Below are 230,686 nucleotides of genomic sequence, written 5' to 3'. Positions count from 1 at the left end.
GATCTCCCCTGCCAGATACTCCACGGCCATCCAGCCCTCGCGATAAAAACGGGGCTTTGGCACCAGATCCGCCGGAAGGCGTTTCAGTGCCCGAAACTGACGGCGGAAATGGGATGCAGACGCTAAGGGATCGTGATTCTGCCGCAATACCAGACGTTGCTCGCCCTGCTCTATAATGCAACTCGCGCCGCCAAGCCCGGAAGGGGCCTGCGGCGCGATAAGGCGATACTGTGGAAAATAACGCGTCAGGATCTCTTCACGCGTCCTGTCAGAGTTGCGTAACGGCACCTTTACCTGACCAGATAATCTCGCCTGTCTGAACCAGCATCAGCTGCATCTGCAGGGCTGGCGTGTTCACGTTACCGGTGGCACTGGAGTAAAGCACATACTGCGCACCGACGTTACGGGCAATCCCAATCGCCTTGCTGCGTGAACCGAGGCTGTCCTGCGGTGACAGGCCCAACTGCTGCTTGGCTACCGCGAGCTGCTGTGCCGAGACCAGCGTAAACTTACCGTTATTGGCCAGGGCATTGCGCAGGGTTTCTGTCGCTTCGCCCGCGTTCAGCGAACCGTTGGTACGGTTATTCACGCTATCAACCAGCAATACGCTGCCCGCGGTCACACCCTGAGCCTGCAGCATTTTGCCGACCATCGGTTGCATCGCACCGTTCCAGTCGTAATGACGCACGCGCGGCGCAGGCTGCGATGTCTGATCCGGATGTTCAATTGGACCAGGCTGCGACGGAATAGACGGCACAGTCGGTACGGTTGGCGGCGGCTGCGTTGGCTGTGTCGGCTGCTCGGTACCCGGTTTGGCCTCTTCCACAGGCGCAGGTTCTTCAGTTCGGGTCACACACCCTGCGAGGAACAGAGCGAAAGCAGTCACGAGCGCATAACGGCTCAAATTTTTAATCAAGGTTCACCCCTTACAAATAAAGATAAAGTCTCACCTTATGTGCACCCAGATAGTTGGCGCTGCCATAGAGCGTTACCGACGATCTTGCCGGAATAGTGACGCTGCGCGGCGCTTCCAGCGGATGCATTTCAAGACCTCGTACGTCATACCAGAAAAAACGGTAGTGCACCGTCACTGGTTCTTGTCTTTCATTAAAGAGCGTAGAGGAAGCAGAAGAGTTGATTTCACTGATCGACAACGCAGGTTGTTGCGCCGTGATGCCCGCAGCAAGTACGGAGGATTCCATCACCAGCGTCTGTTCATCGCTGACGGGGATCGCCGGACGCGTGCTGCACCCTACGATCAACATCGTCATTACCAGCGCTGCAATACGCCCTTTAAGCATGTCAAAGACCTTTATGTGCCAGCATCGGCCCCAGAGGACGTCCACCCAGCAGATGCATGTGAATATGATAAACTTCCTGACCACCGTGGCGATTACAGTTCATGATGAGACGGTAACCGTCATCAGCAATCCCTTCCTGCTCAGCAATTTTTGCGGCCACTGTCAGCATACGACCTAACGCTACTTCATGCTCGGTTTTTACGTCGTTTACGGTCGGAATCAGAATATTAGGAATAATAAGGATATGTGTCGGAGCCTGAGGAGAAATGTCCCGGAAAGCCGTCACCAGCTCATCCTGATAAACGATATCCGAAGGGATTTCGCGGCGGATAATTTTACTAAAAATCGTTTCTTCAGCCATGACCTTTTCCTTTTTTGTTTAATCTGGCGTAGTGCGCCGCCATTAACACATTCTCAGTATTACTGTGTGACACAACACAAGAGTATGAGCGAGATTCTCCTGTCCTTTCAACCTTCTCCACCGATTTCTTTCCTGAATGTCCTCCAGCTGCCTGGAGAGTGAGCGCTGACGCGTCGCGATCGCCTGAAACATTATTTCAGTTCCTTTTGACACATCTGTTTACACCGTTAATCTCAATGCGTATATTTCGCATTTGCATTTTCATGCGCATTTTCAGCATAGAAAACGACATCAGCCCGTACATGCGGGACTGATGCAGACCACCTTCACCATTCATTAAGGGTTTGATGATGTCTTTCATTACTCATACCAGGGATGGGCAACGCCAGCCTGTCACAACACCTTCGTTGCTGACAGCCTGTATTGCTATGGCATTGATGCCAACCGTCAGTTTTGCCTCCACAACTACCGAAGATACGGTAGTTGTGGAGGGTGGCGTTGATAACGCACAGGATCCCTCCAGTGGACAGGATCAGGACTACAGCGTAAAAACCACCACCACCGGGACCAAACTGTTACTTGTTCCCCGCGATATCCCCCAGTCCGTCAGCGTGATTAGCCAGCAGCGCATGGCAGATCAGAACCTGCAGTCAGTCGGCCAGGTGTTAACCAACACCACCGGCGTAACGGCCCAGGTGCAGGACAGCGACCGCACCGTATTTTACTCGCGCGGATTCTTCGTCAGTAACTATGCGTTCGATGACCTGCCGACCTCCATCAGCGAAGTATGGAACTTTGGCGACACCGCCGCCGACACCGCCATTTATGACCGTATAGAGGTGGTTCGCGGCGCTACCGGGCTGATGTCCGGCACCGGTAACCCATCCGCCTACGTCAATATGGTGCGCAAGCACGCAGACAGTAACGTATTCAAAGGGAACGTCTCCGCCAGCTACGGCAGCTGGGACAAGCAGCGCTATGTGCTGGATTTACAGGCCCCGCTGGTAGAGTCTGGCAATGTGCGCGGTCGTCTGATCACCGGTTACCAGGACAACGACAGCGCTGTGGATAACTACCACTACCGTAAAAAATTCCTCTATGGCGTGGTGGATGCCGACGTCACCGACAGCACAACCCTCTCCGTAGGCTATGAATACCAGGAAAGTCACACCGCCGATCCCACCTGGGGCGGGCTGCCAACCTGGTATAGCGACGGAAGCAAAACCCATTACAACCGCAGCCAGACCGTTGCGCCTGACTGGGCTTACTCGGATAAAGACAACACCCGTATCTTTGCCAACCTGACCCAACGTTTTGACAACGGCTGGGAAGCGCACATCAACGGCATGCATGCGGAAACCCATTTCGACAGCAAACTGATGTATATGTCAGGCTATCCGGATAAAGAGACCGGGGCGGGCATGGTCGGCTACGGCGGCTGGAACCGCGGTGAACGGAAGCAGGATGCCATCGACGCCTTCCTGCGTGGCGATTTCAGCCTTTTTGGTCGTCAGCATGAGATGATGTTTGGCGGGAGCTTCAGCCGCCAGCGTAACCATTACGATAACAGCATGCCGGATGCGTTATACGGTATGGTGGATGTGGGTAATTTTAAAAACTGGAATGGCAAAATCGCCGACCCGCAGTGGACACCGTGGAAGCTCTATAGCCAGGACGACATTCGCCAGTCATCGGCGTATACCTCGGCCCGATTCTCGCTGGCCGACCCGCTGCACCTGATCCTTGGCGCGCGTTACACCAACTATAACATTCGCTACAACCCGGCAGGCTCCCCGGATACCCGTCTGGAAAGTTCCAAAGATGACGTAACGCCTTATGCAGGACTGGTTTATGACATCAATGAAGACTGGTCGACCTATGTCAGCTACACCTCTATTTTCCAGCCACAGGACAAGCGTGACGCGAGCGGTCGTTACCTCGACCCTACGACCGGTAAGAGCTACGAAGCGGGGGTGAAAGCGGACTGGTTCAACACCCGCCTGACCACCTCACTGGCCGTTTTCCGTATTGAACAGGATAACGTGGCGAGCAATACCTACACCTATATGCCGAGCGGTGAATCTATTTATGAATCACTGGATGGCGTGGTCAGCAAAGGGATTGAATTTGAGCTAAACGGTGCACTGACCGACAACTGGCAGTTAACCTTCGGGGCGACACGGTTTATTGCAGAAGATAAGCGCGGGAATGCCATCAGTTCCGATCAGCCACGCACGACCATGAAGCTGTTTACCCGTTATCAATTGCCTATGCTGCCGGAACTGGCGGTGGGCGGCGGGGTGAACTGGCAGAATAAAGTGTGGACGGATGTGGAGGGTGGCCCGGCAGGCCAGTCCCGTGCAGAACAGGGCAGCTATGCGCTGGTGAATCTCTTCAGCCGTTATCAGGTCACCAGGGATCTGGCCTTGCAGGCCAACGTTAACAACCTGTTTGATAAAAAATACTACGACTACGTCGGGTCATACGTTGTCTATGGCGCGCCGCTGAACGTCTCCGTCAGCGCGAATTACTCTTTTTAAGTTTCTACCCATAAAAAAGGCAGCCATTCGGCTGCCTTAGTCTCCCCAGGTCACAGCTTAGCTGTTGCGGATGTACTCATCCATTTCGGTTTTCAGGTTATCGGATTTAGTCCCGAAGATTGCCTGAACGCCCGAACCAGCAACAACAACCCCTGCTGCACCCAGTTTTTTCAGACCCGGCTGGTCTACTTTCGCGACGTCGGCAACGCTAACACGCAGACGAGTGATGCACGCGTCCAGGTTAGTGATGTTCTCTTTCCCGCCGAATGCGGCAACCAGAGCCGGAGCCATTTCGCTTGTCGCGGTGGCTTTGCTGTCTTCTGACGCATCTTCACGACCTGGTGTTTTCAGGTCCAGTGCTTTGATCAGCACGCGGAAGATGGTGTAGTAAACAACGGCATAGCACGCACCAACGATTGGGAACAGCCACAGTTTGCTGCTGTTACCGGACAGAACGATGAAGTCGATCAGGCCGTGAGAGAAGGACGTACCGTCACGCATACCCAGCAGGATACAGATTGGGAACGCCAGACCCGCCAGAACCGCGTGAATGATGTACAGGATCGGCGCAACAAACATGAAGGAGAACTCGATCGGCTCGGTGATACCGGTCAGGAACGAGGTCAACGCTGCGGAGATCATGATACCGCCCACTTTTGCACGGTTCTCTGGTTTAGCAGAGTGCCAGATAGCAATTGCCGCTGCCGGCAGACCGTACATTTTGAACAGGAAGCCACCAGACAGTTTACCTGCAGTTGGGTCACCCGCCATGTAACGTGGGATATCACCGTGGAATACCTGACCTGCTGCGTTGGTGAATTCACCAATCTGCATCTGGAATGGAACGTTCCAGATGTGGTGCAGACCAAATGGTACCAGGCAACGCTCGATGAAGCCGTAGATACCAAACGCCACAACCGGGTTCTGATAAGCAGCCCACTGAGAGAAGGTCTGGATAGCGGAACCGATTGGTGGCCAGATGAAGGACAGGATCACGCCAGTGAAAATCGCTGCCAGGCCAGAAATAATCGGAACAAAACGCTTGCCCGCGAAGAAGCCCAGATACTCAGGCAGCTTGATGCGATAGAAGCGGTTGAACATGTACGCTGCAATCGCACCGGAGATGATACCGCCCAGAACACCGGTGTCTGCCAGGTGTTTCGCAGCGATCTCTTCTGCCGGTAAATGCAGAACCAGTGGCGCAACCACTGCCATGGTTTTCACCATGATGCCGTAGGCAACAACTGCAGCCAGCGCAGAAACGCCGTCGTTATTGGTGAAGCCCAGCGCCACACCGATAGCGAAGATCAGAGGCATGTTAGCAAAGACGGAACCGCCTGCTTCGGCCATCACGTGGGAAACTACGGCTGGCAGCCAGCTGAAGTTAGCAGAACCGACACCCAGCAGGATACCTGCGATAGGCAGTACGGATACTGGCAGCATCAGCGATTTACCGACCTTTTGCAGGTTAGCAAATGCATTCTTAAACATAATTGAGAGTGCTCCTGAGTATTTGTGCTTTTTTTACGCTTTCACGCATTGGCCCGGGGGGAGTACCGTGCCGTGGACAGGACATCTAAGCGCCCTTTATTTATTACACAGAGTAAAATAATTCCCTCTGAGTTTGTTTGACGGCTATCACGTTTCAGCTTAAGACGGTCGAAAAACTTTCAGTTATTTACAAAAAGCGTTTCTGGATGTGTCTAAATACACCTTCACCGCCCCAAATGAGGCGGTGAACTTTACTCGTTTTATGTATTAATTACGAGCCTAAAAAAAACAGGCGTATCAAACAGATTGCAGGCGGGCGGGGTCGATATGGAACAGCGTAGAGAAGTTGTCCGTCGTGACGCGGGCCAGCTCTTCAATGCTGACGCCTTTAAGCACGGCCATGTACTCGGCTACGTCTCTCGTCATGGCTGGCTGATTTTCTTTACCGCGATGCGGCACCGGTGCCAGATACGGAGAGTCTGTTTCCACGAGGATGCGATCGAGCGGAACATAGCGCGCAGCTTCGCGGAGTTGCTCAGCGTTACGGAACGTCACGATCCCCGAAAACGAGATATAAAACCCTAAATCAAGCAGTTTACCCGCTGTTTCTCTGTCTTCTGTGAAACAGTGTAGTACGCCACCGCAATCCGTCACCTTTTCTTCCTTCAGGATCGCCAGCGTATCGGCGCGCGCATCACGGGTATGGACAATCACCGGCTTGTTGAGCTCGCGACCAATGCGAATATGATGGCGGAAGGACGCTTGCTGGCGCGGTTTCGTTTCCGGCGTGTAGTAGTAATCCAGCCCGGTCTCCCCCATCGCCACGACGCCCTCTTCTGCGGCCAGCCGGCGCAGTTCCTCAACGTCGTACTCTTCATCCTGATTGAGCGGATGCACGCCACAGGAGAAAACAACGTTCTCGCGCTCGCCCACCAGCTCACGCATGGCGCGATACCCCGGTAGCGTTGTTGCCACGGCAAGGCAAAACTTCACATCACGGGCAGCGGCTTTGGCCAGCACGTCGTCCACGTTTTTATGCAGGGATTGATAATCCAGGCCATCAAGATGGCAGTGTGAGTCGACTAAAAACATAATGTCTCTCTCAGAGATGGGAAACAGGCGGTGTCACGCCGGGTTGCAGGTAATGTTCGATACGCAGCAACTGGTCGGTCAGTAAAAGCTCGCGATTAAGACCGGTCACTGTTAAAAGTTGTTCACGACTCTGACAGATATCGTGAAGGATAGCGTGTAATGATGCGCCTGACAGGCTGTTCGCCAGCGTGTTAACCAGCGGCCAGACGTCCGGGTTGGTCAGTAGCGTTGCCTCTTGCTGGAGTTTGAGCGCATCCAGAAGTAAGGAAGCCAGCCAGTGCAGACGTTCCGCGGCCTGCTCGCCGTTAAGCGCAGGCAATAAACTTAGCCAGTCGCGGCTGGTGATGGAAGACTCAACGGCCCGGCAGAGCGCGTCTCGCTGTGACCAGACCTCTGGCTGCAGTAATGCCAGCGCCGCCGCGGGCGCACCGCTGCTCAGGCGCAACGCAGAGAGCGCCCCTTCCTGTGACGTTGTCACCTCTCGCTCAAGCCAGCTCAGCGCCCATGATTCCTGAGGCACCGCGAGGTGATGAAGACGACAACGGCTACGCAGCGTTGCCAGCAAACGCCCCGGGTCACGACAGGAGAGAAGGAACCACGTTTTCTCCGGCGGTTCTTCCAGCGTTTTAAGCAGCGCATTCGCCGCCGCCTCGGTAAGCTGTGCTGCGTCTTTGAGCCAGACGACTTTAGCGCCGCTGAGCCGCGCATGTTCGTACAATTTTTCACTGACTTCACGCACGGCATCAATACCGAGCGCGCTTTTGCCCTTCTCAGGCTCGAGCGTGTAATAGTCAGGGTGCGTGCCCGCCTGCATTAACTGGCAACCACGACATTTACCACAGCTTTTATGGCCTTCCGGCTGCTGACACATCAGGAAGCGGGTGATGGCGTAAATCAATGCATCATCCCCCATTCCCGGCAGTGCCTGAATCAGTAACGCATGATGCCCCCGACCAGCCTGATAGCTTTCGATCAGCTTTTCAAAATGCGGGCGCAACCATGGGTACCATTTCATGCCTGTTGCTCCTGTAGCCACTGCGTAACCGTCTTCTGAATTGCGCGGGTGACCTCTTCCAGGGATTGCGTCGCATCAATGGTCCGAATACTGCCATCCTGATCCGCCAGTTCCAGATAGCGCGCGCGGGTACGGTTAAAGAAATCAAGGGACTCCTGCTCAATGCGGTCCAGCTCACCGCGAGCACGGGCGCGCTTGAGACCCACTTCCGGCGTCACATCCAGATAGAGCGTCAGGTCAGGGCGAAAATCACCCAGCACCGCATCGCGCAGCGTGGCCAGCATCGTCTGGTCAATACCACGCCCACCGCCCTGATAAGCCTGGGTCGACAGGTCATGACGATCGCCAATTACCCACTTGCCATTAGCCAGGGCCGGTTTAATGACCGTCTCCACCAGCTGCACGCGCGCCGCGTAGAACATCAATACTTCGGCTTTATCTGTGATGACCTCGTCACCAACGGATTTGATATCCAGCACCAGGCTCCGCAGCTTTTCAGCCAGTTGCGTACCGCCGGGCTCGCGGGTAAATACCATGTCCGCAACGCCAAGCGATTTGAGCGTATCCACCACCACGTTGCGGGCCGTGGTTTTACCCGCCCCTTCGAGTCCCTCAATGACAATGTATTTACTGCGCATTTTTTTCCTTAAGTGCCTTCAGATAGTCCTGAACGGAGCGATTATGGCTGGCAAGGTTGGTGTTAAAGGTATGCCCCCCTTTTCCATCAGCCACAAAATAGAGATACGGTGTTTTAGCAGGATGCGCAGCCGCACGCAGGGAAGCCTCGCTCGGCGTGGCAATCGGGCCCGGCGGCAGACCGCTAATCACGTAGGTATTATACGCCGTTGGCGTCTCCAGATCTTTTCTTGAAATCTTACCGGTATAACTCTCGCCCATTCCGTAGATGACGGTGGGGTCCGTTTGCAGACGCATGCCGATACGCAGACGGTTAATGAAGACCGATGCCACCTGATCGCGTTCGGCGGCGACGGCCGTCTCTTTCTCAATAATTGAGGCCATCGTGACAAACTGGTTTTGATCTTTGTATGGCAGACCGTCCATGCGCCCTTCCCAGGCGGAATCGACGGCTGCCACCATCTTTTTATGCGCCCGTTTGAGGATAGCCACATCGGTCGTGCCTGCGGTGTACATCCAGGTGTCTGGCCAGAACCAGCCTTCCACCCACTCAGGATGTTCAAATTTCAGTACCTCGGCCACCGTCTGATAGCGGTCATCTTTCAGAGTATGCTTAATGTACGGAGCATCGCGCAGCTGTTCGAGATAATCGCTCAGGCGCATCCCCTCAACAAAACGCAGCGGGAACTGCGCTTCTTTACCGCTTTCCAGCAGCTGCAGCATCTCTTTGACGGTCATCCCCGGCGTAAAGCGATAGGTACCGGCTTTGAAATGAGACAGTTCAGGCTCGATACGTAACAGCCACTGAAACACGCGCGGACGGTTAATGATCTTGTCGCCATAAAGCTGTTCGCCAAGCGCCAGGCGGCCCGTCCCCGCTTTCAGGGTAAAAATCGTCTCGTCTTTAATCAGGATCTTACTGTTCGCCAGCTGACGAACTTTCCACACTCCCGCTCCGCCGGCAAGACCCAGCGCAACGATAAGGAGGAGGACAAAGCGCAACATTTTCTTCATGACTATCGGGTTTGCTCACATATCGGGGCTAAAAACTGAAACAGCTCGCGCGAGGACAAGCTGTATTGACCATACGCGCGGACGGGTACAACCGGCATCAGCGCATTACAAATGATAATTTCATCAGCCTGGTGCAGCGCCTCTTCTCTCGCGCTCACTTCGACAACGCGAAAGCCAGAGTGTGCCAGCTGCTGCAAACAAAACTGACGCATAATCCCGTTGACGCCGGCCTGCTCGAGCGACGGCGTATAAACATCGTTCCCCTGCCGCCAGAGTAAATTAGCCGCACAGCATTCCGTAATAAACCCTTCGCTGTCAAGAACCAGCGCCTCATCAGCGTCCGTCTGTTCAAGATGAGTGCGAATCAGTACCTGTTCAAGGCGGTTGAGGTGTTTTATACCGGCAAGCATAGGGTTTCGCCCCAGACGTACCGGGCTGAGCGTTAGCGTAACGCCCTCTTCACGCCAGCGCAGATAATGAGCAGGACAGGCAGACACCGAAAGGATCCGCGTTGGGTGCTGGCAAGCTGTACCGCTGTATCCCCGGCCACCGCTGCCGCGGCTGATAATCACCTTCAGAACACCGCTTTGCTTCCCGGCAGCCAGATGGCACATCTCCTGACGCAATGTGTCCCAGTGCGTGAAGGGGATCATCAAGGCTTCACAACCCTGCTGAAGACGACGAAGGTGCGCCTCGAGCAGGCAGACATTGCCGTCGAGAATGCGCGCTGTCGTAAAGCAGCCATCACCAAACTGAGTTGCCCTGTCACCAGCAGGCAGCGTGTTTTGCTCAAGGCCATTGATTAAAAACATGGTGGCTCCTTATGCGTGGGCATTTAGTCTGGCAGGATGCCATGCAGCCGACAAGAAGATTAGGCTTAATAAAAAAGGCCCGACAAGCGGACCTTTTTTAATCGCCATGATGCAGTCAGGCTCAGATCTTTTTGAAGATCAGTGAACCGTTAGTACCACCAAAGCCGAAGGAGTTACACAAAGTGTACTCCATACCACTTACCTGACGCGCTTCGTGAGGAACGAAGTCCAGGTCACAACCTTCATCCGGATTATCCAGGTTGATGGTTGGCGGAACAGCCTGATCGCGCAGCGCAAGGATAGAGTAGATAGACTCTACTGCACCCGCCGCCCCCAACAGGTGACCGGTCATGGATTTCGTGGAGCTCACCAGCACGCGGCTGGCGTATTCGCCGAAGATAGACTTAACAGCCTGAGCTTCTGCTTTATCGCCTGCAGGCGTAGAAGTACCGTGCGCGTTAACGTAACCGATGTGCTCCGGGGTAAGACCCGCGTCGCGAATCGCGTTGGCCATTGCCTGCGCGGCGCCCGCACCATTTTCTGGTGGTGACGTCATGTGGTATGCATCGCTGCTCATCCCGAAGCCGACAACTTCAGCATAAATCTTCGCGCCACGTTTTTTAGCATGTTCGTACTCTTCAAGTACGATCATACCCGCACCGTCACCCAGCACGAAACCGTCACGGTCTTTGTCCCACGGACGGCTTGCCGCCTGCGGGTTATCGTTGCGGGTAGACAGCGCACGCGCTGCACCAAAGCCACCCACTCCCAGCGGAGTACTGGCTTTTTCCGCACCGCCCGCAACCATAGCATCTGCATCGCCGTACGCAATCATGCGCGCGGCCTGGCCGATGTTATGCACGCCAGAGGTACATGCGGTAGCGATAGAAATGCTTGGCCCACGCAGGCCGAACATGATGGTCAGATGACCTGCCACCATATTAACAATCGTGGACGGAACGAAGAACGGGCTGATTTTTCGCGGACCGCCATTCATCAGAGATGTATGGTTTTCCTCGATCAGACCCAGACCGCCAATCCCGGAACCGATAGCGGCACCGATACGGGTTGCGTTCTCTTCCGTAATTTCAAGGCCAGAATCCTGCATGGCCTGAACGCCAGCGACAATTCCATATTGAATGAAGGCATCCATCTTGCGCTGTTCTTTGCGCGAGATGATCTCTTCACAGTTAAAATCCTTTACTAAGCCAGCAAATTTCGTTGCATAGGCGCTAGTATCGAAATGGTCGATTAGGCTGATGCCGCTCTGACCGGCAAGGAGAGCTTTCCAGGTGGACTCTACGGTATTGCCGACAGGAGACAACATGCCAAGTCCGGTCACAACTACACGACGCTTAGACACGTTTGTCCTCCAGGGAGGGATAAAAAAGGGATTCGTGGGACAAAAAAGATAAAACTCAGGCGGTCGAATGACCGCCTGGAGATGTTCACTTACGCCTGGTGACCGTTGATGTAATCAATGGCAGCCTGAACGGTGGTGATCTTCTCAGCTTCTTCGTCCGGAATCTCAGTATCAAACTCTTCTTCCAGAGCCATTACCAGCTCAACGGTGTCAAGAGAATCTGCGCCCAGGTCTTCAACGAAGGAAGCGGAGTTCACAACTTCTTCCTGCTTAACGCCCAGCTGTTCGCCGATAATTTTCTTAACGCGTTCTTCGATAGTGCTCATACTCTTAAATTTCCTATCAAAACTCGCTTTCGCGATGGTTTTCGTAGTGTATAAAATGTTGAAAAATTTGCAACTAAATCCCGGCAGTTCTTACCACGATTTTACGTTATTTTGAGGCCATTCGCCCTAATAACGCAAATATTTTTCATCGTGATTAAACCATGTACATCCCGCCGTTGACGTGGAGGGTCTCACCAGTGATGTAACCCGCTTCGTCAGAGGCTAAAAATGCAACCGCGCTGGCAATTTCTTTAGGGTCGCCTAAGCGGCCCGCTGGAACAGCTGCCAGCGTACCCGCACGCTGCTCATCAGTTAGCGCACGCGTCATGTCCGTTTCAATAAAGCCCGGAGCAACAACGTTTACAGTAATACCGCGGGACGCAACTTCACGTGCCAGCGACTTACTGAAACCGATCAGACCTGCTTTCGCCGCAGCGTAGTTAGCCTGACCAGCATTTCCCATGGTACCAACCACAGAACCGACAGTGATAATACGACCATGACGCTTTTTCATCATAGCGCGCATTACCGCTTTTGACAGACGGAATACAGATGACAGGTTGGTTTCGATGATATCGTTCCACTCGTCGTCTTTCATTCGCATTAACAGGTTATCACGAGTGATCCCGGCATTATTTACCAGAATATCCACTTCGCCAAATTCTGCGCGAATATTTTCCAGAACAGATTCGATAGATGCAGGTTCGGTCACATTCAGAACCAGACCTTTACCGTTCGCACCCAGATACTCGCTGATGGCCTTAGCGCCATTCTCGCTGGTTGCTGTACCAATCACTTTCGCGCCGCGCGCAACCAGTGTTTCAGCAATTGCACGCCCGATACCGCGGCTTGCGCCAGTGACCAGGGCAATTTTTCCTTCAAAACTCATGGTATTCCTCTTTTATTGCGAGAGTGCCGCTGACATCGCGTCCGGCTCGTTAATTGCCGAAGCAGTCAGGGTGTCAACAATACGTTTTGTCAGACCGGTGAGGACTTTACCTGGGCCGACTTCATACAGATGCTCAACGCCCTGAGAGGCCATAAACTCAACGGTTTTGGTCCACTGTACCGGGCTGTAGAGCTGGCGAACCAGCGCATCACGGATAGCGTCCGGCGAGGTTTCGCATTTCACATCGACGTTGTTCACAACGGAGATTGTCGGTGTGTTAAAAGTAATTTTTTCAAGCTCAACGGCCAGTTTATCGGCAGCAGGTTTCATCAGTGCGCAGTGGGACGGTACGCTGACGGGCAGCGGCAGAGCGCGTTTCGCCCCTGCAGCTTTACAGGCTGCACCAGCACGTTCAACCGCGTCTTTATGACCGGCGATAACCACCTGGCCTGGCGAGTTGAAGTTAACGGGAGACACCACCTGACCTTCAGCGGATTCTTCACACGCTTTTGCAATCGCAGCATCATCGAGGCCGATGATAGCAGACATGCCACCGGTGCCTTCAGGTACTGCTTCCTGCATGAACTTACCGCGCAGTTCAACCAGACGCACCGCGTCAGCAAACGCGATAACACCGGCACACACCAGCGCAGAGTATTCACCCAGGCTATGGCCCGCGAGCAGCGCTGGCGCTTTACCGCCCTGCTGCTGCCAGACACGCCACAGCGCAACGGACGCCGTCAACAGCGCTGGCTGAGTCTGCCAGGTTTTGTTCAGCTCTTCAGCTGGTCCCTGTTGGGTCAGCGCCCACAAATCATAACCCAGCGCAGCGGAAGCTTCACGGAAAGTCTCTTCGATAACCGGATACTTTGCTGCCATTTCAGACAACATCCCAACGGCCTGAGAACCCTGGCCCGGGAACACAAAAGCAAATTGCGTCATTATTTAATCCTTATACTAGAAACGAACCAGCGCGGAACCCCAGGTGAACCCGCCACCAAAGGCTTCAAGCAAGACCAACTGGCCCCGTTTGATTCGTCCGTCACGTACCGCTTCATCAAATGCGCACGGTACTGACGCCGCAGAGGTGTTGCCGTGACGATCCAGCGTCACCACAACGTTATCCATCGACATGCCCAGCTTTTTAGCGGTCGCGCTGATGATGCGCAGGTTCGCCTGATGCGGCACCAGCCAGTCGAGTGCGGAGCGGTCAAGGTTATTCGCTTCCAGCGTTTCATCGACAATGTGCGCAAGCTCAGTCACCGCCACCTTGAACACCTCATTACCGGCCATCGTCAGGTAAATAGCGTTATCCGGATTAACGCGATCGGCGTTAGGCAGGGTCAGTAATTCGCCGTAGCTGCCATCGGCATGCAGATGCGTAGAGATGATGCCCGGCTCTTCGGACTGACCGAGCAGTACCGCGCCCGCACCATCACCAAAAATAATGATCGTCCCACGATCGGTTGGATCGCAGGTACGTGCCAGCACGTCAGCACCGATGACCAGCGCATATTTCACGGCACCGGATTTAACATACTGATCGGCAACGCTCAGCGCATAGGTGAACCCTGCGCACGCTGCGGCAACGTCAAATGCCGGGCAGCCTTTAATGCCGAGCATGTTTTGCACCTGGCACGCTGCGCTTGGGAAGGCATGCGTGGCAGAGGTCGTGGCAACCACGATCAAGCCAATCTGATCTTTATCGATGCCCGCCATTTCGATAGCACGCTGCGCGGCTTCGTAACCCATGGTCGAAACGGTTTCGTCTGGCGCGGCAATACGACGTTCACGGATACCTGTGCGCGTGACAATCCACTCGTCAGACGTATCTACCATTTTTTCAAGATCGGCGTTGGTACGCACGTGTTTTGGCAGGTAGCTGCCGGTACCTAAAATCTTCGTATACATGTACGCTCAGTCACTTTTAGCTAATACAGATTCCAGGCGAGCGGCAATCCGCTGAGGGACTTGTCGCTGCACCGCCTGCACTGCCTGTTCAATGGCGACAGTAAATGCTCGCTGATTGGCGGCACCATGACTCTTAATCACGATGCCGCGCAATCCTAACAGACAGGCGCCATTATACTGGTCGGGGTTGAGGTGACTGAATCGCCGCGTCAGGCTTTTTTGTAACCAACGCTTTAATAAAATCAACCACCAGGCGCTTTTTTTGCCTTCTCCCTGCGATTTAAGCAGTGAGAGAAACATTCGCACGACCCCTTCCATGGTCTTCAACGTTACGTTCCCGGTGAAGCCATCACACACCAGAACATCCGTTTTCCCCGTCAGCAACTCATTGGCTTCGAGATAACCAATATAGTTGATGGAGGGAACCTGTTTGAGCAATTCGGCAGCTTCGCGAATGCTGTCCAGGCCTTTGGTCTCTTCTTCACCGATGTTCAATAACGCAACACGGGGATTGTTTATCCCGACCACTTCTTCTGCCAGCACCGACCCCATCACGGCAAACTGAGCCAGCATTGTACTATCACAATCGACGTTAGCACCCAAATCGAGCACCACGGTCTTGCCCTTCTGCTGATGCGGTAATACCGTCACCAGCGCCGGACGCTCAATACCTTCAATAGGTTTGAGCAACAATTTCGACAGCCCCATCAGCGCGCCGGTATTTCCCGCACTGACGCAAGCCTCCGCGCGTCCTTCCTTCACCAGCTCCAGCGCCATTCGCATAGAACTGCCCCGGCTATTGCGAATCGCCTGCGATGGACGTGCATCACTGGCAATAACTGACTGCGCAGGAATAATCTGCAGACGCGAACGTTGTTCGAAGTCAGCTTTTGCAAGTAATGGCGTGATTGTGTCGGGATTGCCGACTAAAAGAAGTGTGAGTTGCGAATTAGAATTCAGTGCCTGCAAAGCTGCAGGCACTGTCACGGAAGGGCCAAAATCCCCTCCCATGACATCTAACGCCAGGGTTAGACGTGTCAAGGTATCGTCACAGCCTGGTTCGGTAAATTCCCCGTTTGCACGGGGAAATCCTCACTAAGCCTAATCACGCTGACGCGTGATTACTTAGTGATAACCTTGCGGCCGCGGTAGAAACCGTCAGCGGTGATGTGGTGACGCAGGTGTTTCTCACCAGAAGTCTTGTCTACAGACAGGCTGGTAACTGCAGTCAGCGCGTCATGGGAACGACGCATGCCACGTTTGGAACGGGTTGGTTTATTCTGTTGTACGGCCATGGACCTTACTCCTCAATTACTTACGCTTTAAGCTGGCTAATACGGCAAATGGGTTTGGTTTTTGCGCTTCATCAGGCAGTTCCCCAAAGACCATGTCCGCCTCGGACACTTCACAGTGTTCAGATTCATGCACCGGAACGACTGGCAAGGAGAGGATGATTTCATCTTCAACCAGAGCCAGAAGATCGATTTCACCGAATTCATTAACTTCAATCGGTTCATACGCTTCCGGGAGTGCTTCAGCCTGTTCGTCAGAACGGACCGGACTGAAACAATACGTTGTGTGAACATGCTGTACAAACGGTTTCCCGCAACGCTGACATTCGAGGGTTACCGTCACCTTTGCATCACCGGTTAAAACGGCGAGACGCTGGTTATCGATAGCGAACGACATGGAGCATTCTACATCACTGTCCACACTGACTACGGATTCGGCGACACGCTCAGCCTGATCGGAAGTATAAATACCTTCGTAATCGAGGCGTTTTTGAGCCGTGCGAACCGGATCAAGAGTCAGGGGTAATTTTACCTTTTGCATAGGGCGCGCATATTAACTTTGTAACGTCATATAGTCAAAGAAAAAGGCAACCACAGCTGCCTTTTGCCAATTATTCGCACACATTGCGGCCTGTAGTTTAAAATGGCTGGCATCGATACGCTATATCTGGTGATAAAAATATGCCAAATCTCGTTCTTGCCTCCACCTCACCCTACCGTCGAATGTTGCTGGAAAAGCTCGGGATCCCGTTTGAATGCGCGGCGCCGGAAGTTGACGAGACGCCGCAGCCGGGCGAATCACCACGTCACCTGGTCACCCGTCTTGCGAAGGAGAAAGCGCAATCACTTGCCGCACACTACCCTTCGCATTTGATTATAGGCTCCGATCAGGTTTGTGTGCTGGACGGTGTTATCACCGGAAAGCCGCACACTGAAGCGAATGCCTGCCAGCAGCTTATGCAAGCGCGAGGCAATATCGTCACCTTTTATACGGGTCTGGCACTCTACAACTCCGCCTCGGGTCACCTGCAAACCGAATGCGAACCTTTCGACGTCCATTTTCGCCATCTTAGCGAGCAGGAAATCGCCGACTATGTGCGTCGGGAGCGACCGCTCAATTGCGCCGGAAGCTTCAAAAGTGAAGGTCTGGGGATTGCCCTGTTCGACAAGCTGGACGGACGTGACCCGAACACGCTGGTCGGGTTGCCGCTGATAGCATTGTGCCAGATGCTCAGACGCGAGGAGTGTAATCCGCTGAAGATGTGAGTATTACGGGTGATGCATCACTTACCGGCCTGAGAGACCTCAGGCCGGTAAGTGCCGGCCAAATCAGCCGCGCAGCACCTTCAGGCAGCGTTTTAACTGCTCATCAAGGGGGGCTTCAATGCGAATTGTTTCGCCGGTATTCGGGTGAGTGAACGTCAGTGCCGCCGCATGCAGGAACAGGCGTGACAACCCGGTGCCCGCCAGCTGCTTATCAAACTCCCTGTCACCATAGCGGTCATCAAATGCGATCGGATGACCGGCATACTGCGTATGTACGCGGATCTGGTGGGTACGGCCGGTTACCGGGCTGCAGCGCACCAGCGTGGCGAACGCATAGCGCTCTTCCACTTTGAAACGCGTCTCAGACGGCTTCCCTTCCTGATTCACACGTACAATGCGCTCACCGCTTTGCAAAATATTCTTCAGCAAAGGTGCCTGCACCGCCTTAACGTGGGACTGCCAGTGGCCACGAACCAGCGCCAGATAATCCTTCTGCATCCCTTTTTCACGCAGCTGCTCATGCAGGGAACGCAGGGCAGAACGTTTTTTTGCGACCAGCAGCACGCCGGAGGTATCGCGATCGAGACGGTGAACCAGTTCAAGGAAACGGGCTTCAGGGCGCAGCGCACGCAGGCCTTCAATCACGCCAAAGCTGAGACCACTCCCCCCATGGACAGCGGTACCTGACGGTTTATTCAGCACCAGGATATGATCATCCTCATAAAGGATAACGTCACTCAGGGCGGCCACTTTCTGCAACCTGGGTGAAACGACCTCTTCTTCGCGTTCCGCAACACGGACCGGCGGGATACGCACTTCATCACCGGCTTCGAGTTTGTACTCAGGCTTCACGCGTTTTTTGTTAACCCGCACTTCACCCTTGCGCAGGATGCGGTAAATCATGCTCTTTGGCACGCCTTTGAGTTGGGTGCGCAAAAAGTTATCGATACGTTGCCCCGCGTCGTCTTCCGCGATGGCAACCATTTTTACGGCTGGAGTCTCTGTTTTCATGGTTGGCGATTCTAAATATCGTCAGCCATTAGCGCCACTCATTTTTCTATGCTTATATTTACTTTTATCCGGCCTGTCCCCTGTTTCACGCAATCGATTTGGTGGTTATTAAACCAATCACCACCTTGAAGTGAAGAAACTGTGAGTAACCGGGTGATAATTGGTAAAAGTCATCTTGCTATAACCCGGCGAGCAGTGGAATAATGAACTCGTTTTCCGTGTTAAATCCTGGTTAAGTAAGGATCTCGACGGAATGACCAATTTTGTCTGACCGATCATCCACGCAGCAATGGCGTAAGACGTATTGATCTTTCAGGCAGTTAGCGGGCTGCGGGTTGCAGTACTTCCCGGTATAAGGATTGTTCTCTGGAGAGTTCTACCCAGGCAATTCCCCTGATAATTGCGCTGTGTTTCCGTATGAAATACAGGCAACCGACACTCTGCGCCTCTTAAGCGAGCGACAACCGTGAGGTTGGCGACGTGAATAGACACGAGGCCATCGGTTCATACCCCGGAAAGCGTCACCTTGCCCGCAGCTTTGTCGTCAATGTAAGAATAACGAGTAAGTTACGATGAAAAGAATGTTAATCAACGCAACTCAGCAAGAAGAGTTGCGTGTCGCCCTTGTGGATGGGCAGCGCCTGTACGATCTGGATATCGAAAGTCCTGGACACGAACAGAAAAAAGCGAACATTTACAAAGGTAAAATCACCCGCATTGAACCAAGCCTTGAAGCTGCATTTGTCGATTACGGTGCTGAGCGTCACGGTTTCCTCCCTCTGAAAGAAATCGCCCGCGAATATTTCCCTGCAAACTATAACTCCCATGGCCGCCCAAACATCAAAGATGTGCTGCGTGAAGGTCAGGAAGTCATTGTTCAGATTGATAAAGAAGAGCGTGGCAACAAAGGTGCCGCACTGACCACCTTTATCAGTCTTGCGGGAAGTTACCTGGTTCTGATGCCAAACAACCCGCGTGCCGGTGGTATCTCTCGCCGTATCGAAGGTGATGACCGTACCGAACTGAAAGAAGCGCTGGCAAGTCTTGAGCTGCCTGACGGCATGGGGCTTATCGTACGTACCGCAGGCGTCGGCAAATCTGCCGAAGCGCTGCAGTGGGACTTAAGCTTCCGTCTGAAGCACTGGGAAGCAATCCAGAAAGCGGCAGAAAGCCGCGCAGCGCCGTTCCTGATTCACCAGGAAAGCAACGTGATTGTGCGTGCCTTCCGTGACTACCTGCGTCAGGACATCGGTGAGATTCTGATCGATAACCCGAAAGTGCTTGAGCTGGCGCGCCAGCACATTGCTGCGCTGGGTCGTCCGGATTTCACCAGCAAAATCAAACTGTACACCGGTGAAATCCCGCTGTTCAGCCATTATCAGATCGAATCGCAGATTGAATCCGCTTTCCAGCGTGAAGTGCGTCTGCCATCCGGTGGTTCTATCGTTATTGATACGACCGAAGCGCTGACCGCCATCGACATCAACTCCGCACGTGCTACGCGCGGCGGTGATATCGAAGAGACCGCCTTCAACACCAACCTTGAAGCCGCTGATGAAATCGCCCGCCAGCTCCGCCTGCGTGACCTGGGTGGTCTGATTGTTATCGACTTTATCGACATGACCCCTGTTCGCCACCAGCGTGCGGTTGAAAACCGTCTGCGCGAAGCGGTACGTCAGGATCGTGCTCGTATCCAGATTAGCCATATCTCACGCTTTGGCTTGCTGGAGATGTCCCGTCAGCGTCTGAGCCCTTCACTCGGTGAATCCAGCCATCACGTCTGTCCGCGCTGCTCCGGTACCGGTACCGTTCGTGATAACGAATCTCTGTCCCTCTCTATTCTGCGTCTGATTGAAGAAGAAGCGCTGAAAGAGAACACCAAAGAGGTTCATGCCATTGTTCCCGTGCCAATTGCGTCCTACCTGCTGAACGAAAAACGTGCGGCCGTCAGCGCAATTGAATCACGCCAGGGCGATGTTCGCTGCATCATCGTACCTAACGATCAGATGGAAACCCCGCACTACCACGTGCTGCGTGTCCGTAAAGGTGAAGAGACCAGCACGCTCAGCTATCTGCTGCCTAAGCTGCATGAAGAAGAGATGGCGCTGCCTTCCGATGAAGAACCTGCCGAGCGCAAACTGCCAGAGCAGCCAGCCTTAGCAACCTTCATCATGCCTGAAGCTCCGCCAGAAACGGCACTGGAAAAACCCGTGACCAAATCGGTTGCGCAAAAACCAGAAGCCGTTGCGGTCAAAGCCCAGCCAGAACAACCGGGTCTGCTGAGCCGCCTCTTCGGTGCGCTGAAGAAGATGTTTGCAGGCGAAGAAGTCCAGCAGCCTGAGCAACCGAAAGAAGCACCGAAAGAAGCGAAACCTGAACGTCAGCAGGACCGTCGTAAACGTCAGAACAACCGCCGTGACCGTAACGATCGTAATGACCGTAACGAACGCCGTGACAACCGTTCGGACAATAATGAGGGTCGTGAGCAACGCGAAGACAACCGTCGCAACCGTCGCGAGAAGCAACCGCAGAATGTTGAAGATCGTGAAATTCGCCAGCAGGCGGGCGATGAGTCAGAGAAGAGCAAACAGCGCGACGAGCAGCAGCCACGCCGTGAGCGTAGCCGTCGCCGTAACGACGAGAAGCGCCAGGCGCAGCAGGAAGTCAAAAACCTGAACCGTGAAGAGCCTGTTGAACAGCAGGATAGCGAGCAGGAAGAACGTACTCAGGTTATGCCGCGTCGTAAGCAGCGTCAGCTGTCACAGAAAGTGCGTGTAGGTGCCCTGCCGGTAGAAGAGACCGTCATCGTCCCTGCAGAAGCAAGTGACACTGCACCAGGCACTCAACTGGCGAAAGTGGATCTGCCAGCCGTCGTCGAAAACAACGCTGAGCAAGACGATAACGGTGAAGGCCGTGATAACGCGGGTATGCCACGTCGTTCACGCCGTTCTCCGCGTCACCTGCGCGTCAGCGGTCAACGTCGTCGTCGTTATCGCGATGAGCGTTACCCGACACAGTCGCCAATGCCATTAACCGTAGCGTGCGCGTCTCCTGAAATGGCATCCGGTAAAGTCTGGATCCGCTACCCGGTTGCTCGTCAGGAGCAGGTTGTGGAAGAACAGGCTGTCACCGAAGAGGTGATTGCCCCGGTAACCGCAACTGAAGAAGCGGTAAGTGAAGCCGCTATCGTGGTTGAACCACAGGCCGTTGAGTCAGAAGCGCCTCATGCAGTAGACGTTGAAACCACACACCCTGAAGTGATTGCCGCGCCGGTTGACGCCGCACCGCAGCTTATTGCTGAAGAAGATACCGTGGTCGCTGAAGACGTTGTTGCTGAGGTTCAGCCAGCAGCAGCTATAGAAGAGACACCGGACGTGGTTGTTGAAACCGTGACTGAAGACGTGGTTCAGGACGTTGAAATTGACGTCGAACCGGTGCGTGAAGCCGCGAAAGCAGAAGAGCCAGAAGTGAAAGCCGAGCCGGTAATCACAGCGCCGGCCCCTGCTCACGTTGCGACAGCCCCGATGACTCGCGCACCTGCGCCGGAATATGTGCCGGAAGCACCGCGTCACAGTGACTGGGTCCGCCCTGCGTTCAACTTTGACGGTAAAGGCTCTGCCGGTGGCCACAGTGCAACGCATCAGGCGACGGCACCGGCTACCCGTCCGCAGTCTGTTGAGTAACGACACATAGCGTAAAAAGCCGACCTTCGGGTCGGCTTTTTTATTGCTCGCGTGCCGGCTTTCTCATACCCGCAATGTCCGGCATCACCCTCTTCATCATCTCCAGAAAACGGCGTAAACGCGCCGGATAATAACGCGACCACGGATAAACCAGATGAACCGGGAGCGCGGCGGGCTGCCACTGTGGAAGCAAATGCACTAAGCGCCCTTCCTGGATATCCTGCTTGACCGTCCAGCTTGAAACCATCGCCACCCCTAACCCTGTCAGGGCGGTATTGCGCGCAACATGCAGGCTATCCGTGCTTAGTCGTGGCGCAATGGAGATACGTTTTACCTGCGCAAGATCATCCCACAACTCCACATGTCGCTGATAGAACGTGCTGATGGCAATCCAGGGCAGCGCCTGCAGATCCTCCGGTGTGTGAACCGGCGCAAACTGGTCCAGCAGCGCAGGCGAAGCTACCACACAGCGTGGCACTTCCGCCAGCAGCACGGAGACGGTTGCCGGATCCACCTCTGCGCCAACTCGAATAGCACAATCCAGATTGTCGCTCAGAAAATCCACCGACTTATCGTTGAGCATCCACTCCACCGACAGCTGAGGATAACGCTGCAAAAACTCCGTTAACGGTCTCAGGAGCTGATCCTGCCCAAAGGCGTGCGGTGCACGTACCCGTAACACGCCGACCGGCTCGTCCTCTGTCTGACCGATTTCATCTTCCAGTGCCAGCCAGCTATCAATAACTCGCCGGGCATGTTGATAGCAGCGCTCGCCGTCATCGGTAAGTTTTGTTGCATGGGTGGTTCGCAATAAAAGCCGTACCCCCAGCAGCGTTTCCAGAGACTGAAGGCGGCGGCTCACCGTGGCCTGGCTCGTCGCAAGCAGTCTTGCCGCCCCGGATAGCGATCCGCTTTCCACAATACGAACAAATGTGCGCATGAGTTCAACCCTGTCTATACGCTCAACTCGCTTCATCATTTTCCCTGCTATACGCCAAACGTATAAGCGTTTTACCACCAGGCCCTCTACCGTCGCAAGGCGTAGTGATAAAAAATAGCGGCACATTATGAGTGAGGAACGTCTTATGAACACAACAACTGCTCCCCATGCCGCCAGTCGCTGGGTGATTTTTATGCTGGCTCTGGGGGCTGGCTTTAGCGTCGCATCCATTTACTACGCGCAACCGCTGCTGCCGCTGATAGGCGCCGACCTTCATCTTAGTATTGAAGGGATGGGGCTGGTCCCGACGCTGACCCAGGCAGGCTACGCGCTCGGTATTCTTTTTCTGTTGCCACTTGGCGATCGTCACGACCGCAGGACGTTAATCCTGATAAAAAGCGCCGCCCTGGCACTGTTTCTGCTGGGCTGCAGCCTGACCGGGCAGCAGCACTCATTGCTGCTGGCAAGCCTGCTGATTGGTATGGCCGCGACCATGGCACAGGATATCGTTCCCGCAGCGGCTATCCTCGCCCCCGAAGGGAAGCAGGGAAAAACCGTGGGAACCGTGATGACAGGGTTGCTGATGGGCATCTTGCTGTCGCGAACCGTCAGCGGTGTGGTGGGTGAAGCTTTTGGCTGGCGCGTCATGTATCAGCTGGCCGCTGTAAGCATCGCATTTATTGGGGCGGTGATGTGGCGGGTACTCCCGCGTTTTGCCATTCACTCCACGCTGAGCTATCCCGCCCTGATGCGCTCAATGGAACATCTGTGGCGTCGTTATCCGGCTCTGCGTCGTGCAGCACTGGCACAGGGTTTTCTGTCGATTGCCTTTAGCGCCTTCTGGTCAACGCTGGCGGTCATGCTGCTGGAGCGCTATCACCTGGGGAGCGCCATCGCGGGCGGTTATGGTATTGCCGGGGCCGCGGGGGCCTTAGCCGCCCCGCTGGCGGGAGGTCTGGCGGACAAGCTGGGCGCCGGAAAAGTCACGCAGCTTGGCGCAGCACTGGTTACCGTCTCGTTTGCCCTGATGTTCCTGATGCCCGCGCTCGGTCCTCATGGACAACTGATTCTGATTGCTGTCTCAGCCATCGGGTTTGATCTGGGCCTGCAGTCCAGTCTGGTGGCGCACCAGAATCTGGTCTATAGCCTTGAGCCTCAGGCCAGGGGGCGTCTTAACGCCCTGCTCTTTACGGTGGTCTTTATCGGCATGGCGTTGGGTTCGGCTGCGGGGAGTAAAATCTACACGCTGGCTGGCTGGACGGGCGTGGTTGCCCTGGCAACGGTATGCGGTGTCATTGCGCTGGCAATACGTCTGATTGAAAGTGCACGCGTCGCCTCCGCACCGGCAGAAATCGCGTAAAAAAAATGCCCAATCCACACGGATTGGGCAGTAAAACATGCCCAGTTTCAAGACATGTTCCAAGAGGTCAAGATCTTATCTGTTCAGCTGGAACAGGGACATGCCCTGCATATCGCTAAACGCTTTATAAGATGCCTGCAGCGCGGCCTGCTGCATGGTGTAAGAAGAGATCGCTGCGTTCCAGTCCACATCAACCAGGTCGCTCATCTGCTTAGTCTGGCCCAGTGCACGATCGTCACCAAGGTTATCCAGCTTTTCAAGCTCGTTCATCTTGGTACCTACATCAGCAGCGACAGTAAGAATGTTGTTCTGGGTGTTTGTGATGCCGGTTTGAGCATCAGAAATGATTTTCCCCTGCGCTTCAGCTGCAGCAGAGTCGGTATCGACGGGAACCTTAAGCGCGGTAATCGCCGTATCGAGGATCTTGAACATGTTCGTCTCGCCATATCCGCCACCAGGCAGTTCTTTGGCGTTACTGGTGATGCTTTCGAAGATCTGCTGACCCGTGTGGCTAATGACCATATTACGCGCGGTATCAACCTGCTGCGAAATAGCCTCAGTACCGCCTTTGTAATCACCGGTAACGGAATCAAACGGTGGCACTTCAGTCTTAAAGCCGGCAAAAATAAACCGACCATTACCATCCGCGGTGTTTGCAAGGTTCATCAATTGGTCGCGAATACCTTGCAAATCGCTCGCCAGCGACAGGCGATCGTCATCACTTAAGGTTGCGTTTCCGGCATAGACTAATTTCTCTTTAGCACTGGTGATAGCGGCAGTGACCTGGTTAAGCACATTATCTTCGAGAGAAACTTTTTGTGATGCGAACGATCTTGCCAACGCAAACTGGCTATTTTGTGACTGTGATTGTGACAGAACAATAGCCTGCGACGCCGCGATGGGATCGTCCGACGGGCGATTGACACGCTTGCCGGTGGACATTTGTTCACCATAACTCAACCACTTGCTCTGGGAATCGGTGATCCCGCGCATGTTTTGGTCGTACATCATCTGGGTGCTAATACGCATGTTTCACCTCAGCCTTAGCGAATATTAATGATTGCATCAAAGAGCGAGCTGGCAGTTTGTAAAACCTGCGCATTAGCGAGGTAATACTGCTGATAGCGCTGCAAATTGCCATACTCTTCGTCAAGGTTTACCCCTGAGATCGACTGCTGCTGTTTGGTTAACTGCGTCGCCACATTCGCTTTCGTTTCGCTGCTGGTTTTCAGTGCCGCTGTTGAGCTACCAACGGTACTGACGAGGGAAGCATAAGCATCATTGAAAGACTTATTCCCGCCGACAAGCTTGCTATTTTGCAGATCCAGCAATTTTTGACCGTTGCGGTTGTCACTTTCGCCACCGGCGCTTGTCGATGCCATCGCCAGTTTGGACTCATCATTAAACTTGAGTTCCATGTTTACGATGACATCAGAAACGGGCTTCACAACAAAACTGTCTTTGTTATTCGCGGTACCGCTCACGTTGACATTCAGGCCGTCGAAAGACAGATTGCCGCTCGCATCCGGACTCATCGTGAAACTGGTCTTATCCGACGTACGCGTAATGGTCCAGTCGGTTCCGTTGAACTGCAGCTTATAATCCGTTGCCTGGACTTTAGTACTGTCAGCCACGGAGGCTGTCAGCGCGGCGGTACCTGAATTCTTGCTGTTGGACACAACCGCAGGCGAACCAAAGTCAAAGAGCTTGCCGCCAGCATCGCCGTTAGCATCAAAACCCGCTTCATGCTGCTTGTTCATCGCGTCAGCAAAGGCCAGCGCCATCTGGTTAAGGCTATTACGCGCTTTATCCAGATCTTCAGAGCGGAAGGTGAGTAAACCGCCAAGGGTGCCGGTGGTAATCAGCTTCTCAGGAATTTCGATATTGCCGGAAACATCATCGGTATAGGCCAGCGTTGTACGGGTTGGGTCTGCGCTGGAATTCACCGCAGCCAGCTGGTTCGCTTTGCTCCCCTGTACCAGGCTGTAACCGGTGCCAAATGAGACGTTATACGTGCCGCCATCCTGCACAGAAACTTCAACACCGACAATTTTATTCAGTTCGCTCACCAGCTGATCGCGTTGATCGAGCAGGTCATTTGGTGATGAGCCAGCACCCACGCCGGTCAGACGGGAAATCTGATCGTTCAGATTCGCAATCTGTTTGGCGTAGTTATTAATTTGATCGACGCTGGCAGAAATCGCGGTATTCACCTGAGAATCCTGATCGCGAAGATACTGATCGTTAGTTTTAAACTGATTGACCAGGCCATCCGCTTTGCCCAGCACCGTCTGGCGCGCAGCCGGATCTTCCGCGTTGCTCACCAGCGTCTGCAGACTTTTGAAGAAGTCCTGCAGCGTGATAGAGAGCGAGTTGGTGGTATCCGAGAGCACATCGTCGATTTTTGACATCTGCTGATAGCGCGTAGTCAGGCCGCTGCTCTGGGTCTGCGCGGCGCGCAGCTGGTTGGTAATGAATGCATCATACTCACGCTGGACACCGGAGACATAAACCCCGTTACCTACCCAGCCACCGCCGGTCAGCGTGCTGTTCGACGCGCCCAGCACGGTTGTCTGGCGGGTATAACCTGCCACGTTATAGCTTGAAATATTATTACTGACGGTATTGAGTGCCGACTGCGCAGCACTGAGGCCACTCATGGCACTGTTAATCAAACTGGACATGGGGGTTCCTTTTATACGTTCAGACACGAGTCCTGATGAAGGTTATCGGCAGCCTCCACCGGGACTTGAGAACTTTCAGAACAGATTTTCGATATCTGTGCTATAGGCTTTACTGACCTTCTCGCCCATCGATTTCAGCTGCTGAATCATACTGGTGAGCTTACGCGCATAGTTCGGATCGGTGGCGTAGCCCGCATTCTGCAGTGCCTGAGCGCCCTGCTCCGCGGTTGCCGCCTGTGTAACGGCGGTGTAACGCGGATTTCGGCTCAACAGGCCCACATAGTCGGATAAGGCTTCCAGATAGGAGCTATAGACGCGGAATTTGGCTTTAACCTTCACCGCCGCACCGTTTTCATATTCAGTGGTGGTGATCTCGGTGGTCGGCCCCTTCCAGCTCGACGTGGCCTTCACGCCGAAGATGTTAAAGCTCGGATCGCCGTTTTCTTTACGGATCTGCCGCTGACCCCAGCCGGACTCCAGCGCCGCCTGCGCGAGGATCAGGTGGTGAGGCACGCCGCTCTGTTCACTGGCAAGACGTGCCGGCAGCGAGAGCTGCGCCAGGAAGTCTTTGCTGTCGCCAGAAAGTGGCTCATCGCTGGTACTCGTGGCCTTCGGTATGGCTTTGCGCACCATCTGCGTCAGGGCCTGATTTTGATAACTGGTCACCGTTTGCAGGTCGAACTTCATCGGCACCTGCTGTGGCTTATCATCAGGCTGGATGCCCTGCGCGGCTTCGGTCTGTTTGACAATCATATCAGCCAGACCGAGGCCTTTCCCGGCGGTCATCTGCTGCGCAATCTGCTGGTCATACATGCTGGTGTAAAGACGGGTTGAATCACTGCTGAACATCCCGTCTTTCGGCAGGGTTTCACGCATGCTTTTCAGCATCATCTGTACAAACATCCCTTCCACCTGGCGGGCGACCGGGCGGATATTCGCCGCCGGGTCCTTACCTGCTTTGGTTTTCAGTTCGTTGAGCGACTGGGCATCCCAGGCAGCACCGGTCAACAGCTTGCTATCGGTCAGCATCAGATGATTTCCAGTTTGGCGCGCAGACATCCCGCACTTTGCATGGATTGCAGAATCGACATCAGATCCATCGGCGTCGCCCCCAGGGCATTCAGGGCCCGAACCACGCTATTGAGGTTCGCGCTGGAGCGTACGCTCTGCAGCGACCCACCGCTCTGGCGCAAATCAATCTGCGTTTGTGGCGTCACCACGGTCTGGCCACCCCCGAACGGGGTATCAGGCTGACTGACGTTGGCGGAGCGGTTAACCGTCACGGAGAGGTTACCCTGCGCCACGGCACAGCTGTCGAGCGACACTTCGCGGTTCATCACGACCGAACCGGTGCGCGAGTTGATAATCACTTTGGCATCCTGAACCGGAACATTCACTTCCATATTCTGGATATCAGCCAGCATACGGACCTGGTTGCTGCTGCCGGTAGAGGTGCGGATCTGCACGGTACGGGCATCCAGTGCCGTGGCGCTGCCGTAGCCGCGGCTACGGTTGATGGTGTCGGCAATCTGCTGCGCCATCGTGAAGTCTTCATTATTCAGCTGCAGGTTAATGGTGTTGCCTGCGCCAAACTGGGTCGGCAGTTCACGCTCAATGATCGCACCATTGGTGATACGCCCGCCGTTCAGCTGGTTCACCTGCACACTGCTGCCGCCCGCAGACGCGCCGGCACCGCCGACCAGAATGTTCCCCTGCGCCAGCGCATAAACCTGGCTGTCGACCCCTTTCAGCGGAGTCATCAGCAGCGTGCCGCCACGCAGGCTTTTGGCGTTACCCATTGACGAGACCACGACATCAATTGTCTGCCCCTGGCGCGCGAACGCCGGGTAGGAGGCGGTGACCATGACCGCGGCCACGTTTTTCAGCTGCATGTTGGTTCCCGCCGGGACGGTAATACCGAGCTGGGAAAGCATGTTGTTCAAACTTTGAGTCGTGAATGGCGTCTGGGTGGTCTGGTCGCCCGTTCCGTCCAGACCCACCACCAGGCCATAGCCAATCAGCGAGTTTTCGCGTACGCCCTGAACGCTGGTGAGATCGCGAATACGGTCAGCCTGGGCAAACGTTGCCACCAGCGCCAGCGCCACGGCGAAGATCGATTTAAACATGGGTCACCTCGCTTACATCGGCGATAAGTTAAGGAAGAAACGCTGCAGCCAACCCATATTTTGCGCTTCATTGATGTAGCCGTTACCGACGTACTCGATGCGCGCATCCGCCACCTGGGTGGACGGAACGGTGTTGGTGCCGCTGATGGTGCGAGGATTAACCACGCCCGAGAAACGAATGAACTCAGTGCCCTGATTGATGGCGATCTGTTTTTCACCCACAACGTGTAAATTGCCGTTAACCAGCACCTGGTCAACCGTCACCGTCAGCGTGCCGCTAAAGGTATTGCTGGCATTCGCGCCACCTTTACCGTTAAAGGTATTGCCGCCAGAGGCCTCGACATCAGCACGCGCATTGCCGAACAGGCCCTGCAGATAGCGTGGAACGGTATCGAAACCGAAATTGGTTTTGCCATCGCGGCTGGCATTCGCCGACGAGCTCTTGCTCGCGCTGACGTTTTCCTGCAGCACAATGGTCAACGTATCGCCGACATTACGCGGGCGGCGATCTTCAAACAGCGGTTGATAGCCATAATTGATTGGCTGCGCGGTCTGGAAAATGGAGCCGTTCACCACTGGCGCCGGGCCAGGAACGGGTTGGGCGGTAGTCGCACCCTGCACTAAAGGTTTAGACGGGATCAAGGCACACCCGCTGAGGGTGACAGCCAGAACAGTCAGTATCGGATAACGAAACGCCGCGTTTTTTTGCATTGCCTTCATCTTCGAAAACAGGGAGCCGGCGCGGCGTTGACCGCACCGGGCTACACCTTAGAGTTGCGTCAGTTTCTGCAGCATCTGGTCGGTCGTCGACACTGCTTTACTGTTAATTTCATACGCGCGCTGGACCTGGATCATATTCACCAGCTCTTCCGCAACGTTCACGTTCGAGGTTTCCACATAACCCTGATACAACAGACCCGCACCGTTGAGGCCCGGGGTGCTTTCATTTGGCGTACCGGAGGATTGCGTTTCGGTGTAGAGGTTCTCACCAATGCTTTCCAGACCGGTGTCGTTCATGAAGGTGGTCAGGTTTAGTTGTCCAACCTGAACAGGTGCGGCCTGCCCCTGCTGCGTCACACTCACCACGCCGTCACGCCCGATAGTAATACTCAGGGCATTCGCCGGGATGGTAATCGCAGGCTGAACCTGGAAACCACCCGCCGTCACCAGCTGACCATTCTGATCGACCTGGAACGATCCGTCGCGGGTATAGGCAGAAGTACCGTCAGGCAACTGCACCTGGAAGAACCCCTGGCCTTTGATTGCCACGTCTTTGCTGTTGTTGGTCTGAGACAGGTTGCCCTGGCTATGCAGACGCTCGGTGGCTACCGGACGAACACCGGTACCAATCTGCAGACCGGATGGCAGTGTCGTTTGTTCAGAAGACTGCGCTCCAGGCTGGCGGATGGTTTGATAAAGCAAATCTTCGAAAACGGCACGCTGACGCTTGAAACCATTGGTGCTGACGTTTGCCAGGTTGTTGGCAATCACATCCATGTTGGTTTGCTGCGCGTCCAGGCCAGTTTTCGCGATCCATAAAGAACTGATCATAAGGAGTCCTGTTAACTCATAGCCAGAAGTTGGTTAGCCTTGCCCGCGTTTTCATCAACGCTGCTGATAATCTTCATCTGCATTTCAAAACGGCGGGCACTGGCGATCATGTCGGTCATCGCTTCGACCGGCTTGACGTTACTGCCTTCCAGAACGCCGGACATCACGCGGATGCTCGGATCGGCCTGTAACGTGGCACCCCGAGTGGCCTGGGTCGCCTGGCTCAGACGGAACATCCCGTCATCGCCACGCTGCACCTCTTTGCCTTCCGCCTTCACCAGCTTCAGACGCCCGACGGGCGCAACGGTATTGGCCGGATCGCCCGGGTTCAATGCCGAAATGGTCCCGTCGGCCGCGATAGTCAGCTCAGACCCTTCCGGCACCGTCAGCGGACCCGCTTCACCCATTACCGGATGCCCCTGAATCGTCAGCTGGCCCGTGGCACTCACCTGGATGTTACCGTTACGGGTATATCCTTCACCGCCGTCAGCGGTCTGCACCGCCAGCCAGCCGTCCTGTTGCAGGGCAACGTCCAGCGGGCGTGAGGTATAATCCATCTGCCCTGGCGTCATATCCGCACCCGGCGTAGAGGCCGTGACCAGCGTACGCGTCGGCAGGGAGAGCCCTTCCACCGGGACCGCACGCAGCGCATTAAGCTGCGCACGAAAGCCCGGTGTAGAGGCGTTTGCCAGGTTGCTGGCAGTAACAGCCTGCTGATTGAGCGTCTGGCTTGCCGCGCCCATCGCGGTATATATTGCGTGATCCATTGCGCTTTCCTGTCAGCCGCTTAACGCAGGTTAACCAGCGTGTTGAGGATCTGATCCTGGGTTTTGATGGTCTGCGCGTTCGACTGATAGTTACGTTGCGCGACGATCATGTTCACCAGTTCTTTACTCAGATCCACGTTAGACGCTTCCAGCGCACCGTTGGTCAGCGTACCGAAGTTACCGGAGCCCGCGGTACCCAGCAGCGCCACGCCGGAAGACTGGGTGGCAGACCAGACGTTATCGCCTTCAGACTTCAGACCTTCGTTGTTGGCGAAGTTAGCCAGCACGATCTGGCCCAGGGCCTGGGTCTGTTCGTTGGAGTAGTTACCCACCACGGTGCCGTCGTCGTTGATCTGGTAGCTCACCAGATCACCCGGTTTGTAACCGTTCTGGTTGGTTGCCACGATGTTATTCGCGCCGGTGTTCTGCTGCATGGAATTGGCGAAGCTCATCGCAAACGTGGCTGGCGTTGCACCTGGAACTGTGCCGGTGGTGATATTGATGCTGCCGCCGCCAGTCAGTACGCCGCTGGTGTTGAAGGTCAGCGTGGTCGCCAGGGATGGCGTGCTTCCTGCAACGCTGCCGTCCTGGGCATAGACTTTCCAGGAGTTTGCCGGAGTCGCGTCTTTAACGTAAAACAGGTTCATGTTGTGCGCATTACCCTGGCTGTCAAAGACCGTCACCGTCCCTTTTTTGTTGTAGCTGTCAGGGTTGGTCGGATCAAAGGCCGTGGTTGGCGCGGTGTCAGTGGAGTTCAGGTTGATCTGCTGGGACGCGGTGGTGGTGGATTTCGCCGCCATCAAGGTCGTTGGGATATTGATCGCCTGCGGGTTAGCGCCGGTCTGAACCGTTGGCGGGGTACCCGCAACAGGATAACCGGTTAATTGCAGACCCTGCATGTTCACCAGGTTACGGTTTTCGTCCAGTTTGAACTGACCGTTACGGCTGTAGAACACAGAGCCGTTGGAATCGACCATACGGAAGAAACCGTTCTGGCTGATGGCGACGTCCAGACCACGACCGGTGTTGGTCGTCGTACCGTCGGTAAAGTCCTGAGTGATGCCCGCAACTTTCACGCCCAGACCCACTTTGGAACCGGCAAACATATCTGCAAATGAGGCAGAACCGGATTTAAAACCATAGGTCGCGGAGTTGGCGATGTTGTTGCCAATGACATCCAGGTTGGTGGCCGCAGCATTCAGGCCGCTGACCGCTTGAGAAAAGGCCATGACTTACTCCTGATAAGTGTTAAGGCTTAGATAATCTGCCGAACTTCGTCGAGCGTGGTGGTACCCGAGGTACCCAAATCCAGTTTGTTACCGCCGGCGCCTTTAATCACGCCCTGAACCAGCGCGAACTGCAGCGGCTGCGCCACCAGTTGGGTGGTTCCGTTGCTGGCGCTGATCGCCACTTTGTAAGAACCGTTTGGTGCTTTCGTGCCGTCGGTCAGGCTGCCGTCCCAGGTAAAGGTGTGTACGCCTGCCTTCAGCTCACCAATCTCAATGGTGCGTACCACTGCCCCGCTCGCATCGCTGATCGTCGCAGTCACTTTGTCAGCCGGCTGCTGCAGCTCAACGCCAAACGGCGTGGTGGTCGTGGTTGACGTCCCCTCGGTAGTGCTGGTGCCGGCAAGGATCGTGGTCCCCGGGATCATCACCCCATGACCAATCAGATTCGCAGCCTGCAGAGACTGGCTGTTGTCAATCTGACCGGAAACGGAGCCAAGGGTGGTGTTGAGTTTTTCAATGCCGCTGACGGTACTGATCTGCGCCAGTTGCGTGGTCAGCTCGTTGTTCTGCATCGGATTGGTGGGATCCTGGTTCTTCAGCTGCGCCACCAGCAGCGTCAGAAAGCTGCTCTGCAGATCGGACGCGTTACTGCCCGTCAGGGCGTTGGAACCCGTCGAACTTTTGGCGCCATTAACACCTGAGTTCGTGGGATCATTCACATTTACGGCGATGGACATGCATGTCTCCTTTACTGGCCGAGAGTGAGTGTTTTGAGCATCATGCTCTTCACGGTATTAAGCACTTCGACGTTTGCCTGGTAACTGCGTGACGCCGACATGGAGTTCACCATCTCACCCACCACATCCACGTTAGGCATTTTTACGTAACCGTTCGCATCCGCCAGCGGGTTGCCAGGCTCATACACCAGCTTGTCCGGTGCCTGGCTCTCAACCACATCAGAGACTTTCACACCGCCGGTGGCCGCGCCTGGTGCCGCATCGACCTGAAAGACGACCTGTTTCGCACGATAAGGCTGACCGTCTGGTCCGGTCACGCTGTCGGCGTTCGCCAGGTTACTGGCGGCTACGTTTAGACGTTTGGACTGCGCGGTAAGCGCCGAGCCGGCGATATCAAAAATATTCAGCAAGGCCATTTATCAGTTGCCCCCCTGCAGGACGTTCATCATGCCTTTGATTTGTCCGCCGAGAACGGTCAGGCCTGTCTGGTACTTCAGGCTGTTATCGGCAAACTGTGTACGTTCCCGGTCCATGTCCACGGTGTTACCGTCGAGTGAAGGCTGGTCGGGAATGCGATAAAGCAAATCGGTCGTTGGTGCGGTCATCGTCTGAGCGGGAATATGGCGTGAGGAGGTCAGCGCGAGCGCGACACCGCTCCCTTCTGCGCGTCCACGCTCCATCACTTTTTTAAGCTCACTGGAAAAATCAATATCGCGCGCCTGATACCCTGGCGTATCGGCGTTAGCGATATTGGCGGCTAAAATTTCCTGCCGCTGGGCACGTAAATTGAGCGCTTCCTGCTGAAAACGTAACGCGGCGTCGAGTTTATCGAGCATGTCTCCTCCGCTGATGGCAAAATTTCAGTTCACAGCTTAAATCTCAACCCATCCGCCTTATCGACGGAATAAGCGCAAAATGCGTCGCTATTTATTGCGTTGATGAAAAACCACTGCAGGTAGAATTCACTCAATTCTGGAAACGGTGGAACTTGCGATGCAAACGTTAAAACGTGGCCTGATGGCAACTTTCTTGCTTTTTAGCCCCCTGGTGCAGGCGGATGGTTTACAGGATCAGCTAAACACCTTTTTTGCCCAGAAGCTGGCGGGCTTTAGCGATGAAGTTGTCGTCACGGTACGCACGCCACCGAATCTTTATCCATCCTGTGAGCAGCCGTCATTTACCGTGACCGGCACCACCAGACTGTGGGGGAACGTGAACGTGCTGGCACGCTGCGCCAACGAAAAACGGTATTTACAGGTTGCAGTCCAGGCGACAGGCAATTATGTTGTCGCCGCTGTCCCCATTGCCCGGGGTACCGCACTGCAGGCCAACAGCGTGACGTTGAAGCGCGGCCGTCTGGATCAGCTGCCGCCACGGACAATGCTTGAAATTAACCAGGCGCAGGACGCCGTCAGCCTGCGTGATGTCGCACCGGGCCAGCCGATACAGCTGTCGATGCTGCGCCAGGCGTGGCGCGTCAAGGCGGGTCAACAGGTGATGGTGGTGGCCAATGGAGATGGCTTCAGTATCAACAGTGAAGGGAAAGCGTTAAACAATGCCGCGGTGGCGCAAAATGCCCGCGTCAGAATGTCTTCAGGGCAGGTGGTTAGCGGAACCGTCGATTCTGATGGGAATATTCTGATTAACCTATAATCTTTTTAAAGATTTCGCTGCAGCTGCCGATAAATATTCAACTATTGATGATGTCAGGCGCCAACGCCGCGAACCCTCGATGAGGACAACACTATGAGCATTGATCGTACATCAGCCCTGAAGCCGGTAAGCGCTGTACAACCTCGCGAAACGAATGACGCTACGCCGCAGAAAACGCGTCTGGAAAAACCGTCAACGTCTAACAGCACCAGCGTAACCCTGAGCGATGCCCAGGCAAAACTGATGCAGCCAGGCGGCAACGATATCAACATGGAACGCGTTGAAGCGCTGAAAACGGCTATTCGTAACGGCGAGCTGAAAATGGACACCAGCAAAATTGCTGACGCCCTGATTCAGGAAGCGCAGAGTTTCTTACAGAGTAACTAACCGTATGAGTCGACTGTCAGAAATACTGGATCAAATGACGGTTGTCCTGAACGACCTGAAAACGGTAATGGACGCTGAGCAACAGCACCTCTCTTCCGGTCACATCAACGGCAGCGCGTTGCAGCGTATTACTGAAGACAAAAGCTCGCTTCTGGCGACGCTGGATTACCTTGAGCAGCAACGTCGCGCTGAGCAGGATCCTAAGCGCAGTGCTAACGACGATATCGTTGAGCGCTGGCAGACTATTACAGAAAAAACCCAGCACCTTCGCGATCTCAACCAGCATAACGGCTGGCTGCTTGAAGGTCAGATAGAGCGTAATCAGCAAGCGCTTGAGGTGTTAAAACCGCATAAAGAAACCGGGCTGTACGGTGCGGATGGGCAGACAGCGACGGCACGTATTACGGGCGGGAAAAAGATTTCGATTTGAAGCATAAGCGACAAATCAAGCAGTGGGGAGCACCATAAGGTGAACTCCCCTTTTGGTGTTTATGCCGTACGGCGGGCAAACTCTTTCACTTTGAAGCCCAACACGGCGAGGGTGGCAAAGTAAGCCACAACCCCAACACCCACCACGGCCATCAGTCGCAGCAGACGATAAGGCATGGTGCCGAGCGACCACTCCGGCATCACGTGCATCATGCCGAGCAACGCCGCTGCCATCACCAGCACCGCGATAACCAGTCGCACAAGGAAACTCGCCCAGCCCGGCTGCGGCGTGAAGATATCCTGCTTACGCAGCTGCCAGTACAACAGCCCGGCATTCAGACAGGCCGCCAGACCAATAGACAGAGCCAGCCCCGCGTGCTTCAGCGGGCCAATAAACGCCAGGTTCATCAACTGGGTCATCACCAGCGTCACCAGGGCAATCTTCACCGGCGTTTTAATGTTCTGACGGGAGTAGAACCCTGGTGCCAGCACTTTAACAACAATCAGCCCCATCAATCCCACCGAGTACGCCACCAGCGCCTGCTGAGTCATGGACGCATCATGGGCTGAAAATTTACCGTACTGGAACAGCGAGACGGTCAGCGGTTTCGCGAGGATCCCCAGCGCCACCGCGCTTGGCAGTGCCAGCAGGAAACAGAGGCGTAAGCCCCAGTCCATCAGGCGGCAATACTCATCATGGTTGCCGCTGGCAAAGCTTTTAGAGAGCGACGGCAGCAGAATCGTCCCCAGCGCGACGCCCAGTACGCCAGAAGGAAACTCCATCAGACGGTCAGCATAGTACATCCAGGAGACCGAACCGGACACCAGGAAAGAGGCAAAGATGGTATTGATGATAAGTGAGATCTGGCTGACAGAAACCCCGAGGATTGCAGGTCCCATCTGCTTCATGACGCGCATTGCGCCAGCATCACGGAAATTAATGCGCGGCAGAACCAGCATGCCAATTTTCTTCAGATGCGGCAGCTGATATGCCAGCTGCAGGACGCCGCCCACGGTCACCGCCCAGGCCAGCGCCAGTACCGGCGGGTTGAAATGCGGTGCGGCAAACAGGGCAAAGCCAATCATGCTGACATTCAAAAACGTCGGCGCAAACGCCGGAACGGAGAAGCGGTTCCAGGTATTGAGGATTGCCCCCACCAGCGAGGCCAGTGAGATCAGCAGAATATAAGGAAAGGTAATGCGCAGCAGCTGGGTGGTAAGCGCAAATTTATCAGCGGTGTCGGCAAACCCCGGCGCGGTCACCATAATCACCCAGGGCGCAGCCAGCATCCCCAGGACTGTCACAATAGCCAGCGCCAGCGTCAGCAGCCCGGAGACGTAGGCGACAAACACCCGCGTAGCATCTTCGCCCTGCTTGCTTTTATATTCCGCCAGAATTGGAACGAAGGCCTGCGAGAAAGCCCCCTCAGCAAAAATACGGCGCAATAAATTCGGCAGTTTGAACGCGACGAAAAAGGCGTCCGTTGCCATCCCAGCACCAAAAACCCTTGCCACAATGGCATCGCGCGCAAAACCCAGTACGCGAGAAAACATGGTCATCGAGCTGACGGCTGCCAGCGATTTTAATAAGTTCATTAATGTGAATTTCCACAACCATACGGCAAAACGCCTGCAGAGCAGGCGTAATGAATGCCCGACGGCGTTGCGCTTGCGCAGGCCTTCGGATTTGCAGGCCGGGTAGGCGAAAAGCCTCCCGGCGAAACCAACAATCGGCGCTTAGTCTACCCGGATTTAAGGGAATTACTATCGGCAGATGTTACAGAGGGTTATTCACTCATGGCCTCTCGCCAGAGCCGTTCCACGATGCGTTGCGCCATGATGGCCTGTTCACCGGCGGTTTCCGGAACCGTCTGATTTTGCACGCAGCTAATGAAGTGACGGGCGCATCCCGCGAAGCCGCGTTGCTCCAGAGTGCTCTGCCAGCCAGGCGCCGGAAGCGTGACCACACCGTTGCCCTTCTCTTCACGCCACTCCCGCATGTCGGTGATGTCATACAGCGCACCGTCAGTGACGGCCTGGACAAACTCCCGCTGACTGCCCGCACGACGATGCATGCTGGTGGTCACCTGCAGATGTTCCAGCGCAAAGTGGTGCTCGGCGTAGACCATCTCGCCCAGATCGTTGGTCATCAGGGTCCCGCTTTTCAGCTGAGCCTGGCCGTTTGTCAGCCAGAGCGCCGTGTCCACCACGTGCAGATAATCATCGAGAAGCGTAAAGCGCAGATCGCTTGGCCCGACGCTGTCGGTACGGTGTTTATCCATCCTCAGGGAGGCCAGCGCGCCCGGCTGTGACTTCAGCTGCTGATAAAGCGGAGCGAAGCGGCGGTTAAAGCCCACCATCAGCGTCAGGTTCTTGCGTGCCGCCAGCTCTATCAGTCGCTCGGCATCCTGAACGTTCTCCGCCAGGGGCTTATCCACACAGACGTGAACACCGGCATTCAGCAGTTCGCTGACCACCTGATAGTGTGTTGCCGTTGAGGTATGCACAAATACCGCATCGCACTCGCGGGCAAGATCCGACAGCGAAGCGGCATAAGGTATCCGCCAGGTTGCGCAGATGCGTTCAGCCTTCTCGCGGGTAGGTGACCACGCGCCCTGAAGCGTCCAGTCCGTTGCCGCGCCTAATACCGGTAACCAGGCTTTTTGTGCAATACCGCCAAGCCCCACCACGCCTACACGTAATTTTTTCACTGTTAATCTCCCAAATGTGCCAGCAGTGCGTCCAGGCGCTGTTTCAGCCCAGCGACCTCCTCTTCCAGCGCGTCCACGCGCGCCGTCAGGCTGCCGCTGACAACAGTGGACTCTTGTTCCGTTGCCAGCGTCGCGGTATCCACCTCGCCACTGAAGAGATGCATATAGCGGCTCTCACGCTTGCCCGGTTCGCGTGCCAGACGCACCACGTAAGGGCCATCCTCACGGGTTGCAAGCCCTTCCAGGGTTTGTTCCACTTCCTGCATATCCGCAAACTCATGCATACGGGAAGCCCGCGTGCGCAGCTCGCCGGGAGTTTGTGCCCCGCGCAGTAAAAGGGTCGTGATCACCGCCACTTCCGCGGCGCTCAACTTCAGGTCGCCGAATTCGGAATTACAAAAACGTTGTTCGTACTTGGTGACGCGGTTTCCGAAGCCGCTGACGGTGCGCAGATAATGGCGTTTCACCAGTTCATCCAGCACATCCTGAACGTCATGCTCACTGAGGTTCATTACCGGCTCGCGGTTGGTCTTTTGGTTGCAGGCCATCATGACGGCGTTGACAGAGAGCGGATATTGCTCCGGCGTCGTGACCTGTTTTTCCAGCAGGCATCCGACGACGCGCGCTTCTGCACCGCTTAACTGATATTTCATCTCTTCTCCTTAGCGACCCGCTGTCCAGTCCCGGGTGGTTAATGCCGTGAGGACATGGTCGCGCCATTCTCCATCTATCAGCAGATAGTCTTTGGCGTAACCCTCTTTCTCAAACCCTAAACGCGCCAGCAAATTACCGCTACGCTGATTATGCGGCATATAGTTCGCCATAATACGATGGATATGTTGCGTGCGTTGCATATAACGGATCGCCACCGTTAATGCTTCATACATCAGCCCCTGCCCCTGCCATTTCTGACCGATGGAGTAGCCGAGGTAGCAGGCGTGAAACGATCCGCGCACGACGTTTGAAAAGTTGGCGATGCCGATAATCTCTTTTTCTTCGGGATCCAGCAGCGCAAAATAAAACGCACTTCCCTGCTTATGAAATTCCGCAATCATACTGAGGCGCGCCTGCCAGCCAGATGGGTAACAATGGCTCTCATCCCGAACGGGTTCCCAGGGTTTTAAAAACTGGCGATTCTCGGCGTAATAATCCGCCAGACGCCAGGCATCACGCTCATGCACCAGACGAACGACCAGCCTGTCCGTTGTCAGACGCACTTTTGGCACATTACTGCGATAGCCAAACATCGATACCACTCCTTCCCGTCACTTCTGCTGACCCATTAGCTTTACTATACCTGTGCCTGCGCCGTCTGTGAAAACAGTGACATACCATTTTGACCTCTTTTCACATTTTTCGATGAGAACTCTCTATCAAAGCGCTCTTTTGATAAAAAAATATTGTCACGCCCAGGGGTGGGAAAACGCGCAGTAACCCCGCAGAATGTTAGCGTGCTCACCATCCTGTTTTCCCTGGAGGGAAAATGTCCCGCGTATCACAGGCGAGGAGCCTGGGTAAATATTTCCTGCTAGTCGATAACATGCTGGTCGTGCTCGGCTTTTTTGTCGTGTTTCCTCTTATCTCGATCCGCTTTGTCGATCAGATGGGCTGGGCGGCGCTGATGGTTGGCATCGCGCTGGGTTTACGCCAGTTTGTCCAGCAAGGCCTTGGGGTGTTTGGCGGCGCCATTGCTGACCGCTTCGGCGCGAAACCGATGATTGTGACCGGTATGCTGCTTCGTGCGGCAGGCTTTGCCACGATGGCGGTTGCCCATGAGCCCTGGCTTCTGTGGTTCTCCTGCTTTCTCTCCGGGATCGGCGGAACCCTGTTTGACCCGCCGCGCACCGCGCTGGTGGTGAAGTTAATTCGCCCGCAGCACCGCGGACGTTTCTTCTCGATTTTGATGATGCAGGACAGCGCGGGCGCGGTAATTGGCGCGCTTCTGGGGAGCTGGTTGCTGCAGTACGATTTCCGTCTGGTCTGCGCGGCTGGCGCGGTGCTCTTTATTCTGTGCGCCCTCTTTAATGGCCTGTATCTGCCAGCATGGAAATTGTCGACGGTAAAAGCGCCGGTACGCGAAGGGCTGGGCCGCGTCCTGCACGACAAACGTTTTGTCACCTACGTATTGACCCTGACGGGTTACTACATGCTTGCCGTGCAGGTGATGCTGATGCTGCCTATCATGGTGAATGATATTGCGGGAACCCCGGCCGCCGTGAAATGGATGTACGCCATCGAAGCCGCGCTTTCGCTGACGCTGCTCTATCCGATTGCCCGCTGGAGCGAACGGCGTTTTCGCCTGGAGCATCGTCTGATGGCCGGGCTGTTTTTAATGACGCTGAGCATGATGCCCATCGGTCTGGTGAATTCTCTCCAGCAGCTGTTTACGCTGATTTGCACCTTCTATATCGGCTCTATCATCGCCGAGCCGGCTCGTGAGACGCTGAGCGCCTCGCTTGCAGATGCGCGTGCCCGCGGCAGCTATATGGGGTTCAGCCGACTCGGTCTGGCCTTTGGTGGGGCTTTGGGTTACGCCGGCGGCGGCTGGCTGTTTGATGCAGGCAAAGCGCTGAATCAACCGGAACTGCCGTGGATGATGCTCGGCGCGGTGGGCTTTATGACGCTGCTGGCCCTCTGGTGGCAGTTCAGCCAGAAGCGCAGCGCAAGCGGCATGCTCGAACCGGGCGCGTAGCCCTTCCCTCTGGCGGGAGGTCGCTCCCGCCTCACTTCTCAGTTTTTTCTGCTGGTTTCTGCCATTTCACACTGACATACTGACGTAACAGGACAGAAGCGCCGATTTTTCGTTGAGGAACACTATGAAGAAAATTGTCATTGCCGCTGCATTCATTGTCAGCGGTCTGCTGGTGGGCTGTAACCAGCTTACGCAATACACCGTCAGTGAACAGGAAATTAATCAGGCGCTGGAAAAACATAACAACTTTTCAAAAGACATCGGCGTGCCCGGGCTTGCCGATGCGCATATCGTCCTCAGCAACCTGACCAGCCAGATAGGACGTGAAGAGCCAAACAAAGTGACGCTGAACGGGGATGCGAACCTCGATATGACCTCCCTCTTCGGCAACCAGAAAGCCAACATCAAGCTGAAGCTAAAAGCGCTGCCGGTCTTTAACAAAGAGAAAGGGGCTATTTACCTGCAGGAGATGGAAGTCGTCGATGCGGAAGTCACGCCGGACAAGATGAAATCTGTGCTGCAAACCCTGATGCCTTATCTGAATCAGTCGCTGCGTAACTATTTTAATCAGCAGCCAGCCTATGTCTTAAGTGAAGACAAGAGCAAGGGTGAAGCGCTTGCGAAAAAGTATGCTAAAGGGATAGAGGTGAAACCGGGAGAAATCATTATTCCCTTTACTGATTAATCCGTAGGGCGCCGAGGCGCCCTTTTTTTTACGGAAAAGTGTGCAAACGAAAACGTTTCCGCTTATGATTTGTGTCCGGCAAAAACAGCCATCCGAATGACTGATTCCTGACAAGCCGGAGCTTCCATGACTGCACAACCCCAGGTTCTTAAAATCCGCCGCCCTGACGACTGGCATATCCATCTGCGCGATGGCGATATGCTCAAAACCGTCGTGCCTTATACCAGCGAAATTTATGGCCGCGCGATTGTCATGCCTAACCTGGTGCCACCAGTCACCACCGTCGATGCCGCAATGGCGTATCGCCAGCGCATTCTGGATGCCGTCCCGGCGGGCCATGATTTCACCCCGCTGATGACCTGCTACCTGACCGATTCCCTGGATCCAAACGAAGTGGAGCGCGGGTTTAACGAAGGCGTATTCACCGCTGCGAAACTTTACCCGGCCAATGCCACCACCAACTCCAGCCACGGCGTTACCAGCATTGATGCCATCATGCCGGTACTGGAGCGCATGCAGAAACTGGGTATGCCGCTGCTGGTTCACGGTGAAGTCACGCATGCCGAGATCGACATCTTTGACCGTGAAGCCCGTTTTATCGACACCGTGATGGAGCCCCTGCGTCAGCGCCTTCCCGCGCTCAAAGTGGTCTTCGAGCACATCACCACCAAAGATGCCGCGGAGTATGTCCGCGACGGTAACGAGCTTATCGCCGCCACCATCACGCCACAGCATTTGATGTTTAACCGTAACCACATGCTGGTTGGCGGTGTACGTCCGCATCTGTACTGCCTGCCGATCCTCAAGCGTAACATTCACCAGCAGGCGCTGCGCGAACTGGTTGCCAGCGGTTTCTCCCGCGCGTTTCTGGGCACGGATTCCGCACCTCATGCGCGTCATCGCAAAGAAGCAAGCTGCGGCTGTGCGGGCTGCTTTAATGCCCCAACCGCTCTCGCCAGCTATGCAACCGTGTTTGAAGAGATGAATGCCCTGCCGCATTTCGAGGCGTTCTGCTCACTCAATGGCCCCCGTTTTTATGGGTTGCCGGTCAATGAGACCTTCATTGAGCTGGAACGTAAAGAGAGCCAGGTTGAGGAAGCCATTCCACTGACCGATGACACGCTGATCCCATTCCTGGCAGGTGAAACCGTTCGCTGGACGGTAAAACGCTAAAAAATCAGTGCCCCTTGTTGTCAAACCGATAATATACCTGTATAAATAAACAGTATATTACACAGGGGGCATTTATGCGTATTGAAGTCACCATAGCCAAAACTACTGTTCTGCCTGCCGGCGCGCTTGATGCGCTTGCAGGCGAATTATCCCGTCGTATTAATAACACCTTTCCCGAAAACGATGGTGCCGTAACGGTGCGTTACGCGGCCGCAAACAACCTCTCCGTCATTGGCGGCGCGAAAGAAGATAAAGCGCGTATCACCGAAATCCTGCAGGAAACGTGGGAAAGCGCCGACGACTGGTTCATCACAGATTAACACTGCTCCCTCATTGTGTTTTTTTGCCGGGTCGCCCCGGCTTTTTTTTCGCCTGAAAATCCAGAAAGTTCAAATTAATTCGGCAACTTCTTTAAAAATCGTGAACAACATGGTGTTTTATTGTTCGAACAATCCTAAAAAGCAGAAAAATGTGTTGCTAGCTGTTTATTTTTCCCTTAGGAACCCTTATTACTTGTATACTGAAGTTGCTTCAGAAAAACATGCATTGAACCTCGAAGTCGTTGTCTTCTAACACGCATTATGGGGGTTATAATGGAAAAGAATAGCGAAGTCATCCAGACCCACCCACTCGTTGGCTGGGATATCAGTACCGTAGACAGCTACGATGCACTGATGCTGCGTTTGCACTACCAGACCCCAAATCAGCTGAACCGTGAAGAAGCGGAAGTTGGACAGACGCTGTGGCTTACGACAGACGTCGCCCGTCAGTTTATTTCTATTTTGGAAGCAGGCATCGCAAAAATAGAATCTGGCGACTACCAGGAAAATGAGTATAAACGGCATTAGCGTTTAGCCCACTTTTCACTCTACAGGCACCCTCGGGGTGCCTTATTTATTTCTCCCTTGTATAAGCCCCCGATGTTAATTACTCTGCTAACAAAGCGTTAGTTTAAGAGATGCCCATGAAATATGATCTGATTATTATTGGTAGCGGCTCCGTTGGTTCTGCCGCCGGATATTATGCCACCCAGGCTGGCCTCAAGGTTCTGATGATAGATGCCCATCTTCCCCCTCATTCAGAGGGAAGTCATCATGGCGATACTCGCCTCATTCGTCACGCCTATGGTGAAGGCGAGCGCTATGTCCCGCTGGTACTTCGCGCGCAAGCGCTCTGGGACGAACTGGCTAAACAGACTGAGGAACGCATTTTCGAACGCACGGGTATCATTAACCTTGGTCCTGCCCACTCTGATTTTCTCGCCAGCGTCGAACGCAGCGCGAAGACATTCAACCTGGACGTTGAGAAGCTCGACGCGGCGGGGATCATGTCACGCTGGCCGGAAATCACCGTCCCGGACGATTATGTTGGTCTCTTTGAAGCCCATTCTGGGGTGTTGCATTGCGAAACAGCAATAAAAACCTGGATAGCGCTGGCCGCGAAAGCAGGCTGCGCCCAGCTTTTCAATTGCCCGGTCGAGGCCATTAAACATGACGCTGACGGCGTCACGGTGACAACCCTGGACGGAGAGTACACGGCCTCCCGATTGCTCATCAGTGCAGGTACCTGGGTAACCCGTCTGCTGCCAGACCTGCCCGTACAGCCGGTGCGCAAGGTCTTCTCCTGGTTCCAGTCTGATGGCCGTTACAGTACGCAGAATAAATTCCCGGCGTTCACCGGCGAGTTACCCAACGGCGATCAGTTCTACGGCTTCCCTTCGGATAAAGACGCGCTCAAAATCGGGAAACACAATGGGGGACAAATTATCTCCTCTCCTGAAGAACGTAAACCGTTTGGCGCCTACCCACAGGATGGCTCTGAAGCCTTCTCGTTCCTGCGAAATATTTTGCCGGGCGTCGGTGGCTTACTCTATGGCGCGGCATGCACCTACGACAACACGCCGGACGAAGACTTTATTATCGATACGCTGCCCGGGCATGAGAACACATTGCTCATCACCGGTCTGAGCGGTCACGGCTTTAAGTTCGCGTCGGTGCTGGGTGAAATTGCCGCGCAGTTTGCCCAGGGTATTACACCGCAGTTTGATCTGAAGCCCTTCTCTCTTTCACGTTTTAACGGATAATCCACCACGGGCTTCGGACGTTCCGGAGCCCCTCTTCTTGTAACGGTTTGCGGGGCGCTATGCGCAAAGTTGTGGGTTTTCTCATCAATAATATTCGTGAGCATTTGATGCTCTATATCTTATTGTGGGCGCTGCTGGCCATCATTGATTTTATTTACATTGTATTTTACTGAAAGCCTGCCTGACATTTATTGACATTACTTTATATTTACTTAAGTTAGAACAATTCCTCAATTAGCCCTTTGTTAAGTCTTGCACGAAGACATTGAATTACCTTTGCGGATCATTTTCAAAACGGCTGAAATAAATAAAATAAAAATCAATATCGACTTATTTCAGTTGCAATATCATTCCTTCCCGTTCATTTTTACTGCTCTGTTTATTTGATAATGGTAATCCTGATGCAATTGCGTAACACCTCCCGGCGCTATGGAATAATATCCATAAGTTTGCACTGGATATTTGCTATTGCGGTCTATGCCATGTTCGGACTTGGCCTCTGGATGGTGACGCTCAGCTATTACGATGGCTGGTATCACCAGGCCCCGGAGCTGCATAAGAGCATCGGCGTGCTGCTGATGATGGGGTTGGTTATTCGCGTGATCTGGCGACACATTTCACCGCCGCCTGCCGCGCCAAAGACCCACAGTAAATTTACCCGTATCAGCGCTGTTGCCGCGCATATTACGCTTTATGCGCTGCTCTTCGCTCTTCTGATCAGCGGCTATCTCATCTCGACAGCAGAGGGTAAGCCAATAAGCGTTTTTGGCATTTTTGATGTCCCGGCAACGCTTGCCGATGCGGGATCACAGGCCGATATTGCCGGGGTGATTCACCTCTGGCTGGCATGGAGCGTGGTTATCCTGTCCGTGCTGCACGGGCTTGCCGCCCTTAAACATCATTTCATCGATAAAGACGATACGCTAAAGCGCATGCTTGGCCGCTCGTCAGTTGACTCTGGAGCTTAAAATGAAAAAACACCTGCTGGGTATCGCACTGGGTTCTCTGTTATTTACCACTGGCTCAGCCGTTGCTGCTGACTATAAAATTGATAAAGAGGGCCAACATGCTTTCGTCAATTTCCGTATTCAGCATCTCGGGTATAGCTGGCTGTATGGCACCTTTAATGATTTTGACGGCACATTCAGCTTTGACGAAAAAAATCCTGCCGCCGATAAAGTCAACGTGACCATTAATACCAACAGCGTCGACACCAATCATGCAGAACGCGATAAACATTTGCGCAGTGCGGAATTCCTGAACGTGTCTAAATTCCCACAGGCCACCTTCACCTCCACGGAAGTGAAAAAAGATGGCGATAAGCTGGATATTACCGGCAATCTGACGCTCAACGGCGTGACAAAACCGGTTACGCTGAATGCAAAATTAATGGGCCAGGGTGACGATCCGTGGGGGGGTAAACGTGCCGGATTTGAAGCCGCAGGTAAAATTCACCTGAAAGACTTTAATATTACTACCGATTTGGGCCCGGCATCTCAGGATGTCGAACTGATTATTTCCGTTGAAGGCGTTCAGCAGAAGTCTTAATAACGACGCCCGGCAGGCTTTCACACTGCCGGGCATCAGCCTTATTCAGGGTCGGGAATACCCAGTTTGGTGTTCAGACGGCCACGGGATTTATTAAAAATCTTGTTACCGTTTTCCCGTCCTGCACGACGACGGCGCTGCTCCTCTTCCGGCAGCATACTCTCTTCACTGCACAGTTCGCTGCAGCATCCGTTAAATTTCTCGGCACAGGCCGGACACTGAATAAACAGCAAATGACATCCGTCATTTTTGCAGTTGGTATGGGTATCACACGGCGTACCGCACTGGTGACAGTGGGCAATCACATCCTCTGAAATACGCTCGCCCATTCGTTCGTCAAAGACAAAGTTCTTACCGATAAAACGCACCGGTAAACCCTGCTCACGGGCACGACGGGCGTACTCAATAATGCCGCCTTCAATGTGCCAGACCTTATTAAACCCGTTGTGCTTCATCCAGGCGCTGGCCTTCTCACAGCGGATCCCACCGGTGCAGTACATCACGATCTTTTTATCTTTATGTTCCTGCATCATCTCAACCGCTTTTGGCAGTTGCTCGCGGAAGGTATCAGCCGGAATTTCCATCGCGTTTTCGAAATGCCCCACTTCATACTCATAGTGGTTACGCATATCGATGAACACCGCATCCGGATCGTCCAGCATCGCATTCACTTCCGCCGCTTTCAGGTATTCCCCGACATCAGCGGCGTTAAACGCCGGATCGTCAATACCGTCCGCGACAATGCGTTCACGCACTTTCATGCGCAGCACCCAGAATGATTTACCGTCATCATCCAGGGCAATGTTCAGGCGTACACCGTTGAGAGCCGGATCGAACCCGTAAAGCAGGTCGCGGAAGGCGTTTACTTTGCTTTCCGGTACGCTGATCTGGGCATTGATGCCTTCACGGGCAAGATAGACGCGACCGAAAACATTCAGCGTCGTGAAGGCCTGATAAAGCGCATCGCGGGTCGCTTGTGGATCGTTGATGGTGAAGTATTTGTAGAATGAGATTGTCGTGCGCGGTTCGGTTTCAGCCAACATACGCGCCTTTAACATCTCATTCGAAACGCGGTTGTGTAACACTGGCATGGTGTACAAGTCCTGCAATCGTTAGAGAGAATGAAAAATCGGTCGGCATCATATAGCAAACAATGACAATTTACATCCACACAATTTACGCTACATTTCACACACCCTAGTTAGTCAGACTTAACAATTGCTGCATTCGTACACGTTTCGAAGACAGACATTTTGGCTACGCCTCAAAAAATGAGACAATAGCTAAACAGGACGTTAGAACACAGGAAAGACATGACCCAGTTACCGAAATTTACTGTCGCCCTTTTGCATCCCCGCTATTGGTTGACCTGGCTTGGCATTGGTTTTTTATGGCTAATGGTCCAACTCCCTTACCCTGTGATTTTCCGTGTGGGCAAATGTGTGGGTCGTATTGGTCAAAAATTCATGAAACGCCGCGCCAGGATTGCCTACCGCAACCTTGAGCTGTGCTTCCCGCAGATGAGCGAGGCGGAACGTCATGAGATGGTTACCAGGAATTTCGAATCCGTTGGCATGGGGCTGATGGAAACCGGTATGGCGTGGTTCTGGCCAGACAAACGGATGGCCCGCTGGAGTGAAGTCACCGGGACAGGTATGGAGCCTGTGCATACGCTTCAGGCCAATAAGACAGGCGTACTGCTGATTGGCGTGCATTTTCTGACGCTGGAGATCGGTGCGCGTATGTTTGGCATGCAGGCACCCGGTATTGGTGTTTATCGCCCTAACGATAACCCGGTGATCGATTTAATCCAGACCAACGGCCGTATGCGCTCCAACAAAAGTATGATCGACCGGAAAGACCTGAAGGGGATGATCCGCGCGCTGAAATCAGGTGAAGTGATCTGGTATGCCCCTGACCACGATTATGGCCCGCAATCCAGCGTATTTGTCCCGTTCTTCGCCGTTGAAGAGGCGGCCACAACCACCGGTACCTGGATGCTGGCGAAAATGTCCAAAGCCGCGATCGTCCCGTTTGTCCCGCGTCGCAAGCCGGATGGCTCAGGCTACGAGTTAATGATGCTCGAGCCGGAACTCGCGCCGCCGCTGGACGATGCGGAAACGACCGCTCGCTGGATGAACAGAGTGGTTGAGAAATGCATCATGCTCGCGCCGGAGCAGTATATGTGGCTCCATCGTCGCTTCAAAACGCGGCCAGAGGGTATGCCGTCGCGCTATTAATTTTCCGTGCGGCCATCAGGGCCGCACGCTCATTTAGCTTTAAAAGCGCCTCCGCATTGCAGCGATCATAACCCAGGCGCATACTTAGCAGGCTTATTACTTCAGGCCTATGGTGCTCTGCACCTCATTATGCGGATTGTTATGTCACCCTCAGATGCCCCCATAAACTGGAAGCGTAACCTCACGGTTGCGTGGCTTGGTTGTTTTCTCACCGGTGCGGCGTTTAGCCTGGTGATGCCCTTCCTGCCGCTTTACGTTGAACAACTTGGCGTCACCGGTCACAGTGCGCTCAATATGTGGTCTGGCCTGGTCTTCAGTATCACCTTTCTCTTTTCCGCGATTGCTTCGCCCTTCTGGGGTGGCCTTGCCGATCGCAAAGGACGAAAGATCATGCTGCTGCGTTCGGCACTGGGGATGGCCATCATCATGGCGCTGATGGGCCTTGCGCAGAACGTCTGGCAATTTCTGATTTTGCGCGCGTTACTGGGCCTGCTGGGGGGCTTTATTCCTAACGCAAATGCGCTCATCGCCACCCAAATTCCGCGACACAAAAGCGGCTGGGCGCTCGGCACGCTCTCCACCGGTGGCGTGAGCGGCGCATTGCTGGGACCGCTGGCAGGCGGACTGCTGGCGGATAACTACGGCCTGCGTCCGGTCTTTTTCATTACTGCCAGCGTCCTATTTCTCTGCTTTATCGTCACGCTGCTCTGTATCCGTGAACGTTTCACCCCGGTCACTCGAAAAGAGATGCTCCACGCACGGGATGTGCTGACCTCGCTTAAAAATCCCAGGCTGGTGCTAAGCCTGTTCGTAACGACCCTGATTATTCAGGTAGCAACCGGGTCGATTGCCCCTATTCTGACGCTCTACGTTCGCGATCTGGCCGGTGACGTCAGTAATATTGCGTTTATCAGCGGGCTTATCGCGTCGGTGCCCGGCGTGGCAGCGTTGCTCAGCGCCCCGAGGCTGGGAAAACTGGGGGACCGCGTGGGCCCGGAAAAAATCCTGATATGCGCCCTGGTGATTTCCGTTCTGCTCCTCATTCCGATGTCGATGGTACAAGCACCGTGGCAGCTTGGCCTGCTGCGTTTCTTACTGGGAGCGGCAGACGGCGCGTTACTGCCTGCGGTTCAGACTCTGCTGGTGTACAACTCAACGAACCAGATAGCCGGCCGCATTTTTAGCTATAACCAGTCATTTCGCGATATCGGCAACGTCACCGGACCGCTTGTCGGAGCTGGGATTTCCGCCAGTTTTGGTTTCCGCGCCGTGTTTATCGTCACCGCGGGCGTGGTGTTGTTTAATGCGGTTTATTCGTGGTTCAGTTTATCGAGGGCTTTACGACCGGTCGTTAATAAGACGAACGCGTGACAGCTTATTTTTGCATTCATACTTGCAGAACCCGATATTCAGCTATTCTTTCCCTGAAACCTTCAGGAAAACAGGGAGACACCAATGACCATGTACGCCACACTGGAAGAAGCTATTGATGCCGCTCGTGAAGAGTTCCTCGCCGATAATCCCGGCGTTGAGGAAGAAAATGCTGACGTGCAACAACTTAATATCCAGAAATACGTTCTGCAGGACGGGGATATTATGTGGCAGGCCGAATTCTTTGCTGATGATGGCGAGGAAGGAGAATGTTTGCCGGTCCTGAGCGGAGAAGGTGCGCAGGCCGTCTTTGATGGCGACTATGACGAAATCGAACTACGGCAGGAATGGCTTGAAGAAAACACCCTGCACGAGTGGGATGAGGGCGAATTTCAGCTCGAGCCGCCGCTGGATACGGAAGAAGGACAGACCGCAGCCGATGAGTGGGATGAGCGTTAATTTCCCCTATTCATAAGGGCCGTGCTGAGCGTCGATCGGCAACAATAGCGTATCGAATACCAGTGAAAACGGTAAATCGAGCACGGTGAGATAGCGCCACGCTGAGTCACGTACATCCCATTTTACCCCGGGGTAGTACTGATTACCGTGGCCTTGCCCTGGAATGGTGCGGCTGATGATGCTGCCACAGCCGCTGAGTAAACACGCCATCATCACGGCGAGGATTATTTTCATCAATGACCTCTAAAAAAATACCGGCTTTTCAGCCGGTATTTTTATTTGCCGGGTAGCGTAACGCCGCCGGGCACAGAAGGCTTACTTCGCCTTCAGCGCGAGTGGATTAATTTTAATCTCTTTATAGTGGCTGACCCACGAAGAGTATTTTTCCGGCGCAGACCACACACGGTAGTGAAGGCGTGCCATCGTAACCGGATCGCTCAATAGCACCAGACGACGGTCGCGGTTGAGTTTTTCCGGCGTATCGTTCAGCGCCTGCTCAACGTGACGATCGCGGGCAATCTCCAGTACCTGGCTTGCACGGTGACGCGCTGTCGCCATGGCCGTCGCCAGAGCGTTAAATGACGGGTTAAACACCGCGTGCATAAAACCATCTTCCAGCGAACGTTTGCGGTTCTGCTCAAGATACGTGTCGGTATCCACCAGCACCTGTGGCGGCGAATACTCTTCCGGGATCAGGAACAGTTTCCAGCGTTTGGTACGCAGCCCCACCGTTGAACGGCTCGAAATCACTGACACAAACGGTGACAGGATCAGCGAGAAGACAATCGGTGCCAGCCAGAACAGGAAGCGCAGATCCAGCCAGGCCATACCTGCCGCCCATACCAGACCCAGCAGCAGCTGCGAGCCATGACGCATGAAGGCTTCCCCCCACGGCGTGGAGTCATCATCACGCTGCGGTGAATTCCAGACCACTTCCCAGCCGAGGAACGCGCTGACCACAAACACGGTATGGAACAGCATACGCACCGGTGCCAGCAGCACGGAGAACAGCACTTCCAGCAGAAGCGAGAGCGTCACGCGGCAGAAACCACCGTACTCTTTCGAGCCTTTGCACCAGATCAGAATGATACTGAGCAGCTTAGGCAGGAACAGCAGTACCATGGTGGAGGCAAACAGCGCAATCGCCAGCTCCGGACGCCACTGCGGCCACACCGGGAACAGCTGGCGCGGTTGCAGGAAGTATTGCGGTTCCGTCAGAGCATGCACCACCTGTAACGCAGTAGAGAGCGCAAGGAACATAAACCACAGCGGTGCGGAGAGATAAGACATTACGCCAGTCAGGAACACAGCACGGTGAACCGGGTGCATCCCTTTTACGAGGAACAGGCGGAAGTTCATCAGGTTACCGTGACACCAGCGGCGGTCACGCTTGAGCTCATCCAGCAGGTTCGGCGGCAGCTCTTCGTAAGATCCCGGCAGGTCGTAGGCGATCCAGACGCCCCAGCCAGCACGACGCATCAACGCCGCTTCCACGAAGTCGTGCGACAGTATAGACCCCGCAAACGAACCTTCACCCGGCAGCGGAGCCAGCGCACAGTGCTCAATGAACGGCTTCACGCGGATAATGGCGTTGTGACCCCAGTAGTGAGACTCACCCAGTTGCCAGAAGTGCAGACCAGCGGTAAAGAGCGGCCCGTAGACGCGGGTTGCAAACTGCTGGCAGCGCGCATAAAGCGTGTCCATACCGGACGCTTTTGGCGAAGACTGGATAATCCCCGCGTTCGGGTTGGCTTCCATCAGACGCACCAGACCGCTCAGGCAGTCGCCGCTCATTACGGAGTCAGCATCGAGCACGACCATGTAGCTGTACTGATTCCCCCAGCGACGGCAGAAGTCATCGATGTTCCCGCTTTTACGTTTCACGCGACGACGACGACGGCGGTAGAAGATCTGGCCTTCACCCTGTACTTCCGCGATCAGTTCCATCCAGGCTTTTTGCTCGGCAACGCAGATGTCCGGGTTGTAGCTGTCACTCAGGATATAGACGTCAAAATGCGCCGCGTTACCGGTTGCCTTTACGGACTCCCAGGTCGCACGCAGACCCGCAAATACTCGGTCAACGTCTTCGTTACAGATAGGCATGATCAGCGCCGTACGGTGCTCAGGATTAAGGGGTTCATCCCCGACCGTTGAGGCTGAAATGCTGTATTTGTCCCGCCCCATCAGCAGCTGCAGGAAGCCCATCAGCGCGGTCCAGAAACCGGCTGACACCCAGCAGAAAAGAACGGCAAACAGCAGAAGAATGCCGCTCTGCAGGATATACGGCAGCAGCTGCATGAAGGAGACCCAGATATCCTGGCCCATCATGTCTGCAGGGTTGATAAGCGCCCAGCCCTGGTAAGGCAGAATGGTTTTCATGTACCAGGTAGCGACCACGGTCTGCGCCAGCGTCAGTAACAGCAGAATGTAACGACGAATGGTCCCCACGGTCCGCCATTTCTGTTCGGAGGCCTGCTCTTCTTTCGTCAGGCGCGACAGATAGCGCGGCGTAACATCACGCCCACGCAGGCGATCCCAGAAGCGGCCAACCGGGTTGGTGCGCCACGGGTCAGGGAACATCGAGGAACGCGTGGCTTTCGGCATTGCCTGAAGCTGATCGCGTCCTTCGTCGTCTTTAATCAACTGCCCTTCTGCCAGCGAGTCTGGCCATGCCTGCTCCAGACGCGCCTTTACTGACCCCAGCGGCGTATCATCGTCACGAGAAAACGGACGGTGTTCGCCATCCAGCGCGGTATGCACCGCGCGGATGTCGCTTTTAGGCAGCGCCGCTTTTTCAATGTCCGTCAGCGGCATGGCATCAATATATTCAGATGTATTATTCATTGGCAGGTAGCTGATAGCTCCAGGTTTCACTCAGCGGCTGATCGTTACTGACCAGCGCAGCACGCATTTCAGTGGTCTGTTTCGGATCTTTCACTTTCACGCGCAGCGTCAGACGCCAGCCTTTCGTTACCGGGTTATAGCGTACGGTGTTCTCAACGATTTCACCGTTATCACCGATGCTGGCCTGAGCCGCAACGGCAGTATCCGGGGACAGTTTTTTCATATCCTGGCCCGCGAAGTCCACAACAAAGGCCACGGTGCCATCAGGCTGACGGATCAGGTTAGACTGCTTCACATCACCCGTAGAACGGCGAGTCTGCATGACGTACGCGTTATCCGGCGCATGCAGTTTGTCTTCGTCGCGGCTAAAGGTAATGGTGTATTTGAAGTTCATCTCTTTACCGGCTTCCGGCAGCTGATCCGGCGTCCAGTAAGCAACGATGTTATCGTTGGTTTCGTCATTGGTTGGAATTTCAACCAGCTCAACCTTACCTTTACCCCAGTCACCTTTCGGCGTGACCCAGGCGCTTGGGCGCAGGTCATAGCGGTCATCCAGATCTTCAAATCGGGAGAACTGACGGCCACGCTGCAGGAGGCCGAAACCTTGCGGGTTTTCCATCGCAAAACTGCTAACAGCCAGATGTTTCGGGTTATTCAGCGGACGCCAGATCCACTCACCATTACCTGCATGAATAGAAAGACCGTTGGAATCGTGCAGTTCCGGGCGGAAGTTCGTCGCCGGTGACGGCTGATTCGGCCCAAACAGGAACATACTGGTCAGCGGTGCAACGCCCAGTTTGCCGACTTTATCGCGCAGGTAAACTTTGGACTGCACGTCAACGACCGTGTCACGGCCAGGCATAATCACAAAGCGATAAGCACCGGTCGCACGCGGGGAATCCAGCAGTGCATAAATAGTCAGGCGTTTGTCGGTTGGTTTTGGACGTTCAATCCAGAACTCGCGGAAACGCGGGAACTCTTCACCTGATGGCAGCGCGGTATCAATGGCGAGGCCACGCGCAGAAAGCCCGTACACCTGCCCTGCCCCGATCACGCGGAAGTAGCTGGCACCGAGCATGCTGACGATTTCGTCGTTTTTATCTTTGCTGTTGATCGGGTAAAGCACCTTGAAGCCAGCGAAGCCCAGGTCTTTAACCGTATCTTTATCGTGCTGAACATTGCCAAAATTGAAGTAATCCGGGCTGTACTTGATTTTACGTACCGCGGTCGCCGTCACTTCATTAATGGCAACAGGCGTGTCGAAGTACATTCCCTGATGATAAAACTCAAGCTTGAACGGGGTTTTAATGTTGTTCCAGTACGCTTTGTCATGGTTGAACTGGATCTGCTGATAGTCCGCATACTTCATGTCGCGGAAAACGGAGGGCAAGTTACTTTTTGGCGCTTCGTAGCTCTTGCCTGCCATCGATTTTGCCTGTTTTGCGACATCGTCGATGTTAAAGGCCAGTGCCGATGAGGTATACAGAGATAACACCACTGCAGCACCCAACCAACGCATTTTCATCATCTGTGGTTTATGTTTCATAATAAGTAAGCACTTCCCCCTTTGTGTGCTTATATCGATCCGATCCATTTTAATGGAAACTCAGGCAATCCGACAACATTATCACTGCTTTGTTCAGCTCGCTGGCTCATGGATTAAGCAAATGAAAGAACCCGCTTTTCACTTTGCGTGCTTATCCTGGAGACAGGGTGTCGGTCTTGGTGTAGGGTTGGCTTCGAATGTAACCATTATGAGTCTTAGGGATAAGGCGAAAAGTCTGAGAATGCACAAAGTTATATGAGCTCAACACCTGTAGAACGTGAATATTTCCTCGACTCGATCCGGGCATGGCTGATGCTGTTGGGGATCCCCTTTCACATTTCACTGATTTACTCCAGCCACACCTGGCATGTGAATAGCCAGATGCCTTCCTGGTGGCTCACGCTGTTTAATGACTTTATCCATGCCTTTCGTATGCAGGTGTTTTTTGTCATATCCGGCTATTTCTCCTACATGCTGTTCTTACGCTACCCGGTAAAACGCTGGTGGAAAGTGCGCGTGGAGCGTGTGGGCATTCCGATGTTGACCGCCATTCCCCTGCTGACGTTGCCGCAGTTTATTATGTTGCAGTACGTCAAAGGCAAAGCGGAGAACTGGCCAAATCTGACGCTGTATGAAAAGTACAATACCCTGGTCTGGGAACTGGTGTCTCACCTGTGGTTCCTGCTGGTCCTGGTGGTGCTCACCACGGTCAGTCTGGTGATTTTCAGCCGCCTGCGCCATCGCCTGAGTACCCAGGCCGATACCTTCTTCGCCAATATTACGCTGGGTAAACTGTCTCTGCTCTTTTTGCTGCTGGGTATCGCCTATGCGGCCGTGAGACGCACGCTGTTTATCGTGTATCCGCCGATACTGAGTGACGGGCTGTTCAATTTCGTCGTGATGCAGTCGCTGTTTTACATCCCCTTCTTTTTAGCCGGTGCGCTGGCATTTATTCATCCCAAACTTAAATCGCTGTTTACCACCCCGTCGCCATGGTGCGCCCTGGGTGCCGCTATCGCGTTTGCGGCCTATCTGTTAAATCAGCGCTATGGCAGCGGCGATGGCTGGATGTATGAAACAGAAAGCGTGATCACCATGCTGCTGGGCCTGTGGATGGTGAATGTGGTCTTCGCGCTGGGACACCGCTTGCTGAACTTTAAGTCCAGCCGCGTGACCTACTTCGTCAATGCTTCACTGTTTATTTACCTGGTGCACCACCCGCTGACGCTGTTCTTCGGCGCTTATATCACGCCACATATTGCGTCCAACACGCTGGGTTTCTTTACCGGACTGGTCTTTGTGATTGGGATTGCCATCGTGCTCTATGAAATCCATCTGCGGATCCCGCTCCTGCGTTTCCTCTTTTCAGGGAAACCGCAGGCTAAAGCCTCATAAACAAACGCGGCGCAGTGAGTGCGCCGCGTTTGTTTTAGCCCTCTAAATCCTGTCCACGTTGCGTGAGAAGCCGCTGATAAAGGTGCGTGGTTTCTTCGTCGAAACAGACAAAAATCACCTTCTCAGGCATCGGCTTGAGGGAGAGGTATCGGTAAACGGTCTCTACCGCGATCGTGGCAGCGGCAGGTTTTGGATATCCGTATACCCCAGTGCTGATAGCCGGAAAAGCCATCGTCTTATAGCCGTTATCCGCTGCCAGGCGCAGGCAGTTGCGGTACGCCTCCTCCAGAATACTCGCCTCATGCCGATCGCCGCCATGCCATACAGGCCCCACAGCGTGAATCACCGCTTTGGCAGGAAGATCTCCCGCGAGGGTAATCACCGCATGACCCGGAGGACATTCACCCTGCTGCTGACGCACAGCTTTACAGGCCTCAAGGAGCTGCGGTCCTGCAGCCCGGTGGATTGCGCCGTCAACACCGCCCCCGCCCATCAGTGATGGATTGGCCGCATTAACGATCACGTCGACGTGCATCGTCGTAATATCGCCATGAATGACTTCAATTTGCGGTTTCATACGTACCCTCTGCTACCCGCCTTTTTCTTAAGTGTATCGCAGAGGAGGTATGGATAAAAAACTATCGGGGAAAAACCTCTTCCGCCGGGGAGCGGAAGAGCGAGAATTAACGATACTGAATTTGAACAACCGCGAGCGTTTTTTCGGGATTAAGGTACTTCATGCTGAGAGTTGCGAGGCTGGAATCGTTGACCTGACCGTTAAGTACATCTTCATAGCTGACCCTGCGCGTTTGCATCCGATTATTATCCGGGCATGTCATTGCAAACGCGTCATGATGCGGTGTGACCACGCAGGGGTCTGCGACAATAGCGCCGCGAAAATGAATCACACCACCGTCGACAATCGTGGCTGAAAAAGCGGGAGTAATAAATGCAGAGAGGATCAAACCTAAACCATAAACCCGTCGGGCTAAATATTTGGTCACTATATGTACTCCTCAATGAAAGTCGTCCTTGAGGGGTAAACGCGCTCCGTTAGGGCAAACAAAGCATCACGTTATGGAACAGCACTGCACAGCTCCTGATAACAGCATAGCTCAACCGCGCACGCCCGCCATATCCACAACGTCTTGATTTCATAATCATTAGAGCGCACTTCCCGCCGGGGACCATTGCTGTGATAAATGAAGCGATTTCCCGTCAGAGACGGTGACAGTAATGTTCACCTTGTCTCCGGAATCTATATTTAAACTCAGCCTCATTAAATCAATCGTCTGATTAGCGGGAATAAAAAGTGTGTTTTGTTGCCGTGAAGAACTTTGCCCCCCCTGCCCCTGTCGCAAAGAGACAATCTGCACCTGACATTCACACGGTTCCGTCAGAATAACCTGCGGAATAATGGTGGTCATATTTCCCTGTTGCGATGTTTTAAACGTGATCTGACTGGAAAGCGCCGCGAGGAGAATTAAGGTATTCATGATGAACTCCCGAAAAAAAACAGGGCAAATGCCCTGTTTTTTGTAGCACAGACTGGAAATTAATACTGATGTGCAGTCGCGTGGTTGCCAAAACCAACCTGCTGAACAGTCACAGTGGATCCGGATGCGGTTTGATCAACAGCAGCACCGTTGCCACCACCGTACTGGCTAACGTTCATCACCGAGTGGTTACCATTCCACTGGTCAAGCGTTGCGCTGTTACCGAAACCATTCTGAGTCAGACTAATTGAGCTGTCATCAGAGCCCTGACCAACGTCAGCACCGTTACCGCCGCCACTCTGATTAATGGTCAGTGTGGAATTTCTCGCACTGGTTTGCAAAGCGAGAGCCGAGTTACCGCCACCGTACTGGTAAATGCTCAGCGTTGAATTTGGACCACTGTCATGACCACCATGGCCATGCCCGTTACCCCAACCGCCTTGATTAATACTACCGGCCATAGCACTACCAGAAACTACGATTGCTGCAATTGCTGCCACTTTGATAAATTTCATGGTAAACCCCCATCGGATTGATTAAAGTCGCCGCTAAATAACTAACGCTGAATAACGCGAATCGCCATTTGCGACTGTCTCTGCACTACAACTGCGGTTTTCTGCGTACCGTACTGCGTAATATTTGCTCTATTACCCGACCCTTTTTGGATAATTTTCGCACTATTACCATATCCATCTTGCGTAATACCTGCATCATTCGCGCTACCGCTCTGATCGATCCACGCAATATTATAAGTCCCTGATTGATCAACTCTCGCTCTGTTGCCTGCTCCATCCTGAGAAACAATGGACAATAATTTTGACCCGTCCTGGCGAACCTGAGCATCATTTAACATGCCCTGCTGACCAATAATGGCTGCCTGATTTAATGATGAACGACTTAATTCATTAACCGTGAAGTTATATTCAGCGTTAGCCAAATCTGAATCAGCCGCGATTACAAATCCAGGCGCACCCAGTAATGTAAACATCATAAATAACGATGTATTTTTCATGTTGTCACCCTGGACCTGGCTATTTGATAACGCCATAACCTTGTTACTGTGACTTCGTGTTAGAACGACTCGTAATTTGTTAACGCGTCGTTACGGTGATGAGTATGTCTGCCGAAACATTTTAAATATCTCACCCGCGTGGCTTATTTTTATTTATCACGTCACCTCAAAGTAGTAATTCCATGCAAAAAAACGTTATAGACCGGGGTTCTTATTTTTCTATTAAGCTTTTCTTAATAATCGATTACGCAGCGGGACGAGAGGGGTAAAGCCCCCATGCAACGGACGCTAAACGAAACGCCAGGAGGACATTTTACACAACACGTGACACGAGACCTGTTTTCTTAAGACGCAGCACCGTTCATTACAGGACTTAGAAAATCTCTGTGACTCATACCTCTTTACGGGAAGAAATAAATAATTAATATTCATAAAAATCAAATGATTATAAATATTTGTATGATTTTTAAAATCTGTGCAGGGTTATTTATATGTACAACTTTCTTATCATTCCACAACATTTAAAAGAGTCCAATTTCACAAATTAATATTGATTTTTACATCCTGTTACACGTTTAACACTTGCTTTAAAGTTAGTAATAGCTAGATTGAAATCAGATGTACGAAATTTGTTTTATATTTACCTCCTGCTGGAGGTTATGGTTTTTTTCTTCACACAGCAGTGCAACATCTGTCAGTACTTCTGGGGTCCTCTTTTTTATCTGGAGGACCGCTGTCAGGTGTCATAAAAAAGTGGGGTTTCATCATGTATAATGAAGTCCAAAGTTTACATGGTCATACGTTACTGTTGATCACAAAACCTTCGTTGCAAGCGACCGCTTTATTACAACATTTAAAGCAATCGCTGTCTCTGCACGGGAAATTACATAATATTCAACGTTCTTTTGATGATATTGCACCTGGCAGTATCATTCTGATTGATATGATGGAAGCGGATAAAAAGCTTATCCATTACTGGCAAGATAATTTAAGCAGGAAAAACAATAATATCCGCGTGTTATTATTGAATACCCCTGATGAGTATCCCTTCAGAGATATTGAAAGCTGGCCGCATATCAATGGTGTGTTCTATATCACGGAAGAAGAAGATCGGCTGGTCGAAGGTCTGCAGGGTATATTGCGCGGCGAGTGTTATTTTTCGCAAAAACTTGCCAGCTACCTCATCACGCACTCCGGAAATTACCGCTATAACAGTTCAGAGTCAGCGCTGCTAACGCACCGTGAGAAAGAGATCCTGAACAAATTGCGCATTGGTGCTTCAAATATTGAAATCGCCCGTTCGTTATTTATCAGCGAAAATACGGTAAAGACGCACCTTTATAATCTTTTCAAGAAGATAGCTGTTAAGAACCGAACTCAGGCTGTTTCATGGGCAAACGATAACCTCAGGCGTTAATCAAATGAAACGCACGTTGAGTTGGATCGCCGCAGCGAGTTTCATGCTCGCTGCCGGGAACGTACGGGCCGTCGAGGTCGAAGTTCCCGGATTGTTAACAGACCACACTGTCTCCTCGGTCGGGCACAATTTTTATCGTGCATTCAGTGACAAATGGGACAGTACATTTACTGGAAATATAACAATCAACGAGCGGCCCAGTGCACGATGGGGAAGTTGGATAACAATAACGGCTAATCAGGACGTTATTTATCAAACATTTTTATTCCCCACGAAAATAGACTTCGATAAAAACGTAGCCTTAGCACTGGCTCAATCAGAAGATGCTATTAATCGCCTGCAAATTGATAAAGCGCTATTAAGCACCAGCGATTTAGCAAAAGACGAATTCTAGCGAACCTATATCCGGAGGCTGTCATGCGTATTGCATATGCAGTTGTTTCGATAATGCTAATAACCCCTATAAGCTGGGCCGGAAATATGACGTTCCAGTTCCGTAACCCTAACTTTGGCGGTAATCCCAATAATGGGGCGTTTCTGTTGAACGAAGCCCAGGCGCAAAACTCCTATAAGGATCCCAGCTTTAAGGATTTTAGCGTCGATACCCCATCGGCACTGGACAACTTCACGCAGGCTATCCAGTCGCAGATTTTGGGAGGGTTGCTGACCAACATTAATACCGGCAAACCCGGCCGAATGGTGACCAACGACTTCATTGTCGACATCGCCAACAAGGACGGACAACTCCAGTTGAACGTTACCGATCGAAAAACCGGGAAAACCTCCACCATTCAGGTTTCCGGTCTACAAAGTGATTCAACGAACTTTTAAACAACAACGAAATAAGGACAACGATCATGCAGCGCTTCCTGATATTTGTTGCAGTGTGCTTATTGAGCGGTTGTTTAACTGCTCCACCTAAAGAAGCTGCAAAACCAACATTAATGCCTCGGGCTCAAAGCTATCGTGATTTAACACATTTACCTGCGCCGACCGGTAAAATATTTGTCTCGGTTTACAACATTCAGGATGAAACGGGACAATTTAAACCTTATCCGGCAAGTAACTTCTCTACGGCAGTGCCACAGAGCGCCACCGCCATGCTGGTGACCGCCCTGAAGGATTCGCACTGGTTTATTCCTCTGGAACGTCAGGGTCTGCAGAACCTGTTAAATGAACGGAAAATTATTCGCGCTGCGCAGGAAAATGGCACCGTTGCAAATAATAACCGCATGCCGCTGGAATCACTGGCCGCGGCGAACGTCATGATCGAGGGATCGATTATCGGTTATGAAAGCAACGTTAAATCGGGTGGGGTGGGCGCGCGTTACTTTGGTATCGGTGCTGATACGCAATATCAGCTCGACCAAATCGCCGTTAACCTGCGTGTCGTCAACGTCAGCACGGGTGAAGTGCTGTCTTCGGTAACGACCAGCAAAACCATTCTTTCTTATGAAGTGCAGGCCGGGGTTTTCCGCTTCATCGATTACCAGCGTTTGCTGGAGGGTGAAATCGGGTATACCTCTAACGAACCGGTCATGATGTGTCTGATGTCAGCCATAGAAACCGGAGTAATATTCCTGATTAATGATGGTATCGATCGTGGATTGTGGGACCTGCAGAACAAAGCAGAGGCGCAAAACCCGATACTGGTTAAATACCGCGATATGTCAGTGCCTCCGGAATCCTGACAGGAAGCGCATAAAAAAGGCGAGATCATCATCTCGCCTTTTTTTATTCACTTACCGCACTGATGTTTTGCGCTTTATCCCGTCTGGCGGCCAGCCAGAGGCCGCTGTTCTTCATGGCATAGCCAAACACCAACCCCAGCATTAGCGAAGGAAGCACCAGCGCCCAGTCCCCCTGCCCTGCAAACGTCGCGCATGCGCCCATAAAGGTACCGGGTACAAACGACAGCAGCATATGCTTTGCCTGGATACACATCAAAAACGCGACTACGCCGGTCATGATATAGCCCAGGATCTCCAGATGCGGGGCCAGCGCGCTGCCCTTCATAATCACGAGTGCCCAGATAACACCGCTCATCAGGGTACAGCCAGAGATAAAAAGCCCTTTTACGCCGCCCTGCGGGCAGGCAAAGTAGGCCGTACAGCCCAGAAACCCGGCCCAGCTGAGCAATCCGAGAGAGACCGCCACCCATCCCCATAGTCCGGAGAGAATGCCTGTCGTTAATGCGATACAAAGTAATATGTTCATGGCGCGCATCTTAGCAGAAGCGCGCCATGGAAATGAGATCAGATGCACATTACGTGCAAGATGAAATGTATGGTTGCAGAATTTATGTGACCTAAATCACTCTTCATCCTCTTCTTCCAGCTCATCCCACATTGCCGCAATGGCGTCGCGGGTCAGCGGAGCCAGCGTTCTCCAGAACGGCGAGGTCGCATGTGCTTCAACTTTGCCGAGGAAAGTACCGCACCACGGCAGCAGATACGCTTCGAAGAGCGTTTCGATAGCCTCGTTCTCATCATCAGCGGCGTGATCTTCAATCCAGGATGCAGCCAGCAGCAACGTTCCGATATGGTCCGCAGGGGTATCCGTCAGCGGCATTCCGCGTTCAGAGAGAAACGCGCGCACTTCCGCTTCCGTCGCCCCTTCCTGCCAGGCTGAACGGTACGGCGAAACGCGGCATTCGTCGCCAATAAACAGTGCGTTGTAATCCGTTGAAATCTGCTGCATATCGCAACTTTTTTGCAGACGCTCCAGCAACTCATCCTGTTCCAGCGGCCAGTTTTGCGCCAGTTTCCCTTCACGAATCAGGGTAAAGAGTGGAACCAGCAGCGGGTCTTGCGGCTGACGATAGAACAGCGTACCCAGCACGCGGCAAAGGATGGAAAACTCATTCATTTTTTTATTCCATTACACAATTAAAGATCGGCAAATTCATCAATCGGATCCATTCCACGTGACTCGAGGAAATCAAGCATGCGGCGTGGGGTAACGTTAAGGATCCTGTCTTCCGGGAAATCCACGTCATTCAGTATTTTCAGGCATTCACTAAAATCACCCAGCGTAAACGCGGTATGGGAATCGGAACCCAGCGCCACCATGCCACCGGCATCCCGCACTGCTGCTGCAACGGCGCGACAGTTTGCTTCACTGCCCTTACGCGAGTGAACAAAAGAAGAGTTATTGATCTCCAGCGCCACGCGGTGTTTCGCTGCCGCCTGGGCAACAGCCTCGATATCAATCGGGTATTTAGGATTACCCGGATGAGAAATAATGTGCACGTTGCCGCTGGCTATAGCAGCAATCATCGCTCGGGTGTTCGTCTCTTTATCCTGCGGCGCGAAAACCGGCTCGTGGAAACCGGCAAGGATCAGATCCAGAGAGGTCAGCATCGGTCCGGTACAGTCGATTTCACCGTCTGTATTTTTAATGTTTGCCTCGATGCCGCGCAGTATCCCAATACCGTCCACCAGACGTGGCCAGATCCGCATATTCACAAAATGCCAGTAGTGCGGCGCATCTGCCATGTCCGGGCCGTGATCGGTAATCGCAAAAAGCGTAATGCCCTTGCGTTTCGCTTGCGCGATATAATCATGGAGGTTGCTATACGCGTGGGTACTGGCGACGGTGTGCATATGCAGGTCAACGGGATACATCTTTCTCTCCTCTGCGGTTTTTCCAAAGGATAGCAGTTATCTGCAGCGAATATTAGCAAAAACCCGGCTAACGCCGGGTTTCACTCAGTAGCCGCGCTGTCTGTCGACCTGTCCGGTTACCGGATGGCCCTGCTCCATCTCACTGATGGTGTGGGTAATATAGGCCACAGCTTCCGCCGGACGCGTGACCGCTGCAATGTGCGGCGTCATCGCCACACGCGGATGTGCCCACAGCGGGCTTTCGGCCGGTAACGGCTCGCGGCTGTACACATCCAGCATCGCCCCTTTCAGTTTTCCGCTGTTCAGCGCCTGCAGCAGATCGGACTCAACAAGGTGTACCCCGCGCGCCAGGTTCATTACGTAACTCTGGTCAGCCAGTTGATTAAGCAGTGCACCATTGATAATCCCCACCGTTTCGGCCGTATTTGGCAGCAGGTTGATGAGCACGCGCGTACCGTTCAGGAACGCAGGAAGCTCATCAGCGCCGGCAAAACTTTCTACGCCCGGATAATCCTTGCGGCTACGGCTCCAGCAGCGCAGTGGGAAGCCCCACGGGGCAAGTGCTTCAGCGACTTTTGAGCCGAGCACGCCAGCCCCGAGGATACCAATGGTAAAATCTTCGCGCTGATAATCCGGCAGCGGCTCCCAGTGGGATTGCTGTTTTAGTGCCTGATAGTCGTCGAAGCGGCGGAACCAGTGCAGCACCTGGCTGACGGCATACTCCTGCATTTGCTGGCCCATGCCGGTATCTTCCAGACGGAAAAGAGGGATCTCTTCCGGCAGCATTTCAGGGTGTGCTTTCAGTTTGCTCAGAATCGAATCCACGCCGGCGCCCAGTGCAAAAACGGCCTTCAGTTTACGGCCCTGGAGCATTTCTACCGGCGGATGCCAGACCAGCGCGTAGTCAGCATGTTCGTTATCACCACGTTTCCACTCCCGCACGCGCGCCCCGGGCAACGCCGCCGAAAGTGCCTTAATCCAGTAAGCAGTATCAAAAGTGGGGTGATAGAAGATTATATCCATAGTCATTCCTGCCTTTTATTGCGCTGTTTTGTGTTCATTTTCAACTGGATTGCCAGCATAACAAATTTTTCCCGCCACCGCGTTGTTGATAAAAAAGGCGCTTTCAGCACATTTAAAAGCCATGTTGACTGAAGTTTGTCTAAATGCGCTGATTTACTGAAAAAGTGAGTTGACGCCAGTTCGGCTTTTCCTTACATTAGCGCCCGTCCCGGCAACAACGGGATGACAATATGGTGAGGTGTCCGAGTGGCTGAAGGAGCACGCCTGGAAAGTGTGTATACGGCAACGTATCGGGGGTTCGAATCCCCCCCTCACCGCCATCTTTAAGATAAGAGCTCGTACGAAAGTACGGGCTTTTTTCTTTTATATTCCCCGGACAGGGGGGATGAGAATCCCCGACCGGGGTTCGACAACTGGCGACAGCCAGTTGGACAGACTGAGCGCGCAGCGAACAGGCTGCCCGCAGGGCGAGCGACGCGAGTCAATCCCCCCCTCACCGCCATATTCAAGATGAGAGCGCGTACGAAAGTACGGGCTTTTTTCTTTTATATTCTCCGCCAGTGCAGCATGAGACCTTGTGTGGTGTAAGATCCTCACCCTCGCTCCAGGGGAGAGGGAAAGATTAATCTTCCACCATCCGGGCATACTCTTCGGTAAGAAAATCCACCAATGCCCTGACAGACGGGAGTAACCCGCGTCTTGAAGGATACACAGCATGAATCACCTCACGTCGTGGCTCCCAGGCATCAAGTACGCGAATGAGGTCCCCTGACGCAAGCTGATCTTTCACCATCAATATCGGCAACTGCACCACGCCGATACCCGCTATAGCCGCTTCACGCAGCGCCAGCATATCGGTAGTGATCAGGCGAGGATGGTAATGGATTTCCGCCTTCGCCCCTTCGGGACCGCTCAGTTCCCATTTATGGATGTGTTTACCCTCGTTCGTGCTTAATCCAGGCCAGGCACTGAGTTCAGAGGGCACCAACGGTTTACCCATCCTTTGAATCAACGCCGGTCCAGCGACCAGGCAATGTCCCCGGTCAGCCAGTACCCTTAACACCAGATCGCTGTCATCGAACGGACGCGGGCGCACACGGATCGCGACATCAATCCCCTCCCCCACCAGGTCTACCCGCCGGTTGGTTGCCTCAAGCTGCAGCGCGATCCCTGGATAGCGCGCCATAAATCTCGCCAGCATCGGGCCAACATGGACATGCAACAATGTTATCGGGCAGGTGATCCTGACAATACCGCGCGGCTCAGCCTGTAACGCGGCCACCGCCTCCTCAGCAGCTTCTGCTTCCACCATCATCGCTTTACAGTGCTGATAGAAGGTCTGGCCAACTTCTGTCACCGTAAACTGCCGCGTTGTGCGATGTATTAACCGTACGCCAAGCCGCTCTTCCAGCTGAGCTATCCGGCGGCTTAGCCGGGACTTCGGCAAATCGAGCGCACGCCCCGCGGCAGCAAAACCACCGTAGTCGACCACCTTCACAAACCAGACGAAGTCATTGAGATCCTGCATAAATCCTCATCGTTCTATTTTTAGAACAGTGAATGCCATTTTCACTATCTACCGGGATATTAACGCTGAATATAAGCTAATTACATCAACAACGCTTCAGGAGTTCATCATGAAAAACGTAACAGGCGTGTATACCGCTCCCCGTCAACACTGGGTTGGTGATGGTTTCCCGGTACGTTCAATGTTTTCTTACCAGACACACGGCGAGCCGCTCAGCCCGTTCTTGCTGCTGGACTACGCCGGGCCATACACCTTCCCGGCGGATGGGGTAAAGCGCGGCGTCGGCGAGCATCCGCACCGGGGTTTCGAAACGGTCACCCTCGTCTATTCCGGCGAAGTTGAACATCGCGATTCCACCGGCAGAGGCGGCGTAATAGGCCCCGGGGACGTGCAATGGATGACGGCGGGCGCTGGCATTTTGCACGAGGAGTTCCACTCCAGCGCGTTCGCGCAGAAAGGCGGTGAACTGAAAATGATGCAGCTGTGGGTCAACCTGCCTGCCAAAGACAAAATGGCGGCGCCGGGCTACCAGAGCATCACTAAGGCGGAAATCCCTGTGGTCACACTGCCGGATAACAGCGGCTCGCTGCGGGTTATCGCAGGTCGCTACGAGGATGTTGATGGCCCCGCGCACACCTTTTCACCGCTAAACGTCTGGGACATTGCGCTCAATCAGGGTAGCCATCTCACGCTCAGTCAGCCGGAGGGCTGGAGCACGGCGCTGGTTGTGATGGAAGGCACCATTACGGTGAACGGAACAGCCCAGGCAGGTGAGGCGCAGCTGGTTGTATTAAGCCAGCAAGGCGACACGCTCCATCTGGAAGCGAGCCTCGATGCCAAAGTCCTGCTGATGGCCGGCGAGCCGCTGAATGAACCCATCGTGGGCTATGGGCCATTTGTGATGAACAGTAAAACCGAAATCGCGGAAGCCATTCGTGATTTCAACTCCGGCCGCTTCGGCCAGATCTGATGGTAATAAAGGAGAAGAAGATGTCTGCACCTGCAAATTTTAACGGCTCACGCCCGGTTATTGATGTAAACGATGCGGTGATGTTGCTTATCGATCACCAGAGCGGACTTTTCCAGACCGTGGGGGATATGCCAATGCCAGAGTTGCGCGCACGTGCTGCGGCGCTGGCAAAAATCGCTACCCTGGCGAAGATCCCGGTGATCACCACCGCTTCTGTTCCACAGGGACCGAATGGCCCCCTTATTCCGGAGATCCACGCTAATGCACCACATGCGCAATACGTTCCACGTAAAGGTGAGATCAACGCCTGGGATAACCCGGAGTTTGTGGCTGCGGTGAAAGCCACCGGGCGCAAAACGTTGATCATCGCCGGCACCATCACCAGCGTCTGCATGGCGTTTCCCTCTATTAGCGCAGTCGCGGAGGGTTATAAAGTGTTTGCGGTTATTGATGCCTCCGGCACCTACAGCAAAATGGCTCAGGAGATCACTCTGGCGCGCGTGGTCCAGGCCGGGGTGGTACCAATGGATACCGCGGCGGTTGCCTCTGAGATCCAGCGGACATGGAACCGGGAAGATGCAGCCGAGTGGGCTGAAGTGTATACCCATATCTTCCCTGCCTATCAGTTGCTGATCGAAAGCTATACCAGAGCACAAGAGGTGGTCAAAAACAGCGAAGTGCTCGATTCACAGCGTTAATCACCGGCTCCACGGTCAAAAAGACGTGGAGCTGATTATTGCTTAACCGAACAAGCACTAAAGCAGAAAATCTGCTTGACCGTTTTAGCGCAACTCCCTATAGTAGCGCCCCGTTGCCCCCCAAGCGGTCAGGCAGCAAAACAATATGGTGAGGTGTCCGAGTGGCTGAAGGAGCACGCCTGGAAAGTGTGTATACGGCAACGTATCGGGGGTTCGAATCCCCCCCTCACCGCCATCTTCAAGATAAGAGCTCGTACGAAAGTACGGGCTTTTTTCTTTTATATTCCCCGGACAGGGGGGGATGAGAATCCCCGACCGGGGTTCGACAACTGGCGACAGCCAGTTGGACAGACTGAAAGCGCAGCGAACAGGCTGCCCGCAGGGCGAGCGAAGCGAGTCAATCCCCCCCTCACCGCCATCTTCAAGATAAGAGCTCGTACGAAAGTACGGGCTTTTTTCTTTTATATCCCCCGGACAGGGGGGGATGAGAATCCCCAACCGGGGTTCGACAACGGGCGACAGCCAGTTGGACAGACTGAGCGCGCAGCGAACAGGCTGCCCGCAGGGCGAGCGACGCGAGTCAATCCCCCCCTCACCGCCATATTCAAGATAAGAGCTCGTACGAAAGTACGGGCTTTTTTCTTTTATATCCTCCGGACAGGGGGGATGAGAATCCCCGACCGGGGTTCGACAACTGGCGACAGCCTGTTGGACAGACTGAGCGCGCAGCGAACAGGCTGCCCGCAGGGCGAGCGAAGCGAGTCAATCCCCCCTCACCGCCATATTTAAGATGAGAGCGCGTACGAAAGTACGGGCTTTTTTCTTTTATTTTCCCCGGACAGGACGCCTGCACAAAAAACAAAGCCCGGTTTCCCGGGCCTTGAACACAACGGCTAACTCAATAGTACGCTTGCAGCGTGCGCTGGCAGAGCGCTGAACGCACGCAGTCTTCTTTCGTGAAGCGTACCACCCCAATCATCTCATCTTCCTCAAAACGTGACATGGCGTCGCTCAGTCCGGACTTCACGCCCGACGGCAGATCGCACTGGGTAATATCACCATTGACGATGACCGTCACGTTTTCCCCGAGGCGCGTTAAAAACATCTTCATTTGCGCTGCGGTCACGTTCTGAGCCTCGTCAAGAATGACGACCGCATTTTCAAATGTACGTCCGCGCATATAAGCGAACGGCGCGATTTCCACCTTGCCAATCTCTGGTCGCAGACAGTACTGCATAAAGGATGCTCCCAGACGTTTCACCAGCACGTCATAGACGGGCCTGAAGTAAGGGGCAAACTTCTCTGAAATATCTCCGGGCAAGAAGCCAAGATCTTCATCAGCCTGCAGTACCGGACGGGTGACAATAATTCTCTCCACGTCTTTATGGATCAGCGCCTCTGCCGCTTTGGCTGCACTGATCCACGTTTTCCCGCATCCGGCTTCGCCGGTTGCAAAGATGAGCTGTTTACTCTCGATAGCATTCAGGTAGTGCGCCTGAGCCTCATTGCGCGCCACAATTGGAGAATTATCACGGCTGTCTCGGGCCATGCCAATTGCTTCTACGCCACTCATCTGCACAAGCGAGGTGACCGATTCTTCTTCACGCTGTTTATGACTACGTGAATCCCGTCTCAGCACACGTTTTGCTTCGCGACGAGCTTTGATCACTGCTTTTTGTCTTCCCATGGATAGCACCTTGAGTTGTTGGTATTCATCACACGTGCCAGTTTCAGCACGATTATGCGCACGAACATCAGAGGGTTGGCTTCCTTGTAAGCCATTGCTTGCTTTACCGGATGACGCAACAGAACGGCTACGCGCACCATTCTGCACGTCGGTCGAAAGAGATTCTTGAGTCGAGGGGGATAATTTTGTGGTGAGGAAATCGCTGCCGGAGTCTGAGCCTCCGCGCCGGGTGCTGCGGGTGTTGTGTTTACCATGTCCAGTACAGGACGCAACCATTCGCGATCTCCATAGTGATTCAGCATCACTGCCGGGAACTACCGCTGTCTTATCTTAAGTACATCAGGAGTTATCATAAATGCAACATTTATTTTACCTGAACGTAACTTTAAGACTGTCCCTACAGTGGAAATCAGTCTCATACAGGAATATTACAGAAATATAACAGCAGGACAGGCATATGAAAAAATAATGTCCCCGCGAATTATCGCAGGGACAATTATCAGGCTTCAATCAACCCTTGAGCGAGATAGGCGTTGCGATCGCGTGCGCCAGGCAGGGCAAAGAAATAACCGCCGCCGATGGGTTTAATGTACTCTTCCAGCGCTTCCCCGTTTAAGCGTTTCTGTACGGTCAGGAAGCCCTTCTCCAGGTCGTGCTGATAGCAGACAAACAGCAGCCCCATATCGAGTTGGCCGGCGTTGGTTACGCCAAGTGAGTAGCTATATCCCCGACGCATCATCAGGCTGGATTGTGTCTCTTTGGTACGCGGATTAGCCAGGCGGATATGGCTGTCCAGTGCGATGACATCGCCATTCGGATCGCTGGCGTAGTCAGGCACATCATGCTCGTTCTTCATCCCGAGCGGAGCGCCACTCTGTTTATCGCGGCCAAAAATCGTCTGCTGCTCTTTGAGCGGCGTACGGTCCCAGAACTCCACGTGGAACTGAATAATCCGCACCGCCTGATAACTTCCCCCCACAGCCCATGCCGGCTCGCCCTGATCGGCCGTCACCCAGACCACCTCTTTCATGAGCGGATCATTACGGCTGTCCGGGTTGGCCGTGCCGTCTTTAAAGCCCAGCAGGTTAACCGGCGTCTCTTTCCCTTTGCTGCGGGCGGCATGGTCAGAGATAAACCCTTCCCGCTTCCAGCGAACGCTCAGCAGGTCCGGCGTGTGCTTAATGATGTCGCGCAGCGCGTGGATCACCGTATCCTGGGTGTTGGCGCAAATTTGCAGGAGCAGATCGCCATGGCAGAGAGCAGCATCCAGAGAGTCATTCGGGAAACGCGTCATTTTCTGCAGCGCTTTTGGCTTCTGTTTTGCCAGCCCGTAGCGCGCATCAAACAGCGACTCACCGAGCGAAACGGTTATCGTCAGGTTATCCGGAGCGATAAATGCCCCGAGGATACCGGAATCCATCGGCGGCAGACGCGGGTTAGGCGTGTCCGGCGCCGGACCACCGGCGGTGAGAAACGCGATGCGCGTCGTCAGCAGGCGGAACAAACGCTCAAGATCGGCTTTATCGCTTGCCAGCGAATCAAAAGCCACCAGCATCATGGAGGCCTGCTGTGGCGTCAGAATGCCCGACTGATGCTCGCCATAAAAAGGCTGCGTCTCCATGCGTGCATTGGGTGACAGCGTGCCTGGAGCACTTTGCGGTTTCGCCGCATGCACCACCGGGCACCCTCCGGCCAGAGCAAGGGCGCCCCCCAGCGCCCCTACTCCTTTTAACAATCGACGACGTGAAGGTTCTACCACGTCGTGTTCATTCTGCTTGTTCATCGTGCTTAATCCAGACCCAGTACGCCACGCAGCAGGGAGAGATCTTCCGCCAGTGTGGTAATCGGGCCTTTCAGCACGTTACGGTCGGCATCGGTCAGTTTATCGTAGGTTTCAAACCCGTCTTTGGTACGGTACTTCGCCAGAATGGTGTCGACTTTTTTGAAGTTGGCATCCACTTTCGCCAGCAGTTCGCTGTTATCTTTCTGCAACTGAGGACGCAGCAGATCGACAATTTTCTGCGCGCCATCGACGTTGGCCTGGAAGTCCCACAGGTCGGTGTGGCTGTAACGGTCTTCTTCACCGCTGATTTTACTTGCCGCCACTTCTTCAATCAGACCCGCGGCACCGCCCACCACTTTTGATGGCGGGAAGGCCAGCTCACTGATGCGTTTTTGCAGCTCAAGCACGTCACTGTTCAGCTGATTGGCATATTTATCCATCCCTTTGAGAGAGTTATCGCCAAACAGGGCTTTCTCCAGACGGTGGAACCCGGTAAATTTCGGGTCGGCTGCTTTTTGCTCAAAATCATCTTCACGGGCATCAATGCTGCCATCCAGGTCAGAGAACAACTCGGCAATCGGCTCAATCCGCTCATAATGCTGACGGGTTGGCGCATACAGGGATTTCGCTTTCGCGATATCGCCCGCTTTTACTGCATCGGTGAAGGCTTTGGTACCGGTAGCCAGGTCCGCCGTCTCTTTGATGACATACGCTTTATAAGCAGTAATCGCATCACCCAGGCTCAACAGGGCCGTGCCTTTTCCGGCGTCGGCCGTGGCGTCACCCTTCACGATAAGCTTGCCTTTAGGGTTCGTCAGCAGCCCACAGGTCATCTCATATTCACCCGGCTGCAGGTTGGCGGTCATCTTCTGACTAAAGCCCGGCGCGATATTTTCACGCTCTTCCACCACCATGACGCCTTTCAGGATTTCCCACTCCAGCGCCTTCTGGCTGTGGTTCTGAATAATAAACTGGGTTTTGCCGCTGTTGACCGTAATGGTCATCGGCTCGCACTGCTTATCATTGACCGAAACCTTGACCTGCGGAACATCCGCGCCCCAGGCGGAAAATGCTGAAGCGAACAGCGCGGCAATGCCTGCGCATAACGCACTACGACGGAACTGAATTGCCATGACTCTTCCCTTTAAAAGTATGTTGTAACTAATGCAGTCAGATTACGGCGCAACGCGCGACGTCTGAGTGCCCGTGCGCGGCGGCATGGCAAACAGCACCAGCGCCGGAACCAAATAGATAAAGTACATCGCCACTTCGCTGACGCTCGGCGTTTCCTGGTAACCAAAAATACCTTCGAGCAAGGTACCGGTCAGGGAGTGCGTTGAGAGCACATTACTGAGGTCGAACGCCACTTCCTGGAAGTGATTCCACAGGCCCGCTTCGTGGAAAGCGCGGATCGCCCCCGCCGCCAGCCCAGCAGCCACCAGCAGAATAAACAGGCTGGTCCATTTAAAGAACGCACCCAGGTTAAGTCGAATGCCGCCCCAGTAGAGCAGGAAGCCCAGCACCACCGCAGTGGCCAGACCCAGCATCGCACCCAGCGGTGGCCAGATCCCCACATCCTGCTGAAATGCCGCCAGCAGGAAGAAAACCGACTCCAGCCCTTCCCGCGCCACGGCGAAAAAGACCATCATGATCAGCGCCCAGCCGTGGTTATTGCCCTTTTGCAGGGCGTTATCCACCGCCAGCTCCAGCTGCACCTTCACGTTGCGGGACACTTTACGCATCCAGAACACCATCCAGGTGAGGATTACCACGGCAATAACGGCCACGATCCCTTCAAACAACTCTTGCTCTTTCTGGGGAAACTCACCGGTGGTTTCATTGATAAGAATGCCAAGGCCCAGACAGAGTGCTGCGGCGAGGAATACCCCTATCCACATGACACCGATCCAGCGTCCACGCTGGGTTCGCTTCAGATAACTGGCGATGAGGCTGACGATGAGGGCCGCTTCGAGACCTTCACGTAACATAATGAGAAATGGAACAAACATGCCGACACCTTAAATGTTTATCGCGGTCAACTGATGCAAAGAAAGGTAAATTCTTGTGATAGTGATTATCATTACGCCAGCAAGAAAAACAAGCGAAATGTGTGTTGTTTTGATGACGAGTTGTAAACACCCAGCCTGGTAATAATTGCTGGCGTTATCGTTAAGTTTATAAGTTATAGCGAAAATGCCCATTTACGGTTAATCAGGGCTGTGGCTAAATATCTGCCTCAAAAACCAACTGAAAATTAACCATGTTTAACATTATCCATTTCCTGCTGGCGCTGGTGATTATTCTTGCGCTTGCCTGGCTGGTGAGTTTCGACCGCCGAAAAATTCGCATTCGTTTTGTCTTACAGCTGATTGTCATTGAAATAGCCCTGGCGTTCTTTTTCCTTCATGCCGAAAGCGGGCTGTTCATTATTAAATATGTCTCGGGATTCTTTGAGTCACTGCTGAAATTCGCGGCTGAAGGCACCAATTTCGTCTTTGGCGGGATGGGTGAAAAAGGACTGGCGTTCATTTTCCTCGGCGTACTCTGCCCGATTATTTTTATCTCCGCACTGATTGGTATTCTTCAGCACTGGCGAATTCTGCCGATTTTTATTCGGGTAATCGGGACACTGCTGTCAAAACTGAATGGCATGGGTAAGCTGGAATCGTTCAACGCGGTGAGCTCGCTGATCCTCGGACAGTCTGAAAACTTTATTGCCTACAAGGGTGTACTGGGCGACCTCTCCTCTCGTCGTCTCTTCACCATGGCGGCCACGGCCATGTCGACGGTATCTCTGTCGATTGTCGGTGCCTATATGACCATGCTCGACGCCAAATTTGTCGTTGCCGCGCTCATCCTGAACATGTTCAGCACCTTTATTATTCTCTCCATTATCAACCCGGCGCGCCCGGAAGCAGAGCCGGACATCAAGCTTGAAAAGCTGCACGAGTCCCAGAGCTTCTTCGAAATGCTTGGCGAGTATATTCTGGCCGGTTTTAAAGTGGCGATGATTATTCTGGCGATGCTGATTGGCTTTATTGCCCTTATTAGCGCCGTTAACGCCCTCTTCTCCAGCGTATTTGGTATGAGCTTCCAGCAGATCCTGGGCTATGTATTTTACCCGCTGGCATGGCTGGTTGGTATTCCGCTGAGCGACGCGTTGAATGCCGGCAGTATTATGGCAACCAAGCTGGTCGCAAATGAATTTGTGGCAATGATTGAGCTGCAAAAAATTGCGCATCAGATGTCACCACGCGGACTGGGCATTTTGTCCGTTTTCCTGGTGTCGTTCGCTAACTTTGCCTCTATCGGCATTGTGGCCGGGGCGATCAAAGGCCTGAACGAGCAACAGGGGAACGTGGTATCGCGTTTTGGCTTACGTCTGGTGTATGGCGCGACGCTGGTCAGTTTACTGTCCGCCAGCTTTGCAGGACTGGTGCTGTAAGCGATAACGGCGGGTTCTCCCGCCGTTTTTCATTAAAACTGCACGCACACCGGCTGATCGACCCGCATCACCGACTCCTGCGCGAAGCGTGATTTATAAATACCGCGCAACACTTCAATATTCTTCTCGCTCTGCGCATCTTTACCGTGGATCAGCATAAGCGCCTTGCTCGGTTCACGCGCCACTTTCCCATCGTTACCCAGCCACTGCCCGCGCGCATCAAAGACCGTCAGGCCATCGCGAAAACGCGGCGTCACGTCCTGGTCAACGAACTGCTGCCACTCGCCGGTGGTGATTTGCGCCCCTGCGGGACGGTTTAGCCCGAAATAGAGCGTGGTTTGCTGCATCTGGTTATCTGCTTTGCAGGTCTCCATCGCCGCGTGTTGCGACGGCACACTGCAGCCCGCCAGCATCAATAATGCCGCTGCCATTACCCCTGTTTTGATTGTCATGCTTCGCTATCCTCATTGTTATAAGCACAGCGATATCATCGTAAATTGCGGATTTTGGCAAGAAAAAAGCCGGGTAGCGCGCGCGCTTACCCGGCCTATCTATCAGCGAAAAAGATTACTCAGCCTGCAGCTTAGACGGCGGTGCAGTGTGATAGTGTGCGTCTGCTTCAGCAAAACGTTTCTGCATTGAGGCAGAAGGCGCTTTACCCAGCAGGCTGAACACCACAATGCCGATACTGCCGAAGATGAAGCCCGGGATAATTTCGTACAGACCGAGCCAGGCGAACTGCTTCCAGACGATAACGGTAAGCGCACCGATAATCATCCCCGCCAGCGCGCCGTTGCGGGTCATGCGCGACCACAGCACCGAGAAGAGCACCACCGGACCAAACGCCGCACCAAAGCCCGCCCACGCGTAGCTCACCAGGCCCAGCACGCGGTTCTCAGGGTTTGCCGCCAGTGCAATGGCAATTAAGGCCACCACCAGCACCATGAAACGCCCCACCCATACCAGCTCTTTCTGGCTCGCATCTTTACGCAGGAACGCTTTGTAGAGGTCTTCGGTGATTGCACTCGAGCAGACCAGCAGCTGGCAGCTCAGGGTGGACATCACGGCCGCCAGGATCGCGGAGAGCAGAATACCGGCAATCCACGGGTTGAACAGAATGCCCGCCAGTTCGATGAACACACGCTCGGCATTCTGGTTTACTGCCCCTGCCTGCGCCGGGTTATTGTTGAAGTAAGCGATGCCGAAGAAGCCAACCGCACAGGCACCCGCCAGGCAGAGGATCATCCACGTCATACTGATACGACGGGCATGAACAATCGTGTGGTGAGAGTCAGCGGCCATGAAGCGCGCCAGAATGTGCGGCTGACCGAAGTAGCCCAGACCCCAGCCCATCAGAGAAACGATGGCGACAAAGTTCAGCCCTTTCAGCATGTCGACGTTTTCAATGCTCTTCTGCTTAATCACTTCCAGCGAATCAGCAAAGCCGCCGACGGTGAAGATGACAATGACTGGCGTCAGGATCAGAGCGAAGATCATCAGGCTCGCCTGCACGGTGTCAGTCCAGCTTACGGCCAGGAAACCGCCCACGAAGGTATAGAGAATGGTTGCCGCAGCACCGGCCCACAACGCCGTTTCATAGCTCATGCCGAAGGTGCTTTCGAACAGGCGCGCACCGGCCACAATGCCAGAGGCACAATAGATGGTGAAGAACACGAGGATAACCAGCGCAGAGATAATGCGCAGCACGCGGCTGTTATCTTCAAAGCGTCCGGTGAAGTAATCCGGCAGGGTCAACGCATTGTTGTTGGCTTCGGTATGCACGCGCAGACGGCCTGCAACCAGCTTCCAGTTGATCCATGCCCCGACGGTCAGGCCAATGGCGATCCAGCTTTCAGATATACCGGAGATGAAAATCGCCCCCGGCAGCCCCATCAGCAGCCAGCCGCTCATGTCGGACGCGCCCGCAGAGAGTGCGGTGACCATCGGCCCTAAGCTACGCCCGCCCAGAATGTAGTCGTCAAAGTTCTTTGTTGAACGCCATGCCAAAAACCCTATCAGGATCATGCCAAATATATAAACGAGAAATGTCACCAGCATCGGTGTGCTAATTGCCATTCAAATTCTCCAAAATGTCGAGCGACAACCGTCCGGGTTGCCTTGTTATGTCATCACCGGAACGTAGTGATGTGTGTATGTGTTTCTGTTGGCCGCGCGTATCCTGCCGTAAGCAGTGCTCGCACACAAACGATTTAACACTGCATTTACATCAAATTCATCCCTGGTTTTATACGTCTTTCGTATAGGTTGCACTCGCTCACGCTTTTACGGGTTGCACCTTTTAAAAGTGTTAAGTCCCGCATAAAAACAGGCCTCTCATCCAGAAGCCAGCACTTTTTTCCAGCTAACCATCTCTTAACAATCCATTCATTTTCTGGGTTGCAAACCAGGTCACATTTAACACGGTTGCACAAAGTTGCAACATGGTGGATATTTCACGCTATCAATAGCACACGACGACAGAACAACAGGAGCTTTGGCATGGGTATGACCACCATGGGGGTTAAGCTGGATGACGCAACCCGCGAACGGATTAAGACCGCAGCAACCCGCATTGACCGCACGCCGCACTGGCTAATCAAGCAGGCGATTTTTAACTACCTCGAAAGACTCGAAAGCGATGAGGGGCTGCCAGAGCTGCCCGCGCTGCTGGCGGGTGCAGCCAATGAAAGTGATGAGGTTTCCGCCGCTGCTGACGAAAACCATCAGCCGTTCCTTGAATTCGCCGAGCAGATCCTGCCTCAGTCGGTCAGTCGCGCCGCCATTACCGGTGCTTACCGTCGTGCCGAAACCGACGCCGTACCGATGCTGCTGGAGCAGGCCCGTCTGCCAGAAGCCATTGCCTCTCAGGCGCACAGCCTGGCGTATCAGCTTGCCGACAAACTGCGTAACCAGAAAAATGCCACCGGCCGCGCCGGAATGGTACAGGGTCTGCTGCAGGAGTTTTCCCTCTCCTCTCAGGAGGGCGTAGCGCTGATGTGTCTGGCGGAAGCGTTGTTGCGTATTCCTGACAAAGCCACCCGTGACGCACTGATCCGCGACAAAATCAGCAACGGTAACTGGCAGTCACACATTGGCCGCAGCCCGTCGCTGTTCGTCAACGCGGCGACCTGGGGCCTGCTGTTTACCGGCCGACTGGTCTCGACTCATAACGAAGCCAACCTCTCTCGCTCCCTGAACCGCATCATCGGCAAGAGCGGTGAACCGCTGATCCGCAAAGGCGTGGATATGGCGATGCGCCTGATGGGCGAGCAGTTTGTTACCGGCGAAACCATCGCGGAAGCGCTGGCCAACGCCCGTAAGCTCGAAGATAAAGGTTTCCGCTACTCTTACGACATGCTGGGTGAAGCGGCGCTGACCGCCGCCGACGCGCAGGCTTATATGGTCTCTTACCAGCAGGCGATTCACGCCATTGGTAAAGCGTCAAACGGTCGCGGTATTTATGAAGGCCCGGGGATCTCCATCAAGCTCTCGGCCCTGCATCCGCGCTACAGCCGTGCGCAGTACGACCGGGTGATGGAAGAGCTCTATCCGCGCCTGAAATCCCTGACCCTGCTGGCGCGCCAGTACGACATCGGTATCAACATCGATGCCGAAGAGGCCGACCGCCTGGAGATCTCCCTCGATCTGCTGGAAAAACTGTGCTTCGAGCCGGAACTGGCAGGCTGGAACGGAATTGGTTTCGTTATCCAGGCGTATCAGAAACGTTGTCCGTTCGTGATTGATTACCTGATTGACCTGGCAAGCCGCAGCCGCCGTCGCCTGATGATCCGCCTGGTAAAAGGCGCCTACTGGGACAGCGAAATTAAACGCGCCCAGATGGAAGGTCTGGAAGGCTATCCGGTCTATACCCGCAAGGTTTACACCGATGTCTCGTACCTTGCCTGCGCGAAAAAACTGCTCGGCGTGCCGAACCTGATTTACCCGCAGTTTGCCACCCATAACGCCCACACCCTGGCGGCCATCTACAGCCTGGCCGGACAGAACTACTATCCGGGTCAGTATGAGTTCCAGTGCCTGCACGGCATGGGTGAACCGCTGTACGAGCAGGTCACCGGTAAAGTGGCGGATGGCAAACTGAACCGTCCGTGCCGTATTTATGCCCCGGTGGGCACCCATGAAACCCTGCTGGCGTACCTGGTGCGTCGTCTGCTGGAGAACGGGGCGAACACCTCCTTCGTTAACCGTATCGCCGATACCACCCTGCCGCTTGACGAGCTGGTTGCCGATCCGGTGCAGGCGGTTGAGAAGATGGCGGCCCAGGAAGGTCAGATTGGCCTGCCGCATCCGAAGATCCCGCTGCCGCGCGAACTGTACGGCAAAGGTCGTGTGAACTCCGCGGGCCTGGACCTGGCGAACGAACACCGTCTGGCCTCCCTCTCCTCCGCCCTGCTCAACAGCGCGCTGCAGAAATGGCAGGCCAAACCGATTCTGGAGCAGCCCGTCGCTGATGGCGAAATGCAGCCCGTGATTAACCCGGCGGAGCCAAAAGATATCGTCGGCTACGTGCGTGAAGCAACCGAAGCAGAAGTGGATCAGGCGCTGGACAGCGCGGTGAATAACGCGCCAATCTGGTTCGCGACGCCGCCGCAAGAGCGTGGCGCCATTCTGGAACGTGCTGCGGTGCTGATGGAAGACCAGATGCAGTCGCTCATCGGGATCCTGGTGCGCGAAGCAGGTAAAACCTTCAGCAACGCCATTGCCGAAGTTCGTGAAGCGGTCGACTTCCTGCACTACTACGCAGGCCAGGTTCGTGATGATTTCGATAACGAAACCCACCGTCCTCTCGGTCCGGTGGTGTGTATCAGTCCGTGGAACTTCCCGCTGGCGATCTTCACCGGCCAGATTGCCGCCGCACTTGCCGCAGGCAACAGCGTGCTGGCAAAACCGGCGGAGCAGACCCCGCTGATTGCCGCTCAGGGTATTAACATTCTGCTGGAAGCGGGCGTGCCTGCGGGTGTCGTACAGCTGTTGCCGGGCCGCGGTGAAACGGTCGGGGCGAAACTGACCGCCGATAACCGAGTGCGCGGCGTGATGTTTACCGGCTCGACTGAAGTGGCCTCCCTGCTGCAGCGCAATATCGCCACCCGTCTTGATGCACAGGGGCGTCCAACGCCGCTCATCGCTGAAACCGGCGGCATGAACGCCATGATCGTCGACTCCTCCGCGCTCACCGAGCAGGTGGTGGTCGATGTTCTCGCCTCCGCCTTCGACAGCGCGGGCCAGCGCTGTTCCGCCCTGCGCGTGCTGTGTCTGCAGGATGACGTGGCAGACCACACGCTGAAGATGCTGCGCGGCGCGATGGCCGAATGCCGCATGGGTAACCCGGGCCGTCTCACGACCGATATCGGGCCGGTTATCGACGCGGAAGCCAAAGCAAATATCGAAAACCACATTCAGACCATGCGCGCCAAAGGCCGTCCGGTCTTCCAGGCCGTGCGTGAAAACAGCGAGGATGCCCGCGAGTGGCAGACCGGCACCTTTGTGCCGCCAACGCTGATTGAACTGGCCAGCTTCGACGAGCTGAAAAAAGAGGTCTTTGGCCCGGTATTGCACGTGGTGCGCTACAACCGTAACAACCTCAACGAGCTGATTGAACAGATTAACGCCTCCGGCTATGGCCTGACCCTCGGCGTGCATACCCGCATCGATGAGACCATCGCTCAGGTGACCGGCAGCGCTAAAGTAGGCAACCTGTACGTCAACCGTAACATGGTCGGCGCGGTAGTGGGCGTACAGCCGTTCGGCGGTGAAGGTCTGTCAGGTACCGGTCCAAAAGCCGGTGGTCCACTCTACCTGTACCGTCTGCTGGCAAACCGTCCGGACAATGCGCTCGGCGTGACGCTGGCACGTCAGGATGCCGAACGTCCGGTGGACGCGCAGCTGAAGGCCGTGCTGACACAGCCGCTTGAAGCGCTCATCACGTGGGCAGAAAAACGCCCGGAACTGCGCGCTGTCGCACAGCAGTATGGCGAACTGGCGCAGGCGGGTACGCAGCGCCTGCTGCCGGGGCCAACCGGTGAGCGCAACACCTGGACGCTGATGCCGCGCGAGCGTGTGCTGTGCGTGGCGGACAACGAGCAGGATGCGCTGGTTCAGCTGGCCGCTGCTGCTGCAACCGGTTGTGAAGTGCTGTGGCCGGAAGATGCACTGCATCGTGACCTCGCGAAACAGCTGCCGAAAGCGGTCTCTGCCCGCATTCATTTTGCGAAGCCCGATGCTCTGCTGACTCAGCCGTTTGATGCCGTTATCTATCACGGTGATTCCGACCAGCTGCGCGAACTGTGCGAGCAGGTGGCGGCCCGCAGCGGTGCGATTGTTTCGGTGCAGGGCTTTGCCCGCGGCGAAACCAATCTGCTGCTGGAACGTCTGTACGTGGAGCGCTCGCTCAGCGTGAACACCGCGGCGGCGGGCGGTAACGCGAGCCTGATGACAATCGGTTAATCGTGTAAAATATCCCCGGTGGCACTACGCTTACCGGGGTGACAAAAAAACCCAGGGCCGGATAAGCACAGCGCATCCGGCTTTTTTACATGGAGGGGATGATGAAAAGATATCTGATCGCGGGGGCTGCATTGCTGCTGAGCGCGAACGCGCTGGCAGAAGAATGCGCAAATGCGACCACCCAGCTTGAAATGAACACCTGTACGGCGCAGCAGTACCAGGCAGCCGATAAAAAACTGAATCAGACGTATCAGGCTGCCATCAAACGCGCAGAAGCCCCACAGCGTGAGCTTCTGAAAAAGGCACAGCAGGCGTGGATTGCCCTGCGCGATGCCGACTGCAACTTTATCGGGTCGGGTACTGAGGGAGGCAGCGTCCAGCCGATGATCATCAGCCAGTGCCTGAACGAAAAAACCGTTGAGCGTGAAGCGTTTCTTGCCTCACTGATGCAGTGTGAAGAGGGCGATTTAAGCTGCCCTCTTCCACCGGGAAACTAACGCACGCGGATCCCTTCAATGATCATCTGCTGAACGTTTTCCAGCGTGCTGTGGAAAAACGCCTCATCCTGGAGCGTTTTACCGGTCACCGCTTCAACCTGGGCCGCAAAGTCAGCGTAATGCTGAGTGGAGGCCCAAATCATAAAGATCAGATGATGCGGGTCAACTGGAGCCAGCTTCCCGCCCGCCACCCATCCGGCAATAATGGCCGATTTCTCGTCAACCAGCTGTTTTAAATCCCCGGTCAGTTCCGCCTGCAACAGCGGTGCGCCCTGCAGCATCTCCAGGCAGAACAGCCGTGACGCCTGCGGATAATCACGCGACACCTCCAGCTTCAGGCGAATGTACTCCCTGATCGCCACCAGCGGGGCAAGCTCTTCGCGAAACGCCTTGAGCGGCGCCAGCCAGATATCGAGGATCTGTTGCATCACCGCAATATAAAGCGCCTCTTTCGACGGATAGTAGTAGAGCAGATTCGTTTTCGACACCCCGGCCTGTTCTGCCACCTGCTCAAGACGCGTGCCATGAATACCAAACTGCGAAAAGGTCTCCAGCGCCGCACTCAGGATGGCCTGCTTCTTCGCACTGACCGCCTGCGAACGTTTACCGGGTGTTTTCACTGCACCTTGTGTCATTCCCGCTCTCCATATTTTGCGTTGCCATCAGCATAGCAAAACCCCTCACCGACCACGACACTCTGCACTCCGATCGCGCATGAATGCCTGTTTTCTGTGCAATGTTTTTGACCATTTAGTCCACATTTGCATATCTCAATTAACCAACCATTGATTAACACATTAATAACAAAGCCATTTTCAAAACTGGCATTGCCTTTGCAAAACCCTTTTTACCTGCAACGTCGTAAAGAGAGGTTCGTGATGAAAATTGGCGTATTTGTACCTATCGGCAACAACGGCTGGCTAATCTCGACCACCGCCCCGCAATACATGCCTACTTTTGAGCTGAATAAAGCTATCGTGCAGAAGGCGGAGCACTACCATTTCGATTTTGCGCTTTCGATGATCAAACTGCGGGGTTTCGGCGGCAAAACCGAATTCTGGGATCACAACCTGGAGTCCTTCACCCTGATGGCCGGGCTGGCAGCCGTCACCTCGCGCATTCAGATCTACGCGACGGCCGCGACCCTCACCCTGCCGCCAGCGATCGTTGCCAGAATGGCCTCCACCATCGACTCCATTTCCGGTGGTCGCTTTGGCGTTAACCTGGTTACGGGCTGGCAAAAACCTGAGTATGAGCAGATGGGGATCTGGCCGGGCGACGAGTATTTCTCCCGCCGCTATGACTACCTGACCGAGTATGTGCAGGTGCTGCGCGATCTCTGGGGCACCGGCAAAAGCGACTTCAAAGGTGATTACTTCACCATGAACGACTGCCGCGTCAGCCCGCAGCCTTCCGCCCCGATGAAAGTGATCTGCGCCGGGCAGAGCGACGCAGGAATGGAATTCTCCGCTAAATACGCCGACTTCAACTTCTGCTTTGGCAAAGGCGTGAATACCCCAGCCGCCTTCGCCCCGACCGCGGCACGCATGAAAGAGGCCGCGGACAAAACCGGTCGCGATGTGGGTTCCTATGTCCTGTTTATGGTCATTGCCGACGAAACCGACGACGCCGCCCGCGCGAAATGGGAACGGTATAAGGCGGGCGCGGACGACGAAGCGCTGAGCTGGCTCACCGAACAGAGCCAGAAAGATACCCGTTCCGGCTCGGACACCAACGTCCGTCAGATGGCCGACCCGACCTCAGCGGTCAACATCAACATGGGCACGCTGGTCGGTTCCTATGCCAGCGTCGCCAGAATGCTCGATGAAGTGGCCGCCGTGCCCGGAGCGGAAGGCGTGCTGCTGACCTTCGATGAGTTCCTGACCGGTGTGGAAACATTCGGCGAGCGCATTCAGCCGCTGATGCAGTGCCGCGCCCACATTCCTGCCATCACAAAGGAGGTCGCGTAATGACCACGCTTGCAGCACGTCCGGAAGCCATCACCTTTGCGCCGCACCAAAGCGCCCTGATTGTGGTGGATATGCAAAACGCCTATGCCAGCCAGGGCGGCTATCTGGATCTGGCGGGATTTGACGTCTCCGCCACCCGACCGGTAATTGAGAACATTAAAACCGCAGTCAACGCAGCCCGCGCGGCAGGCATGCTGATCGTCTGGTTCCAGAACGGCTGGGACGATCAATATGTGGAGGCCGGTGGCCCGGGCTCTCCCAATTTCCATAAATCGAACGCCCTGAAAACCATGCGCAAACGGCCCGAACTGCAGGGCACACTGCTGGCGAAAGGCAGCTGGGATTACCAGCTGGTGGATGAGCTGGTGCCAGAGGCAGGCGATATCGTGCTGCCCAAACCACGCTACAGCGGCTTTTTCAACACCCCGCTCGACAGCCTGCTGCGCAGCCGGGGGATCCGTCATCTGGTCTTTACCGGCATCGCTACCAACGTCTGCGTGGAATCCACCCTGCGCGACGGCTTCTTCCTGGAATATTTTGGCGTGGTGCTGGAAGACGCCACCCATCAGGCCGGGCCGGCGTTTGCGCAGCAAGCGGCCCTGTTCAACATCGAAACCTTTTTTGGCTGGGTCAGCAACGTCGCGGATTTTTGCGACGCCCTGAATCCACCATTAGCCCGTATTGCCTGAGGAACAAGACCATGCCGAAATCCGTGATTATTCCGCCAGGAACCAGTACCCCGATTGCCCCGTTCGTGCCCGGCACGCTGGCCGATGGTGTGGTGTATGTATCCGGCACGCTGCCGTTTGATCAGCACAATAACGTGGTCTACCCCAACGACCCAAAGGCGCAAACCCGCCACGTGCTGGAGACGATCAAAAAAGTGATCGAAACAGCGGGTGGCACAATGGAGGATGTGACGTTCAACAGTATCTTTATCACCGACTGGAAAAACTACGCCGCGATTAACGACATTTACGCCGAATTCTTTCCCGGTGATAAACCGGCCCGGTTCTGCATTCAGTGTGGGCTGGTGAAGCCAGATGCGCTGGTTGAAATCGCGACCGTTGCACACATCGCAAAGTGAGGCGGCCATGAAGCTCTCTGTCTCACCTCCCCCTTACGACGGCGCGCCCACGGTTGTCCTGATTGCCGGGCTTGGCGGGGGCGGCAGCTACTGGCTACCGCAGCTTGCCGTCCTGGAGCAAGAGTACCAGGTGGTGTGCTACGACCAGCGCGGGACGGGCAATAATCCCGACGTGCTGCCGGAAGCATATAGTCTGGCGATGATGGCCGACGAGCTGGCCCGGGCGCTGAATGCCGCCGGGATCGTTCGTTACTGCGTCGTGGGTCATGCGCTGGGGGCGCTGATCGGCCTGCAGCTGGCGCTCGACCACCCCGATGCCCTCAGCGCGCTGGTGTGCGTGAACGGCTGGCTCACTCTGAATGCTCATACCCGACGCTGTTTCCAGATCCGCGAACGCCTGCTTCATGCAGGCGGCGCACAGGCGTGGGTAGAGGCACAGCCGCTGTTTCTTTACCCGGCCGACTGGATGGCCGCCCGCGCGCCGCGCCTGGAGGCCGAGGAGGCCCTGGCACTGGCCCACTTCCAGGGCAAAAACAACCTGCTGCACAGGCTGAATGCCCTGAAGAAAGCGGACTTCAGTCGCCATGCGTCACGCATTCACTGCCCGGTACACCTCATCTGCTCCGCCGACGATCTGCTCATCCCTGCGGTCTGTTCCACTGAGCTGCAGGCGGCCATCCCCGGCAGCCACAAGGTGGTAATGCGCCAGGGCGGGCACGCCTGCAACGTCACCGAGCCAGAAACTTTTAATACGCTGCTGCTGAACGGGCTTGCCAGCCTGCTGCACAGCCCTGAACCCGCTTTATAAGGAGCCCTGATGAGCGAAGCGATTACCCCTGGCGCGCTGGCATCACTGTTTACCGGCGCACGCACCCATAACGGCTGGCAGGCGATCCCCGTCAGCGACGAGACGCTGCGCGAGATCTACGACCTGATGAAATGGGGTCCCACGTCCGCCAACTGCTCGCCAGCGCGGATTGTGTTTGTACGAAGCGCAGAGGGAAAAGAAAAACTGCGCCCGGCGCTTTCCAGCGGCAACCTGGAGAAAACCCTCACCGCCCCGGTCACGGCGATTGTCGCCTGGGATAGTGAATTTTATGAACGCCTGCCCGTCCTGTTCCCCCACGGGGATGCGCGGAGCTGGTTTACCTCAAGCCCGGCGCTTGCCGAAGAGACCGCCTTTCGCAACAGCGCGATGCAGGCGGCTTACCTGATTTTCGCCTGTCGGGCGCTGGGGCTCGATACGGGCCCGATGTCAGGCTTTGATCGCCAAAAAGTCGACGACGCGTTTTTCACCGGCACGTCGCTAAAAAGTAATCTGCTTATCAATATTGGCTATGGCGATACCAGCAAACTCTACGGCCGTTTGCCGCGTCTGGCCTTTGAAGACGCATGCGCACTGGCATAAGGAGCCATCATGATGACACCCGATAAACAAACCTTCCGTGATGCCATGGCCTGCGTCGGTGCGGCGGTCAATATCATCACCACCGACGGTCCTGCCGGGATGGCGGGCTTCACCGCCAGCGCGGTGTGCAGCGTAACGGATTCACCACCCACGCTGCTGGTATGCCTGAACCGTGGCGCATCCGTCTGGCCGACCTTCAGTGAAAACCGCACCCTGTGCGTCAATACCCTGAGCGCCGGACAAGAGCCGCTATCAAACCTGTTTGGGGGGAAAACCCCGATGGACGAGCGCTTCGCCGCCGCGCGCTGGGAGACCGGCGAAACGGGTTGCCCGCGTCTGGAGGAGGCGCTGGCCTCGTTTGACTGCCGTATCAGCCAGGTGGTGAGCGTGGGCACGCACGACATCCTGTTTTGCGACATCGTTTCGATTATTCGCCACCCCGCGCCGCAAGGGCTGGTGTGGTTTGACCGCGGCTATCACGCGCTTATGCGACCCGCCTGTTAACCCTCCTTAAGGAGTCAGCTCATGGCAATGTTCGGTTTTCCCCACTGGCAGTTGAAATCGACCTCTACGGAACCTGGCGTGGTCGCGCCGGATGAAAGGCTCCCGCTCGGGCCAACCTTAGTGATGGGGGTTCAGCACGCGGTTGCGATGTTCGGCGCAACGGTGCTGATGCCCATGCTGATGGGGCTTGATCCCAATCTGTCCATTCTGATGTCGGGTATCGGTACCCTGCTGTTCTTTTTCATCACCGGCGGGCGCGTGCCCAGCTATCTTGGTTCCAGCGCTGCGTTTGTCGGCGTGGTCATCGCCACCACCGGCTTTAACGGTCAGGGCATCAACCCGAATCTGAGCGTCGCGCTGGGCGGCATTATCGCCTGCGGGCTGGTCTACACGCTGATTGGCCTGGTGGTCATGAAGGTCGGGACGCGCTGGATAGAGCGGATGATGCCTCCCGTCGTCACCGGGGCAGTGGTAATGGCAATTGGTCTGAACCTTGCGCCAATAGCCGTCAGAAGTGTTTCCGGTTCGCCCTTTGAAAGCTGGATGGCGGTGATCACGGTACTCTGCATTGGCCTGGTGGCGGTGTTTACGCGGGGGATGATCCAGCGACTGTTGATCCTGGTGGGGTTAATCGTTGCCTGTCTGGTGTACGCCCTGCTGGCAAACGTCTTCGGTCTGGGCAAGCCGGTTGATTTTACGCTGCTGCATAACGCCGCCTGGTTCGGCCTGCCGCAGGTGACGTCTCCGGTCTTTAACACGCAGGCGATGATGTTAATTGCGCCGGTTGCGGTGATCCTGGTGGCAGAAAACTTAGGCCATCTGAAAGCCGTTGCGGGTATGACCGGGCGCAGCATGGACCCTTACATGGGCCGCGCCTTTGTCGGCGACGGTCTGGCTACCATGCTCTCCGGCTCGGTCGGCGGCAGCGGCGTAACGACCTACGCTGAAAATATTGGTGTGATGGCAGTGACCAAAGTTTACTCCACCCTGGTCTTCGTGGCGGCAGCGGTGATGGCGATGCTCCTCGGCTTCTCACCGAAATTCGGCGCGCTGATCCACACCATTCCCGCGCCGGTGATTGGTGGGGCATCGATTGTGGTATTTGGTCTGATTGCCGTTGCCGGGGCACGCATCTGGGTGCAGCACCGTGTCGATCTGAGCCAGAACAGCAACCTGATTATGGTGGCGGTCACGCTGGTGCTGGGGGCGGGAGATTTTGCCCTGACGCTGGGCGGCTTCACCCTTGGTGGGATTGGCACCGCAACCTTTGGCGCAATCCTGCTTAACGCCCTGCTGAGCCGCCGGGAAGCGGCCGCACCGCAGGGCGACGTGGTACATCAGGACTCTTGATTTATCGCAGCGCTGTCACGCTCTGGCAGCGCTTTTTTCTTCCGTTTCAGCTTCAGCTCACTCACCAGCACGCCGGCGACAATAAACGCCGCACCCACCAGCGCCAGCAGCGGTAAACGCTCTCCGGCGATACGCCCGAAAATGCCCGCCCATACCGGTTCACCAGTATAGATAACCGTCGCACGCGTCGGGGAAACGCTGCGCTGCGCCCAGTTCATGGTGACCTGGATAATGGCGCTAAAGATACCCAGCCCCAGCGCCACCACAACCAGCCCGGTGGACATCGGCGGAACAGACTCCCCTGCCGGCACCATGGTGGCAAAAGCCACCAGCGACGCGGTCGCCAGCTGAACCACGGTGACGCGCTTGACGTCCACTTTGCCAGCCCAGGCGCTGATCAGAATAATTTCCGCGGCAATCGCGAATAGCGCCCACCAGCGTAATGATTTCGCCCGGCCCCAGCGCCAGCAGGTTGTTTTCCGGCCCGGCAAGCAAGATAAGGCCAACAAACGCCAGCACGATCCCCGTGCAGGACATCAGACCCGGTATTCTCCCCAGACAGAGCCATTGCAGTAACGGCACCAGCGGCACATACATGGCGGTGATAAACGCCGATTTGCTGCTGGTGATGGTCTGTAATCCCCACGTCTGCAGACTGTAGCCCATGGCAATCGCAACCCCTATGGCCACCCCGGCCTTCAGTTCTTTAAGCGTCAGCCCGCGCAAGGTTTTAAGCGAGAGTAATCCCACGGCAATCGCCGCCGTCGCAAAGCGCAGGCCGACAAAAAAGAACGGACCGCTCAGCGTAACCGCATACTGGACGGCGAGAAAGGTTCCGCCCCAGAACATGGTGATCAGAATGAGAAGGGCTTCCTGAGGTTTGACGGAGAATGTGAAACGGGAGAGAGACATGCGGCACCAGCAAATAAGCATCAATCCTCTAGTGTGCGATGCCTTTGGTGACAGTTCAATGTTGCAGAAATAAAAAACCGCCGGGAGATCCCGGCGGCAGGGTATCAGCCCGGCGTATTACTTATTGCTGCCATGACTGTTTTTGCCCCCTTTTTTGCCAGCTTCTGATGCGCGCTGAGGGTCATTTTTGAAATTCCCCCCGCTAGACTGGCCACCTTTACGACCTGCTTCTGATGCTCTTTCACGGTCTTCAGCGAAATTACCTGAACCACCACGATGGTTTGCCATCTCTAACCTCCAGAGTGTGAAACATTAGACATCATATTGCATTCAGTAAAAGAGGATTCTTTCACCGCGCGGCTGAAGGACAGTGCCTTTATCTGTGCCACGTGAAATTAAGCTTAGTGGAATGCGGCTATCCGGCAAGTCAGAGGTAATATTCTGCAACATGATCTCAGCCATTCGGGTGAGATTACGCGACGGCCATTTATAAGCCTTTCTTATCATTTTAAAAATCCGCAGCGGGAAAGTTGTTTCATTTTGCTACAAAGCGCTTTTGTATCCATATTGTTATAAATCAAAGAAATGCCGTTCATTTTTGCAGTCTGGCTGTGATGACTTATCTTTAAATGAACGCAGCGATCCGCTGTCAGAAAACACAAACGAGGAGTGATGCAAAATGGCAAAAGTTCTGGTGCTCTATTATTCCATGTATGGACACATTGAAACCATGGCTCACGCGGTAGCAGAAGGTGCAAACAGAGTGGACGGCGTAGAAGTTGTGGTGAAACGCGTACCGGAAACGATGCAGGCTGAGGCGTTCGCCAAAGCCGGGGGGAAAACACAAAATGCCCCGGTTGCCACCCCGCAGGAACTGGCTGATTACGATGCCATTATTTTCGGCACCCCTACCCGATTTGGCAATATGTCAGGCCAGATGCGGACCTTCCTCGATCAAACCGGAGGACTTTGGGCATCCGGAGCGTTATACGGCAAACTCGCCAGCGTCTTCAGCTCCACCGGGACCGGCGGCGGTCAGGAGCAGACGATTACGTCAACCTGGACTACCCTTGCTCATCATGGGATGGTGATTGTGCCGATTGGCTACGGCGCGCAGGAACTGTTTGATATTTCCCAGGTTCGTGGCGGGACACCGTACGGCGCCACCACCATTGCCGGTGGCGATGGCTCCCGACAGCCGAGCAACGAAGAGCTCACTATCGCCCGCTATCAGGGTGAGTATGTCGCAGGCCTCGCCAAAAAACTGAACGGCTAACTCAACAGGAGGACAAGCATGCCAACTCAAGAATCCAAAGCCCATCGCGTGGGTGAATGGGCAAGTTTACGCAACACCTCTCCGGAGATCGCCGAAGCCATTTTTGAAGTCGCGAACTATGACGAAAAGCTGGCAGAGCAGATTTGGGAAGAAGGCAGCGATGAAGTGCTGGAACGTGCCTTCGGGAAAACGGACAAAGACGCGCTCTTCTGGGGTGAGCAAACCATCGAACGTAAAAACGTCTGAACGTTTCCCCCCGCCTGAGCGGGGGGTTTTACCTATTTCGCCGCGTTATTCATCACCGCATTGAATTTATCGATTGGGCAAAAACCGTTCGCATCAACCGGACACCCCTTCAGCTCCAGCGTCACACGCTGTGCCGGCGCATCCAGTGACAGTACGCTGGCGTTACGCAGTTGGTCGGCGCTCTGATAGACATACTCAATCTTCATGAGCTCCTGGTTGGCGCTTTTATCATGCCAGCGCTGGAAAACAATTTTCCCGCCAATTGGCGTCCGCTCGTGCTGGTCATGCAGCTGGTACGGTTTGAAATCCAGCGCCGTAAGCAGCGACGCGATATTGGAATCATGCCCCACCAGCAGGGTGATTTTCGGCGCTTTCGCCTGCCCGGTGACGAGGGCCTGGTCGATATACTTCACCAGCGGTTTGGCCACGTTTTGCGCCACCTCGGTGGAGGTAAACAGCGAGTCCTGATAGCCATTTTTAAGCTGCGACAACACGCGCCACTGTTGATCGGTTTTAATTTCACCCCAGGCAACCTGGTCTGCCGGGAAGCCTTCGTAAGACTGCAGCGTGAAGGCATCCACCAGCGAGTTACCGACTTTTAACGGCCCCGATACGCCAGGTTCTTTTTCATAGTCAGCGCTGAAGGTATCTTTCGCCTCCGCCAGCGAGCACACGTTCTTCTCTTTACAGGACGGTGAATCGGCGTAATTCGTCATCTGCTCCAGCAGCTTGTAGCTCTCGCCAAGCTGCATTTTCTGCCGCTCAGTCTCCATCGCCTTCAGCGCTTTTTCACGGAATTCAGGTGAGTTATCCGTAATCACCGGGTTAAAGGTTGGATCCATGGTGCCCATTTTTTCCTGATGATGCACAGGCACATCGCACCCCGGGAAGGCGCCGGTGATAAAGAACTGCGCGGTGGCGACAGTGCGCTGCAGGCTGTTGGCATAGGCATATACGCTATCCGCGGCCGGGCACTCGCCGGTTTTCACCATCCCCTGCTGTGCCAGCCACTCGCGCATATAGTGGCCCATATAGACTTCAAGCACGCCACCTTTGGTGGTGAGCTGGCCGCCTGGCACCTCCCATTCTGGCCACTGCTTCAGTGTGGATTGCTCGAGCACGCTGCCATTGTTGGCGAGCGGCGCGCGCAAATTATGGCGACTCATGATTAAAACTTGTTCCAGCTGATACCCTTCCGGCGTCTCTTGCGCCTGCACGCCAGATGTCACTGCAATGGAACCGGCGATTGCCAGCGCGAGTAGTGCTTTTCTCATCCCTAATTCCTCACTCGTTTTAAAATGTCGCAGTGAGTGTGACAGATTCGTGACAATTTTCCGGGAAGCGTTTCGCAAACTGAGGATTACTTTTCAAGGCGATCGCCGTATTCGCTCATCCAGTCGGCCAGAGAGGAGAGCGCGCTCTGCAGGGTTAATCCCAGCGCGGTTATCTGATACTCCACCCGCGGTGGGATCTCCGGGTAGATAGTGCGCGACACCAGCCCGCGCTGCTCAAACAGGCGCAACTGCTTCGTGAGCTCTTTTTGCGTGATGGGGGCAGCGGCGCGCAGCAGATCGCCAAACCGGACCGGTGCATTGAGCATAATCAGGCGATAGAGCACCGGGATGGCCCACTTACCGGAAATCAGGTTTACAAACTGCGTCATCGGGCAGAGATAAACCTCAGATTTTTTTTCACAGGGTATATTGAGCGATTCCGCCATAGCACACCTCTTGCCTCATTAGTATCCAAATGGTACCTGGTTTCCTTTCGATACTAACGTTTCTATAGTGCTTTCTCCAGAGTCATTTCAGGAGAAACACATGGGTCGTTTAGCAGGTAAATATACGCTGATTACCGGCGGCACTTCCGGTATTGGTCTCGCTACCGCGCAGGAATTTATTGCCGAAGGGGCGCACGTTGCTGTCACCGGACGTAACCCGGATACCCTTGCCGAAGCACAACGCATTCTGGGCGATAATGCCTGGGTTATTCCGACCGATGCGGGTGACATCGCCGCGCAAAAAGCGCTGGCGGACACGCTCGCCTCTCGCTGGTCGCGTCTTGATGCCGTGTTTATTAACGCCGGCGATGTGACGCACGGGCTGCTTGAAGAGTGGCAGGAAGACGCCTGGGATCGCCTGATGGGCATCAACCTTAAAGGACCGTTCTTTTTGATTCAGGCCCTGCTGCCGCTGCTCAATAATCCCTCCTCTGTGATCCTGTGCGGGTCCGTGAGCGCCCGCATCGGGCTGCCTGCCAGCAGCGTTTATGCCGCCAGCAAGGCGGGATTACTGTCGCTGGCACGCACGCTGTCAGGGGAGCTGTTGCCGCGCGGTATTCGCGTCAACGGCCTGAGCCCGGGTCCGGTAGAAACACCGGCATTTAATAAAACGGGGTTAAGCGAGGAAGCGCTCAAGGCGATGCTGGGGGATATCACCAAACTTGTGCCGCTGGGCAGAATGGGCACGCCGACGGAGCTGGCGAAAGCCGCGCTCTATCTTGCCTCTGACGAATCGCGCTATATGGTGGGAACGGAACTGCTGGTCGACGGCGGAATGGGAAACCTGTAGGTCAAAAGGCGCTGATGCCGGTGACGATGCCGACATACAGCGCCGCCCATACGACGGCTGAAATCAGGCTTACCGCGTACACCTTCGCCGCGTTCAGTCTGAGCATGCCCGCTGCCAGCGGGACGATATAGCGCAGCACCGCCAGGAAACGCGCGGTAAAGAGCACCAGCACGCCGTTTTTCTGCAGCTGATGTTGTACCCGCAAAAATTTCTCGGCGTGCCGGGAGGTGAAGCGCGTGACCAGCCGCGTGTGGCCCATCAACTGGCCGATATGATAATTCAATACCGACCCTGTTGTGGCACCCGCCGCGACAGCCAGCCACGTCAGTCCCGGATGCAGGCTGGTCTGGCTGACGGTGATCCCTGCCAGCAGCATCACCGAGGCCGGCGGAAGCACGGAGGAAACCAGTACCGTAGACTTGCTCAGCGCGATGACGAAAAGCAGCGCGAACAGATGCGTCGGATAGAGCGCAAAATGATTCAGCAGATTGTCAAACCACGTCATATTCCACCCCGCAGCGTTCGTGATGCTGACCATTAGAAACGAACAACCTTAAATGGGGTATCAACCGCTCAGACCTCCAGCAGGAAGACATTAACGACACGCGAAAATGTCAGCGCCATTTAGAAACACAGAGGTGTGGAATTATACTCTCTTGAGCAATAACCACCGTCATTGATGAATAATCGATGTCATTAATACGCGGGATTAAATTATTGTTCTAAACGTTTCTTAAACGTCTTTTAAATTCCACAGCGCGATTTTTAAAGTGGCGTATTATCCCTCTCGTTTTACAACGATCTCGTTATGGCGAGGCTCCTGTACAAATACACGTTATCGCTCTGGTGGGTTCGAGAGAACCGGCACAGGGTAAAACAGGCACTGTCGAATCAAGGCTTTGTCAGTATAACTTCCCTTACGGGATACGGTGTACAGTGCTGAACCCAGGACGTGGGGATCTCCTCTTCGACATGCCCTGTCTTGCTCGCCCCTGAGAGATTTTATTATTCAAAGGGAATTCACTATGTCTTACGCTATTCACAATCAAAACCTGGCATTCAATGACAGCGCAATCGCGCAATATATGAATACCGATTTTATCGTCCTCGATATTTCATTATGCGTGGCGCTGGCACGCGAGCAATTTTTCGAAAAATTAAAAGACGATGATATTCCATCGCATATTTTCCTCGAAGATAACGGTCGGCTGGCAGGCATGGTTGCGGTGCGCAAACTGCTGCAGACCGCCGATACGGTACAGCCGGTGAAAACGCTGATGATTTCTCAATTTCTGCAGGTCAAACCGGAAGACGAGCGTGCCGATGTCGCCGGGCTGCTGGCCCACGGCGAGGCGGATGTCGTGCCGGTGGTCACGCACGGTAAAGTGGTAGGCTGCCTGACCGAACGCGAAATCGCCCATCTGCTGGAAGATGATGTCACCGAAGATGCCCAGCTCCAGGGAGCAACGCTGCCGCTGGAAAAGCCGTATCTGGAAACCAGCCCCTTCAGCCTGTGGAAAAAACGCTCCGTCTGGCTGCTGCTGCTGTTTGTCGCTGAAGCCTATACCAGCTCGGTTATTCAGCACTTCGAAGAGGCGCTGGAATCCGCCATTGCCCTGGCCTTTTTTATTCCGCTGCTGATAGGGACCGGTGGGAACAGCGGGACGCAGATCACCTCCACGCTGGTACGTGCAATGGCGCTGGGTGAAGTGCGCCTGCGCGACGTTGGCCGCGTGTTACGAAAGGAGATGACCACCTCGCTGATGATTGCCGCCACGCTTGGTCTTGCCGGGTGTGTTCGCGCCTGGATGATGGGTATCGGGCTGGAAATTACCCTTATCGTCAGCCTGACGCTGGTCTGTATTACGCTGTGGAGTGCGATTGTCTCGTCAGTTATTCCGATGGTACTGAAGCGCTGCGGCATTGACCCGGCCGTCGTTTCCGCGCCCTTTATCGCGACGCTTATCGACGGAACCGGTCTGATTATCTACTTCAAGATTGCGCAGTACACGCTGGGGCTGGAATAAGAGTGCAGCACCTCACCCACCGGGATGAGGTGCTCACCGTTTTACATATCGCCAAGCTGATGTGCGATATCACGAAGCTGTTGCGCCAGCGCCTGCAGGTTTTTGCCCTTCTCACCTTTCGGCCCGGTCGACTGCCGCACCACCAGCCGGGCAGGCAAAATGGATGACATGCGCACGGCATTGTCTTCGCCACTGTCAAGAATTCGGCGCACCGCCTCCTTCCCCTGCAGATCCAGGTCCAGCGATACCGTGGTCAATGCCGGATAGAAGAATGAGCTTTCGTAGGTGTCATCGTAGCCAATCACCGATTTTTCACCCGGAATGGAAATCTGATGCTGATGGAAAGCACTTAATACCCCCAGCGCCATCTGGTCGTTGGCCACCAGCACGGCAGAAAATTGCGGCGTCTCGCGCAGCATCTGCAACGCACCCGCGTAACCGCTCTGCGCATCCCAGTTCCCGCGGATCACCGAGGCCGGCTCCAGACCGTAACCTTTCAGGGTTTCAATCCAGCTTTTCAGCCTGAGCTGCGCCGAGACAGAAGAGGCTGGCCCCGCCAGCAACGCGATTTCCCGGTGCCCCAGTTCGTAGAGATATTTGACGCTGGCACGGGTGCCATCTGCCGGGTTAAACGAAACGTTAAACACGGAACTGTAAGGGTCAACGTCGAGGAACAGACAGACGATATCGTCGTTGTCCGTCGCGATTTTCTGCGCCTGCTCTGCTTCCAGCGGGACATTGATGATCACCTTACTGACGAGCTGAGATTTCAGTTCATTGATCGAATCCTGGATGCTGTGATTGACGTTCTCATCAATCATGGAGATCAACACCTGATACCCTTCCACATTTGCATAGCGTTTTACCGCCGCGGCGACCTGTGACGGCGCATGCAAAGCCAGCGAAATCGTCACCAGTCCGACGGTCTGGGTCTGCTTTCCGACCAGCTGCTGCGCCAGGCGGTTCGGGACATACCGCAATAACTCTATGGATTTCTCCACCTTGTGACGCGTGGCTTCGGATACATTGGCAGATTTATTCAGTACCCTGGACACGGTCTGATAGGAGACGCCCGCATGGCGTGCGACGTCCTCTAACGTTGCGCTTTTCGACTTCATGGTCCGGTTCCTTATGTTGTTATGCGCTGATTGTATCAGGGGCGATATAAAAAAACGCCCACTGGGCACTTCTGGCTGCCATAACACCATCAAAAAGTATTACGTTCACAATACTACATTTCTGCTCACACCTCATCAATCGTAACAAAATTGGCTATTTTATTTGCACTTAATCACAGATTAACGATCACGCAATTGCCAGAAAAAAGGTTTAGGCATTTCATGACAGCGGATTTGTGAACGTATTACAAAACAATAAGAGGGTAACAATGAACACGACGATCCGCTCTGTATCTGTTGCGTTGGCTGCCGCGTTAGCGTCTCCTTCGCTGTTTGCAGCGTCTTCAGTACCAATTGATTTTCATGGGTATCTTCGCTCCGGTGTGGGCGTCTCACGGGATGGTGGGATGGAGGAGTGGCAAAAAAATAAAATTGGCCGTCTGGGTAACGAGGCCGATACCTACGGCGAGCTGGAGCTGGGCTCAGAGGTGTACAAAAAGAACGATGTCAGCTTCTACCTCGACAGCATGGTGAGCATGGTCTCTGACGGCTCTAACGACAATGAAACCACCTTCGGCGACGATGCGCAGTTCGGGTTGCGTCAGTTGAATCTGCAGATCAAGGGGCTGATCCCCGGCGATCCGAACGCGGTGATCTGGGGCGGTAAGCGCTACTACCAGCGCCATGACCTGCACATCATTGACACCAAATACTGGAACATCTCAGGCGCGGGTGCCGGTATCGAAAACTACACGCTCGGACCGGGTGCAGTGTCCGTGGCCTGGATCCGTGGCGATGCCAACGACGTGGACTACCGCGTGGACGGCGATAGCGACGTTAATATCAACTACATCGACCTTCGCTATGCGGGCTGGAAGCCGTGGGCGGGTGCATGGACTGAAGTGGGCATTGATTACGCCATGCCAAACCCCACCAATAAGCAGAAAGAGTACGGTGGGCTGTATGAGGCCGACAACGGCGTCATGGTCACCGGTGAGATCAGCCAGGACATGTTAGGCGGCTACAACAAGCTGGTGCTGCAGTATGCGAACAAAGGCCTGGCGCAGAACATGGTGTCCCAGGGCGGCGGCTGGTATGACATGTGGAACTACGTGAACGACGCCAGCGGCTACCGTGTGATTAACACCGGCTTAATTCCGATTACGGACAAGCTCTCCTTCAACCACGTGCTGACCTGGGGCTCGGCGGATGACACCACGCAATTCACCGATAAATCGCGCCTTGTCTCGCTGGTGGGTCGCGCGCAGTACCAGTTCACCGAATACGTGCGTCTGATTGGTGAAGTGGGCGGTTTCTACCAGAAAGATACCTACACCGACGGCTCCAGCTACAAGCAGAGCGGAGAGAAGTACACCCTCGCACTCGGACTGGCGGATGGGCCTGATTTTATGTCGCGTCCTGAACTGCGCGTCTTCGCCTCTTACCTGAATGACTCCGAGAAAGGACAATCCTTCGAAGACGGCACCGCAAATAATACCTGGAATTTTGGCGTGCAGGTGGAAGCCTGGTGGTAATGTTTATTTCCTGATATGCGTTAATCGTTATTGTATCTCCAACAACTGGCAGTCTATTCTCCTCGTTTGGGATAGCCATTATTTTGGCTATCCCTTTTTTAATGTTAATGATTAAAATGCGCATCTAATAATTGCCGCAAGGTATCAGACTGGCGGCCAAATATCGCATGCACCTGCTGGCCGATAATAATCACGCCCAGCGCCCCCTCCTGTTGTAACGCCTGCGTATCCACCTTATTTAAATCTTTTACCGTGACGCGCAGACGGGTAATACAGGCTTCAACATGTTCGATATTATCGTCGCCGCCGAATGCAGGAATTAAACGCTGAGTTATTTCACTGTCCATAATACGCCTCTCTGTTATGCAGATAAAAAAATGCCTGCTCATAGAGCAGGCGCCTTCAGATTGATTAGCCAGGGTTGTACGACGCGACGCCCTCAGCGACTACGCTTTACGCCTGAGTACCCGACAATCCCACGGCAGCAGAGCGGTATCACCCGCGGCGGCGGCATCGGTCATGCAGTCGGTATACCCCTGCGGCAGCGTAATGAGCTGCTGCTGGGCGGTGTAGTTCTGCACAAACACCCACGTGGTTTCGCCGTCCGTGCGGGCCGTTGCCACCACACCCGGTGGGAAATCGCATTCCATGGCCCGCGGCAGCCCCAGTTCGTCAATAATCCCGGCGAAGAAATCACACTGGAACGGCAGATCGTTGCGCGACGCCACATGCCACGCTTTCCCCTTACCGAAACGGTTCACCGTCACGGCAGGCCGACCGGCGTAGAAATCATCCCGGTAGGTCGCCAGCGGCTGAGCGTTTTCGACATGGATCAGTTCGCACAGATGACGAACCTGATACGGCCCCTGCAGGCCAGCCGCATTACCCGCCAGCCCCTGTACCAGATTACGTTCTCCCTCACCGAGACAGTCGATCTCTTCTGCCCAGATGCCGAGCAGTTTACGCAGCGGCCCCGGGAACCCGCCGAGATGACAAAGATCGCTTTCATCCACGATGCCGCTCCAGTAGGTGGTCACCAGATGGCCGCCCCCGGCGACAAACGCTTCTGCGCGTTCGGCGAAGCCTTCCCGCACCATATAAAGCATCGGCGCAATCACCAGCGCGTACTGGCTGAGATCGCCATCGGCATCAATCACATCCACCGCGATGCCTTTTTCCCAGAACGGACGGTAGTGTTCGTTAACGGTTTTTTCGTACTCCATCCCCATGTTGCGCGGCCCTTCGGCATCGTCCAGCGCCCAGCGATTTTGCTGGTCGAAGATAATCGCCACCCGTGCCTGCGTGCGACACCCGACCACCCCCGGCAGACGCTGAAGCATTTCGCCCAGACGCGTCACTTCGCGCCCGACACGCGTATCAAGATGCCCCACGTGGTCGATAACCGCCCCGTGGAATTTCTCCACCGAACCGCGGCTTTTACGCCACTGGAAGTACTGCACCGCATCGGCCCCGTGTGCCACCGCCTGCATTGACGAGAGAATATGCATCCCCGGCTTTTTCAGCTTGCTGGTCGGCTGCCAGTTGGTGGTGCTCGGCGTGGACTCCATCAGCACAAAAGGTTTGCCGCCTTTCAGGCTGCGCATCATGTCGTGGTACATGGCGGTATAGCAGGCGAGCTGGGTTTCGTCTTTCTCCTTGTGCCACATCGGGTAGCTGTCCCAGGAGATAAAGTCGATCGCTTTCGCAAGCTGCCAGTAGTCGTAATCGTAGAAATACTCCATGAAATTGGTCGTCACCGGCAACGCTGCGTTGACGGCTTTTAGCGGCGCAACCTCATGGCGGCAGAAATCTGTTACCTGCGCCGTATTAAAGCGGCGCCAATCGAGGTTCAGACCGTGAATGGACACCTCGCCCTGCGGCGCAGGGGACTCAATCTGCGACCAGTCGCTATAGGTGTGGCTCCAGAAGGTGCTCCACCATGCGTGGTTCAGCGCATCCAGGGTTTTGTAGCGCGCTTTCAGCCAGTCACGAAAGCGCTCCTGGCACAGATCGCAGTGGCACTCACCGCCGTACTCATTGGAGATATGCCAGCCCAGCACCGCCGGGTGCTGTGAATAACGCTCAGCCAGTAAGGTATTCATTTTGAATGTCTTCTCACGGTACACCGGGGAAGACATACAATGGTTATGACGCCCACCGTGCAGCGCAGGCACGCGGTTACGCCCTACGCGCAGCACCTGCGGGTATTTTTGCGACATCCATGCCGGGCGCGCACCGCTCGGCGTGGCGAGGAAAATATGGATCCCCGCTGAATATAATTTATCAATGACGTTATCCAGCCAGACAAAATCATATTCCCCTTCACGCGGTTCGAGCTTCGCCCAGCTAAATATGCCCACCGACATGACATTACATTTCGCCTGCTGCATCATGGCAATATCTTTTTCAATAATACCAGGGTAATTCGCCCATTGCTCCGGGTTATAGTCGGCGCCATGCAATAACGCAGCGACCTTCGAACTTAAAGGCGCAAATTTATTCATATTAAAAACGTCCTGAAGTGAAACAGAATACTATTTAAATACCGTTATCGACGGCAGCACTTTGCCATGACAATCAAATAACGCCTGGTTTTCGCGGGCATTTCCCTCTTTCCAGTCATCATGGATATATTTCATGCCAGTTTTGGTGGCCCATGTGGTGCCCGGTACGGCAATCCAGGTCGGCTCCCAGTAAAACAGGCCCTTACCGCGACGATCGGGAACGTCAATCACGGCCTGCATTAAATCGTGGATATAATCGTACTGACCCTGCACGGTGCCGGGATAGCCACCGTCCTTCTCTTCTTTGGCCTGGAAACTGTTTTCTGCGTTATCGCAGTTCTCCAGCGTATAGCCATAGGCCGCTTCCACCACAATGACGTCTTTGTTATAGCGTTTGCTGATGTCATCCATATTGGCTTTCAGCGCGCCGATCGGGCCATTCCAGTAGGTGTACATCGACAGGCCGATAATATCGAACGGCACTTCGCGCTTCGTGATCTCATCAAACCACCAGCGGAAGGTGTCATTTTTAGTGCCTTCGGCCAGGTGCAGCATAATTTTCACCTGCTCGCCGTCGGTCAGGTTCTCTTTCATCCCGCTGATTGCGGCGTTGAGTAACCCGGCTACGCGGTCAAACTCGCCGCCACCCTGCCCCCAGCTTTTGCCTTCCGGCCAGAGCAGCCCGCCATTGATTTCATTACCAATCTGGACCATGTCCGGCAGCACGCCCTCTTTTTTAAAGCGGGCAATGGTGTCGCGCGTATAGTCATGGATTGCCGTTTTAAGCTGCGGGTAATCCATCTTCTCCCAGGCTTTTGGTTTGAACTGTTTGCCCGGGTCGGTCCAGAAATCGCTGTAGTGGAAATCGAGCAGGAGTTTTATGCCCTGGGCCTTCACGCGCTTCGCCAGCGCCAGCGTGTTTTCCAGATTGTTACTGCCGCCCCCGTAGGTATTTCCGTTGGCATCCTGCGGATCCACCCACAAACGCAGGCGCACATAGTTCACGCCGTTGGCTTTCAGAATGGCAATCGCGTCCTGCTGCTGGCCGTTCTGGTTATAAAATGTTGCGCCATGCTGTTCCGCCTCGAGCAGCGTCGAGATGTCCGCCCCCTTAATAAAGTCTGCCGGCATGGCGTTAAAAGGACGCGTTTTTACCCCGTCCGCGGCGAACGCACTCGCGGCAAGACCGCAAGAAAGACAAACAGCAAGCAAAGCGGGTTTGAGTCTTTTCATGGTTATCCCTTAGTACTCCCGGAGGTCAGACCGGAGACGAAGTATTTTTGTAAGGCCAGATAGAGGATCGCGACCGGCACCGCAATCAGCACCGCGCCTGCCGCGTAGGTGGTGTAACTGGCACCCATTTTTTGCGCCACCAGGTTATAAAGCCCGATGGGTAAGGTGTATTTTTCCGGGGTGCGCAAAATGGTGCTGGAGAGAATGAAATCCCCCAGCGGCCCGGTGAAGGAGAACAGCGCCACCACCGCCACAATGGGTTTGGAAAGCGGCATGATGATCTCGATGAAGATGCGGAAGTTACTGGCTCCGTCCATGCGCGCGGACTCGTCCAGATCCTTAGGAATGGCGTCCAGGTAGCCCTTCATCAGATAGGTGTTCATTGGGATCATGCCGCCAACGTAAATCAGCACCAGCGCCAGATGGCTGTTGATTAAGCCCAACAGCTGCGAGAGCACGAAGATGGCAATCAGCGCCGAGAACTGCGGGATCATCTGCAGCAGCAGGAAGAGCATCAGTCCGTTCTGCCGCCCCTTAAAGCGAAAACGCGAGAAGGCATAGGCGGTAAAGCTAACGCTGATTAAGGTCAACACCATGGTCAGGAAGCTGATTTTCATCGAGTTCCAGTACCACGTCATGTAATTCACCTGACCATTAAACAGGTCGGCGTAATGCTGGAACGACAGGTTCTGCGGAATAACAGAGGAGCTTAACAGGCTGTTGCCCGCGTTGAGTGAGGCGCCCACCGTCCACACCAGCGGGTAAATGATGATGACCGACACCAGCACAATAACCAGCCAGGAGAGTGAAAGGCGGACCCACTTCTCACGTTTAATACTTTGTGATTTAGCCATTGTTACGTCCCTTACGCCATGTCGTCATTTTTGAAAGATTTGGTGGCGCGGAACTGCCATAGCGCCAGGCCGACGACAAAAACAGACAGCAGGATGGTGATGGTCGCCGCAATGGCATATTGCGAAGATGACATCGTCAGTTTGTAGATCCACGACACCAGAATGTCGGTGCCGCCCGCATTCGACCCCACCACCGCCGGCCCGCCGTTATTGAACAGATAGATGATGTTGAAATTATTGAAGTTAAAGGTGTATTGCGTAATCAGGATCGGCGCAATGGCGTAGAGCACCAGCGGCAGCGTAATGGTCCGCAACCGGGTCCAGTTGCTGGCGCCGTCCATGGTGGCCGCTTCATACAGGTCATCAGGAATGGCCTGCAGCACGCCGGTGGTCATGGCGAAAACAAACGGGAAACCAAGCCAGGTTTGCATCATGATCAGCGCCGTTTTGGTCCAGAACGGATCGGTCATCCAGGCTTTAGGCGCAATCCCAAAGAAGGCCAGAATGGCGTTGTTAATCACCCCGAACGAGTCATTAAACATCCCGGCGAAAACCAGGATGGTGACAAAGCCCGGCACCGCCCACGGCAAAATAAAGATGGTACGGATCAGCGGCTTAAAGCGTAAATCTTTCTGGTTCACCAGAATCGCCAGCAGTACGCCCACCGTACACTGCAGCGTAGTGGCGAGCAGCGTCCAGACCACCGTCCACTGCAGCACGTCGAAGAAGGTGGAACGCCAGATAGAGAGCGTAAAGATATTGATGAAGTTCTTAAACCCGACCCAGTCAACCAGCTTAGCCGGCGGCGTGTGGTAGAGGTTGTAGTTGGTAAAGGCGATGGCAAACCCGAACAAAATGGGAAACACCACCACAAACACCAGCAGGATAAAGCCCGGGGTGATCATCAGATACGGGAAGCCGTCGCTCAATAGCATCTGATACTGTTTACGCACGCTGTTAAGCTGCAATCCTTCGTCACGTTTCAGGCCATTGACCCACGCGTCACGCATCGACAGGTAATACACCATCACGCCGAACGCAGCGATTAACACGCTGATGATCCCCTCCGCCAGCAGGAAGATGGAGTTGTCGCGCGGCACCTCCTCACCCAGCGTCACCAGTCCCCACAGCCCTTCGCGCAGAAAATCAGCAAATACGCCGATAAAACTGGCAAGCAGCACCAGGAAGATGACCCCTTTCAGCCACTGACGGTGGTAAAACTGACCGAAGCCGGGAATGACCGCCAGCAGCAGGCTGGTCCAGGCGTGACGCCCGGCCACGCGCGGTTTGGCAAAATGTTCCGGGATGATACTCACAAACAACTCCTTTCAAAAAACGGGAGAGACGCCCTCCCGTTCTGCGACGTCAGAAAACTACTGGTTGCTGGCCTGCATGGCTTCGATTTGCATCTGAACCTGTTTTTCTGCGCTGTCGAGCGCGGCTTTCGGATCCTGTTTACCGGTCAGGCTCAGCTCGAGGGCCGCGTTCGCCGGAGCCCAGACTTCACCCATTTCCGGAATGCCCGGCATCGCTGTCGCCCGTGCGGCCTGCACGGCAACCGCGCTGGCTTTCTCGTCGTTCTTAATGAGCGGATCGTCAATCATTGCGGTCAGCGGCGGAATTTCACGCGTCGCGATATAGCGCGTTTTGACGTACTGCGGCTGGTTGATAAATTCGATAAATTTCTGCGCCATGGCTTTGTCTTTGCTCCAGGTAGAGACGACATAGCCCTTCACGCCCAGGAATGAACTCATTGGCTTACCGTCCGGCAGCGTCGGCAGCGGCGCAACGCCGTAGTTAATGCCCGCCGCTTCGTACGGCTGGAACGCCCACGGACCGTTGATGACGGCTGCCGCTTTTTTCTCGGTAAACAGAGAATCGATCGCGTTCAGACCGTTATCGCCGATGATCCCCGCCGGGAACACGTCATCGGTATAGAATTTTTTCAGGTAGGTGACCGCGTCTACCGCGCCCGGCTTGTTCAGGCCCACGTCGCTGGCGTTATAACCGCCTTTATCGTTTTTACCGAAGATGTACCCGCCCATCGGGGAGATAGCCCCCCAGCTGTAGTAAATCTGGTCGAACTTGGCGAGCAGGCCGTACTGGTTTTTGGCGCGCTGCTGTTTAGAAAAGTCATACCAGTCCTGAAGTGAGTTGAGCGGCTTCGCGATCAGGTCTTTGTTGTAAATCAGCACCAGCGTCTCAACCGCTTTCGGCACACCGTAAAGGGTGCTATCCATTTTGAAGGCATTGATGGACGCTGGCGTGTACTGTTCGGTCTGCTTCGCCTCCAGATTCAGGGGGGTCAGCAGCCCTTGCACAACCGCCCCGCCCAGTTGATCATTGGGAATGACCAGCACGTCCGGGCCAATTCCTGCCGGGCCGTCGAGGCGCAGTTTTTCCAGCTGCTGCGCGTAAGGCATCTCCTGCAGGTTAACCTTAACGTCGTACTGCTTTTCGAAATCGGCGACCGCGTCTTTAATGCCGGACGACTTTTTGATGTCTTCCCAGACGTTAAGCTGCGTGGTGGCGTGAGCCTGCACCGCGAGCGTAGAGAGGATCAGAGCAGCGAGTATGTTCTTTTTCATTATCAACCTCATGTGAAGGTATAACAATTTTATGGTTGTTATTGCATTCCACCGCCATACACCTTCGCCAGAAAACCGACTAACACTGGCGTACAACGTATAACATCAAATGCCTTTGGTTTGGTATACGCTACCCTTCACATCATGATAACTCTACAAAAAACTGTAAGTTGTGTGATCGTCATAACATTAATGGAATATCAGTATAGGGTGCGTGAATACTGGAAGTTATAGTCAGAGCAGACAAATTGCACCGTCCAGCCATGTAGCAAATAATTGTTATACGTAATACATACGCGGCGGTTTACTCGGGGAATACAGATGTCGAACATACAATTGAGGAATGTCACCAAACGCTTTGGCGACACCGTAACCTTGCACAACGTGAATCTTGAGATTGAAGACGGTGAGTTTGCCGTCTTTGTCGGTCCTTCCGGCTGCGGTAAATCGACAATGCTGCGCATGATTGCCGGACTGGAGGACATTAGCGAAGGGGAAGTGTTGATTGGTGACGAGGTGATGAACGACGTTGCCCCCTCCCACCGCGGCGTGGCGATGGTGTTTCAGTCCTATGCGCTCTACCCACATATGACGGTGGCCGAAAACATGGGCTACGGCCTGAAGGTCAATAAGGTGCCGAAAGATCAGATCCGCCATCAGGTCGAGATGGTGGCCAAAACGCTGCAGCTTTCCCATCTTCTGGATCGCAAACCTAAGCAGCTTTCCGGCGGCCAGCGCCAGCGTGTGGCCATTGGCCGCGCCATCGTACGTAATCCGCGGGTCTTTATGTTCGACGAACCGCTCTCCAACCTGGATGCCGAGCTGCGCGTTGAGATGCGTCTGCACCTTGCCCGTCTGCACCAGGAACTGAAAACCACCATGGTGTATGTCACCCACGACCAGATAGAAGCGATGACCCTGGCTGATAAAATTGTGGTGATGAACTACGGAAAGGTTGAGCAGATGGGCGCGCCGATGGAACTCTACTACAAACCGGCGAACAAGTTCGTGGCTGGGTTTATCGGCTCGCCGAAGATGAATTTCCTGCCGGCAACGGTAGAGTCCTGGCAACCGGGTGAGCTGACGGTGAGATTATCCCAGCAGAAGACACTCACACTGGCCCTGACCACCACACCGTTGAACGCAGGCAGCCCGGTGACGCTGGGCATTCGTCCGGAACATTTAACCACCGATCTCCGCCACGGCACGCGGCTGACGTTTAACTGTGAAGTGGTTGAGCGTCTGGGCAACAACACCTACCTCTTTGGTCAGTGCTACGGCCACGACAATGTGAAGATTTTGCTGCCGGGCGATGTGAAATTCGCACCGTGGCAGCAAATTGATGTGGCTTTTGACGATCGCCACTGCATGGTGTTTGACGAGCAGGATGTGCGGGTGAGTGCCGACATCGATGAAGCGGTACGCTCGGTCGCTTAACCCGCCAGACGCGTTACCGCACGCGTAAAGGCATCAATCGCCAGCGCGACATCCTCAGCCATCACCGATTCCGCCGGATGGTGGCTGACGCCTCCCCTACACCGCACAAACAACATCCCTACCGGCCAGCGCTCCGCCAGGGCGATGGTGTCATGACCGGCACCGCTCGGCAGCGATAATGTCTTCCCCTGCACCGATTCTACAGCCTCCGCCAGCAGCGCCTGCAGACGTGTATCGCATGGCGTGGCGGCGATTCGGTAAAATTCGTCGGCTGCAAAATGTATTCCGCGACGGGCCGCTATCGCCTGCGCCTGCGTCAGCAGTGCAGTAAGCAGAAGGTCAAGCGGCGCATCCTGCGGGCCGCGAATATCTAACGAGAGCGCGACCTCGCCGGGGATGACGTTTACCGCACCAGGCAGGCAGCGCAACTCACCCACCGTGGCCACCAGGTTGCCGCCGTGCTGACGGGTGGTGTTTTCAATCAGCACCATCCATTCGGCGGCGGCGGCCAGCGCGTCCTTACGATGCGCCATCGGCACGGTCCCGGCGTGGCCGGCCTCACCGGTGAAGCGGCAGTTCAGACGACGCGCGCCGTTAATGGCTTCAACCACGCCCAGCGCCAGACCGGCCTGTTCCAGACACGGTCCTTGTTCAATATGCAGCTCCAGACAGGCGCTGAAATCATCCGGGCGTCTTGCGGCCATCGCGACACGGCTGGGATCTAACCCTGCCTGTACCATCGCCTGCGCCACGCTGATACCTCTGGCATCGCACGTGTCGAGCCAGCCCACAGGCCAGGTGCCCGTCAGGGCGCGGCTGCCCAACAGCGTGATACCAAAGCGGGTTCCCTCTTCATCGCAAAAGCCGACAATCTCAACGGCCTGCGCCAGCCGTTTTCCCTGCTGATGCAGGCTGTCAACGACTTCAATGGCCGTCAGCACCCCCAGCATCCCGTCGTAGCGCCCGGCATTGCGCACGGTATCCAGATGCGAGCCAAGCAACACCGCCGGTGCGCCCTCCTGCTCGCCTTCATAACGTCCGCAGATATTCCCCACGCTGTCCTGCCAGACGGTCATGCCTGCCTGGTTCATCCACTGCCCGACCAGCTGGTTAGCCTGCAGATGCTGGGCAGAGAGATACACGCGGGTAAGGGAATCCTGGGTTTCGCTGATGGCGGCCAGCGCATCGGCGCGGGCCATCACACGTTCTGCCGCCTGCTGGCGTGTCGCGTGATTCATAGCGCCGTCTCAGTGTGGTAATGATCCCACGCGGCCTGCATCGCAGCACCCTGCGTAGTGGAAAACTTCAGGTAGTTCAGTACCGACTCCAGCGCACTCAGGGTGGTCATCACGCAGTCTTTACGCGCGTTATAGCCCATGGTGCCAATACGCCACACTTTGCCGTGCAGCGGACCAAACGAAGTACCGATTTCAATGCCGAAATCCTCCAGCATCAGTTTACGCACCTGGTCACCGTTTACGCCCTGAGGGATAAGCACGCCCAGCACGTTGTTCATCTTGTGCCTGAGGTCGCCGAAGGTCTCGAGTCCCATCGCCTGAATACCTTTCAGCAGCGCATCCCCGTGCAGCTTGTGGCGGGCGATACCGTTATCCAGCCCTTCCTGCAGAATGAGGCGGGCACATTCGCGGGCGCCAAACAGCGCGGTGGTCGCTTCAGTGTGGTGGTTCAGACGCTCGGGTCCCCAGTAATCCATCACCATGCCGAGGTCGAAATAGTTGGAGTAAATCATCTCTTCGTCGCCGTCGCGATGGGCATCGGTACGGATCCCCTCTTCGATGCATTTGCGGCGACGGATTGCCTCTTCCATCCGCGGGCTCAGGGTAACAGGCGAGGTGCCGGACGGACCGCCAAGACATTTCTGCATCCCCGCCGAGACCGCATCCAGCCCCCAGGCATCGGTCTCCAGGGCGTTGCCGCCGAGCGACGCGGTAGCATCGGTATAAAACAGGACATCGTAACGACGGCAGATTGCCCCGAGTTCCGCAAGCGGCTGCAGCATGGTGGTGGACGTATCCCCCTGCACGGTTAACAGCAGGCGCGGACGCACGCGTTTAATGGCATCTTCCACCCGATCCGGTGTGAACACCTCGCCCCACGGTACCTCGATGGTGTGGACCTCTGCGCGGCAGCGGCGGGCAATTTCGCACAGCAGATGGCCGAAGCGACCAAAAACGGGCACCAGCACTTTGTCCCCCGGACGAATGGCCGATACCAGAATCGCTTCAATCCCCGCGCGGGAGGTGCCGTCCACCAGCATCGTCCAGCGGTTTTCCGTGCGGAACACGCCGCGGTAGAGTGCCATGACGTCGTTCATGTAGTGGGTCATCGCCGGATCGTACTGGCCGATAAGCTGGCTCGACATGGCACGCAGCACGCGCGGATCGGCGTTGATCGGCCCCGGCCCCATCAGCAGACGTTGTGGCGGATTGATTTGCGGAAATTGAGCGATATCCATTTTTTAGTCCTTAGTTAATTGAGGCCGCGCACGGAGGAGATAAACTGTTTAAGCTCAGTGGTCTGTGGGTTAGCGAACAGCGTTTTGCTGTCGCCCTGCTCCCAGACGCGCCCCTGATGCATAAACACCACGCGGTCGCCCACTTCGCGGGCAAAATTCATTTCATGGGTCACCAGGATCAGCGTCATCCCCTCAGCGGCCAGTTGTTCCAGCACCTTGAGCACTTCGCCTACCAGTTCCGGGTCGAGCGCGGAAGTTATCTCGTCACAGAGTAAAACTTTAGGCGACATCGCCAGAGCACGGGCAATCGCCACGCGCTGCTGCTGGCCGCCGGAGAGGCTTGACGGGTAGTAATCCAGACGGTCACCCAGCCCGACTTTCTCCAGCATGCGCTGCGCCAGCACCTGACATTCTGCTGCGCTTTTCTTCAGCACCCGACGTGGCGCGAGCATCACGTTTTCCATCGCCGTCATGTGCGGGAAAAGGTTGAAGTTCTGAAATACCATGCCGACCGAGCGGCTGATTTCACGCGCCTGGGAATCCCGGTCGGTAATGGTCATGCCGCCGAGCTTGATGCTGCCGTCCTGATACCCTTCGAGGCCGTTAATGCAGCGCAACAGCGTGCTTTTACCCGAACCGCTGCGCCCGATAATTGAAATAACCTGGCCCATGTCGATGTCCAGATCCACACCCTTGAGCACGTGGTTATCGCCGTAGTACTTCTGCACCTGATTAATGGTGATGAGAGGCATTGAATTTAGTCTCCAGATAACGGCTGTAGCGCGACAGCGGATAACACAGAATGAAGTAGCCGAGCGCCACCAGCGCAAAGACTTTAAACGGCTGATAGGTCACGTTGGTCAGCATCGTCCCGGCCTTGGTCAGCTCGATAAAACCGATAATGGATGCCAGCGCGGTCCCCTTAATCACCTGCACGGCGAAACCCACCGTTGGGGCGATGGCGATGCGTAACGCCTGGGGAGCCACCACGCGAAACAGCGTCTGGCCGAAGGTCAGCCCCAGACAGCGCGACGCCTCCCACTGCCCTTTCGGCAGCGCACGAATACTGCCAAACCAGATATCAAGCAAAAAAGCGCTGGTGTAGAACGTCAGGGCCAGCGACGCGGCGGTCCACGGCGAAACATCGATACCCAACAGCGCCACGCCGAAGAAGGCCAGGAACAGTTGCATCAGCAGCGGCGTGCCCTGAAACAGTTCGATATAGCCGCGGATAAGACGTTTTACCGTACGCCCGCCCGTGAGGCGCAACAGCAACAGCGGCAGCGTTACCGCCGCCCCGCCGACAAACGCCACCAGCGACAGCAGCACCGTCCAGCGTCCGGCGAGCAGCAGATTGCGAATAATGTCCCAGTCGGTAAAGGTGGTCATCATGCCTGTACCCCCAGCCACTTCCGTCCTGCCGCCATCATTAGCTGGCGCAGGGTAATTGACAGCACCAGGTAAATTCCGGTGGTCACCAGATAGACCTCAAAGCTCAGGAACGTTCTTGACTGAATCAGGTTGGCGGCAAAAGTCAGCTCTTCATAGGAGACCTGCGACACCACCGACGAACCGAGCATAACGATAATGCACTGGCTGACCAGCGCCGGATAAATACGCTGCAGTGCCGGTGGCAGCACCACGCGTATAAACGTTTGCAGGCGGGTAAGCCCCAGCACGCGGCCGGCCTCCCACTGTCCTTTGGGCGTAACCTGAATACCGGCACGGACAATCTCCGTGCTGTACGCGCCCAGGTTGACGACCATTGCCAGCAGCGCCGCTTCGCCCGCCGTCATCTTCAGCCCCAGATTCGGCAGACCGAACACAATGAAAAACAGCTGCACGACAAAGGGCGTGTTGCGGATAATCTCCACGTAGCCGCCCCAGATCCGGCTGAACCACGTCGTCCGGCCGCTGCGAATCGCCGCCCCGAAAATACCGATCGCCAGCCCGCCGAGGGTTGCCATCACCGTCAGTTGAATGGTGACCCACAGCCCTGCCAGCAGCGCCGGCCAGTACGGCCAGAGCGCAGAGAAATGGAGTTGCTCTGTCATCGCCTTACACGCCCAGGCTTGCCGGCAACGGCGCTTTCAGCCACTGCTCAGAGAGGCTATTCAGGGTGCCGTCTTTAATTCCCTGTTCAATCACCGCATCAACTTTCGCTTTCAGCGCCGGTTCGTTTTTCTTCAGCCCGATAAAGCACGGCGAGTCCTTCAGCATAAAGCTCGGAACCGGGGCTTTGGCGGCGTTCTGGCGGGAAATCGCCGCCACGACCAGATTGCCTGTCGCCACGTACTGGACCTGACCGGACAGGTAAGCCGACAGCGTGGTGTTATTGTCTTCGTAGCGTTTGACGTCTGCATCTTTCGGCGCAAGGCTGGTCAGCACCATGTCCTCCACCGCGCCGCGCGTCACGCCAATGGTTTTTCCACTCAGTTGAGCAGCATCTTTCAGCTCAGCCCCTTTCGGGCCGAACACGCCGAGGAAGAACGGCGCATAGGCACGGCTAAAATCGATCACCTTTTCACGCTCGGCGTTTTTACCGAGGCTTGAGATCACCAGATCCACCTTATCGGTTTGCAGATACGGCACGCGGTTGGCACTGGTCACCGGCACCAGCTGCAGCTTGAGCTTCATCTGTTTTGCCAGATAGCGCGCCATGTCAATGTCGTAGCCCTGCGGCTGGAGATCGGTCCCGACCGAACCAAACGGAGGAAAATCCTGCGGGACGGCGATACGAAGAGTGCCGCGTTTCTCAATATCCTGAAGCTGGTCAGCTTTTGCTGGCAGGTTTGCAAACAGACAGACGACCCCGGTCAGTGCAATCAATAACTTTTTCATGGTGCTTCCCCGTAACGTTAACATGAAACAAAAGATTCTTTGAATTGGATTTTGCAACTAATGTGCCAGATGAAGCGAAACGGGAAATTTTCTCTGAAGGCCTGATAAAACGAGAGCGGGGCGGAAAAGGCCTCCCTTTTCCGCCCCGCTTTTCTGCACTATTTTAATGCAAAGCACCAGCCTGATGCCCCATTATCGCTGTTCCAGTTCGTCCAGCTGCTGATACAGGGAGGCGATATCGTGGATCCGGGGACGGCCTTTATCGAGGATTTCATGCAGGAAGGCGTTAGCCAGCAGGTTGATCAGACTGTTGACCGACGAGTAGCTGTCGTACGCCGAGACGCTGTCCAGCGGGGCGCAGAGCTGCCAGCTGGTCAGCGGAAACAGGCTGTGCGCCTGCGGCTCACACATCAGCAGAACCGGAATACCGCTGTGCTGAAGCTGCTGCAACAGCGGCCGTACGATCCGCGGGCGACGGCGAAATGCCATCATAATCACCAGATCGTCGGGCGTTAAATCGACCAGTTCCTCGCTCAGGCTCTGCCCCGGCTGCGGCAGCAGCAGCACCTGTCCGCGCGCCTGCAACAGCTGCTGGCGCAGGTGCAGCGCCGCCGGATAGGCGTTGCGCATCCCGATAATCACAATCCGCCGTGCCTTCACCATTGAGGCCATGGCCTCGGCAAACTGCTGAGCATCCAGAGCGTTGACCCACTGGGTGAGGTTTGCCATCTCCTGCTTATAATGCCGCGCCAGCAGAGTGTTGCCCTGCACCGCATCGCGGTTATCGGTCAGCGGCATGCCGCTCTGGCGCAGCGTGCGCAGTTCGTCGCGCATCTCTTTATACTTCTCATAGCCCAGACGCTTAAACAGACGGCTCACCGTGGCTTTCGACACCCCGCTCAGCTGCGCCAGCTCGGCGCTGTTATAACTAATGAGGTCGTCGAAATGATCAAAAATAAAATCAGCCACCCGTTGCTCCTGCGGTGACAACGACGCGTATTGCGCTTTCAGACGTTCATCAAGCTGTTCCATAAAGCCTCTGTAACTTTTGTTTCACCTCACTATACCTTTCATTAAGCATGCCAGCTTCTTAAAACGTTATGTTACGACTGACGTGAAACTTTTCATTCATAACTGGAACAGCTTTTGCAGCACCTTGTGACTTTTGGGTTATGAGGACTCTCCATGCAAAGTAATGTCTCCGTACACGGAATGGCCGTGGCGCCCCACCATCTTGCCAGCCAGAGCGCCCTGGCCATTCTGCGCGAAGGCGGTAGCGCGATTGAGGCAATGGTCGCCGCCGCCGCAACCATTGCCGTGGTTTACCCGCACATGAACGGTCTCGGTGGGGACGGTTTCTGGCTTATCGTGCCGCCTGACGGCGAACCGGTTGCCATTGACGCCAGCGGCGCAGCAGGCTCACTGGCGACGCTTGCCGCCTATGACGATGTCTCTCAGATCCCCCATCGCGGGCCTCGCGCGGCGCTGACCGTGGCGGGAACGGTGAGCGGCTGGGACGAAGCGCTGAAGGTTTCGCGCACGCTGACGGGCACCGCTCTTCCCCTGAATCGCCTGCTGGCAGACGCCATTGACTATGCCCGAAACGGCACGCCGGTGACCGCGTCTCAGGCCGCTGCCACGGCCAGTAAGCTGGATGAACTGAAGGACCTGCCCGGCTTCGCGGAGACCTGGCTGACGGAGGGCAAACCGCCACAGGTCGGCAGCCGGTTTTATCAACCGGCGCTGGCCTCCACGCTCTCGCACCTCGCAGAAGACGGTCTGGACAGTTTTTATCGCGGCCCGCTGGCGGAGCGTCTGGCCCGGGGCATGGCAACGCTGGGGCTGCCCATCACCCTGGCTGACCTAAACGCGCATGTCGCCCGGCGCACCACGCCGCTGAAATTACAGCATCAGCAGGGCGAAGTGTGGAACCTTGCGCCGCCAACGCAGGGGCTGGTGTCGCTGGCGATCCTCGGGATAACCGACCGCCTGTCCATGGCCGATGCTGACGAAGCGACCACCGTTCACCGCATTGTAGAGGCCACCAAACTGGCGTTTGGTCTGCGCGATGCCCATATCACCGACCCGCGCGAGCTGAAAACCGATATCCAGGGTCTGCTGGATCCTGCCGCACTGGCCGCCCTCGCCGACCAGGTCGATGATAACCAGGCCGCACCGTGGGGCTGCGGCAAAGGCCCTGGTGATACGGTCTGGATGGGGGTGATGGATAACAGCGGTCTTGCCGTGTCATTTATCCAGAGCATTTATCACGAGTTCGGCAGCGGCGTGGTCCTGCCTGATACCGGCATCGTCTGGCAAAACCGGGGAGCCTCATTCAGCCTCAATCCCCGTCACCTGCTGGCGCTTGCGCCAGGAAAACAACCGTTCCACACCCTGAACCCGGCAGCCGCGCGTCTGCATGACGGACGCGTCATGGTCTACGGCTCGATGGGCGGTGACGGCCAGCCGCAAACCCAGGCCACCCTGTTTACCCGCTATGTGGTGCAGGGGGTACCACTGCAGGAGAGCATCGCCCGCCCGCGCTGGTTACTGGGACGCACCTGGGGTCAGACGTCCGACACCCTGAAGGTGGAAGGCCGCTTTACGCCGCAGACCGTCGCGCGCCTGCAGGCGCTGGGGCACGACGTGGAGTGCTTCCCGGCATTCAGCGAAGCCATGGGCCACGCGGGTGCGATTGTTCGTCATCCCAACGGGCTGTTTGAAGGGGCATTTGACCCGCGCAGCAACGGCGCCGCCGCCGGATTTTAAGGAGAGACTGATGAATACCACACAACCTGACTGGCATGCCTATCTGGCGCAAATGGAGTCCGTGCTGGGCGTTGAGCTGGATGACGCCCGCCGGGCAGAACTCCATGTACAGTTCTGCCGTATCGCGGCGATGGCCGCCCCGCTGATGGCGCTGCCGCTTGATGACCGTCTGGAGATCGCAGGAGTATACAAAGCATGACGCTACACGAGATGAGTATCAGTGAGATCCAGCAGGCGTTGAGTGCAGGCGACCTGAGCGCCCATGACATCGCCCGCCAGACCCTGGAAGCCATTACGCGCATCAATCCCCATATCAACGCCTGGACCACCGTCACGGAAGAACGCATGCTGGCCGAAGCCGAGAATATCGACACCCTGCGTCGGGAGAAACGCCCTCTGCCGCCGCTGGCAGGTATTCCCTACGCGGTGAAAAACCTGTTCGACGTCGCCGGGCATACGACCCTTGCCGGTGCAGAGCTGTTCAGCCAGCGCGCCCCCGCCACCGCTGACAGCTTTGCGGTACGCCAGCTGCGCAGTGCCGGTGGCTTATTGTCGGGGATGGTCAACATGGATGCCTACGCCTACGGCTTTACGACGGAAAACACTTACTACGGCGCAACGCGTAACCCGCACGATGTGACGCGCATTGCCGGAGGATCGTCCGGCGGCTCTGCCGCCGCGGTCGCTGCCGGACTGGTCCATTTTTCGCTCGGTACCGACACCAACGGGTCGATTCGCGTACCGGCCTCCCTGTGCGGAATATACGGTCTTAAGCCCACTTTTGGTCGTCTGTCACGCGCCGGCAGCCATCCGTTTGTCGCCAGTCTGGATCACATCGGGCCGTTTGCCCGTCGCGTGAGCGATCTGGCGTCGGTGTACGATGCACTGCAGGGTCGGGATACCAGCGACGGATTTCAGGCGGAGAGCTCCCGGGAGCAGACCCGGCCCCTGCTCGACCGCGGTCTGGATGGTTTGCGCTGCGCGGTGCTCGGCGGCTATTTCAGTACCTGGTGCGACAGCGACATGCGGGACGCCGTGGCGCGGGTGGCAAAAGCCCTCGACGTGCAGGAAACGCTGCAGTTCCCCGATGCCGAGCTGGCCCGCTCCGCGGCGTTTATCATCAGCGCCTCGGAAGGCGGAAATCAGTACCTGCCCGCGCTTCGCCGCGAGCCCGGGCGTTTTGAACCCCATTCGCGCGAACGACTGCTGGCCGGCGCGATGATCCCTTCTGCCTGGTATATTCAGGCCCAGCGTTTTCGCACGCAGGCCCGACAGGCGTTTAAAGCGTTGTTTGCGCAGGCCGACGTGCTGATCGCCCCGGCCACGCCGCGCAGTGCAACGCGGATTGGCGAAGAGATTATGGAGATCAACGGCCAGCCGTTACCGGTTCGCGCCAGCATGGGCATGCTGACGCAGCCGATTTCGTTTTTAGGTTTACCCGTTACCACCGTCCCGCTGCGCACCGCTCAGGGCAGACCTGTTGGCCTGCAGTTGATCGCCGCGCCGTTTAACGAGCAAGCCTGCCTGCGCGTGGCGCGGGTGCTGGAAGCAAGCGGAATAACCGATGCCCGGCCGGCGGAGATGGCACCATGATAAATCACGATGACATTAACCTTCCGTGGGTCGTTGCAGAAGTGACCGCAGCCTTTTACCGCTATGAAGATGCGCTGGTAAGCAACAACATTCCGGTGCTGGATGAGCTGTTCTGGCACGACAAAAACACGGTGCGTCTCGGTGCGGGCGAAAACCTGTACGGCATTGAGGAAATCCGCGCCTTTCGGGCGGCGCGCCCGTCCGCGGGCCTGCAAAGGACGTTGCGCCATACGGTAATCACCACCTTCGGAGAGGATTACGCCGTGTGTAGCACCGAATTCACCCGCGAAGGAACGGAGCGGATTGGCCGCCAGCAGCAGACATGGGTACGCTTCCCGTACGGCTGGCGGATTGTGGCGGCGCAGGTGAGCGTGATGACGTAATGTTAATAACCCTGCCCAGCCTGCTTCTTTTCCCATCAGATAAGCAGCAGGCCGGGACAGGCGTCACCGCCCCCCGGCGCACTGCTGGATCGTTATTGTTGAAACGGGTGCACCTCACGCCAGTGATCGGCTATCTGCTGGCGGGTACAGACCCATACCCGATCGTGCTGCGCAAGGTAATCGAGGAACCGCTGGAGTGCACGAAAACGCCCCGGACGCCCCAGCAGACGGCAATGCATGCCGATGGACATCATCTTCGGCGCACGTTCCCCTTCTTCGTACAACACGTCAAAGCTGTCTTTCAGGTAGGTATAAAACTGCTCGGCGGTGTTGAACCCTTGGGCGGTCGCAAAGCGCATGTCGTTGGCATCCAGCGTATACGGCACAATCAGGTGGGGTTTGCGCGTGCCGTCGCTGCACGCCACTTGCGTCCAGAACGGTAAATCATCGCCATAGTAGTCGCTGTCATAGTCAAAGCCGCCATGCTCCACTACCAGCTGGCGGGTGTTTGGGCTGTCACGCCCGGTGTACCAGCCGGCAGGCGGTTTGCCAAACAGGTCAGTCAGGACATGCACCGCCTTGTGCAGGTGCTCGCGCTCCTGGTTGATATCCATACTTTGATAGTGGATCCAGCGCCAGCCGTGGCTAACCACGTCGTAATCAGCTGCTTTGATGGCGTCGACGATATCGGGATGTCGCGCCAGCGCCATTGCCACGCCAAAGACCGTCAGCGGCAGGCCACGCTTGCAGAATTCGTTATGGATCCGCCAGAACCCGGCGCGGCTGCCGTATTCATAGAGAGAGTCCATCGACATGTGTCTGTCCGGATAACTGGCCGCACCGATGATGTCCGAGAGGAATTGTTCTGAGCCGGCATCACCGTGCAGCACGTGGTTTTCCGCCCCTTCTTCATAATTGAGTACAAACTGCACGGCGATGCGCGCCTGGTTCGGCCACTGCGCGTGCGGCGGCTTGCCTGCATAGCCGCGTAAGTCCCGCGGATAATCTTCGTTAAAAAGCGCCATTATCACCCCCTCAATTAAAATGGATTCAGTGCCTGAAAGTGTCCGCTCAACGCTTTTTTCTCCGGGAAAGCCAGGTCCCCGTGCTTGCTGGTTGACAGCCCCAGCGCCACCAGCGACTCGACCATTTTCACCGCCGCACTGACGCCGTCGATCACCGGCACGTGCAGCTCACGCGTCAGCTCCTGCGCCAGCGTCGCCATTCCACCGCAGCCGAGCACAATCGCGCCGCAGCCATCTTCTTTCAGCGCCTGGATGCAGCGCGCGCGCACCTTCTCCTGAGCCAGGCCGCTACCGTCTTCCAGTGCCAGCACCGGCAGATCGATGGCATGCAGGGCTGCACAGTGGTCCTGGAAACCATACTGGTGCAAAAGATGGCGGGCGATAATCCGCGTGCGAGGCAGCGTGGTCACAACGGAAAAGCGTGTTGCCACCAGCGTGGCCATATGCATCGCAGCTTCTGCGATACCGATGACCGGCCCCTGCGCCAGCTCGCGCGCCGCCAGCAAGCCGGGGTCACCAAAGCAGGCAATCACGTGTCCATCCACGCCCTGTTGCCGTCCGCGTTTTATCTGTTCGAGAACGCCCACGGCGGCGATGGCCTCATCAAAATGACCTTCTATCGAGGGCACACCTGCGCTCGGGCAGACGGCGAGGATCTCCGTTCCCGGAGCTGCCACCGCGCGGGCTGCGGCGCCGATGGTTTCCGTCATCGCGAGGCTGGTGTTGGGGTTAATCACTTGTATACAAACAGACGACATTACGACTCCTTGTGGCTGGCGAACAGCCGGGCAAAATCAGGCAGGCACTCACCGGCCCGTTCGAAACAGAGGCTGGCGACAATATGTTCAAAATGGTGCATTAAGGCCTCACTCAGGGGCTGGAGCGCCTTCTGGCGCAAGAGTTCCACCAGTTGCTCGTGGTCATTGCAGCGGCAGCCCTGACGCCACGGCGCGCCCCAGGCTGCGATCACCAGCGACGACCGCTGGCTCAGTCCGGTCACCATCTCTGTCAGCACCTGATTGCCTGAAATGGCCTGAAGCTGAATATGGAAATTGGCGGAGTGGCGGATTGCGGCGGGACCGTCATACGCTTCTTGCGCCTGCTGCTCCTGGCGAATAATCCCTTCCAGTGCAGCCAGATGCGGCGGCTGACAGTGGGCCAGCACGTCCGGCAGGTTAGCCACCTCAAGCAGAGCGCGCGTGCGGAAGATCTGCTGCGCTTCTTCTACCGTCGGGCTGGCCACGTGTGCACCACGTTTGGGCGTTAAGGTGATCATTTGCACAGCGGCGAGTCGTTGCAGCACCTTGCGAATACCGGTGCGGCTCACGCCGAAGACCTCAGCCAGCGCCTCTTCAGGCAATTTACTTCCCGGGAGCAACTGATGTTCGACTATCGCAGTCATCAGCGCCTGAAAGATGGATTCATCTTTGTCATGCAGGTCTGGCGCGGTCTGCAGGCTGTTTATGTTGTTCATTAACCACTCCGATTTTTACTTTTCGCTATCGAATCGTATACATAAAAATAAAATATTGCATACAAGATTTATTATTTTGGCCTGGATCCTGCAACACCGTCTGCACTCCCACTTAACGGGTTTTCATTCACAGGAGCAGGTTTCATGCCAAACAGACAAAACGCGCAGCACGGTACGGCCGCTGATTCCGGTGCGGTTTACAGCCCACGGCTTTGCAATGAGGATCTGGCACCGACGCGTGACCAGAACTGGAGCTGGTACAACATCTTTTCTTTCTGGATGTCGGACGTCCACAGCATGGGGGGTTATGTTGTTGCCGCGAGCTTCTTTACGCTCGGGCTGGCAAGCTGGCAGGTCTTGCTCTGCCTGCTGATAGGGATTTGCATTGTGCAGTTGTGCGCCAACCTGGTGGCGAAACCGAGTCAGATGGCAGGCGTACCCTACGCGGTGATTTGCCGTCAGGCATTTGGCGTTTTCGGGGCCAATATTCCGGCGGTGATCCGCGGGCTGATTGCTTTCGCATGGTACGGCATTCAGACTTACCTGGCCGCCAACGCGCTGATGCTGGTGGCGCTTAAGTTCTGGCCTTCACTCGCGACGCTCACCACCGGTTCGTTCCTGGGCCTGTCGCATCTTGGCTGGATCTGTTTCGCTATCATGTGGGTGCTGCAGGCGATGGTCTTCTGGCACGGCATGAGCGCCATTAAGCGCTTTATTGATATCGCCGGTCCGGCGGTCTACGTGGTGATGCTGGCGCTGGCGGGATGGATTGTATACAAGACCGGTTTTGACGGCATCTCCTTTACCCTCGCCAGCAAATCCCTGAGCGCCGGTGAGCAGACCTGGCAGATGATCACCGCCACGGCGCTGGTGGTCTCTTACTTCTCCGGCCCGCTGCTCAATTTTGGTGACTTCTCCCGCTACGGTAAAAGCATGGGGGAGATCCGCCGCGGTAACCGCTGGGGCCTGCCGTTTAACTTCCTGCTGTTCTCCATCGTTACCGTGGTGATTGTGTCGGGTACGCAATCGCTGTTTGGCCGCATGATCACTGACCCGATTGAAACCGTCAGCCGTGTGGGCAACGATCTGGCGGTGGCCATTGGCTTGCTGACCATGATCACCGCCACCATCGGGATCAACATCGTGGCGAACTTCGTCTCCCCGGCGTTTGATTTCTCTAACTGTTCACCGCAAAAAATCAGCTTCCGCACCGGGGGGATGATCGCCGCCGTCGGCTCTATCCTGTTAACCCCGTGGAACCTGTTTAACTCGCCGGAGCTTATCCACTACACTCTGGACGTGCTCGGGGCGTTTATTGGCCCGCTGTTCGGGATTCTGATTGCCGATTTTTACCTGATTAAGCGCGGCAAGGTCTCCGTAGACGATCTGTTTGATGACACGCCAAAAGGCAAATACTGGTATCGCAACGGTTTCAACCCGAAAGCCATCGGCGCGCTGGTGCCATCCGTTGCCGTTGGACTGGTGATAAGCTTTATTCCCTCCCTGCATGAAGTGGCAAACTTTAGCTGGTTTATCGGTGTCTTCCTGGGCGGGGTCACCTACCGCTGGCTGGCGCGGGAAGAGCGTGAAGCGGCAGACGCCTCGTCGTTCAGCCCCCGCGTGGCGACGCAAAAAGAGTAACCCTTCCTTCGGGCCGCAGTTCCTCTGCGGCCTTTTTCATTCTGGCACCGTTTTTGCTCAGTCTCATCACCCCGCTACGCAAACACTAAGGCAGGAATCATGATGGACTACCAGACTGCGATCCGCGGTGCATTTTTTGATATTGCCCGGGTCTGCGACAGTGCAGACGTTATCGCCCAACAGGCGCGCTACCTTGAAGACGGGCTGCTGTTCATCCATGACGGCAAAATTCTGGCGCAGATGGCCTGGCAGGAGGGCGAGCAGTATCTTGATCCCTATAAAGGGTACACCGACCTGCGCGGCAAACTGCTGCTCCCGGGTTTTGTCGATACCCACGTCCATTACCCGCAGACGGAGATGATTGGCGCTTTTGGTGAGCAACTGCTGGAGTGGCTGACCACCTACACGTTCCCGGTAGAAAGCCAGTTTGCCGATGAGGCCTATGCGAAAGAGATTGCGGCGTTTTTCATCAACCAACTGGCCAGCCACGGCACCACCACCGCGCTGGTGTTTTGTACGCTGCATCCTGAATCGGTCGAGGCGCTGTTCACCGAGGCCCTGCGCCTTAACATGCGCCTTATCGCCGGGAAGGTGATGATGGACCGCCACACGCCTGACTACCTGAGTGAAACCGCGAAAGAGAGCTACCGGCAGACGCGCGAGTTGATCCAGCGCTGGCACCACCGTGGACGGTTGGGCTACGCCATTACGCCACGCTTTGCCCCGACCTCCTCACCGGAACTGCTGGCCGCGGTCAGCCTGCTCAGAGAGGAGTTTCCCGACACGTGGATGCAGACCCATCTGAGCGAAAACCCAAATGAAGTGGCCTGGGTGAGCGATCTGTGGCCGGAACATGAACGTTATCTGGATGTGTATCATCATTACGGGCTGACCGGCGAACGCAGCGTGTTTGCCCATGGGATCCACCTCCATGAGAGCGAGTGGCGCTGTCTGCACGATACCGGCTCGGCGGTGGCGTTTTGCCCCACCTCGAACCTGTTTCTTGGCAGCGGACTGTTCCGCTTACCCGCCTGCTGGCAACACCAGGTGCGTATGGGCATTGGCACCGATGTGGGTGCCGGAACCACCTTCAGCATGCTGCGCACCCTCGGGGAGGCGTACAAGGTGGGTCAGCTGCAGAGCTACCGCCTGCGCGCCAGCGAAGCGTTTTATCACGCCACGCTGGGCGGCGCTCACGCCCTGAGGCTGGACGATAAGATTGGCAATTTCGCCCCCGGCAAAGAGGCCGATTTTATCGTCATCGACCCGGCCGTTACGCCGCTACAGCGCCTGCGTAACCGGCGCTGTCAGGACATTTATGAGCAGCTGTTTGTGCTGATGACCCTGGGCGACGAGCGCAATATTAGCGAGACCTGGGTCAACGGTGTGCAGGTGTGGTCAACTGCCGCGGTAGGTTGACCACCCGCCCGGCGCAATCACAAACGGCAGGTGGAAGTGCTCGTCTGCCGTTTCTCCCGTCACAAAATCGATCTGCGCGCAGGGGTAAAGCGTGTCGCGGCCGGTTTCGGTGAACCAAGCCCCAATCTCGGCCACCAGCCGGTAACGTCCTGCTGACAGGAAAGGGATAAACGCGGTGATACGCCCCTGGGCGTTAGTGAAAGCAGTGGCCAATACGACGCCGTCCTGCTCAAGACAAACCCTTACGCCCTGCGCCGGTTTTCCCGTCGAAATATCAAGAATATGTGTGCTTAACGTACTCATTCGTCAATGACTCCTTCCAGCCGAAGCAGCGTAATTTCCCACAGCTGTTCCAGTGCGGCCTGTACCTCCTGCGCATCGCTGTTTTCCAGCCGGGCGTTCAGGGCGCGTAAAATCTCCTCACCGCTACGGCCTTTCGCGCGGATTAAAAACACGCGTCCAAAACGGGCCTCGTAGCGAGCGTTCCCTTCCTGCAGTGCCTGTGCCAGCTGCCTGTCGCGGTTGTCGACGGCACCCTGCTCCTGGCGCGAAAGCATCGCCTCCGCCTGGGCTCCCGTCGGTTTCTCACCAATTCGCGGGTGCGCATTCAGGGCCTGCGTAAGCGCCGTTTCATCCCAGGTTTGTGCCAGCGCCCGGGCGGCGTCGAACAGTGCTTTGCGGTGTAAATAGGGCCGCCCCTGCACCAGCGCATCGGCCCAGTCGGGCAACGCCACGCAGGGCTGCAACCGCGCGAGCGCCTCTTCGTGGCTCAGTTGATTAAAAGTTTGCAATGCAATCATACTCGCTCCCGTCATATCGTCGTTTTCTCGCTTTGCACAAACTACGCCACTCTTGCCATCCCCCATGAAACAGTCGATTCCGGATCGCACAACAGGAAATTAATGATTCATAAAAAGGCATTCTCACCGCGTTTGCGCACCTTAGCAGTGCAAAACCACCCCATACAACGCGCTTTTCGCCACTCTGCAGCCTGGTACGCAAATTGCTCTTCCCTTTTTACACCCTGCAAAAGGAGAGAAGCATGAGAGCAATCGTTATTGGCGCGGGCATTGGCGGCCTGAGCGCCGCTGTAGCGCTGAAGAAGGCGGGAATCGACTGTACCGTGTTTGAGGCCGTGAAAGAGATGAAGCCCGTCGGTGCGGCCATCTCCATCTGGCCCAATGGGGTGAAATGCATGCAGCACCTCGGGATGGGCGACATCATCGAGACCTACGGCGGCCCTATGCGCTTTATGGCCTATAAGGATCACCGGCGCGGCGATACCCTCACCCGCTTTAGCCTTGCCCCGCTGGTCGAGCGCACGGGCGGTCGCCCCTGCCCCGTGTCGCGTACGGAACTGCAGCGCGAAATGCTGAACTTCTGGGGGCACGAGAACGTTCAGTTCGGCAAACGCGTTGAAAGCGTCCGTGAGGACGCGGCTGGCGTCACCGTCACCTTCACCGACGGTACTACCGCGACGGGGGATTTCCTGATTGCCGCCGATGGCAGTCACTCCGCGGTTCGCCCGTACGTGCTGGGCTATACGCCCGAGCGCCGCTACGCCGGTTACGTCAACTGGAACGGGCTGGTGAAGATTGATGAAGAGATTGCCCCTGCGCACCAGTGGACCACCTTCGTCGGCGAGGGCAAGCGCGTTTCGCTGATGCCCGTCGCCGGCGGACGCTTCTATTTCTTTTTTGATGTTCCGCTCCCCCTCGGGCTGGCGGAAGATCGCACTACCCTTCGCGCCGATCTCACGGGCTACTTCCGCGGCTGGGCGCCACCGGTGCAGAAGCTCATCGCCGCGCTGGATCCCGAGACCACCAACCGTATCGAAATCCACGACATTGAACCGTTCGACACCCTGGTGCGCGGCAACGTGGCGCTTCTTGGCGATGCCGCGCACAGCACCACGCCGGATATCGGCCAGGGCGGATGCGCGGCGATGGAGGATGCCGTGGTGCTGGGTGACTGCCTGCGCGAGAACCACAACATCGCACTGGCGTTGCGGCAGTACGAAGCGCTGCGCTGTGACCGGGTCCGCGACCTGGTGCTTAAGGCCCGTAAACGCTGTGATATCACGCATGGCAAAGACATGGCATTGACCCGGGCCTGGTACCAGGAGCTCAAAGAGGAGACCGGAGAGCGCATCATTAACGGTCTGTGCGACACCATTCAGGCCGGGCCTTTAGGCTGAACGCGAGAGGGACAACCATGAAAATACAACCGACTCCACCCGCCCATTGTACGTTTGAGCCAGAGGACTGGCTGCGTCTGGCAAAATGCTGGCATCCGGTTGCTCGCGCCTGCGACATCGGCGCGGCACCGGTCAAAGCCACCCTGCTCGACGAACAACTGGTTATCTACCGCGTCAAAGACCAGGTTGTGGTCGCCCGGGACGTTTGCCCGCACCGCGGCGTACCGCTGACGCTGGGCTTTCACGATGAACACGGGATAATCTGCCCTTATCATGGCTTACGCTTTGGTGAAGATGGACGCTGCAACCGCATTCCGTCCAGCCCTGACCAGCCGGTTCCCGCGAAGCTTAACCTGATTAACTATGCCGTGGAGGAGCGCTTTGGGTTGATCTGGACCTGCCTGGCGTTTGATCCCGATAACCCAATGCCGCTGCCCACCATGCCGCACTGGGATAACGACGGATTTCAGCAGATCAACTGCCCGGCGTTTGAAGTGAATGGCTTCGCCGGCCGTCAGGTGGAAGGCTTTCTGGACGTGGCGCATTTTGCCTGGATCCACACTGACACCTTTGCTGACCCCAATAATCCGCTGGTTCCCCATTATCAGCCCCAGGAGACGCCGTTTGGCTTTGTTGCCGATTACTGGAGCTCGGTGAGCAACTACCCCGCCAGCTCCGATGTCCAGGCCCCGGAAGGCTTCCAGTGGTTGCGTCATTTTGAAATGCATCTGCCGTTTACCGCCACGCTGACAATCCATTTTCCGGGGGAAGCCAGGCTGGTGATCATGAACGCCGCCTCGCCCGTCTCTTCACGGGTAACCCGCATGTTCGCCCCTATCGCGCGCAACTTTGACCTGCATATTCCGGTAGAGGAAGTGCACGCCTTCAATTTGCGTATTTTTGAAGAAGACCGCCTGATGGTTGAGACGCAGCGCCCGGAAAGCCTGCCGCTGGATCTGACTCTGGAAGCCCACATCCCTGCAGATAAAAGCTCGATTGCCTACCGCCGGGGGCTGAAAAAGATGGGCTTCGGCGAGTTTTTCCTGGTGTGACGGAGGAACGTGATGAGCGAAATGTTGAGCGTTATTGTCGACGGTCTCTGGCGTGAGGGGGATAAGAGTCTCGCCGTCAGGCTGGTGTCAGAATGCGGTGAAGCCCTGCCGGGCTGGCAGCCCGGGGCGCACATTGACGTGCATCTGCCCTGCGGGCTGGTTCGCCAGTATTCGCTGACCGGGGCAAGCGACAGCGAGAGCTATCTTATTTGCGTAGGACGTGAAGCCGCCTCGCGCGGCGGGTCACGCTATGTTCACGAGACGCTACGTCCGGGGCAGAAACTGCTTATCTCCTCACCGCGCAATCTGTTTGCGCTGCACAAGGCTGAACGCTTCTTGCTGCTGGCGGCAGGGATAGGCATAACGCCCTTGTATGCGATGGCCCGGCAGCTGGAGGCTTCCGGCACCCCGTTTACGCTGCACTATTACGTTAAAGAGCATGGCAACGCGGCGTTTGCACGTGAACTCAGGCAATTTAAACACGGCGAGTGTGTCATCCATACCATCAGCCCGCGCACTGCGCTGGCAGAGCACATGCCCACGCCAGCGCCCGGTTTCCACGCCTGGGTCTGCGGGCCGGCAGGCTTTATGGAGAAAGTGTATCAGGTCGCCCTCACGAGAGGCTGGGCTGAGAGCAATCTTCACAGCGAAGCATTCCAGCCCGTTATGCCCGCCGACTGTAATGAAACGGGCGAGATTTTTACAGTCAAGCTGGCATCAACCGGCGAGCGATGGCCAGTGCCGGCGGACAAAACTATCGCGCAGGTGCTGCTGGAAAACGGCGTGGCGGTACCGCTCTCCTGTGAAATGGGGATTTGCGGCGCCTGTCTGACGCCGGTTATCGACGGCGTAGTGGATCACCGGGATAGCGTGCAGTCGGAGTCAGAGAAAAGCGCGGCAGACCAGCAGGTGGCGCTGTGCTGCTCGCGAAGCCATTCAGGGGAACTGGTGATTGGGTTGTAGAACGAAAAAACCCTGCGATATTGCTATCGCAGGGTTTTGGGATTTGGCGGGATCCACGGATAGTCAAAACAAACGGCATACCGGGTTTCGGAGAAAAAGCATGTCCATAATCACCGATATCACCCCCAAAAACAGCGGAACGGACGATAAAACGATCCCTCATGACAGCATAACTGGCCTGACGCTTCATCATCCTGGCAAGCAGTGGCGCCTGCTCTGCCTGACAGGTACTGAGCACTTGAAATTACAGTACAACCGCACTGACATTTACAGCCATCGACGACAACAGCGCGACCGTTAAGTGTCCGGTGCGGTGATCCTTCCACGATAGGATTAGTTCCATGCCCATCTACCGGACAACTCACCATATCACCCACTAATGCGGCTTTTTTTCCGTCGACAGTAATGTTGGAAGAGGCGGAGATCACTTTTCCGCCGTGAGAAGTTTTGTCACCAAGCAAAACCAAGCCTTTTGTCATGTTGAATCCTCGAACAATAAATAAGAATCAATTAACGTTCATTTCATCAAGTTTTTTAAAGTCAGGTTTTATTTCTCGCGATGACACCCTTTCACCATTGGGATATACAAAAGTGAATGCCACTCCTTTTTTCTTTTCATAAGGGAACATCATCTCAACTTTCTTATCCTCATCGATTGTTGGATGGTAATTCACCCAAGCATCATTATCTTTTATAATCATACGAACATCAAAAAAGGAACTTTTCTCCCCAAACAAGTTCAGTTTATCTGATTTTGTAGAGTTCTTTTGAGTACTCCACCTTTCAAATACGGGGTAATATTTAGGAGTGTAATTGAATTTATTTCCACTTATAATTTCAAATTGCCCATTTCTAGAAGCATCAGCATCAAATGCAACCGTTACGCCCACAGCGGAGCCTGGGATGAGATCCTTTCCAAGATGAGTCGCATCTATATATTCAATACCTACATTTACTGCACTTAAAGTCCATTTGCATGAACCGCCACCAGTCATAGCAACTTTTGCTTCCCAAACATCTCCACTTCTTTGCATCATAGGGATCCCGATAACGTTATAGCTGGGTTCTGTGACAACTGAGCCATCAAATCCACTGATTCTCTTTTTCATGCATTCATACGAGATATATCTGACTTCCAGCGGGAAGGGTTTTGTATACTGAGACGGGTTTTTTACTTCAATATTGACCCACTTCGTGTCAGAAGGCGGCGAGAGTGTTTTATCCAATGCATGTGCACAGCTATTCAAAATCAATGCAGACAGACAAACAGCGATAATTTTTATCAACTTATGCATTCCTATACCCCCGGATATAACAGATACAACCATACAAGCATAAAAGAATTATTTACTTTTCATTCCTTCTACTTTATCAAAGTCAGGAAAAGTTGAACCGTCAGATACAACTGTTCCATCCGGGTATATTATAGTGGGATGAGAGTCATCCGTTTTTTTTCTTGGCTCTATATACCTAACAACTTTACTTTCATCAATCATTGGCATATATGATATCGCTGTCGCCCCCTCCGCCCTATAAGAAAAAAATCTTTCCTTTGCAAGAAAGGTTAGCTCATTTTTTTGCCTTACCAAATGCCACTCTCTTATATATGGATAATATTTCGGAGTTAACCTAACATCCCCCTTCACAAAGGTGAACTGACCATTTCTTGATGCATCGTTATCAAATGCAATCGTTGCACCTACTGCAGCTCCAGGAGCAAGGTCTTCTCCAAGATGCGTTGCATCTATATACTCAATTCCTAAATTGAACTCGCTTAATGTCCAGTCACATGACCCACCGCCTCTCATCGCAACCTTAGCAATCCAGACATCGCTTTTACCCTGCTGCTGGAGCGGGATTTTCGTTCCGTTATAGCTCGGTTCAGTGACCGACGAACCATCAAAACCACTGGTCCTGTTTTTAAGACATTTATGCGAAATGTAAGTCACCTCAAGTGGAAAAGGTTTGGTATAACGCGATGGGTTTTTAACTTCAACATTCACCCACTTCGTGTCTGAAGGCGGAGAAAGTGTTTTATCCATTGCCTGTGCGCAGCTATTCAAAATAAATGCAGACAGACAAACAGCGATAATTTTTATCAACTTATGCATTTTCCATATCCTCTTCTCCATACAAAGCAAAACGTTCCAGAGCGTTACCACCATCTTTCATTAAGAGTGTTGTGTTTAATGCCACATCAAGCCTATCTTCCAACAAGAGAAACAATTCATTTCGCTTAAGCTCAGTGTCGGGAATATATGTTTGATCTTCCGAAATTTGATCTTTAAATTTCACAATATTTTCAGCATGCTCAGTAAAGTGTTTCTTCTTACTCAGACCTTTTTTATCAATCAAACCAAGAATTTTGCTATTAATGTAAGGCATATAAGATGTCATGAAGTGCTCCCCAAAAGTTAAATCCGCTAATCTGGATGGGTTTTGCTCTTCAGGAAAATATTTACTTAAATCATGTGCCGTTAATGATTTTTTATATTCATGCTGTTTTTTCCCAGCTTCTTCAGATTCCACCTCTGCAAATGACGGTACCAGATAAAGCTTTGCTGTAATTGGTAGCGGGCCACTCAAAGTTATACATCCAACTGGTTCAGGAAAACTAATTTTACACTCTTTCCATTCTCTAAATTGCGTTGCCGTGAATAATGCAACGATTTTCCCATGATGCCAAAAACAATCCCCCCAAGATTTCAATTGATATGCCATCAATTCACCTAGGGACCAAGTCATACCTAATAATGCACCAACTGGTCCCCACAAATTGTATAACTCATTGTCAACATTAGCTTCAGGTGGAACAGCAGGAACCGGGTCATTGTCATTAACATGGCGGTAGTGAGTTATGCCGGATAACTGCTGGACAGCATTTTTTGTAAATGTCCGAGGCATTCCATATGTATAAATCTTTGGATCTAAACTTCTTAGCCTCACTGAGTGGATCAAAGCTAATGCACCGCCTAAACTATGACCGCATATAAACAATTTCAAACCACCAGCTAATTGCTCTAACTCTAGCATTTGGTCATCAAATTTACGTTCAACTCGGCAATAGCCACTCCAAAAACCATCATGAACTTTTCCAGCCGAAAGCAATTCGGCACACTCAGTTTTATCCGCATTGCATGTTTGAGTATTTACCGGAGCAAATGAAAGATCAGTTCCAACGTCATATAAACTTGCTGTGCCGCGCCATGATACTATCACTTTATCTGAGTTATAAACGTAATATAACTGAGTATCGCCATCGGCTTTGCCTGTAGTACTATTATTTTTCGGAGTGCTCCCGCCATCAGATGAAGATCCACCGGTATTTTTTGATGTATCCATAAATACCGGTGGATTATAGCGATCGCTATAGGGAACATCACATACAAGGGCATTGTAAGTATTGCTACCTTTATGAAACTTTGGTAATTGCTTTAAGTCCTGACATTGACTTATGAAAAAGCGGGTTATTGATTTTTCATCAAACACATTATCATCTACATATGCTAAGCAAGCCCCTCCGCCTAAATTTATAGCATTCGCCAGCGAATAATCTTTCTGATGATGTAAGACAAGTTCCCAAGCCCGGAACGGACATATTTCTATTACATGACGTTTTTCAAGCTGATTTGACCTTATCGTCAACCCTTTCATAACCTTGTCTGCCGGAAAATGAAATGGCGGCCACACTTCTCCTTTTCGTAGTTTAACGGAGGGAAGGGTACGGCAAAGTTCACCGATAACTGCATAGTGCCAGATATACCCTTTCTCTTCAGCTTCAGGACGCACAATAGAATCATTTTCCGCATCGCGACTAACGCGTAAGGCACGTTTTTCCATTTCCGTAGCCAGCTGATTGCCATCTAACGTCAACCTCAGTTCCAGCCCATGCGGCATATCGACTCTGATTATCCCGTCAGTATCGCTCTGATCAGAATAAGTGAATCCCTCCACCGGCCCGGTAACTGGATGAGAACTTTCCACAGTCCATGGCATATTCGCCACAGGTTCGCCCTGCTCATCAACCAGTTGAAATTCTACCCAGTAGGGTTTTTGCTTTCCAGCCGTAGCTTTTGCCTCTGTATGTGTCACGGATGTCACTAATGAACTGCCTGCCATAAATATCCCTCTTTATTCAGATGTAACAAAAATTTATGAGCCTTGTTCTCTTGTAAGATAAAATGTCCCAATCTTAATTATCTCTGACAAGAATACAGCGGCAATAAATATCACTCCAACTTTGATTGACATAGTTTTGAAGAACCATGGCAATATTGATATAGAAGGGATCATGAAGAACAGTCTGAATGGTGTTTGAAAATAAACTATCCAATTCACATACTTCCACTTTTTTAAAAGCATTACAGCAGAAAAAACAATCGACATATTAAACAGCAACGAAGATAAAAAAAGGACTAGCGAATAAAACTCTTGCTGTGGATAAATATTGCTAAAAGACAATATATCAGAAATTAAAGGAATTCGTCCCTGAGAGATATTCAGCCAGATAAATCTGACAATATAAAAGAGATCAAACACTCCCCAAAAATATAATATATAGTTCTGATTTAATCTTAACTTCATTTATTTCCCTCATAGATATCATCAGCGGTCGTTGGTTGCCAGTGCCAAGACTGACCTGTAACAGCCCAGGAATCGTCACCTTCCAAAAAAGTTTGCGTTATCTTTCGCTGTTCGCCGTAACGATGTACTACAGATTGCTGCTCCATCTCGTCTGTAGCATCAGATGGCAAAGGCTGCCATTCCTGAATCTTATCTCTTTTCGTATTCATATAGTCCTTCCCTTCAGAACCAAAAACACGCCCCTCATCTCCCATAGAGGTTAAGCGGTTGATTGCCATAATTGCAGTATTCTTCAACCCGTGATAATCATGATCAACAGTAACCCAATGCCCAGGTCCTTCATCCTTTTGCTCACGTGGAAACTCGATTTTTACATTACCCGGTGTCGAGGAGTAAAACGGTGCAGTCTTTCCTGACGAGTCAGATATTCCTTCAAGCACCTCGCCATCTGGAGAGGTTACTTTATAACTAGTGAATGGTTTGATATCCCCTGATTCAGGATCGGTAACAGTAAACGTTCCGCCATACCCCTTAAGGAAAGTAAGAGGTGGAGTATCAAGTGTTGCAGGTCCCGTTTGGTTAACATTGGCCGCTTTCAGTAAAATATTTCCCGAACATCCCAGTTCAATATTCCCGCCGCTAAGCTTTATATAAGCGCCACCACAACTTAAAACCAGCTCCTGGCTGGCATTCACCTTTACACTTCCCTGACCACTGGTGATGGTGATGTCCTGTAGCGCCGAGACATTCATGGCATCCGCCTGCGCCTGAATATCAACCTTCCCTGCCCCGGCATACATTTTGATTCCTGCAGCCTGTGCAAACAAACTTACAGCTTCGCTTGCCGCAACAGTGAATGATTGCCCGGCGCTGATATCTGTGTTTTTACCTGACATGAGGCTAATACTTGCCCCGCCTGAAGCAAGCCGGACAGCCTCAGGACTGAGAATGCCTATTCCAGCGGGAGCACTGGCCAGCAATCCCGGCATTTTTAGATATTTCAGTGAGCTGTTTAGCGTCTTTTGACTGTCGATGTCAGATACTGTCGCCTGTGCCCCTTTCGCAGCAGCCTGGAGGCTTCTTGCCAGCGTGAGTGCCTGCTCCAGTTGTTCTACAGCCCTGTCCATTTCAAGCATTTTACTGCCGACGTCAGGCTGAGCATCTGCAGTAAGCAGAATGCCCTTACCACCACGAACGCTGACCCAGTCGTTAGTGCGCAACTCTGCCCCTTCACCACGAAGAACCCTGGAAGCATTGACGTTGTGCCCTAAATTAAGTTGGGTCTTACCTCCGTATTCTGTACTGAGCTTGACGTGCTCTTCGCCGCGCTTGTCCTCCATCCGCAGTTTGTTCAGGCCAGCTGTGCGGATAACGTTGCGCGTGCTGTTGGCTTCAGTGACGTGGTCAACGTGGCGGGAGTCATGCATTGCGTGCGCTATATAAGGACGGTCCGGATCGCCTTCGTGGAATGCAATGGCGACTTCAGTACCCTGTATCAGCGGGAAGTGGAAGCCGTATTTGTCACCGCCGTAAGGTTTGGCAAAACGTACCGGCATACTTTCCATGCCCTGACGCTTGTCGTCACGGTCAGCATCAAATTTCACCCGGTACATGCCCGATGCATCCTGCCAGGCGTAGATGTCGTTATCTTTGGCGCTGGTCACTCGGGCCATCAGGGTACCGCTGACCACCGGGCGCTTTTTGGCAGCAGGCCGCCAGCAGCGGTTCTCGTAGTAAGGCATCGCTACCCATGCCACCTTCAGGGCATTCTTACGGCTGGCAGAGTAGCCAGTGCGGATAATAACAATACCGTTCTGCGTTTCGCGGGGCAGTGTTGGTGGGATAGCCATTTCGGTGATGGTCAGCACCTGCGCCGGCCCCAGGGTGTGGTCGGTGCTGCTGCCGGTTACCGTGGTCTGGGTGGACAGAAAGCGCTCATGCTCCAGGCGCGCCCAGAAGTTACCGGTTTCTGCCGCCGGCGTGATTTTATCGCCACGTTCAAGGTGACGTGGCCGGTAGTGATACACATCACCGTAAGTATTCCCCTCCCCGTCGCCGCGGGTCATGTCAGCCGGTACTGAAGTCAGGATATTCTGGGCTTCACGGTGGTTATAGTCACTGGCCGTGACAGAACGCTCCACCACGTTCTGCTGAACGTTAACGCCCCACACCGATTCGGCAGCATTATCATTCATCCCTGACGGGCTGCTGAGAGGTAGCGATTTGCCAAACGTCCAGGCGCTCTGCTTGTCAGCAAAGTGCACCACTTCAGTTTGCGTGTCCGGCTGCAGAGTGAAGAAATAGAAAATTCCCACCTCGGCCAGCAGGCGTTCGATAAACTCCAGGTCACTTTCCTGGTACTGGTTTATCTGTTCCCGTTTTGGGTAAGTTTGTTTAAGCTTGAACTCATACTCCCATCCCTTCAAACCATGCTCGCCAAGAATTTGCTCTACCACTTCCGGCACTGATTTGTTGACGAAGAAACGGTGAGTACGAAACTGATTGCCCAACAGCGCCAGAAACGGCTCCAGCACGATGCAGTACTGCGCTTCATCCACTGAACCGCCCGTACGCTCGAAATGCGTCACTACTCCGTGAACCACCTTGCGCGCCGTCAGGGAAAGCAGATTACCCGCCCCCATGGTCAGCGTCGCTGGCTTGCTCAGCATCTGCCGGGCATCAATGTTCTTGTCGGCACTGGTGAAGTTGATGGTGTACTTGTACAGTGAACTCATCGCTTCTGAGCCGCTGAAACCTTCCACGTCAATATTTGCCGCACACGACGGAATATCCAGTTGGTAACGGTTTAGCGGGGTATAGATTAAACTGCTCAGTGTATCTATCAGACTCACGCTCTTGACTCCGTGTAATATTTCTACATCCTTAATGACCAGTGACGGAAAGAAAGACAACGATATAAGGTTTAAATTATTTTATTTAGCTACTCCACCGTATAGCCACGTTGTCTCTATGCCTGTTGGTGGGATGTTGTAAATATCTTCCTGATTGATTTTCAGGGGATGACAAAACCGTAAGGTTATTCATCATAAACATATGTATAAGCAAACCGATATATAAGATAGCCTGCAAAAAATTCTGCTATCGAAAACATACCCCAGATGTATCTGGATTCGCTTGAAGATAAGAAAAAAAACCAAATAGTAAATGCAATACCAGAAACACCCAGCCCCATCCCTGCCCCGCGAATTAATCGGGAAAGGATTACCAGAAGAATCACCTTGATTTTCATAAACCTCCAAAAAAGTATTCGCATACTTTATCAAACTCGGCAGGATTTCTGTCTCCTATTTCACAAGCTGTATCAAAAGGCTTAACGATATCTTCAACAATAAAATAAAGAAGATCCAGGTCACCCAGCCGTTGGAGTTTATTGTGCAAAACAGGATTTCTGTCTTCGAGGTCTCTTGATGTATAAATTGCTCTGGATGTTTCAGCACCAACAGATAACAATAAGCCCGCCAAACTTCCTGCAAAAAAGGCTGATACACCTCTGGATACTATTGCTTCGCCCAGCTTTACCCCCGTTAGTTCAGTAAACGCCATTTTCCCCATGAACGAACCGGAAACATTTTTCACGATAGAAGATATCTTTTCGGCGTGAATGCGTGAAATAAAATCTTCGAGAGAGGTCATAATGATTTGCTCAATAACCTGATGATTAAATACACCCTTTTTAACTAATCGCGCCAGCCTGAACTTATCATCCAGATTATCTCTGCGATGCTCAGTATCAATGAAATCATACCCCAGATAGGCAAGACTGACTGGAAATGAAATAAACCCTTTTCCTATTGCCCCCCAAAAACCGGACCCATCGATATTAATGGCCTCAAGCATATCTCTGGCAATCTCTTTTGCGCTGTCCATATCACTCCCCCTCTATTACAGAGCCAGAGCGCACATCAAACTCCAGCCCGATGCCCTCTTCCTCACTCCATCTCAGAGTCAGGGAAGCGGATTTCTGCTTCGCAGCCATGTGTCTCAGCAACTGCTGACTCAGCACCGGCAGAATTTGTTGATTGAGCAGGCTGTCGACGTTACGCACGCCGGTATCCGGCAGCAGGCAGGCAGCAGTCAGAGCGTCATACAGGCTCTCTTCAATATTCGTGGACAAGCCGTCATGACGATGCAGGCGCTTGCTCACCTGAGCGAGCTTCATTTCCACAATGGTGCGCATGGCAGGCTCATGTAGCGGGCGGTAAATCACCGTCTGGAAACGGGCCAGCAGCGCCAGCTGGAAGTGGTCACATAAAATCGCAGCAGCTCCTGCAGATTGCCTTCGGTGGCGTCCGGCTGTTCATCCAGCAGTTGCATCAGGTGGTCGCTGCCGGTTTACATCATTCGATGGAAATTAACCCCCGGAATTAATAGCGGACGCATTCCATTCACCAGCATGTCGACACAATATTTATTTTTGAGTATTTGTCTGAAATGAAAAAATTTCGGATAAGACCCAATAGCCGGAGTGTAGGAACGTTCCCCACCCGATCGGAAATCAAAAAATGTAACAAAATGTTTCCCATAAAAATCCTGATAGCCAAAGATCATCTTTCTGATTTATAAGAATTTTCTTGCATACCCCTTTAACCCTTATGAAATAAGGGTGTACAGTAAGTGATCAATTTAATTTAGGGACAACTTTGTATAAAATCTCATCAATCACATGAAATATCTGATTTTGTACTTTTATCAAAAAATGAAAGGCAGAACGTGCCTGCCTGTGTGAAAAATTGGCGACATTTACTGGCCTTCACCATTTTTATTATTTATTTAAATGGGTCTTATTATTTTCATCAGAAAAACAAATATCACAGGGGATTTTTGCATGCCTCGCCCCAGTACTCGTGATATGTGCATCTCAGGTATCGTTCGAGGAGTGGGTACGACCTTGAACAACAACCTGTTCTGTGTAGTTTGAAAAATTCGGAAGGGTGTCCATCGTTCCGTAAGTTATATGCATAAGGGCGTACCTGTGAAGCTGATTCCCTTAGATCGTGTGGCTACATCCGATAACCATGAAAATGTAACCAGACGACTGAATGCTCTCACTGATGAAAACAGGCATTGCAATCGTTATGAAGATGAGATGTTTGCTATTTTCAGAAGGGAACGACTCACGTCATTAAACGACCAGAACGGGTGGATAACCCCAATGACATCATCGCTGGCATTATCCTGGAACACCAGGAGCAAGATGTAACAGATGCCGGTTACTAATCCGTCCAATGGATTCTTAGCCCCACCGACACAAGCCAGACGGCAATGGCATACTGAAAACCGACAAAAACAAAAAACCCAGGTCGCATAACGACCTGGGTTTCAAATTTGGCGGAAGCGTAGAGATTCGAACTCTAGAACCCTTTCGGGTCGCCGGTTTTCAAGACCGGTGCCTTCAACCGCTCGGCCACGCTTCCAAAGTGAGGCGCACTATAAACATCTATTAGCGCCTTGTAAAGCAGGAATTTTTCTATTTTTTTCTGCGGGTGCTATCCATGCCCCTTAAAAGCAAAAAGCCCCGCGATATGACTATCGCAGGGCTTTTATGTCTGGCGGAAGCGCAGAGATTCGAACTCTGGAACCCTTTCGGGTCGCCGGTTTTCAAGACCGGTGCCTTCAACCGCTCGGCCACACTTCCTAAGTGAGGCGAACTATAAACACCTCTCCGCATGCTGTAAAGAGTGACCGCATTCGTTCGCTTTAAAAATAGCCAAAACGCGTTTAATCGGTTGAATAGACAACGTATCGGCCATTTTATCAGCACAAAATTCAGCGTTCATGCTCAGTGTTTTTTGATATACATGTCCCTGGTGAAATAGTACCCCAGCTTGTCCGGCGTGAATCCTCCCACCCACGGTTTGACCAGGTGCGTGCGGACATAGTGATAAACCGGAATGGCAGGCACATCGCGCGCCAGCAAATCTTCCGCCTGCTGATAGAACTTACCGCGCTCTGCCGGCGTTTTGGCTTTCGCGGCGTTCACCAGCGCCTGGTCATACTCCGGATTGCTGTACTGGCTGGTGTTTTCGCTGTCACCGGTACGGAAGTTGTTCAGGAAAGTGGCAGCATCGTCGTAATCGGCAATCCAGGCGTAGCGCACTGCGTCAAAATCGTGGGTATGCATCGTATCGAGCATCGTTTTCCACTCCTGATTTTGCAGCTTCGCCTCCACCCCAAGGTTTTTCTTCCACATCGAACTGGCGGCAATCGCGATGCGCTGGTGCGATTCAGAGGTGTTATAGAGCAGGTTAAAACGCAGCGGATGGCTGGCGTTAAAGCCTGCTTCGGCCAGCAGCTTTTTCGCTTCTTCGATACGTTTATCCATCGGCCAGCTGGCATAGTCCGGATTCTGGAGCGTCACACCGCCAATATCTGGCTGGCTGATAAGCCACGCCGGACGCTGCCCCTGCCCTAATACCTTCCCGGCAATGATCTCTTTATCCAGCGCCATGTTCAGCGCCTTACGTACACGCGCGTCGTTGAACGGCGGCCGGGTGGTGTTGAATTCATAGTAATAGGTGGCAAGCTGCGGGGAGACATCCAGTTGGCTACCCAGGGTTTTCTTGAGCTGGGCAAACTGGTTGATCGGCACCGTATAAACAATATCGATTTCACCTGCTTTAAAACGGTTTACATCCGAGGCCTCGGAGGTGATCGGCAGATAGGTCACTTTATTGATAACGGTATGTGCGTTATCCCAGTAGCGAGGGTTACGCTCCGCCACGATGCGCTCGTTAACCACCCACTGCGACAGTTTATACGCTCCGCTGGTGACGATATGCTCCGGTTTGGTCCACTTATCACCAAACCGACCAATCAGCACCTTATCCACCGGCACCAGCGACGGATGGGCCAGCATGGCAAGGAATGCGGCATTAGGTTGAGTTAGCGTGACCTCAAGCGTGGTATCGTTAATGGCTTTTACACCCAGCGTATCCGGTACTTTTTTCCCCTGAGCGATATCAGCGGCGTTGACAATATGCATGTTGCCCGGATAGCTGGCATACGGTGAGGCGGTTTTGGGGTCTGTCAGACGCTGCCAGCTCCAGACCACATCCTGCGCGGTAATCGCGGTGCCGTCACTCCATGTGATGCCTGGACGCAGATGAAAAGTCCAGACGGTGTTGTCTTTGTTCTCCCATTTTTCTGCCAGCCGTGGCTGTATTTCGCCAGTCGGAGAAACGCTAACCAGCCCTTCGAAGATATCGCTGATAATATTGAATTCGACATCGCTTTCGACTTTATGCGGGTCAAGTGAGGCCGGTTCATTACCGTTGTTTCTGACCAGTTCCTGTTTATCGGCCAGCTGTGTTCCTGCTGGCACGTTAGCCGCCCAGGTCGCCGTGCTGGCGCACAGGATCCCTGCCGTTAACAAAGAGAGTGTAAAGCGCGTGCGTGCTTGTGGTTTCATTTCCTTCGCCTTATTGTCTGTTTTTTGACGATCCGGAAATAACACTTAGCGCTCAAAGTGTAATAACGCAATATTTTTCAGTAACCTATAAGAGCTTGATCTGAATAAATGAAGCAAACCGTTGTTCATTCTGCTGAAAAGGTTTTCTGAAGAATAAACAACCAGCAGTAACGCTAACGTCCTGAGTAAAGATGGGTAAAACCACTTTGAGACTGGCGCGCCGTTTCCTATTCTTTCCGCTAATTACATCTGTCATAAGAGAGTGACTCATGGATCGTATAATTACTTCTTCACGCGACCGCACATCGCTACTCAGTACCCACAAGGTGCTGCGCAATACCTATTTCATGCTCAGCCTGACGCTGGCATTCTCGGCGATGACCGCAACGGCCAGCACCGTGCTGATGCTGCCGTCACCGGGTCTGATCCTGACGCTGGTGGGGATGTATGGTCTGATGTTCCTGACCTACAAAACTGCTGATAAACCGGTGGGTATTCTGTCCGCGTTCGCCTTTACGGGTTTCCTGGGCTATATCCTGGGGCCCATCCTCAACGCCTATCTGTCCGCCGGTATGGGCGACGTGATTGGCATGGCGCTGGGCGGTACCGCGCTGGTGTTCTTCTGCTGTTCGGCCTATGTGCTGACCACCCGTAAGGACATGTCCTTCCTCGGCGGTATGCTGATGGCAGGCATCGTGGTGGTGCTGGTAGGTATGGTGGCAAACATCTTCCTGCAGCTGCCTGCCCTGCACCTGGCGATCAGCGCCGTGTTTATTCTGATTTCTTCTGGCGCAATCCTGTATGAAACCAGCAATATCATTCACGGCGGTGAGACGAACTATATCCGCGCCACCGTGAGCCTGTATGTATCGCTGTACAACATCTTTGTCAGCCTGTTGAGCATCCTGGGCTTCGCCAGCCGCGATTAATCAACAATGCTGTGAACCAGAGCCCCGCTTATGCGGGGCTTTGTTTTTTGGTACACTGCTGCGGTTTTTGACTGACGCGTGAATGACTATGTTGAGTTTTGAAGGTAAAGAGATTGAAACTGATAACGACGGTTATCTGAAAGAGAGCAGCCAGTGGAGCGAGCCGCTGGCGGAAAAAATCGCCGAAAACGAAGGTATCGCCCTCTCCCCGGAACACTGGGAAGTGGTGCGTTTTGTGCGCGAATTCTATCTCGAATTCAACACCTCACCGGCGATCCGCATGCTGGTCAAGGCGATGGCCAATAAATTCGGTGAAGAGAAAGGCAACAGCCGTTACCTGTATCGCCTGTTCCCGAAAGGCCCGGCAAAACAGGCCACCAAAATCGCCGGCCTGCCAAAACCGGTGAAATGCATTTAGTAGCGAATACCGAAGTTAACGTATTCCCGGCCGGGTTGATGGGGTTCGGTTAAAACCTTATCAACCTGCGCGCTGCGCGGCCCACCTGCTTTCAGCCACGCCACCAGCTTTTCAACCTGCTCCGCATCACCACAGGCAACCACCTCAACGCTGCCATCATCCCTGTTTCGCGCGTATCCCGTGAGCCCCAGTTGCATAGCTTCGCGCTGCGTGCTGTAACGGAATCCGACGCCCTGAACCATGCCGTGTACCCAGGCAATTGTGCAGATTTTTGACATTTTTCTACTCCTTAACGTAGCGTTTTTGGCAAACAGCCATAATGTTGCCGGAAACGGGCAGTAAAACGAGAGCTGGAAAGATAACCACATTGTAATGCGATTTCGCCAATAGGTAACCGGGTTGACTGTAAGTGTGACAGCGCAACGGCCATCCTCACCTCCTCAACAAGCTGGCGAAAACTCTGCGACTCTTCGCGTAACCGTCTGCGTAGCGTCGGCACGCTCAATGCCAGGCGGCTGGCAACATCCTGTGCAGTCCAGGCCCTGGCGGGCGACAGCATGATGAACTGCCGCACCTGCTCGGACAGGTGGCTATTACGCTCTATAAGCAACGGCCCTGCGACGCCGTCATGAAGCAATGCCAGCAAAAGGCCGAAAGCCTGATGCTTTTGTAACGCCTCCGGTAAATCCTGACGCACGGCATGCAGCAGGTTACTCCACATAAATGCCAGCCCCTCACTCAGGGGAGCACAGAGGGAATGTAATTCTGTGCGCGGCCAGGATTTCAGGTAATGCGTTTTAAACTCCGCCAGAAGCTCCGGTGACAACATCAATAAGTCAGAGCGAAAGAGACCATTCGCGGGTTGATTTATGATCTCCAGCGGCGTATTGGCGGGAATAATGATCAGCGACGCTTTCGTCGCCACCAGGCGGTTATCGTCCTGAACAATCACTTTACTGCCGTGAGTGATATGGCAAATGGCAGGAAGAAAGAGTTTAACCTGGTGCAGGTGATGCATTTTACTGGCGCTCACTTCACCGGCCGTCAAATGTTTATGTTGAAACTGGACTCCCTGCACCATGCCATCCTTATCTGCTGTAGGTAACGGTTAAGCTGGCCTTCGCCAGGACGTGACTGTTAAGCATAAAACCCACCAGCGCGCCGCTGGCATTCCTGTCGACAGGCAATTTATCCACATCCAGCGCCCAGACGGTAAACTGATAACGGTGCGGCTTATCCCCTTTGGGCGGACATGCGCCGCCGAAACCAGAATAACCGAAATCATTACGCCCCTGCACAACCCCGGCCGGTAATGTCTCCCCCTTCGGGTTTCCGGCATCGGCGGGAAGCGTCAGCGTCTGGAGGGGAATATTGACCACCGTCCAGTGCCACCATCCACTTCCGGTAGGGGCATCAGGGTCAAATACCGTGACTGCGAAACTTTTCGTCCCGACAGGCGGATTTTTCCACGCCAGTTGTGGAGAGTGATTCCCACCGTGACACCCAAACCCGTTAAACACCTGCTGTTGCGACAACGGGCGTTCACTGGCCAGATCCTGACTGCTGATGGTGAACGACGATGCCGCTAAAACATGAACACTGACCACCGCCAGGGTGGTTACTGCTATCGCACGGCGCTTTTTCATTTGTGTTTCCCTTTGCTATACCGGAAACCCTACTGTAAAGCCCACTGCAGTGCAGCACTGTGCCTAAGCGATTTGATTTTGTGCCGAAACGCTCAAAGGCATCCGCAGATGATTGCGACTTGCTGAATGTGCTACTCTACGCGCCATTTCCCTGGAATCGACAGAATAGCAAATTATGAGTGTACGTTTAGTGTTAGCCAAAGGGCGCGAGAAGTCATTATTGCGCCGCCATCCCTGGGTCTTTTCCGGTGCAGTAGCCCGTATGGAAGGCAAAGCCAGCCTCGGAGAGACCATCGATATCGTTGACCATCAGGGGAAATGGTTAGCGCGAGGCGCATATTCGCCAGCGTCCCAAATCCGCGCTCGCGTCTGGACCTTTGATAAAGATGAAACGATCGATATTGATTTCTTCGTTCGTCGTTTACAGCAGGCGCAGCAGTGGCGTGAGTGGCTGGCAACGCGTGACGGTCTGGACAGCTACCGTGTGATTGCCGGTGAGTCCGACGGTCTGCCTGGCGTGACGATCGACCGCTTCGGTAACTTCCTGGTACTGCAACTGTTAAGCGCAGGGGCTGAATATCAACGTGCTGCGCTGATCAGCGCGTTGCAATCGGTTTTCCCGGAATGCGCCATTTATGACCGCAGCGATGTGGCAGTGCGCAAAAAAGAGGGCATGGAGCTGACGCAAGGTCCGGTCACCGGAGAACTGCCGCCTGCCCTGTTGCCAATCGAAGAGCACGGTATGAAGCTGCTGGTGGATATCCAGGGCGGCCATAAAACGGGTTACTACCTGGACCAGCGTGACAGCCGCCTGGCCACTCGCCAGTATGTTGCCGACAAACGCGTGCTGAACTGCTTCTCCTATACCGGCGGTTTCGCCGTCTCGGCGCTGATGGGCGGCTGTGCCCAGGTTGTCAGCGTTGATACCTCTCAGGAAGCGCTGGACGTGGCGAAACAAAACGTCGAGCTGAACAAGCTGGATCTGAGCAAAGCCGAGTTTGTTCGCGATGACGTCTTCAAGCTGCTGCGTAAGTATCGCGATCAGGGCGAGAAATTCGACGTCATCGTGATGGATCCACCGAAGTTTGTGGAGAACAAAAGTCAGCTGATGGGTGCCTGCCGCGGCTATAAGGATATCAACATGCTGGCCATCCAGCTGCTGAGCCCGGGTGGAGTGCTTCTCACCTTCTCCTGCTCCGGCCTGATGACCACAGATTTATTTCAGAAAATCATCGCTGATGCCGCAATAGATGCTGGTCGTGATGTACAATTTATAGAACAGTTCCGTCAGGCAGCCGATCACCCGGTGATCGCTACCTACCCGGAAGGGCTGTATCTGAAAGGGTTTGCCTGTCGCGTCATGTAACTTGAAAAGAGAAATATTGCCCGCACATAACGTGTAAGTAGTGTTTCCCGGGAGGTGACTATGATTGCCAGCAAATTCGGTATCGGCCAGCAGGTCCGCCACACTTTGCTAGGGTATTTGGGTGTGGTCGTGGATATCGACCCGGAGTATTCCCTTGATGAACCGTCAGCGGATGAGCTGGCGGTTAACGCAGAGCTTCGCGCCGCGCCCTGGTATCATGTGGTGATGGAGGGAGATGATGGACAACCCGTTCACACCTACCTTGCTGAAGCGCAGCTGAGTAGCGAACTGCAGGATGAGCATCCAGAGCAACCCACGATGGATGAACTTGCTCAGACTATCCGCAAACAGTTACAGGCCCCGCGCCTGCGGAACTAAGCGTGTAAAAAAAGCCCGATAAACGGGCTTTTTTTTATGACTTCGCCAGCCCCAGACGGGGAATCTCAATCGCCGGACATCGGTCCATTACCACCGTCAGACCGGCTTCTCGCGCCAGCACCGCCGCCTGCTCGTTAATGACACCCAACTGCATCCACAGCGTTTTCGCGCCGATGGCGATGGCCTCTTGTGCCACTCCCCACGCCGCCTCGGAATTGCGGAAAACATCCACCATGTCGACTTTTTCAGGTACCTCGTTCAGCGTGGCGTATCCCTGCTGACCGAGTAAGGTTTTACCGGCCACTTTCGGCGACACAGGGATGACGTGATAGCCCTGATCGAGAAGGTATTTCATCACCCGGTAGCTTGGGCGATCCGGTTTATCGCTTGCCCCTACCAGTGCAATCGTGCGCGTCGATGTCAGAATCTCGGCAATTTCGTTCTCTTTCATGGTTTTCCTCCAGGCTTTTTTATGAGTGTACGTCAAAGCGCACATCTCAACCATGCATCCCATGCAGATGCATGAGGGCAAAACGGCAGAATATGTCTATATGTTAGTAAACGTGATTATCGAAATATTTGGATACATTACCGCGGCCGAGTCATTTCAACAGGAGCCCTCTATGAAAACCGGCATTGCCACTGCTGTGATTGCGTTAGTGATGCCAGTTTGCGTCTTTGCGACCACGCTACGGCTTACAACGGATATTGATCTGCTGGTGCTGGACGGAAAAAAAGTGTCCAGTTCCTTGTTGCGCGGTGCGGACAGCATCGAACTTGATAATGGGCCACACCAGCTGGTATTGCGGGTAGAAAAAACCATCGGCCTCGCTAATCATGAACAACGCATGTATATCTCTGCGCCGCTGATTGTCAGCTTTAATACCCAGCGGGTCAGTCAGGTGAACATTACCCTCCCGCGTCTTGAAACCGAAAAAGAGTCGGCGGCCTTTGACGCCTCTCCGCGCCTTGAACTGCTGGACGGGGATTCAATGCCGATTCCGGTAAAACTCGATATTCTGGCGTTAACCTCGTCCCCGAAAGGCACCGATTACGAGGCCGCGACCGAAATCTATAACAAGGCAGGCAAACGCGCTTCCCTTCCACAGTTTGCCACCAGGATGGCAGACGACAGTACGCTGCTGTCCGGTGTCTCAGAGCTGGATGTTATTCCGCCACAGTCCCAGACGTTAACGGAACAGCGTCTTAAATTCTGGTTCCAGCAGGCCGATCCTGAGACCCGGGCCCGTTTTTTACAGTGGGTGAAGCAACAACCTTCATCATAAGCCACATTTTTTTCGCCTTTCTCTTGCAGCGTCAGGCGGTTCCCGTCATCGTGTAGTCAGTTAACCTGATGGATAAGATTATGGAACTGACAACACGCACGCTACCGGAACGCAAACACATTGCTCTGGTTGCGCACGATCACTGTAAACAAATGCTGCTTAACTGGGTTCGCCGCCATCAGCCATTGCTGGAAAAGCATGCTCTCTCAGCGACCGGGACAACCGGTAACCTGATCCACCGCGAAACGGGTCTGGAGGTCAATGCCATGCTGAGTGGCCCGATGGGCGGCGACCAGCAGGTCGGCGCTCAGATCTCTGAAGGGAAAATTGATGTACTGATTTTCTTCTGGGATCCGCTGAATGCGGTTCCGCACGACCCGGATGTCAAAGCCCTGCTGCGTCTGGCAACGGTATGGAATATTCCGGTGGCGACAAACCTGTCGACGGCAGATTTCATCATTGAATCCCCGCACTTCAACTCACCGGTTGAGATCCTGATCCCGGATTATCAGCGCTATCTTTCCGAAAGACTGAAGTAGTTTTTTGCCCGGTGGCGACACGCTTACCGGGCCTGCAATATTACCGCTCCGCTATCCCGTTAAGGTTTCCTCGCCACTGGGACATCAATACTCTTCAGAATATCGACAAACACCGACGGCTCCTCTTTGTTGAACAGCAGCCACACGCGATGACGCGCGCGGGTCATCGCCACGTACAGCAAACGCCGCTCTTCGGCATCCGGAAAATCCTCCGGGACCGGCAGTAACGCCTGTTCCATTACCGACTCTCGTGCCGGAGCCGGGAAACCATCGCTCCCCTCTTTGAGCCCCATCACTATCACATAGTCGGCCTGCTGTCCTTTGCTGGCGTGGATGGTCATAAAATCGAGCTGCAGCTTCGGCCAGCGGGTCGCGGCTTTTTCCAGCGCCGCAGGCTTAAGATGGTGATAGCGTGCCAGCACCAGAATACGTTCATCCGGCTTCGCATAGCCGCTCAGTTTGTCCAGCAGCGGCTCCAGCTGATCGTCCGCCAGCAGGGTAACGGCTTTTTTGTCCCCGGCCCGGAGGCTATTTAGCGGTTTTGCCAGCTGATGCGGGTTCTGCTGGATAAAGCGGTTAGCAACTTCACCAATCCGGGAATTGAAGCGGTAGGTGGTATCCAGATCGCTGCGATCGCCTTCGCCAAAATAGTGATGGAATGCAGTCGTCAGGGAGAGCTGTGCCCCGCTGAAGCGATAGATAGCCTGCCAGTCATCGCCCACCGCAAACAGCGAGGTATGTTTATTTTGCGCCCTTAACGCCGAGAGCAGCGCGGCACGTTGCGGCGAGATATCCTGGAATTCATCCACCAGGATATGCTTCCACGGGCTGACAAAACGGCCCTTCTCAAGAATGATAATGGCCTGATGGATCAAACCGGAGAAATCGACGGCATTTTCCTCTTTCAGCGCGGTTTTCCAGGCTTTCAGCATCGGGGCCATCAGCTTGACCCGCTTCGAAAACAGGGCGCGGATCGTCTCCGGCGCGCTTTCAATCATCTCGGCCTGCGATCCGCCGTGCATCCGCATCAGGCTAACCCAGCGGTCGAGGCGAGAGCCCAGGCGACGAGCCAGTTTTTCATCCTGCCAGAAATTGCCTTCCGGTACGTCCCAGTTGAGTTCTTCTTCCAGCCACTGACGCCACCCTTTAGCCTGCGCCTTTTTCTCACTGCACTGCTGACGCCACGTTTTAATGAACAACGCCTGACGCGCCTGCGTGTCGTTTTCCAGCTTGCTGATGGCAGGCACTTTTTTACTGCCCTGCTGAATGATATGCAGCGCCAGGGCATGGAAGGTTCTGGCGGTAATATCCCGGGTATGCAGGCGTTCCTGTATGCGTTCGTCCATCTCCTCGGCCGCCTTACGGCCAAACGCCAGCAACAGTATCTGGTCGGCAACAGCCTCACCCGTTGTCAGTAGCCAACCCGCACGGGCCACCAGCACCGACGTTTTGCCGCTTCCGGCACCCGCCAGCACCAGCAGGGAGTGCTCGCCGTTAACCACGGCGCGCGCCTGCGCCGGGTTAAGCGGTGAAGATTCAACCGTGCTGAAAAAGTCGGCATAACGGGTCAGCATGGCATCTGTCCACGCCTGGTTGTGCGCCAGCCGGCTCTTGTCTGTATCGCCAAGCCAGGCCTGACACTGACGCCAGGCGTCACGGCAATTGTCGAACTCGTCAAGACGCGTCACGGATAACGGCAGTGCCGCCAGCGCCTGCCTAATCTTTTGCTGCAACCCGGCCGTCTGCTGGCGGGTGAGCCACGTTTGTTGCTCGTTACTTTGTGCAATATCATCCAGTACCTGCTGCAGTACCTGAGCGGCAATCACGCTCATATCCTGGCTCCACTGCTGCCAGAGCATATTCAGGTGATGATGGAAGCGCTGGGTCTCAGCCCACTCGGTGCCGTGAAGGCGCACGACTTTATCGTCAGGCAGGACAAACTCCAGTTCGCCCCAGACCAACCCGCGTTTACAGTGGATAGCCAGCAGTTGATTAAACGGAATGAGGTATTCGTGGCGTTCTCCGGAGACTTTCACTCCGGCATTAAGGAGGACAACCCTGTCGTAGGGGTGTTGCGCCAGGCGTTTGCCTAATGATGTTGCTTTCAGTTCCATGTCCAGCCGAATCCACGAAGAGATAATTTACCTGACAGTTTAACTGCCAGTTTTAAGGTGCTCCAGCCTAAAAAAACGTTACAATCACTGGGCGTTAATCATATCGAAAGGAACTGAGGGTTTATGCGTACTGTTCTGAATGTTTTGAATTTTGTGTTAGGCGGTTTTGCCACCACTCTTGCCTGGCTTTTTGCCACGCTGGTGAGCATCGTCCTTATTTTTACGCTCCCCCTGACCCGCTCCTGCTGGGAAATCACCAAACTCTCTTTCATCCCGTACGGGAATGAAGCCGTCCACGTTGACGAACTGAACCCGGAAAGCAAAAACGCACTGCTGAACACGGGAGGCACGGTTCTCAATATTCTGTGGCTGGTTTTCTTCGGCTGGTGGCTGTGTGTGATGCATATCTTTGCCGGTATTGCCCAGTGCATATCCATTATTGGTATTCCGGTGGGGATCGCGAACTTTAAGATTGCCGCCATCGCGCTTTGGCCAGTCGGGCGCAGGGTCGTTCCGGTAGAAGTGGCACAGGCGGCACGTGAAGCAAACGCGCGTCGTCGTTTTCAGTAAATAAGGACTGGCCGTGCTTATGCTAAGCCCACTGCTTCGCCGTTATACCTGGAACAGCATCTGGCTTTATAACGTCAGAATATTTATCGCACTGTGCGGCACGGTTGCCCTGCCGTGGTGGCTGAATGACGTAAAACTCACCATCCCGCTCACGCTGGGAGTGGTTGCGGGGGCGCTGGCGGATCTGGACGATCGCCTTGCCGGGCGCCTGCGTAATCTTGTGATTACGCTGGTCTGTTTTTTTATCGCGTCAGCCTCCGTGGAGCTGCTCTTCCCCTGGCCCTGGCTGTTTGCCATTGGCCTTACGCTCTCTACCAGCGGGTTTATTTTGCTTGGCGGCCTTGGGCAGCGCTATGCCACTATCGCCTTTGGTGCCCTGCTGATCGCCATTTACACCATGCTGGGTGTTTCCCTTTACGATCAATGGTACCAGCAACCCATACTGCTGTTGCTGGGGGCCATCTGGTATAACCTGCTGACGTTAACCGGGCATCTTATTTTTCCGGTTCGCCCTCTTCAGGACAACCTTGCCCGCAGCTTCGATCAACTGGCCCACTACCTTGAGCTAAAATCCCGGCTCTTCGATCCGGATATCGAGGAGGAGAGCCAGTCTCCGCTCTACGATTTGGCTCTGGCCAACGGTCAACTGGTCGCCACGCTTAACCAGACGAAAGCCTCACTGCTTACCCGTCTGCGGGGCGATCGCGGTCAGCGCGGAACGCGAAGAACCTTGCACTACTATTTCGCGGCGCAGGATATTCATGAGCGTGCCAGCTCCTCGCACGTTCAGTATGCTGCCCTGCGCGAGAAGTTCCGCTACAGCGACGTGATGTTCCGCTTCCAGCGCCTGCTGTCGATGCAGTCTCAGGCGTGCCAGCAGCTGGCACGCTCCATTTTGCTGCGTACGCCCTATCAACATGACCCGCGCTTCGAACGCGTATTTAGCCATCTTGATGCGGCGCTCGATCGCGTTCAGGCCAGTGGAACATCGCCGGAACATATTAAAGCATTGGGATTTTTGCTGAATAACCTGCGGGCGATAGATGCTCAACTGGCTACCATTGAATCCGAGCAGGCGATGGCGCTCCCCGATAAAGATGTGGAGAATCAGCTTGCTGATGACAGCGTGCATAGCTTCAGCGATATGTGGCTGCGACTGAGCCGCAACTTTACGCCAGAATCTGCACTGTTTCGCCATGCGGTGAGGATGTCACTGGTGCTGTGCGTGGGTTATGCCATCATTCAGATAACCGGGTTACATCACGGTTACTGGATCCTGCTGACCAGCCTGTTTGTTTGCCAGCCAAACTATAACGCCACCCGCCACCGCCTTGCGCTACGTATTATTGGTACGCTGGTGGGCGTCACTATTGGGCTGCCGGTGCTCTATTTCGTGCCCTCTGTCGAAGGCCAGCTGATCCTGATCGTGATCACCGGTGTATTGTTCTTCGCCTTTCGTAATGTGCAGTATGCGCATGCCACAATGTTCATCACGCTGCTGGTGCTACTCTGCTTTAACCTGCTGGGTGAAGGATTTGAAGTGGCCCTGCCCCGCGTGATAGATACGCTGATTGGCTGCGCTATCGCCTGGGCGGCGGTCAGTTTTATCTGGCCGGACTGGCGGTTCCGTAATTTACCGCGTGTGGTAGACAGGGCGATGAATGCGAACTGTCGATACCTTGATGCCATCCTTGAGCAGTATCATCAGGGTCGCGATAACCGTCTGGCTTATCGTATCGCGCGTCGCGATGCGCATAACTGTGATGCTGAACTGGCTTCGGTGGTCTCTAACATGTCCACGGAGCCTCGCGCCACGGCAGAAATTCGGGAAACGGCTTTCCGCCTGCTCTGCCTGAACCATACCTTCACCAGCTATATTTCGACGCTGGGTGCCCACCGTGAGAAATTGACTCACCCGGCCATCCTCGCCCTGCTGGATGATGCCGTATGCTATGTCGATGACGCGCTTCATCACCGACCAGCCGATGAGCCTCGCGTTCAACACGCGCTGGATGAACTGGCTCAGCGCATAACGCATATTGACCCGGGAAGCGACAGCAAAGCACCGCTGGTTCTTCAGCAGATTGGCCTCCTTATCGCTCTGCTGCCAGAAATTTGCCGACTGCAACTGCAGATCGCTACCTGGAGGAGTGATTCTCCTGTGGCTCAGGCAGCGCATTAAACCACTCCGTTAACTCCCGGCGAATTCCCGCCGGGAGTGCCGCCTCATGAAGTCCGGCGATGGCCCCTTCCAGTGCGAAGAGCACTTTAATGCTGAGCGCTTTATTCTTCGCCCGCATCTTTAGCCAGCTCGCACGGGCACCCAGCTCCCGCAGCGTCTCTTCATCAGTGATTCCGGCTTCAAAGAGCAGCACTTCAAGCTGAAAGGTGAGATTGGGCAAGTCCTTGAGGCGGTTTCGCCGATCACGCTGCGAACGCTCTTTTCGTGCCGCATTGAGCGCGAACGAGGAGAGCTGAAGCAGCCGTTCTCTGTCCTGCCACAGTCCGTCATCGACACGATAATAATTGAGCAGCACCGGACGACCCCGTTTCATGAGGGTTAAGAATGACGAGGCATTTTTTACACAGTATTTTGCACTTTCCTCACAGGCCCGGAGATACAGTTCCCCGTCGGAGACCATAGCGAAGACGGCATCATCCACGGCCAGGGTATACCCCCCGAACAGCGCACGATGGTGGATTTCACCTAAGGGTGAAAGGTATTCCTGGGATTTATAAATCCGTTCATAAGATATCTTTTTCATGATATTTCCCTTCAAAATCATAAAGTAACAACGAAATTTCTTACTAGCGGATCCGTTAGCAGGAAAATAGGCAACTTATCGTCGTTGAGCAAGATGATTTTTCCAGGCGCATCAATAATGAATGAATTTTGCGAGTCGCTTTCCGAAAATGAGGTTGATCTTTATGCATACAGGGGTTACTGTATATCCATACAGTAACTACAGGGCTGGAATGAATATGTACACTTCAGGCTATGCAAATCGCTCAACCTCTCTCTCTTCTTCCGCTGGCAATGTCACGCAGAATTCCACCGGGCGTGTTTCGACAGGGCTTATCAGTGAAGTGGTTTATCGTGAAGACCAGCCCCTGCTCACTCAACTTCTGCTGTTGCCGTTATTACAACAGCTTGGTCAGCAGTCGCGCTGGCAGCTTTGGCTGACGCCTCAACAAAAACTGAGCCGTGAATGGGTGCAGTCCGCGGGCCTGCCGCTGACAAAGGTCATGCAAATTAACCAGCTCTCTCCCTGCGATACCGTGGAATCGATGATCCGGGCGTTACGTACGGGGAATTACAGCGTGGTGATTGGATGGTTATCCGACGAATTGACCGATGAGGATCATTTTCGGCTGACGGAAGCGGCTGAAGAAGGTAGTGCGATCGGGTTGATCATGCGCCCGGTTCGACCAGATTCTTATCGCAGAGGACAACTTTCTGGCCTAAAAATTCACTCAAATTTGTATCATTGAGGAAAATTAAGATTATTCCTGGAATTTTTTTTGACCACAAGATGCGATTTTAGTTCCAGGCGCCAAAACTGCGGCAAGGCTTGTCTGGTGCGGTTCTCCTTAATTTTATTGCACAAAACTCGTTCGAAAAATGTTAAATAATCGGTATACGGAACTTTTTTTTTCATATGCCTGACGGACTTCACACTTGTAAGTTTTCAGCTACGTTGTAGACTTTACATCGCCAGGGGTGCTCGGCCTAAGCCGAAGATATCGGTAGATTTATATTTGACCACGCCCCCCGGTGAAGGATTTAACCGTGAATCTCTATTGAGACCTTCATGGCGAATTTTGGATGATAACGAGGCGCAAAAAATGAAAAAGACAGCTATCGCGATTGCAGTGGCACTGGCTGGCTTCGCTACCGTAGCGCAGGCCGCTCCGAAAGATAATACCTGGTATGCAGGTGGTAAACTGGGCTGGTCTCAGTTCCATGACACCGGCTGGTACAACAGCAGCCTGAACAACGATGGCCCTACTCACGAGAGCCAGCTTGGTGCAGGTGCGTTCGGTGGCTATCAGGTTAACCCGTATGTTGGTTTTGAAATGGGTTACGACTGGTTAGGTCGTATGCCATACAAAGGCGACAACGTAAACGGCGCTTTTAAAGCTCAGGGCGTACAGCTGACCGCTAAACTGGGTTACCCAGTAACTGACGATCTGGACGTGTACACTCGTCTGGGCGGCATGGTATGGCGCGCTGACTCCAGCAACAGCATCGCTGGCGACGACCATGACACCGGTGTTTCCCCAGTATTCGCTGGTGGCGTTGAGTGGGCTATGACCCGTGATATCGCTACCCGTCTGGAATACCAGTGGGTTAACAACATCGGCGACGGCAACACCGTTGGTGTTCGTCCGGACAACGGCATGCTGAGCGTAGGTGTGTCCTACCGTTTCGGCCAGCAGGAAGATGCAGCGCCAATCGTTGCTCCAGCGCCGGCTCCAGCTCCAGAAGTACAGACCAAACACTTCACTCTGAAGTCTGACGTTCTGTTCAACTTCAACAAAGCTACCCTGAAACCAGAAGGTCAGCAGGCACTGGATCAGCTGTACACCCAGCTGAGCAACCTGGATCCTAAAGACGGTTCTGTAGTGGTTCTGGGCTTCACCGACCGTATCGGTTCTGACGCTTACAACCAGAAACTGTCTGAGAAACGTGCTCAGTCTGTTGTTGATTACCTGATCTCTAAAGGTATCCCAGCTAACAAGATCTCCCCACGTGGTATGGGCGAAGCTAACCCAGTTACTGGCAACACCTGTGACAACGTTAAAGCTCGCGCTGCACTGATCGACTGCCTGGCTCCAGATCGTCGCGTAGAGATCGAAGTTAAAGGCATCAAAGACGTTGTAACTCAGCCAGCGGCATAAGTTATCGTCTTATAAAAAAACCCCGCATTGCGGGGTTTTTTATTATCTGAATCTGAAGAAAACAAAAATCTATTTCTTACCCAAGAGAGCCTGAAGATCATTCTTCAGCGTCGACATCTGGTTGGCGTACTTCTCTTTATGCTCGGCATCTTCAATCAACTGCACTATCGTTTCTGACAGCGTTTTCCCACGCCGTTGCGCAAGCCCTGCCAGACGTTGCCAGACCATAAACTCCAGGTCGATGGATTTTTTGCGAGTGTGCTGATGCTCCGCATTAAAATGCCGCTTGCGACGCGCACGAATAGTTTGCTTCATCCGGTTTAACAACGCAGGATTAATGTGTTTCTCAATCCAGCCGTTAACCTGTACCGGTTCATTTTCGAGGGTCAGCAAAATATCCACGGCTTCTTGCGCTGCGCTGGCTTCGATGTAGCAGGTGATCAGCTCCCCTTCACGGTGCTTTTTGACCAGGTACTTCCATTTCCAGCCGCTTTCGAGATTTTCCAGTTGTTGATATTTCATTGCGATCTCAGTGTTACCACGTAACTCTGTTCAGAATATCAGTTTTTTGGCAATCTGCTGAAAAGAAATCATATCCTGTGAGTGAATGCAGCCAATCACCCTGCCGAAATACCCAATCCTGCTTGGGTAGAGCCCCCCGCTTACGGTATACTCCACGCTTTTACATCTAACTAAAAAACATCAACTTTGACCATTACGAAACTTGCATGGCGTGACCTCGTTCCGGATACCGAGAGCTATCAGGAACTGTTTGCACGACCCGATCTCGCAAAAGAACACGAATTCATCCTTAGCGATACGCAACCCCGTTTGCATTATGCGCTGGAGCAGGTGTTAAGCCCCTGGGCAACATCACCCTTCATGATGCTCAAGGCCCCGGAAGAAGCGGAATATCTGACGCTTCTGGGTGATGCCATGCGCCAGTTGCGACCGCAAGCGAACGCCGTCTTTGGCGGCCAATATCATATCGCGGGACATGATGTCACATTCGAACCGGCAGAGCAGCCCGACGACCGCTTTGCTGCCAGGGGTGAAGTAATTACCGCTAACTGGGTCGAGGCTGAACAACTCTTTGGTTGTCTGCGCCAGTTTAACGGTGAGCTCTCGCTGCAACCTGGGCTGGTGCACCGCGCGAATGGCGGCGTACTGATCATCTCGTTGCGCACCCTCCTCTCACAACCTCTGCTGTGGATGCGCCTGAAAACGGTGGTTAGTCAGCAGCGTTTTGACTGGGTTGGCTACGACGAGTCTCGTCCCCTGCCCGTCTCAGTTCCTTCAATGCCGCTGTCGCTGACCGTGGTACTGACGGGTGATCGTGAATCGCTGGCTGACTTCCAGGAGATGGAGCCCGAACTGGCTGAGCAGGCGGTCTACAGCGAATACGAAGATAACATCCAGATTACCGATGCCGATGATATGGCACAGTGGTGCCAGTGGGTGTTGAGCGTTGCGGAACGTTTCGCACTGCCAACGCCGGCCGCCGACGCCTGGCCTGGTTTGATCCGCGAAGCGGTTCGCTACACCGGTGACCAGGAGACGCTGCCGCTCTGCCCGCTCTGGATCGGCAAGCAGTTACGTGAAGTGGGTGTCGTCAGCGGTAACGGCGCATTCACCGGTGAGCAGCTTACCCAGATGCTGGCGCAGCGTGAGTGGCGTGAAGGCTATCTTGCTGACCGTATGCAGGATGAAATTCTGCTGGAACAAATTCTGGTTGAGACCGAAGGCGAACGTATCGGGCAGATCAATGCCCTGTCGGTGATTGAATTCCCCGGCCACCCGCGCGCTTTCGGGGAGCCTTCCCGTATCAGCTGCGTTGTGCATGTCGGTGACGGCGAGTTCACTGATATCGAACGCAAAGCCGAGTTGGGCGGCAACATTCACGCTAAAGGCATGATGATCATGCAGGCGTTCCTGATGTCAGAGCTGCAGCTTGAGCAGCAAATCCCCTTCTCCGCCTCGCTGACGTTTGAGCAATCATACAGTGAAGTCGACGGTGATAGCGCCTCTATGGCGGAGCTGTGCGCCTTAATCAGCGCCCTGGCAGAAGTGCCAGTTAATCAGAACATCGCGATCACCGGCTCGGTCGATCAGTTTGGTCGTGCGCAGCCAGTGGGTGGTCTGAACGAAAAGATTGAAGGCTTCTTCTCGATTTGTCAGCAGCGTGGGTTAAACGGCAAACAGGGGGTGATTATTCCTGCCCCTAACGCCCGCCATTTGAGCCTCAGCCAGGACATTCTGGATGCCGTGGAACAGGAACAATTCACCATCTGGGCCATCGAAGGCATTGATGATGCACTACCCTTACTGACAAACCTGGTATGGGACGGCGAAGGGCAAACAACCCTGATGCAGACTATCCAGGAGCGCATTGCTCAGGCGACGCAGCAGGATGCTCGTCATCGTTATCCCTGGCCGTTACGCTGGTTAGGCTGGTTTAGTTCAAACTGATCGGACTTGTTCAGCGTACACGTGTTAGCTATCCTGCGTCCTTCACTAAAATAAGGCTTACTGAGAACATGGTAGATAAACGCGAATCCTATACAAAAGAAGACCTTCTTGCCTCTGGTCGCGGTGAACTGTTTGGCGCTAACGGCCCACAGTTACCGGCCCCGAACATGCTGATGATGGACCGTGTCGTGAAAATGACCGAAACCGGCGGCAACTTCGATAAGGGTTACGTAGAAGCAGAACTCGATATCAATCCGGACCTGTGGTTCTTCGGTTGCCACTTTATTGGCGATCCGGTAATGCCTGGGTGTCTGGGTCTGGATGCAATGTGGCAGCTGGTTGGCTTCTATCTGGGCTGGCTGGGTGGTGAAGGTAAAGGCCGTGCGCTGGGTGTGGGCGAAGTGAAATTCACCGGACAGGTTCTGCCTACTGCGAAGAAAGTGACCTATCGTATTCACTTCAAACGCATCGTTAACCGCCGCCTGATTATGGGCCTGGCAGATGGCGAAGTGCTGGTAGACGGTCGTCAGATTTATACCGCAAACGACCTGAAAGTGGGTCTGTTCCAGGACACTTCCGCGTTCTGATTTCGCGTTGAGCGACCCCATAAAGGCGAAACCTCCGCAGTGCGGAGGTTTCTTTTTTTGAAAGAGACGTTATCAGGCTATGAGTGCCCTGTCGCCGATGGCTTCTCGCCAGCCTCCAAGCCATTGTGACCTTTGATTTATCGTCTGATAAGGACACATTTCTTTAGATCGTCCAGCGATGCCGGCCTGATAACCACGTTGATGAGCCCGTTCCAGGCGATCTCGTTTCTGTCTCTTCATGCCTCGTTTCCCTCATTCTTTTGTCTGGTGGAAAGAAAACAGTGTCTGCACAAACTTGCGCAGGCACAGATAACGAATACCCCGAATTAGTCGCAGCGTCAATGTTCAAAATTCATACGGGTGTCATATTTGTGAGCTACCTGGAAGATCATTTGTACAAAAATTGTGACCCGGCACAAGTAACGGTCTGAAGTGAAACTGAAAAAAAAACCGCAATCAGCAACAGGCCGACTGCGGTTTTTACCGATGAATTTTACTTATGGCAGCCGGGAAATCTCCCTGGCGATGCTGGCCGACTCTTGCGCCCAGCCCTGAGCCAGCACTTTCACCATTTCATCGTAGCCATCTTTCTGCTGTTTCAGCTCAAGATGGAAAGGACGCTTAATCATCTGGCCCTGATGGTTCAGTAACCACTCTCCGCTAATCACCACCGCACCGTCATAACGGCCATGGAAACCCGTAACCGTGACGTTCAGCGTATCCTGGTCGTTACCCAGCGGCTGCGAAGCGACAACCCAACCCGGAAGCTGGCTGCCCAGATTGGCCACCAGCGTGTTGCGCAGCTGCTGATCCAGCGGGCTGGCCCACAGGTTGTTTGTCGCAATCACGTATTTTACGTCGCTGGTCTGGTAGACCACGCCGTTGCCTGCCAGATAATCCGGCACGGCAACCTGCTCAACCCACAGCAGACGGTTTCCCTGACTGGCGATACTTTGTACCCCGTTTTGCGCTGCAAGAGGCAACTGATAGTAGCTCTTGTTCTCCACGCCTGAACTGCACGCCGTTAACAGCAGAGCGCCAACTATTAATAGCCATTTATTCATTCTTTTGCCCTCTTAGGCTCAGGATCCTTTTTATCTTTCGCTTCGAACACCAGCGCGTTGCTCTTCTCATTGAGCGTTTTCAGAACCGGCTGCAGTTCACGCAAAACCTGATCAAGACGTTGCATATCTGCCACCATCTTGTTGTACGCCGCCGAGCCAGGCTGGAAGCCCTGCATACTGCGGTTAAGCTCACGCAGCGTTTTCTGCATATCCTGCGGCAGCTGCTGCATACTCTGGCTTGCGGTGATCTTGTTGATGTTATCCAGCGTGGTTTGCAGGCGACGCATTGTTGCCTGACTTTCGCTGAGCGAACTGGTCGCGGCTTCAATCATCGGATTCAGTGGCAGATTGTTAATCTTATCCAGTGTCTCCATCAGACGCTGCTGGATCTGTGCCAGGCCGCTGCTCACCGTCGGGATGATCTTATAACCACCGAACTCCCGGATACCGGTAATCGGCGGGGCTTTTGGATAGAAGTCCATATCCACATACAGCGCACCGGTCACCAGGTTGCCCGTCTTCAGCGACCCACGCAGACCCCGGTTCATCAGTTCGGTAATATGCGTACCAATATCCTGATTCTCGCCAATCTGATTGAGCAGACGTTCCGGCTCAATGCGAATCAGCACCGGAATGCGGTAATCGTCATCCAGAACCTGCTGCAGACCCGGTACAAAGAACGGAACTTGCCCCACCGTACCCAGGCGAATGCCGCGGAATTCAACAGGCGCGCCCGGCTGAAGGCCACGGACGGAATCTTTAAAGAACATCAGGAAGTCGATGTGATCGGTATAGAGTGCGTCCTGAATGCTGCGTTGATCGTCAAAGAGCCTGAACGCCGTTTTCTCTGCAACCGGCTGTCCCAAATCTTGCCCTTCCGGCACATCAAAGCTTACACCGCCACCAAACAGCGTGGTCAGGGAGCCCATCTCCACGCGCATTCCCGCTGACGTCAGATCAACCGCGATCCCGCTGTCCTTCCAGAAACGGACGTTGCTGGTGACCAGCCGATCGTTTGGCGCGTTGATGAACAGCTGATAGCTGATGGTGCGCTTTTGCGGATCAAAGGTACTTGTTTCAACCGATCCCACGCGATAACCGCGGAACAGCACGGGATCGCCCGCCGTTAACTGGCCCGCTTTTTTACTGTCCAGGATCACGCGGATGCCTTTCGCATCTGGCGGCGCAAGCGGTGGCGAGTCAAGCAGCTGGTATTGCGCCGGCTGGCTTCCTTTTTTACCCGGCTGCAGTTCAATGTAGGCACCGGAGAGCAGCGTACCTAAGCCGCTGATCCCTTCACGTCCTACCTGCGGCTTGACCACCCAGAAAGCAGAATCACCGTGCAGCAGTTTTTCCATGCCCGCGTTCAGGCGTGCCTTGATTTCCACATGGGTTAAATCGTCGGTCAGGGTTGCGCTTTCAACCACGCCCACATCGACGCTACGGCTTTTGATGGTCGTTTTACCGCCCTCAATCCCCTCGGCATTGGTGGTGATGAGCGTCACTTCCGGTCCCTGATGGCTGTAATGATAAAACAGGATCCATGCACCGATCAGCGCGGTCACGATGGGGAAAATCCACACCGGCGACCAGTTTTTGACCTTCTGCACTTTCGCCTCTCCACTCTTATTTTCCATGCTCTTACTGTTCCTCATGGCTTGATTCAGGCTCACGATCCCACGATAAACGAGGGTCGAAGGTCATGGCCGCGAACATGGTCATAATAACGACCAGCGCAAACATTAATGCCCCCATCGCGGGATAAATACTCATCAATCCGCCCATCCGCACCAGTGCAGAGAGAACGGCAATAACAAACACATCAATCATTGACCAGCGTCCAACAAACTCGACGACTTCATAAATCAGGTGCATGCGTTCGCTGTCGCGTTTGCCATGGCCTTTCGCATCCCAGCAGAGCCAGGCAATAGCGATCATTTTTAACGTGGGTACCATAATACTGGCAATAAAGATCACCCCCGCAACGGGATAGGAGCCTTCACCCCACAGTAGTATTACCCCGGCAAGGATTGTCGAGGGCATTTTGTCACCGAGCAAATCGGTGATCATAATCGGCAGGATATTGGCCGGCAGGTACAACATGATGGAAGTCACCAGCAGCGCCATTGTCCACTGCAGGCTATTTTTACGTCGCACATATCCTTTTGTTTCGCAACGCGGGCACACATCCAGATCGGCTGGCAGCACAGCGGTGCAGCATGGGCAAGAACGAAGCCCCTGGCGGATGCCTGGCACCCCCACCTTTACCGTCTGCACCAGCCTCGGTGCCGGCGCGATATCGTCCCACGCCCAACGTCTGTCCACACACTGGAAGGCGCGCAGTTGCAGCACGCAATACAGACACCAGGGTACAAAACTGCTGCCGATACCCACATCGCCATACGCCATCAGTTTGACGAAACTGACCAGGATACCTGCCAGAAAGATTTCGGCCATACCCCAGCTTTTTAACTGGAACAGGATACGCGCGAGCCAGATTTTAAGCGCGAGGGGCATCGCGACGCGGTTCACCAGCAACAGAATGACGACCAGACAAAAAGCCGGGACGATCTGTACGAACAGGAGGAAAAAGGTGCCGAGGCTGGCATAGTCTTCCGAGAACATAACCCCCGGAATTTCAAGCAAATCGACCTGGCTGGTCATCCCTCCCACCTTCATATAAATGAAGGGGAAGAGATTGGAAAGCAGCAGCATGAACAACGCTGCCAGCGCATAAGCAGTGGGACGCTGCCTTGGTGCGTCCCACTCGGTTGTCAACGTCGTACCGCAACGGGGACACAGGGCTTTATGTCCGTGACCAAGCTCTGGCAACGCCACGAGCATATCGCATTGAGAGCATAATATATGCCTGTCGGCATGGTGCTGGTCACACATATTGTATCCCTGTTTATGCGCCGTTCTTCAGAGACTCAAGGTACTCCCAGCGCTCAAATGCTTCTTCCAGGGCTTTTTCAGCCGCGGACAGTTCTGCCAGTACTTTTTGAGTATAGTCATGCGATTGGGTAAAGAATGACGCATCAGCGACCTGCGCCTGCAGATCTTCAAGTGCGGCTTCCAGCTCTTCAAGACGCTGAGGGAGTCCTTCCAGTTCGCGCTGCAGGTTATAGCTTAGTTTAACCGAGGTTTTCTTGACAGTTTCTGCTTTTGTTACAGCAGGTTCGGAACTGGTTCTGGATTTAGCCTGTTTTAGCGCCTGAGACTGCGACTGCTGTCCTTTTGCATCGTGATAGCCGCCCACATACTGACCGATTCGCCCTTCACCTTCGAAGATCCAGCACTCAGTCACGGTGTTATCGACGAACTGACGGTCGTGGCTTACCAGCATCACGGTTCCCTGATAGCCGTCGATCAGCTCTTCCAGCAGTTCGAGCGTTTCCACGTCCAGGTCGTTTGTTGGTTCATCGAGGATCAGCAGGTTACTTGGCTTCAGGAACAGACGTGCCAGCAGCAGACGATTTCGCTCACCGCCTGACAACGCGCGTACCGGCGTCAGCGCGCGTTTCGGATGGAACAGGAAGTCCTGCAGGTAGCCCAGCACATGGCGCGGCTTACCGTTAACCATCACCTCTTGTTTACCTTCCGCCAGGTTATCCATCACCGTTCTGTCCGGATCCAGCTCCGCACGGTGCTGGTCGAAGTAAGCCACTTCGAGCTTAGTCCCGCAGTGAATGCGGCCGCTGTCAGGCTTCAGCTGATCCAGCATCAGCTTCAACAGCGTGGTTTTACCGCAGCCATTCGGCCCGATCAGCGCGATTTTATCCCCACGCTGAACCTGTGCGGAGAAGTCTTTCACCAGCACTTTGCCATCAACCTGATAGTTGACGTTTTCCATTTCGAAGACAATTTTGCCGGAACGGGAGGCCTCTTCAACCTGCATTCTGGCGCTGCCCATCACTTCGCGGCGCTCGCTGCGTTCACGACGCATCGCTTTCAGCGCGCGAACGCGGCCTTCGTTACGGGTACGACGGGCTTTGATGCCCTGACGGATCCAGACCTCTTCCTGCGCCAGCTTGCGGTCGAATTCAGCGTTCTGCAACTCTTCCACACGCAGGTTTTCTTCTTTCTCCAGCAGATAGGTATCGTAATCGCCAGGGTAGGTCACCAGCTTGCCGCGATCGAGATCGACAATACGCGTGGCCATATTGCGGATAAACGAACGGTCGTGGGAGATAAAGATAATGGTCCCGTTGAAGGTTTTGAGGAACCCTTCCAGCCAGTCTATCGCTTCGATATCCAGGTGGTTCGTCGGTTCATCCAGCAGCAGTACTTTCGGCCCGCTGACCAGCGCGCGGCCAAGCGCAGCCTTACGCAGCCAGCCGCCAGAAAGCGCCGACAGCTCCATGTCCGGTTCCAGTCCGAGCTGTGCCAGCACTTCATTGATGCGGTTTTCGAGCTGCCACAGGCCGTGGTGATCGAGCATCTCCTGCACTTTCGCCAGTTCGTTAAGATTCTTGTCGCTCGGGTCGGTCATCACCAGGTGAGAAATCTCGTGATAACGCTTCAGGTATTCGGCCTGCTCAGAGATACCTTCGGCAACAAAATCGTAAACGCTGCCGGTCACGTGACGCGGCGGATCCTGCTGCAGGCGAGAGACGATAAGATCCTGCTCGTAAACAATACGCCCGTCGTCCAGGCCCTGTTCGCGGTTGAGGATTTTCATCAGCGTGGATTTACCCGCGCCGTTACGGCCGACCAGACAGACGCGCTCGTTGTCCTCGATGTGCAGTTCTGCATTGTCGAGAAGCGGCGAGTCGCTGAAAGAGAGCCACGCGCCGTGCATACTAATTAAAGACATGTATTATTCCTTTCAGACCGCGGAGATCAACCAGCAGTTATGGATCTGACGATTACGGGCAAAGTCCTGGGACAGCGTTTTTTGGCTAATTTCTTGTGCTTTCAGTCCCAGAGCAGCCAGCCCCTCATGATCCATGCGGAAGCCGCGTTTGTTATTCGAGAACATAATGGTACCGCCCTTACGCAGCAGGCGTTTCAGGTCGGTCATCAGGCGCAGGTGATCGCGTTGAACGTCAAAGCTATCTTCCATACGCTTGGAGTTAGAGAACGTTGGGGGATCGATGAAGATCAGATCAAATTGTTCGTCCGTTTCGCGTAGCCAGCCCAGCACGTCAGCCTGCATCAGACGATGCTGACGCCCGGTGAGACCGTTCAGGCGCAGGTTACGTTCTGCCCATTCCAGGTAAGTACGGGACATATCCACCGTGGTGGTACTGCGCGCGCCGCCAAGGCCAGCATGCACACTGGCGCTGCCGGTATAGGAGAACAGGTTCAGGAAGTCTTTACCCTTGCTCATCTGGCCCAGCATGCGGCGGGCGATACGGTGGTCAAGGAACAGACCGGTATCCAGATAATCGGTCAGGTTAACCCACAGGCGCGCGTTGTATTCGCCCACCTCGATAAAGTCACCCTTCTCACCCATTTTCTGATACTGATTTTTCCCTTTCTGACGCTCACGGGTTTTCAGCACCAGTTTGTTAGGCGCAATGCCCAGCACCGAAATTGTTGCCGCAATCACGTCCAGCATACGCTGACGCGCTTTTTGTGCATCAATCGTTTTTGGAGGCGCATATTCCTGCACCACAACCCAGTCAGCGTAACGGTCAACCGCCACGTTGTATTCCGGCAGATCGGCATCATACAGGCGATAACATTCGATACCTTCCTGTTTCGCCCATTTTTCGAATTTCTTCAGATTCTTACGCAGGCGGTTAGCGTAATCTTCCGCCACACCCGATGGTTTACTGTCCGCCGCTTTCTCGGCCAGATGGTAGTTTTTCTGCACGCAGTCCAGCGGGCCGTTTTTCGCCTTAAACTGGCGTTCGGCACGCAGTTGCAGACAGCTCAGCAGTTCTGGCGAGGCGCTAAACAGCGACAGGTTCCAGCCGCCAAAGTCATTTTTCATATTACGGCCCAGCAGGCTGTGCAGGGCAATCAGCGCCGGTTCGCTATCAAGACGCTCGCCGTAAGGCGGGTTGCTGATAACGGTACCGTATGGGCCTTTTGGCAGCGGATTGGTCAGGTTCGCGACGTCTTTCACCTCGAAGGTGACCAGCTCGCCGATACCGGCACGGCGGGCGTTGCTGCGCGCACGCTCAATGACGCGTGAGTCGCTGTCAGAGCCGTAGAAATGGGAGGTGTACTCCGCCAGACCTTTACGTGCACGGGTCTGCGCTTCGTCTTTGACCTCTTTCCACAGCGCCTCATCGTGCTGCGCCCAGCCACTGAAGCCCCAATGGCCGCGGTGCAGGCCCGGTGCGCGGTCGGTGGCCAGCATAGCGGCCTCAATCAGCAGCGTACCGGAGCCACACATCGGGTCGAGCAGCGGTGTGCCTGGCTGCCAGCCGGAACGCATCACGATGGCGGCGGCGAGAGTCTCTTTGATGGGCGCCATACCGGTACGATCGCGATAACCACGCAGGTGCAGACCCGCGCCGCTCAGATCCAGAGAGATACTGGCGGTGTCGCCGTTGAGCCAGACGTTGATCCGCAGATCGGGATTTTCACGATCGACGTTTGGGCGTTCCTTATTTTTACGCGTGAAGCAGTCCACAATGGCGTCTTTGACGCGCAGGGCACCGTACTGGCTGTTGCGGATCTCATCGTTCACGCCATTAAAGTGCACGGCAAAGGTGGCATTCGGGGAGAAGATCTCTGTCCAGTCGATCATCTGTACGCCGGTGTAGAGGTCAAGGTCGCTGTAAACCTTGCACTCTTTCATCGGCAGCATGATGCGTGATGCCAGACGGCTCCACATCAGGCTCTGGTAAATAAGCCGTGTGTCGCCCTCAAAATGGACACCACCCTGAACCACCTGGCACTCTTGCGCGCCCAGGGTTTCCAGTTCAGTTTTTAACAGCTCTTCCAGCCCACGGGCCGTACTGGCAAACAGAGAATTCATATCGTCACTTTTACTCTTAGAAAATTGTCGCGCATTATAGCTAATATGGCGTGTATGTCATAAAGTTGAAGGCTTATTTTCATTCGAGGGGCTGTGCAGTGGCGACGTTATCCAGGCTTTTTATTCATCCGGTGAAATCCATGCGCGGGATCGGCGTTTCACACGCGCTGGCCGACATGAGCGGATTTGCCTTCGATCGTATCTTTATGGTCACCGAACCTGACGGTACGTTCATTACCGCACGCCAGTTCCCACAAATGGTTCGCTTTACCCCTTCCCCGCTTTATGACGGTTTGCATCTCACCGCGCCGGATGGCTCCAGCGTGGTGATCCGCTTTGCTGATTTTGCGCCTGTCGAAGCGCCAACGGAAGTGTGGGGCAATCATTTTACCGCGCGCATCGCCCCGGATGACATTAACCGCTGGCTGAGCGGCTTCTTCTCCCGGGATGTGCAGCTGCGCTGGGTCGGCCCGGCGCTGACGCGGCGCGTTAAGCGCCACGAGGCGGTCCCGCTCTCATTCGCGGACGGCTTCCCCTTCCTGCTGACTAACGACGCCTCCCTGCGCGACCTGCAGCGTCGCTGTAAAGCCAGCGTCCAGATGGAGCAGTTTCGTCCCAACCTGGTTGTTACAGGCGCTGACGCCTGGGAAGAGGATACCTGGAAGGTGATCCGTATCGGCAGCGTGGTATTTGATGTCGTGAAGCCTTGCAGCCGCTGTATCTTTACCACCGTCAGTCCCGAAAAAGGCCAGAAACACCCTTCCGGCGAGCCGTTAAAAACCCTGCAGTCATTCCGCACAGCGCAGGACAATGGCGATGTTGATTTCGGCCAGAACCTCATTCCGCGCTCAAGCGGCGTCATCCGCGTGGGCGACGAAGTCGAAATTCTCGCCCGTGGACCCGCAAGAGTGTATGGCGCAGGTCAGGAAGAAGAGTTCGTCGACGTTGAGACGCCAGCCAGCTCGCCCGTAGACATTCACTGGCAGGGCACCGTTATCCGCGGCAACAATCAGCAGGTTTTACTTGAACAGCTGGAACAAGCGGGGATCCGCGTACCTTACTCCTGCCGGGCAGGCATCTGTGGGTGCTGTCGAATCAAGCTGGTCGAAGGGGAAGTCAGCGCGCTGAAAAAATCCGCGATTGGCGATGATGGTACAATTCTGTGCTGCAGCTGTATTCCGAAAACGTCGGTACAGCTGGAAGCTTAAACGGCCTGCTCGAGGCTGAAAGCGTCTACGCGTTGCTGCGGTTTCAGCCTGTCATTCATTACCTTAATGGCATCCCCCAGTTGCATCGTCCGCCCGGCAATGGTCACTCCGGGCTGGGCCAGCAGACAGAGTGCGGCATTTTCGCCAGGCTCAACCACCAGCAGGCTCACCTCTTCAGCGGTATCGCTCAGGTTTACGCTCGCCGCATCGCCGGTGGCGGGGGTCCAGTTCATGCTGTGCGGTAAAAAATGCCAGCTTTTCGGCATTTGCGGTTTCAGGAATCGAATAGCCACTAACGCGTTTAATACCAGTTCGGCACGCTGCTCTTTAGAAAGCACCAGGTCGCGGCATTTTTCTTCAAAGGAGAAATAAAGCGCAGCGTCGTCAACACAAAAGCCTGACGGGGAGAAGGCGTCCGGGGTTAACATTCGGCGAGCAAAACGGGAACGAAACAACATACCATTGGCTAAATCGAGCATCATGCGATCATGCTCGTCACAAAAATACCAGCGCCAGTTATCGTCAGGTTTAATTCGCATGTTTCTCTCCCGTCCCCAAACTTCCTGTACTAAAAATGTCCTGTTCGCCGCTTCGTTTATAACACCATTAATAAAAGACTATAATGACTAAATAAGCAACAATGACGGAATATAAAACAACCAGGGCTGGAAATAAAGCCCTGGTTGTCTGATAAAGAGAAAAGATTAGATATGAGTAACGATTTCTTTAATCAGCTGCGGTCCTTTAAAAATAAAACCGGAATAGATTTGCACCAGTGAGGCACCCGCCGCCATCTTCTCGCGAGCCGCGATCACGGAGTCGATACCACCGACGCCAATAATCGGCAGTCGTCCTTTTAATTCTGCTGACAGGGCACGAATAATTTCTGTGCTTTTTAATTGTACCGGACGTCCACTTAACCCACCCGCTTCGTCACAGTTTTTCATTCCCTGAACGAGCGAGCGATCGAGTGTGGTATTGGTCGCAATCACCCCGTCAATATTATGGCGAACTAAACTGTCGGCAACCTGGATCAATTCTTCAGCAGAAAGATCCGGTGCGATCTTAACCGCGACCGGAACATATTTATGGTGGATCGCCTGGAGCTCATTTTGTTTATTTTTAATGGCACTCAGAAGATCGTCCAGTGCTTCGCCATATTGTAAAGAGCGCAGACCCGGGGTATTTGGTGAGGAAATATTCACCGCAATATACCCCGCGTAGGCATAGACTTTTTCCATACAAATCAGATAGTCATCTTTACCCTGCTCTACCGGCGTGTCTTTATTTTTGCCAATATTGATGCCTAATACACCATCAAAATGGGCTTTTTTTACGTTCTCAACAAGGTGATCAACGCCGAGGTTATTAAAGCCCATGCGGTTGATCAGCCCTTCGGCTTCGACCAGGCGGAACAGACGCGGCTTATCATTACCTGGCTGCGGACGCGGCGTGACGGTACCGATTTCGATGGAGCCAAAGCCCATCGCGCCCAGGGCATCAATGCACTCACCATTTTTATCCAGACCTGCCGCGAGACCCAGCGGATTTTTAAAGGTCAGGCCCATGCATTGCACAGGTTTTTCCGGCACGTTTTGACGCACCAGTGCGGCCAGCGGCGTTCCGGTAATACGACGTAACTGCTGGAATGTAAATTCATGAGCGCGCTCAGGGTCGAGCTGGAAAAGGGCTTTACGAACGAAGGGGTAGTACATGAACTCTCCTGGATTCCCGGTGTGCAAACCGGGAGGGGATTATGTGCGATCCGGCCCGGAAAGGGAATTGACCTGTGGCAAAAAAAACACCGTTAGACGCAATCGTTTACCTCGCAGCCCCGTTCTTATGCGCTTTTTCGCATTTAAATTGCAGATAAATCATTTAGTGGAATAACCGGGCAGTGTCACACTCCTGAAAATTGTTATGAATGTTAGATAAAAGCAAACAATTAGTTATAAGGAGCATGCATGCGCGTCATAACCCTGGCCGGAAGTCCACGATTCCCCTCTCGCTCCAGCGCACTGCTGGAATATGCCCGTGAAAAGCTCAATGCTCTGGATGTGGAAGTATGCCACTGGAATCTGCATAACTTCGACCCCGAGGATCTGCTCTACGCCCGTTTTGACAGTCCGGCGCTGCAAACGCTGACTGAACAGCTTAAAGGGGCTGATGGCTTAATCGTGGCGACGCCGATCTATAAAGCTTCGTTTTCCGGGGCCCTGAAAACCCTGCTCGATCTGCTGCCTGAACGTGCGCTGGACGGCAAAGTGGTTCTCCCACTGGCAACGGGCGGCACGGTGGCCCATTTACTGGCGGTAGATTATGCCCTTAAGCCGGTACTCAATGCGCTAAAAGCGCAGGAGATCCTCCACGGCGTCTTTGCCGACGACTCGCAGGTTATCGATTATCAACACAAGCCTCACTTCACGCCGAATCTGCAAACCCGCCTCGACAGCGCCCTGGAAACCTTCTGGCATGCCCTGCACCGCAGAGATATCCACGCCCCGGCGTTTAACCCGTCACAGGGAGTCGCCCATGTTTAAAAGATTAACCCGTCTCGGACTGGCCGGGCTGTTAGCGCTCACCTCGCTGGCCCACGCGGCAGAGACGGCGCCTGAACATTTACGCATCGGCTATCAGAAAGGCAGCGTCAGTATGGTGCTGGCTAAAAGCCATCAGCTTCTGGAAAAACGCTTCCCGAAGACCACATTCTCCTGGATTGAGTTCCCTGCTGGCCCGCAAATGCTGGAAGCCCTGAATGTCGGAAGCATCGACCTCGGCAGCACCGGGGATATTCCGCCAATATTCGCGCAGGCGGCGGGGGCCGACCTGGTTTATGTCGGCGTTGAGCCGGCCAAGCCGAAGGCTGAGGTCATTCTGGTCCCTGAAAATAGCACTATTAAGACGGTCGCCGATCTCAAAGGCCACAAGGTTGCATTCCAGAAAGGCTCAAGCTCACATAACCTGCTGCTGCGGGCCCTGCAGGAGGCGGGGCTTAAATTCACCGACATTCAACCCGTCTATTTGACGCCGGCTGATGCTCGCGCCGCTTTCCAGCAGGGCAATGTCGACGCATGGGCTATCTGGGATCCCTACTACTCCGCAGCTTTACTGCAGGGTGGCGTGCGGGTATTAAAAGATGGCACCACGCTGAAACAAACCGGCTCGTTCTATCTCGCCGCGCGCCCGTATGCGGAAAAGAATGGCGCTTTTATTCAGGATGTTCTCAACACCTTTACTCAGGCGGATGCGCTAACGCAAAGCCAACGTCAGGAAAGCATTACCCTGCTGGCGAAAACCATGGGCTTACCTGAGCCGGTGATCGCGAGCTATCTCGATCACCGTCCACAGACCACCATTACCCCGGTGGACGCACACGTCGCTGCGCTGCAGCAGCAAACCGCAGATCTCTTCTATCAAAATCGCCTTGTTCCAAAACAGGTGAATATTCGCGAACGCATCTGGCAACCCGCAGGCAAAGAAGGAACCAAATCATGAGTCTGAATCTTTTCTGGTTTTTACCCACCCACGGTGATGGACACTATCTTGGCACAGAAGAGGGTTCACGCCCGGTTGACCACGGCTATCTGCAGCAGATTGCGCAGGCAGCTGACCGAATCGGTTTTACCGGCGTACTGATCCCCACCGGACGCTCGTGCGAGGATGCGTGGCTGGTAGCCGCATCGATGATCCCCGTGACCCAACGTCTGAAGTTCCTCGTGGCACTGCGCCCGAGCGTGGTCTCCCCGACCGTCGCGGCGCGCCAGGCGGCAACGCTCGACAGGCTCTCTAACGGCCGGGCCCTGTTTAACCTGGTCACCGGAAGCGATCCGCAGGAGCTGGCGGGTGACGGCGTGTTCCTCGATCACACCGAACGCTATGAAGCGTCCGCCGAGTTCACCCGCGTCTGGCGACGTCTGCTGGAGGGGGAAACCGTCACCTTCGAAGGTAAACATATTCACGTTCGCGACGCCAGGCTCTACTTCCCGCCGGTGCAGCAGCCGCGCCCTCCTCTTTACTTCGGCGGCTCATCAGATGTGGCGCAGGATCTGGCGGCAGAACAGGTTGATCTCTACCTCACCTGGGGTGAGCCGCCCGAGCTGGTCAAAGAGAAAATTGCCCAGGTGCGCGCCAAAGCGGCAGCGCATGGTCGCAAGGTGCGCTTTGGTATTCGCCTGCATGTGATTGTGCGTGAAACCAATGAAGAAGCCTGGCAGGCGGCCGACCGGCTGATCGCGCATCTCGATGATGAGACTATCGCTAAAGCTCAGGCGGCGTTTGCGAAAACCGACTCCGTCGGCCAGCACAGAATGGCGTCATTGCACAACGGTAAGCGCGAGAATCTGGAGATCAGCCCGAACCTGTGGGCGGGCGTCGGCCTGGTGCGCGGCGGTGCGGGTACCGCGCTGGTCGGCGACGGTCCAACGGTGGCTGCGCGGATCAATGAATACGCGGACCTGGGTATCGACAGTTTTATCCTCTCCGGTTATCCGCACCTGGAAGAGGCCTACAAAGTGGGCGAGCTGTTATTCCCGCATCTTGATGTCGCCATCCCGGACGTACCGCAGCCCCGCCAGCTCCAGCTTCAGGGCGAAGCCGTGGCTAACGAGTTTATCCCGCGAAGAGCCGCACAAAGCTAAGGAGTTGCCATGAATGCCCCCTCACAAAAATGGTTGCTACGTGCCGCCCCATGGTTTTTACCCGTTGGCATTGTGCTTGTCTGGCAACTCGCGTCTTCTGCCGGCTGGCTGTCGAGCCGTATTCTGCCCTCTCCGGAGGGCGTAATAGAGGCATTCTGGTCGCTGAGCGTCAGCGGCGAACTCTGGCAGCATCTGGCCATCAGCTCATGGCGCGCGGTAATTGGTTTTTCGATTGGTGGAAGCATCGGCCTGGTACTGGGTCTGATCAGCGGGCTTTCTCGCTGGGGCGAGCGGCTGCTCGATACCTCCATTCAGATGCTGCGTAACGTGCCGCATCTGGCGCTGATCCCGCTGGTCATTTTGTGGTTTGGTATTGATGAGAGCGCCAAAATTTTTCTCGTCGCGCTGGGCACGCTGTTCCCGATTTACATTAATACCTGGCACGGGATCCGCAACATCGATCGCGGACTGGTCGAAATGGCACGCAGTTACGGCCTGTCCGGTTTTGCCCTCTTTATGCATGTGATCCTGCCGGGCGCCCTGCCCTCCATAATGGTCGGCGTGCGCTTTGCGCTCGGCCTGATGTGGCTGACGCTGATTGTGGCAGAGACCATCTCTGCAAACTCAGGGATTGGCTATCTGGCGATGAACGCCCGCGAATTCCTGCAAACGGACGTGGTGGTGGTGGCCATTATCCTCTATGCCCTGCTCGGCAAACTTGCCGACGTCAGCGCCCAGTGGCTGGAACGCAGCTGGCTGCGCTGGAATCCAGCCTATATTTCACAGGAGGCTAAAGCATGAATACTGCCCGACTGACTCAGGGTACACCGCTGCTCCTTAACGGTGTCACGAAGCGCTATGGCGAAAACACGATTCTCAACGCGCTGGATCTGCATATTCCTGCCGGACAATTTGTCGCCATTGTGGGCCGCAGCGGCGGCGGCAAGAGTACGCTGTTACGCCTTTTAGCCGGGCTGGAATCCCCCAACGGCGGCGAAATTCTGGCAGGCGCGACACCGTTGGCCACTATTCAGGATGATACCCGCATGATGTTTCAGGACGCGCGCCTGCTGCCCTGGAAAACGGTGATTGATAATGTCGGACTGGGCCTCAACGGCAACTGGCGGGATGAAGCCCGCCAGGCGCTGGCCGCCGTAGGGCTGGAAAACCGTGCGGATGAATGGCCTACTGCGCTCTCCGGCGGGCAGAAGCAACGCGTGGCGCTGGCGCGAGCGCTGATACATCGTCCGGGCTTGCTGCTGTTGGATGAGCCACTCGGCGCGCTCGACGCCCTGACGCGAATCGAAATGCAGGACCTGATTGCCGCGCTCTGGCAAAAGCATGGCTTTACGGTACTTCTGGTGACGCACGACGTGAGCGAAGCCGTCGCGATGGCAGACCGCGTGCTGCTAATAGAAGAAGGGAAAATCGGTCTTGATGTCACGGTCGATATTGCGCGTCCGCGCCGCGTAGGGTCGGCAAGACTGGCAGAGCTGGAGGCGGAAGTGCTGAATCGGGTGATGAAGCGCGGGGTCAGCGAGCGAGCGTTAATGACGGCTCACGGCTGACATCCTCCCTTTCCCACCGGGAGAGGGAGGATGGGTCTTTCGATCAGGCCAGTGCCTTAGCGATCTTCTCGTACAGATCGCCAGACAGGTTTTCCAGCCCTTTCAGCTGCTCAAGCGCAGCACGCATTTTCGCCTGGCGCTGTGCATCATAGCGTTTCAGACGGATCAGCGGCTCAATCAGGCGTGACGCCACCTGTGGGTTACGGCTGTTCAGCTCGGTCAACATTTCCACCATAAACTGATAACCGCTGCCATCTTCCGCATGGAACGCCGCCGGGTTGCTGCTGGCAAACGCGCCAATCAGGGAACGCACGCGGTTTGGGTTGCTCATGGTGAAGGAGCGATGCTTCAGCAGACTGCGTACATTGCTGAGGGCATCGGCCGCCGGGCTGGTGGCCTGCAGGATGAACCACTTGTCCATGACCAGACCATCCTGATGCCACTTGTCATCGTACTCCTGCATCAGCGCATCACGGCATGGCAGTTCGGCGGCAACACTTGCAGCCAGGGCTGCCAGCGCGTCGGTCATGTTGTCTGCTTCGTGATACTGCTTGCTCACCAGCGTGTTTGCCAGCTCGCGCTCACCGAAGGCCAGATAACGCAGGCAGGTGTTACGCAGGGAACGTTTACCGATGTCAGCATGTTCCACACGATAAGCGTCAAGCTTATTAGCGTTGTAGATTGCGAGGAATTCGTCTGCAAGCTCGTTCGCCAGCGTACGGGTCAGCGCTTCACGCACCGCCACAATGGCAATCGGATCGATGATGTCGAACAGTTCGGCGATTTCGCCTGCGGATGGCAACGTCAGAATTTCAGCCGCCAGCGCCGGGTCAATCTTCTCATCCAGCAGGACTGCACGGAATGCGTCCGCAACGTGAACCGGCAGCGACAGCGGCTGGCCCTGCTGATGACGATTAACGTTCAGCTTGATGTAGGTCGCCAGCAGGCTTTGCGCCGCATCCCAGCGTGAGAAGTCATTGCGTGCATGGCGCATCAGGAACGTCAGTTGCTGGTCGCTCCACTTATATTCCAGTTTCACGGGCGCAGAGAATTCACACAGCAGCGCGGGAACCGGCTGGAAATAGACGTTATCAAAGATAAAGGTCTGTTCCGCCTGGGTCACGTTCAGGACGTGGTGGACCGGATGGCCGCCCTTCTGCAGCGGGATCACGTTACCCTCGTTGTCATACAGTTCAATACTGAACGGAATGTGCAGCGGGTGTTTTTCTTCCTGCTCTGCCGTTGGCGGTGTGCGCTGGCTGATGGTCAGGGTGTACTGCTCGGTTTCCGGGTTGTAGTCGTCTTTGACGGTGACAATCGGCGTCCCGGCCTGGCTGTACCAGCGGCGGAAATGGGAAAGATCGACATTAGACGCATCCTCCATCGCCTGCACAAAATCGTCGCAGGTGGCTGCGCTGCCGTCATGACGCTCGAAGTAGAGCTGCATCCCTTTCTGGAAGTTCTCTTCACCCAGCAGGGTATGGATCATGCGGATAATTTCCGCCCCTTTTTCGTACACCGTCAGGGTGTAGAAGTTATTCATCTCGATGACTTTATCGGGACGGATAGGGTGTGCCATTGGGCTGGCATCTTCCGCAAACTGCAGGCCACGCATGGTGCGCACGTTGTTAATGCGGTTCACCGCACGGGAACCCAGATCGGAACTGAACTCCTGGTCACGGAAGACGGTCAGGCCCTCTTTCAGGCTCAGCTGGAACCAGTCACGGCAGGTGACGCGGTTTCCGGTCCAGTTATGGAAATACTCGTGTCCGATGACGCGTTCAATATCCAGGTAATCTTTATCGGTCGCGGTATCGGTTCGCGCCAGCACGTATTTGGAGTTAAAGACGTTAAGACCTTTATTCTCCATCGCGCCCATGTTGAAGAAGTCGACAGCAACGATCATATAGATGTCGAGGTCATACTCGAGGCCAAAGCGCTCTTCATCCCACTTCATGGAGTTGATAAGCGAGGTCATCGCCCATGGCGCGCGGTCCAGATTGCCGCGGTCGACGAACAACTCCAGCGCGACGTCGCGGCCTGAACGGGTTTTGAACGTATCACGCAGCACGTCGAAATCACCCGCCACCAGCGCAAACAGGTAGCACGGTTTCGGGAACGGATCCTGCCACTGTACCCAGTGGCGACCGTTTTCCAGCTCGCCTTCACCTACGCGGTTGCCGTTGGAAAGCAGGAACGGATAGAGGGTTTTATCGGCGATGATTTTCGTTGTAAAGCGTGCCAGCACGTCCGGGCGGTCAAGATACCAGGTAATGTGGCGGAAACCTTCGGCCTCACACTGGGTGCACAGGGCCACGCCAGACTGGTAAAGCCCTTCCAGCGCCGTGTTGGCAGCTGGGCTGATTTCATTCACGATGCGCAGCGTAAAGCGTTCCGGCAGGTTGTCGATAACCAGCTGGTTGCCTTCTATTTTATAGTCAGACCATGCTTGATCATTGATCTGCACGGAGACCAGCGTCAGGTCTTCACCATCCAGACGCAGCGGCACAGCCGTCGCGCTCTGGCGCGTGAGCTGGCTTACCGCCGTGACAACGGTTTTAGTGGCATCCAGGTCAAAAGTCAGATCGATATCGCTAATCAGGTAATCCGGCGCACGGTAGTCGTGGCGGTATTTGGCTTGTGGCTGTTGTGTCATAGAAAACCTTATGCATCGTTTGTCGAATAACGAATCCAGTCTATTCCTGTTGTGTAAAACGCGCTATGCAGAATGTTCATCTTTTCAGGTACAAACACCTTTTTCGCTACATTTGTATAACACGGGGCACAAAATGCCCTCGACCATAAAGAGCGCTTATGTTGTGATCGGGGTTCAATAAATCACTAAACAAGGTATACTCCGGAGTTGTTTATTGTACTAAACGCTCCTGTGAGAGGATGCTACTGCGCACCTATGACTCAATTCGCTTCTCCTGTTCTGCATACATTGCTGGATACCGACGCGTATAAACTGCATATGCAGCAAGCCGTTTTCCACCATTACTATGACGTCCATGTCGCGGCGGAATTCCGCTGCCGTGGTGACGACTTGCTCGGTATCTACGCAGACTCCATTCGTGAACAGGTCGATGCTATGCAGCATCTGACGCTGCAGGACGACGAATATCAGTGGCTCTCTGGCCTGCCCTTCTTTAAAGCTGACTACCTGAACTGGCTGCGCGATTTCCGCTATAAGCCGGAGCAGGTGACCGTGGTCAATGATAACGGCAAGCTGGATATTCGTCTTGAAGGCCCGTGGCGTGAAGTGATCATGTGGGAAGTTCCGCTTCTCGCGGTGATCAGTGAACTGGCCCACCGCTACCGTTCGCCGGAAACCGGTGTTGAGCAGGCGGTCGCGTCGCTGGAAAATAAACTGGCCGCATTCTCAACGCTGACCGAAGGGCTGGATATGTCCTGCTTCCGCCTGATGGATTTTGGCACGCGTCGCCGTTTCTCTCGCGAAGTGCAGCAGGCTATTGTGAAGCGTCTGCAGCAGGAGCCGTGGTTCGTGGGCACCAGCAACTACGATCTGGCACGTCGTCTGGATCTGACCCCAATGGGTACCCAGGCGCATGAGTGGTTCCAGGCGCATCAGCAGATAAGCCCGGACCTGGCAAACAGCCAGCGTGCCGCACTGGCCGCGTGGCTGGAAGAGTATCCCAATCAACTGGGCATCGCGCTTACCGACTGTATTACGATGGACGCGTTCCTGCGTGATTTTGGCCCTGAATTTGCCGAACGTTATCAGGGATTACGCCATGATTCCGGGGATCCGGTTGAATGGGGTGAAAAGGCCATTGCCCATTACGAAAAACTGGGCATTGACCCAATGAGCAAGGTGCTGGTCTTCTCTGATAACCTCGATCTGGCGAAAGCGGTCGATCTCTATCGTCATTTCACCTCCAGAATTAACCTGAGCTTTGGGATTGGCACCCGCCTGACCTGCGACATCCCTCAGGTAAAACCTCTGAACATCGTGATAAAACTGGTGGAATGTAACGGTAAGCCGGTAGCGAAGCTCTCCGATAGCCCCGGTAAAACCATCTGCCATGACAAAGCCTTTGTGCGCGCATTACGCAAAGCATTCGATCTGCCGCAGATCAAAAAAGCCAGTTAACCGCTTTCGGGAGCCTTTCAGGCTCCCCTCTCCTCAATTTATTTCTTAATTCTTCTCTTTTGACTGCGAAATCTGCTTGTCTGATGGCGGATGCCAGGTAACATAGATATCCCCCCCAGTAAGGGTGGACAAGTGTTTATTTTTTCCGACTATTAACAGAGAGAATATTATGAGCGTTGTGCCTGTAGCCGACGTACTCCAGGGCCGTGTCGCCGTTGACCAAGAAGTCACCGTGCGCGGATGGGTGCGTACTCGCCGAGATTCTAAAGCTGGCATCTCCTTCCTTGCCGTCTATGACGGTTCCTGCTTTGATCCTGTACAGGCCGTCATTAATAATTCTCTGCCCAATTACAATGATGACGTTCTGCGCCTGACAACGGGTTGTTCCGTTATCGTAACCGGTGTTGTTGTGGCATCACCTGGTCAGGGTCAGAGTTTCGAAATTCAGGCCTCAGCCATTGAAGTCACTGGCTGGGTTGAAGATCCCGACACCTACCCAATGGCGGCAAAACGTCACAGCATCGAATACCTGCGTGAAGTGGCGCACCTGCGTCCACGCACCAACCTGATTGGTGCGGTTGCCCGCGTGCGTCATACGCTGGCGCAGGCGCTGCATCGTTTCTTCGATGAGCAGGGTTATTTCTGGGTGTCTACCCCACTGATCACCGCGTCCGATACGGAAGGCGCGGGTGAAATGTTCCGCGTCTCTACGCTGGACATGGAAAACCTGCCGCGTACCCCAGAAGGTAAAGTGGACTATGACAAAGACTTCTTCGGTAAAGAGGCCTTCCTGACGGTTTCTGGTCAGCTCAACGGTGAAACTTACGCCTGCGCGCTGTCCAAAATCTACACCTTTGGTCCTACCTTCCGTGCAGAAAACTCCAACACCAGCCGTCACCTGGCGGAATTCTGGATGCTGGAGCCTGAAGTGGCGTTCGCAGATCTGGATGATGTCGCGGGTCTGGCAGAAGCGATGCTCAAATATGTCTTCAAAGCGGTGCTGGAAGAGCGTCCTGACGACATGAAATTCTTCGCAGAACGTGTCGACAGCGATGCAGTCGCACGTCTGGAGCGTTTCGTCTCGGCAGATTTCGCGCAGGTGGACTACACCGACGCGGTGGCCATCCTCGAGAAATGCGGTGAGAAGTTTGAGAACCCGGTTTACTGGGGCGTCGACCTGGCGTCTGAGCACGAGCGTTACCTGGCTGAGAAGCACTTCAAAGCACCGGTTGTGGTGAAAAACTACCCGAAAGACATTAAGGCCTTCTATATGCGCCTTAACGAAGACGGTAAAACCGTTGCGGCGATGGACGTTCTGGCACCGGGCATTGGTGAAATCATCGGTGGTTCTCAGCGTGAAGAGCGTCTTGACGTACTGGACGCACGCATGGAAGAGATGGGCCTTAATCCTGCGGATTACAGCTGGTATCGCGATTTACGCCGTTACGGTACCGTCCCGCATGCCGGTTTTGGTCTGGGCTTTGAGCGCCTGATCGCCTATGTCACCGGTGTTCAGAACGTCCGTGACGTTATTCCATTCCCACGCACACCGCGTAACGCCAGTTTCTAATCGACTGAATAACAAATGGCCAGCAATTGCTGGCCATTATTTTATTCTGCATTGTCAGTTTTCGTCAGCGCAAAGTCAGCATTTTTAAACCACAAACCCGTTACAGCCACTACCTGTTACGTTTTGTTTCCACGAAACATCTGCGCACAAAAAATAAACCCTATTCTTATTGCGCTTATTGCAATCTGAAGCAATAGCACAAAATTCAACCAGCTTTACAGCCATCCAGAAGTCTCTTTCGGGTCATAAGAAAAAATGAGCCGTTTGGCTTCTGTTTATACGAATTGCCTTTATCTAAATTAATTATAAGCTTTTCATATAGATATCAAAGCATCTGCCGTTTAATTCGCCAGTGGACGCTGAAATTTGAGGTGGTTCACAAAGTTCCGGAAAATACACATTTGGTTACACATGATTTCTTTTTGTAACTTAATCTTGAGAATTGTAGCACTTTCAGGCTAGCGAAACGGTTCTATGAATGGAAAGATGCCTGTCAGATACATAAAGACACCTAACTCTCATCAATAGTTCCGGAAATATTTATTGACAGAATTTATTGACGGCAGTGGCGAGTGTCATAAAAAAACCAATGAGGGTAATAAATAATGATGAAGCGCAATATTCTGGCAGTGGTAATCCCTGCCCTGCTGGTAGCCGGTGCAGCTAACGCTGCAGAAATCTATAACAAGAACGGCAACAAACTGGACTTCTACGGGAAAGTTAACGCCGAGCACGATTTCGTGACCTCTGGCGATAACACGAATAACAACGACGCTACCTACGCGCAGATCGGTTTCAAAGGTGAAACTCAGATCAACGACCAACTGACCGGTTATGGCCAGTGGGAATACCGTTTCATGGCTAACCAGGCTGAGAACACTGCTCAGGCGAACAAAAACCGTCTGGCTTTCGCGGGCCTGAAAGCGGGTGACGCTGGCAGCATCGACTATGGTCGTAACTACGGTATCGTGTATGACGTTGAGTCATACACCGATATGGCGCCGTCCTTCTCAGGTATGACCTGGGGCGGTAACTACGTTGATAACTTTATGACCAGCCGTGGCACTGGCCTGCTGACCTACCGTAACAGCGATTTCTTCGGTCTGGTTGACGGTCTGAGCATGGGCGTACAGTACCAGGGTAAAAACGACCGTGCTGACGTTAAAACCTCTAACGGTGACGGCGTAGGTTACTCCCTGGGTTACGACTTCGGCGAAGGCTTCGGTGCGATCGCATCTTACAGCAACGCTAACCGTACTCTGAACCAGAAGGCTGATGGTCAGGGTGACAAAGCTGAAGCATGGGGTGTTGGTCTGAAATACGACGCTAACAACCTGTACCTGGCAACCACCTATGCAGAAACCCGTAACACCACCCGTACCGGTTCTAGCGGTGATGCTGGTTTTGCTAACAAAACTCAGAACTTCGAAGTGGTTGCTCAGTACCAGTTCGACTTCGGCCTGCGTCCAGCCATCTCCTACGTGCAGACCAAAGGTAAAGACCTGGCTGCCGTCGGCGGCTTCAGCGGTGGCGATGCAGACCTGGCTAAATTCATCCAGGTGGGTACCACTTACTACTTCAACAAAAACTTCAACGTGTGGGCTGACTACTACATCAACCTGCTGGACAAAGACACCGACTACGCGAAAGCGGTTGGCGGTCTGAACGGCAACGACGATATGGCAGCTGTGGGTGTGACCTACCAGTTCTAATCAGTACACCACTTTGTTATATGCTTAATGAACAGGGCTTCGGCCCTGTTTTTTTTATGTCTGATAGCAAAAAATGGCGACTTTTGAAAAGCCGCACGCTTTTTGTCGCAAACGGTTGGCATTTTGTAAATCTACCGTTAACCTGATAGCGGATTTCACTTCTGTAATCACAATGGAACTTCGTCATGTTTGAGAACATTACCGCCGCTCCTGCCGACCCTATTCTGGGCCTGGCCGATCTGTTTCGTGCCGACGACCGCCCAGGTAAAATCAACCTGGGTATTGGTGTATATAAAGATGAAACCGGCAAAACCCCGGTGCTGACCAGCGTTAAAAAAGCTGAGCAGTATCTGCTGGAAAATGAAACCACCAAAAATTACCTCGGTATTGATGGTATCCCTGAATTTGGTCGTTGCACTCAGGAACTGCTGTTCGGCAAAGGCAGTGCAATTGTGAGCGACAAGCGTGCGCGTACAGCACAGACCCCTGGCGGTACCGGCGCGCTGCGCGTCGCGGCGGATTTCCTTGCGAAAAACACCTCTGTTAAGCGTGTCTGGGTGAGCAACCCAAGCTGGCCAAACCACAAGAGCGTATTCAACTCTGCAGGCCTGGAAGTACGCGAATATGCTTACTACGACGCAGCTAACCACTCTCTGGACTTCGACGGTCTGCTGGCCAGCCTGAACGAGGCTCAGGCGGGTGATGTGGTGCTGTTCCACGGCTGCTGCCACAACCCAACCGGTATTGATCCAACGCTTGAACAGTGGGAACAGCTGGCGAAGCTCTCCGTAGAAAAAGGCTGGCTGCCGCTGTTTGACTTTGCATACCAGGGCTTCGCCCGTGGTCTGGAAGAAGATGCGGAAGGCCTGCGCGCTTTTGCTGCCGTGCATCAGGAACTGATCGTGGCAAGCTCTTACTCCAAGAACTTCGGTCTGTACAATGAGCGTGTCGGTGCCTGTACGCTGGTTGCGGCGAACACTGAAACCGTTGATCGTGCATTCAGCCAGATGAAATCCGTGATCCGCGCTAACTACTCTAACCCGCCTGCACACGGTGCCTCTGTCGTTGCGACTATCCTGAGCAACGATGCACTGCGCGCTATCTGGGAACAAGAGCTGAACGATATGCGTCAGCGTATTCAGCGCATGCGTCTGCTGTTTGTGAACACCCTTGCGGAGAAAGGCGCTGACCGTGACTTCAGCTTTATTATTAAGCAGAACGGTATGTTCTCTTTCAGCGGCCTGACCAAAGAACAGGTTCTGCGTCTGCGTGAAGAGTTTGGCGTCTACGCCGTGGCGTCTGGCCGCGTCAACGTTGCAGGCATGACCCCAGACAATATGGCGCCGCTGTGCGAAGCCATCGTCGCCGTGCTGTAAATTGCCCCCATAAAAAAAGCCTGCATAATGCAGGCTTTTTTTTATTCTGGTTACCAGACAGGCATTTCGTCCTGAAGGAACGGGTTATGGAGTCGTTCATAACCCAGCGTCGACATCGGACCGTGTCCAGGGATAAACGTCACATCATCGCCCAGCGGCAACAACTTCTGTTTAATCGACTGAATCAGCTGTCCGTGGTCGCCACGTGGAAAATCGCTGCGTCCTACGCCACCTTTGAAAATCACATCGCCGGAAATCAGCAGACGGGACTGGTCATCAAAGAAGACAATATGGCCTGGCGTATGCCCAGGACAATGCAACACCTGTAAAGTCACATTCCCTACGTTAACGCGCTCTCCTTCATTTAGCCAGCGATCGGGCGTCAGGGGCAGACACTCATCAAGGCCAAACATGCGGCTCTGGGCTGGTAAACCCTGCAGCCAGAACTCATCTTCTTTTTCCGGACCGATCACAGGCACACCGAAGTGCTGTGCGAGCTCCGCCGCCGCACCAACATGATCAAGATGACCATGCGTCAGTAAAATCTGCATCAGCGTGACACCGCTATCAGCGACTTCCTGCTTGATTTTCTCAGCGTCACCGCCGGGATCGACAAGCGCGGCCAGTTTGGTTTGCTCACACCAGATTAATGAACAATTCTGGGAGAATGCAGTAACCGGAATAATGCGATAGTTCATACTGCTCCTGTGTTTCGTTATTACCAGTGCCGGACCGGACCGGTATCAATATGCACAAAGTTGCTACTTGGGTAATATCCTACACCACCTGCGCGCATAGATAACGCAGCTTTGCGAATATTGGCTAACGAAACGCCTTCAATATGGAAATCCATTGCCTGTCCCTTCGTGTGATAGCTTTTTTTCGCTACCCCACGACTGTGGGCGCGCAGTTCATTATTGGTATCAACAGAGCGATAACCAGAAATAAGCTGCACTGGCTTGCTGGTACCCAGCAGGCCCTGAAGGCGGAATAACTGATCAAACAATCCTGGGTCGATGGCTTTTATTTTATTCGCGCGGAAATCACGGAAAAAATGGTTAAGTCTTGCTAATTCATCCTGAATATAGCCTCTGCCATCGAAGAACTCCGCTTTTAACGACTCACCGGTGTGGAGATTGTTGAGCGTTAAAACTCGCGGACGAGGTGTCGAGAGGGTGGCAAATGCTGGCGTCGGCAAGATGGCCGCTGCGCCGAGCGCAACACCACCTAACGCCAGCAGTTTGCGGCGATTAGCGTCAAATTTGTCCATGATAATCAGGTCTACAGGTCAATGTTTATCGTAAATATGCTTAGCGCACGAAGGGCACCTTAACTGGCAAAGCCGACTACGTCAAGGCACCCAATCCCAGTAAATACGCGGCCTCCAGCCATATAGCCCCGTATTCACCATTACTTACGACAACCTATTTTCCCGAACTGCTTCATTTACCTGATTAATTGTTCAGCTTTTGGCAAAATTTGTGCGCCGGATCGCGCCGTGAGATCATAATTGTAAATATCTGTACGATACTGCGTCCGCCCGTCCTCACCCACAAACGCCGTCAGATAATAAAGATTGACCGGAATATTATGGCGAATATTAACGTAACGCGTATCTCCCTGCTTCAGGGCGTCAGAGATGCGCGTATCGTTCCAGCCTGCATCCTGCAACAGCATATTAGCCAGCTCCGAGGCTTTATTGACACGCACACAGCCTGAACTCAGCGCGCGGGTATCTTTCTGGAACAGATTGTGGTTCGGCGTATCGTGCAGATAGATAGCATCTGAACTCGGCATATTGAACTTGTAGCGTCCGAGCGAGTTATGTGCACCGGGTGCCTGCTGGAACCGGAATGGCAGATTAGACGCGGTAATGGTTGACCAGTCGACCATATAGGGGTCTATCGCCTCTTTGCTGTTCCAGCCGCGCATCACCGTATAGCCATGGCGTTCCAGGTAACCCGGATCGTTCCAGACCTTGGGCAGAATGTCTTTACGTGCCAGCGTCGGCGGTACGTTCCACGGCGGGTTAACCACCACGTTGTTCAGCGCACTGCTCATCATCGGCGTTTTGCGATCGGGACGTCCCACAATCACGCGTGACGCCAGCACTTCACTGCCGTTCTGGTAATAGACCAGCGAATACGCCGGAATATTCACCATGATGCCGGTAGAGAGAGTCCCTGGCAGCAAGCGTAAACGCTGGATATTGAGCGCCAGCACCCCTGCCCGCTGCGCAGGTGAGACGTTCAGCCAGTCGCGCGTTGACTGGCCAATCACGCCATCAGCACCCAGCCCCTGAGCAGCCTGAAACTGCTTAACCGCTGCAACCAGCTCCCGATCGTAGGCCGCGGGCTTATCACTCAGAACGGCGGCTTTTTTCTCTTTCACCGGGGCTGACGGGCTGACAACGACGCTTTGCGCATCGTCACCCGGCAGGGCAATTTTAGGCCCGCTATCCAGAATACCGGAGCGTTTGAGGATCTCACGCAGGGCAGGCACATCGCTGCTCCACTGTCCAGGACGCAGCGTCGCGGTACCACGCATCTGCGGCCATGGACGTGAATCCCCGACCAGTTCCAGAAGCGACTGATGCATGGTCGCGTATTGCGGATGTGCCGGCGCGAGGCTCGCAATAAAGCGCGGCAGATCGCCACTATCCAGTGCCAGTTGCCACTGGTTAATTACCGACAGGGCCGGAGTCGCCAGCTTGTAAGGCTTATCGCTGTACAACCAACGGTTACCATTGACCGGAATACCGGCCACAAACTGGAGATACCCCATCATGGCATCGGAAAGCACCACGTCCCGCGCCTGCCCGGTGACAGCAGGATCGGTTAAGAGCTCAACCCATTTTGTGAACTGCGGCTGGAACCCTGCAATGGCGACTTCTGCCAGCTGTTGCTGGAAGGCGCGCACCGCATCACGGTTTTCCCACATGGGTTTCATGTCACGCGCCGCATAGAGCAGCGTGAGCTGACTGGTATAGACAGGCGTGTAGCCTGCTGGCAGCCCAGACAGCAACTGCTGGCGAAGCGATACCGCGTCGATGCCTTCTGGCAACGGTTTAATACCGGCCATGATGGCCGTCGCAGGAGACTGCTCCAGCGGTTGAGACAGCGACGTTGGCTGTGTGCCAGTCGTTGCTGTGCTGTCAGTCGGCACAATTTCAGGCTCGTCGGCCTGAGCGGTTAACAGTGGAGCAAACGTCACTGCCAGGCATAAACTTAGCGCAGACAGCTGACGACCACATTTTTTCTTTAGCAACATCCCTTGCCCCCTGTTTTCACGACATGCCCATCACGTTGGGGCTTTCTTTTATTATAGGGTGACGGCAAACCTGTTGCCTTACCTTATGTAAAGAAGTTTAAAGATAACGCAGCCTTAAACACAAGTTAAGCGAAAAAAAAGCGGCGCTAGTGCGCCGCTCACGGTTGGAAAACGCCTCAGGACGCGTCTGCCGTTGTTTCCGGTAAGGATTCTGGCGGCTGTGGGGCAAAACCGCGTAACCCGACCACGTGAACGTGTTCGGTATTCTGGAATACCTTACGCACCAGTTTATACGTGGTGCCTTTCTCAGGACTGATGTTCTCCGGCGCTGCGATAATGAGCTGCATATCAAGACGCTCACAGAGTTCAAACAGCGTGGCAATTGAGCGGGCGTCAAGACGCGCCGCTTCATCCAGGAACAGCAGTCGACATGGGGAGATATCTTTGCCGCGCAGACGACGTGCTTCATCTTCCCAGCTCTGGACCACCATCACCAGAATCGACATCCCGGTACCGATAGCTTCACCGGTAGAGAGTGCACCGGACTCCGCACGGAGCCAGCCGTCTGAACCACGGTTAACCTCCACTTCCATTTCCAGGTAGTTACGGTAATCCAGGAGCTCTTCACCAATGGTTTGCGGCGTGCGTTGCCCCATGTCAATCTGCGGATTAAGGCGTTGATACAGTTTCGCCAGCGCTTCGGAGAAGGTCAGACGGTTGCTGTTAAACAGATCCTGATGCTGTTCGTGCTGTTCAGACAACACTTCCAGCAGCGTCGAGTGCGCTTCACGCACGTTCACGTTCAGACGCACGCTGTTTACCTGACCAAACGATACGCTCTGCAAGCCCTGGTTCAGCTGGCGTATTCGGTTCTGCTCGCGCTGGATGGTTTTACGGATGATATTCGCCACGCTGCGGGAACTGATAGCCAGTTTCTGCTCGCGGGAGGTCAGCTCTTCCGTCAGGCGGCCCAGTTCGATTTCCATCTGCTCAATGGCTTCGACCGGATCGTCGGTACGAATGATGTCCTGACGAATACGCTCACGCAGGTGCTGATAAACGGCTACGAAGAACTGGATCTTACGCTCAGGGCGTTTCGGATCTTCGGACATACGCAGCACATCGCGCAAGTGTTCGTTATCCGCCACCGCCAGACGCAAGGCACCCAGCGCCTTATCCGACATAGAGCGCAGTTCATCCGCAGAGAGATAGGCCAGCTCGCGACGATGCAGACGGCGTTCAACGTTATTGTCTTTCACCATCCGCATGACGGCGCACCAGCCCGCCTTCGCGGTCACGACCTGCTCACGCATTTCGTGATAATCACGCTCCAGCTTGCGCAGGCGACGAGTCAGGTTATCCATTTCCGCTTCACAGAAGGTCAGCGCTTTTTCCAGCTGATTACGACGTGCGCGGTTATTACTGAGCTGCGCATGCAGTTCATCACGGCGGATACGCGCCCGCTCTTCTGCTCCGCTGTCAGCACGGACGCCAATGTCCTGCAACTCTTTCTGAAGATCGTTTAACAGCTCTTTCTTGGTGTCGAAGGAGCTTTTCAGCGAGGCCAGGACCTGATTGTACTGGTTCAGCTGTGCCGAGTGGCTACGCATCGCGTCACGGGCGCGAGTACGTTCCGCTTCAGCCTGTTCAAGGCGCTGACGCAGCTTCTCATTGAGATCGCTGTTACCGCTCAGCATCTCCGCGGAATCGGAGTAGCCGAAGTGAGCCCGGCGCTGCACCACTTCCGTCAGGGCAAACGCCTGCTGGCGCGCTTCGCGCTGCACCTGCTGCGACCAGGCGTAATCTTCTTTTAACTGCTCGAACTGCTCCGGATCGCTCTGCAACACGGAGACCATTGGTTCGAGCTTCGCCAGCTGATTACCGTACTGCTGAACAAAACGTGCCGCTTCCTGAGCTTCATCCAGACGTTCCTGAATCTCATCCACGCGGTCAGCCAGCGTGTCATCTGCCAGCAGATTCAGGCGAGGCAGGATGCGGTTAAGGGCCGCAACGCCCTCTTTCGCCTGTTCGAACTGAACGCGGCTTTGCTGGTTGTCATTTTCATGGTTTGAGATCGCACGCTCAAGCTCGCCGCGACGAGTGTTGAGCTTGCGAATTTCGGCTTCCGGGTCAGCTTCAAACGCCACGCCCAGATGGCTGCCGATAAAGCGGCTGAACGCCTGATGAAGACGCTGGGTTTTCTGCACGTCAAACGACAGGGTCGCAAAACGTTCAGACAGCGTCTCACGCTCGGCGTGCAGACTTTCAATCCGGTTTTCACGCGCTGCGCGACCAAACAGCGGAAGCTCAGGGAAGCGAGAATAACGCCACTGACGATCGGCGATTTTGACGACAACCGCTTTTTCCAGCTCATCGACGCTGAATACGCTGTCATCGAACGACTGCGGGTCCCCTTCGATTAAATAGAGGTCTTCCGGGCAATCTTCCAGCCCTGCCAGCTGGTCAGCAATCAGCGACAGATCCGGGACCACAATCGCGTTACGTGATGGGCCATACAGGGCTGAGAAGTACGGCGCATCGTCCAGACCGACATCGTCATAGATTTCGGACAACAGCACGCCGCCAAAACGTTCAGCCAGGGCGTTCAGACGTGAATCTTCCGAACCACCAGGCTGGCTTAAGCGCTCAATCTCTTCATCGATCTCACGTTTACGGGCGCCGACTTCATCGCGCTCAACAATCGCCTCGCGCTCGCGCTCCAGCAATTGTTGCAGATATTCGGTCACGTCCTGGCTGGACTCAAACTGTTCGCCGCACTGTTCACTGAGCTGGTTCAGGCTGCTTTGGGCAGCCAGCCAGACTGGTGCACGCTGCAGCAGCACCTTAGAACGGGACTGCAGCTGTTCCATCTCCTGGCGCAGCGTCATGCGCTGTTCACTGGCGTTGGATACAGAATCGGAAAGCGCAGCAATACGCGCTTCGAGCTCCTGATGCAGAGCTTCAAGATCGTCGAAATCGTAATTTTTGCCCTGGCGCTTACAGAACTCCGCCAGCATACGCTCGGCTTCCTGCTGTTCGCGAAGACGCTGTTCCAGCTCGTTCAGGCGCATACGCAGCGGCTGAACCTGCTCGGCCAGATGGCGCTGGTTCACACCGTCGCGCAGCAGTTCACGGGCAACTTCCCACGCTTCGTTACGCGCAAGCGGGCCGTTAATTGCCACAACCAGCTGGTACGCTTGCTCAAACTGACTGTGCGCCGTTTGCGCGACGCTCATCTTCTGTTCAAGCGAGAGCAGTTTCTCGGTCGCTTCCTGCTCTTTGGCCTGGAAGGTATCCAGCCACTGGTCAGCGCTTTCCGGGGTGAGGTCAGGCAGATGACACAGCTCTTTTGCACGCTGTAACGCCTGAAGTGCCTGGGTATACTGAATTGCACGCGTCTGCTGCACGTCCAGCGCCTGCTGGTAATCGGCCAGCTGATTTTTCAGCTCATCCACTTCCAGCTCGGCGGCCTCAGCACGTGCTTCGTTCTCTTCCTGCATGTCGGCAGCTTCCGCCACCACTTCATTTTGCTCTTCGAGACGAATTTGCAGCTCATCGAGATCCGCTTCGTAGCGCTCGATCTTCTCCTGCTGACGCAGGGCGGTCTGCACCAGGTTCAGGTGATCGCTGGCAGCCTGGTAATCGGCTTCCAGATCGCCTTCGGCACCGTTGTGCTCGCCCAGTTCACGCGCCATTTCGACGTGCTTATACTGCTCAGCCACCAGCTGTTTACGGGAGGTAAACAGCTCGCGGCGGTACTCTAACGCCTGATCGAGATGGACACGACGTTCATTGGCGTGACGCATATAGTCCGCCGCCACGTAGTTGGTGGCCTCGCTAATCAGGTGCTTAAACAGGTCACGGTCAGACTGCGTCACGCGAATGGCTTCGAGCGTCATGCGGTTTTCACGCAGCGCGGCTTCCATATCCTGGAAGGCCTTACGCACGCCGCTGTTTTCCGGCAACAGGTAGTCGCGCAGGGAGCGGGTAATGGCGCTGGAGATACCACCGTACAGCGATGCTTCGATCAAACGGTAGTATTTGCTACGGTCAGACGCGCTGCGCAGACGACGCGCCACAACGCCCAGATCGAACATCAGGGAGTGGTAATCCGTAATGGAGTTGAACTGCTTGAACTGCACGCCTTCGATGGTTTCGAGCTTATCTTTCAGCTCCTGCAGCGTCAGCACGCGCGCCTGGCGCTCATTCAGGGTTTCCGTCAGCAGCGCTGTGGGCTGCATGGAGGTTGGCAGACCCTGGATGGCAAACGGTTTAATGTCCACTTTACGGTCACGGCCTGCGACCTGCTGCAGACGTACCCCCACCACCACACGCTGATGTCGGGAGTTAATCACGTCCAGAACCGAATAACAGACGCCTGCTTTGAGCTTACCGTGCAGGCCTTTATCGCGAGAGCCGCTGGTCGCCCCCGCTTCGGTGGTGTTACGGAAATGGAGCAGCGTCAGATCGGGGATCAGTGCCGTAACAAACGCCGCCATGGTGGTGGATTTACCCGCACCGTTACCACCGGAGAGCGTCGTAACCAGCTCATCCAGATCGAACGTCCGGGCAAAGAAGCCGTTCCAGTTAATCAGCGTTAGTGAGCGAAATTTACCGCGTTCAATCATTACTCTTCCTCCCCGCTATCCGGCAGATTCTCTTCATGCTCATCGTCGAGCTGCAAATGGTTTTCCACCGGCATCGCTTCACCGTCGCGGATCATGCGAAGCTGCGCTTCACGCGCATCGTCGCCCGCACGCACATCGGCGCCGAAGCGGAAGACAGATTCCGTGATGCGGAATTTGCTGCTGTCATGGCCCATAAACCAGACCATGCCCAGACGACGCAGACGGTTAAGGGAAGAGCGAACTTTTTCCTGCAATTTCTGGCGGTCAAGATCCGAGCCGGTGGAGCGGTTGTTCACCAGCTTAAGCAGCTTGCTCTCATCCGCCAGCGCCAGCAGCTCGTCGTAAAGCTCCTGCTGGGTGAAGATGCCTTCATTTGCCAGACGCTCCGGGCTGAGATAGAGGTAGCAAAGAATTTTGCCGACCATCATATCCAGCTCAGAGAGCACGGAACGCGGAATCAGGGTTGTGGAACGTGGACGCAGGTAGAAAAACCCTTCCGGTGCGCGGATAAGCTCCACGTTATAGCGGGCGTAAAACTCCTCCAGGTACTCCTGGAAGTCCATCAAAAAGGCGTGATTGTCCAGCTCGTCTAAGCCAATGTGACGACCGGCACGCAGTTGGCTGTCCAGCGCCGGAAACAACGGATTCGCCAGCGCCTGTGCCAGCTTAACTGGCATCACTTGTTCAATATTTGTCAATGACATGCGCCTGTACCTTGGCTCCGTAATCGTTAATCGGCTGCCACTTCGGCGGCAGCCCGGTGAAATCTGCTTGCGCGACGCCCAGACGCACGGCCTGGTCTACCACGATGCGGGCGATGTCGAAGTGGCGTGCGCGAGGATATTGCGCCAGATAGTCGCGCACCACGAGCCCAAGATCCAGCGGCACTTGTCTGGTTTTGTAGACAGCGAGCTGTTCTTCGATCATCGCCGCAAGTTGCTCACGAATTTCGTTGAACTCTTCATATTCCAGATCCGGTGGCAGTTCACCGGTCACTTCTTCATCGCGCAGGGCCATCTCTTCGTCGCGCATATCCAGCAGACGATCGGCACTGGCGTAAGTCAGCGCCCATGGCGCATCGAAATAGGTCTGTACCGACTGGCGCAGACGCTGAGCAAAGACGCGGTTTTTATCCATATCGATCGCGGTACGGATAAATTTATGCACGTGACGGTCATAACCGATCCACAGGTCAATCGACTGCTGACCCCAGCTGATAATACGATCGAGTTTGCTCTGCAGATCGAACACCAGACGGTCAATAAAATGCAGATCGTCATGGGCCATGGTCGCATCCTGGATGCGCAGGAGGTTCGCCTGAAGCTTATCCCCTGCCGCTTCCAGCGTATCCTGCAGTTCACGCAGCGTACCCGAGGTTTCCGACAGCAACATTTCACAGCTGGAGATGGCCGCACGCCAGTCTTTATTCAGCAACTGCGCGATATCGTCTTTTACCTGTTGCTGCTGTTCATCCATCAGACGCTGGGTCAGATCGATGCTGTCGAAAATCTCTGCCACCGAATATTTCAGCGGCGCATAGACGTTACGGTGCCAGTGGAATTCGTCACCGTTTTCATCCGCTGCATCGGCGGCGCGCTTAAGTTCACCCGCCACAATCGAGAGCTGCATGGAAAGACGCAGCGTGGAAAATTCACGCTGGCGGATGTAGTAATCGGTGATGCCGATACCCAGTGGCGTCAGACGATAGATGGCGTTTCCTTCCGCCTGCTCGCTGGTAAAGCGGTTCAGCAGACGTTGACGCACCATATCGTTGATTGCGTTGTTGGCACGCACGCTAATGGTTTCGCTGGTTTGCTCAAACGCATCACTGACATGGCGGAACGCATCCACCAGTTCACCCTCGCTCATTTCACCATCCAGCCGTTCGCCGTTCAGCGTGGCAACCGCCAGCAGGAAGGAGAGTCTGTCTACCGGCAGCGAGATGGAGAAATCGTTTTTCCTGGCCCAGGCAACCAGTTCGGGGACTGTCTGGGAAAATTCACTCATAGGTTATCCTTGCATCTGCGGCTTGTGCGCGGTGACGTGAATATAGCGGCCAAGACTGACAAAAGGTTCCTGACGGCAATACCGCGTTTCTAATTCTGTTAAGGTGTCAAAACAGTCACGCTGTTTGTGTTTTTCACGCAGATAATCATGAAACACCCTGACGCCCGTTTTCCCGGTTATCTGCCAGCCAATCTCTTCCAGCCAGCCATACACCTGCTGTGGATCGCGCGGATAATCCGGGGAAAGCGTGCGTTTTTTCTTTTTTGGCATCCCGACCTGAACATAGTCGAAGTTACCCGCAACCATGTTGTGCATCAGGAAGCCGTTAGCATTGTAGAACATCAGTGACAGCGTACCGCCCGGGCGCAACATCGACCACAGGGTGCGTAACACGCTTTGCGGATCGGCAACCCACTCCAGCACTGCATGAAACAATATCAGATCAACCTGGGTTTCCAAATGCTGTGCGATGTCCTGAGCGGCGCATTGTATAAAATGCATGTTGTCGCTCACACCTTTCTCTTCTGCGGCACGCGTCGCACGCGCGATCATCTCAGCAGAAAGATCGCAAAGCGTTACGTGATGACCGCGCTGGGCCATTTTGATAGCCGTCTGCCCTTCACCGCCGCCAGCGTCCAGCACGCGCAACGTTTGCCCCTCAAACGAGGCCAGGATGTTGTCCAGATCCTGCCAGAGGATCGTCTGACGCAACTGCCCTTTCGTGGTGCCATAAATGTTGCGCGAAAACTTTTCCGCGATGTCATCAAAATTGCGATCCCGCATTGGGAGAGTTCCACTCGCTAACTGCAAAACCGCTATTTTGTCACACCCGCGCGGAGAATGAACCTCTCTGGTGTAATATCACGAGTAATCACCTGCTATATGGTTAAAAAAGGAACCAAAAAGGATGCTTTTTACCCTGAAGAAATACATTGGGGGGATGATGCTTCCCCTTCCACTGCTGCTTATCATCATTGCGCTGGGGCTGGCGCTGGTGTGGTTTAGTCGCTTTCAGAAAAGTGGCAAAACCCTTATTACCGTCGGCTGGCTGGTTCTGCTGTTGCTGAGTCTGCAGCCGGTCGCGGATAGCCTGTTACGTCCTGTCGAAAACAAGTACCCGACATGGCAGGGTCATCAGGAGGTGAAGTATATCGTGGTGCTGGGTGGGGGTTACACCTGGGATCCGAGCTGGGCGCCCAGTTCAAACCTGATTAACAACAGCCTGCCTCGACTGAACGAAGGCATTCGCCTGTGGCTGGCGAATCCGGGATCGAAAATGATCTTTACCGGTGCGGCGGCAAAAACAAACCCGGTCAGCACGGCCGAAGCCGGAGCCAGAGTGGCTGAATCGCTGGGTGTACCGCGTTCCGCTATCATCACGCTGGACAGCCCAAAAGACACCGAAGAAGAAGCTGCTGCCGTGAAGCAGGCGATTGGCGATGCCCCGCTCCTGCTGGTTACGTCCGCCTCGCACCTGCCGCGGGCGATGATTTTCTTCGAAAGAGTTGGCCTGCATCCCCTCCCCGCGCCGGCTAACCAGATGGCCATCGACGCGCCGCTTAACCCGTGGGAACGGGCGATCCCGTCCCCGGTGTGGCTGATGCACAGCGATCGTGTCGGTTACGAAACGCTTGGACGTCTCTGGCAATGGCTAAAAGGCGCGTCAGGCGAGCCAGGGCAGGAGTGATTTCGTGGCGAGATCGAAGTTGGCGCGATTAAAACGGCCAGTATTGACCAGTTGCGCCACTTCATCCCAGAGCAGATAGAGCCAGCGGCGCCAGAGAAACGCTTCTGCAACCGGCGCGCGCTGGAGATAATGCCAGAGTAACCCCTCTGCGGCCCCGCTGTCGCTGAGCCTGAACAACTCGTACTCGCGCGGTGCCCAGAGCATGATCCCTGGCCCTACCATTGCCAGGAGCTGGTCGCTACGAGGGTCTTTCAGCATGCTGCGCAGGGTAAAATTGCCGTGAACCAGCACGCAGTTGTCGTTAAAGCCGTCAAACAGCGCGGGCAAACACTCCCGGGTGCGGAACAAAATACGTTTGTCCTGCATGGTCAAACCGGTGTTATTAAACTGATTAAGGGTGCCCCACAACACTTCGACCCGCTGGCGGTACCACAGTGGCCACAGGTTTTCCTGGGTGCTGTCTACCGGCCCGACGAGCCCACCGCTGTCTTGTCTGTGCCAGCCCAGCAGCGCCTCGACAATCTGATCTTTCAGCTGTTCCCAGCGTTCCGGTGAACGAGCAGGCGCTTCCACAGGCACGCCACGTAACCGCTCAATCAGCAGGACATCGGGGCCGGGGTGTTCTTCATGCGTCATCACGCCATACACCGTCGGCATGCGGACGGTCCCTTGTCGCGCAAGCATCGACATTTTCCAGGCCAGCTGCCTGGCAACGCCCGGCGAGGTAAAACTTCGGGCCATCAGCGGCATTGGGTTTCCCTGGCTGTCATATAACGACCAGAGTGCGGTATCTGCTTTTTCGTTCACACACTCAACCCTGCTTAACTTCTCACCCAGCAGATGGCTCAGTTCAGCACGCAGCTGTTCCATATGAGATTACCCCCATTAAGACTACTGCTTTTATAATGAGCGCGCGGACAGAAGATGTCACCCGACAGAGATCAATTATGGAAAAGAAAGGGAAAATAACCTGGAGAGAACATCCCCCCGTAAGGAGGGATGTGGGCGCTATTAACGCAATTCGGCGCGGACGCGCTCAAGATCTTCCGGGGTGTCAACACCCGTACCTGGCACTTCCTGCGCAACGGCAACGTGGATTTTTTCCCCGTACCAGAGCACGCGGAGCTGCTCCAGCATTTCGATATGCTCCAGCGGGCTGGGTGCCCAGGTGACATAACGACGAATAAAGCCAGCGCGGTAGCCGTAGATCCCCAGATGACGCAGGAATGAATCACCAATGGTCTCTTTTGAAACCGCAAAACGATCACGATCCCAGGGAATAGTGGCGCGAGAGAAGTAGAGCGCATAGCCCTCGGCATCCATCACCACTTTCACCGCGTTCGGATTAAACGCCTCTTCAGCGTGGAGCACAGGTACCGCGAGCGTAGCCATACCGACCTGGCGCTGCGCCAGGTTTTCCGCCACCTGGCGAATAATGACCGCCGGGATCATCGGCTCGTCGCCCTGTACGTTAACGATGACAGTATCATCACTGAAACCGCATTTCTCAACCACTTCTGCCAGCCGCTCTGTGCCGGACTGGTGATCGGCGCGGGTCATGCACACTTCTCCGCCAGCCGCCTCAACCGCACGGGCAACGTCCGGATGATCGGTTGCCACGATAACGCGCTCAGCACCGGACTCACGCGCACGTTCAAGGACATGCACAATCATCGGTTTGCCGTTGATATCCACCAGCGGTTTACCCGGCAGACGGGTTGATGCATAACGCGCAGGAATAATGACAACAAAACTCATGGTTTGCTCTCTTCTGCCACCAGGGAGCGGGCTTCGTTTTCCAGCAATACCGGAATACCGTCGCGCAGCGGGAATGCCAGACTGTCCAGCTTGCAAATCAGCTCTTGTTTGTCCTGGCTGTAATAAAGTTTGCCGTTGCACACCGGGCAGGCAATAATTTCAAGTAAACGGTGATCCATAGTTCCTCCGTATGGGTAATCGCTAAAGCTTAACACATTCCTTTTTCAGGGAGTGTCTGTTTCCCAGCCACGTCGACAGGTGCTAAACAACCCGTCAGGCACCCTACCCAGCGCCACGTCGTGGCCCCCCTGCCAGCGTGCGAATTCGCTAATGGCGGAGGTTAATCCTTTTTCCAGCGCCGCTGTGGTCTTGACCCCCTCTTCAAGATAGAGCGCGATAATCTCCAGCGTGCCGGTTTTGCGGTGCATTTTAGCGTCCATTCGACCGACCAGTTGCCCTTTGTGCAGCAGAGGCAACACAAAGTAGCCGTACTGACGCTTTGGCGCGGGGGTGTAACACTCAAGCCGATAGCTGAAATTAAACAGCTGTTCGGCCCGTTTTCTGTCCCACACGACCGGATCGAAAGGCGATAACACCGCGCTGTGGGTTGCCTGAAGCTTACTGTCCAGAGCCTGGGGTAAAAGCGGGAGGAGATCCGAATGCAGCCACATGTCCCCGAGGGTTTCTACCGTGACGGGGATAACACGATGTTCACGCTGCCACATTTCCAGCAGCGGTTTCAGGGCCGGCTGGCGAAGGCGATAGTAATCCGCCAGCCACTGCGGCCGGAAAATGCCCAGACTGCGGGCGCTGTTCTCCAGCATGATGGCTTCCGCTGCCTCCTGGGTGAGTAAGTCACGCTCATCGTCCCAGTGGGGCATCACGCGGTGCGTCAGGTCATACACGCGCTGAAAATTACGCCGTTCAATCACCATGACTTTGCCGGACGTAAACAGTCCTTCAAGGTGGCGTTTGTGCGGCTTCCACTCCCACCAGCCGCTGGTCCCTTTTCTCGGATGTTCAAAATCGGCGGAACGTACAGGACCGTTTTGCTGAATATGCTCGATAAGCTGTACAATTTCAGTCGCGTGCTCCTGCATCCATTCCTGGCGGTATTTCCAGCCCATCTTTTCGGGGGCCAGCATGCGATGGCGAACCAGGGCAAAATCGCTGCGCGGCAGGAAACAGGCCTCGTGCGCCCAGTACTCCATTAAGTCCCCCTTACTGAGCGCGTCATCCAGCCACTGAGGCGGATAATTCCCCAGCCGACTAAACAGCACAAGGTAAGGGCTACGGGCCACGATATTAATGGTGTCAATTTGAAGGAGCGACATGCGCTGAACGGTAGAGAGAATATCGGCGGGCTGCGCGCGGCGGCGGGGCTTTTTGAGCAGCCCCTGTGCGGCAAGGTGCAAATGACGTGCGGCTGAAAGCGAGAGTTGCGGTAAAGACATGCGTTTTCCTGTCAGTCAAAGCGCCACCAGAACCGCGTAAGCCATTACTGCACTAACGCAATCAGTTCCTTGAGCAATTGTTCCGGTTGCTCACCGCTGAGTTCAGCGTCAACCGGCAGATACCACCAGTTATCCTTCGCAAAGGCACGGCATTTCACCGCATCTTTTTCAGTCATGATTAGCGTCTGCCCCGGAGCAGTCAGAGCCGCGACCTGATCTGGCACCAGCGCCTGATGATCGGCCAGCGGAACGCGTTTTTCAAGCCGGGCACCACACTGTTCCAGCGTCGCGAAGAAACGCGGAGGATGACCGATACCCGCCATGGCCACCAGCGCGGGTAACAACGAGACAGCACGGCGCTCTCCGGTCAACAGATTCACCGCCATTCCCGGCCTGAGATGCATAGGGATCTCACCCGGTTTGGCCTCTCCACCGTTAACAATCACCGCATCAACGGACCTGAGACGCGAAGCACGTTCGCGCATTGGTCCGGCGGGTAGCCACCAGCCGTTACCGAACCGGCGAACCCCGTCAATGACCACAATCTCTTTATCACGCGCCAGCGCGTAATGCTGCAGACCATCGTCAGTAATAATAATGTCTACCGTGTGTTCGGCAAGAAGTGCCTGAACGGCATCACTGCGTACCGGGGAAACCGCAACAGGTGCACCTGTACGCTGGTATATCAATACTGGCTCATCACCCGCTTCAGCGGTCGTAGTTTCCGCGGTCAACAACAGGGGATACTGCGCCGCTTTTCCGCCATATCCACGCGATACCACGCCTGGGCGTATACCGCGTTTTTGCAGTTGCTCCACCAGCCAGATCACCACCGGTGTTTTACCGTTGCCGCCAGCCGTCAGGTTACCCACCACGACAACCGGCACCGGCGCGCGCCATGCTTGCTTCAACCCCAGACGGTAAAGCAGACGAATGACGCCGCTCACCAGGCCATAAAGCCAGGAAAGCGGCAGAAGCAGCAGCCACAGCGGTGATTCACCGGACCAGATGCGTGCAATCATTCGCCGAATTGCATCTTATGCAGTTGGGCGTAAACGCCGCGGTGCGCCAGCAAATCAGAGTGGCTTCCGCGTTCGACAATCACGCCATCTTCAACAACAACGATTTCGTCAGCCTGCTCGATAGTCGACAGACGGTGCGCAATCACCAGCGACGTACGGTTCTTTTGCAGCTCATCCAGCGCAGACTGAATGGCACGTTCAGATTCCGTATCCAGCGCAGAGGTTGCTTCATCCAGAATCAGAATCGGGCTATCACGCAACAGCGCACGAGCAATGGCGATACGCTGGCGCTGGCCACCGGAGAGCAGTACACCGTTCTCACCGATAATGGTATCCAGACCGTTATCCATCTTGTTGATAAAGTCCATCGCATAGGCCATACGAGCGGCCTTTTCAATCTCCGCACGGCTGTACTCTTCTGTACGCGCATAGGCAATGTTATTTGCCACAGTATCGTTGAAGAGATGCACATTCTGGGAGACCAGCGCCACCTGGTTACGCAGCGACTGCAGGGTATACTCCCGCAGGTCATGGCCATCCAACAGGATTTCACCCTCGTCGATATCATAGAAACGGGTGATCAGGCTGGCGATGGTGGATTTACCTGAGCCGGAGCGGCCTACCAGCGCAACGGTTTTACCCGCGGGAATGGACAGGTTGATATTACGCAAAGCCGGCGTTTCGCGGCCAGGATAGGTGAAAGTCACATTGCGGAATTCAACATCGCCGTGGGCGCGTTCAATCTCGCGTTTACCTTCATCTTTCTCCTGTTCGGTATCCAGAATGCTGAACAGGGTCTGGCAGGCAGCCATCCCGCGCTGGAACTGAGCGTTGACGTTCGTCAGTGATTTCAGCGGACGCATCAGGGCAATCATCGATGAGAAGACCACGGTGATGGTACCCGCCGTCAGCGTCTCCATCACGCTCGGGAAGCTGGCCGCATACAGAACAAAGGCCAGCGCCAGAGAAGCGATCAGCTGGATGATAGGGTCAGAAATTGAAGAGGCCGAAACCATTTTCATCCCCTGCAGACGCATTTTGTTGCTGACTTTATCAAAGCGTTTGGTTTCGACTTCCTGCCCGCCGAAAATCAACACCTCTTTATGCCCTTTCAGCATCTGCTCAGCGCTGGTCGTAACCTGGCCCATCGTGTTCTGCATATTCTTACTGATGTTGCGAAAACGCTTTGAAACGACGCGAATAGCAATAGAGACAACCGGTGCCAGCACGATAAGGATCAGTGACAGCTGCCAGCTGTAATAGAACATCATGATGAACAGACCGATAATCGATGCACCTTCACGCACCACGGTAATCAGCGCGTTGGACGACGATGATGCTACCTGCTCGGAGTCGTAGGTAATACGTGACAGCAAGGTACCGGTAGACTGCTTATCAAAGAACGCTACTGGCATGCCCATCATGTGGCCAAACAGCCGACGGCGCATGGTCATAACGACTTTCCCGGAAACCCAGGAGATACAGTAGCTCGAAATGTAGCTGGTGATACCGCGTAAGATCATCAGTCCAATAACCACCAGTGGCATCCATATCAGCACTGAGCGATCTGTTTTACCAAAACCGTCATCCAGTAACGGTTTGAGAAGCGATAACATAAACGTATCGCTGGCTGCGTTGAGGACTAACGCTACACCCGCCACGATCAAGCCTGCTTTAAAAGGTGCAATCATCGGCCAGAGTCGGCGGAAGGTTTGCCACGTGGAGAGATCTTTGTCGTTATGCATTCAAAAAACCAGCATCTGTTGAAATAGCCGCATATTCTACCCGTTATCTCCGGGCGCGCCAAACCACTGATGATACCAACGCGGTAAATATTCATCACGTACGCGCTGTATTTGCCATCGATGTTGCGAGAATGTCACCGATATTTGTCCAGAATGGGGGGTATCGTGCCAGATATAGCCTTCTTTTCGATAACGTCTGATAACTTTTGCCGACGGAAAATGCCATGCGTTATAGCGGGCCGCAGAATCGAGCGCGATCCTCCCATCCACCCGCTGCACCAGTGGCAATGATGAAGACGTATTGCTGCCATGATGGGGTACCTGTATTACAGTGGACGTCAGATGACGCCAGTAATGGCTAAGCATAGTCTGTTCCGCTTGCGCTTCAATATCCCCCGTAAGCAACGCACTCTGCTCACCATCGTCGATTTTTACCACGCAGGAGCGATTGTTCCCCCTTTCGGAATAGCCCTCAGGTGGCCAGTGGACGGTGAAGGTTAACCCCTCCCACATCCATCTCTGCCCGCGAAAACAAGGCCGATGTTCCGCCCGGCCTAACGGGCTTCTTATCCATAACGTGGGCCATGTTTTTTGCAGCGTCGCCAGGCCGCCCGCATGGTCGAGATGCTCATGACTGAGGATGACGCCTTCTGGTTGCAAATGGTGCCAGCGTAGCCACGGAATGATTAACTGCCGGGCGCTATCACCACCCGGCCAGGCGAGCCCGGTATCATAAAGAAGGGCTTTACCATGGCGTTCAATGACCATTGCCAGCCCCTGCCCCACATCCAGCATATGCAGTGTCCAGCCCTCACTCCTCACCGTTCGCCAAAGCGGAAATGCCAGTAAGATACTCCCTGCCAGACAAACTGCAGGAACGGATTTCCAGGCATGAAAGCGCCAGCCGATAATGGCAAGCCAGGGCAATAACGTCAGGTATTGCCATCGTTCATCTACATTCTGCCAGCCATCCGGCAGGCGCATCAGCATCCAGAACAACCCCCCCAGGGATTTATCGGCTGCAAACCAGAGGGCACTTTCCAGCGCCGTCAGCGGCAACAGATGAAGCAACATTCCGGCCAGGATCAGCGGTACGCAGACAAAAGTGACCAGGGGGACGGCAAAGAGATTAGCCACCAGGGAAGAGAGGCTAAACCCATGAAAAATCAGCACCTGTAATGGCATGAGCAGAAGCAACATGCCGGTTTGCAGATAAAGAAGATTCACCAGAGGCTGTAACCAGCGAACCCGGTGCCCGCGAGGAAGAGGCAGCCACTGAAACCAGAAAATCAGCGCGGCGACGGCAAAAGCTGAAAGGGCCAGACTTTGAGAAAGCACGGCTAAGGGATCGCTTATCAGGATTGCCGCGATACAGCAACACCACACCTGCCAGGGAGACCACTGACGGGCGCCAATGCGCAATGCCGCCAGCACGGCAAGTGCGATAACCGTTCGCAATGCGGGCGGTTGCAGCCCGGTAAGCCAGGCGTAGAAAGCGGCAAAGAACAACCCGGCCAGGAGAGGAATCTGCCAGTGGATCCAGTGGCCCGGCATCAAGAACTGAAGCCCACGCGCAAGTAACCAGACGATGGATGCGGCCAGCGCAATATGCAGACCCGAAATTGCCATCAGGTGCAACGTGCCGGTGTCGCGCATCAGATCTTTAATTTCCCGGGGCACCTCCAGACGTTCTCCCATCCCCAGCCCAAGCATAACCGCGCCCCAGTGAAAAGCAGAAAGTCGCTGTTGCAGTGAGATCAGGTACTGAGCACGCAAGCTGCAGTTTTCATCGACGATTTTCGCCTGCGTGAAACGTCCGCTGAGCGTCTGGTGTCGGGCAAAGGCGCTTCGCTGGGGATCATATCCCCCGTCGTTTAGCTCGCCATGCACAGGCCGGAGCCTGAGCGTCATGGCCCAGCGCTGACCGGCACACACCTTTTGCGGCAGGTAATTGCCATACAGCGTCACGCCCGTGGATGCCCACCAGCGTTGACCATCGACACGCAGAATGTTGCCCTGATGCATTGTTGCACCATCGGTGGCCGTGATTTCTATCTCTGCCTGCACTGCTCCCGTCGTTAAATGTTGCATCGGCCAGACGCTTTCCTGCGCAGCAAGAAGACCCCAGACACAAAATAACACCATGATCCCCATATACTTCAGGACGTTGTGTCGCTTGGCGGCCAGCGCTATCCCACCGGCTATCATTACCCACACGGTATGACGTTCAGGCAGGACGGGTAACCAGAGTAATGGCATGATCGCCAGAATGGCGCAAAGACTTATCGCGGGAATGCCCATTACTACCTCCCTGTTTGAGGGTGACAGTATGGAAGCAGGCAGGGTGAGTCGTCAGCCAGAAGAAACGCGGTTTACAGCGGGCGCTGAAACATTTTTATCCGTTTGCAGAAAACAAAAGGAAAATTGCGCGGCATCTTCAGAATAAAACGACAGGCACAAAAAAAGCACCCGCAGGTGCTTTCTTTCGAACCCAGTTTAGCGCTGATGGCTAAACTCAGTTGCCGTAAATGTTGGCGCGATCGCGCAGTTCTTTACCCGGCTTAAAGTGTGGAACGTACTTACCTTCCAGTTCGACTTTATCGCCAGTTTTCGGGTTACGCCCGGTACGTGGAGCACGATAGTGCAGAGAAAAACTACCGAAACCGCGGATTTCAATGCGCTCGCCCTGGGCAAGAGTGGAGGCCATATGCTCCAGCATCTCTTTTACGGCATCCTCCACTGCTTTCGCAGGGATATGCGGTTGCTGACTGGCAAGTCTTTCAATCAATTCTGACTTGGTCATGATTCCTCCGGTTCCTTTCAAACCAATTAGCTGAACAGCTCATTAAACAAGGGCGGCCGTAGCCGCCCTTTGTTATTGATTACAGGACGAATCCTCTAATCTGTCAAGTTTGCTCCTCATCCTTCTCGCTGTAAATGCGTTACAGCTCAAAATGATGCGGACAACTTGATATTACTCGCCTTTAGCTGCTTTGAAAGCTTCAGCCATTGCGTTGTTAGAGAAGTTTGCATCTTCCTGTTTGTTAACAGTGGCGATTGCATCTTTCTCATCAGCTTCGTCTTTAGCACGAACAGACAGGCTGATTGCACGGTTCTTACGGTCAACACCGGTGAACTTAGCTTCAACGTCGTCACCAACGTTCAGAACCAGAGTGGCATCTTCAACGCGGTCACGTGAAGCTTCAGAAGCGCGCAGGTAACCTTCAACGCCGTCAGCCAGTTCTACGGTTGCGCCTTTAGCGTCAACTGCAGTGACTTTACCGTTTACGATTGCGCCTTTCTTGTTCAGTGCAACCCAGTTGTTGAACGGATCTTCTGCGAGCTGTTTAACGCCCAGGGAGATACGTTCACGCTCTGCGTCAACCTGCAGAACAACTGCAGCGATTTCGTCGCCTTTTTTGTATTCACGCACTGCTTCTTCGCCTGCAACGTTCCAGGAGATGTCAGACAGGTGAACCAGGCCATCGATGCCGCCGTCCAGGCCGATGAAGATACCGAAGTCAGTGATAGACTTGATTTTACCTTCAACACGGTCACCCTTGTTGTGGGTTTCCGCGAACTGCTGCCATGGGTTGTTTTTGCACTGTTTCAGGCCCAGGGAGATACGACGACGTTCTTCGTCGATATCCAGAACCATAACTTCCACTACATCACCAACGTTAACAACTTTGGATGGGTGGATGTTTTTGTTGGTCCAGTCCATTTCGGAAACGTGCACCAGGCCTTCAACGCCTTCTTCGATTTCAACGAAGCAGCCGTAGTCAGTCAGGTTGGTAACGCGACCAGTCAGTTTAGTACCTTCTGGGTAACGCTTAGCGATAGCTACCCATGGATCTTCGCCCAGCTGTTTCAGGCCGAGGGATACACGAGTACGCTCGCGGTCGAACTTCAGCACTTTAACAGTGATTTCGTCGCCCACGTTCACGATTTCGCTTGGGTGCTTAACGCGTTTCCACGCCATGTCGGTGATGTGCAGCAGGCCATCAACGCCGCCCAGGTCAACGAATGCGCCGTAGTCAGTGAGGTTCTTAACGATACCTTTGACTTCCATGCCTTCCTGCAGGTTTTCCAGCAGCTGATCGCGTTCTGCGCTGTTTTCGGATTCGATAACGGCACGACGGGATACAACAACGTTGTTACGCTTCTGGTCCAGCTTGATTACTTTGAACTCAAGCTCTTTGCCTTCGAGGTGCAGGGTGTCACGGACTGGACGAACGTCTACCAGAGAACCTGGCAGGAACGCACGAATACCATTCAGCTCAACAGTGAAGCCACCTTTAACTTTGCCGTTGATAACACCGACCACAGTTTCAGCTTCTTCGTAAGCTTTTTCCAGCGTGATCCAAGCTTCGTGACGTTTAGCTTTTTCACGGGAAAGCAGGGTTTCGCCGAAGCCGTCTTCTACTGCATCCAGAGCAACGTCAACTTCGTCACCAACCTGGATTTCCAGCTCGCCCTGGGCGTTTTTGAACTGCTCTGCCGGAATGGCGGACTCAGATTTCAGACCGGCGTCAACCAGTACTACGTCTTTGTCGATAGCAACAACAACACCACGAACGATGGAACCCGGACGGGTTTCGATTGTTTTTAAGGATTCTTCAAATAGTTGAGCAAAAGATTCAGTCATGTTTAATCTTCAGGTTAATATAACGTCCACCTGGCTCCGTGCCGGATGGGGTTGTTTCACATACCCGCCGTCAATCCATTGCAGCGGGGGTACTGCTAAATCGGTCGCAATTACGCGAGTGCCAGTTTTTGGCGCGCATATTGTAGCGCTTTTTCAATCACTTGCTCAATAGTTAAACTGGTTGAATCCAGAACTAATGCATCTTCTGCAGGAACAAGTGGGGCGACGGCGCGGTTACGATCGCGGTCATCGCGCTCTTTTATCTCGGACAAAAGGCGATCAAAGTTAACACTAAACCCCTTTTCCTGCAACTGAAGCATGCGGCGTTGAGCCCGTTCTTCCGAGGAGGCGTCGAGGAAAATTTTCACTGGCGCATCAGGGAAGACAACGGTTCCCATGTCACGCCCGTCAGCGATCAGGCCAGGCAGTTCACGGAAGGCGCGTTGACGGCGCAGCAGTGCTTCACGCACGCGCGGGAAAGCGGCAACCTGTGACGCGGCATTCGCCACGTCCTGAGTACGAATTTCACCGCTGACATCTTCACCTTCGAGAATCACTTCCAGATTTCCGTTGGTTGAGATAAAGCGAACATCAAGATGGGTAGCCAGCGGAACCAGCGCGTCTTCGGAGGCCACATCAACATGGTGATGCAGCGCCGCAAGCGCTAACACGCGATAAATAGCACCAGAGTCCAGCAGATGCCATTGCAATGCTTCCGCCATTGCCTTGCACAAGGTGCCCTTTCCTGCACCGCTTGGGCCATCAATGGTTATGACCGGGGCAATTGCCGTCATCTTTATCTCCTTAAACAGGCATACCGTTAACGTAAACGCCGCGCATTATACGCGCCAATGCCCACAATCGTTAACGTTGTGTGCAAAAACGCGAATTACAGGTATTTAGATGAAGAATTATTGCGCAATGATACTTCTACATCGTTCGCGTTGCTTGCAGGCGGCAGGCGCACATCTTCAGAAGTGTAGATCATCACGTCAATGAGTGGGAACGGTGTAAGCGCGCCAGCACAGAGGCTGGCGCGAAGGCAAATCAGGCAGGGGTACTGATACGCGCCAATTGCTCGAAGTAGTCCGGGAAGGTTTTCGCCGTACATTTCGGGTCGAGAATGGTCACCGGCGTATCGGAGAGCGCCACCAGCGAGAAGCACATTGCCATGCGGTGATCGTTATAGGTGCCGATTTCCGCAAACTGCAGTTTTGCCGGAGGCGTGACGCGGATGTAGTCTTCGCCCTCCTCCACTTCGGCGCCCACTTTACGCAGTTCGGTCGCCATCGCGAACAGACGGTCAGTCTCTTTTACGCGCCAGTTGTAAATGTTCCGCAGCGTCGTGGTGCCCTTTGCGAAGAGCGCCGCCGTGGCAATGGTCATCGCCGCATCCGGAATATGGTTCATGTCCATATCGATAGCGTTCAGCTCGCCATGGGTACAGGAGATGAAATCATCGCCCCAGGTAATCGTGGCGCCCATTTTTTCCAGCACGTCAGCAAAACGGATATCGCCCTGAACGCTGTTACGGCCAATGCCGGTCACTTTCACCGTACCGCCCTTAATCGCCCCTGCCGCCAGGAAATAGGAGGCGGAGGAAGCATCACCTTCCACAAGGTAATGACCCGGAGACTGGTACTGCTGCGCACCGCGAACCACGAATTGCTGATAAGCGCGGTTTTCCACCTCAACCCCGAAGGTTTTCATCAGGTGCAGCGTAATATCAATGTACGGTTTAGAGACCAGGTCGCCTTTAATGGTGATGACCGTATCCTGTGGTGCCAGCGGCGCAGTCATCAGCAGAGCCGTCAGGAACTGGCTGGAGACGCTGCCATCCACCTCGACGTTACCGCCATTGAAACCACCGCGCAGACGCAGAGGCGGGTAATTTTCCTGCTCCAGATACTCAATCTGCGCGCCGCCCTGGCGAAGGGCATCCACCAGATGGCCAATGGGACGCTCTTTCATGCGTGGCTCACCGGTCAGCACAATATTGTTGCTGCCCAGGCACAGGGCCGCCGCCAGCGGGCGCATCGCCGTCCCCGCATTACCCAGAAACAGTTCACGCTCTTCAGCCGAGCGTAACGCGCCGCCGTTGCCGGTCACTTCACAGCGGGTGCGGTCGTCAGACAGCGTGTAATGAACTCCCAACGCTTTCAGCGCATTGAGCATATGGCGCACGTCATCGCTGTCCAGCAGGTTTGTGAGGACGGTGGTGCCGTTTGCCAGAGCTGCCAGCAGCAGAGCGCGGTTCGAGACACTTTTTGAACCAGGCAGATTAATGGTGCCATCTACCCGCGCGATAGGTTGTAACGTCAGGGATTCCATGAAACTTAACTCTCAACTCAACATAATAAAAACCCCGCAGCAGAGCTACGGGGGTGAAAACAGCGTAATTAACCGTGGCGACGTTCGAAGTCGATCATGAAATCGGTCAGGGTTTTAACCCCTTCCAGCGGCATCGCGTTATAGATAGAGGCACGCATACCGCCTACAACACGGTGGCCTTTCAGCGCATGCAGGCCTGCAGCGAAGGACTCTTCAAGGAAGACTTTATCCAGGTTGCTGTCCGCCAGCTGGAACGGCACATTCATACGAGAACGGTTAGCTTTCGCGACATCGTTACGGTAGAAATCGCTCTTATCGATCACGCTATACAGCAGGTCGGCTTTCTGCTGATTGATTTTGTCCATCTGCGCCACGCCGCCGTTTTGCTTGAGCCATTTAAAGACCAGTCCAGAGAGGTACCAGGCAAACGTAGGGGGAGTGTTGAACATGGAGTCGTTATCGTTGAGGACCGTATAATCCAGAATAGACGGGCAAGACTGATGGGCTTTACCCAGCAAATCTTCGCGCACGATGACGATCGTCAAACCCGCCGGGCCGATATTTTTCTGCGCACCCGCATAGATAACACCGTAGCGGCTGACGTCAATTGGCGCGGACAAAATGGTAGAGGAGAAATCGGCTGCAACCACCACGTCTTTACCGAAGTTCGGGGTCTCGTCGATGGCAATCCCGTCGATGGTTTCATTTGGGCAATAGTGCAGATACGCAGCGTTATCAGAGAGCTGCCACTCGCTCATCGGCTTCACGGCACGCAGGCCATCAACGGTAATTTTGGCGTCGATAACATTTGGCGAGCAGTACTTTTTGGCTTCTTTAACCGCACTTGCCGCCCAGTAACCCGCATCAACGTAGTCTGCCGTGGTTTTGTCGCCGAGGATATTCAGCGGGACGCCAGCAAACTGACCGCGGCCACCGCCGTGGCAGAACAAAACTTTGTAGTTTGAGGGAATGTTCAGCAGATCGCGAAAATCCTTTTCTGCCTCTTCCGCCACCTGAATAAACTCTTTACCACGGTGGCTGATTTCCATCACCGACGTACCCAGACCGTTCCAGTCACAAAGTTCCTGTTGAGCCTGTTTAAGCACGTCTGCCGGCAACATCGCCGGACCTGAACTGAAATTAAAGACTTGAGCCATTTCCCCTCACCACGCTAAAAGCAATAAGTTATAACTGTGGATATCGGTTTTATCATTCAGTGACACGCGCCGCAATGTCTAAAACTTATGACCGGTGAAATGTGTCCCGCGTCACACAATACAATCTGCCACCTCTCTGCGGCAAAACCGACAATATGGCTGTCAGGTAAGGCGTTTGGCCCGGCTAACCTTCGTCCATTCCGGATTTGTACAGCGGGGACATAATTGATGATCGCCCGGCTGCATCGCCACAACATGGCTACATCTTATACAGGCATATTCGCCTGACTCAGGCACGGTCGTGAAACGCTCAATAAGCATATCCGGCAGAATACAGAGCCCCGGCTTCACCTCGTCGTCAGCATAGTAATAGACGCTGATTTGTCCGTTCGTTTCCATGATTGCCAGCCGCACCTGCCCGAGTTGTTCAACGCTATTCAGACGCAGTTCCATAAAAAACTCGAACTCGGTCATGTTGGCACTCTGTACATTTTCCCATGCCAGCCGCCCGTTCTCGACAATAACCACCGGCTTCCCTTCGAGAAGATCTTCCAGCTTTTCACTTTTCGACATCAGCCACATGACAAGCCGGTAAAGTAGCGCCAGTGAGACAAAAACGATAAAAACCGGCACCATCGGCACATCGTCGTAAAAGGCGACATCCCCCGCCGCTGAACCCAGCGTCAGAATAATCAGCACCTCAAAGAGGGACATCTGCCGGACGCCACGCCGCCCGGTGATTTTGAGAAACAGGAAGACCAATACAAAGGTATACAGGCTGCGCAGGGCCACTTCGCCCAAAAATTCGGGAGGAACTTTATCAAACGCCATCCGCTGGAGATCAAATGCTTTCATTTTTCTATGCCTTAACAGTAAGTTACTGTCTGTAAGCATAGTCGAGTCTTTTATTTTCGCCGAAGATAGCACCTGTCACGCAAAACCCGTATCATTGCGCGCTTTACGTACGATAAAAGTGAACGCCATGACTCAAACGTTTATCCCCGGCAAAGACGCCGCTCTGGAAGATTCCATCGCTCGCTTCCAGCAGAAACTGACCGACCTGGGCTTTAATATCGAAGAAGCCTCCTGGCTCAACCCGGTGCCTCATGTCTGGTCCGTGCATATTCGCGATAAAGAGTGTGCCCTGTGCTTTACCAATGGTAAAGGCGCGACAAAAAAAGCGGCACTGGCCTCTGCGCTGGGTGAGTATTTTGAACGTCTGTCGACCAACTATTTCTTCGCCGATTTCTGGCTGGGTGAAACCATCGCCAACGGCCCGTTCGTGCACTATCCGAACGAAAAATGGTTCCCGCTGCCTGAAGACGACGCGCTGCCGGAAGGCATTCTCGACGCGCGTCTGCGTGCGTTCTACGATCCGGAAAACGAACTGACCGCCAGCATGCTGATCGATCTGCAGTCCGGCAATGAGGATCGTGGTATCTGCGCCCTGCCGTTCACGCGTCAGTCTGATGAGCAGACCGTCTATATCCCGATGAACATCGTTGGCAACCTGTACGTGTCCAACGGTATGTCTGCCGGTAATACCCGTAATGAAGCGCGCGTACAGGGGCTGTCTGAAGTCTTCGAACGCCACATTAAAAACCGCATCATTGCCGAATCCATCAGCCTGCCTGAAATTCCGGCTGACGTGCTGGCGCGCTACCCGGGCGTGGTGGAATCCATCGCCAGGCTGGAAGCGGAAGGTTTCCCAATCTTTGCCTATGACGGCTCACTGGGCGGTAAATACCCGGTTATCTGTGTGGTGCTGTTTAACCCTGAAAACGGAACCTGCTTCGCCTCTTTCGGCGCGCACCCTGACTTTGGCGTGGCGCTGGAGCGTACCGTCACCGAATTACTGCAGGGCCGTGGCCTGAAAGATCTGGACGTGTTTACGCCACCGACCTTTGACGATGAAGAAGTGGCCGAGCATACCAACCTTGAAACCCACTTCATCGACTCCAGCGGTTTGATCTCCTGGGATCTGTTTAAGCAGGACGCGGACTATCCGTTCGTCGACTGGAGCTTTGCAGGTACCACCGAAGAAGAGTTCGCCACGCTGATGGCTATCTTTAAGGCGGAAGATAAAGAAGTCTACATCGCTGACTACGAACACCTTGGCGTGTACGCCTGCCGCATTCTGGTGCCGGGCATGTCCGACATCTATCCGGCAGAAGATCTGTGGCTGGCGAACAACAGCATGGGCGCGCACCTGCGTGAAACCCTGCTGGCGTTGCCGGGCAGCGAATGGGAAAAAGAAGATTACCTGAACCTGATCGCGCAACTGGACGAAGAAGGCCATGATGACTTCACCCGCGTACGCGAGCTGCTGGGTCTGGCGACCGGTAAAGATAACGGCTGGTATACCCTGCGTATTGGTGAGCTGAAAGCAATGCTGGCACTGGCTGGTGGCGATCTGGATCAGGCTCTGGCCTGGACCGAGTGGACTATGGAGTTTAACCAGTCTGTCTTCTCTGCCGAGCGCACTAACTACTATCGCTGCCTGCAAACCCTGCTGCTTCTCGCGCAGGAAGAAGATCGTCAGCCGCTGCAATACCTGAATGCGTTTGTTCGCATGTACGGTGCTGACGCCGTTGAAGCCGCCAGCGCAGCACTGAGCGGTGAAGCGCCGTTCTACGGTCTTCAGGCTGTGGATAGCGACCTGAAAGCCTTCCCGGCACATCAGTCTCTGCTGAAAGCGTATGAAAAATTGCAGAAGGCGAAATCCGCTTACTGGTCAAAATAAGCGCATATAACATTATCAGCTGTAGGCGTATTCAATCGTCTGGGCTATATTACGGGGCAATTTCATTGCCCCGTTTTTTATTTTTTTCGGCAATGACTGTTGATTGTAATAATAAAGTTAAATATGGGTAAATATAATAATATTTACTTGGGCTTTACTGTTACTTTTTATGGTAATTACTCCATATTAATTAACTGTTGCAGAGGTGGCCGAAAGAAATAATTCAACTCTTTTCATAACTTTTAAAATTTATTTTTATACGGATAATCAAATACTTACTCCGCTTTTGCTGTAAATCCATACACATTGCGGGCCTATAAGCCAGGCGAGATATGATCTATATCAATTTCTCTTCTATAATGCTTTGTTAGTATCTCGTCGCCGACTTAATAAAGAGAGAGTTAGTGTGAAAGCTGACAACCCTTTTGATCTTTTACTCCCAGCTGCTATGGCCAAAGTTGCCGAAGAAGCGGGTGTCTATAAAGCAACGAAACACCCGATGAAGACGTTCTATCTGGCGATCACGGCTGGTGTGTTCATCTCTATCGCGTTTGTCTTCTACATCACAGCCACCACCGGTACTGCCGCGATGCCTTTCGGCATGGCGAAACTGATTGGCGGTATTTGCTTCTCACTGGGACTGATTCTTTGCGTCATCTGCGGCGCCGACCTCTTCACTTCTACAGTGTTGATTGTCGTGGCAAAAGCCAGCGGAAGAATTACCTGGGGTCAACTGGCGCGCAACTGGCTTAATGTCTATGTTGGCAACCTGATTGGCTGTCTGCTCTTTGTTCTGTTGATGTGGCTCTCTGGCGAGTATATGACCGCCAACGGTGGCTGGGGACTCAACGTCCTGCAGACCGCAGACCACAAAATGCACCACACATTTATCGAAGCCGTTGCTCTCGGCATCCTCGCTAACCTGATGGTCTGCCTGGCTGTCTGGATGAGCTACTCGGGTCGTAGCCTGATGGATAAAGCCATGATTATGGTTCTGCCGGTTGCGATGTTTGTTGCCAGCGGCTTCGAGCACAGTATTGCGAACATGTTTATGATCCCCATGGGAATTGTAATCCGCAACTTTGCAAGCCCGGAGTTCTGGACTGCTGTTGGTTCAACCCCGGAAAGTTTCTCTCACCTGACTATTATGAATTTCATTACTGATAACCTGATCCCTGTCACTATCGGGAACATTATCGGTGGGGGTCTGTTAGTTGGGTTGACATACTGGGTCATTTACCTGCGTGGCGACGACCATCATTGATGGTTATCTCAGGCAGTAAATAAAAAATCCACTTAAGAAGGTAGGTGTTACATGTCCGAGCTTAATGAAAAGTTAGCCACAGCCTGGGAAGGTTTTGCGAAAGGTGACTGGCAGAATGAAGTAAACGTACGTGACTTCATTCAGAAAAACTATACCCCGTATGAAGGTGACGAATCCTTCCTGGCTGGTGCAACTGACGCGACCACCAAGCTGTGGGACAGCGTAATGGAAGGCGTAAAACTGGAAAACCGCACTCACGCGCCAGTTGATTTTGACACCTCCGTTGCTTCTACCATCACTTCTCACGATGCTGGCTACATTAACAAAGCCCTTGAGAAAATCGTTGGTCTGCAGACTGAAGCACCACTGAAACGTGCGATCATCCCGTTCGGTGGTATCAAAATGGTTGAAGGTTCCTGCAAAGCGTATAACCGCGAGCTGGACCCAATGCTGAAAAAAATCTTCACCGAATACCGCAAAACCCACAACCAGGGTGTATTCGATGTTTACACCAAAGACATTCTGAACTGCCGTAAATCTGGCGTTCTGACTGGTCTGCCAGATGCCTATGGCCGTGGCCGTATCATCGGTGACTACCGTCGCGTTGCGCTGTACGGTATCGACTTCCTGATGAAAGACAAATACGCGCAGTTTGTTTCCCTGCAGTCTGATCTGGAAAACGGTGTAAACCTGGAAGCGACTATTCGTCTGCGTGAAGAAATCGCTGAACAGCATCGCGCGCTGGGTCAGATCAAAGAAATGGCGGCTAAATATGGCTGCGATATCTCTGGTCCTGCAACCAACGCTCAGGAAGCTATCCAGTGGACCTACTTCGGCTACCTGGCTGCAGTTAAGTCTCAGAACGGTGCAGCAATGTCCTTCGGTCGTGTATCCACCTTCCTGGATGCTTACATCGAACGTGATATGAAAGCGGGCAAAATCACCGAGCAAGACGCTCAGGAAATGATTGACCACCTGGTCATGAAACTGCGTATGGTTCGCTTCCTGCGTACCCCTGAATACGATGAGCTGTTCTCTGGTGACCCAATCTGGGCAACGGAATCTATCGGTGGTATGGGTGTTGATGGCCGTACTCTGGTTACCAAAAACAGCTTCCGCTTCCTGAACACCCTGTACACCATGGGTCCTTCTCCGGAGCCGAACATCACCGTTCTGTGGTCTGAAAAACTGCCTCTGAACTTTAAGAAATTCGCCGCTAAAGTGTCCATCGACACCTCTTCTCTGCAGTACGAGAACGATGACCTGATGCGTCCGGACTTCAACAACGATGACTACGCTATCGCATGCTGCGTAAGCCCAATGGTTGTTGGTAAACAAATGCAGTTCTTCGGTGCGCGTGCAAACCTGGCGAAAACCATGCTGTACGCAATCAACGGCGGCGTTGATGAAAAACTGAAAATGCAGGTTGGTCCTAAGTCTGAACCAATCAAAGGCGACGTTCTGAACTTCGATGAAGTCATGGAGCGTATGGATCACTTCATGGACTGGCTGGCTAAACAGTACGTCACTGCCCTGAACGTTATCCACTACATGCACGACAAGTACAGCTACGAAGCCTCTCTGATGGCGCTGCACGACCGTGACGTTATCCGCACCATGGCGTGTGGTATCGCAGGTCTGTCCGTTGCGGCTGACTCCCTGTCTGCAATCAAATATGCGAAAGTTAAACCAATTCGTGACGAAGACGGTCTGGCTGTTGATTTCGAAATCGAAGGCGAATATCCGCAGTTTGGTAACAACGACTCTCGCGTTGATGACATGGCGGTTGACCTGGTTGAACGTTTCATGAAGAAAATTCAGAAACTGACCACTTACCGTAACGCTATCCCGACTCAGTCTGTTCTGACCATCACGTCTAACGTTGTGTATGGTAAGAAAACCGGTAACACCCCAGACGGTCGTCGCGCAGGTGCGCCATTCGGCCCAGGTGCTAACCCAATGCACGGTCGTGACCAGAAAGGTGCTGTTGCCTCTCTGACCTCCGTCGCTAAACTGCCGTTTGCTTACGCGAAAGATGGTATCTCTTACACCTTCTCTATCGTGCCAAATGCGCTGGGTAAAGACGACGAAGTACGTAAAACTAACCTCGCGGGTCTGATGGATGGTTACTTCCACCACGAAGCGTCCATTGAAGGTGGTCAGCACCTGAACGTGAACGTAATGAACCGTGAAATGCTGCTTGATGCGATGGAACACCCTGAGAAATATCCTCAGCTGACCATCCGTGTATCCGGCTACGCAGTACGTTTTAACTCCCTGACGAAAGAACAGCAGCAGGACGTTATCACCCGTACTTTCACTCAGTCCATGTAAGTGGAATTGACTGAAATCACGCGTTAAAAGGCGTACAATAAAGGCTCCACATACGTGGGGCCTTTTTAACACTCTCTCCATCACAGTCTCTTTTGTCCGCTATCTATACTCTATGGATAACAGCCAAAACAGACTTAAACACAGCCGGTTTTGAGCTGTGCATACACAGGCCCCGGACGGGCCGATGCTGGAGATATCACCGCAATGTCAATTATTGGTCGCATTCACTCCTTTGAATCCTGTGGCACTGTCGATGGCCCGGGTATCCGCTTTATCACCTTTTTCCAGGGCTGCCTGATGCGCTGCCTGTACTGCCATAACCGTGACACCTGGGATACACACGGCGGCAAAGAAGTGACCGTCGAAGAACTGATGAAAGAGGTGGTGACCTATCGTCACTTTATGAACGCATCGGGCGGCGGCGTAACCGCTTCCGGCGGTGAAGCCATTCTGCAGGCCGAATTCGTGCGCGACTGGTTCCGCGCCTGCCGCAAAGAAGGCATTCATACCTGTCTCGATACAAACGGTTTTGTCCGCCGCTACGATCCGGTCATTGATGAACTGCTCGACGTCACCGACCTGGTGATGCTCGATCTCAAACAGATGAACGATGAGATCCACCAGAATCTGGTGGGTGTTTCCAACCACCGTACGCTAGAGTTCGCCAAATACATCTCCGGGAAAGGCATCAAAACCTGGATCCGCTATGTTGTTGTACCTGGCTGGTCAGATGATGACGATTCCGCGCATCGGCTGGGAGAATTTACCCGCGATATGGGCAACGTTGAGAAAATTGAGCTTCTGCCCTACCACGAACTGGGTAAACACAAGTGGGTCGCCATGGGCGAAGAATATAAACTCGATGGCGTTAAGCCGCCGAAGAAAGAGACGATGGAACGCGTGAAAGGTATTCTTGAACAGTACGGCCACAAGGTAATGTATTAAGAAAAGGCCCGGTGAGAACCGGGCCTTTTTTATATTATCTGAAGACGCCATTAATAATGGTGGTCACAACCGCAGTACTCAGCGCAATTAAGACCAGATCGTCACCGACGACACGCCATTCATAACCAGGATAGGAAGGAAGCTGGCCCAGCATAGAAGCCGGCACGGTTTTCTTCGCAATGCCCGGAGGGAGCGGTTTACCGCGTGCGAGGTTTTTCGCAATACCCGGAGGCAGTGACTCATAACCTGTTAAGCCGTAATTGAGTGCCAGGTGACGGGCATGATCGAAGCTCACACGGGCGTCGACATCGTCACTGACGCTTTTATTCGATTTACCTGGATTTTCCTGACCGTTATTTTGTTTATTACCGTGGGTACCGGAATTTCCGTTGCCATGACTACCGGAATTGCCGTGACTGCCGCCATTACCTTGTCCGCCACTGTTCCCGTGACCACTGCCATTCCCGTTACCCGGGTTAGCCATGACCGGAGCTGCAGCAAACGTTAAAGACAACACTACTGCCAGAGCGGTAGTGGTAAAACGACGAGTAGACATGATTGTTGCCTTTTAGTGATATAACTCACCTGAATTATCGCCTGGTGCAATAAACAAACAATACGTAAAAGTCTTATATGTGATGGGGACAAAAAAGCCAGTCATCGACTGGCTTTTTATTAATCAGGCATGCGCCACAGGCGTCGGGTGTTCTCCCACTTTGCGCAGCAGCATTAAGAGGTAAATAAACGATACGCTGGCAATCATAATAAACAGCAAATTGTCGGAGTAATTCTGCATCAGCATCGCGGTAAAGGTCGGTCCCAGCAGGCTGCCGATGGTATAGCTCAGTAACAACGCCTGATTCATTGCCACTAACTGGTGATGTTCAACTTTCTCACAGGCCCAGGCCATCGCGACCGGATAGAGCGTAAAACCTGCGGCACCCAGAATAAACAGCGCAGGCGCCATCGCCGCATTGCTGAGCATGGCGAGACAACCCATGATCACCACGAAAACCTGAACACGCAGCACCAACAGGCGACCAAAGCGATCGGCCAGGCGTCCAATCGGCCACTGACCGACAATCCCCGCACTCACCATCACCGCCATCCAGAAACCGATCCCGGAATCGCTGACGCCCTGATGGTTCAGATAAAGCGGCATCAGGCCATACAGTGAACCAAGCACAATTCCGGAGATAATACAGCCGTTAACGCCAAGACGCGCCTGACGCAGTCTCAGCATTGGCCAGACGTGGGTTGCTTCCTGGTGTTCGCTGTTCTGGTTCACAATGCGCGTAAAGAGCAGCGGCAGGATTGCTGCCAGCACCATTCCCGTCACCCACGGCAGAACGCTCATCAGGTCGGTTGGCAGTTTGCTCACCATCAGTTGACCAAGCACGGTACCGATGTAATAAACCATCATATAGGCTGCCAGCAGGCGTCCGCGGTTACGTGACGTGCCGCTGCACATCAGCGCGCTTTCAACCACCACCCAAATCATCGCGCAACCCACTCCGGCGATAAAGCGCCATACCATCCAGCTCCAGAAGCCCACCATCAGGCCCAGCCCGGCACATCCGACAGCGAAGAGCAGCGAGGCCAGATAATAGCTGCGGTTAAAACCAAAGCGTTTAATCAGGCTTCCTGTAACCAGCGTACCCAGCAGGTTACCGGTAAAAAAGGACGAGCTGACCATACCCACCTGCCAGGTCGGTAAGTTTTCATGGGCGAGCCACAGCGGGACGAGCGTATTTAACACTGCGATCGCCAGGGTCAGCAGAAGCAGGCCACAGAGCAATAAAAGCACTGGCCGGGTATAGATGGTCATGGATTAAAAACCGTGAGGAAGTTCAGATTTCGTGCGCATCATGCCACTGGCAAAAACAAAGTCAATCCACTGGTTTCACCGCCACGCACGATATGTTCCCTGTCGATTTAAAAAACTTATCCTGCTAATGCAACGCCTGCTATAGATATTAATTATGTATCTGTTTTTATTTATTAATGCCTGAAGTGAAAACAAAACGTCAGTCGAAAAATTTCATGATTAAAATAAAAAAAGCCGGGCGCTCCGTCCCGGCTTTATCTCACCCACTGCAACGTTAACTAGCGACGGCCATACCTACGGTCATATGCAAACCGTAGAACACACCGCGGCCGATCAGTTCACCTGCGAGGACCAGCACAAAAGCCAGTGACAGGAGCGGCAGCGCGGGTTGATACCCCTTAAGCTGAGGCACAATCCAGCACACCAGTGCCGCCACCAGCAGTACCACGCGCCAGGCCATCAGCGAGCCGTATGCCGGTACCAGGGCAGACGCCTGCTGAACAGAGCTGTGAATGGTTGCCAGCTCCGCGCCCTGCATCAGGGTGACGACTGCGCTCACTACCAGCGCCAGCAGTGAAACGACAGGCAGCAAACGCATCGCCCAACCGTCAACACCCGCGACGCGCAGCAGCATGAAGCCAAGAAGCGGCCCACCAATAAACAGCGTCAGGAAGAAGCTCATCGGCGTCCAGATGCTGTACCAGGTCGGCACGGTGTCGATGGTGTTATAAACCCGCACCATCATCCACACAAACACCACGCCCAGCACCATCGTGACAATCAACCACACGCTGCGCAGCCCTGCCGGCAATTTCTTCAGTGCTGCCAGCAGCCAACCCAGCCCACCCACAGCAAAGAAGATCGCCCCGCTGGCGATTTCATTACTGAGTGACGACGCCCCCACCCGGTTCAGGGAGTTGAACGCGCGCATTGGCGAGCCGAGGTGCAGCGTAGAGGCAATAAAGCCAATTCCCATCAGCACCCACAGGCCAAACATACTCAACACTAAACGTTGTTGTTGCTCAGCAGTGAGATTCCCTTTCAGCAGCGCCAGCGCGAGGACAATAAAACCGCCCGCCACACACTGCCCAAAGACCGTGAAGATCATCAGCGGCCATTCATGCCATCCACTTCCCATCTCACACCTCCTTCGGGTTTGCCAGGTAGCCGGTGGTATCCCCTGTCGGGCGGCTGTTGGCGTTAGGTTTAATCACGATGCTCGGCTTCGTGAAGTGCGCGGACGGCAGCGGCGCGACGGCCGCCAGCTGACCATGTTTTTTACGCAGTTCGTCGATGGGACCGAAGTCCAGCGCACGCAGCGGGCAGGACTCCACGCAGATCGGCTTTTTGCCGTCTGCCACGCGGGTGTGGCAGCCGTCGCACTTGGTCATATGCCCTTTGGCGGCGTTGTACTGCGGGGCACCGTACGGACAGGCCATGTGGCAGTAGCGACAGCCGATGCAGACATCTTCATCCACCACCACGAACCCGTCGTCACGCTTGTGCATCGCCCCGCTCGGGCAGACCTTGGTGCAGGCCGGGTCTTCGCAGTGGTTGCAGGCAATCGACAGGTAGTAGGCAAACACGTTCTGGTGCCAGACACCGTTGTCTTCCTGCCAGTCACCGCCCGCGTATTCATAAATACGGCGGAAGCTGACGTCCGGGGTTAAATCTTTGTAATCCTTGCAGGCGAGCTCGCAGGTTTTGCACCCGGTGCAGCGGCTGGAATCAATAAAAAATCCATACTGGGTTGTCATCGGTTACTCCTTACACCTTTTCAACCTGAACAAGGTTCGTGTGGGACGGGTTGCCCTTCGCCAGTGGCGACGGACGCTGCGTGGTCAGTACGTTAATACTGCCTGCCTGGTCGATGCGATTCGCATCCGGGCTATACCAGGCCCCTTCCCCCAGCGCGACAACGCCAGGCATCATGCGCGGAGTCACCTTGGCTTCAATGTGTACCTCACCGCGACCGTTAAAGATGCGCACGCGGTCGCCATTGCTGATCCCACGGGCTTTGGCATCCATCGGGTTAATCCACATCTCCTGACGGCAGGCAGCTTTTAGTACGTCGACGTTGCCATAGGTGGAGTGAACACGCGCTTTGTAGTGGAAGCCGGTCAACTGCAGCGGGAATTTCGCGGTCAGCGGATCGTTGTAGTTTTCAAAGCCCGGCGTGTAGATCGGCAGCGGATCGATAACATCCCCTTCCGGCAACTCCCAGGTAGAGGCAATTTTTGCCAGCTCTTCTGAATAAATTTCAATTTTGCCCGATGGCGTGGTCAGCGGATTGGCCTGCGGATCGTCACGGAAAGCTTTGTACGCCACGTGGTGGCCTTCCGGATCACGCTGTTTGTACATCCCCTGCTCACGGAAGGTATCGAAATCCGGGAGGTCAGGGATCGCTTTACGGGAGAGTTCATGCAGATGGCGCATCCAGCCTTCCTGCGTGCGCCCCTCGGTAAATTGCTGCTCAACGCCAAGACGTTTCGCCAGCTCAGAGGTCATCTCATAGATGGTTTTGCACTCAAAGCGAGGTTTAATGGCCTGATCGGTAAAGATGACGTAGGACATGTTGCCGCAGGAGGCATCCAGCGCGAAATCCATCTGCTCAGAGGCCGTGCAGTCCGGGAGAATAATATCGGCATATTTTGCCGAAGATGTCATGTGGCAGTCGATCACCACAATCATCTCGCACTTCTTGTCATCCTGCAGGATTTCATGGGTGCGGTTAATTTCAGAGTGCTGGTTGATGAGACAGTTTCCGGCGTAGTTCCAGATCATCTTGATCGGGACATCCAGTTTGTCCTTACCCCGCACGCCGTCACGCAGCGCAGTCATTTCCGGGCCGCGTTCAATGGCATCAGTCCACATAAACATGGAGATACTGGTCTGAACCGGGTTTTCCAGCGTCGGCATACGTTCAAACGGCACTTCATAGGAGCCTTCACGCGCACCGGTGTTACCGCCATGAATGCCTACGTTACCCGTCAGAATGGCGAGCATCGAAATGGCACGGGTGGCAATTTCACCGTTCGCATGACGCTGTGGACCCCAGCCCTGACTAATATAGGCCGGTTTAGCCGAGCCAATCTCGCGTGCCAGTTGAACAATACGGTCTACCGGAATTCCCGTGATGGTGGACGCCCATTCCGGCGTTTTGGCAATACCGTCGCTGCCCTGACCGAGAATATAGGCCTTATAGTGGCCATTAGCCGGCGCGCTGGCTGGCAATGTTTTCTCGTCATAACCGACGCAGTATTTATCGAGGAACGGCTGATCGACCAGATTTTCAGTGATCATCACCCACGCCAGCGCGGAGACCAGCGCAGCATCGGTGCCAGGACGAATCGGGATCCACTCATCTTCACGCCCTACTCCGGTGTCGGTATAGCGCGGGTCGATAATAATCATGCGGGCATTCGATTTGGCGCGCGCCTGTTCGAGGTAGTACGTTACCCCGCCACCGCTCATGCGCGTTTCACCCGGGTTGTTGCCGAACAGCACCACCAGCTTACTGTTTTCGATATCAGACGGGCTGTTACCGTCTGCCCAGCCACCGTAGGTGTAGTTCAGACCGGCGGCAATCTGCGCCGAAGAGTAGTCGCCATAATGGTTCAGATAACCGCCGCAGCAGTTCATCAGACGGGCCACCAGCGTTTTCCCCGGTGGCCAGGAGCGGGTCAGCGTGCCGCCGAGCGTCCCGGTGCCATAGTTCAGATAGATGGATTCGTTGCCGTAGTCTTTGATCAGACGCTGCATGTTCGTCGCGATGATGTCGTAGGCTTCATCCCAGCTAATGCGCTCGAACTTCCCTTCTCCACGCTTGCCAACGCGTTTCATCGGGTACTTCAGGCGGTCCGGGTTATAAACGCGACGACGCATTGAACGGCCGCGCAGGCAGGCGCGGACCTGATGTAACCCCTCGTAGTTATCGTCCCCGGTATTATCGGTTTCGACATATTTAATCTCACCATCCACCACATGCATACGCAGTGGACAACGGCTACCGCAGTTTACGGTACAGGCACTCCACACCACTTTTTCCGGGGTGGTCGGGGACAGTGCATCCGCCGCCGACGCCAGACGAGAAAAAGGGAGCGTAAAGGCGCTGCTGGCAACGGCCAGACCACCAATTGCCGTGGTTTTCATCAACCCACGGCGAGTGACCTCGGCAGCCATTAACGCTTCAGGCGCTTTGATTTTCATAGAGACTCACTTTGGTTGCTCACAAAGAAAAGAGAGGCGGCATATGCCGCTATATAGTTTTATATATAACGAATAACTTCGTTATTGGTTTTTTATGCTGACTTTCATTCGGAGGAGTATTACTACTTTGGAGGGAGGGGTTATTGCGTCGTATCAATTCTAAGGTATAAAAAAAGCGCCCTGAGGCGCTTTTTTGTTTCACGTCAAATCATTAACCGATGTACTGCTGGCCTTTCATGTACGGACGCAGCACTTCAGGGATCTCAATACGACCGTCCGCCTGCTGATAGTTTTCCAGCACGGCAACCAGTGTACGACCGACAGCCAGACCAGAACCGTTCAGGGTATGCACCAGACGAGTTTTCTTGTCAGACTTGCTGCGGCAACGTGCCTGCATACGACGCGCCTGGAAATCCCAGACGTTAGAGCAGGAGGAGATTTCACGGTAGGTATTCTGCGCAGGAACCCAGACTTCCAGGTCGAAGGTTTTGCAGGCACCAAAGCCCATATCACCGGTGCACAGCGCCATACGACGGTACGGCAGACCCAGCAGCTCCAGCACTTTCTCAGCGTGGCCGGTCATCTCTTCCAGCGCGTCCATCGACTCTTCCGGGCGGACAATCTGCACCATCTCTACTTTGTCGAACTGGTGCATACGGATCAGACCACGGGTGTCGCGACCGTAAGAACCCGCTTCAGAACGGAAGCACGGTGAGTGTGCTGTCAGTTTGATTGGCAGGTCGTCTTCGTCGATGATCTCATCACGCACGAGGTTAGTCAGCGGCACTTCCGCAGTTGGGATCAGCGCGTAGTTGCTGCTGTCAGCTTCCTCATCCAGCGGACGGGTGTGGAACAGATCGCCGGCAAATTTTGGCAGCTGGCCAGTACCGTACAGCGTATCGTGGTTAACCAGATACGGGACGTAGGTTTCGCTGTAACCGTGCTGCTCGGTGTGCAGATCCAACATAAACTGCGCCAGAGCGCGATGCAGATGAGCAATCTGGCCTTTCATCACAACGAAGCGAGAACCGGTCAGCTTAACTGCGGCCGCAAAGTCCAGGCCGGCATGCATTTCGCCCAGGGTCACATGATCGCGAACCTCGAAATCGAACTCGCGAGGCGTGCCCCAGCGTTTCACTTCAACGTTGTCGTTTTCATCTTTACCGACAGGTACGCTATCGTCAGGAATGTTCGGGATCGCCAGCGCGATATCACGGATCTCGGCCTGAAGCACGTCCAGCTCCGCTTTCGCCTGATCCAGCTCTTCACCCAGTTTGTTCACTTCCAGGCGTAATGGCTCAATGTCTTCCCCGCGCGCTTTCGCCTGGCCGATGGATTTCGATCGAGAATTACGCTCTGCCTGCAGATTTTCAGTTTGTACCTGCAGAACTTTACGACGCTCTTCAAGAGCGCGCAGCTTATCTACATCCAGCTTAAAGCCCCGGCGTGCCAGTTTTTCAGCGACTGCGTCTGGCTCATTACGCAGCAGATTGGGATCGAGCATGCTTATCCTGTGCTTATCGAATTAAAATAGGAAAATGTGACCACAGCCTGCGGCCACAGGGATACATTGCCAACATTACCGCAACGATCGCACTAACGGTAGCGTTTTATAGGGCTATTTTGATCCTGTCCGGCGAGCCAGGCGAGCTTTTCGCCAATCTTGCCTTCAAGACCTCTGTTTGTGGGGTGATAATAGCGGGTTTGTGCCATCTCCTGCGGGAAATATTCCTCCCCGGCGGCGTAGGCATTGGGTTCGTCGTGGGCGTAGCGATACTCCTGCCCATACCCCATCTCTTTCATCAGTTTGGTCGGCGCATTGCGCAGATGAACCGGCACGTCATAATCCGGACGTTCACGAGCGTCGGACATGGCCGCTTTAAAGGCGGTATAGACAGCGTTACTTTTCGGTGCGCAGGCCAGATAAACAATCGCCTGAGCGATAGCACGCTCGCCTTCAGCAGGCCCGACGCGGGTAAAGCAGTCCCAGGCCGAAATAGCCACCTGCATGGCGCGCGGGTCGGCATTCCCGACATCTTCAGAGGCAATCGCCAGGCAGCGACGGGCCACATACAGCGGATCGCCACCGGCGGTGATAATGCGGGCATACCAGTAAAGCGCCGCATCGGGCGCGCTGCCGCGCACCGACTTATGCAGTGCCGAAATCAGATCGTAAAACCGATCGCCTTTATTGTCGAAACGCGCGCTGCGCTCCCCGGCGATCTCGGTGAGCAACGCCGGTTTCAGTACCCGCTTGCCGGACGCATCCACTTCGGCCATATCGGCCATCATTTCCAGCGTATTGAGTGCCCGCCGGGCGTCGCCGTTAACCAGCTCAGCGATCGCCCGGCGCGTGTCGTCAGGCAGAACGATATCCTGCCCGCCGTAGCCGCGCGCATTATCGTCCATCGCCTGCGTGAGAACCTGTTCAATATCCTCCACGGTCAGGGATTTGAGCAGGTAAACACGTGCGCGGGAAAGCAGCGCGGAATTGAGTTCAAACGACGGGTTTTCGGTGGTGGCACCGATGAAGAAAATGGTGCCGTCTTCAATGTGCGGCAGGAAAGCATCCTGCTGGCTTTTATTGAAACGGTGAACTTCGTCGACAAAGAGAATGGTACGTCGCCCGGCATTGCGGTTTTGCCGCGCACGTTCAATCGCCTCGCGGATCTCCTTCACGCCGGACGTGACCGCCGAGATGCGCTCGACATCCGCGTTAGCATAGCGGGCGATAACTTCTGCGAGCGTGGTTTTGCCTGTACCGGGTGGCCCCCAGAGGATCATGGAGTGCAGATGCCCGGCCTCAATGGCACGCGGCAAGGGTTTCCCCGCAGCCAGCAGGTGTTGCTGGCCGATGTACTGCGCTAAATTTTCTGGCCGCATACGAGCGGCCAGAGGTTGAAACGCATTCTCAGAAAAATCGAGCGACAGATTGCTCACTCATGCCTCTTACTTGTTGCGCTGATCGTCCACCGTTACGCCCTGCGGCGGGGTAAAGGTGAATTTAGACGCGTCAACCGCGCCGTTTTGCTGGGTCTTGAGCTGGTAGCTGCTACGCTGGTCGTCCTGCTCAACCGCACCAAACTGATTAATGGTTCCGTTGGTGCTCACGTTGATGGTGAACTGTTTCAGGTTGCCATTGCTGCCTTTCGGCGTCAGAACAAACTCATCACCATTCTGTTTGATATTGTACTGCTGCCAGTCGCTGGACTGGTTACGCGCAATCAGCATGAAAGGCGTATTGCTGGTCGCGTCTTTCAGCCAGGTCGCAGTAGCCTGCTCGACAAACGGGTTGTAGAACCACAAGGTCTTACCGTCAGAAACCAGGATGCTCTCATCCGGCTGAGTCATATGCCAGTTAAACAGATTCGGGCGTTTTACCCACAAATCCCCCTGACCTTCCTGCACCGCATTGCCACTGCCGTCAGTCACTTTTTGCGTGAAGCTGGCGTGGAAACTGCTCACTTTATCCAGTCGGCTTTTAAGGTCGCTGGCTGCATCAGCCCAGACGCTACTGGCGACAAAACTGGTGAGTAATGCACAGGCGATTGCGATTTTTTTCATTGTTATTCCTTAAAATACGTCATCCCGATATGGGGTTCTGCCCTCTATTGTGTACCTGCCCGAAGGCAGGCGACAGAAGAAAATGCTTAATTTTGGCTCATTTACCCTTCTTTGCAATCACTGAAGGTTAATCAAACGGCGGCGGTGCCAGCACCTCACGGTTACCGTTGTGCCCCTGCTCGCTCACAATGCCCTGCGCTTCCATCTGCTCGATGATGCGCGCTGCGCGGTTGTAGCCGATGCGGAACTGACGCTGCACACCCGAGATAGAGGCTTTACGTTTTTCGGTGACGAAGTTAACCGCCTGGTCGAATAACGGATCCAGCTCCTCGCCGCCGTCCAGGCCACCACCGCCGCCTTCGCTTTCGCTGTCGGAGGTAATGCCATCAACATATTGCGGACGACCGCGCGCTTTCCAGTCCTGCACCACGGCGTGAACTTCCTGGTCGCGAACAAATGCGCCGTGAACACGCACCGGAGAAGTAGAGTTCGGGCCAGAGTAAAGCATGTCCCCCATACCCAGCAGCGACTCCGCGCCCCCCTGGTCGAGAATAGTACGCGAGTCAATTTTGCTCGATACGGTAAACGCGATACGGGTTGGAATGTTCGCTTTGATCAGACCCGTAATGACGTCCACAGACGGACGCTGCGTCGCCAGAACCAGGTGGATACCGGCCGCACGCGCTTTTTGCGCCAGACGTGCAATCAGCTCTTCCACTTTTTTACCGACGGTCATCATCAGGTCAGCGAATTCATCCACCAGCACGACGATGTAAGGCAGTTTTTCCAGCACTGGATGTTGGGCATCCATGCTGTCGCCCGGTTTCCAGTAAGGGTCCGGAATCGGACGGCCCATCCGTGCCGCCTCGGCGATTTTCTCGTTATAACCGGCAAGGTTACGCACGCCCAGCGCAGACATTAGCTTGTAGCGACGCTCCATCTCATTCACGCTCCAGCGCAGGGCATTGGCCGCGTCTTTCATGTCGGTAACCACTTCTGTCAGCAGATGCGGGATACCTTCATAGACCGACAGTTCCAGCATTTTCGGGTCGATCATGATGAAACGGACATCTTCCGGCTGCGCTTTATAGAGCATGCTGAGGATCATGGCGTTCACACCGACGGATTTACCGGAGCCGGTGGTACCTGCCACCAGCAGGTGAGGCATTTTTGCCAGATCGGCCACCACCGGCTCGCCCGCAATATCTTTACCCAGAACCACGCTCAGCGGTGACGGGTTATCGCGGAACTTCGCGTTATCCAGGACTTCGCGCAGGTAAACGGTCTGACGTTTCTTATTCGGCAGTTCAAGACCGACGTAAGGTTTACCCGGAATAACCTCTACAACACGCACCGCCACGGTCGACAGAGAACGCGCCAGGTCACGGGAAAGGTTAGAAATACGCGCGGCTTTTACGCCTGGTGCCAGATTAAGTTCGAAGCGAGTGATCACCGGCCCTGGGGAGTAGTTGACCACATCAGCCTTGATACGGAAGTCCGCCAGACGCGCTTCCACCAGACGAGCCATCTGCTCAAGAGCAAAGGTATCGACCGGCTCGACTTCAGCCGGCGGTGGAGTTAACAGATCCAGCGACGGCAGAGGCGTGCTTGGACGCTGCAGCGGACGGCTGTCGCCGTTACGCATCAGCAGCGGGTGAATGAGACTCTCCTGCGGCTGTGCCTGAGGCTGCTGGAACTGCGGCGGCTGTGGTGGCTGCTGCGGTTGCACGTAAGCCTGCGGCGCCGGTTGCTGCGGTTGTGCATACGCCTGCGGTGCCGGTTGTTGCGGCTGTGCATGCGCCTGCGGTGCCGGTTGTTGCGGCTGTGCATACGCTTGCGGCGCTGGCGCAGTCTGCGGACGCGTCGGTTCAGCGTCCGGCATCGCGCTCGGCGTGAACAGCGGCTCGCTCGGGCCATCATCAACCAGATCTTTCATTGGCGAGAATTCAAAATCCGACAGCGAGAACGGATTCGCTCCGGCGGGCTGCTCACCGGCATAACGCTGCTGCTGCGTGGCCGCGAACTGGCGCGCTAATTCCGCCTCAGCCGCGTCATCTTCGTCTTGCGGATGATGCACTTCATGCTGGTATTCTTCGCCATAGCGCTGATGCTGCTGCGCGGCGAACTGGCGCGCCAGTTCATCCTGATGCATTTCATCAACGTCATCTTCATACTCATTCTCGCGCGCTTTCTCCTCAGCCATACGCTGAGAAGGGAGCTTGATACCGTAGGAGGCCAGCTCACGCCGCGTTGGCACGCGAACACGGTTTGGGCGAGGTAACTGCGGGCCAATGCCCTCTTTCACCTGTGGACGTGGCGCACCGCCTGTGGCGAGGCTAAAGACCGGGGCTGCCGCTGTAGCCTGCTTCACGCTTTCAGCAACAGGTGCAACGGCAGGCGTTGGATCAACCGGAGGAACCGAAACAGAAGGTGCTTTGGTTACAGGCTCCTGCACCGGTTCAGGCACAGGCTGATACCAGGCCGCCAGCTGTTCACGCTCGCGGGCACGACGCTCTTCGACCTCTTCAAAATAGTACAATGGCGGACGAGACGGTTTCGCCTCTTCCACCACGTCAGGCTCAGGCTGAGGCGCTACGTATGGCTGTTCAGGTTCAACCGGCTCCGGCACGTACTCCTGATGAGGCTGTGCGGCAGGCTGCGCATACTGCGGATATCCCTGAGGCTCATATGCCGGCTCCGGCTGATAAGGCTGCTGCCAGGCTTCCTGCTGGACAGGAACATAGCTCTCTGGCTCTGGCGCAATAACCGGCTCAGGCGTATGAACGCCAGGGGCGGTTTGCCACTCCACCTGAGGTTGCTGAATGGCGGATTCGGGTGGTGGAACCGGTGCTGAAGGCATCACCGCATCGGCTGGAGCGGCATACGCCTGTGAAGCCGTTGTGGCGGCGGCCGCTGCAGCGACCGGCTCGGTCACGGAGTGACCATTTAACAGCGGGTCGTATTCATCAAACGCTCCCGGCGTGGCACGGTTGCCGGAGAAGAGCACATCGTTTGGATCGACAGCCGCACCGGCGGCACGATATTCAACCTGATCGTCTTCATCCATGCGTTTGCCGGAGAAGAGCGCCGCATCGGTTTTACGGCCTAGCGGGTTGGCAAATTTCTCGGCAACACGCTGACGACGCGCCAGCGCGCCTCGCATAATGCGGGCACGACGAGATTCGCGACGCTGAACGGGAGCATCGTCTTCCTCTTCGTACTCATCTTCATATTCATCTTCGTCAACCCACGTATCGTCGCGACGGGTACGGTTGCTGGCGAAGGTCAGGAGGGTAAGGATAAAGCTGCCAATCTTCTCGGCGATGCTCACCCACGACCAGCCGGTGAACAGCGTCAGTCCTGCCGCCCAGATACAGAGCAACGCAAGCGTGCCACCACTGCTGTGAAGCATGGGCTGTAGCGCAGAGCTCAACAGGCTGCCGATCACCCCGCCAGAGGCGAAATACCAGATATCATCGGCGTTGATAGCCGCCAGCCCACACGAGGTGAGGATCAGCGCCAGTGCGCCAATCAGGCGCAGCGACACCGCGAAATAGTCGATATAGTCATCGTTTTGACGATGGCGCCAGGCAAACCAGCATCCGCCAATGATAATGACGGGAAGGGTGTAGGCCATCACCCCGAAAATGAAGAAGAGCGTATCTGCAAGCCAGGCGCCGGGAACACCGCCTAAGTTATGGATAGGCTCATGCCAGGCGGTTTGTGACCAGCTGGGATCTGAGGGGTTGAAACTGAGTAGGGCTGCCATCAGCCAGACGGCAAAAAGGGCAATAACAATCAGCAAAGCCTCGAGGAGACGACGTCCGCTGCTTAGCTTCGATAATGTGACTTCTTTGTCTTCAGTGTATTCCTGGCTCAAGAAAGGCTCTCCAGGTATCAGGCATATCCTGCCTGTTTGCTAAAACGGACAACAGCGCCGGGTATCCCCGGCACTGTTGCTGTATGGATTAACAGGAGTGTAATCAAACTACACTGATTTTGCACCTGTTCCGTGTTAGCGCGTCTTAATAACCAGACGATTGCTCTGTTTGACTTCTTCCATCACCACATAGGTACGGGTGTCATTCACGCCCGGCAGACGCAGCAGGGTTTCACCCAGCAGCTTACGGTAGGCGGACATATCAGGCACACGGGTTTTCAACAGGTAGTCGAAATCACCGGATACCAGATGACACTCTTGAATTTCTTCAAGTTTTTGTACAGCGGCGTTAAATTGCTCAAACACATCCGGCGCACCACGATTCAGAGTAATCTCAACAAATACCAGAAGTGAGGCATCCAGATAATGCGGGTTCAACAGAGCCGTATAGCCCTGAATGAAACCCTGTCTTTCCAGTCGGCGCACACGCTCAAGGCACGGCGTCGGGGAAAGTCCCACACGTTTTGAAAGCTCGACGTTGGAAATACGCCCATCCTTTTGCAATTCATTAAGAATGTTACGATCGATACGGTCGAGATCTTTGCCAGGGCGCTTCTTGCTATCTACCATTATTATTGTCTCTCTGTATTCCTTCCCTACTCCTGCCTGGACCCTGTGCACATCACTGTTCAGAGCCTGTACCCGTTAGTCATCACATCGCCTGGTTATGTATTAGACGCGATGCGGATTCGGGTTCTGTTGGTAAGAAGACCGTTGCCCGAAGGCAGTCACCGATATCACGTATGGCGTCTGTCCACGCCATGCGTAGATTTCACTGACCCGGTAAAAATGGCATTTACGTGCATGCCTATGCGGCATGCGGTTAACGCGGTTTTTTTTCTTCCTTGAATGTTTTCGCAAAAGCGCAGGGGATTGTCAAAGCAAAACATCGATTTTTAGTACAACATGCCGGATATTCATTACGGCAGGGTATTAATCCTCATTTTATTGCCGTACAAACGAGCGAATTTCGGCGCAAAGCGTGATGTTATAGCGCTTAATTCATCGTCGCTGGCTATTGCACATATCGATATCAAAATTGCTGCGCTCTTTTTTTACGGCAACAAATTCCCTACAATCCAGCCAAATGTCTGCCAACAACAATGGGGATCTCATGGGCACGGCCAAACACAGTAAGCTGCTAATTCTTGGTTCTGGACCTGCGGGATATACCGCGGCGGTCTATGCTGCACGCGCTAACCTGCAACCGGTTCTGATTACCGGCATGGAAAAAGGCGGTCAGCTGACCACCACCACGGAAGTGGAAAACTGGCCAGGCGACCCGAACGACCTGACCGGGCCGCTGCTGATGGAGCGTATGCACGAGCATGCGACGAAATTCGAAACCGAAATTCTGTTCGATCATATCAACAAGGTTGACCTGCAGAACCGTCCGTTCCGTCTGACGGGCGACAGTGGCGAGTACACCTGTGATGCGCTGATCATCGCGACCGGCGCTTCTGCCCGTTACCTCGGTCTGCCGTCTGAAGAAGCATTCAAAGGCCGTGGCGTCTCCGCCTGCGCAACCTGCGATGGTTTCTTCTATCGCAACCAGAAAGTGGCGGTTATCGGTGGCGGCAACACTGCCGTGGAAGAAGCCCTTTATCTGGCGAACATCGCCTCTGAAGTGCACCTGATCCACCGTCGTGACACCTTCCGCGCAGAGAAGATCCTGATCAAACGTCTGATGGATAAAGTGGCGAGTGGCAATATCGTGCTGCACACCAACCGTACCCTGGAAGAAGTCACGGGCGATCAGATGGGCGTTGCCGGTCTGCGTATTCGTGATACCCAGAACACCGATAACGTCGAAACGCTGGAAGTGGCGGGTCTGTTTGTGGCGATCGGTCACAGCCCGAACACCGCGATTTTCGAGGGGCAACTGGAGCTGGAAAACGGCTACATCAAAGTGCAGTCCGGTATTCACGGCAACGCGACCCAGACCAGCATTCCTGGCGTATTCGCTGCTGGCGATGTGATGGACCATATCTACCGTCAGGCGATCACCTCTGCTGGCACCGGCTGTATGGCCGCGCTGGACGCGGAACGCTACCTCGACGGGCTGGCGGAACAAGGTAAATAATCTTTACAAGTCAGTAACAAACGTAAATAAAGGCGGCGATAAGTCGCCTTTATTGTCTCTCCGTTGTAACATTGCGCTGCCCAACTTCTAATAACGTCACCTGCTAAGTACGCAATGGAAAAAACCCGTCAACAAGAGTTAACACGCTGGCTGAAACAGCAAAGCGTTCTTTCCCGCCGCTGGCTAACAATCTCCCGTTTTCTGGGGTTTGTCAGTGGTCTGTTGATTGTTGCCCAGGCATGGCTGCTGGCCCGCATTCTTAATCACATGATCATGGAGAACATTCCGCGCGAAGCGCTCCTGTTGCCCTTTATCGTCCTGATCCTGATTTTTGTTCTTCGTGCCTGGGTGGTCTGGCTGCGTGAGCGCGTGGGTTTTCACGCCGGACAGCATATCCGCTATGAGATCCGCCGCCAGGTGCTTGACCGCCTTCAGGAGGCCGGTCCGGCGTGGATCCAGGGTAAACCCGCGGGAAGCTGGGCGACGCTGATCCTAGAGCAGATTGACGATATGCATGACTACTATGCGCGCTATCTGCCACAGATGGCGCTAGCCGTCTTCGTTCCGTTGCTGATTGTCATCGCCATCTTCCCGGTCAACTGGATGGCAGCGCTGATCCTGCTGGGCACAGCCCCGCTGATCCCGCTGTTTATGGCGCTGGTGGGCATGGGCGCCGCGGACGCTAACCGACGTAACTTTCTGGCTCTGGGTCGCTTAAGCGGCCATTTCCTTGACCGTCTGCGCGGCATGGAAACGTTGCGCATTTTTGGCCGCGGTGAAGCGGAAACTGAAAATATCCGCCTCGCATCGCAGGATTTCCGTCAGCGCACCATGGAAGTGTTACGTCTGGCGTTCCTCTCCTCCGGCGTACTCGAATTCTTTACCTCGCTGTCGATTGCACTTGTGGCGGTCTACTTTGGCTTCTCGTATCTCGGCGCGCTGGATTTTGGCCACTACGGCACGGCTGTGACCCTTTCAGCCGGTTTCCTTGCGCTGATACTGGCCCCCGAATTTTTCCAGCCGCTTCGCGATCTGGGTACCTTCTATCATGCAAAAGCGCAGGCCGTGGGCGCGGCTGACAGCCTGAAGACGTTTATGGAAACGCCACTGGCGCATCCGGAACGCGGTGACGTGACGCTGAACGCCAAAGAGCCGGTTACCCTTGAAGCACGGGATTTCTCCATTCTGTCGCCTGAAGGCAACGTGCTGGCAGGCCCGCTTAACTTTACCCTTCCGGCCGGAAAACGTGTGGTGCTCGTAGGCATCAGCGGTTCAGGGAAAAGCTCTCTGCTCAATGCGCTATCGGGTTTTATGGCCTACACCGGATCGCTGCGGATCAACCAAACTGAACTGCGCGATCTCGATCCGCTTGCCTGGCGTAAACAGCTTAGCTGGGTGGGACAAAACCCTCAGCTTCCTGCCGCCACGCTGCGAGACAATGTGCTGCTGGCTCGCCCGGATGCGCGTGACGATGAACTGCAATCCGTGCTCGACCGCGCCTGGGTCAGCGAGTTTCTGCCGCAGCTTCCGCAGGGTGTCGATACCGTTGTCGGTGACCAGGCTGCCGGCCTGTCAGTCGGTCAGGCCCAGCGTGTGGCGGTTGCCCGCGCGCTGCTTAACCCATGCCAGCTCATGCTGCTCGACGAGCCAGCAGCGAGCCTTGACGCACACAGTGAGCAACGCGTCATGGATGCCCTGAATGCGGCCTCGCGGCAGCAGACCACCCTGATGGTCACCCATCAGCTGGAAGGTATTGCTGACTGGGATCAGATCTGGGTTATGGAAAATGGTCATATTGTTGAGCAAGGCGATTACGCCTCTCTCGTTGCCGCGCAGGGCCCGTTTGCCACCCTGCTGGCAAACCGTCAGGAGGATATCTGATGCGTGCTCTGCTTCCCTATCTTGCGCTCTATAAACGCCATAAATGGATGCTGCTGCTGGGCATTGTGCTGGCGAT

Annotated in this window: 212 protein-coding genes, 4 tRNA genes, 3 other RNA genes, 5 pseudogenes and 1 riboswitch (2 of these 225 cut by a window edge); of the genes and pseudogenes, 87 read left to right on the top strand and 137 right to left on the bottom strand. The window is 54.5% G+C overall.

What is annotated here, in order from left to right; all coding sequences use genetic code 11:
- The 4 genes in view from thiK to hinT are tightly spaced (at most 10 nt apart) and all read right to left on the bottom strand, a layout consistent with a single transcriptional unit that may run on beyond the window.
- Window positions 1-288 carry the 5' portion of a thiamine kinase gene (gene thiK, locus ACN9MQ_RS08470; RefSeq protein ID WP_426021599.1) on the bottom strand. 537 nt of this gene lie to the left of the window's left edge, so the window shows 288 of its 825 coding nt (coding positions 1-288); its start codon is at window positions 286-288; its stop codon lies off the left edge, out of view.
- Window positions 269-916 (bottom strand): penicillin-binding protein activator LpoB, encoded by a 648-nt coding sequence (lpoB, locus tag ACN9MQ_RS08465; protein WP_014169586.1) that lies wholly within the window; start codon window positions 914-916, stop codon window positions 269-271. The genes thiK and lpoB overlap by 20 nt, the downstream gene beginning before the upstream one ends.
- Before the next feature lie 10 nt (window positions 917-926).
- Window positions 927-1,301: a YcfL family protein gene (locus ACN9MQ_RS08460; RefSeq protein WP_014169585.1), complete on the bottom strand. Its 375-nt coding sequence runs from the start codon at window positions 1,299-1,301 to the stop codon at window positions 927-929.
- A 1-nt stretch (window position 1,302) separates the two neighbouring features.
- Window positions 1,303-1,662 carry a purine nucleoside phosphoramidase gene (gene hinT / locus ACN9MQ_RS08455; RefSeq protein ID WP_014169584.1) on the bottom strand — a complete coding sequence of 120 codons (360 nt, stop codon included), beginning with the start codon at window positions 1,660-1,662 and terminating at the stop codon, window positions 1,303-1,305.
- Between the two features lie 350 nt (window positions 1,663-2,012).
- Here hinT and fhuE point away from each other — a divergent pair, with 350 nt between their 5' ends.
- Window positions 2,013-4,202, top strand: a complete 2,190-nt coding sequence (gene fhuE, locus ACN9MQ_RS08450; protein ID WP_426021598.1) for a ferric-rhodotorulic acid/ferric-coprogen receptor FhuE — start codon at window positions 2,013-2,015, stop codon at window positions 4,200-4,202.
- A gap of 57 nt (window positions 4,203-4,259) precedes the next feature.
- On the opposite strand, the gene ptsG is transcribed toward fhuE, so the two are convergent.
- From ptsG to yceD, 14 genes are all read right to left on the bottom strand, one after another.
- Entirely contained in the window at window positions 4,260-5,693 is a 1,434-nt protein-coding gene (ptsG, locus tag ACN9MQ_RS08445) for a PTS glucose transporter subunit IIBC (RefSeq protein WP_014169582.1), read from the bottom strand.
- Between the two features lie 297 nt (window positions 5,694-5,990).
- A complete protein-coding gene (locus ACN9MQ_RS08440; protein WP_014169581.1) occupies window positions 5,991-6,785 on the bottom strand; it encodes a metal-dependent hydrolase in 795 nt (264 codons plus the stop codon).
- Between the two features lie 10 nt (window positions 6,786-6,795).
- Entirely contained in the window at window positions 6,796-7,800 is a 1,005-nt protein-coding gene (holB, locus tag ACN9MQ_RS08435; protein ID WP_020884665.1) for a DNA polymerase III subunit delta', read from the bottom strand.
- Complete coding sequence (gene tmk / locus ACN9MQ_RS08430; protein WP_014169579.1) at window positions 7,797-8,438, bottom strand: dTMP kinase; 642 nt, start codon at window positions 8,436-8,438, stop codon at window positions 7,797-7,799. Before tmk ends, holB begins: the two co-directional genes overlap by 4 nt.
- Window positions 8,428-9,450: a cell division protein YceG gene (gene yceG / locus ACN9MQ_RS08425; protein ID WP_020884666.1), complete on the bottom strand. Its 1,023-nt coding sequence runs from the start codon at window positions 9,448-9,450 to the stop codon at window positions 8,428-8,430. The genes tmk and yceG overlap by 11 nt, the downstream gene beginning before the upstream one ends.
- A 2-nt stretch (window positions 9,451-9,452) precedes the next feature.
- Window positions 9,453-10,262: an aminodeoxychorismate lyase gene (gene pabC, locus ACN9MQ_RS08420; protein ID WP_426021597.1), complete on the bottom strand. Its 810-nt coding sequence runs from the start codon at window positions 10,260-10,262 to the stop codon at window positions 9,453-9,455.
- Between the two features lie 121 nt (window positions 10,263-10,383).
- Window positions 10,384-11,625, bottom strand: coding sequence for a beta-ketoacyl-ACP synthase II (gene fabF, locus ACN9MQ_RS08415; RefSeq protein ID WP_014169576.1), 1,242 nt, complete (start codon window positions 11,623-11,625; stop codon window positions 10,384-10,386).
- A gap of 89 nt (window positions 11,626-11,714) precedes the next feature.
- Window positions 11,715-11,951: an acyl carrier protein gene (acpP, locus tag ACN9MQ_RS08410; RefSeq protein WP_003857954.1), complete on the bottom strand. Its 237-nt coding sequence runs from the start codon at window positions 11,949-11,951 to the stop codon at window positions 11,715-11,717.
- A 154-nt stretch (window positions 11,952-12,105) separates the two neighbouring features.
- Window positions 12,106-12,840 (bottom strand): 3-oxoacyl-ACP reductase FabG, encoded by a 735-nt coding sequence (fabG, locus tag ACN9MQ_RS08405; protein ID WP_014169575.1) that lies wholly within the window; start codon window positions 12,838-12,840, stop codon window positions 12,106-12,108.
- Window positions 12,841-12,852: 12 nt separating this feature from the next.
- Entirely contained in the window at window positions 12,853-13,782 is a 930-nt protein-coding gene (fabD, locus tag ACN9MQ_RS08400) for an ACP S-malonyltransferase (protein WP_014169574.1), read from the bottom strand.
- A gap of 15 nt (window positions 13,783-13,797) precedes the next feature.
- On the bottom strand, window positions 13,798-14,751 hold the full coding sequence (locus ACN9MQ_RS08395) for a beta-ketoacyl-ACP synthase III (protein ID WP_014169572.1): 954 nt from the start codon (window positions 14,749-14,751) through the stop codon (window positions 13,798-13,800).
- 6 nt (window positions 14,752-14,757) lie between these two features.
- The gene (plsX, locus tag ACN9MQ_RS08390; RefSeq protein WP_014169571.1) at window positions 14,758-15,792 is read right to left on the bottom strand and encodes a phosphate acyltransferase PlsX; all 1,035 of its coding nucleotides are present in this window, start codon (window positions 15,790-15,792) and stop codon (window positions 14,758-14,760) included.
- Window positions 15,793-15,872: 80 nt separating this feature from the next.
- A complete protein-coding gene (gene rpmF, locus ACN9MQ_RS08385; protein ID WP_003857964.1) occupies window positions 15,873-16,046 on the bottom strand; it encodes a 50S ribosomal protein L32 in 174 nt (57 codons plus the stop codon).
- A gap of 16 nt (window positions 16,047-16,062) precedes the next feature.
- On the bottom strand, window positions 16,063-16,584 hold the full coding sequence (gene yceD / locus ACN9MQ_RS08380) for a 23S rRNA accumulation protein YceD (protein ID WP_014169570.1): 522 nt from the start codon (window positions 16,582-16,584) through the stop codon (window positions 16,063-16,065).
- A 140-nt stretch (window positions 16,585-16,724) separates the two neighbouring features.
- On the opposite strand from yceD, the gene ACN9MQ_RS08375 reads away from it, so the two are divergent.
- Window positions 16,725-17,309 carry a Maf family protein gene (locus ACN9MQ_RS08375; protein WP_426021596.1) on the top strand — a complete coding sequence of 195 codons (585 nt, stop codon included), beginning with the start codon at window positions 16,725-16,727 and terminating at the stop codon, window positions 17,307-17,309.
- Between the two features lie 63 nt (window positions 17,310-17,372).
- Here ACN9MQ_RS08375 and rluC read toward each other — a convergent pair whose 3' ends face one another.
- Window positions 17,373-18,320 carry a 23S rRNA pseudouridine(955/2504/2580) synthase RluC gene (rluC, locus tag ACN9MQ_RS08370; protein WP_014169568.1) on the bottom strand — a complete coding sequence of 316 codons (948 nt, stop codon included), beginning with the start codon at window positions 18,318-18,320 and terminating at the stop codon, window positions 17,373-17,375.
- A gap of 572 nt (window positions 18,321-18,892) precedes the next feature.
- On the opposite strand from rluC, the gene rne reads away from it, so the two are divergent.
- On the top strand, window positions 18,893-22,003 hold the full coding sequence (gene rne / locus ACN9MQ_RS08365) for a ribonuclease E (RefSeq protein ID WP_426021595.1): 3,111 nt from the start codon (window positions 18,893-18,895) through the stop codon (window positions 22,001-22,003).
- 40 nt (window positions 22,004-22,043) lie between these two features.
- On the opposite strand, the gene ACN9MQ_RS08360 is transcribed toward rne, so the two are convergent.
- Window positions 22,044-23,069, bottom strand: a complete 1,026-nt coding sequence (locus ACN9MQ_RS08360; RefSeq protein WP_081308084.1) for a LysR family transcriptional regulator — start codon at window positions 23,067-23,069, stop codon at window positions 22,044-22,046.
- A gap of 19 nt (window positions 23,070-23,088) precedes the next feature.
- Here ACN9MQ_RS08360 and ACN9MQ_RS08355 point away from each other — a divergent pair, with 19 nt between their 5' ends.
- Window positions 23,089-24,303, top strand: coding sequence for an MFS transporter (locus ACN9MQ_RS08355; RefSeq protein ID WP_426021594.1), 1,215 nt, complete (start codon window positions 23,089-23,091; stop codon window positions 24,301-24,303).
- Window positions 24,304-24,378: 75 nt separating this feature from the next.
- Here the strand turns inward: ACN9MQ_RS08355 and flgL are convergent, their stop codons facing one another.
- The 11 genes from flgL to flgB form a co-directional block, all read right to left on the bottom strand.
- Window positions 24,379-25,332: a flagellar hook-associated protein FlgL gene (flgL, locus tag ACN9MQ_RS08350; RefSeq protein WP_014169564.1), complete on the bottom strand. Its 954-nt coding sequence runs from the start codon at window positions 25,330-25,332 to the stop codon at window positions 24,379-24,381.
- Between the two features lie 14 nt (window positions 25,333-25,346).
- Complete coding sequence (gene flgK, locus ACN9MQ_RS08345; protein ID WP_426021593.1) at window positions 25,347-26,987, bottom strand: flagellar hook-associated protein FlgK; 1,641 nt, start codon at window positions 26,985-26,987, stop codon at window positions 25,347-25,349.
- Between the two features lie 75 nt (window positions 26,988-27,062).
- Window positions 27,063-28,016, bottom strand: coding sequence for a flagellar assembly peptidoglycan hydrolase FlgJ (gene flgJ / locus ACN9MQ_RS08340; protein ID WP_063214591.1), 954 nt, complete (start codon window positions 28,014-28,016; stop codon window positions 27,063-27,065).
- Complete coding sequence (locus ACN9MQ_RS08335) at window positions 28,016-29,113, bottom strand: flagellar basal body P-ring protein FlgI (protein WP_014169561.1); 1,098 nt, start codon at window positions 29,111-29,113, stop codon at window positions 28,016-28,018. Before ACN9MQ_RS08335 ends, flgJ begins: the two co-directional genes overlap by 1 nt.
- 12 nt (window positions 29,114-29,125) lie before the next feature.
- On the bottom strand, window positions 29,126-29,824 hold the full coding sequence (flgH, locus tag ACN9MQ_RS08330; RefSeq protein WP_023311139.1) for a flagellar basal body L-ring protein FlgH: 699 nt from the start codon (window positions 29,822-29,824) through the stop codon (window positions 29,126-29,128).
- Between the two features lie 57 nt (window positions 29,825-29,881).
- Window positions 29,882-30,664: a flagellar basal-body rod protein FlgG gene (gene flgG / locus ACN9MQ_RS08325; protein ID WP_008500810.1), complete on the bottom strand. Its 783-nt coding sequence runs from the start codon at window positions 30,662-30,664 to the stop codon at window positions 29,882-29,884.
- Window positions 30,665-30,675: 11 nt separating this feature from the next.
- Window positions 30,676-31,431, bottom strand: a complete 756-nt coding sequence (locus ACN9MQ_RS08320) for a flagellar basal body rod protein FlgF (protein WP_032677871.1) — start codon at window positions 31,429-31,431, stop codon at window positions 30,676-30,678.
- Window positions 31,432-31,451: 20 nt separating this feature from the next.
- A complete protein-coding gene (gene flgE / locus ACN9MQ_RS08315) occupies window positions 31,452-32,660 on the bottom strand; it encodes a flagellar hook protein FlgE (RefSeq protein ID WP_014169558.1) in 1,209 nt (402 codons plus the stop codon).
- A gap of 26 nt (window positions 32,661-32,686) precedes the next feature.
- The gene (gene flgD / locus ACN9MQ_RS08310) at window positions 32,687-33,397 is read right to left on the bottom strand and encodes a flagellar hook assembly protein FlgD (RefSeq protein ID WP_014169557.1); all 711 of its coding nucleotides are present in this window, start codon (window positions 33,395-33,397) and stop codon (window positions 32,687-32,689) included.
- Between the two features lie 11 nt (window positions 33,398-33,408).
- Window positions 33,409-33,813 (bottom strand): flagellar basal body rod protein FlgC, encoded by a 405-nt coding sequence (gene flgC / locus ACN9MQ_RS08305; RefSeq protein ID WP_013097138.1) that lies wholly within the window; start codon window positions 33,811-33,813, stop codon window positions 33,409-33,411.
- Between the two features lie 3 nt (window positions 33,814-33,816).
- Window positions 33,817-34,233: a flagellar basal body rod protein FlgB gene (gene flgB / locus ACN9MQ_RS08300; RefSeq protein ID WP_014169556.1), complete on the bottom strand. Its 417-nt coding sequence runs from the start codon at window positions 34,231-34,233 to the stop codon at window positions 33,817-33,819.
- Window positions 34,234-34,390: 157 nt separating this feature from the next.
- On the opposite strand from flgB, the gene flgA reads away from it, so the two are divergent.
- The 3 genes from flgA to flgN all read left to right on the top strand — a co-directional run bounded on the left by flgA (window position 34,391) and on the right by flgN (window position 35,867).
- Window positions 34,391-35,050: a flagellar basal body P-ring formation chaperone FlgA gene (gene flgA, locus ACN9MQ_RS08295; RefSeq protein WP_020884679.1), complete on the top strand. Its 660-nt coding sequence runs from the start codon at window positions 34,391-34,393 to the stop codon at window positions 35,048-35,050.
- A gap of 93 nt (window positions 35,051-35,143) precedes the next feature.
- Window positions 35,144-35,437 (top strand): flagellar biosynthesis anti-sigma factor FlgM, encoded by a 294-nt coding sequence (gene flgM / locus ACN9MQ_RS08290; protein ID WP_014169554.1) that lies wholly within the window; start codon window positions 35,144-35,146, stop codon window positions 35,435-35,437.
- 4 nt (window positions 35,438-35,441) lie between these two features.
- Entirely contained in the window at window positions 35,442-35,867 is a 426-nt protein-coding gene (gene flgN / locus ACN9MQ_RS08285; protein WP_025204463.1) for a flagella biosynthesis chaperone FlgN, read from the top strand.
- A gap of 59 nt (window positions 35,868-35,926) precedes the next feature.
- Here flgN and murJ read toward each other — a convergent pair whose 3' ends face one another.
- From murJ to rimJ, 4 genes are all read right to left on the bottom strand, one after another.
- Entirely contained in the window at window positions 35,927-37,462 is a 1,536-nt protein-coding gene (murJ, locus tag ACN9MQ_RS08280; RefSeq protein ID WP_020884681.1) for a murein biosynthesis integral membrane protein MurJ, read from the bottom strand.
- Between the two features lie 191 nt (window positions 37,463-37,653).
- The gene (locus ACN9MQ_RS08275; RefSeq protein ID WP_063925094.1) at window positions 37,654-38,577 is read right to left on the bottom strand and encodes a Gfo/Idh/MocA family protein; all 924 of its coding nucleotides are present in this window, start codon (window positions 38,575-38,577) and stop codon (window positions 37,654-37,656) included.
- A 2-nt stretch (window positions 38,578-38,579) separates the two neighbouring features.
- A complete protein-coding gene (locus ACN9MQ_RS08270) occupies window positions 38,580-39,230 on the bottom strand; it encodes a YceH family protein (protein WP_020884684.1) in 651 nt (216 codons plus the stop codon).
- Window positions 39,231-39,239: 9 nt separating this feature from the next.
- On the bottom strand, window positions 39,240-39,824 hold the full coding sequence (gene rimJ, locus ACN9MQ_RS08265; protein ID WP_013097146.1) for a ribosomal protein S5-alanine N-acetyltransferase: 585 nt from the start codon (window positions 39,822-39,824) through the stop codon (window positions 39,240-39,242).
- Window positions 39,825-40,060: 236 nt separating this feature from the next.
- Between rimJ and mdtH the strand changes: the two genes are divergently transcribed.
- The 9 genes from mdtH to ACN9MQ_RS08220 all read left to right on the top strand — a co-directional run bounded on the left by mdtH (window position 40,061) and on the right by ACN9MQ_RS08220 (window position 46,758).
- Window positions 40,061-41,269: a multidrug efflux MFS transporter MdtH gene (gene mdtH / locus ACN9MQ_RS08260; RefSeq protein WP_014169547.1), complete on the top strand. Its 1,209-nt coding sequence runs from the start codon at window positions 40,061-40,063 to the stop codon at window positions 41,267-41,269.
- Between the two features lie 124 nt (window positions 41,270-41,393).
- Window positions 41,394-41,954 carry a lipoprotein gene (locus ACN9MQ_RS08255; RefSeq protein WP_020884685.1) on the top strand — a complete coding sequence of 187 codons (561 nt, stop codon included), beginning with the start codon at window positions 41,394-41,396 and terminating at the stop codon, window positions 41,952-41,954.
- A 126-nt stretch (window positions 41,955-42,080) separates the two neighbouring features.
- Entirely contained in the window at window positions 42,081-43,127 is a 1,047-nt protein-coding gene (gene pyrC, locus ACN9MQ_RS08250; RefSeq protein ID WP_032677867.1) for a dihydroorotase, read from the top strand.
- Window positions 43,128-43,201: 74 nt separating this feature from the next.
- Window positions 43,202-43,447 (top strand): DNA damage-inducible protein I, encoded by a 246-nt coding sequence (gene dinI / locus ACN9MQ_RS08245; protein ID WP_020884687.1) that lies wholly within the window; start codon window positions 43,202-43,204, stop codon window positions 43,445-43,447.
- Window positions 43,448-43,720: 273 nt separating this feature from the next.
- Window positions 43,721-43,975: a biofilm formation regulator BssS gene (gene bssS, locus ACN9MQ_RS08240; protein WP_008500827.1), complete on the top strand. Its 255-nt coding sequence runs from the start codon at window positions 43,721-43,723 to the stop codon at window positions 43,973-43,975.
- Between the two features lie 116 nt (window positions 43,976-44,091).
- Window positions 44,092-45,210, top strand: coding sequence for an N-methyl-L-tryptophan oxidase (gene solA, locus ACN9MQ_RS08235; protein WP_426021591.1), 1,119 nt, complete (start codon window positions 44,092-44,094; stop codon window positions 45,208-45,210).
- 59 nt (window positions 45,211-45,269) lie between these two features.
- Entirely contained in the window at window positions 45,270-45,383 is a 114-nt protein-coding gene (locus ACN9MQ_RS08230; RefSeq protein ID WP_032670549.1) for a DUF2770 family protein, read from the top strand.
- Window positions 45,384-45,611: 228 nt separating this feature from the next.
- Window positions 45,612-46,178 (top strand): cytochrome b, encoded by a 567-nt coding sequence (locus tag ACN9MQ_RS08225; RefSeq protein WP_032670551.1) that lies wholly within the window; start codon window positions 45,612-45,614, stop codon window positions 46,176-46,178.
- A 1-nt stretch (window position 46,179) separates the two neighbouring features.
- The gene (locus tag ACN9MQ_RS08220; RefSeq protein ID WP_020884691.1) at window positions 46,180-46,758 is read left to right on the top strand and encodes a YceI family protein; all 579 of its coding nucleotides are present in this window, start codon (window positions 46,180-46,182) and stop codon (window positions 46,756-46,758) included.
- Between the two features lie 41 nt (window positions 46,759-46,799).
- Here ACN9MQ_RS08220 and ACN9MQ_RS08215 read toward each other — a convergent pair whose 3' ends face one another.
- A complete protein-coding gene (locus ACN9MQ_RS08215) occupies window positions 46,800-47,849 on the bottom strand; it encodes a rhodanese-related sulfurtransferase (protein ID WP_020884692.1) in 1,050 nt (349 codons plus the stop codon).
- A 222-nt stretch (window positions 47,850-48,071) separates the two neighbouring features.
- Between ACN9MQ_RS08215 and ACN9MQ_RS08210 the strand changes: the two genes are divergently transcribed.
- From ACN9MQ_RS08210 to ACN9MQ_RS08200, 3 genes are all read left to right on the top strand, one after another.
- Window positions 48,072-48,998: a Kdo(2)-lipid IV(A) acyltransferase gene (locus ACN9MQ_RS08210; RefSeq protein ID WP_014169534.1), complete on the top strand. Its 927-nt coding sequence runs from the start codon at window positions 48,072-48,074 to the stop codon at window positions 48,996-48,998.
- 141 nt (window positions 48,999-49,139) lie between these two features.
- Window positions 49,140-50,369: a multidrug efflux MFS transporter MdtG gene (gene mdtG, locus ACN9MQ_RS08205; RefSeq protein WP_040017130.1), complete on the top strand. Its 1,230-nt coding sequence runs from the start codon at window positions 49,140-49,142 to the stop codon at window positions 50,367-50,369.
- 84 nt (window positions 50,370-50,453) lie between these two features.
- Window positions 50,454-50,828 (top strand): MysB family protein, encoded by a 375-nt coding sequence (locus tag ACN9MQ_RS08200; protein ID WP_020884694.1) that lies wholly within the window; start codon window positions 50,454-50,456, stop codon window positions 50,826-50,828.
- 6 nt (window positions 50,829-50,834) lie between these two features.
- On the opposite strand, the gene ACN9MQ_RS08195 is transcribed toward ACN9MQ_RS08200, so the two are convergent.
- The 3 genes from ACN9MQ_RS08195 to mdoG all read right to left on the bottom strand — a co-directional run bounded on the left by ACN9MQ_RS08195 (window position 50,835) and on the right by mdoG (window position 55,218).
- Window positions 50,835-51,062, bottom strand: coding sequence for a YceK/YidQ family lipoprotein (locus ACN9MQ_RS08195; RefSeq protein ID WP_020884695.1), 228 nt, complete (start codon window positions 51,060-51,062; stop codon window positions 50,835-50,837).
- An 81-nt stretch (window positions 51,063-51,143) separates the two neighbouring features.
- The gene (gene mdoH, locus ACN9MQ_RS08190; RefSeq protein WP_032681268.1) at window positions 51,144-53,672 is read right to left on the bottom strand and encodes a glucans biosynthesis glucosyltransferase MdoH; all 2,529 of its coding nucleotides are present in this window, start codon (window positions 53,670-53,672) and stop codon (window positions 51,144-51,146) included.
- Entirely contained in the window at window positions 53,665-55,218 is a 1,554-nt protein-coding gene (gene mdoG, locus ACN9MQ_RS08185; RefSeq protein ID WP_025204472.1) for a glucans biosynthesis protein MdoG, read from the bottom strand. The genes mdoH and mdoG overlap by 8 nt, the downstream gene beginning before the upstream one ends.
- A gap of 255 nt (window positions 55,219-55,473) precedes the next feature.
- Here mdoG and mdoC point away from each other — a divergent pair, with 255 nt between their 5' ends.
- Window positions 55,474-56,613, top strand: a complete 1,140-nt coding sequence (gene mdoC, locus ACN9MQ_RS08180) for a glucans biosynthesis protein MdoC (RefSeq protein ID WP_014169528.1) — start codon at window positions 55,474-55,476, stop codon at window positions 56,611-56,613.
- Window positions 56,614-56,647: 34 nt separating this feature from the next.
- Here the strand turns inward: mdoC and ymdB are convergent, their stop codons facing one another.
- The 5 genes from ymdB to csgB all read right to left on the bottom strand — a co-directional run bounded on the left by ymdB (window position 56,648) and on the right by csgB (window position 59,121).
- Window positions 56,648-57,190 carry an O-acetyl-ADP-ribose deacetylase gene (gene ymdB / locus ACN9MQ_RS08175; protein WP_050736627.1) on the bottom strand — a complete coding sequence of 181 codons (543 nt, stop codon included), beginning with the start codon at window positions 57,188-57,190 and terminating at the stop codon, window positions 56,648-56,650.
- Between the two features lie 106 nt (window positions 57,191-57,296).
- Window positions 57,297-57,617: a hypothetical protein gene (locus tag ACN9MQ_RS08170; protein ID WP_014169526.1), complete on the bottom strand. Its 321-nt coding sequence runs from the start codon at window positions 57,615-57,617 to the stop codon at window positions 57,297-57,299.
- Window positions 57,618-57,776: 159 nt separating this feature from the next.
- On the bottom strand, window positions 57,777-58,109 hold the full coding sequence (gene csgC, locus ACN9MQ_RS08165; RefSeq protein ID WP_014169525.1) for a curli assembly chaperone CsgC: 333 nt from the start codon (window positions 58,107-58,109) through the stop codon (window positions 57,777-57,779).
- Window positions 58,110-58,168: 59 nt separating this feature from the next.
- Window positions 58,169-58,624: a curli major subunit CsgA gene (gene csgA / locus ACN9MQ_RS08160; protein ID WP_014169524.1), complete on the bottom strand. Its 456-nt coding sequence runs from the start codon at window positions 58,622-58,624 to the stop codon at window positions 58,169-58,171.
- A gap of 41 nt (window positions 58,625-58,665) precedes the next feature.
- Entirely contained in the window at window positions 58,666-59,121 is a 456-nt protein-coding gene (csgB, locus tag ACN9MQ_RS08155) for a curli minor subunit CsgB (protein WP_020884698.1), read from the bottom strand.
- Window positions 59,122-59,887: 766 nt separating this feature from the next.
- On the opposite strand from csgB, the gene csgD reads away from it, so the two are divergent.
- The 4 genes from csgD to csgG are packed head-to-tail and all read left to right on the top strand — an operon-like array spanning window position 59,888 to window position 62,229.
- A complete protein-coding gene (gene csgD, locus ACN9MQ_RS08150) occupies window positions 59,888-60,538 on the top strand; it encodes a biofilm master transcriptional regulator CsgD (protein ID WP_020884699.1) in 651 nt (216 codons plus the stop codon).
- A gap of 4 nt (window positions 60,539-60,542) precedes the next feature.
- The gene (gene csgE, locus ACN9MQ_RS08145; RefSeq protein WP_020884700.1) at window positions 60,543-60,932 is read left to right on the top strand and encodes a curli production assembly/transport protein CsgE; all 390 of its coding nucleotides are present in this window, start codon (window positions 60,543-60,545) and stop codon (window positions 60,930-60,932) included.
- Window positions 60,933-60,955: 23 nt separating this feature from the next.
- A complete protein-coding gene (csgF, locus tag ACN9MQ_RS08140; RefSeq protein ID WP_020884701.1) occupies window positions 60,956-61,369 on the top strand; it encodes a curli production assembly/transport protein CsgF in 414 nt (137 codons plus the stop codon).
- Between the two features lie 26 nt (window positions 61,370-61,395).
- Window positions 61,396-62,229, top strand: a complete 834-nt coding sequence (gene csgG / locus ACN9MQ_RS08135; RefSeq protein WP_014169519.1) for a curli production assembly/transport protein CsgG — start codon at window positions 61,396-61,398, stop codon at window positions 62,227-62,229.
- A gap of 43 nt (window positions 62,230-62,272) precedes the next feature.
- Here csgG and ACN9MQ_RS08130 read toward each other — a convergent pair whose 3' ends face one another.
- From ACN9MQ_RS08130 to ghrA, 4 genes are all read right to left on the bottom strand, one after another.
- On the bottom strand, window positions 62,273-62,755 hold the full coding sequence (locus ACN9MQ_RS08130; RefSeq protein ID WP_074169989.1) for a DUF1097 domain-containing protein: 483 nt from the start codon (window positions 62,753-62,755) through the stop codon (window positions 62,273-62,275).
- Window positions 62,756-62,851: 96 nt separating this feature from the next.
- Window positions 62,852-63,406 (bottom strand): TorD/DmsD family molecular chaperone, encoded by a 555-nt coding sequence (locus ACN9MQ_RS08125; RefSeq protein WP_020884703.1) that lies wholly within the window; start codon window positions 63,404-63,406, stop codon window positions 62,852-62,854.
- A gap of 20 nt (window positions 63,407-63,426) precedes the next feature.
- A complete protein-coding gene (locus tag ACN9MQ_RS08120; protein WP_014169516.1) occupies window positions 63,427-64,164 on the bottom strand; it encodes a phosphatase in 738 nt (245 codons plus the stop codon).
- A gap of 84 nt (window positions 64,165-64,248) precedes the next feature.
- Entirely contained in the window at window positions 64,249-65,187 is a 939-nt protein-coding gene (ghrA, locus tag ACN9MQ_RS08115; RefSeq protein WP_020884704.1) for a glyoxylate/hydroxypyruvate reductase GhrA, read from the bottom strand.
- 232 nt (window positions 65,188-65,419) lie between these two features.
- On the opposite strand from ghrA, the gene ACN9MQ_RS08110 reads away from it, so the two are divergent.
- Both ACN9MQ_RS08110 and ACN9MQ_RS08105 read left to right on the top strand, forming a co-directional pair.
- Window positions 65,420-65,507 (top strand) — tRNA-Ser (locus ACN9MQ_RS08110).
- Window positions 65,508-65,551: 44 nt separating this feature from the next.
- A non-coding RNA gene (locus ACN9MQ_RS08105) (RtT sRNA) lies at window positions 65,552-65,689 on the top strand.
- A gap of 120 nt (window positions 65,690-65,809) precedes the next feature.
- Here ACN9MQ_RS08105 and ACN9MQ_RS08100 read toward each other — a convergent pair.
- Window positions 65,810-66,715, bottom strand: a complete 906-nt coding sequence (locus ACN9MQ_RS08100) for a LysR family transcriptional regulator (RefSeq protein ID WP_014169514.1) — start codon at window positions 66,713-66,715, stop codon at window positions 65,810-65,812.
- Between the two features lie 109 nt (window positions 66,716-66,824).
- Between ACN9MQ_RS08100 and ACN9MQ_RS08095 the strand changes: the two genes are divergently transcribed.
- From ACN9MQ_RS08095 to ACN9MQ_RS08075, 5 genes are all read left to right on the top strand, one after another.
- Complete coding sequence (locus ACN9MQ_RS08095) at window positions 66,825-67,685, top strand: pirin family protein (protein ID WP_148575905.1); 861 nt, start codon at window positions 66,825-66,827, stop codon at window positions 67,683-67,685.
- A 20-nt stretch (window positions 67,686-67,705) separates the two neighbouring features.
- Window positions 67,706-68,383 carry an isochorismatase family protein gene (locus ACN9MQ_RS08090; protein WP_040017121.1) on the top strand — a complete coding sequence of 226 codons (678 nt, stop codon included), beginning with the start codon at window positions 67,706-67,708 and terminating at the stop codon, window positions 68,381-68,383.
- A 147-nt stretch (window positions 68,384-68,530) separates the two neighbouring features.
- A tRNA-Ser gene (locus tag ACN9MQ_RS08085) sits at window positions 68,531-68,618 on the top strand.
- Between the two features lie 45 nt (window positions 68,619-68,663).
- Window positions 68,664-68,801, top strand: a non-coding RNA gene (locus ACN9MQ_RS08080) — RtT sRNA.
- A gap of 228 nt (window positions 68,802-69,029) precedes the next feature.
- Window positions 69,030-69,165: non-coding RNA, RtT sRNA (locus tag ACN9MQ_RS08075), on the top strand.
- Window positions 69,166-69,281: 116 nt separating this feature from the next.
- On the opposite strand, the gene phoH is transcribed toward ACN9MQ_RS08075, so the two are convergent.
- From phoH to efeU, 4 genes are all read right to left on the bottom strand, one after another.
- On the bottom strand, window positions 69,282-70,070 hold the full coding sequence (gene phoH / locus ACN9MQ_RS08070) for a phosphate starvation-inducible protein PhoH (RefSeq protein WP_024908976.1): 789 nt from the start codon (window positions 70,068-70,070) through the stop codon (window positions 69,282-69,284).
- 499 nt (window positions 70,071-70,569) lie between these two features.
- Entirely contained in the window at window positions 70,570-71,853 is a 1,284-nt protein-coding gene (gene efeB, locus ACN9MQ_RS08065; RefSeq protein WP_163304477.1) for an iron uptake transporter deferrochelatase/peroxidase subunit, read from the bottom strand.
- 5 nt (window positions 71,854-71,858) lie between these two features.
- Window positions 71,859-72,986, bottom strand: a complete 1,128-nt coding sequence (gene efeO / locus ACN9MQ_RS08060) for an iron uptake system protein EfeO (RefSeq protein WP_426021589.1) — start codon at window positions 72,984-72,986, stop codon at window positions 71,859-71,861.
- Window positions 72,987-73,028: 42 nt separating this feature from the next.
- Window positions 73,029-73,862, bottom strand: a complete 834-nt coding sequence (gene efeU / locus ACN9MQ_RS08055) for an iron uptake transporter permease EfeU (RefSeq protein ID WP_410392388.1) — start codon at window positions 73,860-73,862, stop codon at window positions 73,029-73,031.
- 251 nt (window positions 73,863-74,113) lie between these two features.
- On the opposite strand from efeU, the gene ACN9MQ_RS08050 reads away from it, so the two are divergent.
- Window positions 74,114-75,298, top strand: coding sequence for a NupC/NupG family nucleoside CNT transporter (locus tag ACN9MQ_RS08050; RefSeq protein WP_014169507.1), 1,185 nt, complete (start codon window positions 74,114-74,116; stop codon window positions 75,296-75,298).
- Window positions 75,299-75,330: 32 nt separating this feature from the next.
- On the opposite strand, the gene ACN9MQ_RS08045 is transcribed toward ACN9MQ_RS08050, so the two are convergent.
- Window positions 75,331-75,750, bottom strand: a complete 420-nt coding sequence (locus ACN9MQ_RS08045) for a DUF3574 domain-containing protein (protein ID WP_426021588.1) — start codon at window positions 75,748-75,750, stop codon at window positions 75,331-75,333.
- A 115-nt stretch (window positions 75,751-75,865) separates the two neighbouring features.
- The gene (putP, locus tag ACN9MQ_RS08040; RefSeq protein WP_020884712.1) at window positions 75,866-77,374 is read right to left on the bottom strand and encodes a sodium/proline symporter PutP; all 1,509 of its coding nucleotides are present in this window, start codon (window positions 77,372-77,374) and stop codon (window positions 75,866-75,868) included.
- A gap of 423 nt (window positions 77,375-77,797) precedes the next feature.
- Between putP and putA the strand changes: the two genes are divergently transcribed.
- A complete protein-coding gene (putA, locus tag ACN9MQ_RS08035; protein WP_063934352.1) occupies window positions 77,798-81,760 on the top strand; it encodes a trifunctional transcriptional regulator/proline dehydrogenase/L-glutamate gamma-semialdehyde dehydrogenase in 3,963 nt (1,320 codons plus the stop codon).
- 101 nt (window positions 81,761-81,861) lie between these two features.
- Window positions 81,862-82,257, top strand: a complete 396-nt coding sequence (locus ACN9MQ_RS08030) for a lysozyme inhibitor LprI family protein (protein WP_020884714.1) — start codon at window positions 81,862-81,864, stop codon at window positions 82,255-82,257.
- Here ACN9MQ_RS08030 and rutR read toward each other — a convergent pair.
- Window positions 82,254-82,892 (bottom strand): HTH-type transcriptional regulator RutR, encoded by a 639-nt coding sequence (rutR, locus tag ACN9MQ_RS08025; RefSeq protein ID WP_014169502.1) that lies wholly within the window; start codon window positions 82,890-82,892, stop codon window positions 82,254-82,256. The genes ACN9MQ_RS08030 and rutR overlap by 4 nt on opposite strands.
- Before the next feature lie 243 nt (window positions 82,893-83,135).
- Between rutR and rutA the strand changes: the two genes are divergently transcribed.
- From rutA to rutG, 7 genes are read left to right on the top strand one after another with little or no spacing between them, the layout of a single operon-like run.
- On the top strand, window positions 83,136-84,227 hold the full coding sequence (gene rutA / locus ACN9MQ_RS08020) for a pyrimidine utilization protein A (RefSeq protein ID WP_025204484.1): 1,092 nt from the start codon (window positions 83,136-83,138) through the stop codon (window positions 84,225-84,227).
- On the top strand, window positions 84,227-84,916 hold the full coding sequence (rutB, locus tag ACN9MQ_RS08015; RefSeq protein ID WP_020884717.1) for a pyrimidine utilization protein B: 690 nt from the start codon (window positions 84,227-84,229) through the stop codon (window positions 84,914-84,916). Before rutA ends, rutB begins: the two co-directional genes overlap by 1 nt.
- A gap of 11 nt (window positions 84,917-84,927) precedes the next feature.
- Complete coding sequence (rutC, locus tag ACN9MQ_RS08010; protein ID WP_020884718.1) at window positions 84,928-85,314, top strand: pyrimidine utilization protein C; 387 nt, start codon at window positions 84,928-84,930, stop codon at window positions 85,312-85,314.
- Window positions 85,315-85,321: 7 nt separating this feature from the next.
- Window positions 85,322-86,122 (top strand): pyrimidine utilization protein D, encoded by an 801-nt coding sequence (rutD, locus tag ACN9MQ_RS08005; RefSeq protein WP_020884719.1) that lies wholly within the window; start codon window positions 85,322-85,324, stop codon window positions 86,120-86,122.
- Window positions 86,123-86,131: 9 nt separating this feature from the next.
- Window positions 86,132-86,722 carry a malonic semialdehyde reductase gene (locus ACN9MQ_RS08000; protein WP_020884720.1) on the top strand — a complete coding sequence of 197 codons (591 nt, stop codon included), beginning with the start codon at window positions 86,132-86,134 and terminating at the stop codon, window positions 86,720-86,722.
- A 9-nt stretch (window positions 86,723-86,731) separates the two neighbouring features.
- Window positions 86,732-87,226, top strand: coding sequence for an NADH-dependent FMN reductase RutF (gene rutF, locus ACN9MQ_RS07995; protein WP_014169496.1), 495 nt, complete (start codon window positions 86,732-86,734; stop codon window positions 87,224-87,226).
- Between the two features lie 21 nt (window positions 87,227-87,247).
- Complete coding sequence (gene rutG, locus ACN9MQ_RS07990; RefSeq protein ID WP_014169495.1) at window positions 87,248-88,576, top strand: pyrimidine utilization transport protein G; 1,329 nt, start codon at window positions 87,248-87,250, stop codon at window positions 88,574-88,576.
- Here the strand turns inward: rutG and ACN9MQ_RS07985 are convergent.
- Window positions 88,564-89,488 (bottom strand): annotated as a pseudogene (locus tag ACN9MQ_RS07985) (DMT family transporter). The gene rutG and the pseudogene ACN9MQ_RS07985 sit on opposite strands and share 13 nt — an antisense overlap.
- A 117-nt stretch (window positions 89,489-89,605) precedes the next feature.
- Window positions 89,606-89,776 (bottom strand): general stress protein, encoded by a 171-nt coding sequence (locus ACN9MQ_RS07980; RefSeq protein ID WP_001273664.1) that lies wholly within the window; start codon window positions 89,774-89,776, stop codon window positions 89,606-89,608.
- Between the two features lie 391 nt (window positions 89,777-90,167).
- On the opposite strand from ACN9MQ_RS07980, the gene wrbA reads away from it, so the two are divergent.
- Window positions 90,168-90,764 (top strand): NAD(P)H:quinone oxidoreductase, encoded by a 597-nt coding sequence (wrbA, locus tag ACN9MQ_RS07975; protein WP_014169491.1) that lies wholly within the window; start codon window positions 90,168-90,170, stop codon window positions 90,762-90,764.
- Between the two features lie 18 nt (window positions 90,765-90,782).
- Window positions 90,783-91,010, top strand: a complete 228-nt coding sequence (locus ACN9MQ_RS07970; protein WP_014169490.1) for a YccJ family protein — start codon at window positions 90,783-90,785, stop codon at window positions 91,008-91,010.
- Window positions 91,011-91,042: 32 nt separating this feature from the next.
- Here ACN9MQ_RS07970 and agp read toward each other — a convergent pair whose 3' ends face one another.
- Window positions 91,043-92,284 carry a bifunctional glucose-1-phosphatase/inositol phosphatase gene (agp, locus tag ACN9MQ_RS07965; protein WP_426021587.1) on the bottom strand — a complete coding sequence of 414 codons (1,242 nt, stop codon included), beginning with the start codon at window positions 92,282-92,284 and terminating at the stop codon, window positions 91,043-91,045.
- An 86-nt stretch (window positions 92,285-92,370) separates the two neighbouring features.
- Window positions 92,371-92,730, bottom strand: a complete 360-nt coding sequence (locus ACN9MQ_RS07960) for a winged helix-turn-helix transcriptional regulator (protein WP_426021586.1) — start codon at window positions 92,728-92,730, stop codon at window positions 92,371-92,373.
- A 100-nt stretch (window positions 92,731-92,830) separates the two neighbouring features.
- Here ACN9MQ_RS07960 and ACN9MQ_RS07955 point away from each other — a divergent pair, with 100 nt between their 5' ends.
- Window positions 92,831-93,580, top strand: a complete 750-nt coding sequence (locus ACN9MQ_RS07955; protein WP_020884725.1) for an SDR family oxidoreductase — start codon at window positions 92,831-92,833, stop codon at window positions 93,578-93,580.
- A gap of 1 nt (window position 93,581) precedes the next feature.
- Here ACN9MQ_RS07955 and ACN9MQ_RS07950 read toward each other — a convergent pair whose 3' ends face one another.
- Window positions 93,582-94,085: a DedA family protein gene (locus ACN9MQ_RS07950; RefSeq protein ID WP_032670645.1), complete on the bottom strand. Its 504-nt coding sequence runs from the start codon at window positions 94,083-94,085 to the stop codon at window positions 93,582-93,584.
- A 290-nt stretch (window positions 94,086-94,375) separates the two neighbouring features.
- Window positions 94,376-94,545, top strand: a riboswitch (M-box (ykoK) riboswitch).
- 60 nt (window positions 94,546-94,605) lie between these two features.
- On the opposite strand from ACN9MQ_RS07950, the gene ACN9MQ_RS07945 reads away from it, so the two are divergent.
- On the top strand, window positions 94,606-95,607 hold the full coding sequence (locus tag ACN9MQ_RS07945; protein WP_020884727.1) for a magnesium transporter: 1,002 nt from the start codon (window positions 94,606-94,608) through the stop codon (window positions 95,605-95,607).
- 41 nt (window positions 95,608-95,648) lie between these two features.
- On the opposite strand, the gene ACN9MQ_RS07940 is transcribed toward ACN9MQ_RS07945, so the two are convergent.
- On the bottom strand, window positions 95,649-96,725 hold the full coding sequence (locus ACN9MQ_RS07940) for a LacI family DNA-binding transcriptional regulator (protein ID WP_032677847.1): 1,077 nt from the start codon (window positions 96,723-96,725) through the stop codon (window positions 95,649-95,651).
- 269 nt (window positions 96,726-96,994) lie between these two features.
- Here ACN9MQ_RS07940 and ACN9MQ_RS07935 point away from each other — a divergent pair, with 269 nt between their 5' ends.
- Window positions 96,995-98,260, top strand: a complete 1,266-nt coding sequence (locus ACN9MQ_RS07935; protein WP_032681282.1) for a maltoporin — start codon at window positions 96,995-96,997, stop codon at window positions 98,258-98,260.
- Between the two features lie 104 nt (window positions 98,261-98,364).
- On the opposite strand, the gene ACN9MQ_RS07930 is transcribed toward ACN9MQ_RS07935, so the two are convergent.
- From ACN9MQ_RS07930 to ACN9MQ_RS07905, 6 genes are all read right to left on the bottom strand, one after another.
- A complete protein-coding gene (locus ACN9MQ_RS07930) occupies window positions 98,365-98,607 on the bottom strand; it encodes a glucose PTS transporter subunit EIIB (RefSeq protein WP_025204491.1) in 243 nt (80 codons plus the stop codon).
- A 99-nt stretch (window positions 98,608-98,706) separates the two neighbouring features.
- A complete protein-coding gene (locus tag ACN9MQ_RS07925; RefSeq protein WP_244047866.1) occupies window positions 98,707-100,764 on the bottom strand; it encodes a beta-galactosidase in 2,058 nt (685 codons plus the stop codon).
- 30 nt (window positions 100,765-100,794) lie between these two features.
- Window positions 100,795-101,997 carry a glycoside hydrolase family 53 protein gene (locus tag ACN9MQ_RS07920; protein WP_020884732.1) on the bottom strand — a complete coding sequence of 401 codons (1,203 nt, stop codon included), beginning with the start codon at window positions 101,995-101,997 and terminating at the stop codon, window positions 100,795-100,797.
- A 2-nt stretch (window positions 101,998-101,999) separates the two neighbouring features.
- Window positions 102,000-102,851 carry a sugar ABC transporter permease gene (locus tag ACN9MQ_RS07915; protein ID WP_244047865.1) on the bottom strand — a complete coding sequence of 284 codons (852 nt, stop codon included), beginning with the start codon at window positions 102,849-102,851 and terminating at the stop codon, window positions 102,000-102,002.
- Between the two features lie 11 nt (window positions 102,852-102,862).
- On the bottom strand, window positions 102,863-104,167 hold the full coding sequence (locus ACN9MQ_RS07910) for a carbohydrate ABC transporter permease (protein ID WP_244047864.1): 1,305 nt from the start codon (window positions 104,165-104,167) through the stop codon (window positions 102,863-102,865).
- A gap of 57 nt (window positions 104,168-104,224) precedes the next feature.
- Window positions 104,225-105,439, bottom strand: coding sequence for an extracellular solute-binding protein (locus ACN9MQ_RS07905; protein ID WP_244047863.1), 1,215 nt, complete (start codon window positions 105,437-105,439; stop codon window positions 104,225-104,227).
- A 321-nt stretch (window positions 105,440-105,760) separates the two neighbouring features.
- Between ACN9MQ_RS07905 and ACN9MQ_RS07900 the strand changes: the two genes are divergently transcribed.
- Entirely contained in the window at window positions 105,761-106,876 is a 1,116-nt protein-coding gene (locus ACN9MQ_RS07900) for an ABC transporter ATP-binding protein (RefSeq protein WP_032681288.1), read from the top strand.
- Here the strand turns inward: ACN9MQ_RS07900 and hpxK are convergent.
- The 7 genes from hpxK to hpxU form a co-directional block, all read right to left on the bottom strand.
- Window positions 106,873-108,114: an allantoate amidohydrolase gene (gene hpxK, locus ACN9MQ_RS07895; protein WP_063214612.1), complete on the bottom strand. Its 1,242-nt coding sequence runs from the start codon at window positions 108,112-108,114 to the stop codon at window positions 106,873-106,875. The genes ACN9MQ_RS07900 and hpxK overlap by 4 nt on opposite strands.
- Window positions 108,111-109,352 carry a pyridoxal-phosphate-dependent aminotransferase family protein gene (locus ACN9MQ_RS07890; protein ID WP_214578756.1) on the bottom strand — a complete coding sequence of 414 codons (1,242 nt, stop codon included), beginning with the start codon at window positions 109,350-109,352 and terminating at the stop codon, window positions 108,111-108,113. The genes hpxK and ACN9MQ_RS07890 overlap by 4 nt, the downstream gene beginning before the upstream one ends.
- A 14-nt stretch (window positions 109,353-109,366) precedes the next feature.
- On the bottom strand, window positions 109,367-110,104 hold the full coding sequence (locus ACN9MQ_RS07885; RefSeq protein WP_020884737.1) for an amino acid ABC transporter ATP-binding protein: 738 nt from the start codon (window positions 110,102-110,104) through the stop codon (window positions 109,367-109,369).
- Window positions 110,085-110,741: an amino acid ABC transporter permease gene (locus ACN9MQ_RS07880; RefSeq protein ID WP_025204495.1), complete on the bottom strand. Its 657-nt coding sequence runs from the start codon at window positions 110,739-110,741 to the stop codon at window positions 110,085-110,087. The genes ACN9MQ_RS07885 and ACN9MQ_RS07880 overlap by 20 nt, the downstream gene beginning before the upstream one ends.
- The gene (locus ACN9MQ_RS07875; protein WP_014169471.1) at window positions 110,741-111,406 is read right to left on the bottom strand and encodes an amino acid ABC transporter permease; all 666 of its coding nucleotides are present in this window, start codon (window positions 111,404-111,406) and stop codon (window positions 110,741-110,743) included. The genes ACN9MQ_RS07880 and ACN9MQ_RS07875 overlap by 1 nt, the downstream gene beginning before the upstream one ends.
- Before the next feature lie 4 nt (window positions 111,407-111,410).
- Entirely contained in the window at window positions 111,411-112,193 is a 783-nt protein-coding gene (locus tag ACN9MQ_RS07870; RefSeq protein WP_410377380.1) for a transporter substrate-binding domain-containing protein, read from the bottom strand.
- A 192-nt stretch (window positions 112,194-112,385) separates the two neighbouring features.
- Window positions 112,386-113,225 (bottom strand): MurR/RpiR family transcriptional regulator HpxU, encoded by an 840-nt coding sequence (hpxU, locus tag ACN9MQ_RS07865; RefSeq protein ID WP_020884740.1) that lies wholly within the window; start codon window positions 113,223-113,225, stop codon window positions 112,386-112,388.
- A gap of 153 nt (window positions 113,226-113,378) precedes the next feature.
- On the opposite strand from hpxU, the gene hpxW reads away from it, so the two are divergent.
- Genes hpxW through hpxZ form a run of 4 tightly spaced genes read left to right on the top strand, consistent with a single transcriptional unit; the run spans window position 113,379 to window position 116,938 of the window.
- Complete coding sequence (gene hpxW, locus ACN9MQ_RS07860; RefSeq protein ID WP_426021584.1) at window positions 113,379-114,962, top strand: oxamate amidohydrolase; 1,584 nt, start codon at window positions 113,379-113,381, stop codon at window positions 114,960-114,962.
- Between the two features lie 10 nt (window positions 114,963-114,972).
- Window positions 114,973-115,161, top strand: a complete 189-nt coding sequence (hpxX, locus tag ACN9MQ_RS07855) for an oxalurate catabolism protein HpxX (RefSeq protein WP_025204497.1) — start codon at window positions 114,973-114,975, stop codon at window positions 115,159-115,161.
- On the top strand, window positions 115,158-116,555 hold the full coding sequence (locus tag ACN9MQ_RS07850) for an AtzE family amidohydrolase (protein WP_426021582.1): 1,398 nt from the start codon (window positions 115,158-115,160) through the stop codon (window positions 116,553-116,555). The genes hpxX and ACN9MQ_RS07850 overlap by 4 nt, the downstream gene beginning before the upstream one ends.
- The gene (gene hpxZ, locus ACN9MQ_RS07845) at window positions 116,552-116,938 is read left to right on the top strand and encodes an oxalurate catabolism protein HpxZ (protein WP_063214615.1); all 387 of its coding nucleotides are present in this window, start codon (window positions 116,552-116,554) and stop codon (window positions 116,936-116,938) included. Before ACN9MQ_RS07850 ends, hpxZ begins: the two co-directional genes overlap by 4 nt.
- Before the next feature lie 92 nt (window positions 116,939-117,030).
- Here the strand turns inward: hpxZ and puuE are convergent.
- The 3 genes and pseudogenes from puuE to ACN9MQ_RS07830 form a co-directional block, all read right to left on the bottom strand.
- Window positions 117,031-117,948: pseudogene (gene puuE, locus ACN9MQ_RS07840) on the bottom strand (allantoinase PuuE); the annotation flags it as partial.
- Window positions 117,848-118,721: pseudogene (gene hpxA / locus ACN9MQ_RS07835) on the bottom strand (allantoin racemase). The pseudogenes hpxA and puuE, both read right to left, overlap by 101 nt.
- Complete coding sequence (locus tag ACN9MQ_RS07830) at window positions 118,721-119,437, bottom strand: GntR family transcriptional regulator (RefSeq protein WP_410389668.1); 717 nt, start codon at window positions 119,435-119,437, stop codon at window positions 118,721-118,723. Before ACN9MQ_RS07830 ends, hpxA begins: the two are co-directional and overlap by 1 nt.
- Before the next feature lie 144 nt (window positions 119,438-119,581).
- Between ACN9MQ_RS07830 and ACN9MQ_RS07825 the strand changes: the two genes are divergently transcribed.
- Window positions 119,582-121,078, top strand: coding sequence for an NCS1 family nucleobase:cation symporter-1 (locus ACN9MQ_RS07825; RefSeq protein ID WP_014169461.1), 1,497 nt, complete (start codon window positions 119,582-119,584; stop codon window positions 121,076-121,078).
- A gap of 99 nt (window positions 121,079-121,177) precedes the next feature.
- Complete coding sequence (guaD, locus tag ACN9MQ_RS07820) at window positions 121,178-122,497, top strand: guanine deaminase (RefSeq protein ID WP_426262692.1); 1,320 nt, start codon at window positions 121,178-121,180, stop codon at window positions 122,495-122,497.
- On the opposite strand, the gene uraH is transcribed toward guaD, so the two are convergent.
- Complete coding sequence (gene uraH / locus ACN9MQ_RS07815; protein WP_113656759.1) at window positions 122,477-122,800, bottom strand: hydroxyisourate hydrolase; 324 nt, start codon at window positions 122,798-122,800, stop codon at window positions 122,477-122,479. The genes guaD and uraH overlap by 21 nt on opposite strands.
- Complete coding sequence (uraD, locus tag ACN9MQ_RS07810; protein WP_134179244.1) at window positions 122,797-123,297, bottom strand: 2-oxo-4-hydroxy-4-carboxy-5-ureidoimidazoline decarboxylase; 501 nt, start codon at window positions 123,295-123,297, stop codon at window positions 122,797-122,799. Before uraD ends, uraH begins: the two co-directional genes overlap by 4 nt.
- A gap of 242 nt (window positions 123,298-123,539) precedes the next feature.
- Here uraD and hpxO point away from each other — a divergent pair, with 242 nt between their 5' ends.
- The 4 genes from hpxO (at window position 123,540) to ACN9MQ_RS07790 (ending at window position 127,010) form a co-directional block, all read left to right on the top strand.
- Window positions 123,540-124,694 carry an FAD-dependent urate hydroxylase HpxO gene (gene hpxO, locus ACN9MQ_RS07805; RefSeq protein WP_040017096.1) on the top strand — a complete coding sequence of 385 codons (1,155 nt, stop codon included), beginning with the start codon at window positions 123,540-123,542 and terminating at the stop codon, window positions 124,692-124,694.
- 17 nt (window positions 124,695-124,711) lie between these two features.
- Window positions 124,712-125,746: a molybdenum cofactor-independent xanthine hydroxylase subunit HpxD gene (hpxD, locus tag ACN9MQ_RS07800; RefSeq protein WP_032677828.1), complete on the top strand. Its 1,035-nt coding sequence runs from the start codon at window positions 124,712-124,714 to the stop codon at window positions 125,744-125,746.
- Between the two features lie 12 nt (window positions 125,747-125,758).
- Window positions 125,759-126,709: a PDR/VanB family oxidoreductase gene (locus ACN9MQ_RS07795; protein WP_151712531.1), complete on the top strand. Its 951-nt coding sequence runs from the start codon at window positions 125,759-125,761 to the stop codon at window positions 126,707-126,709.
- Between the two features lie 100 nt (window positions 126,710-126,809).
- Window positions 126,810-127,010: a hypothetical protein gene (locus tag ACN9MQ_RS07790; RefSeq protein WP_426021600.1), complete on the top strand. Its 201-nt coding sequence runs from the start codon at window positions 126,810-126,812 to the stop codon at window positions 127,008-127,010.
- Here the strand turns inward: ACN9MQ_RS07790 and ACN9MQ_RS07785 are convergent.
- The 11 genes and pseudogenes from ACN9MQ_RS07785 to ACN9MQ_RS07735 form a co-directional block, all read right to left on the bottom strand.
- Window positions 126,943-127,188, bottom strand: a pseudogene (locus ACN9MQ_RS07785) (PAAR domain-containing protein); the annotation flags it as partial. The gene ACN9MQ_RS07790 and the pseudogene ACN9MQ_RS07785 overlap by 68 nt on opposite strands.
- Before the next feature lie 27 nt (window positions 127,189-127,215).
- Window positions 127,216-128,004 (bottom strand): hypothetical protein, encoded by a 789-nt coding sequence (locus ACN9MQ_RS07780; protein WP_395018073.1) that lies wholly within the window; start codon window positions 128,002-128,004, stop codon window positions 127,216-127,218.
- 48 nt (window positions 128,005-128,052) lie between these two features.
- Window positions 128,053-128,820 (bottom strand): hypothetical protein, encoded by a 768-nt coding sequence (locus ACN9MQ_RS07775; protein ID WP_395018070.1) that lies wholly within the window; start codon window positions 128,818-128,820, stop codon window positions 128,053-128,055.
- Window positions 128,813-130,828 (bottom strand): lipase family protein, encoded by a 2,016-nt coding sequence (locus ACN9MQ_RS07770; RefSeq protein WP_410377371.1) that lies wholly within the window; start codon window positions 130,826-130,828, stop codon window positions 128,813-128,815. The genes ACN9MQ_RS07775 and ACN9MQ_RS07770 overlap by 8 nt, the downstream gene beginning before the upstream one ends.
- A gap of 461 nt (window positions 130,829-131,289) precedes the next feature.
- Window positions 131,290-134,145 (bottom strand): type VI secretion system Vgr family protein, encoded by a 2,856-nt coding sequence (locus ACN9MQ_RS07765; protein ID WP_426262691.1) that lies wholly within the window; start codon window positions 134,143-134,145, stop codon window positions 131,290-131,292.
- Between the two features lie 185 nt (window positions 134,146-134,330).
- Window positions 134,331-134,543, bottom strand: a complete 213-nt coding sequence (locus tag ACN9MQ_RS07760) for a hypothetical protein (RefSeq protein ID WP_052445441.1) — start codon at window positions 134,541-134,543, stop codon at window positions 134,331-134,333.
- Window positions 134,540-135,181, bottom strand: coding sequence for a hypothetical protein (locus tag ACN9MQ_RS07755; protein ID WP_251885108.1), 642 nt, complete (start codon window positions 135,179-135,181; stop codon window positions 134,540-134,542). The genes ACN9MQ_RS07760 and ACN9MQ_RS07755 overlap by 4 nt, the downstream gene beginning before the upstream one ends.
- A gap of 1 nt (window position 135,182) precedes the next feature.
- Window positions 135,183-135,643, bottom strand: a pseudogene (locus tag ACN9MQ_RS07750) (type VI secretion system ATPase TssH); the annotation flags it as partial.
- A gap of 997 nt (window positions 135,644-136,640) precedes the next feature.
- Window positions 136,641-136,728, bottom strand: a tRNA-Ser gene (locus tag ACN9MQ_RS07745).
- Between the two features lie 133 nt (window positions 136,729-136,861).
- Window positions 136,862-136,949 (bottom strand) — tRNA-Ser (locus ACN9MQ_RS07740).
- A gap of 144 nt (window positions 136,950-137,093) precedes the next feature.
- Complete coding sequence (locus ACN9MQ_RS07735; protein WP_426021267.1) at window positions 137,094-138,722, bottom strand: ABC transporter substrate-binding protein; 1,629 nt, start codon at window positions 138,720-138,722, stop codon at window positions 137,094-137,096.
- 269 nt (window positions 138,723-138,991) lie between these two features.
- Here ACN9MQ_RS07735 and yccA point away from each other — a divergent pair, with 269 nt between their 5' ends.
- A complete protein-coding gene (gene yccA / locus ACN9MQ_RS07730; protein WP_014169445.1) occupies window positions 138,992-139,651 on the top strand; it encodes an FtsH protease modulator YccA in 660 nt (219 codons plus the stop codon).
- 88 nt (window positions 139,652-139,739) lie between these two features.
- The gene (gene tusE / locus ACN9MQ_RS07725) at window positions 139,740-140,069 is read left to right on the top strand and encodes a sulfurtransferase TusE (RefSeq protein ID WP_020884782.1); all 330 of its coding nucleotides are present in this window, start codon (window positions 139,740-139,742) and stop codon (window positions 140,067-140,069) included.
- On the opposite strand, the gene yccX is transcribed toward tusE, so the two are convergent.
- Genes yccX through ACN9MQ_RS07710 form a run of 3 tightly spaced genes read right to left on the bottom strand, consistent with a single transcriptional unit; the run spans window position 140,066 to window position 141,715 of the window.
- Window positions 140,066-140,347, bottom strand: a complete 282-nt coding sequence (yccX, locus tag ACN9MQ_RS07720) for an acylphosphatase (protein ID WP_050736589.1) — start codon at window positions 140,345-140,347, stop codon at window positions 140,066-140,068. The genes tusE and yccX overlap by 4 nt on opposite strands.
- 11 nt (window positions 140,348-140,358) lie before the next feature.
- A complete protein-coding gene (locus ACN9MQ_RS07715; RefSeq protein WP_050736588.1) occupies window positions 140,359-141,150 on the bottom strand; it encodes a helix-turn-helix transcriptional regulator in 792 nt (263 codons plus the stop codon).
- Window positions 141,151-141,157: 7 nt separating this feature from the next.
- Window positions 141,158-141,715 carry a kinase inhibitor gene (locus ACN9MQ_RS07710; protein WP_050736587.1) on the bottom strand — a complete coding sequence of 186 codons (558 nt, stop codon included), beginning with the start codon at window positions 141,713-141,715 and terminating at the stop codon, window positions 141,158-141,160.
- 175 nt (window positions 141,716-141,890) lie between these two features.
- Between ACN9MQ_RS07710 and rlmI the strand changes: the two genes are divergently transcribed.
- Window positions 141,891-143,081: a 23S rRNA (cytosine(1962)-C(5))-methyltransferase RlmI gene (gene rlmI / locus ACN9MQ_RS07705; RefSeq protein WP_050736586.1), complete on the top strand. Its 1,191-nt coding sequence runs from the start codon at window positions 141,891-141,893 to the stop codon at window positions 143,079-143,081.
- Between the two features lie 60 nt (window positions 143,082-143,141).
- Window positions 143,142-143,459 (top strand): heat shock protein HspQ, encoded by a 318-nt coding sequence (gene hspQ / locus ACN9MQ_RS07700; protein WP_013097248.1) that lies wholly within the window; start codon window positions 143,142-143,144, stop codon window positions 143,457-143,459.
- Between the two features lie 34 nt (window positions 143,460-143,493).
- Here the strand turns inward: hspQ and ACN9MQ_RS07695 are convergent, their stop codons facing one another.
- Window positions 143,494-143,910 carry a CoA-binding protein gene (locus tag ACN9MQ_RS07695; RefSeq protein WP_025204532.1) on the bottom strand — a complete coding sequence of 139 codons (417 nt, stop codon included), beginning with the start codon at window positions 143,908-143,910 and terminating at the stop codon, window positions 143,494-143,496.
- A gap of 172 nt (window positions 143,911-144,082) precedes the next feature.
- Here ACN9MQ_RS07695 and csgI point away from each other — a divergent pair, with 172 nt between their 5' ends.
- Complete coding sequence (csgI, locus tag ACN9MQ_RS07690; protein WP_032679662.1) at window positions 144,083-144,745, top strand: curli synthesis inhibitor; 663 nt, start codon at window positions 144,083-144,085, stop codon at window positions 144,743-144,745.
- A gap of 80 nt (window positions 144,746-144,825) precedes the next feature.
- Entirely contained in the window at window positions 144,826-145,284 is a 459-nt protein-coding gene (gene mgsA, locus ACN9MQ_RS07685) for a methylglyoxal synthase (RefSeq protein ID WP_020884788.1), read from the top strand.
- 59 nt (window positions 145,285-145,343) lie between these two features.
- Here the strand turns inward: mgsA and helD are convergent, their stop codons facing one another.
- Window positions 145,344-147,398 carry a DNA helicase IV gene (helD, locus tag ACN9MQ_RS07680; protein ID WP_148575958.1) on the bottom strand — a complete coding sequence of 685 codons (2,055 nt, stop codon included), beginning with the start codon at window positions 147,396-147,398 and terminating at the stop codon, window positions 145,344-145,346.
- Window positions 147,399-147,521: 123 nt separating this feature from the next.
- Between helD and ACN9MQ_RS07675 the strand changes: the two genes are divergently transcribed.
- Both ACN9MQ_RS07675 and yccS read left to right on the top strand, forming a co-directional pair.
- Window positions 147,522-147,968: a YccF domain-containing protein gene (locus tag ACN9MQ_RS07675; protein ID WP_025204535.1), complete on the top strand. Its 447-nt coding sequence runs from the start codon at window positions 147,522-147,524 to the stop codon at window positions 147,966-147,968.
- Window positions 147,969-147,987: 19 nt separating this feature from the next.
- Window positions 147,988-150,150, top strand: a complete 2,163-nt coding sequence (gene yccS, locus ACN9MQ_RS07670) for a YccS family putative transporter (protein ID WP_426021268.1) — start codon at window positions 147,988-147,990, stop codon at window positions 150,148-150,150.
- On the opposite strand, the gene ACN9MQ_RS07665 is transcribed toward yccS, so the two are convergent.
- The gene (locus tag ACN9MQ_RS07665; RefSeq protein ID WP_020884792.1) at window positions 150,107-150,733 is read right to left on the bottom strand and encodes a TfoX/Sxy family DNA transformation protein; all 627 of its coding nucleotides are present in this window, start codon (window positions 150,731-150,733) and stop codon (window positions 150,107-150,109) included. The genes yccS and ACN9MQ_RS07665 overlap by 44 nt on opposite strands.
- A 217-nt stretch (window positions 150,734-150,950) precedes the next feature.
- Here ACN9MQ_RS07665 and sulA point away from each other — a divergent pair, with 217 nt between their 5' ends.
- Window positions 150,951-151,460: an SOS-induced cell division inhibitor SulA gene (gene sulA / locus ACN9MQ_RS07660; protein ID WP_025204536.1), complete on the top strand. Its 510-nt coding sequence runs from the start codon at window positions 150,951-150,953 to the stop codon at window positions 151,458-151,460.
- A gap of 354 nt (window positions 151,461-151,814) precedes the next feature.
- Window positions 151,815-152,870, top strand: coding sequence for a porin OmpA (ompA, locus tag ACN9MQ_RS07655; protein WP_020884794.1), 1,056 nt, complete (start codon window positions 151,815-151,817; stop codon window positions 152,868-152,870).
- Window positions 152,871-152,939: 69 nt separating this feature from the next.
- On the opposite strand, the gene matP is transcribed toward ompA, so the two are convergent.
- Entirely contained in the window at window positions 152,940-153,392 is a 453-nt protein-coding gene (gene matP, locus ACN9MQ_RS07650; RefSeq protein WP_014169429.1) for a macrodomain Ter protein MatP, read from the bottom strand.
- Between the two features lie 186 nt (window positions 153,393-153,578).
- Between matP and ACN9MQ_RS07645 the strand changes: the two genes are divergently transcribed.
- A complete protein-coding gene (locus ACN9MQ_RS07645; RefSeq protein WP_426021269.1) occupies window positions 153,579-155,339 on the top strand; it encodes an AAA family ATPase in 1,761 nt (586 codons plus the stop codon).
- A 68-nt stretch (window positions 155,340-155,407) separates the two neighbouring features.
- Window positions 155,408-155,926: a bifunctional 3-hydroxydecanoyl-ACP dehydratase/trans-2-decenoyl-ACP isomerase gene (gene fabA, locus ACN9MQ_RS07640; protein WP_014169427.1), complete on the top strand. Its 519-nt coding sequence runs from the start codon at window positions 155,408-155,410 to the stop codon at window positions 155,924-155,926.
- Between the two features lie 72 nt (window positions 155,927-155,998).
- On the opposite strand, the gene rmf is transcribed toward fabA, so the two are convergent.
- The 6 genes from rmf to rlmKL all read right to left on the bottom strand — a co-directional run bounded on the left by rmf (window position 155,999) and on the right by rlmKL (window position 163,927).
- Window positions 155,999-156,166 (bottom strand): ribosome modulation factor, encoded by a 168-nt coding sequence (rmf, locus tag ACN9MQ_RS07635; protein ID WP_013097261.1) that lies wholly within the window; start codon window positions 156,164-156,166, stop codon window positions 155,999-156,001.
- Window positions 156,167-156,423: 257 nt separating this feature from the next.
- Window positions 156,424-156,990 (bottom strand): membrane integrity-associated transporter subunit PqiC, encoded by a 567-nt coding sequence (gene pqiC, locus ACN9MQ_RS07630; RefSeq protein WP_244047855.1) that lies wholly within the window; start codon window positions 156,988-156,990, stop codon window positions 156,424-156,426.
- Window positions 156,987-158,627 carry an intermembrane transport protein PqiB gene (gene pqiB, locus ACN9MQ_RS07625; RefSeq protein ID WP_020884796.1) on the bottom strand — a complete coding sequence of 547 codons (1,641 nt, stop codon included), beginning with the start codon at window positions 158,625-158,627 and terminating at the stop codon, window positions 156,987-156,989. Before pqiB ends, pqiC begins: the two co-directional genes overlap by 4 nt.
- A gap of 4 nt (window positions 158,628-158,631) precedes the next feature.
- Window positions 158,632-159,885, bottom strand: coding sequence for a membrane integrity-associated transporter subunit PqiA (pqiA, locus tag ACN9MQ_RS07620; RefSeq protein WP_014169424.1), 1,254 nt, complete (start codon window positions 159,883-159,885; stop codon window positions 158,632-158,634).
- A gap of 13 nt (window positions 159,886-159,898) precedes the next feature.
- Window positions 159,899-161,806: an ABC transporter ATP-binding protein gene (locus ACN9MQ_RS07615; protein ID WP_014169423.1), complete on the bottom strand. Its 1,908-nt coding sequence runs from the start codon at window positions 161,804-161,806 to the stop codon at window positions 159,899-159,901.
- Window positions 161,807-161,818: 12 nt separating this feature from the next.
- The gene (rlmKL, locus tag ACN9MQ_RS07610; protein WP_014169422.1) at window positions 161,819-163,927 is read right to left on the bottom strand and encodes a bifunctional 23S rRNA (guanine(2069)-N(7))-methyltransferase RlmK/23S rRNA (guanine(2445)-N(2))-methyltransferase RlmL; all 2,109 of its coding nucleotides are present in this window, start codon (window positions 163,925-163,927) and stop codon (window positions 161,819-161,821) included.
- 98 nt (window positions 163,928-164,025) lie between these two features.
- Between rlmKL and ACN9MQ_RS07605 the strand changes: the two genes are divergently transcribed.
- Window positions 164,026-165,135, top strand: coding sequence for a YcbX family protein (locus tag ACN9MQ_RS07605; protein ID WP_025204540.1), 1,110 nt, complete (start codon window positions 164,026-164,028; stop codon window positions 165,133-165,135).
- Here ACN9MQ_RS07605 and zapC read toward each other — a convergent pair.
- Complete coding sequence (gene zapC / locus ACN9MQ_RS07600) at window positions 165,132-165,674, bottom strand: cell division protein ZapC (RefSeq protein ID WP_025204541.1); 543 nt, start codon at window positions 165,672-165,674, stop codon at window positions 165,132-165,134. The two genes, ACN9MQ_RS07605 and zapC, sit on opposite strands and share 4 nt — an antisense overlap.
- A gap of 165 nt (window positions 165,675-165,839) precedes the next feature.
- Window positions 165,840-166,850 carry a quinone-dependent dihydroorotate dehydrogenase gene (gene pyrD, locus ACN9MQ_RS07595; protein WP_020884800.1) on the bottom strand — a complete coding sequence of 337 codons (1,011 nt, stop codon included), beginning with the start codon at window positions 166,848-166,850 and terminating at the stop codon, window positions 165,840-165,842.
- 249 nt (window positions 166,851-167,099) lie between these two features.
- Between pyrD and ssuE the strand changes: the two genes are divergently transcribed.
- The 5 genes from ssuE to ssuB are packed head-to-tail and all read left to right on the top strand — an operon-like array spanning window position 167,100 to window position 171,340.
- Window positions 167,100-167,675 (top strand): NADPH-dependent FMN reductase, encoded by a 576-nt coding sequence (gene ssuE, locus ACN9MQ_RS07590; protein ID WP_032681324.1) that lies wholly within the window; start codon window positions 167,100-167,102, stop codon window positions 167,673-167,675.
- Complete coding sequence (locus ACN9MQ_RS07585) at window positions 167,668-168,630, top strand: sulfonate ABC transporter substrate-binding protein (protein ID WP_020884802.1); 963 nt, start codon at window positions 167,668-167,670, stop codon at window positions 168,628-168,630. Before ssuE ends, ACN9MQ_RS07585 begins: the two co-directional genes overlap by 8 nt.
- Window positions 168,627-169,772: an FMNH2-dependent alkanesulfonate monooxygenase gene (ssuD, locus tag ACN9MQ_RS07580; protein ID WP_014169416.1), complete on the top strand. Its 1,146-nt coding sequence runs from the start codon at window positions 168,627-168,629 to the stop codon at window positions 169,770-169,772. Before ACN9MQ_RS07585 ends, ssuD begins: the two co-directional genes overlap by 4 nt.
- A gap of 9 nt (window positions 169,773-169,781) precedes the next feature.
- Window positions 169,782-170,573, top strand: a complete 792-nt coding sequence (gene ssuC, locus ACN9MQ_RS07575) for an aliphatic sulfonate ABC transporter permease SsuC (protein WP_020884803.1) — start codon at window positions 169,782-169,784, stop codon at window positions 170,571-170,573.
- Window positions 170,570-171,340 (top strand): aliphatic sulfonates ABC transporter ATP-binding protein, encoded by a 771-nt coding sequence (ssuB, locus tag ACN9MQ_RS07570; protein WP_426021270.1) that lies wholly within the window; start codon window positions 170,570-170,572, stop codon window positions 171,338-171,340. Before ssuC ends, ssuB begins: the two co-directional genes overlap by 4 nt.
- A gap of 43 nt (window positions 171,341-171,383) precedes the next feature.
- Here the strand turns inward: ssuB and pepN are convergent, their stop codons facing one another.
- Window positions 171,384-173,996, bottom strand: coding sequence for an aminopeptidase N (gene pepN, locus ACN9MQ_RS07565; protein WP_014169413.1), 2,613 nt, complete (start codon window positions 173,994-173,996; stop codon window positions 171,384-171,386).
- Between the two features lie 255 nt (window positions 173,997-174,251).
- On the opposite strand from pepN, the gene pncB reads away from it, so the two are divergent.
- The 4 genes from pncB (at window position 174,252) to aspC (ending at window position 180,112) form a co-directional block, all read left to right on the top strand.
- The gene (gene pncB, locus ACN9MQ_RS07560) at window positions 174,252-175,454 is read left to right on the top strand and encodes a nicotinate phosphoribosyltransferase (RefSeq protein ID WP_426021271.1); all 1,203 of its coding nucleotides are present in this window, start codon (window positions 174,252-174,254) and stop codon (window positions 175,452-175,454) included.
- Window positions 175,455-175,623: 169 nt separating this feature from the next.
- Window positions 175,624-177,024 (top strand): asparagine--tRNA ligase, encoded by a 1,401-nt coding sequence (gene asnS, locus ACN9MQ_RS07555; protein ID WP_032677806.1) that lies wholly within the window; start codon window positions 175,624-175,626, stop codon window positions 177,022-177,024.
- Window positions 177,025-177,629: 605 nt separating this feature from the next.
- Window positions 177,630-178,736, top strand: a complete 1,107-nt coding sequence (locus ACN9MQ_RS07550; RefSeq protein ID WP_050736580.1) for a porin — start codon at window positions 177,630-177,632, stop codon at window positions 178,734-178,736.
- Window positions 178,737-178,921: 185 nt separating this feature from the next.
- On the top strand, window positions 178,922-180,112 hold the full coding sequence (gene aspC, locus ACN9MQ_RS07545; RefSeq protein ID WP_020884809.1) for an aspartate transaminase: 1,191 nt from the start codon (window positions 178,922-178,924) through the stop codon (window positions 180,110-180,112).
- 50 nt (window positions 180,113-180,162) lie between these two features.
- Here aspC and ACN9MQ_RS07540 read toward each other — a convergent pair whose 3' ends face one another.
- The 7 genes from ACN9MQ_RS07540 to cmoM all read right to left on the bottom strand — a co-directional run bounded on the left by ACN9MQ_RS07540 (window position 180,163) and on the right by cmoM (window position 190,800).
- The gene (locus ACN9MQ_RS07540; protein WP_020884810.1) at window positions 180,163-180,810 is read right to left on the bottom strand and encodes an MBL fold metallo-hydrolase; all 648 of its coding nucleotides are present in this window, start codon (window positions 180,808-180,810) and stop codon (window positions 180,163-180,165) included.
- A gap of 20 nt (window positions 180,811-180,830) precedes the next feature.
- Window positions 180,831-181,382: a YcbK family protein gene (locus ACN9MQ_RS07535; RefSeq protein WP_014169403.1), complete on the bottom strand. Its 552-nt coding sequence runs from the start codon at window positions 181,380-181,382 to the stop codon at window positions 180,831-180,833.
- Window positions 181,383-181,558: 176 nt separating this feature from the next.
- Complete coding sequence (gene ldtD / locus ACN9MQ_RS07530) at window positions 181,559-183,382, bottom strand: L,D-transpeptidase (protein ID WP_049022596.1); 1,824 nt, start codon at window positions 183,380-183,382, stop codon at window positions 181,559-181,561.
- 176 nt (window positions 183,383-183,558) lie between these two features.
- On the bottom strand, window positions 183,559-188,010 hold the full coding sequence (gene mukB, locus ACN9MQ_RS07525) for a chromosome partition protein MukB (RefSeq protein WP_014169401.1): 4,452 nt from the start codon (window positions 188,008-188,010) through the stop codon (window positions 183,559-183,561).
- Window positions 188,010-188,714 (bottom strand): chromosome partition protein MukE, encoded by a 705-nt coding sequence (gene mukE / locus ACN9MQ_RS07520; RefSeq protein WP_014169400.1) that lies wholly within the window; start codon window positions 188,712-188,714, stop codon window positions 188,010-188,012. Before mukE ends, mukB begins: the two co-directional genes overlap by 1 nt.
- The gene (gene mukF / locus ACN9MQ_RS07515; protein WP_014169399.1) at window positions 188,695-190,017 is read right to left on the bottom strand and encodes a chromosome partition protein MukF; all 1,323 of its coding nucleotides are present in this window, start codon (window positions 190,015-190,017) and stop codon (window positions 188,695-188,697) included. Before mukF ends, mukE begins: the two co-directional genes overlap by 20 nt.
- Window positions 190,018-190,020: 3 nt before the next feature.
- A complete protein-coding gene (gene cmoM / locus ACN9MQ_RS07510; protein WP_032677804.1) occupies window positions 190,021-190,800 on the bottom strand; it encodes a tRNA uridine 5-oxyacetic acid(34) methyltransferase CmoM in 780 nt (259 codons plus the stop codon).
- A 124-nt stretch (window positions 190,801-190,924) separates the two neighbouring features.
- Here cmoM and elyC point away from each other — a divergent pair, with 124 nt between their 5' ends.
- Window positions 190,925-191,704 carry an envelope biogenesis factor ElyC gene (elyC, locus tag ACN9MQ_RS07505; protein ID WP_121340036.1) on the top strand — a complete coding sequence of 260 codons (780 nt, stop codon included), beginning with the start codon at window positions 190,925-190,927 and terminating at the stop codon, window positions 191,702-191,704.
- Here elyC and ACN9MQ_RS07500 read toward each other — a convergent pair.
- From ACN9MQ_RS07500 to ACN9MQ_RS07440, 13 genes are all read right to left on the bottom strand, one after another.
- Window positions 191,681-192,574 (bottom strand): YcbJ family phosphotransferase, encoded by an 894-nt coding sequence (locus ACN9MQ_RS07500; protein WP_014169395.1) that lies wholly within the window; start codon window positions 192,572-192,574, stop codon window positions 191,681-191,683. The genes elyC and ACN9MQ_RS07500 overlap by 24 nt on opposite strands.
- 141 nt (window positions 192,575-192,715) lie before the next feature.
- A complete protein-coding gene (kdsB, locus tag ACN9MQ_RS07495) occupies window positions 192,716-193,462 on the bottom strand; it encodes a 3-deoxy-manno-octulosonate cytidylyltransferase (RefSeq protein WP_014169394.1) in 747 nt (248 codons plus the stop codon).
- Entirely contained in the window at window positions 193,459-193,641 is a 183-nt protein-coding gene (gene ycaR, locus ACN9MQ_RS07490) for a protein YcaR (RefSeq protein ID WP_006174474.1), read from the bottom strand. The genes kdsB and ycaR overlap by 4 nt, the downstream gene beginning before the upstream one ends.
- Before the next feature lie 45 nt (window positions 193,642-193,686).
- Entirely contained in the window at window positions 193,687-194,916 is a 1,230-nt protein-coding gene (locus ACN9MQ_RS07485) for a winged helix-turn-helix domain-containing protein (protein ID WP_426021273.1), read from the bottom strand.
- A gap of 44 nt (window positions 194,917-194,960) precedes the next feature.
- Window positions 194,961-195,938, bottom strand: coding sequence for a tetraacyldisaccharide 4'-kinase (gene lpxK, locus ACN9MQ_RS07480; RefSeq protein ID WP_182268402.1), 978 nt, complete (start codon window positions 195,936-195,938; stop codon window positions 194,961-194,963).
- The gene (gene msbA, locus ACN9MQ_RS07475) at window positions 195,935-197,683 is read right to left on the bottom strand and encodes a lipid A ABC transporter ATP-binding protein/permease MsbA (RefSeq protein ID WP_020884816.1); all 1,749 of its coding nucleotides are present in this window, start codon (window positions 197,681-197,683) and stop codon (window positions 195,935-195,937) included. The genes lpxK and msbA overlap by 4 nt, the downstream gene beginning before the upstream one ends.
- Before the next feature lie 36 nt (window positions 197,684-197,719).
- Complete coding sequence (locus ACN9MQ_RS07470) at window positions 197,720-199,984, bottom strand: ComEC family protein (RefSeq protein WP_426021275.1); 2,265 nt, start codon at window positions 199,982-199,984, stop codon at window positions 197,720-197,722.
- A 214-nt stretch (window positions 199,985-200,198) separates the two neighbouring features.
- A complete protein-coding gene (ihfB, locus tag ACN9MQ_RS07465; RefSeq protein ID WP_008499965.1) occupies window positions 200,199-200,486 on the bottom strand; it encodes an integration host factor subunit beta in 288 nt (95 codons plus the stop codon).
- Window positions 200,487-200,657: 171 nt separating this feature from the next.
- Window positions 200,658-202,331: a 30S ribosomal protein S1 gene (gene rpsA / locus ACN9MQ_RS07460; protein WP_014169387.1), complete on the bottom strand. Its 1,674-nt coding sequence runs from the start codon at window positions 202,329-202,331 to the stop codon at window positions 200,658-200,660.
- Window positions 202,332-202,441: 110 nt separating this feature from the next.
- A complete protein-coding gene (gene cmk, locus ACN9MQ_RS07455; RefSeq protein ID WP_014169386.1) occupies window positions 202,442-203,125 on the bottom strand; it encodes a (d)CMP kinase in 684 nt (227 codons plus the stop codon).
- A gap of 253 nt (window positions 203,126-203,378) precedes the next feature.
- Window positions 203,379-204,662 carry a 3-phosphoshikimate 1-carboxyvinyltransferase gene (gene aroA / locus ACN9MQ_RS07450; protein ID WP_025204553.1) on the bottom strand — a complete coding sequence of 428 codons (1,284 nt, stop codon included), beginning with the start codon at window positions 204,660-204,662 and terminating at the stop codon, window positions 203,379-203,381.
- Window positions 204,663-204,730: 68 nt separating this feature from the next.
- On the bottom strand, window positions 204,731-205,819 hold the full coding sequence (serC, locus tag ACN9MQ_RS07445) for a 3-phosphoserine/phosphohydroxythreonine transaminase (RefSeq protein WP_426021276.1): 1,089 nt from the start codon (window positions 205,817-205,819) through the stop codon (window positions 204,731-204,733).
- Window positions 205,820-205,981: 162 nt separating this feature from the next.
- The gene (locus ACN9MQ_RS07440; protein ID WP_020884820.1) at window positions 205,982-206,674 is read right to left on the bottom strand and encodes a DUF421 domain-containing protein; all 693 of its coding nucleotides are present in this window, start codon (window positions 206,672-206,674) and stop codon (window positions 205,982-205,984) included.
- Between the two features lie 127 nt (window positions 206,675-206,801).
- Between ACN9MQ_RS07440 and ycaO the strand changes: the two genes are divergently transcribed.
- From ycaO to pflA, 4 genes are all read left to right on the top strand, one after another.
- Window positions 206,802-208,562: a 30S ribosomal protein S12 methylthiotransferase accessory factor YcaO gene (gene ycaO, locus ACN9MQ_RS07435; RefSeq protein WP_032677795.1), complete on the top strand. Its 1,761-nt coding sequence runs from the start codon at window positions 206,802-206,804 to the stop codon at window positions 208,560-208,562.
- A 406-nt stretch (window positions 208,563-208,968) separates the two neighbouring features.
- Window positions 208,969-209,826: a formate transporter FocA gene (gene focA / locus ACN9MQ_RS07430; RefSeq protein WP_025204555.1), complete on the top strand. Its 858-nt coding sequence runs from the start codon at window positions 208,969-208,971 to the stop codon at window positions 209,824-209,826.
- 51 nt (window positions 209,827-209,877) lie between these two features.
- Window positions 209,878-212,160 (top strand): formate C-acetyltransferase, encoded by a 2,283-nt coding sequence (pflB, locus tag ACN9MQ_RS07425; protein ID WP_014169380.1) that lies wholly within the window; start codon window positions 209,878-209,880, stop codon window positions 212,158-212,160.
- 204 nt (window positions 212,161-212,364) lie between these two features.
- The gene (gene pflA / locus ACN9MQ_RS07420) at window positions 212,365-213,105 is read left to right on the top strand and encodes a pyruvate formate lyase 1-activating protein (protein WP_020884823.1); all 741 of its coding nucleotides are present in this window, start codon (window positions 212,365-212,367) and stop codon (window positions 213,103-213,105) included.
- Between the two features lie 34 nt (window positions 213,106-213,139).
- On the opposite strand, the gene ACN9MQ_RS07415 is transcribed toward pflA, so the two are convergent.
- From ACN9MQ_RS07415 to lrp, 10 genes are all read right to left on the bottom strand, one after another.
- Window positions 213,140-213,661, bottom strand: coding sequence for an anti-virulence regulator CigR family protein (locus ACN9MQ_RS07415; protein WP_020884824.1), 522 nt, complete (start codon window positions 213,659-213,661; stop codon window positions 213,140-213,142).
- Window positions 213,662-213,784: 123 nt separating this feature from the next.
- Entirely contained in the window at window positions 213,785-214,933 is a 1,149-nt protein-coding gene (locus ACN9MQ_RS07410; RefSeq protein WP_014169376.1) for an MFS transporter, read from the bottom strand.
- Window positions 214,934-215,207: 274 nt separating this feature from the next.
- Complete coding sequence (locus tag ACN9MQ_RS07405; RefSeq protein WP_014169375.1) at window positions 215,208-216,071, bottom strand: dimethyl sulfoxide reductase anchor subunit family protein; 864 nt, start codon at window positions 216,069-216,071, stop codon at window positions 215,208-215,210.
- A gap of 1 nt (window position 216,072) precedes the next feature.
- Window positions 216,073-216,690 carry a DMSO/selenate family reductase complex B subunit gene (locus ACN9MQ_RS07400; protein ID WP_014169373.1) on the bottom strand — a complete coding sequence of 206 codons (618 nt, stop codon included), beginning with the start codon at window positions 216,688-216,690 and terminating at the stop codon, window positions 216,073-216,075.
- Window positions 216,691-216,700: 10 nt separating this feature from the next.
- The gene (dmsA, locus tag ACN9MQ_RS07395; RefSeq protein ID WP_426021278.1) at window positions 216,701-219,142 is read right to left on the bottom strand and encodes a dimethylsulfoxide reductase subunit A; all 2,442 of its coding nucleotides are present in this window, start codon (window positions 219,140-219,142) and stop codon (window positions 216,701-216,703) included.
- A 211-nt stretch (window positions 219,143-219,353) separates the two neighbouring features.
- On the bottom strand, window positions 219,354-220,646 hold the full coding sequence (gene serS / locus ACN9MQ_RS07390) for a serine--tRNA ligase (RefSeq protein ID WP_008499983.1): 1,293 nt from the start codon (window positions 220,644-220,646) through the stop codon (window positions 219,354-219,356).
- 92 nt (window positions 220,647-220,738) lie between these two features.
- Window positions 220,739-222,082, bottom strand: a complete 1,344-nt coding sequence (gene rarA / locus ACN9MQ_RS07385) for a replication-associated recombination protein RarA (protein ID WP_025204557.1) — start codon at window positions 222,080-222,082, stop codon at window positions 220,739-220,741.
- Between the two features lie 9 nt (window positions 222,083-222,091).
- A complete protein-coding gene (lolA, locus tag ACN9MQ_RS07380; protein WP_014169368.1) occupies window positions 222,092-222,706 on the bottom strand; it encodes an outer membrane lipoprotein chaperone LolA in 615 nt (204 codons plus the stop codon).
- 127 nt (window positions 222,707-222,833) lie between these two features.
- Window positions 222,834-226,586, bottom strand: coding sequence for a DNA translocase FtsK (ftsK, locus tag ACN9MQ_RS07375; protein ID WP_426021279.1), 3,753 nt, complete (start codon window positions 226,584-226,586; stop codon window positions 222,834-222,836).
- Window positions 226,587-226,721: 135 nt separating this feature from the next.
- Complete coding sequence (gene lrp, locus ACN9MQ_RS07370) at window positions 226,722-227,216, bottom strand: leucine-responsive transcriptional regulator Lrp (protein ID WP_000228469.1); 495 nt, start codon at window positions 227,214-227,216, stop codon at window positions 226,722-226,724.
- Window positions 227,217-227,760: 544 nt separating this feature from the next.
- Between lrp and trxB the strand changes: the two genes are divergently transcribed.
- From trxB to cydC, 3 genes are all read left to right on the top strand, one after another.
- Window positions 227,761-228,729, top strand: a complete 969-nt coding sequence (trxB, locus tag ACN9MQ_RS07365) for a thioredoxin-disulfide reductase (RefSeq protein ID WP_025204565.1) — start codon at window positions 227,761-227,763, stop codon at window positions 228,727-228,729.
- 114 nt (window positions 228,730-228,843) lie between these two features.
- Entirely contained in the window at window positions 228,844-230,610 is a 1,767-nt protein-coding gene (gene cydD, locus ACN9MQ_RS07360) for a heme ABC transporter permease/ATP-binding protein CydD (protein ID WP_426021280.1), read from the top strand.
- Window positions 230,610-230,686: the beginning of a heme ABC transporter ATP-binding protein/permease CydC gene (gene cydC / locus ACN9MQ_RS07355; protein WP_426021281.1), read on the top strand. 1,645 nt of this gene lie beyond the right edge of the window; the window shows 77 of its 1,722 coding nt (coding positions 1-77); it begins with the start codon at window positions 230,610-230,612; its stop codon lies off the right edge, out of view. The genes cydD and cydC overlap by 1 nt, the downstream gene beginning before the upstream one ends.

Source organism: Enterobacter sp. R-25, assembly GCF_049913205.1.
GTDB lineage: Bacteria > Pseudomonadota > Gammaproteobacteria > Enterobacterales > Enterobacteriaceae > Enterobacter > Enterobacter ludwigii.
Note: the sequence above shows the minus strand (reverse complement) of the source record. Positions and strands in the feature narration are given on the sequence as shown.

Bases quoted from the DNA above. Each gene is read 5' to 3' on its own strand.
- ACN9MQ_RS08460 (WP_014169585.1), bottom strand. From the start codon at position 1,301: ATGCTTAAAGGGCGTATTGCAGCGCTGGTAATGACGATGTTGATCGTA.
- hinT (WP_014169584.1), bottom strand. From the start codon at position 1,662: ATGGCTGAAGAAACGATTTTTAGTAAAATTATCCGCCGCGAAATCCCT.
- fhuE (WP_426021598.1), top strand. From the start codon at position 2,013: ATGTCTTTCATTACTCATACCAGGGATGGGCAACGCCAGCCTGTCACA.
- ptsG (WP_014169582.1), bottom strand. From the start codon at position 5,693: ATGTTTAAGAATGCATTTGCTAACCTGCAAAAGGTCGGTAAATCGCTG.
- ACN9MQ_RS08440 (WP_014169581.1), bottom strand. From the start codon at position 6,785: ATGTTTTTAGTCGACTCACACTGCCATCTTGATGGCCTGGATTATCAA.
- holB (WP_020884665.1), bottom strand. From the start codon at position 7,800: ATGAAATGGTACCCATGGTTGCGCCCGCATTTTGAAAAGCTGATCGAA.
- tmk (WP_014169579.1), bottom strand. From the start codon at position 8,438: ATGCGCAGTAAATACATTGTCATTGAGGGACTCGAAGGGGCGGGTAAA.
- yceG (WP_020884666.1), bottom strand. From the start codon at position 9,450: ATGAAGAAAATGTTGCGCTTTGTCCTCCTCCTTATCGTTGCGCTGGGT.
- pabC (WP_426021597.1), bottom strand. From the start codon at position 10,262: ATGTTTTTAATCAATGGCCTTGAGCAAAACACGCTGCCTGCTGGTGAC.
- acpP (WP_003857954.1), bottom strand. From the start codon at position 11,951: ATGAGCACTATCGAAGAACGCGTTAAGAAAATTATCGGCGAACAGCTG.
- fabG (WP_014169575.1), bottom strand. From the start codon at position 12,840: ATGAGTTTTGAAGGAAAAATTGCCCTGGTCACTGGCGCAAGCCGCGGT.
- fabD (WP_014169574.1), bottom strand. From the start codon at position 13,782: ATGACGCAATTTGCTTTTGTGTTCCCGGGCCAGGGTTCTCAGGCCGTT.
- ACN9MQ_RS08395 (WP_014169572.1), bottom strand. From the start codon at position 14,751: ATGTATACGAAGATTTTAGGTACCGGCAGCTACCTGCCAAAACACGTG.
- rpmF (WP_003857964.1), bottom strand. From the start codon at position 16,046: ATGGCCGTACAACAGAATAAACCAACCCGTTCCAAACGTGGCATGCGT.
- yceD (WP_014169570.1), bottom strand. From the start codon at position 16,584: ATGCAAAAGGTAAAATTACCCCTGACTCTTGATCCGGTTCGCACGGCT.
- ACN9MQ_RS08375 (WP_426021596.1), top strand. From the start codon at position 16,725: ATGCCAAATCTCGTTCTTGCCTCCACCTCACCCTACCGTCGAATGTTG.
- rluC (WP_014169568.1), bottom strand. From the start codon at position 18,320: ATGAAAACAGAGACTCCAGCCGTAAAAATGGTTGCCATCGCGGAAGAC.
- rne (WP_426021595.1), top strand. From the start codon at position 18,893: ATGAAAAGAATGTTAATCAACGCAACTCAGCAAGAAGAGTTGCGTGTC.
- ACN9MQ_RS08360 (WP_081308084.1), bottom strand. From the start codon at position 23,069: ATGTGCCGCTATTTTTTATCACTACGCCTTGCGACGGTAGAGGGCCTG.
- ACN9MQ_RS08355 (WP_426021594.1), top strand. From the start codon at position 23,089: ATGAACACAACAACTGCTCCCCATGCCGCCAGTCGCTGGGTGATTTTT.
- flgL (WP_014169564.1), bottom strand. From the start codon at position 25,332: ATGCGTATTAGCACCCAGATGATGTACGACCAAAACATGCGCGGGATC.
- flgK (WP_426021593.1), bottom strand. From the start codon at position 26,987: ATGTCCAGTTTGATTAACAGTGCCATGAGTGGCCTCAGTGCTGCGCAG.
- flgJ (WP_063214591.1), bottom strand. From the start codon at position 28,016: ATGCTGACCGATAGCAAGCTGTTGACCGGTGCTGCCTGGGATGCCCAG.
- ACN9MQ_RS08335 (WP_014169561.1), bottom strand. From the start codon at position 29,113: ATGTTTAAATCGATCTTCGCCGTGGCGCTGGCGCTGGTGGCAACGTTT.
- flgH (WP_023311139.1), bottom strand. From the start codon at position 29,824: ATGCAAAAAAACGCGGCGTTTCGTTATCCGATACTGACTGTTCTGGCT.
- flgG (WP_008500810.1), bottom strand. From the start codon at position 30,664: ATGATCAGTTCTTTATGGATCGCGAAAACTGGCCTGGACGCGCAGCAA.
- ACN9MQ_RS08320 (WP_032677871.1), bottom strand. From the start codon at position 31,431: ATGGATCACGCAATATATACCGCGATGGGCGCGGCAAGCCAGACGCTC.
- flgE (WP_014169558.1), bottom strand. From the start codon at position 32,660: ATGGCCTTTTCTCAAGCGGTCAGCGGCCTGAATGCTGCGGCCACCAAC.
- flgD (WP_014169557.1), bottom strand. From the start codon at position 33,397: ATGTCCATCGCCGTAAATGTGAATGATCCCACGAACTCAGGTGTTAAT.
- flgC (WP_013097138.1), bottom strand. From the start codon at position 33,813: ATGGCCTTGCTGAATATTTTTGATATCGCCGGCTCGGCGCTTACCGCG.
- flgB (WP_014169556.1), bottom strand. From the start codon at position 34,233: ATGCTCGATAAACTCGACGCCGCGTTACGTTTTCAGCAGGAAGCGCTC.
- flgA (WP_020884679.1), top strand. From the start codon at position 34,391: ATGCAAACGTTAAAACGTGGCCTGATGGCAACTTTCTTGCTTTTTAGC.
- flgM (WP_014169554.1), top strand. From the start codon at position 35,144: ATGAGCATTGATCGTACATCAGCCCTGAAGCCGGTAAGCGCTGTACAA.
- flgN (WP_025204463.1), top strand. From the start codon at position 35,442: ATGAGTCGACTGTCAGAAATACTGGATCAAATGACGGTTGTCCTGAAC.
- murJ (WP_020884681.1), bottom strand. From the start codon at position 37,462: ATGAACTTATTAAAATCGCTGGCAGCCGTCAGCTCGATGACCATGTTT.
- ACN9MQ_RS08270 (WP_020884684.1), bottom strand. From the start codon at position 39,230: ATGAAATATCAGTTAAGCGGTGCAGAAGCGCGCGTCGTCGGATGCCTG.
- rimJ (WP_013097146.1), bottom strand. From the start codon at position 39,824: ATGTTTGGCTATCGCAGTAATGTGCCAAAAGTGCGTCTGACAACGGAC.
- mdtH (WP_014169547.1), top strand. From the start codon at position 40,061: ATGTCCCGCGTATCACAGGCGAGGAGCCTGGGTAAATATTTCCTGCTA.
- ACN9MQ_RS08255 (WP_020884685.1), top strand. From the start codon at position 41,394: ATGAAGAAAATTGTCATTGCCGCTGCATTCATTGTCAGCGGTCTGCTG.
- pyrC (WP_032677867.1), top strand. From the start codon at position 42,081: ATGACTGCACAACCCCAGGTTCTTAAAATCCGCCGCCCTGACGACTGG.
- dinI (WP_020884687.1), top strand. From the start codon at position 43,202: ATGCGTATTGAAGTCACCATAGCCAAAACTACTGTTCTGCCTGCCGGC.
- bssS (WP_008500827.1), top strand. From the start codon at position 43,721: ATGGAAAAGAATAGCGAAGTCATCCAGACCCACCCACTCGTTGGCTGG.
- solA (WP_426021591.1), top strand. From the start codon at position 44,092: ATGAAATATGATCTGATTATTATTGGTAGCGGCTCCGTTGGTTCTGCC.
- ACN9MQ_RS08230 (WP_032670549.1), top strand. From the start codon at position 45,270: ATGCGCAAAGTTGTGGGTTTTCTCATCAATAATATTCGTGAGCATTTG.
- ACN9MQ_RS08225 (WP_032670551.1), top strand. From the start codon at position 45,612: ATGCAATTGCGTAACACCTCCCGGCGCTATGGAATAATATCCATAAGT.
- ACN9MQ_RS08220 (WP_020884691.1), top strand. From the start codon at position 46,180: ATGAAAAAACACCTGCTGGGTATCGCACTGGGTTCTCTGTTATTTACC.
- ACN9MQ_RS08215 (WP_020884692.1), bottom strand. From the start codon at position 47,849: ATGCCAGTGTTACACAACCGCGTTTCGAATGAGATGTTAAAGGCGCGT.
- ACN9MQ_RS08210 (WP_014169534.1), top strand. From the start codon at position 48,072: ATGACCCAGTTACCGAAATTTACTGTCGCCCTTTTGCATCCCCGCTAT.
- mdtG (WP_040017130.1), top strand. From the start codon at position 49,140: ATGTCACCCTCAGATGCCCCCATAAACTGGAAGCGTAACCTCACGGTT.
- ACN9MQ_RS08200 (WP_020884694.1), top strand. From the start codon at position 50,454: ATGACCATGTACGCCACACTGGAAGAAGCTATTGATGCCGCTCGTGAA.
- ACN9MQ_RS08195 (WP_020884695.1), bottom strand. From the start codon at position 51,062: ATGAAAATAATCCTCGCCGTGATGATGGCGTGTTTACTCAGCGGCTGT.
- mdoH (WP_032681268.1), bottom strand. From the start codon at position 53,672: ATGAATAATACATCTGAATATATTGATGCCATGCCGCTGACGGACATT.
- mdoG (WP_025204472.1), bottom strand. From the start codon at position 55,218: ATGAAACATAAACCACAGATGATGAAAATGCGTTGGTTGGGTGCTGCA.
- mdoC (WP_014169528.1), top strand. From the start codon at position 55,474: ATGAGCTCAACACCTGTAGAACGTGAATATTTCCTCGACTCGATCCGG.
- ymdB (WP_050736627.1), bottom strand. From the start codon at position 57,190: ATGAAACCGCAAATTGAAGTCATTCATGGCGATATTACGACGATGCAC.
- csgC (WP_014169525.1), bottom strand. From the start codon at position 58,109: ATGAATACCTTAATTCTCCTCGCGGCGCTTTCCAGTCAGATCACGTTT.
- csgA (WP_014169524.1), bottom strand. From the start codon at position 58,624: ATGAAATTTATCAAAGTGGCAGCAATTGCAGCAATCGTAGTTTCTGGT.
- csgB (WP_020884698.1), bottom strand. From the start codon at position 59,121: ATGAAAAATACATCGTTATTTATGATGTTTACATTACTGGGTGCGCCT.
- csgD (WP_020884699.1), top strand. From the start codon at position 59,888: ATGTATAATGAAGTCCAAAGTTTACATGGTCATACGTTACTGTTGATC.
- csgE (WP_020884700.1), top strand. From the start codon at position 60,543: ATGAAACGCACGTTGAGTTGGATCGCCGCAGCGAGTTTCATGCTCGCT.
- csgF (WP_020884701.1), top strand. From the start codon at position 60,956: ATGCGTATTGCATATGCAGTTGTTTCGATAATGCTAATAACCCCTATA.
- csgG (WP_014169519.1), top strand. From the start codon at position 61,396: ATGCAGCGCTTCCTGATATTTGTTGCAGTGTGCTTATTGAGCGGTTGT.
- ACN9MQ_RS08130 (WP_074169989.1), bottom strand. From the start codon at position 62,755: ATGAACATATTACTTTGTATCGCATTAACGACAGGCATTCTCTCCGGA.
- ACN9MQ_RS08125 (WP_020884703.1), bottom strand. From the start codon at position 63,406: ATGAATGAGTTTTCCATCCTTTGCCGCGTGCTGGGTACGCTGTTCTAT.
- ACN9MQ_RS08120 (WP_014169516.1), bottom strand. From the start codon at position 64,164: ATGTATCCCGTTGACCTGCATATGCACACCGTCGCCAGTACCCACGCG.
- ghrA (WP_020884704.1), bottom strand. From the start codon at position 65,187: ATGGATATAATCTTCTATCACCCCACTTTTGATACTGCTTACTGGATT.
- ACN9MQ_RS08100 (WP_014169514.1), bottom strand. From the start codon at position 66,715: ATGCAGGATCTCAATGACTTCGTCTGGTTTGTGAAGGTGGTCGACTAC.
- ACN9MQ_RS08095 (WP_148575905.1), top strand. From the start codon at position 66,825: ATGAAAAACGTAACAGGCGTGTATACCGCTCCCCGTCAACACTGGGTT.
- ACN9MQ_RS08090 (WP_040017121.1), top strand. From the start codon at position 67,706: ATGTCTGCACCTGCAAATTTTAACGGCTCACGCCCGGTTATTGATGTA.
- phoH (WP_024908976.1), bottom strand. From the start codon at position 70,070: ATGGGAAGACAAAAAGCAGTGATCAAAGCTCGTCGCGAAGCAAAACGT.
- efeB (WP_163304477.1), bottom strand. From the start codon at position 71,853: ATGAACAAGCAGAATGAACACGACGTGGTAGAACCTTCACGTCGTCGA.
- efeO (WP_426021589.1), bottom strand. From the start codon at position 72,986: ATGGCAATTCAGTTCCGTCGTAGTGCGTTATGCGCAGGCATTGCCGCG.
- efeU (WP_410392388.1), bottom strand. From the start codon at position 73,862: ATGTTTGTTCCATTTCTCATTATGTTACGTGAAGGTCTCGAAGCGGCC.
- ACN9MQ_RS08050 (WP_014169507.1), top strand. From the start codon at position 74,114: ATGTTTAACATTATCCATTTCCTGCTGGCGCTGGTGATTATTCTTGCG.
- ACN9MQ_RS08045 (WP_426021588.1), bottom strand. From the start codon at position 75,750: ATGACAATCAAAACAGGGGTAATGGCAGCGGCATTATTGATGCTGGCG.
- putP (WP_020884712.1), bottom strand. From the start codon at position 77,374: ATGGCAATTAGCACACCGATGCTGGTGACATTTCTCGTTTATATATTT.
- putA (WP_063934352.1), top strand. From the start codon at position 77,798: ATGGGTATGACCACCATGGGGGTTAAGCTGGATGACGCAACCCGCGAA.
- ACN9MQ_RS08030 (WP_020884714.1), top strand. From the start codon at position 81,862: ATGAAAAGATATCTGATCGCGGGGGCTGCATTGCTGCTGAGCGCGAAC.
- rutR (WP_014169502.1), bottom strand. From the start codon at position 82,892: ATGACACAAGGTGCAGTGAAAACACCCGGTAAACGTTCGCAGGCGGTC.
- rutA (WP_025204484.1), top strand. From the start codon at position 83,136: ATGAAAATTGGCGTATTTGTACCTATCGGCAACAACGGCTGGCTAATC.
- rutB (WP_020884717.1), top strand. From the start codon at position 84,227: ATGACCACGCTTGCAGCACGTCCGGAAGCCATCACCTTTGCGCCGCAC.
- rutC (WP_020884718.1), top strand. From the start codon at position 84,928: ATGCCGAAATCCGTGATTATTCCGCCAGGAACCAGTACCCCGATTGCC.
- rutD (WP_020884719.1), top strand. From the start codon at position 85,322: ATGAAGCTCTCTGTCTCACCTCCCCCTTACGACGGCGCGCCCACGGTT.
- ACN9MQ_RS08000 (WP_020884720.1), top strand. From the start codon at position 86,132: ATGAGCGAAGCGATTACCCCTGGCGCGCTGGCATCACTGTTTACCGGC.
- rutF (WP_014169496.1), top strand. From the start codon at position 86,732: ATGATGACACCCGATAAACAAACCTTCCGTGATGCCATGGCCTGCGTC.
- rutG (WP_014169495.1), top strand. From the start codon at position 87,248: ATGGCAATGTTCGGTTTTCCCCACTGGCAGTTGAAATCGACCTCTACG.
- ACN9MQ_RS07980 (WP_001273664.1), bottom strand. From the start codon at position 89,776: ATGGCAAACCATCGTGGTGGTTCAGGTAATTTCGCTGAAGACCGTGAA.
- wrbA (WP_014169491.1), top strand. From the start codon at position 90,168: ATGGCAAAAGTTCTGGTGCTCTATTATTCCATGTATGGACACATTGAA.
- ACN9MQ_RS07970 (WP_014169490.1), top strand. From the start codon at position 90,783: ATGCCAACTCAAGAATCCAAAGCCCATCGCGTGGGTGAATGGGCAAGT.
- agp (WP_426021587.1), bottom strand. From the start codon at position 92,284: ATGAGAAAAGCACTACTCGCGCTGGCAATCGCCGGTTCCATTGCAGTG.
- ACN9MQ_RS07960 (WP_426021586.1), bottom strand. From the start codon at position 92,730: ATGGCGGAATCGCTCAATATACCCTGTGAAAAAAAATCTGAGGTTTAT.
- ACN9MQ_RS07955 (WP_020884725.1), top strand. From the start codon at position 92,831: ATGGGTCGTTTAGCAGGTAAATATACGCTGATTACCGGCGGCACTTCC.
- ACN9MQ_RS07950 (WP_032670645.1), bottom strand. From the start codon at position 94,085: ATGACGTGGTTTGACAATCTGCTGAATCATTTTGCGCTCTATCCGACG.
- ACN9MQ_RS07945 (WP_020884727.1), top strand. From the start codon at position 94,606: ATGTCTTACGCTATTCACAATCAAAACCTGGCATTCAATGACAGCGCA.
- ACN9MQ_RS07940 (WP_032677847.1), bottom strand. From the start codon at position 96,725: ATGAAGTCGAAAAGCGCAACGTTAGAGGACGTCGCACGCCATGCGGGC.
- ACN9MQ_RS07935 (WP_032681282.1), top strand. From the start codon at position 96,995: ATGAACACGACGATCCGCTCTGTATCTGTTGCGTTGGCTGCCGCGTTA.
- ACN9MQ_RS07930 (WP_025204491.1), bottom strand. From the start codon at position 98,607: ATGGACAGTGAAATAACTCAGCGTTTAATTCCTGCATTCGGCGGCGAC.
- ACN9MQ_RS07925 (WP_244047866.1), bottom strand. From the start codon at position 100,764: ATGAATAAATTTGCGCCTTTAAGTTCGAAGGTCGCTGCGTTATTGCAT.
- ACN9MQ_RS07920 (WP_020884732.1), bottom strand. From the start codon at position 101,997: ATGAAAAGACTCAAACCCGCTTTGCTTGCTGTTTGTCTTTCTTGCGGT.
- ACN9MQ_RS07915 (WP_244047865.1), bottom strand. From the start codon at position 102,851: ATGGCTAAATCACAAAGTATTAAACGTGAGAAGTGGGTCCGCCTTTCA.
- ACN9MQ_RS07905 (WP_244047863.1), bottom strand. From the start codon at position 105,439: ATGAAAAAGAACATACTCGCTGCTCTGATCCTCTCTACGCTCGCGGTG.
- ACN9MQ_RS07900 (WP_032681288.1), top strand. From the start codon at position 105,761: ATGTCGAACATACAATTGAGGAATGTCACCAAACGCTTTGGCGACACC.
- hpxK (WP_063214612.1), bottom strand. From the start codon at position 108,114: ATGAATCACGCGACACGCCAGCAGGCGGCAGAACGTGTGATGGCCCGC.
- ACN9MQ_RS07890 (WP_214578756.1), bottom strand. From the start codon at position 109,352: ATGGATATCGCTCAATTTCCGCAAATCAATCCGCCACAACGTCTGCTG.
- ACN9MQ_RS07885 (WP_020884737.1), bottom strand. From the start codon at position 110,104: ATGCCTCTCATCACCATTAATCAGGTGCAGAAGTACTACGGCGATAAC.
- ACN9MQ_RS07880 (WP_025204495.1), bottom strand. From the start codon at position 110,741: ATGACCACCTTTACCGACTGGGACATTATTCGCAATCTGCTGCTCGCC.
- ACN9MQ_RS07875 (WP_014169471.1), bottom strand. From the start codon at position 111,406: ATGACAGAGCAACTCCATTTCTCTGCGCTCTGGCCGTACTGGCCGGCG.
- ACN9MQ_RS07870 (WP_410377380.1), bottom strand. From the start codon at position 112,193: ATGAAAAAGTTATTGATTGCACTGACCGGGGTCGTCTGTCTGTTTGCA.
- hpxU (WP_020884740.1), bottom strand. From the start codon at position 113,225: ATGGAACAGCTTGATGAACGTCTGAAAGCGCAATACGCGTCGTTGTCA.
- hpxW (WP_426021584.1), top strand. From the start codon at position 113,379: ATGCAAAGTAATGTCTCCGTACACGGAATGGCCGTGGCGCCCCACCAT.
- hpxX (WP_025204497.1), top strand. From the start codon at position 114,973: ATGAATACCACACAACCTGACTGGCATGCCTATCTGGCGCAAATGGAG.
- ACN9MQ_RS07850 (WP_426021582.1), top strand. From the start codon at position 115,158: ATGACGCTACACGAGATGAGTATCAGTGAGATCCAGCAGGCGTTGAGT.
- hpxZ (WP_063214615.1), top strand. From the start codon at position 116,552: ATGATAAATCACGATGACATTAACCTTCCGTGGGTCGTTGCAGAAGTG.
- ACN9MQ_RS07830 (WP_410389668.1), bottom strand. From the start codon at position 119,437: ATGAACAACATAAACAGCCTGCAGACCGCGCCAGACCTGCATGACAAA.
- ACN9MQ_RS07825 (WP_014169461.1), top strand. From the start codon at position 119,582: ATGCCAAACAGACAAAACGCGCAGCACGGTACGGCCGCTGATTCCGGT.
- guaD (WP_426262692.1), top strand. From the start codon at position 121,178: ATGATGGACTACCAGACTGCGATCCGCGGTGCATTTTTTGATATTGCC.
- uraH (WP_113656759.1), bottom strand. From the start codon at position 122,800: ATGAGTACGTTAAGCACACATATTCTTGATATTTCGACGGGAAAACCG.
- uraD (WP_134179244.1), bottom strand. From the start codon at position 123,297: ATGATTGCATTGCAAACTTTTAATCAACTGAGCCACGAAGAGGCGCTC.
- hpxO (WP_040017096.1), top strand. From the start codon at position 123,540: ATGAGAGCAATCGTTATTGGCGCGGGCATTGGCGGCCTGAGCGCCGCT.
- hpxD (WP_032677828.1), top strand. From the start codon at position 124,712: ATGAAAATACAACCGACTCCACCCGCCCATTGTACGTTTGAGCCAGAG.
- ACN9MQ_RS07795 (WP_151712531.1), top strand. From the start codon at position 125,759: ATGAGCGAAATGTTGAGCGTTATTGTCGACGGTCTCTGGCGTGAGGGG.
- ACN9MQ_RS07790 (WP_426021600.1), top strand. From the start codon at position 126,810: ATGTCCATAATCACCGATATCACCCCCAAAAACAGCGGAACGGACGAT.
- ACN9MQ_RS07780 (WP_395018073.1), bottom strand. From the start codon at position 128,004: ATGCATAAGTTGATAAAAATTATCGCTGTTTGTCTGTCTGCATTGATT.
- ACN9MQ_RS07775 (WP_395018070.1), bottom strand. From the start codon at position 128,820: ATGCATAAGTTGATAAAAATTATCGCTGTTTGTCTGTCTGCATTTATT.
- ACN9MQ_RS07770 (WP_410377371.1), bottom strand. From the start codon at position 130,828: ATGGCAGGCAGTTCATTAGTGACATCCGTGACACATACAGAGGCAAAA.
- ACN9MQ_RS07760 (WP_052445441.1), bottom strand. From the start codon at position 134,543: ATGAAAATCAAGGTGATTCTTCTGGTAATCCTTTCCCGATTAATTCGC.
- ACN9MQ_RS07755 (WP_251885108.1), bottom strand. From the start codon at position 135,181: ATGGACAGCGCAAAAGAGATTGCCAGAGATATGCTTGAGGCCATTAAT.
- ACN9MQ_RS07735 (WP_426021267.1), bottom strand. From the start codon at position 138,722: ATGAAACCACAAGCACGCACGCGCTTTACACTCTCTTTGTTAACGGCA.
- yccA (WP_014169445.1), top strand. From the start codon at position 138,992: ATGGATCGTATAATTACTTCTTCACGCGACCGCACATCGCTACTCAGT.
- tusE (WP_020884782.1), top strand. From the start codon at position 139,740: ATGTTGAGTTTTGAAGGTAAAGAGATTGAAACTGATAACGACGGTTAT.
- yccX (WP_050736589.1), bottom strand. From the start codon at position 140,347: ATGTCAAAAATCTGCACAATTGCCTGGGTACACGGCATGGTTCAGGGC.
- ACN9MQ_RS07715 (WP_050736588.1), bottom strand. From the start codon at position 141,150: ATGGTGCAGGGAGTCCAGTTTCAACATAAACATTTGACGGCCGGTGAA.
- ACN9MQ_RS07710 (WP_050736587.1), bottom strand. From the start codon at position 141,715: ATGAAAAAGCGCCGTGCGATAGCAGTAACCACCCTGGCGGTGGTCAGT.
- rlmI (WP_050736586.1), top strand. From the start codon at position 141,891: ATGAGTGTACGTTTAGTGTTAGCCAAAGGGCGCGAGAAGTCATTATTG.
- hspQ (WP_013097248.1), top strand. From the start codon at position 143,142: ATGATTGCCAGCAAATTCGGTATCGGCCAGCAGGTCCGCCACACTTTG.
- ACN9MQ_RS07695 (WP_025204532.1), bottom strand. From the start codon at position 143,910: ATGAAAGAGAACGAAATTGCCGAGATTCTGACATCGACGCGCACGATT.
- csgI (WP_032679662.1), top strand. From the start codon at position 144,083: ATGAAAACCGGCATTGCCACTGCTGTGATTGCGTTAGTGATGCCAGTT.
- mgsA (WP_020884788.1), top strand. From the start codon at position 144,826: ATGGAACTGACAACACGCACGCTACCGGAACGCAAACACATTGCTCTG.
- helD (WP_148575958.1), bottom strand. From the start codon at position 147,398: ATGGAACTGAAAGCAACATCATTAGGCAAACGCCTGGCGCAACACCCC.
- ACN9MQ_RS07675 (WP_025204535.1), top strand. From the start codon at position 147,522: ATGCGTACTGTTCTGAATGTTTTGAATTTTGTGTTAGGCGGTTTTGCC.
- yccS (WP_426021268.1), top strand. From the start codon at position 147,988: ATGCTAAGCCCACTGCTTCGCCGTTATACCTGGAACAGCATCTGGCTT.
- ACN9MQ_RS07665 (WP_020884792.1), bottom strand. From the start codon at position 150,733: ATGAAAAAGATATCTTATGAACGGATTTATAAATCCCAGGAATACCTT.
- sulA (WP_025204536.1), top strand. From the start codon at position 150,951: ATGTACACTTCAGGCTATGCAAATCGCTCAACCTCTCTCTCTTCTTCC.
- ompA (WP_020884794.1), top strand. From the start codon at position 151,815: ATGAAAAAGACAGCTATCGCGATTGCAGTGGCACTGGCTGGCTTCGCT.
- matP (WP_014169429.1), bottom strand. From the start codon at position 153,392: ATGAAATATCAACAACTGGAAAATCTCGAAAGCGGCTGGAAATGGAAG.
- fabA (WP_014169427.1), top strand. From the start codon at position 155,408: ATGGTAGATAAACGCGAATCCTATACAAAAGAAGACCTTCTTGCCTCT.
- rmf (WP_013097261.1), bottom strand. From the start codon at position 156,166: ATGAAGAGACAGAAACGAGATCGCCTGGAACGGGCTCATCAACGTGGT.
- pqiC (WP_244047855.1), bottom strand. From the start codon at position 156,990: ATGAATAAATGGCTATTAATAGTTGGCGCTCTGCTGTTAACGGCGTGC.
- pqiB (WP_020884796.1), bottom strand. From the start codon at position 158,627: ATGGAAAATAAGAGTGGAGAGGCGAAAGTGCAGAAGGTCAAAAACTGG.
- pqiA (WP_014169424.1), bottom strand. From the start codon at position 159,885: ATGTGTGACCAGCACCATGCCGACAGGCATATATTATGCTCTCAATGC.
- ACN9MQ_RS07615 (WP_014169423.1), bottom strand. From the start codon at position 161,806: ATGTCTTTAATTAGTATGCACGGCGCGTGGCTCTCTTTCAGCGACTCG.
- rlmKL (WP_014169422.1), bottom strand. From the start codon at position 163,927: ATGAATTCTCTGTTTGCCAGTACGGCCCGTGGGCTGGAAGAGCTGTTA.
- zapC (WP_025204541.1), bottom strand. From the start codon at position 165,674: ATGCGAATTAAACCTGACGATAACTGGCGCTGGTATTTTTGTGACGAG.
- pyrD (WP_020884800.1), bottom strand. From the start codon at position 166,850: ATGTACTACCCCTTCGTTCGTAAAGCCCTTTTCCAGCTCGACCCTGAG.
- ssuE (WP_032681324.1), top strand. From the start codon at position 167,100: ATGCGCGTCATAACCCTGGCCGGAAGTCCACGATTCCCCTCTCGCTCC.
- ACN9MQ_RS07585 (WP_020884802.1), top strand. From the start codon at position 167,668: ATGTTTAAAAGATTAACCCGTCTCGGACTGGCCGGGCTGTTAGCGCTC.
- ssuD (WP_014169416.1), top strand. From the start codon at position 168,627: ATGAGTCTGAATCTTTTCTGGTTTTTACCCACCCACGGTGATGGACAC.
- ssuC (WP_020884803.1), top strand. From the start codon at position 169,782: ATGAATGCCCCCTCACAAAAATGGTTGCTACGTGCCGCCCCATGGTTT.
- ssuB (WP_426021270.1), top strand. From the start codon at position 170,570: ATGAATACTGCCCGACTGACTCAGGGTACACCGCTGCTCCTTAACGGT.
- pepN (WP_014169413.1), bottom strand. From the start codon at position 173,996: ATGACACAACAGCCACAAGCCAAATACCGCCACGACTACCGTGCGCCG.
- pncB (WP_426021271.1), top strand. From the start codon at position 174,252: ATGACTCAATTCGCTTCTCCTGTTCTGCATACATTGCTGGATACCGAC.
- asnS (WP_032677806.1), top strand. From the start codon at position 175,624: ATGAGCGTTGTGCCTGTAGCCGACGTACTCCAGGGCCGTGTCGCCGTT.
- ACN9MQ_RS07550 (WP_050736580.1), top strand. From the start codon at position 177,630: ATGATGAAGCGCAATATTCTGGCAGTGGTAATCCCTGCCCTGCTGGTA.
- aspC (WP_020884809.1), top strand. From the start codon at position 178,922: ATGTTTGAGAACATTACCGCCGCTCCTGCCGACCCTATTCTGGGCCTG.
- ACN9MQ_RS07540 (WP_020884810.1), bottom strand. From the start codon at position 180,810: ATGAACTATCGCATTATTCCGGTTACTGCATTCTCCCAGAATTGTTCA.
- ACN9MQ_RS07535 (WP_014169403.1), bottom strand. From the start codon at position 181,382: ATGGACAAATTTGACGCTAATCGCCGCAAACTGCTGGCGTTAGGTGGT.
- ldtD (WP_049022596.1), bottom strand. From the start codon at position 183,382: ATGTTGCTAAAGAAAAAATGTGGTCGTCAGCTGTCTGCGCTAAGTTTA.
- mukB (WP_014169401.1), bottom strand. From the start codon at position 188,010: ATGATTGAACGCGGTAAATTTCGCTCACTAACGCTGATTAACTGGAAC.
- mukE (WP_014169400.1), bottom strand. From the start codon at position 188,714: ATGTCATTGACAAATATTGAACAAGTGATGCCAGTTAAGCTGGCACAG.
- mukF (WP_014169399.1), bottom strand. From the start codon at position 190,017: ATGAGTGAATTTTCCCAGACAGTCCCCGAACTGGTTGCCTGGGCCAGG.
- cmoM (WP_032677804.1), bottom strand. From the start codon at position 190,800: ATGCGGGATCGCAATTTTGATGACATCGCGGAAAAGTTTTCGCGCAAC.
- elyC (WP_121340036.1), top strand. From the start codon at position 190,925: ATGCTTTTTACCCTGAAGAAATACATTGGGGGGATGATGCTTCCCCTT.
- ACN9MQ_RS07500 (WP_014169395.1), bottom strand. From the start codon at position 192,574: ATGGAACAGCTGCGTGCTGAACTGAGCCATCTGCTGGGTGAGAAGTTA.
- kdsB (WP_014169394.1), bottom strand. From the start codon at position 193,462: ATGAGTTTTGTTGTCATTATTCCTGCGCGTTATGCATCAACCCGTCTG.
- ycaR (WP_006174474.1), bottom strand. From the start codon at position 193,641: ATGGATCACCGTTTACTTGAAATTATTGCCTGCCCGGTGTGCAACGGC.
- ACN9MQ_RS07485 (WP_426021273.1), bottom strand. From the start codon at position 194,916: ATGTCTTTACCGCAACTCTCGCTTTCAGCCGCACGTCATTTGCACCTT.
- lpxK (WP_182268402.1), bottom strand. From the start codon at position 195,938: ATGATTGCACGCATCTGGTCCGGTGAATCACCGCTGTGGCTGCTGCTT.
- msbA (WP_020884816.1), bottom strand. From the start codon at position 197,683: ATGCATAACGACAAAGATCTCTCCACGTGGCAAACCTTCCGCCGACTC.
- ACN9MQ_RS07470 (WP_426021275.1), bottom strand. From the start codon at position 199,984: ATGGGCATTCCCGCGATAAGTCTTTGCGCCATTCTGGCGATCATGCCA.
- ihfB (WP_008499965.1), bottom strand. From the start codon at position 200,486: ATGACCAAGTCAGAATTGATTGAAAGACTTGCCAGTCAGCAACCGCAT.
- rpsA (WP_014169387.1), bottom strand. From the start codon at position 202,331: ATGACTGAATCTTTTGCTCAACTATTTGAAGAATCCTTAAAAACAATC.
- cmk (WP_014169386.1), bottom strand. From the start codon at position 203,125: ATGACGGCAATTGCCCCGGTCATAACCATTGATGGCCCAAGCGGTGCA.
- aroA (WP_025204553.1), bottom strand. From the start codon at position 204,662: ATGGAATCCCTGACGTTACAACCTATCGCGCGGGTAGATGGCACCATT.
- serC (WP_426021276.1), bottom strand. From the start codon at position 205,819: ATGGCTCAAGTCTTTAATTTCAGTTCAGGTCCGGCGATGTTGCCGGCA.
- ACN9MQ_RS07440 (WP_020884820.1), bottom strand. From the start codon at position 206,674: ATGAAAGCATTTGATCTCCAGCGGATGGCGTTTGATAAAGTTCCTCCC.
- ycaO (WP_032677795.1), top strand. From the start codon at position 206,802: ATGACTCAAACGTTTATCCCCGGCAAAGACGCCGCTCTGGAAGATTCC.
- pflB (WP_014169380.1), top strand. From the start codon at position 209,878: ATGTCCGAGCTTAATGAAAAGTTAGCCACAGCCTGGGAAGGTTTTGCG.
- pflA (WP_020884823.1), top strand. From the start codon at position 212,365: ATGTCAATTATTGGTCGCATTCACTCCTTTGAATCCTGTGGCACTGTC.
- ACN9MQ_RS07415 (WP_020884824.1), bottom strand. From the start codon at position 213,661: ATGTCTACTCGTCGTTTTACCACTACCGCTCTGGCAGTAGTGTTGTCT.
- ACN9MQ_RS07410 (WP_014169376.1), bottom strand. From the start codon at position 214,933: ATGACCATCTATACCCGGCCAGTGCTTTTATTGCTCTGTGGCCTGCTT.
- ACN9MQ_RS07405 (WP_014169375.1), bottom strand. From the start codon at position 216,071: ATGGGAAGTGGATGGCATGAATGGCCGCTGATGATCTTCACGGTCTTT.
- ACN9MQ_RS07400 (WP_014169373.1), bottom strand. From the start codon at position 216,690: ATGACAACCCAGTATGGATTTTTTATTGATTCCAGCCGCTGCACCGGG.
- dmsA (WP_426021278.1), bottom strand. From the start codon at position 219,142: ATGAAAATCAAAGCGCCTGAAGCGTTAATGGCTGCCGAGGTCACTCGC.
- serS (WP_008499983.1), bottom strand. From the start codon at position 220,646: ATGCTCGATCCCAATCTGCTGCGTAATGAGCCAGACGCAGTCGCTGAA.
- lolA (WP_014169368.1), bottom strand. From the start codon at position 222,706: ATGAAAAAAATCGCAATCGCCTGTGCATTACTCACCAGTTTTGTCGCC.
- lrp (WP_000228469.1), bottom strand. From the start codon at position 227,216: ATGGTAGATAGCAAGAAGCGCCCTGGCAAAGATCTCGACCGTATCGAT.
- trxB (WP_025204565.1), top strand. From the start codon at position 227,761: ATGGGCACGGCCAAACACAGTAAGCTGCTAATTCTTGGTTCTGGACCT.
- cydD (WP_426021280.1), top strand. From the start codon at position 228,844: ATGGAAAAAACCCGTCAACAAGAGTTAACACGCTGGCTGAAACAGCAA.